The sequence below is a fragment of the Segatella baroniae DSM 16972 = JCM 13447 genome, assembly GCF_000426585.1.
GTDB classification, from domain to species: domain Bacteria; phylum Bacteroidota; class Bacteroidia; order Bacteroidales; family Bacteroidaceae; genus Prevotella; species Prevotella baroniae.
In genome coordinates, this window is the sequence record NZ_AUFQ01000005.1 from 1 (window position 1) to 164,124 (window position 164,124).

124 protein-coding genes, 2 tRNA genes and 3 pseudogenes are annotated in these 164,124 nt (G+C 54.8%); 42 read left to right on the plus strand and 87 right to left on the minus strand.

Annotated features, from left to right (window positions below; translation table 11 throughout):
* Window positions 1-169 precede the first annotated feature (169 nt).
* Window positions 170-1,217, minus strand: a pseudogene (locus tag K334_RS13525) (IS5 family transposase).
* Between the two features lie 184 nt (window positions 1,218-1,401).
* Between K334_RS13525 and K334_RS0105340 the strand changes: the two are divergent.
* From K334_RS0105340 to K334_RS0105355, 4 genes are all read left to right on the plus strand, one after another.
* Window positions 1,402-1,698: a helix-turn-helix domain-containing protein gene (locus tag K334_RS0105340; protein WP_025880554.1), complete on the plus strand. Its 297-nt coding sequence runs from the start codon at window positions 1,402-1,404 to the stop codon at window positions 1,696-1,698.
* Between the two features lies 1 nt (window position 1,699).
* The gene (locus tag K334_RS0105345; RefSeq protein WP_027444624.1) at window positions 1,700-2,680 is read left to right on the plus strand and encodes an AAA family ATPase; all 981 of its coding nucleotides are present in this window, start codon (window positions 1,700-1,702) and stop codon (window positions 2,678-2,680) included.
* Window positions 2,681-2,707: 27 nt separating this feature from the next.
* Window positions 2,708-3,427, plus strand: a complete 720-nt coding sequence (locus tag K334_RS0105350) for a DUF6371 domain-containing protein (protein ID WP_025880552.1) — start codon at window positions 2,708-2,710, stop codon at window positions 3,425-3,427.
* A gap of 252 nt (window positions 3,428-3,679) precedes the next feature.
* A complete protein-coding gene (locus K334_RS0105355) occupies window positions 3,680-5,098 on the plus strand; it encodes a recombinase (RefSeq protein ID WP_025880551.1) in 1,419 nt (472 codons plus the stop codon).
* A gap of 95 nt (window positions 5,099-5,193) precedes the next feature.
* Here the strand turns inward: K334_RS0105355 and K334_RS0105360 are convergent, their stop codons facing one another.
* The 5 genes from K334_RS0105360 to K334_RS0105375 form a co-directional block, all read right to left on the minus strand.
* Window positions 5,194-5,541 carry a tellurite resistance TerB family protein gene (locus K334_RS0105360; protein WP_025880549.1) on the minus strand — a complete coding sequence of 116 codons (348 nt, stop codon included), beginning with the start codon at window positions 5,539-5,541 and terminating at the stop codon, window positions 5,194-5,196.
* Window positions 5,538-8,189, minus strand: a complete 2,652-nt coding sequence (locus K334_RS0105365) for a UvrD-helicase domain-containing protein (protein WP_025880548.1) — start codon at window positions 8,187-8,189, stop codon at window positions 5,538-5,540. The genes K334_RS0105360 and K334_RS0105365 overlap by 4 nt, the downstream gene beginning before the upstream one ends.
* A gap of 2 nt (window positions 8,190-8,191) precedes the next feature.
* Window positions 8,192-9,259, minus strand: coding sequence for a DUF1848 domain-containing protein (locus K334_RS0105370; RefSeq protein ID WP_025880547.1), 1,068 nt, complete (start codon window positions 9,257-9,259; stop codon window positions 8,192-8,194).
* Window positions 9,260-9,292: 33 nt separating this feature from the next.
* Complete coding sequence (locus tag K334_RS14775) at window positions 9,293-9,523, minus strand: hypothetical protein (RefSeq protein WP_154655558.1); 231 nt, start codon at window positions 9,521-9,523, stop codon at window positions 9,293-9,295.
* Between the two features lie 109 nt (window positions 9,524-9,632).
* A tRNA-Met gene (locus K334_RS0105375) sits at window positions 9,633-9,706 on the minus strand.
* A gap of 144 nt (window positions 9,707-9,850) precedes the next feature.
* Between K334_RS0105375 and K334_RS13530 the strand changes: the two genes are divergently transcribed.
* Complete coding sequence (locus tag K334_RS13530; RefSeq protein WP_051218662.1) at window positions 9,851-12,250, plus strand: zinc-dependent metalloprotease; 2,400 nt, start codon at window positions 9,851-9,853, stop codon at window positions 12,248-12,250.
* Between the two features lie 121 nt (window positions 12,251-12,371).
* Here the strand turns inward: K334_RS13530 and K334_RS0105385 are convergent, their stop codons facing one another.
* From K334_RS0105385 to K334_RS0105415, 7 genes are all read right to left on the minus strand, one after another.
* Window positions 12,372-13,508: a leucine-rich repeat protein gene (locus K334_RS0105385; RefSeq protein ID WP_081658039.1), complete on the minus strand. Its 1,137-nt coding sequence runs from the start codon at window positions 13,506-13,508 to the stop codon at window positions 12,372-12,374.
* Between the two features lie 273 nt (window positions 13,509-13,781).
* Window positions 13,782-15,302, minus strand: coding sequence for a hypothetical protein (locus K334_RS0105390; protein ID WP_154655559.1), 1,521 nt, complete (start codon window positions 15,300-15,302; stop codon window positions 13,782-13,784).
* A 15-nt stretch (window positions 15,303-15,317) separates the two neighbouring features.
* Window positions 15,318-16,064, minus strand: coding sequence for a DUF4843 domain-containing protein (locus tag K334_RS0105395; RefSeq protein ID WP_025880539.1), 747 nt, complete (start codon window positions 16,062-16,064; stop codon window positions 15,318-15,320).
* Window positions 16,054-17,490 (minus strand): RagB/SusD family nutrient uptake outer membrane protein, encoded by a 1,437-nt coding sequence (locus tag K334_RS0105400; protein WP_025880538.1) that lies wholly within the window; start codon window positions 17,488-17,490, stop codon window positions 16,054-16,056. Before K334_RS0105400 ends, K334_RS0105395 begins: the two co-directional genes overlap by 11 nt.
* An 11-nt stretch (window positions 17,491-17,501) precedes the next feature.
* On the minus strand, window positions 17,502-20,678 hold the full coding sequence (locus K334_RS13540; protein WP_051218663.1) for a SusC/RagA family TonB-linked outer membrane protein: 3,177 nt from the start codon (window positions 20,676-20,678) through the stop codon (window positions 17,502-17,504).
* Window positions 20,679-20,725: 47 nt separating this feature from the next.
* Window positions 20,726-22,117: a RagB/SusD family nutrient uptake outer membrane protein gene (locus K334_RS0105410; protein ID WP_027444629.1), complete on the minus strand. Its 1,392-nt coding sequence runs from the start codon at window positions 22,115-22,117 to the stop codon at window positions 20,726-20,728.
* Between the two features lie 11 nt (window positions 22,118-22,128).
* The gene (locus K334_RS0105415) at window positions 22,129-24,456 is read right to left on the minus strand and encodes a TonB-dependent receptor (RefSeq protein WP_154655560.1); all 2,328 of its coding nucleotides are present in this window, start codon (window positions 24,454-24,456) and stop codon (window positions 22,129-22,131) included.
* A 257-nt stretch (window positions 24,457-24,713) separates the two neighbouring features.
* Between K334_RS0105415 and K334_RS0105420 the strand changes: the two genes are divergently transcribed.
* From K334_RS0105420 to K334_RS0105460, 9 genes are all read left to right on the plus strand, one after another.
* Window positions 24,714-26,615, plus strand: a complete 1,902-nt coding sequence (locus tag K334_RS0105420) for an LptF/LptG family permease (RefSeq protein ID WP_025880522.1) — start codon at window positions 24,714-24,716, stop codon at window positions 26,613-26,615.
* A 4-nt stretch (window positions 26,616-26,619) separates the two neighbouring features.
* A complete protein-coding gene (locus K334_RS0105425) occupies window positions 26,620-27,831 on the plus strand; it encodes a bifunctional 3,4-dihydroxy-2-butanone-4-phosphate synthase/GTP cyclohydrolase II (protein WP_027444631.1) in 1,212 nt (403 codons plus the stop codon).
* Window positions 27,832-28,314: 483 nt separating this feature from the next.
* Window positions 28,315-29,508: a pyridoxal phosphate-dependent aminotransferase gene (locus K334_RS0105430; protein ID WP_025880520.1), complete on the plus strand. Its 1,194-nt coding sequence runs from the start codon at window positions 28,315-28,317 to the stop codon at window positions 29,506-29,508.
* A 232-nt stretch (window positions 29,509-29,740) separates the two neighbouring features.
* Window positions 29,741-30,562 carry a MotA/TolQ/ExbB proton channel family protein gene (locus K334_RS0105435; protein WP_021589186.1) on the plus strand — a complete coding sequence of 274 codons (822 nt, stop codon included), beginning with the start codon at window positions 29,741-29,743 and terminating at the stop codon, window positions 30,560-30,562.
* A gap of 31 nt (window positions 30,563-30,593) precedes the next feature.
* Window positions 30,594-31,214: an ExbD/TolR family protein gene (locus K334_RS0105440; RefSeq protein ID WP_021589065.1), complete on the plus strand. Its 621-nt coding sequence runs from the start codon at window positions 30,594-30,596 to the stop codon at window positions 31,212-31,214.
* A gap of 2 nt (window positions 31,215-31,216) precedes the next feature.
* Window positions 31,217-31,870: an ExbD/TolR family protein gene (locus K334_RS0105445; RefSeq protein WP_027444632.1), complete on the plus strand. Its 654-nt coding sequence runs from the start codon at window positions 31,217-31,219 to the stop codon at window positions 31,868-31,870.
* A 42-nt stretch (window positions 31,871-31,912) separates the two neighbouring features.
* A complete protein-coding gene (locus tag K334_RS0105450) occupies window positions 31,913-32,746 on the plus strand; it encodes an energy transducer TonB (protein WP_021589265.1) in 834 nt (277 codons plus the stop codon).
* Between the two features lie 11 nt (window positions 32,747-32,757).
* Window positions 32,758-33,720, plus strand: a complete 963-nt coding sequence (locus K334_RS0105455; protein WP_025880519.1) for a PstS family phosphate ABC transporter substrate-binding protein — start codon at window positions 32,758-32,760, stop codon at window positions 33,718-33,720.
* 150 nt (window positions 33,721-33,870) lie between these two features.
* Window positions 33,871-35,289, plus strand: a complete 1,419-nt coding sequence (locus tag K334_RS0105460; protein WP_027444633.1) for a tetratricopeptide repeat protein — start codon at window positions 33,871-33,873, stop codon at window positions 35,287-35,289.
* A gap of 251 nt (window positions 35,290-35,540) precedes the next feature.
* Here K334_RS0105460 and K334_RS0105465 read toward each other — a convergent pair whose 3' ends face one another.
* The 10 genes from K334_RS0105465 to K334_RS0105515 form a co-directional block, all read right to left on the minus strand.
* Complete coding sequence (locus K334_RS0105465; RefSeq protein WP_021589095.1) at window positions 35,541-35,786, minus strand: DUF1963 domain-containing protein; 246 nt, start codon at window positions 35,784-35,786, stop codon at window positions 35,541-35,543.
* A 1-nt stretch (window position 35,787) separates the two neighbouring features.
* Complete coding sequence (locus tag K334_RS13545; protein ID WP_021589201.1) at window positions 35,788-36,147, minus strand: N-acetyltransferase; 360 nt, start codon at window positions 36,145-36,147, stop codon at window positions 35,788-35,790.
* Window positions 36,119-36,514, minus strand: a complete 396-nt coding sequence (locus tag K334_RS0105475; RefSeq protein ID WP_025880516.1) for a hypothetical protein — start codon at window positions 36,512-36,514, stop codon at window positions 36,119-36,121. Before K334_RS0105475 ends, K334_RS13545 begins: the two co-directional genes overlap by 29 nt.
* Before the next feature lie 359 nt (window positions 36,515-36,873).
* The gene (locus tag K334_RS0105485) at window positions 36,874-38,106 is read right to left on the minus strand and encodes an anaerobic sulfatase-maturation protein (protein ID WP_025880515.1); all 1,233 of its coding nucleotides are present in this window, start codon (window positions 38,104-38,106) and stop codon (window positions 36,874-36,876) included.
* A 379-nt stretch (window positions 38,107-38,485) separates the two neighbouring features.
* A complete protein-coding gene (locus K334_RS0105490; RefSeq protein ID WP_025880514.1) occupies window positions 38,486-40,579 on the minus strand; it encodes a glycoside hydrolase family 97 protein in 2,094 nt (697 codons plus the stop codon).
* Window positions 40,580-40,596: 17 nt separating this feature from the next.
* Window positions 40,597-42,051, minus strand: a complete 1,455-nt coding sequence (locus K334_RS0105495; protein ID WP_027444634.1) for a signal peptide-containing protein — start codon at window positions 42,049-42,051, stop codon at window positions 40,597-40,599.
* A gap of 96 nt (window positions 42,052-42,147) precedes the next feature.
* Window positions 42,148-43,707, minus strand: a complete 1,560-nt coding sequence (locus tag K334_RS0105500; RefSeq protein WP_025880508.1) for a SusF/SusE family carbohydrate-binding protein — start codon at window positions 43,705-43,707, stop codon at window positions 42,148-42,150.
* Between the two features lie 23 nt (window positions 43,708-43,730).
* A complete protein-coding gene (locus K334_RS0105505; protein ID WP_027444635.1) occupies window positions 43,731-45,464 on the minus strand; it encodes a RagB/SusD family nutrient uptake outer membrane protein in 1,734 nt (577 codons plus the stop codon).
* A 31-nt stretch (window positions 45,465-45,495) separates the two neighbouring features.
* Complete coding sequence (locus tag K334_RS0105510) at window positions 45,496-48,492, minus strand: SusC/RagA family TonB-linked outer membrane protein (protein ID WP_390896189.1); 2,997 nt, start codon at window positions 48,490-48,492, stop codon at window positions 45,496-45,498.
* Window positions 48,493-48,715: 223 nt separating this feature from the next.
* Window positions 48,716-50,371, minus strand: a complete 1,656-nt coding sequence (locus K334_RS0105515) for a SusR family glycan utilization regulator (protein WP_027444637.1) — start codon at window positions 50,369-50,371, stop codon at window positions 48,716-48,718.
* A 753-nt stretch (window positions 50,372-51,124) separates the two neighbouring features.
* Here K334_RS0105515 and K334_RS0105520 point away from each other — a divergent pair.
* From K334_RS0105520 to nrdG, 3 genes are all read left to right on the plus strand, one after another.
* The gene (locus K334_RS0105520) at window positions 51,125-51,598 is read left to right on the plus strand and encodes an outer membrane beta-barrel protein (RefSeq protein WP_025880507.1); all 474 of its coding nucleotides are present in this window, start codon (window positions 51,125-51,127) and stop codon (window positions 51,596-51,598) included.
* A 362-nt stretch (window positions 51,599-51,960) separates the two neighbouring features.
* On the plus strand, window positions 51,961-54,186 hold the full coding sequence (locus K334_RS0105525; RefSeq protein ID WP_021589036.1) for an anaerobic ribonucleoside triphosphate reductase: 2,226 nt from the start codon (window positions 51,961-51,963) through the stop codon (window positions 54,184-54,186).
* Between the two features lie 10 nt (window positions 54,187-54,196).
* Window positions 54,197-54,703, plus strand: coding sequence for an anaerobic ribonucleoside-triphosphate reductase activating protein (gene nrdG / locus K334_RS0105530; RefSeq protein ID WP_025880506.1), 507 nt, complete (start codon window positions 54,197-54,199; stop codon window positions 54,701-54,703).
* Between the two features lie 80 nt (window positions 54,704-54,783).
* Here nrdG and K334_RS0105535 read toward each other — a convergent pair whose 3' ends face one another.
* Window positions 54,784-56,577 (minus strand): glycoside hydrolase family protein, encoded by a 1,794-nt coding sequence (locus K334_RS0105535; protein ID WP_027444638.1) that lies wholly within the window; start codon window positions 56,575-56,577, stop codon window positions 54,784-54,786.
* Between the two features lie 160 nt (window positions 56,578-56,737).
* On the opposite strand from K334_RS0105535, the gene K334_RS15240 reads away from it, so the two are divergent.
* Window positions 56,738-57,250: a hypothetical protein gene (locus K334_RS15240; protein ID WP_238318943.1), complete on the plus strand. Its 513-nt coding sequence runs from the start codon at window positions 56,738-56,740 to the stop codon at window positions 57,248-57,250.
* Between the two features lie 24 nt (window positions 57,251-57,274).
* Window positions 57,275-58,954 carry a glycoside hydrolase family 20 protein gene (locus K334_RS13550; protein WP_248623504.1) on the plus strand — a complete coding sequence of 560 codons (1,680 nt, stop codon included), beginning with the start codon at window positions 57,275-57,277 and terminating at the stop codon, window positions 58,952-58,954.
* Window positions 58,955-58,972: 18 nt separating this feature from the next.
* Here K334_RS13550 and K334_RS0105545 read toward each other — a convergent pair whose 3' ends face one another.
* The 3 genes from K334_RS0105545 to xylE all read right to left on the minus strand — a co-directional run bounded on the left by K334_RS0105545 (window position 58,973) and on the right by xylE (window position 62,360).
* Window positions 58,973-59,641: a DUF4476 domain-containing protein gene (locus K334_RS0105545; protein WP_025880504.1), complete on the minus strand. Its 669-nt coding sequence runs from the start codon at window positions 59,639-59,641 to the stop codon at window positions 58,973-58,975.
* Between the two features lie 220 nt (window positions 59,642-59,861).
* Window positions 59,862-60,482, minus strand: a complete 621-nt coding sequence (locus K334_RS0105550; protein WP_025880502.1) for a porin family protein — start codon at window positions 60,480-60,482, stop codon at window positions 59,862-59,864.
* A gap of 411 nt (window positions 60,483-60,893) precedes the next feature.
* Entirely contained in the window at window positions 60,894-62,360 is a 1,467-nt protein-coding gene (xylE, locus tag K334_RS0105555) for a D-xylose transporter XylE (protein WP_027444639.1), read from the minus strand.
* Window positions 62,361-62,730: 370 nt separating this feature from the next.
* Here xylE and K334_RS0105560 point away from each other — a divergent pair, with 370 nt between their 5' ends.
* From K334_RS0105560 to K334_RS0105570, 3 genes are all read left to right on the plus strand, one after another.
* Window positions 62,731-63,882, plus strand: coding sequence for a DNA polymerase III subunit (locus K334_RS0105560; RefSeq protein WP_027444640.1), 1,152 nt, complete (start codon window positions 62,731-62,733; stop codon window positions 63,880-63,882).
* Between the two features lie 114 nt (window positions 63,883-63,996).
* On the plus strand, window positions 63,997-65,310 hold the full coding sequence (locus K334_RS0105565) for a PSP1 domain-containing protein (RefSeq protein WP_025880501.1): 1,314 nt from the start codon (window positions 63,997-63,999) through the stop codon (window positions 65,308-65,310).
* 4 nt (window positions 65,311-65,314) lie between these two features.
* Complete coding sequence (locus K334_RS0105570) at window positions 65,315-65,782, plus strand: gliding motility lipoprotein GldH (RefSeq protein WP_021589244.1); 468 nt, start codon at window positions 65,315-65,317, stop codon at window positions 65,780-65,782.
* Window positions 65,783-65,856: 74 nt separating this feature from the next.
* Here K334_RS0105570 and rodA read toward each other — a convergent pair whose 3' ends face one another.
* From rodA to K334_RS0105610, 8 genes are all read right to left on the minus strand, one after another.
* Window positions 65,857-67,326, minus strand: coding sequence for a rod shape-determining protein RodA (gene rodA / locus K334_RS0105575; protein ID WP_025880499.1), 1,470 nt, complete (start codon window positions 67,324-67,326; stop codon window positions 65,857-65,859).
* A complete protein-coding gene (mrdA, locus tag K334_RS0105580; protein ID WP_027444641.1) occupies window positions 67,307-69,157 on the minus strand; it encodes a penicillin-binding protein 2 in 1,851 nt (616 codons plus the stop codon). Before mrdA ends, rodA begins: the two co-directional genes overlap by 20 nt.
* On the minus strand, window positions 69,154-69,654 hold the full coding sequence (gene mreD / locus K334_RS0105585; protein WP_025880498.1) for a rod shape-determining protein MreD: 501 nt from the start codon (window positions 69,652-69,654) through the stop codon (window positions 69,154-69,156). Before mreD ends, mrdA begins: the two co-directional genes overlap by 4 nt.
* A 2-nt stretch (window positions 69,655-69,656) precedes the next feature.
* Window positions 69,657-70,520: a rod shape-determining protein MreC gene (gene mreC, locus K334_RS0105590; protein ID WP_025880497.1), complete on the minus strand. Its 864-nt coding sequence runs from the start codon at window positions 70,518-70,520 to the stop codon at window positions 69,657-69,659.
* Window positions 70,521-70,529: 9 nt separating this feature from the next.
* Entirely contained in the window at window positions 70,530-71,552 is a 1,023-nt protein-coding gene (locus tag K334_RS0105595) for a rod shape-determining protein (RefSeq protein WP_021589161.1), read from the minus strand.
* Between the two features lie 47 nt (window positions 71,553-71,599).
* On the minus strand, window positions 71,600-72,193 hold the full coding sequence (locus K334_RS0105600; protein WP_021588896.1) for an MGS-like domain protein: 594 nt from the start codon (window positions 72,191-72,193) through the stop codon (window positions 71,600-71,602).
* A gap of 339 nt (window positions 72,194-72,532) precedes the next feature.
* Window positions 72,533-73,405 carry a sigma-70 family RNA polymerase sigma factor gene (locus K334_RS0105605; protein ID WP_021588949.1) on the minus strand — a complete coding sequence of 291 codons (873 nt, stop codon included), beginning with the start codon at window positions 73,403-73,405 and terminating at the stop codon, window positions 72,533-72,535.
* Between the two features lie 204 nt (window positions 73,406-73,609).
* Complete coding sequence (locus tag K334_RS0105610; protein ID WP_027444642.1) at window positions 73,610-75,703, minus strand: M6 family metalloprotease domain-containing protein; 2,094 nt, start codon at window positions 75,701-75,703, stop codon at window positions 73,610-73,612.
* A 95-nt stretch (window positions 75,704-75,798) separates the two neighbouring features.
* On the opposite strand from K334_RS0105610, the gene K334_RS0105615 reads away from it, so the two are divergent.
* Complete coding sequence (locus tag K334_RS0105615; RefSeq protein WP_027444643.1) at window positions 75,799-77,796, plus strand: OPT family oligopeptide transporter; 1,998 nt, start codon at window positions 75,799-75,801, stop codon at window positions 77,794-77,796.
* A 481-nt stretch (window positions 77,797-78,277) separates the two neighbouring features.
* On the opposite strand, the gene K334_RS0105620 is transcribed toward K334_RS0105615, so the two are convergent.
* The 13 genes from K334_RS0105620 to K334_RS0105680 form a co-directional block, all read right to left on the minus strand.
* Complete coding sequence (locus K334_RS0105620; RefSeq protein WP_021588894.1) at window positions 78,278-78,853, minus strand: manganese efflux pump MntP; 576 nt, start codon at window positions 78,851-78,853, stop codon at window positions 78,278-78,280.
* Window positions 78,854-79,045: 192 nt separating this feature from the next.
* Entirely contained in the window at window positions 79,046-79,408 is a 363-nt protein-coding gene (locus K334_RS0105625; protein WP_021588927.1) for a MarR family winged helix-turn-helix transcriptional regulator, read from the minus strand.
* Window positions 79,409-79,616: 208 nt separating this feature from the next.
* Window positions 79,617-79,934 (minus strand): hypothetical protein, encoded by a 318-nt coding sequence (locus tag K334_RS0105630; RefSeq protein WP_021589108.1) that lies wholly within the window; start codon window positions 79,932-79,934, stop codon window positions 79,617-79,619.
* Between the two features lies 1 nt (window position 79,935).
* The gene (locus K334_RS0105635) at window positions 79,936-83,151 is read right to left on the minus strand and encodes an efflux RND transporter permease subunit (protein WP_025880492.1); all 3,216 of its coding nucleotides are present in this window, start codon (window positions 83,149-83,151) and stop codon (window positions 79,936-79,938) included.
* 12 nt (window positions 83,152-83,163) lie between these two features.
* Window positions 83,164-84,222 (minus strand): efflux RND transporter periplasmic adaptor subunit, encoded by a 1,059-nt coding sequence (locus tag K334_RS0105640; protein WP_248623505.1) that lies wholly within the window; start codon window positions 84,220-84,222, stop codon window positions 83,164-83,166.
* A 32-nt stretch (window positions 84,223-84,254) separates the two neighbouring features.
* Complete coding sequence (locus K334_RS0105645) at window positions 84,255-85,580, minus strand: TolC family protein (RefSeq protein ID WP_027444645.1); 1,326 nt, start codon at window positions 85,578-85,580, stop codon at window positions 84,255-84,257.
* A 125-nt stretch (window positions 85,581-85,705) separates the two neighbouring features.
* Window positions 85,706-85,945: a hypothetical protein gene (locus K334_RS0105650; RefSeq protein ID WP_027444646.1), complete on the minus strand. Its 240-nt coding sequence runs from the start codon at window positions 85,943-85,945 to the stop codon at window positions 85,706-85,708.
* Between the two features lie 248 nt (window positions 85,946-86,193).
* The gene (gene clpB, locus K334_RS0105655; RefSeq protein WP_025880490.1) at window positions 86,194-88,701 is read right to left on the minus strand and encodes an ATP-dependent chaperone ClpB; all 2,508 of its coding nucleotides are present in this window, start codon (window positions 88,699-88,701) and stop codon (window positions 86,194-86,196) included.
* Between the two features lie 251 nt (window positions 88,702-88,952).
* Window positions 88,953-89,040: transfer RNA gene (locus K334_RS0105660), tRNA-Ser, on the minus strand.
* A 60-nt stretch (window positions 89,041-89,100) separates the two neighbouring features.
* Window positions 89,101-89,904 carry a TatD family hydrolase gene (locus K334_RS0105665; RefSeq protein WP_027444647.1) on the minus strand — a complete coding sequence of 268 codons (804 nt, stop codon included), beginning with the start codon at window positions 89,902-89,904 and terminating at the stop codon, window positions 89,101-89,103.
* 1 nt (window position 89,905) lies between these two features.
* Window positions 89,906-90,604: a hypothetical protein gene (locus tag K334_RS0105670; protein WP_021588904.1), complete on the minus strand. Its 699-nt coding sequence runs from the start codon at window positions 90,602-90,604 to the stop codon at window positions 89,906-89,908.
* 25 nt (window positions 90,605-90,629) lie between these two features.
* Entirely contained in the window at window positions 90,630-91,601 is a 972-nt protein-coding gene (locus K334_RS0105675) for a polyprenyl synthetase family protein (RefSeq protein WP_025880489.1), read from the minus strand.
* Window positions 91,602-91,614: 13 nt separating this feature from the next.
* Entirely contained in the window at window positions 91,615-92,331 is a 717-nt protein-coding gene (locus K334_RS0105680) for an energy transducer TonB (protein WP_025880488.1), read from the minus strand.
* A gap of 103 nt (window positions 92,332-92,434) precedes the next feature.
* Between K334_RS0105680 and porQ the strand changes: the two genes are divergently transcribed.
* Both porQ and cmk read left to right on the plus strand, forming a co-directional pair.
* Complete coding sequence (porQ, locus tag K334_RS0105685) at window positions 92,435-93,382, plus strand: type IX secretion system protein PorQ (RefSeq protein ID WP_025880486.1); 948 nt, start codon at window positions 92,435-92,437, stop codon at window positions 93,380-93,382.
* Between the two features lie 21 nt (window positions 93,383-93,403).
* Window positions 93,404-94,096 (plus strand): (d)CMP kinase, encoded by a 693-nt coding sequence (cmk, locus tag K334_RS0105690; RefSeq protein WP_025880485.1) that lies wholly within the window; start codon window positions 93,404-93,406, stop codon window positions 94,094-94,096.
* Between the two features lie 569 nt (window positions 94,097-94,665).
* On the opposite strand, the gene K334_RS0105695 is transcribed toward cmk, so the two are convergent.
* The 4 genes from K334_RS0105695 to K334_RS0105710 are packed head-to-tail and all read right to left on the minus strand — an operon-like array spanning window position 94,666 to window position 102,555.
* Window positions 94,666-95,049: a helix-turn-helix transcriptional regulator gene (locus tag K334_RS0105695; protein WP_021588883.1), complete on the minus strand. Its 384-nt coding sequence runs from the start codon at window positions 95,047-95,049 to the stop codon at window positions 94,666-94,668.
* Window positions 95,050-95,105: 56 nt separating this feature from the next.
* Window positions 95,106-95,993 (minus strand): 4-hydroxy-3-methylbut-2-enyl diphosphate reductase, encoded by an 888-nt coding sequence (locus K334_RS0105700; RefSeq protein WP_021588902.1) that lies wholly within the window; start codon window positions 95,991-95,993, stop codon window positions 95,106-95,108.
* Window positions 95,994-95,995: 2 nt separating this feature from the next.
* Window positions 95,996-97,054 (minus strand): DUF1573 domain-containing protein, encoded by a 1,059-nt coding sequence (locus K334_RS0105705; protein WP_390896183.1) that lies wholly within the window; start codon window positions 97,052-97,054, stop codon window positions 95,996-95,998.
* Complete coding sequence (locus K334_RS0105710; RefSeq protein ID WP_027444649.1) at window positions 97,054-102,555, minus strand: alpha-2-macroglobulin family protein; 5,502 nt, start codon at window positions 102,553-102,555, stop codon at window positions 97,054-97,056. The genes K334_RS0105705 and K334_RS0105710 overlap by 1 nt, the downstream gene beginning before the upstream one ends.
* A gap of 196 nt (window positions 102,556-102,751) precedes the next feature.
* Here K334_RS0105710 and K334_RS0105715 point away from each other — a divergent pair, with 196 nt between their 5' ends.
* The gene (locus tag K334_RS0105715) at window positions 102,752-105,199 is read left to right on the plus strand and encodes a glycoside hydrolase family 94 protein (RefSeq protein WP_027444650.1); all 2,448 of its coding nucleotides are present in this window, start codon (window positions 102,752-102,754) and stop codon (window positions 105,197-105,199) included.
* A gap of 119 nt (window positions 105,200-105,318) precedes the next feature.
* Here K334_RS0105715 and K334_RS0105720 read toward each other — a convergent pair whose 3' ends face one another.
* The 3 genes from K334_RS0105720 to K334_RS0105730 are packed head-to-tail and all read right to left on the minus strand — an operon-like array spanning window position 105,319 to window position 109,296.
* Entirely contained in the window at window positions 105,319-107,328 is a 2,010-nt protein-coding gene (locus K334_RS0105720; protein WP_025880480.1) for an AlwI family type II restriction endonuclease, read from the minus strand.
* Window positions 107,329-107,359: 31 nt separating this feature from the next.
* Window positions 107,360-108,289, minus strand: coding sequence for a DNA adenine methylase (locus K334_RS0105725; protein WP_027444652.1), 930 nt, complete (start codon window positions 108,287-108,289; stop codon window positions 107,360-107,362).
* Window positions 108,271-109,296 (minus strand): DNA adenine methylase, encoded by a 1,026-nt coding sequence (locus tag K334_RS0105730; RefSeq protein ID WP_027444653.1) that lies wholly within the window; start codon window positions 109,294-109,296, stop codon window positions 108,271-108,273. The genes K334_RS0105725 and K334_RS0105730 overlap by 19 nt, the downstream gene beginning before the upstream one ends.
* A 50-nt stretch (window positions 109,297-109,346) precedes the next feature.
* Between K334_RS0105730 and K334_RS14780 the strand changes: the two genes are divergently transcribed.
* The 6 genes from K334_RS14780 (at window position 109,347) to K334_RS0105760 (ending at window position 113,038) form a co-directional block, all read left to right on the plus strand.
* Window positions 109,347-109,952, plus strand: coding sequence for a hypothetical protein (locus K334_RS14780; RefSeq protein WP_154655562.1), 606 nt, complete (start codon window positions 109,347-109,349; stop codon window positions 109,950-109,952).
* Between the two features lie 73 nt (window positions 109,953-110,025).
* Window positions 110,026-110,886, plus strand: a complete 861-nt coding sequence (locus K334_RS0105740) for a MotA/TolQ/ExbB proton channel family protein (RefSeq protein WP_027444654.1) — start codon at window positions 110,026-110,028, stop codon at window positions 110,884-110,886.
* Window positions 110,883-111,392 (plus strand): hypothetical protein, encoded by a 510-nt coding sequence (locus tag K334_RS0105745; protein WP_025881435.1) that lies wholly within the window; start codon window positions 110,883-110,885, stop codon window positions 111,390-111,392. Before K334_RS0105740 ends, K334_RS0105745 begins: the two co-directional genes overlap by 4 nt.
* The gene (locus K334_RS0105750) at window positions 111,389-111,925 is read left to right on the plus strand and encodes an ExbD/TolR family protein (protein ID WP_306302579.1); all 537 of its coding nucleotides are present in this window, start codon (window positions 111,389-111,391) and stop codon (window positions 111,923-111,925) included. Before K334_RS0105745 ends, K334_RS0105750 begins: the two co-directional genes overlap by 4 nt.
* Window positions 111,922-112,383, plus strand: coding sequence for an ExbD/TolR family protein (locus tag K334_RS0105755; protein WP_025881438.1), 462 nt, complete (start codon window positions 111,922-111,924; stop codon window positions 112,381-112,383). The genes K334_RS0105750 and K334_RS0105755 overlap by 4 nt, the downstream gene beginning before the upstream one ends.
* A 139-nt stretch (window positions 112,384-112,522) precedes the next feature.
* Entirely contained in the window at window positions 112,523-113,038 is a 516-nt protein-coding gene (locus K334_RS0105760) for an Lrp/AsnC family transcriptional regulator (RefSeq protein WP_025881439.1), read from the plus strand.
* A 98-nt stretch (window positions 113,039-113,136) separates the two neighbouring features.
* On the opposite strand, the gene K334_RS0105765 is transcribed toward K334_RS0105760, so the two are convergent.
* The 3 genes from K334_RS0105765 to K334_RS0105775 are packed head-to-tail and all read right to left on the minus strand — an operon-like array spanning window position 113,137 to window position 115,706.
* Window positions 113,137-113,619, minus strand: a complete 483-nt coding sequence (locus K334_RS0105765; protein WP_025881440.1) for a dihydrofolate reductase — start codon at window positions 113,617-113,619, stop codon at window positions 113,137-113,139.
* Between the two features lie 4 nt (window positions 113,620-113,623).
* A complete protein-coding gene (locus K334_RS0105770; RefSeq protein WP_025881441.1) occupies window positions 113,624-114,418 on the minus strand; it encodes a thymidylate synthase in 795 nt (264 codons plus the stop codon).
* A gap of 4 nt (window positions 114,419-114,422) precedes the next feature.
* Window positions 114,423-115,706 (minus strand): methyltransferase RsmF C-terminal domain-like protein, encoded by a 1,284-nt coding sequence (locus K334_RS0105775; RefSeq protein ID WP_025881442.1) that lies wholly within the window; start codon window positions 115,704-115,706, stop codon window positions 114,423-114,425.
* Between the two features lie 131 nt (window positions 115,707-115,837).
* On the opposite strand from K334_RS0105775, the gene K334_RS13555 reads away from it, so the two are divergent.
* From K334_RS13555 to K334_RS14180, 3 genes are read left to right on the plus strand one after another with little or no spacing between them, the layout of a single operon-like run.
* Window positions 115,838-116,512 (plus strand): DUF6249 domain-containing protein, encoded by a 675-nt coding sequence (locus K334_RS13555; RefSeq protein ID WP_051218665.1) that lies wholly within the window; start codon window positions 115,838-115,840, stop codon window positions 116,510-116,512.
* Between the two features lie 5 nt (window positions 116,513-116,517).
* The gene (locus K334_RS0105785) at window positions 116,518-117,057 is read left to right on the plus strand and encodes an RNA polymerase sigma factor (protein WP_025881444.1); all 540 of its coding nucleotides are present in this window, start codon (window positions 116,518-116,520) and stop codon (window positions 117,055-117,057) included.
* Entirely contained in the window at window positions 117,041-117,388 is a 348-nt protein-coding gene (locus tag K334_RS14180; RefSeq protein WP_081658044.1) for a DUF5056 domain-containing protein, read from the plus strand. Before K334_RS0105785 ends, K334_RS14180 begins: the two co-directional genes overlap by 17 nt.
* Window positions 117,389-117,409: 21 nt before the next feature.
* On the opposite strand, the gene porE is transcribed toward K334_RS14180, so the two are convergent.
* On the minus strand, window positions 117,410-119,476 hold the full coding sequence (porE, locus tag K334_RS0105795; RefSeq protein WP_027444655.1) for a PorE family type IX secretion system protein: 2,067 nt from the start codon (window positions 119,474-119,476) through the stop codon (window positions 117,410-117,412).
* A gap of 21 nt (window positions 119,477-119,497) precedes the next feature.
* Complete coding sequence (locus K334_RS13565; protein ID WP_025881445.1) at window positions 119,498-121,354, minus strand: DNA topoisomerase 3; 1,857 nt, start codon at window positions 121,352-121,354, stop codon at window positions 119,498-119,500.
* Between the two features lie 208 nt (window positions 121,355-121,562).
* On the opposite strand from K334_RS13565, the gene K334_RS0105805 reads away from it, so the two are divergent.
* A complete protein-coding gene (locus tag K334_RS0105805) occupies window positions 121,563-122,732 on the plus strand; it encodes a PCMD domain-containing protein (protein ID WP_027444656.1) in 1,170 nt (389 codons plus the stop codon).
* Window positions 122,729-123,481: a porin family protein gene (locus K334_RS0105810; RefSeq protein WP_025881446.1), complete on the plus strand. Its 753-nt coding sequence runs from the start codon at window positions 122,729-122,731 to the stop codon at window positions 123,479-123,481. The genes K334_RS0105805 and K334_RS0105810 overlap by 4 nt, the downstream gene beginning before the upstream one ends.
* Before the next feature lie 103 nt (window positions 123,482-123,584).
* Here the strand turns inward: K334_RS0105810 and K334_RS0105815 are convergent, their stop codons facing one another.
* The 11 genes from K334_RS0105815 to K334_RS0105860 all read right to left on the minus strand — a co-directional run bounded on the left by K334_RS0105815 (window position 123,585) and on the right by K334_RS0105860 (window position 135,687).
* A complete protein-coding gene (locus tag K334_RS0105815; RefSeq protein ID WP_025881447.1) occupies window positions 123,585-123,959 on the minus strand; it encodes a MarR family winged helix-turn-helix transcriptional regulator in 375 nt (124 codons plus the stop codon).
* Between the two features lie 9 nt (window positions 123,960-123,968).
* The gene (gene trxA / locus K334_RS0105820) at window positions 123,969-124,421 is read right to left on the minus strand and encodes a thioredoxin (protein ID WP_051218669.1); all 453 of its coding nucleotides are present in this window, start codon (window positions 124,419-124,421) and stop codon (window positions 123,969-123,971) included.
* Window positions 124,357-124,497 (minus strand): hypothetical protein, encoded by a 141-nt coding sequence (locus tag K334_RS15245; RefSeq protein WP_248623507.1) that lies wholly within the window; start codon window positions 124,495-124,497, stop codon window positions 124,357-124,359. The genes trxA and K334_RS15245 overlap by 65 nt, the downstream gene beginning before the upstream one ends.
* A gap of 165 nt (window positions 124,498-124,662) precedes the next feature.
* Window positions 124,663-124,917 (minus strand): hypothetical protein, encoded by a 255-nt coding sequence (locus K334_RS0105825; RefSeq protein ID WP_238319044.1) that lies wholly within the window; start codon window positions 124,915-124,917, stop codon window positions 124,663-124,665.
* Between the two features lie 2 nt (window positions 124,918-124,919).
* A complete protein-coding gene (gene queG / locus K334_RS13570) occupies window positions 124,920-125,957 on the minus strand; it encodes a tRNA epoxyqueuosine(34) reductase QueG (RefSeq protein ID WP_025881453.1) in 1,038 nt (345 codons plus the stop codon).
* Window positions 125,935-126,546, minus strand: coding sequence for a polysaccharide deacetylase family protein (locus K334_RS0105835; RefSeq protein ID WP_021589219.1), 612 nt, complete (start codon window positions 126,544-126,546; stop codon window positions 125,935-125,937). The genes queG and K334_RS0105835 overlap by 23 nt, the downstream gene beginning before the upstream one ends.
* 18 nt (window positions 126,547-126,564) lie before the next feature.
* The gene (locus tag K334_RS0105840; RefSeq protein WP_027444657.1) at window positions 126,565-129,912 is read right to left on the minus strand and encodes a glycosyltransferase family 117 protein; all 3,348 of its coding nucleotides are present in this window, start codon (window positions 129,910-129,912) and stop codon (window positions 126,565-126,567) included.
* A gap of 670 nt (window positions 129,913-130,582) precedes the next feature.
* Complete coding sequence (aspA, locus tag K334_RS0105845) at window positions 130,583-131,989, minus strand: aspartate ammonia-lyase (protein ID WP_025881454.1); 1,407 nt, start codon at window positions 131,987-131,989, stop codon at window positions 130,583-130,585.
* 18 nt (window positions 131,990-132,007) lie between these two features.
* Window positions 132,008-133,216 carry a porin gene (locus K334_RS0105850; protein ID WP_025881455.1) on the minus strand — a complete coding sequence of 403 codons (1,209 nt, stop codon included), beginning with the start codon at window positions 133,214-133,216 and terminating at the stop codon, window positions 132,008-132,010.
* Window positions 133,217-133,239: 23 nt separating this feature from the next.
* The gene (ansB, locus tag K334_RS0105855) at window positions 133,240-134,289 is read right to left on the minus strand and encodes an L-asparaginase 2 (RefSeq protein WP_027444658.1); all 1,050 of its coding nucleotides are present in this window, start codon (window positions 134,287-134,289) and stop codon (window positions 133,240-133,242) included.
* A gap of 51 nt (window positions 134,290-134,340) precedes the next feature.
* On the minus strand, window positions 134,341-135,687 hold the full coding sequence (locus K334_RS0105860) for an anaerobic C4-dicarboxylate transporter family protein (protein ID WP_025881456.1): 1,347 nt from the start codon (window positions 135,685-135,687) through the stop codon (window positions 134,341-134,343).
* 141 nt (window positions 135,688-135,828) lie between these two features.
* On the opposite strand from K334_RS0105860, the gene K334_RS13575 reads away from it, so the two are divergent.
* Window positions 135,829-136,695, plus strand: a complete 867-nt coding sequence (locus tag K334_RS13575) for a helix-turn-helix domain-containing protein (protein ID WP_025881457.1) — start codon at window positions 135,829-135,831, stop codon at window positions 136,693-136,695.
* A gap of 20 nt (window positions 136,696-136,715) precedes the next feature.
* Here K334_RS13575 and K334_RS13580 read toward each other — a convergent pair whose 3' ends face one another.
* The 10 genes from K334_RS13580 to K334_RS14420 form a co-directional block, all read right to left on the minus strand.
* Window positions 136,716-137,345 carry a metal ABC transporter ATP-binding protein gene (locus K334_RS13580; protein ID WP_025881458.1) on the minus strand — a complete coding sequence of 210 codons (630 nt, stop codon included), beginning with the start codon at window positions 137,343-137,345 and terminating at the stop codon, window positions 136,716-136,718.
* Between the two features lie 5 nt (window positions 137,346-137,350).
* Window positions 137,351-138,583 (minus strand): metal ABC transporter solute-binding protein, Zn/Mn family, encoded by a 1,233-nt coding sequence (locus K334_RS0105875; protein WP_027444659.1) that lies wholly within the window; start codon window positions 138,581-138,583, stop codon window positions 137,351-137,353.
* Window positions 138,556-139,503, minus strand: a complete 948-nt coding sequence (locus tag K334_RS0105880; RefSeq protein WP_025881459.1) for a hypothetical protein — start codon at window positions 139,501-139,503, stop codon at window positions 138,556-138,558. The genes K334_RS0105875 and K334_RS0105880 overlap by 28 nt, the downstream gene beginning before the upstream one ends.
* Before the next feature lie 10 nt (window positions 139,504-139,513).
* Complete coding sequence (gene purD / locus K334_RS0105885; RefSeq protein WP_025881461.1) at window positions 139,514-140,782, minus strand: phosphoribosylamine--glycine ligase; 1,269 nt, start codon at window positions 140,780-140,782, stop codon at window positions 139,514-139,516.
* Window positions 140,783-140,787: 5 nt separating this feature from the next.
* Window positions 140,788-142,989 (minus strand): S9 family peptidase, encoded by a 2,202-nt coding sequence (locus K334_RS0105890; protein ID WP_027444660.1) that lies wholly within the window; start codon window positions 142,987-142,989, stop codon window positions 140,788-140,790.
* Window positions 142,976-144,535 carry a THUMP domain-containing class I SAM-dependent RNA methyltransferase gene (locus K334_RS0105895; protein WP_025881463.1) on the minus strand — a complete coding sequence of 520 codons (1,560 nt, stop codon included), beginning with the start codon at window positions 144,533-144,535 and terminating at the stop codon, window positions 142,976-142,978. Before K334_RS0105895 ends, K334_RS0105890 begins: the two co-directional genes overlap by 14 nt.
* 14 nt (window positions 144,536-144,549) lie before the next feature.
* Entirely contained in the window at window positions 144,550-145,464 is a 915-nt protein-coding gene (epsC, locus tag K334_RS0105900; RefSeq protein ID WP_027444661.1) for a serine O-acetyltransferase EpsC, read from the minus strand.
* A gap of 338 nt (window positions 145,465-145,802) precedes the next feature.
* Window positions 145,803-146,936: a glycerate kinase gene (locus tag K334_RS13585; protein WP_025881466.1), complete on the minus strand. Its 1,134-nt coding sequence runs from the start codon at window positions 146,934-146,936 to the stop codon at window positions 145,803-145,805.
* Between the two features lie 81 nt (window positions 146,937-147,017).
* Window positions 147,018-148,226 carry a uracil-xanthine permease family protein gene (locus tag K334_RS0105915; protein ID WP_027444662.1) on the minus strand — a complete coding sequence of 403 codons (1,209 nt, stop codon included), beginning with the start codon at window positions 148,224-148,226 and terminating at the stop codon, window positions 147,018-147,020.
* Window positions 148,227-148,287: 61 nt separating this feature from the next.
* The gene (locus K334_RS14420) at window positions 148,288-149,061 is read right to left on the minus strand and encodes a porin family protein (RefSeq protein ID WP_027444663.1); all 774 of its coding nucleotides are present in this window, start codon (window positions 149,059-149,061) and stop codon (window positions 148,288-148,290) included.
* Between the two features lie 416 nt (window positions 149,062-149,477).
* On the opposite strand from K334_RS14420, the gene K334_RS13590 reads away from it, so the two are divergent.
* From K334_RS13590 to K334_RS0105940, 4 genes are all read left to right on the plus strand, one after another.
* A complete protein-coding gene (locus K334_RS13590) occupies window positions 149,478-152,531 on the plus strand; it encodes a SusC/RagA family TonB-linked outer membrane protein (RefSeq protein WP_162173327.1) in 3,054 nt (1,017 codons plus the stop codon).
* Between the two features lie 23 nt (window positions 152,532-152,554).
* Window positions 152,555-154,078 carry a SusD/RagB family nutrient-binding outer membrane lipoprotein gene (locus tag K334_RS0105930; protein ID WP_025881470.1) on the plus strand — a complete coding sequence of 508 codons (1,524 nt, stop codon included), beginning with the start codon at window positions 152,555-152,557 and terminating at the stop codon, window positions 154,076-154,078.
* Window positions 154,079-154,163: 85 nt separating this feature from the next.
* Entirely contained in the window at window positions 154,164-155,027 is an 864-nt protein-coding gene (locus tag K334_RS0105935; RefSeq protein ID WP_025881471.1) for a glycoside hydrolase family 16 protein, read from the plus strand.
* Between the two features lie 66 nt (window positions 155,028-155,093).
* Window positions 155,094-156,743, plus strand: a complete 1,650-nt coding sequence (locus K334_RS0105940) for a SusR-related protein (RefSeq protein WP_027444666.1) — start codon at window positions 155,094-155,096, stop codon at window positions 156,741-156,743.
* 271 nt (window positions 156,744-157,014) lie between these two features.
* Here K334_RS0105940 and K334_RS0105950 read toward each other — a convergent pair whose 3' ends face one another.
* The 6 genes and pseudogenes from K334_RS0105950 to K334_RS14785 form a co-directional block, all read right to left on the minus strand.
* Window positions 157,015-158,523 carry an MBOAT family O-acyltransferase gene (locus K334_RS0105950; protein WP_027444667.1) on the minus strand — a complete coding sequence of 503 codons (1,509 nt, stop codon included), beginning with the start codon at window positions 158,521-158,523 and terminating at the stop codon, window positions 157,015-157,017.
* The gene (locus tag K334_RS0105955) at window positions 158,520-159,905 is read right to left on the minus strand and encodes an SGNH/GDSL hydrolase family protein (protein ID WP_027444668.1); all 1,386 of its coding nucleotides are present in this window, start codon (window positions 159,903-159,905) and stop codon (window positions 158,520-158,522) included. Before K334_RS0105955 ends, K334_RS0105950 begins: the two co-directional genes overlap by 4 nt.
* A gap of 828 nt (window positions 159,906-160,733) precedes the next feature.
* Window positions 160,734-162,725 carry a glucosamine-6-phosphate deaminase gene (locus K334_RS0105960; protein ID WP_027444669.1) on the minus strand — a complete coding sequence of 664 codons (1,992 nt, stop codon included), beginning with the start codon at window positions 162,723-162,725 and terminating at the stop codon, window positions 160,734-160,736.
* A 39-nt stretch (window positions 162,726-162,764) separates the two neighbouring features.
* Window positions 162,765-163,556: a glucosamine-6-phosphate deaminase gene (gene nagB, locus K334_RS0105965; protein ID WP_025881472.1), complete on the minus strand. Its 792-nt coding sequence runs from the start codon at window positions 163,554-163,556 to the stop codon at window positions 162,765-162,767.
* A 166-nt stretch (window positions 163,557-163,722) separates the two neighbouring features.
* Window positions 163,723-163,935, minus strand: a pseudogene (locus K334_RS15250) (hypothetical protein).
* A gap of 12 nt (window positions 163,936-163,947) precedes the next feature.
* Window positions 163,948-164,124: pseudogene (locus tag K334_RS14785) on the minus strand (IS1380 family transposase); the annotation flags it as partial.

Below are 164,124 nucleotides of genomic sequence, written 5' to 3' on the forward strand. Positions count from 1 at the left end.
ATAAATTAACAAATGAGAACCTTGATAATCAGTCGGAGACCTCTGCAAAACCTGCCACATTTTCAATTTTCATCTCTATAACCTTAAATGAGTGCATATTTATAAGCAACTGATGCTATAGAAGACTACTTTAGTGCAAAATAGACCCTTTCTTTAGCGTATTTTCCCCTTATCTGATAGAATTTGACACAATAATCCCTGGTGTTCGGTACAAGTTGTAGGCAATGGATTCCATAATATGCTGCGCATGTGCTTTTGAAAGTCCAACGTATCTTGCTATTCCAGCACCAAACCATCTATGCATAGAACCAAAGGTACGTTCTACTTTGTAGCGTATCTTACTTATAGCAACGTTGATACGCTGCTGCCTTTCGGTAATTTCATGTCCTCTTGTTCCTTTATGCATGATACGACTTTTAAGTTTCATACGTTTGAGGGTTTCTTTGTTCTCCATCGAGTCATATCCTTTATCGGCATAGACAAGTGCTTTCCGTGGCAATTTAGCTTTCTTCAGGGGTGTTTCTAAGTGTTTCATATCACTTTCATTGGCAGCTGTCGTTTCCTCGGCAAGCACCATTCCGTTTTCATCCGTTACCGTGTGACGCTTGTAACCGAAGTGGAGCTTTCCCATCTTCTTTACCCAACGGGCTTCTGTGTCTACGTTAGGCTTGACAACTTCTTTGAGCATGGCTTTCTCCGAAGCCTCCATGTTCTCATCCTCTTTTCTATCCTCAACGACCTCATAGCTCTTACCTCCGCGGGGGCGTATTCGTAATGCTGGCATCAATAATGGCGCCACGCTTTACAATGATTCCTTTAGCTTCCAATTGCCTATTAAACTCCTCAAGAAGCGTATCATACAAATCCGCTTCAACAAGAATGTTGCGAAAACGGCACACAGTAGTACTATCAGGAACAATATCTTCCATGCCAAGACCTGCAAAGCGACTAAAAGACAGGCGGTCGTTAACCTGATCTTCAACTTCTCCGTCACTCAGACCATACCAGGTGCGGAGTAATTCAATCTTGAATAAAACAAGGCTGTCATAGCTGGGCCGGCCAGTAGACTTATAGCCTTTTGTATAAGCCACTTCTATTATAGCACGAATAGGTGCCCAATCAATGATTGTATTTATTTGTGAAAAGAATGTCTGCTTGACCTTTCTTTGTCCAAGGAATAGGTCAGCAAAACTTGGAGAGGATAACTTTTGTTTCATACGATAAAGGTACAAAGAATATTTAAGAAAGACAAATTGTAGAAGGGGTTTTGCAGAGGTCTCATACCAATCCCATTTGGGAAGGATGCACATATACCCATATAGGCACCATGTGGTACCTATATGGGCATGATGTCATGTAATTCCATGATACTTTTGCAGCAAACTTTTAAAACAAAGAGACATGCAAGGAAATTTCATCATGCTGCAAAAGGAAGATCTCAAGGAGGTCATTGCAGAAGTATTGGAAACAATGGTGGGTAAGAATCTGCTGAAAGAATCAACTCCGGCAGAATCCACCGAGTATTACACCCGTGATCAGCTATGCGCCCGTCTGCACATCACCTATACTACGCTGTGGCGCATGGAGAAGCGTGGCGGCATCCATGTCCATAAGATTGGCAGACGCAACCTGTATTCTAAGCAGAAAGTGGATGCACTGATAGCAAATGGACTTTCTTCTGATTCTGTAAGCAGGTAGTATGGCCATGGCAGAACTTAGCAAGAACATCCCCAAACCGCCAGAAGTGGATTACATTCTGTCCTCCTTTCGTGAGTTGCAGGAACAGCAAGCTGTTGATGCCGGTGGTTTTCATGTGTCTTCCATGAATGATTGCCTGAAAGCGGCCAAATCATTGCCGCCTCTTGTGGTTCTCTATCCGAACATTGTCCTTGAAGGTGATCTCTGCATCATCTTCGGACAGTCAGGTATCGGCAAGACCATCTTCGCCATGCAGGTGGCAAGGGATATTGCCGCACGGGGGAAGCGTGTGCTCTACGCTGACTTTGAGATGACACTGCGTCAGCTGGCCCTGCGGTACGAGGTTCCGAACTTCCCTCCTACCTTCTTCCGTGCGGAGATGGACAGGGACAATCTCATTGATGATGTATTGAAGGGAATAGAAAAAGCAGCCGTGGCGAATCTTGCAGAGGTGGTGTTCATCGACAATATTACCGCCCTCAGCCAGTCGCTCGACAAAAGCTCTGACGCGGGCTCGCTCATGGCATCGCTGAACGCCTTGAAACGGAAGTATAACTGGACGCTGGTCGTCCTCAACCATGTTCCCAAGATATTCTCCGGTTCAGTCCCTCTTTCCCTGTCGGCCATACAAGGCTCCGCCAAACTCAACCAGTTGATAGACGATGCCGTGGGACTGGGGCAGTCAGTCCGTGACAAGTCGTTGGTCTATGTGAAGCAGTGCAAGTGGCGCAACGGCGAAGTTGTGCTCGATGCCGACAATGTGGCTCTGTATGAGCGAGCCAAGAATGGTGACGGCAATCTTTGCTTTACCTTTCGCGGCTATGACACGGAGGCCGCCCACCTGGAAACGGCATCTACTAGCGGGCGTGAGGAGCTGAGGGCGAAGGTCAAGGAATTGTCCTCGCAGTGCATGAAGCAGCAGGACATAGCCAAGGAATGCGGTATCACCCAGAGCAAGGTGTCAAGGCTTCTGAACGGCTGATTATTCACTTTATGCAGTTTATGCAATATGCATAAGTGCATAAATTGCATAAAACGCATGGCAAACATGGAAAAGCAGGACTTGAAGGGAATGTCGGCGAGCAAGGCTGCGCCCAATGATCGGATGTTGATAGAGATACCCCAACAGGATATAGGATGCCATTATTCTTCTCTTACGGATTATCTGGATAAGGCAATTGGTTATGATTCCAAGATATTGTCGGCTATTGATAGTTTAATTATGAGATTTCATCTGGGAGCCGTTACCAAACTTGTGAACGGACACTATGGCACAGTGCTGCCTCGGATTAACCGGAATAACAAGGTCGTAGGAGGAAGTGTGCTGTACTTTGATACGGACAGTGGGGCAATCCTGCAAAGAGAGCCCTTGGTGGAACATCTTTATAGCTGGTACTGCTTCGACTATTACACGGATGATGAGGTCTTCTTTGGTGAGCATCTGCTTTCAAACAAGCCCGTCGCCATTGTGCAGGAGGAAAAGACGGCCTTGCTGGGTACGCTGGCGGAACTGGCCGTTGACTGGCTGGCGGTTGGCGAGGGCTGCAATCTCACCAAAGGAATGATGAGTAAACTGGCTGGCAGGCGAGTCGTCCTTTTCCCTGATGATATAAGCTGTGATTATTGGGAAGAGCAGTTCGGGGCAAGGTTCAAGGTGGACCGTGGCTTTGTCCATCGGGACATTAACCGATACCTGATTGACAGAATCAGAGGTCGTGGCAGTCCTTGAACTCGGGGGGGACAGGGCTCTGCCCTTGTTATAGCCCACTATAACTACCCGCTGCGCTTTCGTAGTTGTGGGCCCAAGGCCAGCCTTGGAGAACCGGCGGGGATGACTCTCCCCCTGCACCCTCCACTCGGTGGCATCTGCCCCCAAGACCCCTGACCAGAGCGTGACCCTCTCTCTGGACTCTCCGCTTAGGGAGCCTCCCTAAGAACCTTATGAAAAGAAAAACCAACAATCATTTAATTCCCTTTTGTTATGACACAAATGACATCGGTACACATCAAGCCCTGCAATATCGGGCAAAGTGAGGCACACAACCAACGGACAAAGGCATATCTCGACCACATCAATACAGAGAAGCTTTATATCAGGAAAGACCTGATACCTGAGAACCAATCGTGGACATCGGAACTGCAAGGCGATATGACCTTGCGGCAGTATTACGATGCCATTGGCAGAATGGTGAAGGAAAAGACGGGCAGGGCCATGCAGACCAAGGAACGGGAGCGAATCAACAAGAAGACGGGCAAAGTGACCAAGATTGCCGGCTGTACCCCCTTGCGTGAGGGCGTCGTGGTGTGCAAGGCAGACACCACCATGGAGCAGTTGCAACATTTCGCCGACCTTTGTCGGCAGCGTTTCGGTATTACGGCCATACAGATACACCTCCATCGTGACGAGGGGCATTGTCTTGAACCGAATGACACATCTACATGGAAGCCTAACTATCACGCCCATGTCATCTGGGACTGGATGAACCACGAGACAGGTAAGTCCTACAAGCTGGACAATGAGGACATCAGCCTCGTGCAGGACATGGCGGCCGAGGCATTGGGAATGGAGCGCGGCGTTTCCAAGTTGGAGACGGGCAAGCTGCATCTGGAACGGAATGACTATATCGTGGCCAAACAGAAGCGTGAGTTGGATGAAAGCAAGAAACAAGCGGAGAAGCTGGCAAAGGAGAACGAGCAGAAAGTTCTCGCTTGTGAAAAGTTGGATAGGGAAATCCACGACAAGCAGGAAAAAGCCAATCGGGAGAATGGCAGCGCCATCCTGTCGGGCTTGGCCAACCTTGCAGGAAAGGGCAAGTATGCACAATTGGAGGCGGAAAATGAAGAAATGAAAAAACAAGTTGCTGCAATTCCACAAGTGGTTGCTCAGCAAGTAGAAACCTTAACCATTACCTATAAAGAGGAGATAACTAAGGAGCGGAATCGTGCTGATTTCTGGCTTGCTGAATGTAATAAACAAGAGCGTATCTACAAAGGGTTGCTCACACAATCGAAGAATCGGGAGGTTGACCTCAAGCAAGAGTTGCAGCAACGTGATAACATTATCGCTACAATGAGGGCTGGGCTAACAGATTTCCTACGAGGATTCACGATTATTTGCCAAAATGCCATTAATGCCGTTATCGACTTTGCTCATGATACTAAATTGCAGCACTTTACCTTCCCTCAGGCTACAGCCATCAACGAATATCTTTCAGAAGAGTCAAGCGACAGGCGTAATGGTGCCACTATTCTGGTCCTCCTCACCCGTCCCTTTCTTAGTTTGTTTGAGCATCAGAAAGGAAAGGCGGAAATTAAAAATGTGGTTAATAACTTTGATTGGTACAAGGAAAAACAGAAGCAGCAAGAGGAATTAAGAAATAAACAAAGATTTAGAAGATAGATAGGCTATGAAATAATGGTACTCTGCATAAGAGGAATTATGCAAGGGTATCATACTTCACGCATTCAAATCAAGATAAAGTCTACTAAATGATTCTATAATGAATAGTATGGACTAATTCCCTTAGTCATTTTGGCCATTTTTATAAGTCGATTTATTATCGCTTGTTCTTTGGGGTGTAAGTAGCCATCAACTTCTGCCATTGACAGAAATAGGCTGTGTGCATATTTTAATTTTTCTACTGACATCTGCATAACTATTTGCTGTGAAATGAGTTCATCCATTGAACGACAATTCTCTAAATCTGCAATTTTTATGTCTTGCTCTGCAAAGAAATTATCCATAAACTCCTCTTCCTTTGGATCAACAATACCATCGGCATTCATTATTTGTGTTAGCACACTGACAATGGCATATTTTTCGTAGGTTGTAAACTGTATCATATTGATTGTTCTCTAAAAAAATCATCATATATAGTGTTCCCTATACTAATAATGTATAGGTTTTCCCTTGCACGTGTTATTGCCGTGTAGATTGTCTCAGGTGTAGCTGGGTTGAATGTACCTCCAGCGATAGTACTTTCATCTTCCAATATCAGTATCACTGCAGGAGACTCCCATCCTTTAAAACTTTGTACTGTTGATAGTTTCAGGCACCGCTTATCAGTTGTAAATTGCAGCTTTCTTGATCGCTCAAGTGCTTCGTAATCTCTCTTAAATTGCCAATTTGCATTACTTATATCGGTAACATTATGAATAGATTTCAAGCGTTCGTAATTTTCGCTGTTGACAAAGGTGACTTCCGTTTTATTACCCGTAGCTTGTCTGTAGAATTTGTCCACGTTTCGCAGAAGCTGTATCGTTGATGCCAGAACAACGAAATTTTTGACCTCTTTACCATCGTTGCGTATGTACTGAGTGATTGTTGAAATAAGTTTTTCTAACGAAAAATTATTTCTTATGTCACTATAAGAAACGATTTTGAAATTCAGTGTATTCCCCATAGTCTCTTCTGTTTGTATATCATCCTTAGGTATGTTTAACATGTAAGTTGATTGAAAAGCCATTGCGAGTTTCGCCAAACGTGGGTTGGTAAAGCGGTGGCTGTTGCTCAGTTGCCTATTCCATTGACCACCAATGATACCTAGCCTTATGTCGCCATTAGAATCGAGCGGTCTGTGATATACGTTCTGTTTTGGATCGCCAAATACAACGAATTCTCCGCCTGGCACAAGAAAATTCTGCATGACGATTCTCAGCCATTCTGTTGTATAGTCCTGCACTTCATCTACAAAGATGGCGGCATAATGTTTCTTTATCTCTACTTTCTCAAAATGATGTAAGTCATCATAAGAACCGAACGAAACGTGCAGTTTATATTCAGATGATTGTATTCTAAAGAACTGATGATAGTGGTAAATATCGACCTTGTTCCAAGAGAAATCCTCCCGTAGTTCAGAAAGTCGGAACTTCAGGTAGTTTGTCAAAGTGATATTGTATGTAAGTATCAGCACATCGCCGCCGGTGCGCTTCATGGCGTTCACAGCTCTTTGTGCAAGTACATAGGTTTTTCCTGCACCTGCAACGCCGCTAATCTTTTGCTGCGTATCAACGCTCTTAACAAGCTCTCTCTGTGCTCCCTTGGGCTCTAAACCATTTCGCCCCTCTTGGTAAGAGTGCCATGATGGTGAGATGATGGAAGCCAGCTTGCGTTTCACGCAATCGTCAAAATAGTGGTTGTGGTGTGTTAATCCAATATCTTGGAAAAGGTTTCGGCAGGTTTGCTTATCATTTATAAGCTCGCTACCATACAGATGGGTGTAATTTTTCTGTCCACTATCTGTATGAAAAAAATTACAGACTTCCTGCTTGTTGTTTTCGGTAAAAACAACGATTTTTTTGATTAATGAGAAATTGCGTTTATCCTCAATGGTGCTAATCAGCAGTTCCTCTATCCCGTCTTTAATGCTGTTTTGGCACAAGCTAATCAAGTCGATAGGCGACTGGTATGTTTGGCTGGAGCATAGAATCTCTTTTCCATCAGCCGACAACTGGCATTCTTCTAAGGATTCTTCGAATACATTTACTAAAAGTACACCTGTATTCGGGCGTACAATAATAAAATCAACAGTCGCTTCATTAACCACAGGACTTATATATAATATATCATCTATCGCCAATATGCTTTGCAGACGGTAAGCCACTCTTGCCTTTTGCGGTGTAAGTATTTTATTCTGAATTTGTAACTGCAAATCATAGTCGTTAAACACTTTTTCGGCAGAACTAGAAATGCTTGCCATTTTACCAAAGTCTAACGGTACTCCGTTATAGGCAAAGCAACGTGTTATGCAGGTAAATGAGTGTCCTGTTCGTTTGGTGCGGTCAAACCGAGCACTGTCGATGCAGCTGAAATATTGTTGGTCACCAAACGCTGAACAAAACTGCTCAATTCTGTAAGCAGCGGCGTTCTTTGGTCCGATGCATATTATATAATGTTGCCCGTGTGAGGAGGCTACCATTTTGGCCACGCGGACTAAATCAATGGTAGCTACATCAAGGATGTTGGAAAAAATATGTATTACATTTGTATAGGTATAGCCTATGGAATTCAGTGTGTTGTCGGATGTTTCCGTAGCTGGCATAAACTGGTTGATGGGCACAATCTCAATGTTTCCTTGCACTATTTTCATTAGGTTACACTCTGCCCGCTGCATAGCATTCGGCGACGGTTCAACAAGCGTAATCCGTTTAACCCAGTTCAGCAGCTGATGCTGTTTCAGTATATCAACAATAGTGCCTGAGCCGATGCCTTGTCCGCAGCCCCAGTCTACAATTTCAATACTTCCCTTGAGTTTGTCGAAAGGAAAGTTCATCATGGCTGCCCTGCACTTTACAGAGTGCATTTCACCATAAGCCGACATATAGCAGTTTAGGGCTTCTTCGCTCGCAAGCAGATCTACACCGTGGTTCAGTTCCGGGTGTGTCCACGGCCGTGTCTTCCATTGTGTTGGCAAATATTCGTGGCATCGGTCAATGATGTCATATATGGTGCTACACGCTGACTTTGCAATATCGTCCTTGTAATTTGTCATGGCTATTTTCCTGTAATGGTATCTGCGTTTCTGTTTTCCTGATGCCGCTTCCAGTTTGCTATTGCAAGTTGCTTGGTAGTATTGGCATAGCAATACTCACAGAGATGCGGACAAGTGTTATACTCGCCAATATCCTTTGCTGCCATACAGCCACAGAAAGCCCGCTGACCGGAGTCTTTCTTGTGTGCGCTCTGAAAATATTGGTTGTTAGGCAGCGCAATGGCTCCCTCCGGAAGAGGAGAGCTGTCATCAAATAGCGACAGGGTAGGCATGGGAAGAATTTTTACCTTCATAAAGTCCATTAAGACCTTATCCTGCCACGCCAACCGTGTTATCAAGTCTCCGTCGATGCAGCGGTTGTGTGCGATGCCATATTTCTCTATATCTATCTTCTCGCTGCACGTAGCGAGCTGATAGTTCCACCCAAGCTTACGGTTTAACTCCGATAACTTAGCTGCAAACTCTTCCATCTGTGGTGTTACCCATTCCCTGTAGAGTATGCCGCTTCTTTCGAGGTTTTTCTTCACTTTTCGGTATATCCCAATATCGGCATACGAGAAAACAAACTTCTCGGTGTAGCCTTTTAACTGATTACCAACATTCTGTACCTTGTACAAAAGGTCATCCACTGATATGTTGTCGGTTAAAATCAAGGGGTCGAAGCGCCACACTACGCTGCCTACCCCTAGTTCATGGACAAGCAGTTTGAATGTTTCTATGCGAGTGGCTAATGGCGGAACTTTCTCCAAGTGTTCCTGTTCATAGTCGTTCAACGAGTACTGGATGTAGCATTTTATATTTCTCTCCTTCAGAACATCGAGATAAGGTAGAAGCGGTCGAGGGTTTTTGGACCAGAAAACTATGAAGCGCGTTTGTTCATATGACACATACGACTTTACCCCGTTAAAAGGATTCATCCATGCTGAGTAGCCTTGCTTCAGGCGGTCGAAGAACCAATCGGAATAGAAAGCTGGTATATCGGTGCTTCTGCTTGCTGAAACGATGACGGGGGCCTGTGCTTTCACCGTCTGTCCATCAATAATTATATCTTTATGTTGCCAAGTTGCCATAGCTTAAAATATTAAATCGTCAGAATAATCATGTTAACCTGTGAAGTTATTAAAATCAGCTTCAGGTTCTTCTATATTGCAATAAGACCTTCTTTCTGTTTCTCGGCTCCATTTGAGAAAAAGTTTTTGAACGTTTCTTGAATAGAGCTGCAAGTGGGTATCTTCACTTTTTTGATGGATAACAAAATAAGGAGCCATAAGTTCCTGTAATGGCCTTCTGTAGTTATAGACAATACTTTTATATTTCACTAGATTTCCTAACATAACTCTGCTTTTAGAAAGTTCGCCAAAAGTTCACAGTATGGATTATTAACGAAACAAAGGAACTACGAGTGATTTCGTAACTCCTTTATTTATAAGATTTTAATCTTTGTAGCGGGGGTGGGACCCGAACCCACGACCTCCGGATTATGAATCCGACGCTCTAACCAGCTGAGCTATCCCGCCATCATTTTCAGCAAAGCAAACCGGCATTTGCGGGTGCAAAGGTAATGCTTTTTATGGAATAGACAAAGAAAAGCGAAAGTTTTTTCTTAAATTTGCACTGCTTTCGCAAGCATAAAGAGAATTAACAGCAATCAAAATCATAGTATGAAAAGAGTAATCGTTGCGCTGTCGCTGGGTCTCATGATAGGGACACCGGTGCAGGCGAAGAAGAAAAAGAAAGTGGAAGCACCGAAAAAAGAGGTGCGGACGCCCGCAAAAGCGGGACTGTTCAACGTGCAGCACTGGAAAGACAAGTACTATTTCCAGGTTCCCGACTCGTTGCTTGGCCGGCTGTTCATGGTCAACACCCGCTATGTCTCCACCCCCGTAGACGCAGGTCTCTATGGCGGTGAACTCGCCAACAGCCAGGTTCTCTACTGGGAAAAGCGGGGAAAGGAACTCCATTTGCGGGCCAACATGTACGACACCCGTGTCGATTCCACCGACGCCATCGCCTTGGCTGTGCGCAACGCGAGCCAGGATCCCATCGTCTACGCACTCAAAATAGACTCCACCGTGACCGACACGGCGGGCAAAAAGCTCTACAGTGTCGAGGTGACGAACATGTTCAATGCCGACAATTCCGTGTTCAGCATTTACAATAGCTTGAAGGACAGGTTTGGAATCACGTCGTTCAAGAAGGACTTGTCGTACATCGACTACATCCACACGTTCCCCATGAACACCGAAGTGGTCACGGTGAAGACCTTCGGCTCGAAGAGTACGACCAAGCTGCCGGCCGGACAAGAGACCGGAAATGTGACAATCAAGCTCAACACGTCGTTCGTCCTGCTGCCCAAAGAGCCGATGGCCTTCCGCACTTTCGACCCGCGTGTGGGCTATTTCACCGAATCTTTCAGCGAGTTTGGCGACAACCAGCAGAAAGCCGAGCGGCGGAAAATCATCTCACGGTGGCGCTTGGAGCCGAAGGATGTCGAGGCCTACAAGCGCGGCGAACTGGTGGAACCCGTGAAACAGATCGTCTATTACATCGACCCCGCCACGCCGAAGAAGTGGCGTCCCTACCTCATTGCGGGTGTGGAAGATTGGAACAAGGCCTTCGAGGCAGCCGGATTCAAGAATGCCATCACCGCCAAGGAGTGGCCCAACGACTCTACCATGAGCCTGGAAGACGCACGCTACTCGGTCATCCGCTATCTGGCCAGCGACATTCCCAATGCCTACGGCCCGCACGTGAGCGACCCACGGTCGGGCGAAATCATCGAAAGCCACATCGGCTGGTATCATAACGTGATGTCGTTGCTCCACGACTGGTATCAAACGCAGGCCGGAGCCATCGACCAACGGGCACGGAAGCCGAAATTCGACGACGAGTTGATGGGCCAACTCATCCGTTTCGTCAGCTCACATGAAATCGGTCACACCCTCGGACTGCGCCACAACATGGGTGCCAGCTCCGCAACGCCCGTCGACAGCCTGCGCAACAAGGCCTGGGTGGAGCGACATGGACACACCGCTTCCATCATGGACTACGCCCGTTTCAACTATGTGGCGCAGCCGGAAGACAACATCGGCGAGGCCGGAACATTCCCCCGCATCGGCGATTACGACAAGTGGGCCATCAACTGGGGCTACCGCTGCTTCCCCGACAGCAAGGGCGAGAAGGACGAAAGGCTCACGCTCAACAAGATGACGATAGCCAAACTCAAGGAAAGCAGACGCTACTGGTTTGGCGGTGAGGGCAACGACAACGACCCGAAGGCCCAGACCGAAGACCTCGGCGACGACGCCATGAAGGCTGGAAGCTATGGAATCAAGAACCTGAAACGCATCATCAAGCACCTGCCGGAGTGGAATTACGAGGAAGGCGACATGGATGAGAACGTGCGGTCGGCCTACCGCAGCCTGGTGCAACAGATGAGTCGGTATGCCAATCACGTAGCGGCCAACATCGGAGGAGGCTACCATGACTTCAAGAGTGTGGAGCAACCGGGCGAAACTTTCACACCCGTCGACCGCGCAACGCAGAAGCGTGCGCTGGCATGGCTCGAGGAGAATGTCTTCAAAGAGCCCACCTGGCTCATCTCGGAGCCTTATGTCAGGCGACTCGTCCGCGTACCGGAGAACAACATCTTCGGCATTGCCGACCGCGTATTGGACAAGTTGACCAGTGCCATGACCATCAATTTGGTGAGCAAACACGCCACGGGTGCCGGCAGCTACCAGCCCATGGAACTTGTCAACGACCTCGTCGGCTGTCTCTTCCGCTCGACCGCCACTGGCACGAAGGCCACACTTTGGACGCGCCATCTGCAGCGTCGGGCCGTCGGCAACTTCATCAAGGCCTGGAAAGTGACCATCGTCGACGAGCAACGCCCCTACGCCCTGGCCGCCATCCAGCAGATCAAGACGCGGCTGCAGCAGGCCCGCACGGCCGACGCGGCCACCCGTGCCCACTATGCCGACCTGCTTCAGCAAATCAAGATAGCCCTTTCGGGCATGCCCACGGCGAAGGAAAGCAAGGTGGGCGCAGCGATGGAGTGACGCACATAGGCTGCGGTATCTATACACAATACCATAAAATCTAAAAAAATCGGTCACAAAGCAACTTGCCTTGTGACCGATTTTCGTCCCATCCCCCGCCTCCTTTGCGGCAGGCTGTGCGTTATTTCACGACCTTCCGACCATTGATGATGTAGAGGCCGTGGCCCATTTCCTTCACCCGACGGCCGTCGATGGTGTAGATTTTGGCATTGGCGGCATTGCCTGACACGATGGAGTGGATGGCTGTGGCAGTCTTCACATGCGCGAAACCGAGTGCTTTGTAATGTTCCTCGCTGCCCTCCGGCACCTTGACGGTGGCCTTGTCGAGCACAGACGTGGCGAAAGCCTTGCTTTCAACCTTCGTGTCCGCCCGTTTGAAGGTCAGCTGATTCAGCCCGGAAGCCAGATTGAAGGCCTTCGCCTTTATCGTCTCCAGCGTGGACGGAAAGAGAACTGCCGTCATTTTGCCGCTTTGGAACGAGGATTCGGGCAGCTCCGTCAAAGCCGTTTCACTCAAGTCGACGACAAGTGACTTGGGCTTGGAGTTCTTGGCCAGGTTCAGGAAACAGCGATTGGCTATCGACGCCAGTGCCCCGCAGCCTTTCAGGCTCATGCTCGATATGTTGTAACTCTGTGCAAAGCCGTATTGGCCGATTGACCGCAGGGCAGAACACCCATCCAGAACGATTGATGTGGCTGCAGTCTGCTTGAAAGCATTGTTCTTTATGTCCTTCAATGCGGTCAACCCGGATAGGTCTATCTCTTTCATGGCTGCCATTTCAAACGCATTCCGTTCAATGGTTTTCAAGTTTTTGCAGGCGGAAAAGTCAATCTTTTCCGCACGAATCGAGTTGAACGCGCTCACGCCTATCGCCTCAATCGACGCCGGCAAGACGATGGTTTTCAGCGTGGCGTTGCCCTTGTAGACGGCGACATGATTCTGATTCAATTCCCACTTGTTCATGAAGGCGCTGTCGGGAATCGCGTTGGCGGGGTATTCCACGTGGCGATAGGTGCAGGCTTCGACCGTCACACCGTGCAGGTCGAGCTTCTCCACCTTCACCAGGGCGGTGTCGATATAGGCGAAGTCGGCCTTGTTGATATGCCCCGTAATGGACAATTCGGTGACGGCGTCGCCGGCTTTGATCAGTTCCGACAGCTTGCCGGCCGTCTTCACGTCAATGGTTTTCGACAGGCCGAAGGCTGACAAGGTCATCAGTCCCCAGCTGCTCATCAGGAGTAAAATTCTAATTCTCATAAGCTTTATATGTATTTAAATGTTAATGATTCCGTCATGGGACGTTGTTTTTGCCGCAACCGTGCGACGCCGGTTTTCAATCGCTGTGCTTTCAACCGCTGAAAGGGCCGCTTTTGCCGGCTGAAAGGGCTGCTTTTACCAGCTGAAAGAGTAGCTTTTGCAAGCCGAAAGGGCTGCTTTGAAAAGTAAAAAGGCAAAAAGTAAAAAGGTAAAAAGTAAACGTAAAAGGGTGGAGGGGCTGCTTTTGAAAAGCCGTTGCGCAACCGCCGTCCGCTACAGGCATTTGGTGAAGTAGCAAACGCGGCCCGGGATGATGTGGTCGTAGCTCTTCAGCCTGCGTCCCGACACGGTTTCGTAGACGTGGAGCGACGAGGCATGGAGCCGGCTGTTGTAGAGCAGCACCACCGTGCAGTAGTCTTCGTCGCGCAAACCCGAACCCGGGATGAGCGGAACGACGTCGACCACCTCTTCGTCGTTGTCGAATGTGACGAGTTTCTTGGCCTCCGACGGGTCGAAAGTCTCCATCTCGTAGTAGTCGAAACGGTAGATGGCGTTGTCGAGGCAGTAGAATCCGTAGGTTTCGCCGAAGGATCCCCACCAGAACTTCACCCTTTCGGCGAACGCCCGGTCGACGTCCATCGCGCGTTCGAGCCGCAGCGGCTGCACCACCCGATTGATGTAGTTGACATGGAAGCGGTAGAGTTTGTAGCCGCCGTCCTTCTTTCCGACGAGATAAATGTGGTAGGGACGGTTGGCCGACTGGCCGGTGGCTTCGGAAAAGCAGCCCGCCAGTTCGTCGAGACGGAAGTCCTGCCCATCCACCTGCACGTATTCCATCTTGTCGTTGTAGACATGGTAGCAGCCCACCCGCCCGTCGTCGTGGAGCACGAAGGTCGCTTTCTTGTAGCGTTGGAACTGCTTGCTCGACATGGCCTGCCTCACGTGGCGGCTCTTCACCCAGGTGTTGTCGTCGAAGATGGGCAGTTTGCGGTCGAGCCCGTTGAACACGTGGAGCGTGCCGGCATTGATGAAATACTTCGAAGCGCCGTAGCCGAACGTCACATTGTGGATGTCGAGCGCCGCACCGCCGCCCTTGTACATCTTGCCGCTCACCTCTCCCGTGTATTCGCCCACGTTGAAGAAGAAGTTCTCCTTGGGGTCGGCGTTGCGAACGGATATGCAGCGGCCGTAGTCGGGTCCGTGGTCGGTGAAGACGGCCAGCTCGTTGGTCGAGTAGAGGGCGCCGGTGAAGCGGCCCTGGATAGGCTCCTGCGGCGATATACGATGAATCATGCCGCTGAAATGGCGGCTGAAAGCCTCGGGCTTGCCTTGCAGCGACATCCATTCGATGTGCCCTTCGGGCGTCTGATAGACGCAGAGGTAGTCGGGCGTGTAGCTGCTCAGCACCCGGAAGCTGAACGTTTGGCGAAACTCCAGGCCGTTCTCTTTGTCGCGGACGACGAAGGTGGCCGGTATTTCGCCCGCCATGCTGTAGCCGGAGGGCAGCTCTACGGGCCACACCAGGTTGCGGTCGCGCCCGATCAACTGGCTGCGGCCCGCAAGCCAGCGGAAGTCGTAGCGGGTGGTGTCGGTGCTGTCGGAGTATGAAATCCGAGGTGTCAGGCGGAGTGTGTCGCCCTGATAGAGCGTATAGACGTCGCCGCTGATTCCCGAAACACGGGTCACTTGCGGCAGGTCGTCGGTGATTTCGCCGTCACGGCCGCCGTAGCACGACTGCAATACGGCCATGAGGGCCATATATATAAATAGGTGTAGCGTGTGAATCTTCGTCATAGATGAAGCCAAAACTTAATCGGTGAAATAAATGCGGTTGCCCGCGGCGTCGTATTCCTCGTGTTGCAGGAACCATTGCGTGCAGCGCGCGATCCAATAGTCGAGCACCACGCTGCTGCCGTCGTCGGTCCATTCGGGGTCGGTAATGCCGCTCACGCGCAGGAAGACGGCGCACTTGCGGGGATGGTAGCTGATGCGGCGCAACTTGCTGTTCTTCTCCCAGAAGGCGGGGGCGATGGAAAGGTTCTTCGTGAAGCTGATGTCCACGTACTGATACTCGGGTATGCCGGCCCGGAAGTCGGCCGTTGGCACGAGCGCCAGGCGCATACGGTAGTTCTGTTCCTCGTCGAGTCGGTCGATGTGGATGGTCAGGCGTAGCGTGTCCTGGGTCATTCCACGGCGGAACACCTGCTCCCCGCTCAGCGTATAGACCTGCGTGTCGAGTCCCGCCGACGCGCTGTCGACCACCGCCACCCGATAGTTGCGGTCGCGGGTGGCGTCGGCCACGCCTTGCAGCCGCACGGGGATGCGCAGCTCGTAGTCGCTGACGTCGCCGCCAAGGAAGTAGGCGTTGAACGAATAAGCCTCGGGATAGTTCGACTTGCTGCCGAATAGCTCGCCCTTGGCGATGTTGAGCGCGGCCTGCGAGGCGTCGTACTCGTCGAGTTTGTCCTCGCTGCACGCGCCCATCAGGGCCGGCAGCAGCAGGAACAGCAGCCTCACGGGCCACGCCATGGGCTGCGAAAAGCGTTTATTGACCATAACCGAACTGTTTTTCGTAGGGCGGCAGCGGCAAGGTGTAGTCGCCTTCGCCGATCGAGACGGTGTTGCCGTTGGCGTTGCCGTCGTCCACCGCCTTGAGATTGAGACGTTTGTAATAGTAGAAGAGCTGGCCTTCGCCCCGGAAGTCGCGGATGTATTCGCGGGTGATCTCGGCTGCGATTTCTTCGGATGAGGCCGTGGCGGCCATGGTGGTCTCGCCCCTTGCGGTCTTCAACGCGTTGAGCCAGTCCGTCGCCCGGCGTCCCGCTTCCACGCCATGAAGCGCGCATTCGGTCGCGATGAGATACATTTCGCTCAGCTTGAGCAGCGGAGTCACGGGGTCGTCATACTTGTAGCTGTCCGTCGCAAGGCTGGAACGCTGGTAGCGTATTAGGTTGATCTTGTTGCCGGCGCTGGGGTTTCGGAAGTACCAATGCAGCCTGACGTCGCCTTCCTGATAGGCGTTGACGCTCTTCACGAAGTCGTGTGTCAGCCCCTCGTAGTAGGTTCGGCTGGCCGAGAGCACGGCTTCGTTGTTCAAGGCGAATATCATTTCGGGCATGAAGACGCGGTCCACCCGCTTCTCCGCGCCGTAAGCATCGGTCTGCAGCACCTCGGCGGCCGTGATGAAACGGAACTTGGACGACTGAATCACTTCACGGGCGTAGGCGGCGGCACGGTCGTAGCGTGCCCGATAGAGTTCCAGGCGGGCCAGCAGGGCCGTGGCGGCATAATAGTTCATGCGCCGGCTGCGGGCGTAGGACAGGTATTTGTCGGTCGAGGGCTGTCCCGTCAGCAGCGGATCCTTGCGCAGCAGCGTGCGTGCCGTAGCCAGGTCGGCCGCCAGGGAGTCGAGCAAGACGGCCGTCGTGACCTGCTTTCCGAGGCCGAAACCGAAGTCGGTCTTCAGCGGAACGCGCTTGGCGTCGGGGGCCACGCTCATCGCCGGGCTGTAGAGGCGCAGCAGGTCGAAGTACATGTAGGCCCGAAGAGCCAGGGCTTCGCCGTGCAACACGTCGGCGATGTCGGGCGAAAGCAGCGACGAGGCGCGGCTTCCGAACTGGGAAAGCAGCAGGTTGGCGTTGACAATCGTATTGTACATCGTCAGCCACAGCTGCGCGACGATGGTCTCGCCGGCGTCGGTTTGGTAGTTGAATTTGGCCCAAGCCACGCGGTCCGGCTCGTTGTCGCTGACCGCGTATTGCTGCGACAGTGGCTCCAAGGCCAGCAACGGCAGGTTGGCTCCATAGAGTTTGTTGTCGCCGAGATTGACATAGAGTCCTGTCAAGGCGGTGTAATAGCCGTCGGCCGAGCGATACATCTCGTCGGCTTCGATGTCGGACTTGGTGCCCACGTCAAACCAGGAGCACGACTGGAGCAGCAGCGCGAGGGCCGAAAAGGCTATGAAGTGAAGCGGTTGTTTCATAAAGCGGATGGTTAGAAGTGCAGTTGGGCGGAGAAGGTGGCCGACCGCGTGAAGGGATAAGCGAGCCCCCGCTCCTGGCGGATGGTGCTCAGATAGAACAATTCATTGGCGGTGAGCGAGAACTTGAGCAGCGACAGCCACGTGCGGCGCAGACGCTGGCCCGGCACCGTGTAGGAAAGTCGGAGCGATGTCATGCCCAGGCGGTTCTCGCGTTGCACGAAACGCGACGTGGCCTTGGTGGCGCTGTTGTCGGTGATGGCCTTGTAGCGGGCGATGTCGCCCGGTTGTTGCCAGCGTTCGGTCAGCGCGCGGCGGTCGTTGTTCACCATGTAGTCCACGTTTTCAATCTTTTGGTGGAGCGTGTAGTTGTACTTGTCCGCGCCGAAAGAGTAGTTGACGTTGGTTCCCAGCTCCCATTCCTTGTAGCGGAAGTTGAGTCCAAAGTAGCCTTGCAGCGTGGGTTCGTTCACACCCACGGCCACTTGGTCGGCCGCTCGCCATGTGTAGGTGGGGGTTCCATTGCGGTCGAGGTAGATTTCGTGGCCCGTTCCGGGGTCTATCCCCAGCGAACGCACGGCATAGATGGTGTTCATCGACTCGCCCTCCTTGAACAGGAATACCGTCGAAGCATTGCCTTCGGCGTTCTGGGCGGCCTTGTTGACCGTGTCGTTGTAGCGCAGCAGCGCGTCGGAAATCCGCTCGATGCGGTTGCGGTTGCGGGTTCCGTTGAGCGTGAAGTTGAGCAACAGGTCCTTCGTCTTGATGGGAGAGTAGCTCAAACTGAAGTCGAAGCCACGGTTGGTGAGGTCTCCCATGTTGGTCTTGTAGGAGTCGTAACCGACCGACGGGGCGATGGTGACGCTCGTCAGGTTGCCTTTCGTGCTGTTGTAGTAGAGGTTCAACTCGAAGTTCAGCCGATTGCCGAAGAGCGATGTCTCGAAGCCGAGGTTGCGGTTGTAGGTCGTTTGTCCGTGCAGGTCGGGGTTGGCGAGGGTCGGGACGACAGCTCCGAAGTGGCCTCCGTAGACCCGTGGGAGATAGGAATACATGTTGCTGGCCTGGTTGCGGGTGTAGTTCTGGTTGCCGGTGGTGCCGATGTTGGCCCGCAGGACAAGGCGGTTGACGATGGGATGGCGCTTGAGGAAACGCTCGTTGTCGATGTTCCAGCGCAGGCCGACCGACCAATACGGCGTCTGCCGCTGTTTCCGGCCGTAGAGCGACGAGCCGTCGAGGCGGCAGGTGAGGTCGCAGAGGTAGCGATTGTCGTAGGAAAAGTTCTGATTGGTGAAGATTCCGGCCGACCGAACGGTGTTTTCCGTACCCGAGATGCGGCCGAAACGCTGGTATTGCACGGCGTAGGAAAGGTAGTCTTGGGCGTCGCCGAGAAAGCCGGTGAGGGCATATCCGTCGCTCTCGGTCTTGCTTTGGCGGGCCTCTCCGCCCAGAATGCTCTGGATGTCCCACGGCCCGTAGGAGCGGGTGTAGGACAATACGGCGCTGGCATAGTAGGTGAGACCCGACGAATTGCCTATCTCATACTTGCCCCGGCTGTACAATACGTCGGGTGAACTGCCGCCGTTGCTGTTGTCGTTGGTGTAGGTGAAGCTGCCGGGAGACAGGTATGCGTCGCTGCGGCCGAAGTCGTAGTTGACGGAAAGCGTGCCCCTGAGCCGCAGGCCGCCGAGAATGCTCCAATTGAAACCTAAGTTGTCGAGAATGCTGGTGGCCTCCGTTGTCGTGTAACTGTTGAGATAGTGGGCTTCGTACAGGGGCGAACGCTGCGAAGCCAGCACGCCCAACGCCATGCCCGGCGGGGCCAGGTTGGCGATGGAAAGGGTTCGGTGGTAACGGCCGGAGGCGTCTTTCTCCTGATAATAGGGCAGGGCCGACGTGTAGGAAGAGAAGCGGCCGTAAGGCGATTCGTCGGCGGTGACCAGCGAAAACTGCAGGTCATTGGTGACGGAAAGACGGGGCGACTGGTAGATGAGCTTGGTTCCCGCCTCGTAGGAGGTGCGGTTGGAGCCTTTCATGACACCATCCTGACGACTGTAACCCAGGTTGACGGCAAAGCGCACGTGGTGGTTCTGCCCGCTCGGTTTGCCCACACTGCCCTCTATCATCAGCGAGTGTTTCTGGCGAAAGCCCACCTGCAACGGCTTCGAAAGCCAGTAGGTGTCGGCTCCGTTGAGCACGGCGCGGCGCACGGCGTTGTAGGAATTCAAGTTGTTTCCGGGGTCTTCGCCCTCCCGATAGGCGTCGAACACGCCTGCGGCCTTTTGAAACGCGAGCGCTTCGGCGGCATTCATCAGGTTGTAGGAGCTCAAGTCAGGCAGCTCGAACTTGCCGTTGAGCGAATAGCTGACCTGCAATTTGCCCGACTGTGGCGTCCTGGTCTCGATCACGACGACGCCGTTGGCCGCCCGTGAGCCGTAGATGGCCGACGCGGAGGCGTCCTTCAGCAGGGTGACACTCTTGATGCGATTCATGTCGAGGTCGTAGATCTTCCGCACATTGACCTCAAAACCGTCGAGCATGAAGATGGGAAGCGACGTCATGGTCTGCAAATTGCTCTGCGAGATGTCGGGCATGGTGTTCTGACCGCGTATCTCTATCTTGTCGGGAACATGGTTGGGGTCGGACCCGAACTGCCCGTAGGTGTCGACAACTTGGAACGATGGGTCGAAAACTTTCAGCGCATCGAAGAGATTCGTATGGTTGACTTGCCGCAGTTCGTCGCCCGTCACCTGGACGGCGGTGCCCGTGAAGCTGCTCTTCGCCTTGGAGTAATAGCCCGTTACGACCGTTTCCTGCAACTCCTTGACGTCGGGTCGCAACCTGACGACGACAGTGTCGCCCGGCGTTGCGGCCACGGTGTTGGTCAGATAGCCCAGATACCTGACGGTGACATAGGGCTTTCCGGCGGCTCCCGGCAGGCGGAATCGGCCTTCGGAGTCGGTCACGGTCTCGCCCCAAAGGCGTTGGCGGGGCTTCAAGGTGACCAGTCTGACGGAGGCACCGACCAGCGGCTCGCCGTCTTCGTCGACCACCCGCCCGTGAATCATGGCCCGCCCGGAATGTCGAGCGGCCTGACTTTCTTGGGCCAAAGCCGTCGCGCAGGAGAGCCACAGCAGTCCGATGGCAAGCAGAAGGGCGTGGATGTGGAGGATTTTATGGATGTCTATTTTCATGTTTCAGGACATTTTACGCTTGATTTCGCTCCCGATGACGCCGTCGTTCATCGTGGAAGACGGGGCGAACCGACCTTCCCCAGCCGCTTGTAGAGGTAATATAACTGGCCTTCGCCCAGGAGTTCGCGCTCATATTCTGTATAAATCAGTTGCAAGAGGGCTTCCTTCGTCAACCCGCCGCCGGCTTGCAGCTGGGCCGCCTCGTCCACATTCTTGTTCGATTGCAGGGTCTTGAGATAGTCGGCAGCCTCTTCCAAGCGGCCTAAATGCGCCGACGATTCGGCTGCAATGAGGGCCACTTCGCCCAATTTGATGTACGGAATGGCGGCCGGGAGGCCCGTTTCGCCACCCGTCTGGCTGTAGATATAGCCCGAAAGCAGTGTTTCGCTGCCGAACTTCGTGAGCGTGTAGCCGTCGGCGGAAGCCTTGAACCACGCCCGATAGCGTATGTCGGACGCCTGCGGATAGATGGTTCGCAAGCGGTCGGTCACTTTCAGCCCGGCCTTTTGCAGGCTGTCGCTCAACTGCGGAAAGCCTTTCGGCAGTGTGGAGATACCGAAAATGAACTCGCGGGAGAACTCGTAGTCGCTCGCGTACTTGCCCGGCGCGACGTAATGGAACAGCTGATAGCGGTCGGCCACGTCGCGCTGATGCGCAAACACCTTGTCGGCACACGCACGGGCATGCTCGTAGTCGCCGCTCCACAGGGCCAGACGAGCCTGCAAGGCCTTCACTGCGAAGTAGTTCATCTGAAGCGTTCGCAGCCGGCGGTCGACCCTTCCGACGACAACCGTTGTGGGATTGGTCGGTTGCAGGATGGGATCGGTGGTCGCCAGGAGCTGCTCCGCCTTGGCCAGGTCGGCCTGCATGGCCTGCAACAGCTGTGCCTTGGTCAGCAGCGGCACGTCTTTCTGTCCGAAAACGGTCATATAGGGCATACCCGAAAAGCTGCCGTCATCCTGTGGAGACGGGCCGAAGAGCCGCAGAAGGTCGAACTGCAAAGCCGCCCGCAGGGCATGGCATTCGCCCAGAATCATGTTTTTCTGGCTCGAATTGAAGAAGACGACATCCGTATGTTCGGCCTCTTGGATGATCAGGTTGCAGGAAGCGACGGCCCGATAGGCCGCGCTGACCATGGAGTCGAGTTGCCGCTGGAGCGTCTTGTCGGCGAAATCATGCTGCGAGGCGGCCTTTCCCAAGTCGCCCAAAGGCTGCAACTCTCCCGAAAGGAAGTCCATCATGGTCAGCGTGAGGGTGCCACCAAAAAGGTTGTCGGAGCGCAATTGCGTATAGACGTCGGTCAATGCCGACAGAAAAGCGCCCTCGTCGCCGAAGAAGCGGCTGGCCGGGATGCTGCTGTCGTCGCTCTTCCGGTCGAAATAATCGGAGCAACCAACCAGCAAGAGCGGTATGATGAGGAGTAAAGAACATTTCTTCATGACACGTGGAATTAGAAAACGACATGGACGGAAGCCACGACACTACGCACTTCGGGGTAGTGGATACCGGCTGGCAGACGCCGGGAACGCCACGAAAGGAGGTTCTCCGCCGTCACCGTCAGGTCGGCCTTGTGGAACCAATGCTTCACCGCACCCAGGTCATAGCCCACTTGCAAGGTGCGCAGGTCGAGCCGACCGATGCGCCGAACGGTGCCTTCGGCTGCCGTATGGTCGGGCGTTTTGTCGGTCATCAGCCCATGGAGTGTCAGCGCGCACGTGTATCTTCCCAGCCGACTGTCGAGCCCCAGCGAGTTGGCGAAGACATGGCGGTCGAGCAAGGCGGACAAAGCAGGCGTATAGAAGTTGGTCTTGAAATAATCGGGGAGGGCTTTCACCTTATTTATATATAGGCTTGAGGCAAAGTGGAGCGTAGCCTGAAGGTTGTCCGTGCGGCCCAGTGACTTGCTCAAACTCAGCAGATAGCCTGTATTGGAAAGCGTTCCGCCGTTGTCGGGCTGGTGAGAAAAGCCCTCGTAATAAGGCAAACGAGCATAGACCAGCAGGTCGGACGTGCGCTTATGGAACAAGTCCAACCGCACCAGGAAGTCGCGAATGGCCATGTCCACGGTCATTTGGCAAGACGAAAGCCTCGTGGGCTTCAGGTCTTCGTTGGGCATTCCCTGTAGGCGGGCACCTATTTGATAGTAATTGTAGATGTATTCGTTGTGGATGTCGTTGCGGTAGGAGGCCGAGAAATAGCGGTCGGTGAAAGGTACGACGCCCGTCGTTCCCATGGAAAAGCGGAGCGCGAGCCGGTCGAAAATGCTGCCCCGCATCCATCCTTCGCGTGCGACATCCCAGTGGAAAGCCGCCCCGTAATAGGCCGCATCCCTGTGGCGGGAGGGCAGGAGCGACGAATGGTTGACGTTGGTGATGAGCGTCAGCCGGTATTTGTGCCGAAACAGATAGTCCAAAGCCACGAAACCTTGCAGCGTCCGCTCGAAAGCGCGGCTGGCGGAAGGGCTCCGCAGCGTGTCGTAAGCCTGCGTGAACGAAACGTAACTCATGCGGTCGCTCAGGATTCCGCGTCCTCCGTAGGTCTCGCCGGTGGCTTTCCCGTCGAAGAAGCGCATGCCCGCCGAGGCATGAAGCTGGCCGACGGCGTTCGATTGTCGATAGGAAAGGCTTGCGCCGCCCTCATATCGGGTGTGGTTGTCGCGCAGAATGTGATAGGTTCCACGTGCCCTCATGTCGGCATTGGCCGCAAAATGGGCGCTGTTTGGCGAAAGGAAGATGTCGCGCCGCGCCATCGTGCGCAGGTAATTGAAATCGCCTTGCAGCATGAAATGCCTGTTCAGGTCAAGCCGAAGGCCGAAGCGGTCGGTCAGGGAGGTGTACTTGCTCTTGTCGAAAGACCCCAGAGACGCCTCGTAAACGGGGTTGGGCACCTGTCGGTTGTCCACCGCAATCGTCGGAGTCAATGCTCCGGAAGCGTCGTAGGGCGACGTACTTGGGGCGATGCGGGCCAGGTCGGCGAAGGCACCGTAGGGCGACTGACGGTCGAAGGACTGCGAAAAAGCGATGTCGTTCTGCAACCGCAACTGCTTGTGGGCGTAGGAAACGAAAGACCGCAGCTTGGAGATTCCCTCCTTCGAGCCGACCATCACGCCGCGGCTTTCGGGCTGAAGAGTTGCCGAAAACAGGTAGCCCACATAGCGGTCGCCGCCCGATACGTTCACCTGATGCCGGTGGCGGAAGCCCGTTTGCAAAGGAAGTCGGAGCCAATCGGTGGCGGATGAGCCGCGCGCGGCTTTGCCGTAAGTCTGTCGATTGGCGAAGTCCAAGCCCGTGTCGAGCAGATAGCTCACCTGAATGTCGCCCAAAGTATGCTTGCGGGTGACAACTTCCACCACGCCGTCGGCCCCGTTCAGTCCGTAGGAAGCCAAGCGGAGCGGGTCATGAACCACGCGTATGTGGTCGATGTCGGCCAGCCCGAGCTGCCGAAGCGTGGCCACATCCGCACGCTGTCCGTCGACCATCACCAAGGCGTGGGGCTGCCGGCTGCCCGTAGCCCAGCGCGAAACGTCGCCCACGGACATCGCCTGCGGCACATAGAGCGTGCGGCCGCCCTGCAAGGCGCGGTCGGAAAGGAGGATGGAAGGGTCGAGAAGACTGAGTGCGTCCCATACGTTGGAACGTCCCGCACGGGCCAGTTCGCCGGCCGTCAGCAAGCGGTCGGCAGTGGCCGTCGAGTCGACGGTCGCGACCGAAGGGCATTTGGTCGCCTGCGGAGTGCTTGCGGAGCCGCTGAAAAGCAATAAAAGCAATGGTAGCAGCATGGCAAATATCGAATCACATTCAAGAGGTGCAAAGGTAAGCGTTTATCTCTACATATTGAGCACCTGTCTGTCAATATCCCAACAAATAGGGATGTCGGGCCCGCGCGTCGAACCGTGCGACATTATTTGTAGGTATGTAGAGGCGCCCTTTTATGTCTTTAAAAAACTAAAAAAGGGCTTGTTTCTGATTTTTTATACTAATTTTGCAAGTTGATTGTCGCGCCGTCGTTCGACAGCGACCGCTATGTAAGGCTTCCATGCTTAGAATAAAGAAATTAGATATCTTCATTGCCAGACAGTTCGGGCTGCTCTTTGTGGGGACATTCTTCATCTGCCAGTTCGTGCTGATGATGCAATTTCTCTGGCGATTCATCGACGATTTGATTGGCAAGGGCCTGACCATGGACATCATGGCGCAGTTTTTCTGGTACATGGGCCTCATGCTGGTGCCGCAGGCGCTGCCCCTCGCCATCCTCCTCTCTTCACTCATCACCTTCGGAAACCTGGGCGAAAGCAGCGAACTGACCGCCATCAAGGCGGCCGGAATCTCACTGATGCAGACGTTCCGGTCGCTGATCATCATCAGTTCGCTCATCTGCATCGGCTCGTTTTACTTCCAAAACAACGTCGGACCCGAGTCGAACAAGAAGCTGGCGCAGCTCCTGCTGTCGATGAAACAGAAGAGTCCGGAGCTTGAAATACCCGAGGGAATCTTCTATGACGGCATTCCCAACAGCAACATCTACGTGCAGAAGAAGAACATCGACACGGGAAAACTCTACGGAATCATGATTTATCGCATGACGGGCAGCTACGAAGACCAGGCCATTATCTTGGCCGATTCGGGCATGTTGCAGTCTACGGCCGACAAGAAACACATGCTGATGAGCCTCTGGAGCGGCGAGTGGTTCGAGAACATGCAGTCCGGCGAGTTCGGCAACACGGCCTCCGTGCCCTATCGCCGCGAGACTTTCGTGGCGAAACGGATTGTCCTCGACTATGACGGCGACTTCAACCTGACCGACGCCGGCGGGCTTTCCAACAACGCGCAGGCCAAGAGCCTGAGGCAGATAGGCCGTGCCATCGACTCGCTGAACCAGGCCTACGACAGCATAGGGCGAACCTATTACGCCGACGCCCAGCACTACATGTTCGCCCAAAAGAGCCTTTCGCCGCGCGATTCGGTCCGCGCGATTCGGCTGGCCGCAGCCAAGTCTTACGACATCGACACGCTCTACAACCGGCTGCCGCTGGCCCAACGCCAGCAAGCGCTCATGGCCGCGCAGTCGCGCGTGAGCCAAGCCGTGCAGGATCTCGACTTCAAGAGCATGATCACGTCGGACGGCGACTGGATCATACGCCAGCACAAGATAGAAGCCATCAACAAGTTTACGATGGCGTTGTCGTGTCTCATCTTCTTCTTCATCGGCGCGCCGCTCGGCGCCATCATCCGGAAGGGCGGCCTGGGCATACCGGTCATCATCTCGGTGCTCGTCTTCATCATCTACTACATCCTCGACAACACGGGCTACCGCATGGCCCGCGGCGGCATGTGGGCCATCTGGTTCGGCAAAGGGCTGGCCATGGGCGTGCTCACTCCCGTGGCGGTGTTCGTCACCTACAAGGCTTCCAACGACTCGATGGTGTTCAATCTGGACCTCTACCGTGAGCTTTTCATGAAGCTGCTCGGCCTCCGGCTCAAGCGACACGTGTTCGGCAAGGAGGTGATCATACAGGACCCGGACTACAACCGCGACAGTCTGCTGCTGCAAAAGGTGAGCGAGGAGGTGACGGAATACGCGCGGATCCACCGCCTGGTGAGCGTACCCAACATCATCAAGGTGTTCTTCAGATACCATCCCGACCACGAAATAGAACGGATTTCGGGTGTGCTGGAGGACGTAATCGAAGATTTGAACAATACAAGGGACAAGGCCATCCTGACCTATCTGAACCTTTATCCGGTCGTTTCGGTCAAGGCGCACACGCGACCGTTCGAGCGCAGGTGGCAGAACATCCTGTCCTTCATCGCCATTCCGCTTGGACTGGTTCTCTATTTCCGCATGTGGATGTTCCGCATCAGACTGCTCCGAGACCTGAGAACCATCAAGCAAACCAATACATACATCATCAACAGAATCAAGGAAATCAATCAGTAAGGATATGGGAGACTTCAAACTAAGCAGCATTGAAGACGCTTTGAAAGACTTCAAGGAAGGGAAATTCGTCATCGTCGTGGATGATGAAGACCGTGAAAACGAAGGAGACCTCATCGTCGCGGCCGAAAAGATCACGCCGGAGAAGGTCAACTTCATGCTCAAGAACGCGCGCGGCGTGCTCTGTGCGCCCATCACGCTGTCCAGATGCGAAGAGCTGGACCTGCCCCGGCAGGTCTCGGACAACACGTCGGTGCTCGGAACACCCTTCACCGTCACCGTGGACAAGCTCGAAGGATGCACGACCGGCGTCTCGACACACGACCGGGCGGCGACCATCCTGGCTTTGGCCGACCCCGCCGCCACGCCCCAGACCTTCGGAAGACCCGGACACATCAACCCACTATACGCCCAGGACAACGGCGTTCTGCGCCGGAGCGGGCACACCGAGGCCGCCATCGACCTCTGCAAGATGGCCGGTCTGTATCCGGCCGGCGCACTGATGGAGATCATGAACGAAGACGGTACGATGGCGCGCATGCCTGAATTGCAGGAAATGGCGCGCAAGTGGGACTTGAAAATCATCACCATCAAGGACATGATAGCCTACCGGCTGAAGACGGAATCCATCATCGAGGTGGGTGAAGAGGTGGACATGCCCACGGCATACGGGCACTTCAGGCTGATACCCTTCCGCCAGCAAAGCAACGGCGCCGAGCACATGGCACTCGTAAAGGGCGACTGGCGGGAGGATGAAGCTATCCTCGTGCGCGTCCATTCCTCATGCGCCACGGGCGACATACTGGGCAGCATGCGTTGCGACTGCGGCGAACAGCTGCACAAGTCGATGCAGATGATAGCGCAGGAGGGCAAGGGCGTCGTCGTCTACATGCAGCAGGAAGGACGCGGCATAGGCCTGATGAACAAGATGGCGGCCTACAAGTTGCAGGAGGAAGGCTACGACACGGTGGACGCCAACACGCATCTGGGCTTCAAACCCGACGAGCGCGACTACGGATGCGGCGCGCAAATGCTGCGCAAGCTGGGAGTCCACAAGATGCGCCTGATGACCAACAACCCCGTGAAGCGTGTCGGCCTGGAAGCCTACGGCCTGGAAATCGTGGAGAACGTGCCCATCGAGAGCACGCCCAACAAGTATAATGAGCGTTATCTCAAGACCAAGCGCGACCGCATGGGACACATCCTGCACCTCAAATGACGCGCGTCCGCAAACGGACATGGGCGAACCACATTCGCAAAGGGCTGCTTTCATCCGCTGAAAGCAGCCCTTTGACTTGCTGAAAGCACTGCTTTTGCAAGCTCAAAGCAGCCCTTTTATGAGATGAAAGCTGCCCTTTGACTTTGCAAGAGCAGCCCTTTGATTTTGTAAAAGCAGCCCTTTGATTTTTAACCCGCTGCTTTTTACCTTTTTACCTTTTTACTTTTTTACCTTTTAAAGGGCCCTTTTGGCGTGCCAAAGCAGCCCTTTGATTTTTAACTCGCTGCTTTTTACCTTTTTACCTTTTTACTTTTTTACCTTTTAAAGGGCCGCTTCGGCGGCGGAACAAGCCGTTTCCTTTGTTATCATATTCGGCTTTCTGAAAAATATTTGCACGATATTCATGAATTTAAACTACAATTCTTTCGGTTTGAGAGAGATTTTAATTACTTTTGCAAGCATTAACGAAGACACTCCATTGTTATGGCACAACTATCCGAAAGATTGAACAGACTGGCCCCTTCGGCAACGTTGGCGATGTCGCAAAAGAGCGGCGAGATGAAGGCGCAAGGCATTGACGTCATCAATCTCAGCGTGGGAGAACCCGATTTCAACACGCCCGACCACATCAAGGCCGCTGCCAAGGAAGCCGTTGACAACAACTTCTCCAGATATTCGCCCGTCCCGGGCTATCTCGACCTCAGGGAAGCCATCGCCGCCAAGCTGAAACGGGAGAATGGATTGGACTATTCCACAAGCGAGATATTGGTCAGCAACGGCGCCAAGCAGAGTGTCTGCAACACCGTGATGGCCCTGGTGGACGACGGAGAGGAAGTCATCATCCCCGCTCCCTACTGGGTGAGCTACCCGCAGATGGTGAAACTCGCGGGAGCCACGCCCGTATTCGTCGACGCCGGCTTTGACCAGAACTTCAAGATGACGCCCCGGCAGCTCGAAGCCGCCATCACTCCCAAGACCCGAATGCTTATCCTATGCTCGCCAAGCAACCCTACCGGCAGCGTCTATTCGCGGCGGGAGCTGGAAGATTTGGCCGCGGTTGTCAAGCGGCATGAAGGCCTTTTCGTGCTGGCAGACGAGATATACGAACACATTAATTATGTAGGCAGCCACGCCAGCATAGCCCAAGTGGAGGGAATGAAGGAGCGGACAATCGTCGTGAATGGAGTTTCCAAGGCCTACGCCATGACCGGATGGCGCATCGGCTACATCGCCGCGCCCGAATGGATCGTGAAAGGTTGCAACAAATTGCAGGGACAATACACCAGCGGCCCGTGCTCCGTCAGCCAGAAGGCAGCCTTGGCGGCCTACACGCAGGCCCAGGATTGCGTGGAGGCCATGCGCCGGGCGTTCGAATGCCGTCGCGACCTCATCTACAATTTGGCCTGCGACATTCCCGGACTGGAAGTGAACAAGCCCGAAGGCGCTTTCTATCTGTTCCCGAAATGCAGCAGCTTCTTCGGCAAGCGTTGTGGCGACCTGACGGTCGAGAGCGCGACCGACCTGGCGCTCTATCTGCTGGAGAAAGCCCACGTGGCGACCGTCGGCGGCGACGCTTTCGGCGCCCCCGAATGCTTCAGGATGAGCTATGCCACCAGCGACGACAACATCAAGGAGGCCATGGACCGCATCAAGGAAGCGTTGGCGGAACTCAAGTAAAAGCCGACAACATCACCGAAATTGATTCAAATCAAGGAGATGATTCAGGTTTTGCCCGTTAAAACTTCTTAATTACGCATTGATTACGCACGTAGTTATCCATAAATAGATATCTTTGCGAAACGAAAGCATAGCCCTGGCCGCACAATATAGGGCAACCTGACCCATAAGAAGAACAAAGTTGATTACAATAACTTAATTTATCAATAACTAAAAATTAAAATTTTAAATTATGGCAACAACAACAGCAGCCCCCAAGAAGAAGTCTCAGGGCTTCCAGGGTGTAAGACACGCATTCATCATCATCGTACTCGCATTCATCGTAGGATGGGCTTTCTACAACTTCTTCCTCGGCGATCCCGCCAACTTCGCCAACGGCGACCGCGACGGACATCCGTTGAACATGCTGGGTACCGTCTACAAAGGTGGTTGGGTTGTACCTATCATCCTCGGCTTGCTCTGCACCGTAATCGCAATGTCCGTTGAGCGCACACTCGCCATCAGGGCTTGCTCGGGTACCGGCAACGTGACCAAGTTCACCGAGAACGTAAAGGCTGCCCTCAAGGCTGGTGACATCGCCAAGGCAGAAGAGCTTTGCAACAAGCAGAAAGGCTCTGTGGCAAACGTCGTTTTGGCCGACCTCAAGAGCTACAAGGAAATGGAAAACGCCACGATGGGCTTGAAGGAGAAGGTCTCCACCATCCAGAACGCGCATGAGGAAGCCACCGCGCTCGAAATGCCGACCATGACGATGAACCTTCCGATCATCGCGACCATCGTAACGCTTGGTACACTTACTGCCCTCTTCGGTACTGTGCTCGGTATGATTCGTTCTTTCGCCGCTTTGGCTGCAGGTGGTGGCGCCGACTCCATGGCCCTCTCTACCGGTATTTCCGAGGCCCTTGTGAACACAGCGTCAGGTATCGCCACTTCTTGGGTGTCTGTAGTTTCCTACAACTACTTCACCAACAAGATCGACAAGCTCACTTTCGCCATGGACGAAATTGGTTACACCATCGCACATACATACGAAGACAAGCACCCGGAAGCTTAATTTTAGCTAACCCTTTAAAAGTTATTCAGATATGGGTAAGTTAAAAATTAAGAAAAGCGACGTCTGGATCGACATGACTCCTATGTCGGATGTGATGGTGCTTTTGCTGACATTCTTTATGTTGACCTCGACGTTCGTAAAGAATGAACCGGTGAAAGTGAACCAGCCTTCGTCCGTATCGGAGATCAAAGTGCCCGAGAAAGACGTGCTGAACATCCTTGTCGACAAACAAGGTAAGGTGTTCATGAGTATGGATAATCAGAACGATATGCTCGCGTTGATTCAAGGAATGAACGAGACGGGCAATCTCGGACTGAATAATCTCGAAATGAAGAAGTTTCAGACAGACCCGCTTTGGGGTATCCGCATGAGCAGTCTCAAAGGGTATCTCAACCTTCCGCAGGAAAAGATGACGGAGGTCATCACCGGCAATGAAGCCGGCGTGCCTCTCGACTCCATCGACGGGGGGAAGAGTGAGTTCCAACTTTGGATCACGGAGGCGTTGAAGGTCAATGACGATCTCAAAATCGCCATCAAGGCCGATGCGACGACACCCTACCTGCGCATTAAGAAGGTGATGTCTGAGCTTCAGGATATGAACCAGAACCGTTACTATCTCATCACTTCATTAAAAACAGGGGAGGATAAATAAGTATGTCAGCAGATGTAGCAAGCAATTCAAAAGGCGGCGGAAAGCAGAAGAAAATCAACGTTCGCGTTGACTTTACGCCGATGGTGGATATGATGATGCTTCTTATCACGTTCTTCATGCTCTGTACCTCTCTGGCCAAGCCACAGACAATGGAGCTGAGTATGCCAAGTAACGATAAGAATCTACAGAACGAAGACCGGTCGGTGACCAAAGCCTCTTATACGATTACCGTTTATGTGGCGGGGAACGATAAGATTTTCTATGTGTCGGGACTTCCTAAATACGACGACCCCAACTGCCTCAAGGAAACGACCTGGGGCAAGAATGGTATTCGCAAGGTGTTCATGACGCACGTGACCGAGGATAATACACAGCCTGTATTGCAAGTGATGAAGGCCAAAGCCCAACTTGACGCGAAGAAAGACCAAATGCCTGATACTACCTATAATCAGGAGCTTTCCAAGATCAAGGCCGGCGAAATCGGTGGCCAGAAGATACAGACGATGACCATTATCATCAAGGCTACCGACAAGGCCACTTATAAGAATGTAATTGACGCACTCGACGAGATGCAGATATGCAGCGTAGGTAAGTATGTTCTCGACAAGGTTAACGCAGACGATGCCAAGCTCTTGAAGTCAAGAGGTGTGGAGTAAGTCGGTCGAGAACAGAGTATTAACTATTAAAATGAGAAGCAAATGTCAAAAATTGATTTGATATCTGGTGAGTGGACCGACATCGTCTTTACGGGCCGCAACCAGGCTTACGGTGCCTATAGGCTAAGAAAAGGCACCGGCAAGCGAAATGTTATCTCTATCATAGCTGTAATCGCGTTGGCTGTGTTGTGTCAGATTGGTCTTACCATCAAGAAAGCCGCTGACGCAGAGGCAGCAAAGAGAGCAGCAATGACCCAGGCTGTAGAGCTTTCCAAACTTGAGCAACCTAAAAAGAAGGAGGCCGAAGTTAAGAAGCAGATTAAAGTTGAGCCTGAAAAAGTGGTAGAGCAAGTCAAGAGCTCCATCAAGTTTACAGCCCCGGTAATCAAGAAAGACTCCGAGGTGAAGCCTGAAGATGAACTCAAGACCCAAGACCAGCTTATGCAAACGAAGACCGCCATTGGTTCCTTCGACGTCAAAGGTAACGATGACGCCAATGGAGAGGTGCTCAAGGCCAAGGAGGTGATTGCTCAGCCGGAACCTCCGAAGGTGGAAGAGACCAAGGTGTTCGACGTTGTTGAGCAGATGCCTTCGTTCCCTGGAGGACCTGCGGCATTGATGAGTTACCTGAGCCAGAACACCAAGTATCCGGTCGTTGCACAGGAGAATGGTGTTCAGGGCCGTGTAGTGGTTTCATTCGTTGTGGAACGTGACGGTTCCATCACCGACGTGCGTGTAGTGCGCTCGGTTGACCCGTCTCTTGACAAGGAAGCTACCCGCGTGGTAAAGAGCATGCCCAACTGGATTCCAGGTAAGCAGAATGGTTCTACGGTGCGTGTGAAATACAACGTGCCTGTGTCATTCAAACTTCAGTAAAATAAGCTTAAATGAAGAAAAGACTATCTTACGTATTTGTAGGATTAACACTATCCGCCGCTCTTTTGGCTTCTTGCGCGAACAAGAAGCCGAAAGACGGTAGGACGGATACTTACTCGTCAGGAGCGATGTCGTTCGCTTCTGACGAGAGTTTCAGTCCTGTTATCGAAGAGGAACGCGAACTCTTCGAATTCACTTACCCCAAGGCCAAGATTACTCCCATTTATACCAACGAGTCGGAAGCTATCAACAAATTGCTCGCAGGGAAAGTGTTCATGGCCATAACTTCGCGTGACTTCAAGCCGGCGGAACTCCAGAATCTGAAAGACAGAAAGCAGTTCCCTCGCTCCATCAAGTTCGCATACGACGGACTTGCCCTCATTCAGAACAATCTCAACGTTGATTCGTGTATCAGCGTCAATGATATCAAGCGCATCCTTCTTGGCGAGGTGACGCGCTGGAACCAAATATATCCTAAGTCGAAGATGGGAGAAATCACAGTGGTCTTCGACAATCCCAAATCTTCCTCCGTGCATTTTGTGGAAGATTCCATCCTCGGAGGCAAGCCCATTACGGGCCCTAATGTTGTTGCTGTCAAGAAGACGGCGGAAGTCATCAACTATGTCGAGAAGCACAAAGGTGCCATCGGCATCGTCGGAAGCAATTGGCTAAATGACAAACGCGACTCTACAAATCTCATGTTCAAGAAGGAAATACGCCCGATGGCTGTGACATCGCTGCCGGTAGCCAATGTGGCCAACAGTTGGAAGCCATTCCAATATTATTTCTACAACGGGAACTATCCTCTGGTTCGAACGCTTTACATCTTGCTGAATGATACCCACATGGGTTTGCCGACAGGTTTTTCCAACTTCATCATTTCACAGGATAAAGGTCAAAGAATCGTACTTCGCTCCGGACTTCTGCCTGCGTATGGCAATTTGACGATACGTAACGTCCACGTTACAGACTAAGTGTCATTTCTCCTGCTCCGAAGAGATTCGCATTCGTCAAAAACGTTGCGTCTGGATGGCGTCTGTCTCCAAAAGAAGAATGGGCATTCGGTCCCTAAGCGGCAGGGTTCTTTCAATCATTTCGTATTAACTAAAAAACAAATAAAGACTATGCGAGTAATCAAATATCTTATGATTGGTGCTTTCATGATGGGGTTTGCAGTACCCACGATTGCACAGAATGACGACAAGGCCACCATTGACCAAGTGAATAAAATCATCAAGGCGAAAGCTCCGGATGCGGCTAATCAAATCAAGGAGATATACAAAAAGAACAAGAAGAACCCTGTAGTTCTGACAGCCATCGGTCGCGCTTATCTTGACGTAAAGGACACAGCCAATGCCAGCAAGTATGTCCAGTTTGCTATGGAGAAAAGCAAACAGTATGGCCCCGCCTACATTCTTGCCGGCGACATCGAGGTAATCAAGGACAATGGCGGTGCTGCTTCGGCATGGTATGAGCAAGCCACTTATTTCGACCCGAAGAATCCGGAAGGTTATCGCAAGTATGCACAAATCAACAGCAAGACTTCTCCTTCGGCCTCTGTAGCCAAGTTGGAGGAACTCCGCAGGCAGCGTCCTGACTATCCGGTGGACGTCATCAGTGCACAGATTTACGACAAGGCTGGCAACATCAAGAAAGCCATCGAATATTATGCCAAGGTTGACAAGAATCAGATGGAAGACGCCGACCTCGTCAGCTACTCACTTGACCACTTCCTGCTTGGCGAGTTCGACAAGAGTCTGGAATTGGCACAGTTCGGCAACCAAAAGTTTCCACGTAATCCGGCGCTGAATCGTTTGTCATTCTTCAATCTGACCAATCTCAAGAGATATCCCGAAGCCTTGACCTATGCCGACAAGCTCTTCAACCAGAGCGACTCGACGAAGATTACGGAGAGCGACTACCTCTACTATGGCTATGCCTACCTCGGCAACAAGGAATATCAGAAAGCCATTGACATGTTTAACCAGAGCCTGGCCAACAACGATGGCAATGCCAATGACAAGAGCGACGCTTTGAAGAACATCGCCACAGCCTACTCTGAACAGGGTGACATCGACAAGGCTGCCGACACTTTTGACCAGTATCTCAAGAGTTTGAAAACCATCAACGCCACCGATTACAATGAACTGGCCCGAATGTGGATGGATCAGGCGGAAAAGTCGACAGGCCCCGCACAGAAAGATGCCTATGCAAAAGCTGACGCCGTATACGCCGACATGGCTGAGAAATTCCCCAGCGCAGCCGACTTCGCCACTTACAACAGAGCCCACATCGGCTTCGCCCTTGACCCTGAGACCAAGTTGGGTACTGCCAAACCACACTACGAGAAATTGATTGAAATCATCAAAGGCCACACCGAAAAGGGAGACTACGACGACAACAGACTCGTCGAGGCATACCAATATCTCGGCTACTTCTACACGTTGAAGAAAGATGCTGCCAAGGCAAACACCTATTGGAACGCCATTCTTGAAATAGATCCCGAGAATGCGACCGCCAAGGCTGCATTGGGTAAGAAATAACCATTGCCATCCAGGTGTCATCATTGACGCGGATGTGAATCATCTTGTACGAAGCGAAGTCAACGGCTTCGCCACTATAGCCCCAGTCTTCTCTACAAAGGAGAGGCTGGGGTGATTTTATGAGATGGAGTCGCCCCTGGATTGGTCTGCACGGCAGCAAGACCGGCTGTTAAAGACCAATCCAGGGGCGATGGATGAGGTGTTTGGAGTTCTATGAATCATGATGGGTCAGTCGAACAAGACGCTCGGATTCAGTCGATTGGCGCGAAGAAATGGAGCATGCCCGTGTGCGGAAGCAGGTTCTTCCGGTCGAAGGTGGCGATGTCCTCGCATCGTATCTGGCAGACAAACGTCAGCGGTTCGTCATAGCTCTCTGTGCCGTCGTTTACTTTTATGTAGGGATAAGGCACCTCCTGTGGCAGGTCGGGTGCCCCCCACCAATGGCTTCTGCCGGTCAGCTGCTCCAGCGTGGGCCGTGTTTTGATCCGTATAGCCATGTCAAGTTTCATTTATGTCGAGGCACATGATGTCTCTCACGACCCCGTTGTACATTTCTTTGGTTGTCGCCACCTGAAATCCCTTGGCCAGGAAGTTGTGCTTGCTGGCTCCATTGTCCGAAGAGACGGTTGCAAGGACATGCTTTGCGTCGTTCTCTTTGGCAAGGCCGGCTGTCCAGTCTATGAAGTGCCTTTGCAAGTGCTTTCCGCGCCACGCTTTGTCGACGACAACCGCATCGAAAGTCATGGCGTCGGCAGGCGCAATGCCGAGTTTCGAGGCAAGATTTCGGTTGCTCAGACCGTCCTCCAGCGTGCAGAATCCCCTGTTGTGGTCATCCAGGCCTTTGTCGAAAAGATACAACTTGCGTTCGAGGTAGTCCGCAGGAGAACCTGTATCGGGCGTCGGGAACGTTTCGTTGCCAGCTCTCCATGCCCTCGTTCTCCTTTTTCCTGTGCCTGATCCAGATTCGATAAAGCTTGAAAATCTGCACGTAAGACGACGAAGTGGGCAGGATGTAATGCTCCTGGACGTAAGGATTGTTGGTAAAGAGGAAGGACCGATAGCCGAAAATGTCGTCAAGGTCGTCGATGCTGGCTATGTTGTGGCGGTAGAGCAGGTACAGATTCTCGAAGAAAGTGCAATACTGGGCCACCGCCACTCCAGGTACGTTGGCCCATGCCTCCTCCCTGTGGCATTCGTTGCTTTCCAGTATCTCATACACCTGCATGAGCCGGTCGCTTTCATGAATAGTTGTTCAGCCCAATCAGCATTTCGCTGCATGTGACATCCGAACCATTTTTCAACTCTACGGCGATGAATATGGTGCCGATGATCGTGGCCGCGAGAGAGAAAATGCCCACAGCCGCTTCGTCTCCAGGATGGAAAGTGCGGATGGCCACCACACGACACTGTCCGCAAACAGTGGGTCGACGACATATTGCGACGCACTGCCGCCGGCCAGGCAGACTCTTGTTCTGTGTTTTCCGTTGTGCAAGTTGACGGCTGTGACCTCTCCTGTCTGCCTTCCGATGAGGCTCCACAGCCTGTGTCCTTGCCCATGCGGGGGCGGCGCGGCGGCGCGGAAGGCTACTTCGCGAAGTGGGAGTCGGAGAAGATGTGGTTCATCACATTGGCGGGCGCCCTCTGATGGTCAAGCTCGTTCTTCATGAAATCCATGTAGGGAGCCACGTGTTCGAAGTATTGATAGTAGCCCGCGCACAGGTAGTTGAGCCCCGGATGGCCGTATTTGTCTCTGACAAACCTGTTCTTGGGACATTCTCCATGGCAGGCGAACTGGTATTTGCACTCCTTGCACTGCGGCGGAAGCATGAGATGCTTCATCTTGGCGAACTCCTTCTGCTTCGTCGAGTTCATCATTTCGTAGATGGTCTGGCTGCGGAGATTGCCCAGCTTGTGCTCGGGAAAGACGAAGTGGTCGCACGAATAGACGTCGCCGTTGAACTCCATCACGCCCGCGTGGCCGCACTCGCGGGCCATCGTGCAGACGCCCGGCGACTGTCCCACCCAGTTGGCCAGCGTGGCGTCGAACAACTGCACGTAGTAGTCGCCCACGTCATGGTGCACCCACTCGTCGAAGATGGCGCAGAGGAAGTCGCCCCACTGCTCGGGCGTGACGGAGAAATCGGTCATCCGCCCCCCCTCCTGCATGCCGGGGGCCAGCGTCAGCCCGTCGCCACGCTCCACGATGCGCTCCACGATGGGCGTGAACTGGATGAAGTGGCAGCCTATCTCCTTGAAGAAATGGTAGAAGTCGAGCGGATAGTCGGCGTTGAAGTCGTTGACGACGGCCAGCGCGTTCCATTCCACCCCATGCTTGTTGAGCAGGTCGATACCCCGCATCACCTGGCGGAACGACGGCCTGCCCGTCGCCGTCCTGCGATATTCGTCGTGAAACTCCTGCGGGCCGTCGATGGAGACGCCCACGAGGAAGTTGTTTGCCTTGAAAAACTCGCACCATTCGTCCGTGATCAGCGTGCCGTTGGTCTGTATGCTGTTGTCGATTTGGCGGCCCCGGCCGTAGACGCGCTGGAGTTCGAGCGCGCGTTTGTAGAAGGAAATGGGGCGCATCAGCGTCTCGCCGCCGTGCCAGGTGAACAGCACCTGCGGCATGGTCTGGGCCTCGATGTATTCCTTGATGAACTTTTCGAGCAGCTCGTCGGTTATCACATGGTTGCGCGTGTCTTTGTAGAGTCCGCCCTTCTCCAAGTAGTAGCAGTACTTGCAGTGGAGGTTGCAGAGCGAACCGGCCGGCTTGAGCATGACATACATGGGCCGGCTGAAAGGTGCGATGGTGGTCATAGTCGGTTGGGGATGTAACGATCGAAGTTGTTTCGCCCGACAAAGTTACGCATTCCCTGGGCAAATCGAAAGCCTGCGGGCCCCTAATTGAGCCGCCGGCGTGCAAAAATCGACATTTCCCATTTGCCTTCCACCTCCCGCCGTTTGCCGCCTGTCTTCCAACCGCCGCCCCTTGCCTTTCCAACCGCTGTCCTTTCAGCGGCCGAAAGGGCAGCTTTGAGCTTGCAAAAGCAGTGCTTTGACAAGGCGAAAGGGCTGCTTTGACGCCGTCATCGACAAGCTTTTGCAAGCTGAAAGGGCTGCTTTGGGAAAACAGGGATGCGAAAAACCGGAACCGCTCAGGCAGCTCCGGTTGTGATGTCTGTTGAAAGCCATTGTGCTATTTGGCCATGATGGAGATGGCATAGCCACCCCCTGCGGCTGCACGCAGCTTTAGTTTCGTCTTCGCGGTCACGGCGCGCTTCACGATCTTGTAGCTTTGCGGGCGCGACTTGTAGTCGGCGTCGACGCCGTCCATGTAGATGGTGGCCTCATACTTGCGTCCCTTGTCGAGAAAGTCGAGCGCGATGGCGGACGTGCGGCCCTTCATGCCGGCCACACTGCCCACAAACCAGTTGTCGGTGCCTTTGGCCTTGCGGGCCGCCGTGATGTATTCCTGCGGCTCGGCCTCCAGATACACGGACTTGTCCCAGTCCACTGCCACGTCCTTGATGAACTGGAAGGCGTCGGCATGCTTCATGTAGTTCTCCGGGAAGTCGGCCGCCATCTGCAGCGGGCTGTACATCGTGACGTAGAGTGCCAGCTGTCCGCAGATGGTGGAGTTGCAGTGCGAGCCGTTGGTACAGTCCATCTCGAAGATGCCGGGCGTGTAGTCCATCGGTCCGCCTTGCAGACGAGTGAACGGAAGGATGGCGGTGTGGCCCGGCCGGGTGCCCCCGAAGGCCTGATACTCGGTGCCCCGTGCGCTCTCGTTGCCTATCAGGTTGGGATAGGTGCGGCAGAGTCCGGTGGGCCGCACGGCCTCGTGGGCGTTGACCATGATGTGGTAGTCGGCCGCCCGCTTCACGGCGTGCAGGTAATGGTTGATTTCCAGCTGGCTGTAATGGTGCTCGCCGCGCGGGATGATGTTGCCCACGTAGCCGCTCTTCACGGCGTCGTAGCCGTAGTCCTTCATGAGTTGGTAGGCCCGGTCCATGTATTTCTCATAGTTCATGACCGATGACGACGTCTCGTGGTGCATCATCAGCTTCACGCCCCGGGCGTGGGCGTAGTTGTTGAGGGCCTTGATGTCGAAGTCGGGATAAGGTGTGAGGAAGTCGAACACCTTTTCCTTCATGTTGCCGGCCCAGTCTTCCCAGCCGATGTTCCAGCCCTCCACCAGCACTTGGTCGAAGCCGTTGTCGGCGGCGAAGTCGATGTAGCGGCGCACATTGGCATTGTTGGCCGAGTGACGGCCCGACGGTTGGGCCTTGGCGTAGTCTGTCAGTCCGAGCTTGACGGACGGGAACTGGCTTGTATAGGCCCAGTCGCCCTTGCCGGAAATCATCTCCCACCACACACCGACGTACTTTGTGGGACGAATCCAGCTGGTGTCGGCCAGTTTGCAAGGTTCGTTGAGGTTGAGAATGAGGTTCGAAGCCAGCACCTTGCGGGCGTCGTCGGTCACCATGACCGTGCGCCATGGACTCTGGCAGGGCGTTTGCAGCCAGCCCTTCATGCCCTGTGCGTCGGGCGTGAGCCATGAACGGAACGTCATGCTCTTGTCGTCCAGGTCGAGGTGCATGGCCGGATAGTCCACCAGGGCGGCCTCGTGCAGGTTGAGATAGAGGCCGTCGTCGGTCTTGAGCATGAGCGAAGTCTGCACGCCGGTTGTGGAAAAGGATGTCTGCGAGAGGTTGTCGGTGATGGCTTTCTGGAGCAAACCGCGGATTTCGCTCAAGCGGGAACGGGTGTATTCATACTCCTGTGTGTCGTAATCGCCAGGTATCCACCAGGCCGTGTGGTCGCCCGTCATGGCAAACTCGGTGCGCTCTTCCTTCACGGTGAAGTAGTTGAGCTTGCCCTCCTGCGGAAATTCGTAGCGCAATCCCATGCCTTCGTCGTACACGCGGAAGCGGATGTCCATGCGACGGTCGGTCTTTTCCTGCACCAAATGCACCAGAAGCTCGTTGTAGTGGTTGCGGATGGAACTGCTTTCGCCCCACACCGGCTTCCAGGTTTCGTCGAAAGCACCGGTCTCCTGGCCTGCCAGCTTGAAGCCGTCGAGCAGGTTTTCGGTGTTGGCCAGTTCGTAACCCAGGCGGCTGGGCTTGACGACGACCTTGCCACGGAAGCTGACCATGTAGGTGGGTGTGGTGTTGTCGAGGTTGAAGACGACCTTCACCTCGCCGTTGGGGGATGTCACTTCTGCGGCAAAAGCCGTGTTCACGGCCGTGGCCAGCAGGAGAAACAGAAAGAAAAATAATCTTTTCATGCTTTGTTTCGTATTGTTTAGTTGGCTTTTGTCAGCTTGATGATCTTGCAGCCGTGCGATGGAATCTCGGCTTCCACTTTGTCTGAAACCTGTCCTTCGTCGGCGTGTGTCCAAAGGTTGCGGGCGTTCCATGTGCCGGAAAGTCCGATTTTTGAAAGTTCCAATGTACGGATGGCGGGCTGTTGGGCGCGGTTGAAGAGGCCGACGACCCAACTGCCGTCCTTCATTTGGCCATACCATATCTCGCCGTCGGTGTTCCAGTAGTTGCGTGCCAAAGGCTGACCGACGAATCCTTCCTTCTGCAATGCCAGCATTTCCGTGTTTTGGAAGAAGGTCAAGTCGTGTCCGGTAGGCATGTCGGTCACGGAAATCGGACCGCCCGCCATCAGCGGCAGCGACACGACAGCCTGCTTCTCGTCGTCGTTGGCAAAGCTTCCGATGCGGATGAAGTCGCCGTCGAGGCGAATCTTCTTGTGTCCTGATATCCTGGACCAGTTGATGAAGCCGTCGAAAGCATTCTCCGAGTTGGGCCATCCGCCACGCAATGTGCCGCGATTGTTGTCGGAGAAGCGGTACCAGGAGCCTTCCAGGGCGTCCGCATCGATGCGAATCATGTTGCCGGCGCACTTCTCCATGATGGCATTGTTCTTGAGATGAGGCATGACAAGCGATACGTATATGCCGTATTTCTTCGCGTACTTGTTGATCCATTGCATGCCTTTCACGTAACGTTCGCGGCCATATCCCTTGTCGATTTGGTCGGTATAGTTCATTCCATCCTCATACCATGAGAGGAAATCCATGCGTATATACTTCACGCCAAGGTCGGAATAGTGCTTGAAGAAGCCCTCGAAAAACTGCTCGGCGCCGGGATGTGAGGTGACAACCCAGCCGAACTGGTCGTTCTTGGTGGGGTGGAGCACGTCGGTGTCGATGGACGGATTGTAGCGCAGGCTGCCCACCTTGATTCCATCGGTGCCAGGAATGACGGCGTCGGGATTGGTGTAGTGCAGCCAGAAAGGACTGTCGTAGACGCCCAGCTTCAGGCCCTTGGCCTTCAGTTTGGCAATGATGGTGGTCAGTTCCACCTCCGATGAATTTTCATCTTTCTTCGTTCGGCTGTAGCGCGTCATGTAGCCGTTGTCTCCACTCATGGAGGCGAAGCCGTCGGTGACGAGCATGTCATAGCCGTAAGGTTTCAGATTCGTGGCTACATAGTCGATGGCCTTGTCCCAGTCTTCCTCTGTGAAGATGTTGGGGAACGAGCCGTCCTTCTCTTGTTGGCGCAAGGCACCGTAGACACTCCAGTAGAGTGGCGCGTAGTCGTTGCCTTCCTGCTCGGCCAAAGGTGTGAGACCTGTGGTCGGATCTTCCTTGTCGACGGCCAGATCGCTGGTCACGTCCCATGTATTGCTGTTGCAGCCAGTCGACAACATGACGAATGTCAGGCTGGCGATTATAAACTTCTTCATGTTCAATGCTATGTTTTGGTTAGTTTCTTGAGTTGCTGTCAGCCTTATATAGAATAAGGTGTAGACAGCAACTCTTTTACAACGAAAGGTTGATGGTCATGCTGTGATGCGGGTGATGGTGATTTTTTTGGTTGAGAAGTTGACCGTAATCTTGTACGTTCCGGTGGCGGTCACCTTCCATTTGTTGTCGTCTCCACCCTTCACGACGTTGCCTTTGTCGATTCCTGAGGCGTTGACCTCGGTGCCTGCGGCCGGCGCTTGCAGCCAATCCCCCGAGAAGTCGTTGTTGGTCGAGGTCAGGGCAATCTTGAATTCGCCGACTTTCAGTTCGCCTTGCCAGGTGAATTCAAGCGGTGTTGAGGACGCTTTGGTCATGGCGGTGCCGCCTATGTCCCAGCCCTTCGGTGTGGCGTCGCCCACCAGCCGGGCCTCGGCCGTAGCGATACTGTTGCCCGTTTCGCCCACATATTCGGCCGAAATCTTGTGGGATTTCATATCCACAGTGAGCACATAGTTGCCCGTTTTCGCCACTTTCCACTGATTGTCGGCACTCTTTCCGTTGCCGGCCACGACGCCGTCGGCCGCCACCCCCTTGTCGTTGATGAGCGTTTCGTTGGCCGGCGCGTAGAACCAGTCCTTGTCTTCTGTGCCGAAGTCGCCTGAGTTGGTGGCCATGAGCTTGAAAGTGCCCTCCTTCAATTCGCCCGCATAGACGAAGTTGTGGTCGGATGTCTTCTTGAACGCGAGGGCTTCGCCGATACTCCAGCCGTTGCCGGCTCCTCCGATGAGAAACAAAGTCTCCGTGTTCCAGACGTCTTTGGCCGGGTCTGGCGTGAATGCCGCTACGGTAATGGTGTGGTTCGTCAGGTCGACCACCAGCTTGTAGGTGCCCGCTTCGGTCACTTTCCACTTGTTGTCCGCGCCGCCCGTGTTGATTCCTTGCTTCGATACGCCCTCGTGATTGAGCGTGACGTCGGCTTCCGGAGCCTGGAGGAAGGGTCCGGCGAAGTCTTTCAGCACCGTGGCGTCGGACGTCATCTTGAACTCGCCGGCGTTCAGATGGCCTTCGTAAGTGAACTGGAGCGGGTTGTCGGCCGTCTTCTCCAACATCGTCACGGCTTCGGCAGACCATCCGCCAGGCGTCGCGTCACCGATGAAGCCGAGCGTTTTCGATGTGATTGGCGTCACAGGCTCGGCACCTTCGTAGGTTGCGGCTATCTTTCGGTCGCGCAGGTTGACCATTATGGTGTAGATACCAGCCAGTGTTATCTTCCATTTCGTGTCGTCGCCACCCTTGCGAACGTCTATTTCGTCACTGGCAACGCCCTTCGCGTTGATTTCTGTTCCGGCCTTCGGCGCGTAGATGAAGGTAGCCCCCCAGTCGCCTTTGCTCAACGAGAACTTCAGTTCGCCGGTCCCAAGCTTGCCATGATAGGTGAAAATATACTTGTCGGTTTCGCTCTTTGTCAGTTCGGTTGGGTTGTCGATGGACCATCCTGTCGGTGTGGCGTCGCCCACCATGTAGAGGTGATCCACTTTCAACGGCAGCTCTTCGGTGATCATCACGATGTCTTTGTCGTCGTCGCATGACTGGAATGTCGCCGACACGAGCAGCGCCAAGAGGGCAAACGCTCCGTATTTGAATATTCGTTTCATGTCAATGTAAGGTTTTTTGGTGATTAATCTTTGTAGCCGGGGTTCTGCTTCAGCGCCTTGTTGGCGCCCAGAATGTCGCGATGGAAAGGGAAGATGAGCGTGTGGTCGTCGGCATCTGCGTCCTTGTCCCACCAAGCGTCGAGGAATTTTCCGAAGCGAATCAGGTCGACACGGCGGCGTCCTTCGGCGAAGAACTCGCGTCCCCATTCGTTCAACATCTCCTTCATGTCCAGCTTGGCGGAGCCTTCCGGCGCGTAGAGGGCGGTGCTCCAATCGTTGGAAGGATAATTGCGGCGGCGCACTTCGTTGAGCAATTTGCCGGCGCCGGCCGCATCGCCCTGACGCAGTTTGCACTCCGCCAGACTGTAGATGATTTCCGGCAGGCGGATTTCGCTGTAGTCCGCCTCGAGTTGACCGGCCTCGTCGTCGGAATAAAGCGGATATTTCACGAACATCCAGCCCGAGTTGTCGTCGCCGTTTTCCAGTCTGCTGTCGGCTGAAGCCAGCCATTTGTCGCCGTCGGTGGCCCCGAATTTGCCCACCGCGTCGCGCAGGTCGAGCGTATATTTGCCGTTGTGGTCCTTCAGATAGGCCGTGTTTCCGTTCTCATCCGTGTAGGCGATCTTGCCATAGATGAACATTCCTTCACGCTTGTTGTTGCCCAAGTTGGTGTATTTCTTCAAGCGGACGTCCGACGGATACATCTTGAAGCGCTCTATCGGCATGCCCAGCTCGTAGTTGTACTTCTCCCCCTTGGGATTGTAGCTGGGCGAAGCGGAGTATTTGATGTTGTGGTCGCCCTGCTTGTTCTTCTGGTCGTGCAGCCAATCCTTGGCCTTTGAAGGCACCGACCACCAATACATGTCGCCCGTATAGTGCCAGTGTGAGTAGCCGGCGGAGCCCGGGAAGGCGAAGATAAGCTCGTCACAGGTCTCGTTGTTCCAATCGAATGCGGCGTCCCAGCGGTCTGCCACCTTGTAGGTTCCATAGTTTCCATCGAGGATTCCCTGCGCGTATTGGGCGCAATCGGTGCAATGGTCTTCGCCGATATACACCTTGGCGTTGAGATAGAGACGCACGAGCAGCGCGGCGGCGCCGGCCTGTGTCCACTGCCCTTGGATGGTTTGGTTGCCACCCGACGCGCTTTTCTTGATCAGTTCGGGGATGGCAGCCTTCAGTTCAGACTCTATGAAGTCGTAGATGACTTTGGGTTTCACCTGTCCTTTCGAGTTTTTGTCGGTGTCATAGTAGCTCACTGCCAATGGAATATGGCGGAACATGTCGAGCAATCGCAGGTAGAACCAGGCGCGCAACACGCGGTTTTGCGCCTTCAGATTGTTGAATTCGGCGTCTGAAAAACCGAATTTGGCAGCCGAAAGCTTGTCCAAATCCTCGATGACGAGGTTGGTTTGCATGATTCCCTGAAAGCATCCGTTGTACTCACTCTGGGCCTCTCCGTTGGTCGTGAGCCATTGGTGGCGGTGCAGGCGCGCCCATCGGCCGCCGTCATCCCACCAGTCTTCACGGGTGGGCGTTATCAACTGGTCGGCTGTTTCCTCATTGAGTACCTGGCGACTCTGCACACTCCAGAAAGCATGTTCAAAGGGACGGAGGACCGCCCGCACCACATCATCCTTGGTATTGTAATAGTTTTGCGAGGCAACTTGGTCGTAGAGCGTCTCGCCCAGGTCGGTACAACCGGTGAGACCCGTGGCCAACAACATGAAGCCCGCTGCATATTTGATAGTCTTTTTCATATCGAATGATAATAAATAAGGTTCTTGTTTGTCAGAAATCAATTTGCATTCCCACCATAAACTGGCGTGTAGATGGATAGTAGGTACGTGATTTGGTTGCGCCGGGCTCGGTTCCGTTCACCTGATAATTGGACGGGTCAATGCCTGAAAACTTCGTGATGGTGAAGAGGTTGCCGGCCGTTGCGTAGAAGCGAATGGCGTCGATGTACTTCTTGTTCAGGTTCAATGTGTAGCCAAGGTTCACCGACGAGAGCTTCAGATAGTCGCCCGGCTCCAGGAAATAGTCGCAAACGAGTGGATTCTGTGAGATGATTTTGTTCTTGCTGTAGGCCTTGTCCATCACGTTTCCTTGGAAATTCTTCGTTCCGTAGTAGAAGTCGTGGATGTTGAAGATGTCGAAACCGAGCGCCGTTTGGAAGAAGAAGGAGGCCTCAAAGTTCTTGTAACGGAAGCTGTGGGTCATCGATCCGGTGAACTTGGGCAGTCCGTTGCCCACAAACTGGCGGTCGTCGTCGGTGGCGTTGTCGCCCAACACCTTGTCGCCGTCCTTGTCGTAGACGACCCATCGGCCCTGCGAATCGACGCCGGCATACTTCAACATGTAGAAGCTGCCTATGCGACGGCCTTTCTCTATGCGCTGTAGTGTGTGGAAAGGGTAGGGGTCTTCGGGACTGACCACGTCGTAATAGTCCTGTCCAACGAACTCGTTGTTGCTGAAGCTGACGAACTTGTTGCTCATCGTAGCACCGATAATGTTGAGCGTGTAGCTGAAATTCTTGGTCTTGACGGCATTCCATGTGATGTCGAACTCAAATCCGCTGTTGCGCATGGTGCCCACGTTGACGAAGGTGTTGTCGAACAGATAGGGCGGAATCGACACCTTGTAGTCGCCCAACAGGTCCTGTTGCTTACGGTTGTAATAGTTGAACGAACCGTAAAGCCTGCCCTTGAACAATGTCCAGTCAAGTCCGATGTTCCAGTTTTTGCCTTTTTCCCAGCGCAGATTAGGGTTCACATTCTTGCCCGGTCCCCACACTTGATAGTATTTTCCATGATAAGTGTAGTAGCCGAAGCCCGACATTGTGTTCAACGACTTGTAGCTGTCGAAGTTCTGGTTGCCCGTCACGCCATAGTCGGCGCGCAGCTTCAGGTCGGTCAGCCAGCTCTTCGTTCCCTCCATGAAGGCTTCGTCGGAGACGCGCCAGCCTGCCGATATGGCGGGGAAGTCGCCCCACTTGTGGTTGGTGCCGAACTTTGACGAACCTTCGTGGCGCATGGAGGCGGTCAACATGTAGCGACCCTTCCAGTCGTAGCTCACGCGGCCGAAGAAAGCGATGAGCTTGGAATCATTCATATATGAGTCCATGCCGACCTCGCCTTCGTCTTTGGCCAGCGTGCCGCTGCCGAGATTGTTGTCTTCGAGGGCGTCGTTGGGGAAGTCCTTGTTCTCGGCGCTCAGTCCTGAGTACTTGTCATACTGGTAAGAGTAGCCTGCCATGACCTTGACATTGTGATTACCGAAGGAGTTGCTGTAGTTGGTGATCCATTCCAAGCTGTGTAATGAAGATTTGGAGTAATCTTGTTTCGCCTCACCCGAGCGTCCGCCATTGATGGCGCGTGTGCTGGTAGAGGGGCGGAACCACTGGTTGTAGTTGTCATATTGGTGGTCGGCGAAGGTCAACTGCGTCGTCAGCATCTGTCGTCCCGGGTTTTTCAGCAGCAGCGGGAAGAGGTTCAGCCTTATCGTACCGTCCCAGTCGATGAGCTTCGTGGTGCCGGTGTGCTTTTCCAGGTCTTCCAGTTCAACGGGATTGTAGGCTGCCGACTGGCCTTTGAAGTTGTAATACAACGCAGGATTCTGCGGATCCATGATCGGAGTGGTGGGATTGGCCTCTATGGCGTTGCGGAATACGTCCCACGAAGCGTTCTTGCGGTAGGCCACACGTGGCGCGATGTTGACGACGAAGGTGAACAGTCCGCCCTTGGTCGTGTGGTTCAGGGCCACGCGGCCGCCGTATTCCTCACGGCCGGAGTAGCGGTCTATCCCCTTGGAATTGCGATAGTCGACCGACGCGCGATAGTTGGATTGGGCGTTGCCGCCGCTCAGTGTCAGCGTATGTTGGGTGCGGACGCCCACACGGCTCACCGCGTCGAGCCAGTCGACGGAGCCTCCCAGGTCGTAGCCGGTACCCGACGCGATGCGGTTGGCCCGATACTCGTCGGCACTGAGCATGTCGAGTTCCTTCTTGATGACGTCGAACGACACCATGCCATTGTAAGTTGTGTGCAGATTTCCGTCGCGACTGCCCTTCTTGGTGGTCACGAGGACGACGCCGTTGGAGCCTCGTGTGCCGTAGATGGCACTGGCCGCACCGTCTTTCAGGATGTCGAAACTCTCGATATCGTTGGGGTTCAGGTTGGTCAGGTTGCCGCCGGGAATGCCGTCGATGACGATCAACGGACCCAAGCCGGCCTTCCGCGACGACACACCCCGCACCTGAATGCTGGCTTGGTTGTTAGGGTCGCCGGCACCGGTGTTGGTGATCGACACGCCCGGAACCTTGCCCTGAATCATCATCGAGGGGTCAACACTGGCCACTTTGGTGAAGTCTTTGGAGGAGACATGGGAGATGGCAGAGGTCAATTCCTTCTTGTCCATCGAGCCATAGCCCACCACCACCACCTCATCGAGGTTGGCTGCGACGTCTTCTGTCAGTTTGATGGTGAGCTGTGAACGGCCGTTGACAGGCACTTCCTGCGTCTTGTAACCTATATAGGATACGTGGAGCACGGCCTTTTCGCCGCTTACCTTCATCGTGAAGGCGCCGTCCAGGTCGGTGGCTACGCCGTTTTTGGTTCCGGCCTCCATGACGGTGGCGCCGATAACGGGCTCGCCGCTCTTGTCGGTCACCAAGCCTTTCACACTGAAATTTTGAGCAAACGCACTCACGGAACACAGAATCATTGCCAGCAGGGCAAGCGTTCTGTGCCATGAGCCGTCCTTGTTTTGCACGGGTTTCATAATCATTGGTTTTAAGAGAATTGTCATTAGTCAATTGATAGCTTTGCTGCTGAAGAACGGTTGTTCATGACCGACCGTCATTCAGTGGTGCAAAGATAACTTAAAATCAATGATATAAGAATGCGAGGTATTGAAAATATAGTGCCTTTAGCTTGTCAAGTGATTGGTATATAGTGTTTTGTGATTTTGAAAAAGGCTTAAAAAGTAGTGGCTTTTAAAGCCTTTGAGACTATTCTTCGTGGTGTTTCCCTATGTTCATCACCTGCGTTTCCAGTTCGTCCCGCTCGCCCCTGGCCTTGTTCCGCACCCTTGTGCGGTAGTTGTAGATGGTCGTGGTGGAGTAGCGGAGGAACTGCGCGATCTTCACGCTGTCGGTAATGCCCAGGCGGATGAGCGCGAAGATGCGCAGTTCGGTGTTGAGCTTGTGCCCGGTTTTCGGCACAATCGCTTCGCCCGGCTGTAGCAGTGCGTTGAATTCTTCGACAAACGAGGGGAAGAGTTGGATGAAAGTGTCGTCGAAACTGTCGTAGAACTCGGCCAGTTCGCTCTCCACTTCCCGGTTGGAGACCTTCACGGCCTCTTTCAACTCTTGCGTCCGACCCGTCGAAAGCAGTTTGCTGAGGTGGGTGCGCAGCTGTTTCATCTTCTCCAGATAGATGGAACACTGGTCCATGTAGCGGGCGATGTACTCTTCCTTGATGTAGGAATTTTCAGCAATCAGCAGGTTTTGCTGCTTGATTTCCTTATTATATTGGAGCAGCTGACTGTTCATGTCGCGCAGTTTGGCGTTGACCTCGGCCAAGTCTTGCCGTGCCTTGACCACTGTGGCCTTCTGTCGGAGCACGTAGCGCACGGCAAAGAGCAGGCAGACGGCCAGCAGACTGACCAGCACCAGGGCCCAAACGATAATCATCTGCTGCTGGTGTTTCTTGGCCATGTAGGCCTCGTTGATGATGGGAAAGGTGTCGAGAATCTCCAGAATGCGCAGTCGGGCGTTGCAAGCCTTGGCGTCCTGCATGCAGATCGTCAGGTATTTGTAGGCCCGGTCGACGTCTCCTTCCTGGAAAAGGATGGTCGCCAGCTTGCGCAAGGATATATATTCGCGGGTGTCGCTCTTCATGTCTTCGATGGCCGAAATGATGTAGAAGCGTTTCGACAGTTCTTTTTCGTCGAGATGGCGGTAGGCTTCGGCCAGGGTGTAAGCGTAGCCCGCGTCAAAGCGTCCGTCATCGCTGTGTCTGAAAGGTTGCAGAAATGAGAGCGCCTGCTTGTACTGACCATGTGTAATCAGCTTGTCGGCGTAGACCATTCTGTAGAGTTCCGAAGACGGACTGTTGTGTGCCAGCAGCGAGTCGCGGTAGCGGTCGGTCAGTTGCGAATAGTCTTCCTTTTCCTGTTCGGTGACGGCATAATCAGCCATCAGCCCATAGAGCGTGCGTGAAAGGTGATAGAGTAGCGGCCGATTGATTCCCAAGGGCTTGTTGTCATGCAACGGTTGCAGCATTTCGTAGGCCTCCTTGAACATTCCTATCGTTGTAAGTGTTTCTATCTTATGGAGTTTGGCGTTTATAACCTGTTGCGCGTCGTTCGCCTTCACAGCCTTCTGATAGAGCAGGTCGGCATAGAATAGGGATGAATCCGTATTGAATGCGGCATATTCGCTGGCCAGTCGGTCGCAAATCTCCATCTGTTTCTGTTGATTTGTACCGCTTGTGGCCTTCAATTCGCGGTGCAGTTGTCGGATGGCGCGCTCCTTGTTGGCGATGTAGGTGGGGCGCATCTCGATGGCTTTGTCCAGTTCGTTGAGCAGACTGTCGTTCGTATCGGCCGCCATCGTTAGACTGTCGGCCAGTAAAAGGATGAGTAGATATAGGTATTTCTTCATTTTGGAGCTTCTTTGACATGGCGTTTCCGAAGGATTCTGACACCTCGTAGCGAATCCATTGCAAATATATTATATTTTTTCTGCATAGCAGTTGTTTTGTCGGAACTATTCGGCGATTTCTTCGTAGACTCATGGAAAAAGTCGATTCAGCCATCTGTTTGTAGTTGTTTTCTTTTCAAATACGCTTGCGTATGGCGTCTTTCGGTGTCGAAACGTTTTTCTGAGGCGGCATGGCACATGTTTTGGAAAGTTCTCGACAAGCCGATAGAGCATGGTTGATGGGGCGTTGGGTTCGTAGTGTTGTCCTTTGCCTTTCCAACCGCTGCCCTTTCAGCGGCCGAAAGGGCAGCTTTGAGCTTGCAAAAGCAGTGCTTTGACAAGACGAAAGGGCTGCTTTGACGCCGTCATCGACAAGCTTTTGCAAAAACGTCACGGTCTGCCCGAAAGGAGGAGGGGCTGCGGAGCGGAAGCGGCTTGTGGGCAATGGAGCATTCCAAGCTTCACATTTCCCACTCCAAGCTTCACATTCCCCACCCCAAGCTTCACATTTCCCATTCCAAACTTCACATTTCCCACTCCAAGCTTCACATTTCCCATTCCAAACTTCCCATTCCACACTTCTCATTTCACATTCCCCACTCCCCGTCCCCTTGCTGTGGATATGGTTTTGCTGCTTTCCCGTGCAATAATCCTGCGTTTGTTCCGTTTATACGTTCAGATACATCTTTTATAAGTCTTATTATTTTGAAAGTTATGAAAAAGTTAATGTTAAGCCTCTGCATGACTTTGGTCGGCATGGGGGCCTTTGCACAGCGGGGCAACATCGAATTGGGAGGGAAGTTGAATTGTGCTTCCAGTCAGCCGAAGGTGGGCGTGGGCGTCGTGGCCCGCTATCAAATAGACCGGAACTTCCGTCCGGAACTGACGCTGAACTACTATCCGGAAGACGGACACGTGTCGGCTTGGGACTTGAATGTCAACCTGCATTACATCTTCGACATCACCAATCGGTTCAAGCTCTATCCTTTGGGAGGCTTGGGAGCCTTCACCTACGACAACAGTTGGGTCGTTCCTGACGGCAGCAGCTCCAAGCTTGGCTTGAATTTGGGCGGCGGTCTGCAGTTCAACATCACCCGCGAACTGCATCTGAACGCCGAGACCTATTGCCAGTTGGTGTCCGACAATGGGCGGGGCGTCATGAATGTGAGCCTTGTCTACGTGTTCTGACATTCGGAACGCACGTTTTCCAACTTACAGCAGAGGATGAGTGGGCCGCTCCCAATGCTGTGATAATCTGTAGAATATGTCGTTTGACACCGCTTCTACAGGTTTTTTATGTTTTTTTGAGGGCTTCCGTTTTGGTCGTCTCATAACTTTTTCGTATCATTGCAGTTGACTTTGTTGGATAACTGATTTGTTTTTGAAAAACGAAAAGTTATCCAAAACGTTTTCATAAAGTGCTTATAATCATGTGATTGACATAAATTAACGTGCTAAAAGTTTTCCAAAATGGAAATCGTGTCCATTTATTTGCTATCTTTGCGAACAGATATTAACCAGCAATTCATTATTATTTATTTGGCATTACAATGATACAGACTGTAGTAAAGCGTGACGGGCGCATCGTTGGTTTCAACGAACAGAAGATCATGGCTGCAATCCGCAAGGCCATGTTGCACACCGAGAAGGGTGAAGACGAGAATCTGATAGAGAAGATCTCCAGTCACATTATTTATAAAGGGAAGCCGCAGATGACGGTGGAGGCCATCCAGGACGCCGTCGAAGTGGAGCTCATGCGCAGCAAGCGCAAGGATGTGGCGAAGGCATACATCCAGTATCGCAACCAGCGTTCCATCGCCCGCAAGGCCAAAACGCGTGATGTCTTCCTCGATATAGTCAACATCAAGTCGAACGACGTTACGCGCGAGAATGCCAATATGAACGCCGACACGCCCGCCGGCATGATGATGAAGTTCGCTTCGGAGACCACCAAGCCGTTCGTCGACGACTATCTGCTTTCTGAAGAGGTGCGCGATGCCGTGGAACACAACTACCTTCACATCCACGACAAGGACTATTATCCCACCAAATCGCTCACTTGCTGCCAGCATCCGCTCGACCGCATTCTGAACGAAGGGTTCACCGCAGGGCACGGTTCGTCACGTCCGGCCAAGCGCATAGAGACCGCTTCGGTGCTGGCTTGCATCTCGTTGGAGTGTGCTCAGAACGAGATGCACGGCGGACAGGCCATCCCCGCCTTCGATTTCTACCTGGCTCCGTTCGTTCGTTCCAGCTTTGTTGAGGAGATGAAAAGCCTCGAAAAGCTCTACGGACAGGACTTCTCGCATCTGTATCAATGCGAAATCGACGACTATCTCTCGCGCGACCTCGACGGATTGGAGGGTGAAGAGCGGGTCGTACAGTTCGCCGTCAACCGCACGGTGGCCCGCGTCCACCAGTCGATGGAGGCTTTCATCCACAACATGAACACCATCCATTCGCGCGGCGGCAACCAGGTTGTGTTCTCAAGTATCAACTACGGCACCGACATTTCGGCCGAAGGACGCTGCGTAGTGCGTGAGATTCTGAAGTCGACCTACGAGGGTGTGGGCAATGGAGAGACCGCCATTTTCCCCATTCAGATATGGAAGAAGAAGCGGGGAGTGAACTATCAGCCGCAAGACCGCAACTACGACCTCTACCAACTGGCCTGCAAGGTGACGGCCCGCCGCTTTTTCCCCAACTTCATCAACCTGGACGCGACGTTCAACCAGAGCGATGCCTGGCGATTGGACGACCCGAAACGCTACTTGAACGAAGTGGCGACGATGGGTTGCCGCACCCGCGTGTTTGAAAACCGCTTCGGCGAGAAGACATCCATCGGCCGAGGCAACCTCAGCTTCTCCACCATCAACATCGTGAAGCTGGCCATCGAGTGCATGGACGTTGAGGATCGGCAGCAGCGCATCGACAAGTTCTTCGCCAAATTAGACAACTTGCTGGAGGTGACGGCACGTCAGTTGGACGAGCGTTTCCAGTTCCAGAAGACGGCATTTGCCAAGCAATTCCCGCTGTTGATGTCGAAACTCTGGATCGGCAGCGACAAGTTGAAGGGCGACGAGTCCGTGGAGAGCGTCATCAACCAGGGCACGCTGGGTATCGGTTTCATCGGATTGGCCGAGTGTCTCAAGGCTTTGACGGGCCGACATCACGGCGAGAGCGATGAAGCGCAGCAGCTCGGCGTGAAGATTGTGACCTACATGCGCGACCGGGTGAAGGATTTCTCGGAGCGTTACCAGCACAACTACTCCGTATTGGCAACGCCGGCGGAGGGTCTTTCGGGCAAGTTCACCAAGAGAGACCGCAAGCAGTTCGGCGTCATTCCGGGCGTAACGGACCGCGACTACTACACCAATTCCAACCACGTGCCCGTCTATTACAAGTGCTCGGCGCTGCACAAGGCGCAGGTGGAGGCCCCTTATCACCAGCTGACGTTGGGCGGTCATATCTTCTACGTCGAGATTGACGGCGACGCCACGCACAATCCGCAGGTCATTATGAACGTGGTTGACATGATGGACAAGTACAATCTGGGCTACGGATCGGTCAACCACAACCGCAACCGCTGCATGGACTGCGGCTACGAGAATGCCGACGCCGAGCTGGAGGCATGCCCGAAGTGCGGTGGCCGCCACATCGACAAACTGCAACGCATCACCGGCTATCTCGTGGGAACCACCGACCGCTGGAACAACGCGAAGCTGTCCGAGCTGAACGACCGCGTGACGCACGTCGACACGCCCCAGGCCCAATAGCGGAAGCACGATGATCAGCGTTCTCGATATCGTCCACGACACGATGGTCGACGGCCCCGGGTTCCGCACTTCGGTCTATTGCGCGGGCTGTTCGCATGCCTGTCCGGGGTGCCACAACCCACAGTCGTGGGACATGGAGGCCGGCCATCGGCTGTCGACGGACGACATCATGCGGGAAATCATCAGCGACCCGTTTGCCAACGTCACCTTCACGGGGGGCGACCCGATGTTCCAGGCCGTGGGATTCCTGGACTTGGCCAAGGCCATTCGGCGGGAAACGGACAAGAACATCTGGTGTTTCACGGGCTTTCGGTTCGAGCAACTCGTGGCGAAGGCTGAACAACGGGCGTTGCTGGAGCACGTCGACGTATTGATGGACGGCCCCTTCATCCTGCCGCTGCGCAACCCCGACCTGCTCTTCCGTGGCTCGTCCAACCAGCGGGCCATCCTTGTGGGCGAGTCGTTGCGCCAAGGCCGCGTGGTGGAGTTGAGCGACGAGGACATCCTGTCCATGTAAATTGGTTTGTAAAGTATGAATACGACAAAGGCGTTGCCCATCGGCAACGCCTTTGTCATTTCATCTTGACACTTGTCCGGTCATCTGATGACCACGTTGTCAATCAGATAGGAGGCCGTCGGGACAGGCTCGTCGCAGCCTGGAAGCGGCGGACATGGCTCCTGGTTGGGCGTGTTTCGGTCGGGCAGATTGCGATATTCGCCCGTCCGGAAGCTCAGTCTTTCGACGCCTTTCACGGCATGCAGCGTGACGGTGGTCGTACCGTTGCAGGACACCTGGTTGCCGTCGACCGCGAGTTCCACCTGCAACCAGCGGTCCGTCTGGTAGTTGCCGCAGGGTTGGTGGTTGAGGCTGATGACGCCGCCGTGGAGCCGCAGGCAGGCCACCCGCTCGCCGTGGCGGTCGGTAAGGTCTATTTCAAGCGGGTCGTCGTTCTCCTTTTCCACTTTCAAGTCGAAGCGGATGGTCGCCTTCGTCGTGTTCTCGAAAGTCCGGATGGCCCTGGCGTAGTCGTAAGGGTCGGCGTCCGTGAGGCGCAACTGGTGGCTTTCGTTGACCGAGACGGGGCACCAGGCCGGACTGTAGATGTTCCAATTGGGAACGGAAGCACCGGGACGGATGTTGTCGAAGTTGTCGTCGACGGGGCCACTCCAGGTCGTTCGGACGGGCAACTGCACCCGGCTGACCCATATATCCTCCTTGTTGACGCTGTAGCAGAGCCACATGTTGCTGTCCGAAGGCTGCTCTTCGCCCTCCGTAATGCCGCGGACGTAGCACGGTCCGAAGTCTTTGTTCTCACCCATGAACCGCCGTGGCGGCACTTCGCCGTGCACCACGCCGATGGAATCGTAGACAATGCCGTCGTCGCCGGTCATCGTGACGAGCGGATAGCGGTAGGGTTGCGTCTCTATCGGGTTGAAACAGAGCGCGAAGCGGCCGTCGCGGGTGCGCTGTCCCCACTGTTTTCCGCCCGCCATGATGAGCGACGGCACCCTGACCGGTGTCGACCAACTCCGTCCTTCGTCGTCCGACAGGGCCGCGTAGGACCACTTCCACAGGGCCACCACCTTTCCGTCGCGCCGGTGGTAATAAGAAGTGGCCTGCACCTTGTTGACCGAATCCTTCAGCGTATAGAAGCCGTCGAGTCCACGGTCTTCGTCAATCCACTGCAATGTCTTGAGTTTGTCGCCGAGCAAAGCCCGGCACGCCGCCTTGAAAGCCTTGTCCTTGGACGACGTGTAGAAAGGAAACGCCGTGTTGGAAGCGTTCCACTGCGCGTGCGAAGAGTAGCGGATGAAGTGGATGGGGCCCATCGTGCCGTCCTTCCTCACCTCTCTGGCCACCCGGCCGATACCCCCCTCCTTGAACGGGTCGTAGCTGTGGCCGTAGAATCCCACGACGAGCAGCTTACCGTTGGGCGCATGGTAGAAGCCCATGCGCTGGTGCATGATGTATCCGTAATAAGGTTTGGGAAAGCCGACGCCCTGCGGCGCCTTGTATTCGGGGAACGCCACCATGGGCTTTCCCCAGTGGCGGCCGTCGGTCGAAGTGACGACGAGCGTGTGGCCGGGCGGTTGGTGCTCGTCTTTGGGGTTCGACAGATACTCCAGATAGAACCTCCCGTTCCAATAAGTCATGTTGGGCGCGTGGTTGTAGGTCCATCCGAAGCCGTCGGCGCGCTCCGGATGCGTCCTGTTGGCACGCATCACCTGGATGTTTTCCGTGCCGATCGCGTAGCGGAAACCGCCCTCATGCAGTCTGGGATTGCAGATTTCGCCGCCTATGTAGGTCACGGGTTCGGCCAGGGAGCCGCTTTGCGCCCATGCGGCGGCAGGGATTACGGCTGATAAAAGCAAGTAGAACAAATGTTTCATGTCATCGGTATTGATGTTGCAAAGGTAGGACGGCCGTGCGATTATGGCCCTTTTGCGGCGTTAAAGGTGGTTAAAGTCGGGACGTTGCAGCCGAAAATGTCTATATTTGCCCTGTCGGCAAGCAGGCTTGCCCATCCGTTTTCCCCATAAAATCCCCATCATGGAAATCAAGAGACTGTTCATCCTTTCTTTGTCGGCCTTGTCCGTCATTGCCGGAGAGGCCCAGGTGACCCTCACCGTGAGGCACAAGGCCCGTGCCCGAATCGTCTTGGCCGACACCACGCAGGCCACTCGCCAGGCCGCCCGCCTGCTCAACACCTTCATCCACCGCATGGGCAACGACCGTCTGCCCGTGGTTGGCCCCTCGCGGGCGCGACATGGCGACGTCTTTCTGGGCGGACACACCGACAAAGCCGGTGAAGACGGCTTTGAAATCACCTGCGACACCCGCGCGTTGCGCATCAGGAGCGGCGGCGACAAGGGCGTCGTGCTGGGTGTGGCCCACCTGTTGCGGCGGCATTTCGACTGCGACTATTTCACGCAGAACGCCTGGCGTGCGCCCCAGAAGGCCACGATGGTCGTGCCGAGGATTGCCGGATGGACGGAGACGCCGGCCTTCCGCTACCGGCAGACGCAGAGCTACGGCAACGCCGACGAGTTGTATCGCCTTTAGTTCGGGCTGGAAGAGCCGCGCCAGATGTTTGTCGGCGGCCTGTGGGTGCACACCTTCAACCGCATTCTGCCCGCGGCGGTCTACGGCAAGCGCCATCCCGAGTGGTATTCGCTCATCAACGGCGAGCGCAGACCGGGCGAACACAGCCAGTGGTGCCTGACCAACGAAGCGCTGTTCCAGCAAGTCTGCCACCAGCTCGACTCCATCTTCGCCGCCAATCCCGGGCTGAAGATGATTTCAATCAGCCAGAACGACGGCAACAACACCAACTGCCATTGCGACAAATGCGCGGCCGTCGACGCCGAAGAGGGTGCCGTGTCGGGCAATTACATCCGCTTCCTGAACAAACTGGCCAAGCGTTATCCCGACAAGGAGTTCTCTACGCTGGCCTATCTGTTCACCATGATGCCGCCCAGACACGTGAAACCGCTGCCCAATGTCAACATCATGCTGTGCGACATAGACTGCAAACGCGAGGTGCCGCTGACCGACAACGAGAGCGGTCGTCAGTTCATGACGGCGTTGGAAGGCTGGAGTCGCATCTCCGACAACCTCTTTATATGGGACTACGGAATCAATTTCGACAACGTGGTGGCCCCTTTTCCCAACCTGCACATCCTACAGAAGAACATCCAACTCTTCAAGAAGCACCACGCCAACATGCTCTTTGAGCAGGTGAACGGCACGAAGGGCACCGACTTCGCGGAGCTTCGGGCCTACATGATAGCCCATCTGATGTGGAATCCGGACCTCGACGCGGACAGCCTGATGGCGCGTTTCATGACCGGTTACTATGGCGCGGCGGGCAAACATCTCCATGATTACCTGAAGATGATGCAGGGGGCACTTCTCGCTTCGGGCACCCCGCTGTGGATTTACGACTCTCCGATCACGCATAAGGACGGCATGCTCAACGCCACCCTGCGCAAAGCCTACGACAAATGCTTCGACAAGGCCGAGCAAGCCGTGCGCCATGACCGGCCCAGACTCGACCGGGTGCGCGTCAGCAGGCTGCCCTTGCAGTACGCCACCTTGGAGATAGCCCGCACGGAGCCCATGACCGACGTGGCGGGAGTGAGGAAATTGCTGGAGACGTTCCGTCGGCGTTGTGCCGAATATGAGATTCCGACGCTCAACGAGCGCAACAACCGGCCGGCGGAGTATTGTGCCTTGTATGAGCAACGCTTCCTCCCTGCGGGCGACGACGGCAATCTGGCCAAGCACGCGGCCGTCACCTACCGCCTGCCGCCTGCCGAACGCTACCGTCACATCGCCGCGAAGGCGTTGACAGACGGCCTCTACGGCGGCACTAGTTATGTGGAAGGATGGGTCGGTTGGGAAGGAAAAGACGCCGAGTTGACCCTCGACCTGGGGCGCGAGACGGCCCTGCAGACCATCACCAGCGACTATCTGCACCAGTTGGGGGCCTGGGTCTTGCTGCCCAAAAGCGTGGAATATGAAGTTTCTAAGGATGGAAAAGCCTTCAAGGCGTTCGGCAAACCAATCGTCTTCGGCGAAGACCGAGACCCTAAAATCAAGTTCGTCGACGCCACGGCGACCGAGGATGAGCCTGTGAAAGCCCGCTACATCAAGGTGCGTATCACCACTTTGGGCATGTGCCCGTCGTGGCATTACGGCGTGGGCTACCCCGCCTGGTTCTTCATCGATGAAGTGAAGGCCTACGCCCATCCGCCCCGGCGGTAGGGCGGAAGGGCCGTTTGCTCAATAGCAGCTGCGTTGCAGGATGCGCGCGGCTTCGTCCTTGTCGCTGCTGAACCTGAAAACCTGATAGATGGTGTAGCCGTTTTGCGGGTCGACGATGCGCGGAGCCATCATCCTGAGGGCCTTCAGTTGCTTGTCGGAAAACGAAAACATGCCGATCAGCTTGGCGCATTGGGCGCACGTGAAGTAGCAACCCAGCGACGCCACCTCTATCAACGCCATCTTGTTGTCGTCGAAACTGGCGTTCCTCACGCGGTTGTAGACGATTGAAAAGTCACGTTCCGACAGCTGGTAGCCCCTGTCCGGATAGCCGGGATAGGTCCGTCCCATGCCGGGATAGCCGTCGTAGGGGGGCATGGGTATGGGGAAGAACTGGCGGTCGGGGTCTTTGCCCGGGTTCAGTTCGATGTCCTGATAGCTCACCACCCTGCCGTTGTTGTTGAAAATGACGATGATGCGATGGTCGTAGTTCAGTATTTTCTCTTTCAAATACTCCCATTGCTCGCCATACTGGTTGAAACTTGTGCTCTGCGGCCGGCCCAAAATGGCGATGACTTCCTGCTTGGTCATGCCCCGTTCCACGATTCGCTTGTCTGCCATCACGTTCGTGTTGAAAGCCATCAGCATGAGGATGAGCAGCAGCGTGAATTGCCATTGTGTTCTTTTCATAACGCTTTTATTTTGAGTTGATGTCGCAAAGATAGCGCGATTTCTCAACAATCGGAAGGGGAAAACCCTATGTCGGCAAGTAAATTCCCTAAAGACGAGTGGGTGCTTGCGGCCTTTCGGTGGGGCGAAGCGTATCTCCGATTGGGAAAAACGAGAATCGGAGGCCCCACGATTCGTGCGTGGAGCCTCCGATGGATATGGGTTGGTTGTTGACCGCTTGTTATTTCAAGTTGAACTTGTAGCCCACTGTCAGTTGGAAGACCTGATGTTTGGTCGTCTCATCGACTCCGCTGATGATCTTGGTGAGCCCCAGATTGTAGCGGGCGTCGACAACGACGTTGTTGATCTCGTAAGAAGCGCCTACCGGCATTGCCAAGTCGAAGCTGTTTACCTTTGCTTCGGTCAAGCCTCCTTCATGCAATGCCTTTTCAAGGTCTACTTCGGCGGAAACGCCTTTGCCTGTCACTTTGACTTTGTCGTTGACCAATATGCCGGGTTGCAGACCGAGTTTGACGGCGAATCCCTTTGCTACATAGACGTTGGCGAGGACGGGAATGTTGATGTAATCCATCTTGATGGTTCCTCCGATGCCTGATTCAGAACCCTTGATACCCTGTTGCGAGTAGAGCGCGCCTGCCGTCAACGCCACCATCGACGTGGCTTGGTATTCAAACTCGGCACCCGCGGCCAAGGCAAATCTGGCGTCTGCCCCCTCGGCGTTGCTCATGCTGGCAATGTTGAGCCCCAACTTGGGCTGAATGGTGATGGCGCCTACGTTGCGCTGTGCGAACGAACTGGCTGCCGCCATCAGCAGGCATGCCACGAAACATAGTTTTTTCATAATCAATTGGTTTAAGAATATAAATATGATAATGATTTTGCAAAGATAACAAAATGTTTTAATACTTTTGTAAAAGTACGATGTTTTTACATTTCAGTTTGTTGTTTTCCCTGCCGTGGCTGCCGTCTTTCGCCGCAAGGAGCCTTCTCTTTCAGCCTTGTGCCTTGTCCGTCTCTTTCTGAAAGCAGGCTGGTCGTTTTGCAACGGCAGCCCTTTCGGCCGCCAAAAGCAGCCCTTTTGCCTTGCAACGGCAGCCCTTTCAGCCGCTGAAAGGGCTGCGGTGGAAAGCGGGGGGATGGAAAGGTGTTTGCCACATCCCTGCAACAAGTCGTCCGCCGCCTTGCCATGACATGAAAAAATGCCGCTTCCGGAAGCTTCGGAAGCGGCATTTTCCCATGTCTGCCACAAGCCTTACTTGCGCCAGAGCTTGCTCATGTCTTCGAGCGTCTTGCCCTTGGTCTCGGGCACGAGCCGCCAGACAAAGAGGGCGGAGACCACGCAGACGAGCCCATAGAGGCCGTAGGTGAACCAATGGCCGAAGTCGTCGCCCGGCGTAAGGTGCATGTTGAACAGCGGAACGAACGTCGAACTGACGATGAAATTGAAGATCCATTGGAACGCCACGGCAATGGCGACGGCCGCGCCGCGTATCGTGTTGGGGAATATCTCGGCGATATAGACCCAGCAGATGGGGCCCCAGCTGAACATGAAGCAGGCGCTGTAGACCATGATGCTGACCATGGTGACCGCTTCCAGCGAGGGATTGCCGAACGTGAGGGCCACACCGAAGGCCCCGAGGGCCATGCCCACCGAACCGCTGATGAGCAGCGGCTTGCGGCCGAGCCGCTCTACCGTGAAGACGGCCACCAAAGTGAACGTGATGTTGATGACGCCCATGATGACGGTCTGCACCATCGGGTTGCTCATGCCCATGTCCTGGAAGATGCGGGGCGCGTAGTAGAGGACGGCGTTGATACCGATGGCCTGCTGGAACACCGACAGCATGATTCCCACGAAGATGCACATGAAGCCGTAGGAGAACAGTTTCTCGGTCTTGACGCTTATCGTGTTCTTGATGTCGTTGAGGATGTTGCGGGCCGTCTCGGCGCCGTTGATGCGCGAAAGGATGTGGAGCGCCTTGTCGTCGCGGCCCGTCATGACGAGATAACGCGGCGTCTCGGGCACGAAACAGATGAGGATGGTGAACAATCCGGCCGGGATGCACTCCGAACCGAACATGTAGCGCCAGCCCGTGGCGATGGTCCAAGGGTCGCTGCCGGGCACGACGCGGCTGAAACCTTCGCCTATCGACTCGATCACGGGGTTGGTGTGGCTGCCCAGGATGATGAAGTTGACGAAATAGACGACCAGCTGGCCGAAGATGATGGCAAACTGGTTCCAGCTGACCAGCATGCCCCGGATGTTGCTCGGGGCCACTTCGCCGATGTACATCGGGCAGATGGCCGACGCCATTCCTACGCCAATGCCGCCCAGGATGCGGTAGATGTTGAAGACGACGAGCAGCGTCAGCGTCGGTTTTCCTTCGGGAAGGACGTAGGATTCGGGCACCATGGAGCCCCAGGCGGACAGGAAGAAGCAGACGCCGGCGAAGACGAGGGCGCGCTTCCGGCCCAGCCGTCCGGCCAGAAGGCCCGACAGCGAACTGCCGACGATGCAGCCGATGAGCGCGCTCGACGACGTGAAGCCGTGCATGAAGTCGGTGTAGCGGAAGTCGGAAGCGTTGAGAAAGAAGGCTTGCAAGCCTTTCTCGGCCCCGGAAATGACGGCCGTGTCGTAGCCGAAGAGCAAGCCGCCCAGGACGGCGACGAGCACAATGGAGAATAGATAGGCCTTGGAGCCCGTTTGATTTTGTTCCATTTGTTATATTAGATTTGTATTCTGATTCGCTTGTTTAGGTTATAAATCTACGCTAATGGTTGATGATAAGTTTGTTATTGGCACAAAATTACGAAAGAATATCTTAACGGACAAGCGGAAAACGCAAAATATCCGCCGATGGAAGGCCTTTTGGCAGTTTTTTTTAGTAAATTTGCAACGATATTGTAGCAGTATTATAAAATATGTGTATCGCAGAAACATTGAACCGATCCGCCGCCGGGTGCCGCTTCGCCTTCGAAGTGTCGCCGCCCTTCAAGGCCTCAGGTGGGTCGGGACGGTTTGATGCGGCTCGTTCATTTGCGGCGTCGGCAGCCCGTGTCGATGACCCTTCAACCCAATGTTTGTTCTGATGAAGTTCGGTGAAGTCATAGGTCAGGAAGCGACAAAGCGCCGTTTGTGCCGGATGGTGGCCGAGAATCGGCTGCCCCATGCCATGATGTTGTGCGGCCCCGTGGGCTGCGGCAAGATGGCGTTGGCGCTGGCTTTCGCCTCCCATCTCTTGGGACAGCGCGACGAGGAAGGCCGTTCCGTGCTGGCCGACGAGCTCCAAATACGCAACTCGGAGGCCATGCTCGGCCGTTGGGAGCACCCCGACCTGCACTTCGCCTACCCCGTGATACGCCCTGCCGGCACGTCGGCCGAGCACAAGATGGTGAGCGACGACTTCGCCAAGGCATGGCGGGAGATGATTTCGGAGAGTGCTTATTTCTCGATGGACGAGTGGTTGGACAGGATGGACGCGGCCAATCAGCAGGCCATCATCGGCGCGGGGGAGAGCGATGAGTTGATTCGCAAGCTGAGCTTGAAGTCCTATCAGGGCGGTTACAAGGTGTGCGTGGTCTGGCTGCCCGAGCGAATGAACCAGGAATGTGCCAACAAACTGCTCAAACTCTTGGAGGAACCGCCCTTGCAGACGGTGTTCGTCATGGTGTGCGAGGAGCCCGACCGGATCATCGAAACCATCCGGAGCCGTGTGCAGCGCATCGATGTGCCGCGGTTGTCGGCGGAAGATATTCGGCAGGCGCTCGTCGAACGGCGCGGACTGGAGCCGGAGGACGCCCGCCGCACGGCCCGGTTGGCCGACGGCAACTGGCTGAAGGCGATGGAAACGCTGAATGCCGGCAATGAGAATCGCCAGTTCCTTGACTTGTTCATCATGCTGATGCGCTTGGCATACATGCGCAATATCAAAGACCTTAAGAAGTGGAGCGAGGCTGTCGCGGGCCATGGGCGGGAGAGACAGCGGCGCATGTTGTCCTACTTCATGGGCATGATACGCGAGAATTTCATGTACAACTTCCGGCAACCGGAGCTGAACTACATGACACAAGAGGAGGAACGGTTCTCCAAGAACTTCGCGCGCTTCATCAACGAGGCCAATGTGGTGGAGATGACGGAGCTTCTTGAGAAGGCCAGACGCGACATCGGACAGAACGCCAACGCCAAGATCGTGTTCTTCGACCTGGCCTTGCAGATGATCGTTCTGCTGATTCGCAAATGACGCGGACGTACAAATACAACTATATATAACCATGATGGCGGGTCGACGGGTGAACGGTTGTTCTGCGAACGACGTGCGCCGAGGTGCCGGCCGCCATCTGTCAGCTAAAAAAATATGGATTTTAAAGATATGAAATTTGAGATATTCAGGGGTTGTGACCGTGGGCTGAGCTGCAAGGGCTGCGGCCGGCAGGACCGACAGCTGAATACCTACGACTGGCTGGCCGACGTGCCGGGCAACACTCTCTCCACGGACTTGGTGGAAGTGCAGTTCAAGAATACGCGCAAAGGCTACTACCATAACGTCAATCACTTGGATTTGCACAAGGGAGACGTGGTCGCCGTGGAGGCCAATCCTGGCCATGACATCGGCGTTGTCACCCTGACGGGACAGTTGGTGAAGCTCCAGGTGAAGAAAGCCAACATCAAATCGCCCGATGACATTCGGCGAATCTACCGCATAGCGAAGCCCGTGGACATGGAGAAATACAAGGAAGCCAAGAGCCGCGAGCACGCGACGATGATTCAGAGCCGGCAGATCGCCAAGGACTTGGGCCTGCAAATGAAGATTGGCGACGTGGAATACCAGGGCGACTGCAACAAGGCCATCTTCTATTACATCGCCGACGAGCGCGTGGACTTCCGCCAACTCATCAAGGTTCTGGCCGAAGCGTTCCACGTGCGCATAGAGATGAAACAGATAGGTGCCCGTCAGGAGGCCGGCCGCATAGGCGGAACGGGGCCTTGCGGACGTGAGTTGTGCTGCGCGACGTGGATGAAGAACTTTGTCAGCGTGAGCACCAATGCGGCCCGTATACAAGACATTTCGCTCAATCCGCAGAAGTTGGCGGGCATGTGCGCCAAGCTGAAGTGCTGCATGAACTATGAGGTGGACTCCTACGTGGAGGCCAGTCGCCAAATGCCGAGCAAGGAAATTCAGCTGCAGACCATGGACAACGACTACTACTTCTTCAAGAGTGACATCCTGGCGGGGCTTGTAACCTATTCAACCGACAAGAATCTGGCCGCCAACCTGGAAACGATTTCGGCCAAACGGGCACGTGAAATCATCGAGATGAATCGTCGGGGAGAGAAGCCGCTCGGCCTTCAGGAGGACGGAACACCCCAGAAGGAGAACAAGCCGAAGGATGTATTGGAGGGCGATATCAGCCGTTTTGACAAGAACAAGAAGAAAAAGAAGGGGGCCAATGGCCGTCAGAATGGCAAGCCGAGAAGGCCCCATGCCGACAGGCCGCAGGGCGACAATGCGCCTGTGGCCGGGGGAGAGGCCGACAACAGAGCTGCCGGCAACCGGCGGCAGGAGCACCATGGACGGCGGGAGCAGCGGCCCAACGGCGAACAACGCCCGCAGCGGCAGCGAAACCGTGGCCCAAAGCCCGAATCGGAGGCGAAGGAGAAGACTGAATAAGGGTATGAAATCGAAGTCGGTTTTCGTGTCGTGGGCGCTTTTCATGGCGGGGGTGCTGTTGTCATGCACGGGCAACAAGGTGTATGACAGGTACGTACACACGCCCGTCAGTGGCTGGGAAAAGAACGATACGCTCGTTTTCAACCTGCAGCGCATGGCCGACTCGGGTGATTACACTTCGGAATTGGGGCTACGTGTGACGTCGGACTATCCTTTCATGGGGCTGACGCTTATCGTAGACCAGTGGGTTTATCCCGCAAGAAGACATTATGTCGACACGCTGAATTGCAAGTTGATGGACGCCAAAGGCAACAGCATGGGCGTGGGAATGAGCTATTATCAGTTCCGTTTTCCCATCAGGGAGTTGCCGTTGCACCGAGCCGACAGCGTGGTCGTGAAGATACGTCACGACATGAAGCGCGAGATATTGCCCGGAATCAGTGATGTCGGATATTTGTTAAGAAAGGAATAACGCCAGGTTGTTCCTTTCTTTTATTCTAATCTTGGCCAAACCCCATTGTCTTTGACGGGCGGAATGCCTTTTCTTCAGGTGCGGATGAGGTTGCGTCCCGCGTCTATTCTGAGGAAGATGAACAGCAACAGCGTGAAACCCCACAGCGATGAGCCGCCATAGCTGAAGAACGGCAGCGGAATGCCGATGACAGGTGTCAGCCCCAAGACCATCCCCACATTGATGAAGACGTGGAAGAGGAAGATGCTCAGCACGCAGTAGCCATATATCCGGCCGAACTTGAACGGTTGCCGCTCGGCCAAATGGATGAGGCGGAGTATCAGGAGGAGGAACAGAATCAGCACGCCGGCCGAGCCGAGGAAGCCTTCTTCCTCGCCCACGGTGCAGAAGATGAAGTCCGTGTCCTGCTCGGGCACGAACTTCAACTTGGTCTGTGTTCCGTTGAGAAAGCCCTTTCCTCGCAGTCCTCCCGAGCCGATGGCAATCTCGCTCTGGTGTACATTGTAGCCCGCGCCGGCCAGATCTTCGTCCAATCCCAGCAAGACATTGATGCGGACGCGCTGATGTGGTTCCATCACATGGTTGAGAACATAGTCGGCCGAGTAGAAAAACGCAATCGAACCGAGCGTGAACAACAGGATGTAAAGGTAGGAGGAAAGGCGTGACCGAAGCCATTGATAGCCCAGGTAGCCCATCAGCAGGCCGCTGAGAATGAGCTGAATCCACATGATGTCGAAAGGAATGACATAGATGGAGAACAGCAGGAAGACGGCCGTGACGCCCAGACAGGCGCCCAAGATGAGTCTGGTTTGCTTCCTGTTGCCGCAATATACATGCACCATCACGCCCGAAAAGACCTGCACGAGCAGCAGTACGACAAACTTGCCGATGGACGTCGGCGTGTCGAGCAGCATGACTTCTTCGAACCGTATGCCCACGACGAAGTAGATGACCATGGCCACCCCCGTGAACAAGACGCTTCCCGGCATTCCCTCGCGGTAGAACATGAGGAAGAACGACAGGTAGACCAAGGCCGAACCGGTTTCTTTCTGCGCCACGATGAACAGCATGGGCAGGACGACGATGGCCACCGCGGCCGCAAAATGCTTCCAACGATGGATGTTGAAGCCGTAGGTGCTCATGAATTTGGCCACCGCCAATGCCGTGGCGAACTTGGCAAATTCGGCAGGTTGCAGGCGGAGCGGGCCCAAGACGAGCCACGACCGCGAGCCTTTTATCTCATGGGGATTGAATATAGTGAGGAAAAGCAGCAGAAGAAGGGCCGCATAAATGACGTAGGCGAACGTGTCATAGAAGCGGTCATCCATCATCAGGAGGACGAAACCGAGGCATATCGACGTGCCGATCCATAAGATTTGCATGCCCGAACGGGTGGAGAAACTGAAGATGTCGGTGTCTCCATACGTGTAGCTGGCGCCGCAGACACTGATCCATCCGAACGCCAACAGCGCCAGATAGAGCCCTATCGTCCACCAGTCGAGTGAGCGAAGGATGCTGGGATGTTTATCGGTTGTGCGAGCCATAGGCTATTCTTCTGTGTTGCAAGGCCTCGGCTTCCTTGGCAGCCGCAGGCGATAGTTTACCTTTCATATACTGTTCAAAGAGTACGCCGGCTATCGGTACGGCGAAGTCGGCGCCGAATCCGCCGTTCTCCACGTAGACGGCGATGGCAATCTTGGGGCTTTCCATCGGCGCGAAGCCCATGAAGACGGAGTGGTCCTGGCCCCGGTTCTGCGCCGTTCCGGTCTTTCCGCATACGGGGAAGTCGAGATGGCCGAGGTGTTTGCAGGTTCCTTTCAGCACGGACGACCGCATTCCGGCCACGATGTAGTCGTAGGCGCGGCGGTTGGCCTTGGTGTAGCGCCGGTGGGTGAAGGCCGTGTCGAGCGGTTCGGCCTGCACTTTTCTCACCACATGCGGCACGTAGTAGTAGCCGCGGTTGGCTATCGTCGCGCCGAGGTTGGCTATTTGCAGCGGCGTGAGGTTGACTTCGCCCTGTCCGATGGAGATACTGATGACCGTAAGGCCGTTCCACGACCCCTTGTAAGCCTTGTCGTAGAACTGCGCGTTGGGTATGAGCCCCCGCTTTTCGCCAGGGAGATCAATGCCAAGTCTGTACCCGAAGCCCATGCTGACCATGTAGTCGCGCCACGTATCCATGGCGATGTCGACGTTGGAATACTTCCTTCGGTTGCCCATCATGTAGTAAAGCCCCCAGCAGAAGTAGGCGTTGCACGACGTGCTGATGGCCTCCACGAGGTTGAGTGGCGACACATGGCCGTGGCAGCCCACGTGGAGTCCGCGGTAGTAGAAGCCGTGGTGGCATTGAAACATGGTGTGCGGCGTGATGATTCCTTCGCTGAGATAGGTCAGTCCCTGCGTGGTCTTGAAGGTGGAGCCTGGCGGATACTGGCCCATGATACTGCGGTTGAGCAGCGGTTTCCAAACGTTTCGGGCCAGATACTTGTGCATTTTGCCGCGTTTGCGGCCCACCAGCCTGCGTGGGTCATAGGTTGGGGACGACACCATGCACAGGACTTCGCCCGTGGAAGGCTCTATCGCCACGATGCTTCCTATCTTTCCTTCGAGCAATCGCTCGCCGAGTGCCTGAAGCTTGATGTCGAGACTCAGCGTAAGGTCTTTGCCGGCAACGGGGCGTTTGTCGTAGCGGCCGTTCTGATATTTGCCCTGAATGCGTCCGTGGGCGTCGCGCAGAAGCACACGGACGCCCTTCTCGCCGCGCAACGCCTTCTCGTAATACCGCTCGACGCCCAGCTTTCCGATGTAGTCGCCGGGCTGGTAGTACTCGTCTTCCTCGATGTCGGCGGGCGAAACCTCGCCAACGTCGCCCAGAACGTGCGCCGCAAAGGGGTACATGTATTGTCGTATGCTGCGCTTCTGCACATAGAATCCGGGAAAGCGGAATATCTTTTCCTGAAACACGCTCGACTCCTTGTCCGACAGTTGGTTCATGAACAACTGCTGCGTGAACCGCGAATAGCCCGGGTTGAGGCTTCTGTCCTTGATGGTCTCCATCCGCTTGACGAAGAATTCCTTCGTGATTCCCAGCGCCTGGCAAAATTCGGTGGTGTCGATGCGGTCCTTCGCCTCGTTCATCACCACCATGACGTCGTAAGCCGGCTGGTTGTAGACCAGCAGTTCGCCGTTCCTATCGTTGATGACACCGCGCGAAGGATATTCTATTTTCTTCAAGAAGGCGTTGCTGTCGGCATTCTTCTTGTAGTCGTCGCTCAGGAGTTGCAGCGTGAAAAGCCGGATCATATAGACGATTACGATTGTAAACGCTATGCCACCGATGATGAATCGCCTGTTTTCGAGCTTGTAGTCTTTCATCTCTTACGCATGTTCTCAAGCACCAGGATGAGGACTGACGTGAAGGCGGTCGAACCGCCGACGCATTCGAGCCACTTGATCCAATTGAAGAAGTTGAACGTTTCGAGCGTGAAGAAGCAGAGGCAAAAGATGAAAACGACCAAAACGGTGAAGAAAATGAACTTGTTTACGCCCAGCGTCTTCATGCTCGGCTCCAGGTCTTCTGCGCTGTCGCGGGGCACAAAGACCTCCAGCAGCGGCGGTTGGATGAGCCCGATGAGCGTGAGCGAGCCCATGGCGACCCCCGGCGTGTTGGAGAACAGGTCGATGACGGCACCCAATGCGAAGCTGACGAGCAAGGTGGCCCAGCGTGGGAAGTTCCTTCTGGTCTGCAGGACGAAGGCCACGTAGGGCAGGGGAGTGGCGTAGCCGAAGAGATGGATGTGGTTGAGAATCAGCACTTGCACGAGGATCAGAAGTACAAATAGCAGGATTCGTCTTGTGGCGGTAGTGTTCATTGTTATTCCTCCCTTTCCTTGATGGAGTCGTTTGCGGCCTGCATGATTTGGATTCGTTCAGCCATCGCCGTGTTGTCGATGACGCAGACATCGCGCAAATTGGCGAAATCGGTCGACAACTTTACGTTCAGACGGTAGGAAAGGCCGTCGCTTGAGTTGTAGACATGCAGTATCTTTCCGACAAGAATGCCCGGTGGAAAGACCGAAGAGTAGCCGCTTGTGACGACCAGGTCATAGAGTTTGAAATGCGCGTGGCGTGGAATGTCGTCCACATAGGCCAGGTTTGTGGCCCCGCCCGTCCAGTGGAGATAGCCGAAATAGCCGCGTCCCTTGATGGTGCAGCTGATGTTCGACTGTGAATTCAGCACGGGAAGAAGGATGGAATAGTGGTCGGAGACCAGGTAGACGATACCCACGACGCCGTTGCCGCAGACGACTCCCATGTCTTTCTTCACGCCGTCCTTGGCCCCTTTGTCGATGGTGATGAAGTTGTCGCGCCTGTTTACGGTGTTGCTGACCACCTTGGCGGGAATCAGCCGGTAGTCGGCCAGCAGCTGCAACTGCCTGCTTTGCGGCATTGCGGCGGCGCCGTCGCGCTGTTGTATGGAGTCGGTGAGCAGGCGGACCTGCTGTTCCAGAAGAAGATTCCTTTGCGTCAGTGCCTCGTTCACCTTGGTCAGCGCGAAGAACTGCTCGACGCTTGCGCTCCACTCGAAGACTTTTCCCGAGACGGCGTTGGCCGATGTGAACCACACACTGCCCTGATAATTGTTAAACTGGAAGAGCAAGACGAAGCTTGCAACTTCCAGTATGATGAAAAGCAACCAGTGGTTGTACCTTGCCAAGAAATCCAGAAGATTCTTCATGAACGCTGTTTATCTCATCAAGAACGAGAAGCGGTCCACGTTCTTCAATGCAATGCCGGCACCTTTGGCCACACTGTGCAACGGGTCTTCGGCTATATGGAACGGAATGTTGATCTTATCGGTGAGTCGTTTGTCGAGTCCGCGGAGCAACGCGCCGCCCCCCGACAGGTAAATGCCATTCTTCACGATGTCGGCATACAGCTCGGGAGGCGTGTTCTCCAGTGCGCTGAGCACGGCATTCTCTATCTTTGCGACGGTCTTGTCAAGGCAGTGGGCAATCTCCTGATAGCAAACGGGCACCTCCATGGGCAGCGCCGTGATGCGGTTCGGGCCGTGGACGATGTAGTCTTCCGGAGCTTCCTCGCCCAGGTCGGTCAACGCCGAGCCCACATGAATCTTGATTCGCTCGGCCATACGCTCACTGACTTTCACGTTGTGCTGGCGACTCATGTATTCCTGGATGTCCGCCGTGAGGTCGTCGCCGGCTATTCGGATGGAGTTGTTGCTGACAATGCCGCCCAACGAGATGACGGCAATCTCCGTGCTGCCGCCTCCTATGTCGACAATCATGTTGCCCTCGGGGGCTTCCACGTCGATACCGATACCGATGGCGGCGGCCATCGGCTCGAAAATCAGGTAGACGTCGCGTCCCTCCGCATGCTCCGCGCTGTCGCGGACGGCACGCAGTTCAACCTCGGTGCTGCCCGACGGCACGCCGATCACCATCCTCAATGACGGCGAATAGATGCGGCTGCCCGTGTGAACCATCTTGATGAGGCCGCGCATCATCTGCTCGCAGGCGGTGAAGTCGGCGATGACGCCGTCGCGCAGGGGGCGGATGGTGCGGATGTTGTCGTGTGTTTTCTCATACATCATCTTGGCCTTCTGGCCCACCGCAATCATCTTGTCGGTGCGGCGGTCGAGGGCGACGACGGACGGCTCGTCCACCACAATCTTGTCGTCGCTGATGATGATGGTGTTGGCCGTGCCGAGATCCATTGCAATCTCTTGTATAAACGAAAAAAATCCCATTTGATATGTTTGTTTTATACGATTCTAATGTGGGAAAAGGGTTGCTTTCATTTGGCAAACCAGTTGTGGATGGCCGTGTCGTAACGGCTGCTGACGCCGAAAGCCCGCTCGGCGAAGCGCTTGCGGTCTTCCAAGTCGGTGCAGGCGCCCTTCTTGTCGAGGATGTCTTGCAGCATTTCGTATTCAGCTTTGCTGGGAACGATGACCACGTCATTGAAGTTTTTGGCGCCGGCGCGTATGAGAGAGATGCCTCCGATGTCGATTTTCTCGATGATGTCGGCCTCCGATGCGCCGTCGGCCACGGTCTGTTCAAACGGATAGAGGTCGACGATGACGAGGTCGATGGCCGGAATCTCGTATTGTTTCATTTGCTCTTGGTCGCCCGCATGGTCGCGGCGAGCCAGTATTCCGCCGAAGACCTTGGGGTGCAGGGTTTTCACCCGGCCGCCGAGAATGGAGGGATAGGTGGTCACGTCTTCCACTTTTTGGCATTCATAGCCCAGTGATTCGATGAATTGCCGGGTGCCCCCGGTGCTTAGGAATTTGACACCTTCTTGATTGAGTCTGGCCAGTAATCTGTCCAAACCATCTTTGTGAAAGACCGAGATGAGCGCGGTCTTTATCTGTTTTGTGGCAGCCATGTTCTATACCATTGTATGTTAAGACTGCAAAAATACGAAAAATAGCGTAATATGCCTGTCTATTTACGTTTTTTAAGATAGTGTCCGGTGGCTTGATTCGCCCACCGTTGCAGGCCCGTTTGCCTGTCGTGGGCGGTTTTCAGGGTGCGGTGGAGCTGCAGGCGAACGGCGGTTCGCGTGCGTTAGTTCAAGGAATAGATTTATAAAGGATTCCCTTGCTTTTGCAATAGCTGCCTTTTTACAACGCAAAAGGACTGCCGTTGGCGGCTGAAAGGGCAGCTTTGGCAAGCTGAAAGGGCAGCTTTGGTAAGCCGAAAGGGCGGCTTTCGCAAGGCGGTGTCAGCCCAGGTATTTCATCAGGATGCGGGCGTAGCCGCTGTCGCGCAGCTTGGCTATGCTCTTCTCGCGAATCTGGCGCACACGTTCGCGGGTGAGTCCCAGCTGGTCGCCTATCTCTTCGAGTCCCTTTTCGTGGCAACCGATGCCGAAGCACTCGCGGATGATGGTGATTTCGCGGTCCTTCAGCACTTTCTTCAGCACGCTTTCCAGTTCCAAGGCCATGGATTCGTGGTCCACCTGCTTGTCTGTCCGCGTGTCGTCGCCCGAGGCCATGATGTCCACCATGCTATTGTCTTCGCCGTCCTGGAACGGCGCGTCAATGCTCACATGGTGGCTGTCGGCCATCAAACTCTGGTCTATCTTCTCCTCTTCGATCTTCGTTACGTTGGAAAGTTCGGTCAGTGAGGGCTTGCGTTGATACTCTTGTTCAAACTTGTTGATTTCCCGATTGATCTTGTTGAGTGAGCCAACTTGGTTCAGCGGCAGCCTGACGATGCGGCTCTGCTCGGCGATGGCCTGCAGAATGCTTTGCCGAATCCACCAGACGGCATACGAGATGAATTTGAATCCACGAGTTTCGTCAAACTTCTCCGCAGCTTTCACCAGCCCGATGTTTCCTTCGTCGATGAGGTCGGTGAGCGAAAGGCCCTGGTGTTGGTATTGTTTGGCGACCGAAACCACGAATCTCAAGTTGGCGGTCACGAGCTTTTCCTTGGCCCGTTCGCCCTCTCGGCCGCCTTTCTTGATCTTCTGTGCCAGTTCGATCTCTTCGTCGATGGAAATCAATGGGGCACGTCCGATCTCGACAAGGTACTTGTCCAAAGCCTCGCTGGAGCGGTTTGTAATACTCTTCTGAATCTTTAGTTGTCTCATTCTTTTTACCTGTTTCTTTTTATTTTCCTAAGTTCATCGTCCTGAAAACTTGCTGCTGACCTTGGAAAAGATAAGATGCTATACGTATATACCTTTTTATAAAGGCGTGCAAAGGTAACAATTAACCCTATACGTGTCAAGTGGTTTTAATGAATATTTGGCGAATGTCCATTAAATTACGTAACTTTAACATGTATGGGGCTGCTATTTTCTGATTTTATGGCCGTTCCGGATGTAAATGCCTGTGGGCAGAAGGTCGAGCGAAGTGCCGACATACTGTCCTTGCAGGTTGTAAATCTTGGTTGTCGACGCAGGCTTGTTGCGTTTCATTCCGATACGCGGCACAGGCGTCGGGCTTTTCTTCTTCATGACAAGAACGTCGTCGATGAAGAATCGTTTGCTGCCGTAGAAAGCCAGTTTGTGGGTTCCATGGGCCGTGAAAGGAATCGTGTAGGTGGTGAAATGGTCGCTGCTGATGTCCTTGGCGGTATGGATGGGCTGGGAGTCGAGCCGGATGTCGAGCGTGTTGCCGTCCTTTTTCCAGACGGCCAGCTTGACGGAGAGCATATAGTCGCCGTCAAACGCGATGGCGGGCGATATGAGATGGCCCGCGACGGTGGAGGTTCCCAATTTCATACAGCCTTTTCCGGCTCCGCCATGGTTGTATGTCCAACCGGAGTGGTCGGTGTAAATCTTGCTGCTGGCTATCCTTCCACTGAATTTTCCGTCGTTGCCGCCTGTGCCGTTACAGTCTTTGAACGACTCATAGAAGAGTGTGTCATTCTCTTCGAGGGGCTTGACCTGGTTGGCGCTGACGCAGAATGAGATGTTGCCGTCGGCCTGTTGCACGATTTGGGTGATGTTGCTCAGCATGAACCGTGTGCCGTCGGTGTTGTTATTGTAGAGCTTTGCCGCCGGAACGGTCTCCCTCGTCAGGCTGTTTTTGTCGCCATAGGGGAAGAGATTGTGGGTGTCTCTCCCCGTCGATTTGAACGAGTAGCTCGGCTCCCGGCCGTTGGCTGTGATGAGCGTACACCGTGGATGTCCGCTTTCTGTGTTGACTTGGTTGTATATCCATGCAGTTTTGTCATAATCGACATGGGTGACCATCAGGCCCCTGTCGGGCAAGTCGGCGTCCCATCCTTGCTGTTGGCGGTTCTCCAGCAGGTAGAATTCGTCTTTGTGGGCGTCGTTGTACAGGATGTAGGTTTCGCCGTTTTGGCTTATGGGCTGCTGGTTTTCTATGATGGTGTCGCCCTGCAGGACGATGGGAGCTTGCCAACCGCAGAGCCATTTCTCGTAGGCAGTGTAGCCCGAAGGCGTGTGACCTCCGCCACCGAAGCAGCCGTTGCTCATCACCGACCATGATCCCATGTCGGACACGCCAGTGTTGGAGGTGTCATAGAAGTCGGGCAGTCCCAGACAATGGCTGAACTCATGGCAGATGGTGCCGATTCCGCAGAGTTTGTCTCGACCGTCCAGCTCGGGTCCGCAGGCATAGGTGTTGATGAAAACATCGCCGATGGCCAATCTTCGTCCGTAATCGGAACTCTGCAAGTTCCATTCGTGGGGCCAGATGGTTTCCTGTTCGCCGCCGTCGGCTTCACCCTTGCCGGGATAGAGGACATAGACTTGGTCCACTTCGCCGTCTCCGTCCCAGTCGTAGTCCTTGTAATTCACGTCACCTGCGGCCAGTCGGCACGCTTCCGCAACCATTTCGCCCGGTCGTCGGTCGGCGTCTTCCCCGTCGATATTGGCATTGCCGCCGTAGTAAGCACGCTCGTGGCCCAGTTCGTAGGTGCCTTTCACGTCGAAACTGAGGTCGAAACGGCCGTTGCTCTGTGCCATAAAGTAGTCGTGGACGCTGCCTTTTATGGCTCCTTTCTGATAGTTTTCCTCATTGACCAACTTGTCAAACGTCTCCCGCGTATGGGCTTCTTTAAATTTGACATCCTTGAAGTTGACCAGCAGGATGACTCCTTTCTTCTTGCCTTCGTAGGCCGGCGCGCGGCGGTTGCCCCTCAACCGCTTCATCCTTTGCCTGGCCCTGTCGTATGCCCGCGTGGCGAGACGGCGTTCGGTGCTGGGATTCAACAGGGTGAAATAGGTCCCATTACCTATATATTTGTTACCGGATTCATCTATATAATAATGTAGAAATTCGTCTCCCACAAGCTTGGCACGAACGGTTTTGCCGTCTTGCAGCGTGATGGTTCGCCATTGGTTGTCCTTGGCCGGTATGGCGAAGAGGGTCTCGACGATGAGCAATAGAAAGATGGTGGCAATGGTTTTACGCATGGATAAATGGCTAAGTGTGCTGCAAATATACAACAATTATTTTGCTTTTCTATCCAATTGCTTTAACTTTGCAATCAAACTTGTAAATAATTATTATGGAAAAACAGGAAAAAGAATCAATCCAATTGCCGGAAAATGCCTTTCGGGAGTTGAAGAGTGGTGAGGAGTATGAACCCATCATGTCGCCTCAGCAGGTTTATCCGGAGGTAAACTTCTGGTCAGTATCGTGGGGAATCGTCATGGCCGTGTTGTTTTCTGCGGCCGCGGCCTACCTTGGTTTGAAGGTGGGACAGGTCTTTGAGGCCGCCATCCCTATCGCCATTATCGCCGTTGGCGCGTCTACGGCCGCCAAACGCTCTAAGGCTTTAGGCGAGAATGTTATCATCCAGAGTATCGGTGCCTGCTCTGGAGCCGTGGTGGCCGGTGCTATTTTCACGCTTCCCGCTATCTATATTCTGCAGGCAAAGTACCCCGACATGACGGCTTCGTTCTTTAAAATATTTCTCAGTTCGGCCCTTGGTGGTATCATTGGCATTCTTTTCTTGATTCCATTCCGCAAGTATTTCGTCAGCGACATGCACGGCAAATATCCTTTCCCCGAAGCAACGGCCACGACACAGGTGCTCGTTTCGGGCGCTAAAGGTGGCAATCAAGCCAAGCCTTTGCTCATTTCCGGACTCGTAGGTGGCCTTTACGACTTCATCGTAGCAACCTTCGGGTGGTGGAATGAGAACTTTACGACCCGCGTGGTGGGCTTCGGACAGCAGTTGGCCGACCATGCCAAGCTGGTGTTCAAGGTCAATACGGGTGCCGCCGTGTTGGGCTTGGGCTATATCATAGGTTTGAAATACGCCTTCATTATCTGCATGGGCTCGGTTGCCGTGTGGTGGCTTATTGTGCCCGGTATGGCCTTACTCTTTCCCGATACCGTCCTTAATATCGGTGGAACGACCGTGACGACGGCTGTCGGTGCTATGACGCCCGAACAGATTTTTGCTACTTACGGCAAGAGTATCGGCATTGGAGGCATTGCCATGGCCGGTATTATCGGTATCATCAAGAGCTGGGGCATTATCCGAAGTGCCGTCGGACTGGCCGCAAAGGAAATGGGGGGCAAGAGTATAGACAGCGTTGACGTGGCCCGCACGCAGCGCGACATTTCGTTTAAGATTATAGCCATCGGTTCGTTAGTAGCCATTGCCGTTACATTCGTATTCTTCTGGCTCGGCGTGATGCACAACCTGCTTTATGCCATCGTAGCTATTCTGTTGGTAGCAATCATCGCTTTCCTCTTTACGACCGTTGCCGCCAACGCCATAGCTATCGTAGGAAGCAATCCTGTGTCGGGTATGACGCTAATGACACTTATCTTGGCCAGCGTCGTTATGGTAGCCGTAGGACTCAATGGGGCCGGTGGCATGGTGGCCGCGCTGATTATGGGCGGCGTTGTTTGTACTGCATTGAGTATGGCCGGCAGTTTTGTTACAGACCTGAAGATAGGCTACTGGCTTGGCACTACGCCCAAAAAGCAAGAGACATGGAAGTTTTTGGGCACGCTGGTTAGTGCCGCTACGGTGGGTGGCGTGATGATGTTGCTCAACGACACCTACGGTTTCGACCCCAACCAGACCGGCCATCTCGTGGCCCCGCAGGCCAACGCCATGGCTGCCGTCATCGAACCGATGATGAACGGGGCCGGCGCGCCCTGGGTGCTGTATGGCATTGGCGCGCTCATCGCCATCGTCTTGACGTTCTGCAAGATACCCGCGCTGGCCTTCGCCTTGGGCATGTTCATCCCGTTGCAGCTCAACGTGCCCATCCTCGTGGGCGGAGCACTCAACTGGTTTGTGACGACACGCAGCAAGAACGAGGCCTTGAACCTGGCCCGTGGCGAGCGGGGAACCCTCATCGCCAGTGGTTTCATCGCCGGCGGAGCACTCATGGGCGTGGTCAGCGCACTGCTGCGCTTCGGCGGTTTCAACCCCGTCAGCGAGCATTGGCTGGCCAACCCGTTGTCGGAAATATGCTCGCTCGTCGCCTACATCTGCCTCATCCTCTTCTTCATCCGGCAGACTAAGAAGGCCGAAGCGTAGCGGTCGGACGGCAGTCCTTGGCAAACAAAAATCCCTCCATGGCCCAAAAGTCATGGAGGGACTATTTTTTAGTGAGTTGCTTTCCAATCAATCGGCACGCCTTTTCAGGCGATACCCTTGGTGGCGAGAAAGGCTTCACCGTATAAAGTCATTGCTTTTACGTAGGAAGCGGCAAACTTTCTCAGTCCATTCTTTACATTTTGTGTCAATCTTTCCATTTTCTCAATCTCCTATCGGCACTGCTTTGCAGCGCCCATTAATTGTTATCCTAAGCACAGACCCACTCTTCGGGTCTGATTATCCTGACGGTCTCTCTCGAAACCGAGGGCAAAGTTAGGCGGAAGAAAACGGATGTTCAAAACCCAAACGGACGATATTTGTGAAAGATGGGCATTTCTTGACGGATGTCAAGTGCTTTCAAATCGGAAGCTTCGCCTGTCGTTGCAAGCGCGTCCGGCAGCGGGGTGGGCGTCTTCAGCCCTCATTGACACAGGTGGCTGACCAGAATCTTGACGCCGATGGCCACGAGAATGACGCCGCCGATGAGCTCCGGCCTGATGCAACGGCAGATGCGGTTGCCGAACCGTATGCCGAGCATGTTGCCCGTGAGGCCGAACAGCAGCGACACCAGCCCGATGATGGCCAGCGGGAGCATGAGGTCGGCGAGCGTGCGGTAGCCTGTGAAGGCGAAGGTTATGCCGATGGCGAGGGCGTCTATGCTCGTGGCGAGAGCCAGGATGAGCTGCGACTTGAGGCTCACGGGGTCGAAAGTCTTCGCTTCTTCGGGCAAAAACGAGTCGCGAATCATGCGCCCGCCCAGGAAGGCGAGCAGTCCGAAGGCTATCCAGTGGTCGTAGGCTTCGATGTAATGGCTGAAGCGCGTGGTGCCCAGCCAGCCCAACAGCGGCATGAACGCTTGGAAAAAGCCGAACAGGAGCGACATGCGGAGAATCGCGGGCCATTGCGGACGGCGCAGCATGACGCCGCTGATGATGGATACTGTGAAGCAGTCCATGGCCAGGGCGATGGCCAGCAGCGTCAGATCTATGAAGTGCATCATGTTGCAAAGGTAAGCTTTTGATTTGAAAAAAGCCCCTTATGAGCGTGCAAAAGCTATGCTTTTGGCGCATGAAAGGGGGCTTTTCACGCGGTCAAAGCATAGCTTTTGAATTGCAACCGGCCGACGGCTGTCGGGCGGCGTGCCGCTTCGGGCGGCTTCTGGTGCTGTATGTACCTGGCAGAAAGGGAGTTATGGCTTGGAGACGTAGCGGCGCAGGTCTTCAGGTATGCACACCTTGTCGCTGTGAATCTGCTCCAGGATGCGCAGTCCCTCTTCCGTTATGCGGAAATACCTGTATCGGTAGTCCAGGTCGCTGCCTTGTCTTTCTATGTACTGCCTCTTTTCGAGCGAGGCGATGACCTTCGACGTGTTGGATTTCGTCAGGTTCATCTTGTCGGCGATGTCCTTGGCCTGCATGGGTTTGGTGTCTTGAAGCAGGCAGAGCAGCATGCCTTCGTTGATGTTCAGGCCGAACTGCCTGTCCAGTTCGTGTTCAAACCTGACAATCGCTTTGTAGATGTCCCTGATTTGGCAGATGCAGCTGTTGTCCATAGCAACCTCCTTGTTTTAAAAGTTTATCGTTTGCAAAATTAGCGACTTCTCTTTGATAAACCAACTTCTGACGGGAAAAACGTCAGCGAAGCCGTTTCCGCATGCCGTCGCCCTGCTTTGCGGGCGGAGTCGTCGGTCGGGCGCGTTCCGTGGCACGGCGTCGGCTTGGAATGGGCAAGCCGGGGTGTGCCACGGCGCACGCCTGACGTCAGCTGAGTTCGGAGAACTTCTCCACGTCCATGACGAACGCGTGGACGGGGAAGTTGTCTTCTGTGGCTCGGTTGAGCGCGTTGACCTGGCGGACGACCTCTTCCGCGGCCTGTTCTTCGGCGAAACTGAAGAACACCAGCGAGTCGGTCTTGACACGCAGCAGGCGGGAGGAGAACCAATTCAGGTCGTCTGCCGTCTTGCGGTCCTTGTAGCCGGTGATGTCGGCCGTGCTGAAACGCTTCACGCCCGCGTCGTGGAGCAGTTTGATGACGCTTTCCCTGAAATCGACAAGGCTTAATACTACGATAAGTTTCATGTTATTTCACTTTGTTTTTGAGCATTTTGTAATACAACAGCGGCACGACGACCAGCGTCAGCACCGTGGACGTGAGCGTACCGCCGATCAATGCGATGGCCAGTCCTTGGAAGATGGGGTCGAAGAGGATGACGATGGCCCCCAGGAGCACGGCGCCGGCCGTCAGAACGATGGGTGTGGTGCGGATGGCCCCCGACTCGATGATGGCTTGTTTGAGCGGAATGCCCTCCTTGAGGCGTATGTCGATGAAGTCGATCAGCAAGATGGAGTTGCGTACCATGATACCCGCCAGGGCGATGAAGCCTATCATCGACGTGGCCGTGAAGTAGGCGCCGAGCAGCAAGTGGCCGAGCGCAATGCCGATGAGCGACAGCGGTATGACGGTGAGCTGCACCAATGGCGTGAGGAAGCTCTGGAACCATCCGACAAGCAGCATGTAGATGATGATGATCACGAAGAGGAAGGCCAGTCCCAGGTCGCGGAACACCTCGTAAGTAATCTTCCATTCGCCGTCCCACTTGAGCGAATAGTCGTCCTCCAGCTCGGGTTGCTGCTTGAACTCCTCGCTGATGTGGTAGCCGGCGGGCAGCTTTATGCCCTTCAACTTGTCGGAAATGTCGAGTATCGGATAGACGGGACTCTCCAGTTCGCCCGCCACTTCGGCCGTCACATAGACCACACGCTTCTGGTTCTTGCGTGAAATGCTCTTCTGCTTGACGGTCTCCTCCACCGTGACCAGGCTGCCGACGGGCACCGATTGGCCACGGGCGTTGACGACGTTGGTGCTCAGCACGTCTTCCACACTGGCCTTGTCAGCTTCGGAGAGCTTCAGCGTGACGCCCACCTGGTTGACCATGGCCGGCTGGTGGAGCACACCCACCGGGACTCCCGACAGCGCGCCGCGCACAACCTGTGCCACCTGGGCTTCGGCAATGCCCTGTTTCATGGCCTTGTCCTTGTCCACTACGAAGCGGAACTCCTTCTGGTCGTCTTCCACCATCCAGTCGACGTCGACCACATTGTCGGTCATGCGCAGGATGGACTTCACCTGTCGCGCCACATCCATCTGTCCTTCATGGTCGGGGCCGTAGATTTCGGCCACGATGGTGGACATGACGGGCGGTCCGGGCGGCACTTCCACCACCTTGACGTTGGCCCCGTAGCGTTGGCCAATCTTCTGCAACGCCGGCCGCATGGCCTTCGCGATGTCATGGCTCTGGACGTTGCGGCGGCTCTTGTCAAGCAGATTCACCTGGATGTCGGCCACGTTGTCGCCACGGCGCATGTCGTAGTGGCGCACCAGGCCGTTGAAGCTGATGGGGGAGGCCGTGCCCGTGTAGATCTGATAGTTGGTCACCATTTCGTTGCGGGCTATCTCCATGGCCAGCTCTTGCGCGACGGCGTTGGTTCGCTCCAGCGTTGTGCCTTCGGGCATGTCGACGACGACCTGAACTTCGTTCTTGTTGTCGAACGGAAGCATTTTAACCGAAACCGACTTGGTGAAGAACAGCGACACGGAGCCTACCAATACGACGGTGAGGCCGAGCATGAAGGCCCATCGTTTCGTGCGGCTTTTCAGGAACGGCTCCGTCATGGCGCGGTACAATCGGTAGATGCGCCCCTGCTCGAGGGCGTTCTCGGTGTGTCCGTCGGTCGCGTCGTCCTTCCCCGCTTTGCACTTGCCCTTGTATTGCAGGAAGAGGAAGCCGAAGTAGGGCGTCAACGTCAGGGCCAATAGCAGGGAGAAGGTCATGGCGATGGCCGCTCCGATGGGCATGGGACTCATGTAGGGTCCCATCATTCCTGACACGAAAGCCATCGGAAGCACGGCCGCGATGACGGTGAGGGTGGCCAGGATCGTGGGATTGCCCACCTCGTTGATGGCATAGATGGCTGCTTGCAGCGGCGGCAGCTTGTTGTGCTTGAAGTGGCGGTACATGTTTTCCGCGATGATGATGGAGTCGTCGGTCACGATACCGGTGACGAAGACCAGCGCGAAGAGTGTGATTCGGTTCAGCGTGTAGCCTGTGAAATAGTAGGCGAAGAGCGTCAACGCAAACGTGATGGGCACCGAAAGGAAGACGACCAGGCCGCCGCGCCAGCCCATGGCCAGCATGACGAAGAGCGTGACGATGACGATGGCCAGGGAAAGGTGCAGCAGAAGCTCCGAAACTTTGTGTGCGGCGGTCACTCCGTAGTTGCGGGTGACCTCCACCTGCACGTTGTCGGTGATGAGGTCGCGCTTCAAATGCTCCACTTTATGGGTGATGAGCTTCGCCAGTTTCATGGCGTCGGCGCCCTTCTTCTTGGCGATGGAGATGGTGACGGCCAGATGTTCGCCCGGATTGGCCTTCTGTTGCTCGGCATGGCCGGCCCCGTAGCCGAATGAAAGATAGTTGTCGGTCTCCTTGGGGCCGTCCTCTATCTCGGCCACCTGGTGGAGGTAGACCGGTTGGTTGTCATTGGTTCCGACGACGGTGTTCCTGATTTCGTCCGCATTCGTGAAGAAATTGCCCACCTGCGTGGAGAAAGCACGGTCGCCACCGACGACGTTGCCGCTCTGCAGCTGCACGTTGTTGGCCTGGAGAGCCTGCGCGATGGCGTTCATGTCGACCTTGCTCGCGGCCATCCGCTCCTTGTCGAGCCGGATACTCACCTCGTGCGGGTTGCCGCCGATGACATCCACGTGGGCCACGTCGGGCACTTTCTTGATTTCGTTGCCCACGACCTCGGCCAGCTGACGGAGTTGGAAGCTGCCGACGCTGTCGCTCCACAGCGTGAAGGCCAGCACCGGGACGTCGTCGATGGCCCTTGACTTCACCAGGGGCATGGTGGCGCCCTGCGGCATGCGGTCCATGTTCTTCATCAGCTCGTTGTAGAGCTTGACGAGCGACCGTTCCACGTCTTCGCCGACATAGAACTGGACGGTGAGCATGGCCATTCCGTCCATGGACGTGGAGTAGACGTCCTCCACTCCCTTGATGTTGGAGACGATCTTCTCCAACGGCGCGACGACGCTGTGCTCTATCTCCTTGGGCGAAGCGCCCGGATAGCCGACCATGATGTCGGCCATCGGCACTTCTATCTGTGGTTCCTCCTCGCTGGGGATGAGGTATATGCTGAAGGCACCCATCAGCAGGAAGGCCATCACCAGCAGAATGCTGAGTTTGGACTTGATGAAGGCCCCCGCTATCATGCCTGATATTCCTTGTTTCATAAGTGTCGGTGTTTAGTTTGTTGTCTTAATGCTGCGCCCGTTGTACAGTTTGACGCCGCCGCCGCGAATCACTTTGGCCGAAGCGTCGAGTCCTGAAAGCACTTCGATGCGCCCGTTCTGGGTTCTTCCCAGCCTGATCCAGCGCAGAGCGGCCTTGTTGTCGGCCGTGACCACGTAGACTCCGGTGAGTTGGTCGCGGCGAATGACGGACGACGCCTCGACCCACACGCCTTGCCTGGGCTGCGCCGTCGTGGGCATGGGCACCCGAATGCCGGCGTACATGCCCGCCTTGAGACGGCCCTTGACCTCCTGTGGCAGCGCGATCTTCACGCCATACTGGCCGCCGGTGGTCTCGGCGGAGGGACTGACCTCACTGATGTGGCCGACAAAGTGCAGGTCTTGCGACTTGACTTCCATCCGGACGGGCATGCCCGGCTTGATGAAGGGAATGCTGCTTTCGGGCACCGACGCTTCAACATCAAGGTCGCCGGTCTGTTCGAGCACGAGGATGGGCATGCCGGGTGCGGCCGTTCCGCCCTCGTCCATCATCTTTCGGGTGACGGTGCCGGCGAAAGGAGCGCGTATGTCGGCGTAGCTGAACATCGAGTTGACTTCTTTCAGGCTCTGGCGGGCCATCTGCAGCTTGGCGTTGATGGACGTTCGGTTGAGCTGCATGTTCTCCAGTTCCTTGTCCGACACGCTTTTCTGGGCGTGCAGGGCCTTGTAGCGGTCGTAGTCCTTGTTGGCGTTGCGGGCGGCGGCCTCCGCTTCCACGACCATCGCCTGCACCTGGGCGCGCTTGGCCTTGAGGTCGTCGCTGTTGATGGTCACAAGCAGCTGGCCTTTGGCTACGTGGTCGCCTTGCTTTACATGAATCTTGTGGATGTAGCCCATCATCCGCGTGCTGACGAAAGTGGTCTGCTTGGACGACACCATGCCGCTGACGAGGAGGCTGTTGTCGCTCTGCGCCGTGGGGGAATAGGTGCTTACGGCGACGGAAGGCTCTTCGCCTTTCGGCTTTTCGGTTGACGAGCAGGACGCCATTAGCCCGATGGCAAGAAGTCCTGGCAATGTGGTTTTAAAGAGGGATGACATAAATGGTTCTATTTTTTTGCGGTGATTAATTGCTGGTAATATCTTGTTATGTTGTAGTTCATGACAGCCTGCGCTTTCTCAAGCTGTGTTTTCGAGAACTGTGCCTGCGACATGAGGAGGTCGGTGGTGCCGACCAGTCCCTCTTTGTAGCGGTTGCGCATGATGCGGAGGGCCTCGCCGGCCTGCGCAACGCTCGTTTCGTGGCGCTTGATTTCAAACGCAAGGTCGGTCAGGTCGCGGTTGTTCTTCTCCACTTCCAGCCTGCTCCGGTCGATGTGCTGCTGCAATTGCAGCTGCAACCTGTCCCGTTGCAGGCTTGCGGCGCGTATCTTGTGCCTGGTCTGGTTGCCCGTGAAGATGTCCCAGCTCAGGTTCAGGCCCATCATGTAGGAGTCCGACTTGAACCGGAATATGCGCTTGTCGTTGAACTGATAGCTTCCGAAGGCGTTCAGGCGCGGCAGGTAGGCCATCTTGAGCGACTTCACCATGACATTCGTGGCGTCGAGGCCCCGTTGCATGGCCATGATGTCCGAGCGGAAAGGCGAGAAAGTGGGGGTCGTCTCTTCGTTGTCGGCCAGCCGGAGGCTGTCGGTGGACAGGGTGGCGCCGCCCGTTTGCGGCTTGTCGCCCATGAGCAGTAGGAGTCCTTCCGATGCGTTGGCGATGTTGCTGCGGGCCTTTGCCAGCGCGCTTTCAACCGTATTCACCTGCACTTCGGCGTTCAGCACGTCACTTTTCTGTATCAGTCCCTGCTTGTAGAAGTTGTCGACCATCTGCCGGATGGCCTTGACGTCGGCGAGGGTCTGGGCCAATATGCCCGCGCTTGCATAGGCGAATTGCAGCTGGGTGTAGGCTTTCTGCACCTCATACCTGATGTATTCCTTTGTATATTGGGTCTGATACTTGGGAATATCCTCCATAATCTTGGCTCCTTTGCGGCGATACCACATGTCGACGTTCAGCAACGGCAGCTTGACATCTATGCCGGCGTTGAAGTTGCGGGCCGTCCCCGGGTCGTTGAGCTTGGCCGGATCGAAGTCCATTGCGGTGACACGGCTCTGCTGAAGGAGGAATCCGAAGGCGTTCAAAGGGTTGTTGGTGGCCATGGCGGTGTAGCCCAGGGAGACCTGGGGAAGGAAGATGGCGTCGGTCTGGCGGTATTCCGCCTTGCCGATGAGTTCGCCGATCTTGGCTTGTAGGATATGGCTGTTGTTCTGCTCGGCCTGCCGTATCGCCCTGTCCATGGATATGTAGGAGGGCGTTTGGGCATGGACTTCAGCCCCCAGAAGGGCCGTGAGCAGGGCGATGGCCTTGATTGTATCTGTATGCTTCATCCTTTTGGAAGTTAAAAGTTGGTTTATGGAAATTCAATCGCGCAGCGATTGGAAAGTAATCGTGCAGCGATTGGAAAGTAATCGTGCAGCGATTGGAAGCCGATCGTGCAGCGATTGCCGTCTGATCAGCCCTCTTTTGCAGGCTCGTCGTTGGCCTTTGTGAAAGTTGTCTTGGGCTTCTTATTCTTGATGACGCATTTGTTGCCGATGCAACAGGATGGATTCAGAAACGCCATCGTTATCAGAAACACGCCCAAGACGACGAAGACGACGCTGCCGGCGTAGGCTCCGTATGCGGCTCCTGCGGCTCCGATGAGGATGCGGAACAAACTGAAGAAGTTCAGTCTCTTTATTAACTCTTTCATGTGATGCACTTTTGGTTTGACAATAGTTACCTTTTTACGTTTCCAAAGGAAACAATGCAAAGGTAAGAAAAGTATCTTTGATAATCTATTTCCTTTGGAAAATAAATTTGATTTTAAGATAAATTAGTTGTTGTAGGGATGTGTTGACAATTCAAACGGTTGTCAATGCGCTTGTGAAAGGCAACGAAAAAGGCCATATTCTGCAAGCGGTTGTTGCGGAATATGGCCTGTATGAGAGGATGACGGGCTTAGTTTCTGAAGACGAGACCTTCGCCGAAGGAGTCGAGGAGGATGGGTTTCTCACGCGAAACCTCCTCGCTCAGGATCTTGCGGCTCAGCTCGTTGAGCACCATCTCTTGGATGGCACGCTTCACGGGACGTGCGCCGAACTGCGGATCGTAGCCCGCTTCGGCCAGCGTCTCGATGGCCTGCGGCGTCCATTGCAAGTCGTAGCCCTGCGGTTCGAGCATTTTCTTCACGCGGTTCATCTGCATTTCCACGACTTGGGCAATCTCCTCCTTGCTCAACGGCTTGAAAGTGATGATGTCGTCGATGCGGTTGAGGAACTCCGGACGCATGATTTGACGGAGTTGTTCGCGTGTGGCGTTGCTCGTCATGATGATGATGGTGTTCTTGAAGTTGACCAACCGGCCCTTGTTGTCGGTCAGTCGGCCGTCGTCGAGCACCTGCAGCAGCGTGTTGAACACGTCGGGATGCGCCTTCTCAATCTCGTCGAAGAGCACGACGCTGTACGGTTTGCGCCTGACGGCCTCCGTCAGCTGGCCGCCTTCATCGTAACCTACGTATCCCGGAGGCGCGCCGATGAGGCGGGTGACACTGAATTTCTCCTGATACTCGCTCATGTCGATGCGCGTCATCATGTTTTCGTCGTTGAAGAGATACTCGGCCAGCGCCTTGGCCAGCTCCGTCTTGCCGACACCGGTGGTTCCCAGGAAGATGAAAGACGCAATCGGGCGCTTCGGATCCTGCAGTCCGGCGCGGCTGCGCCTCACCGCGTCGCTCACGGCCGTGATGGCTTCCTCTTGTCCGACGACCCTTTTGTGAAGCTCATTCTCAAGGTTTAGCAGCTTCTCCCGTTCGCTTTGCAGCATTCGGCTCACGGGTATGCCCGTCCAACGGCTCACCACTTCGGCGATGTCGTCGGCCGTCACCTCCTCGCGCACCATCTGTTCGCCCTGCTGGGTTGAAGCCAGTCGGGCCTGAACGGCCTTGATGTCCTCGGCCAGACGGGTCAGTTCGCCGTACCGAATCTCAGCGACGCGCTGGTAGTTGCCCTCCCGTTCGGCCCGTTCGGCCTCGAACTTGAGGTTCTCCATCTGCTGCTTGTCCTGTTGAATTTGGTTGACGAGCGCCTTTTCGCTTTCCCACTTGGCCTTGAAGGCGTTCACTTTCTCTTTCAGTTCGGCGATTTCACGGTCGAGAAGAGCCAGTTTGTCGGCGTCGTTCTCACGCTTGATGGCCTCGCGTTCAATCTCCTTCTGCTTGAGTTGACGATCCAGGTCGTCCAATTCCTCGGGCACCGAGTCGCGTTCCATGCGCAGTTTGGCAGCCGCTTCGTCCATCAGGTCGATGGCCTTGTCGGGCAGGAAGCGGTCGGAAATGTAGCGTTCGCTCAGTTTGACGGCCGCGATGCAGGCGTCGTCCTGTATTCTTACCTTGTGGTGGTTCTCGTATCGTTCTTTCAAACCACGGAGAATGCTGATGGCGTCAAGCTCGTCGGGCTCGTTGACCATGACCGTTTGGAAGCGGCGTTCGAGCGCCTTGTCCTTCTCGAAGTACTTCTGATACTCGTTGAGGGTCGTGGCGCCGATGGCCCGCAGCTCTCCCCGGGCCAAGGCAGGCTTCAATATGTTGGCCGCGTCCATGGCCCCTTCGCCTCCTCCGGCACCGACGAGCGTGTGAATCTCGTCTATGAAGAGGATGATGTTGCCGTCGGCGTTGGTCACTTCCTTGATGACGCCCTTGAGCCGCTCCTCAAATTCGCCCTTATACTTGGCTCCTGCCACGAGCGCGCCCATGTCGAGCGAGTAGAGTTGCTTGTTCTTCAGGTTCTCCGGCACGTCGCCGCGCACGATTCGCTGGGCCAATCCCTCCACGATGGCCGTCTTTCCGGTTCCCGGTTCACCTATCAATATGGGGTTGTTCTTGGTGCGTCGACTCAGGATTTGCAGCACACGGCGAATCTCGTCGTCGCGTCCGATCACCGGATCGAGCTTGCCTTGGCGCGCCCGTTCTATCAGATTGATGGCGTATTTCTGCAACGCCTGGTAGTTCTCGTCGCCACTTTGGCTCTGCACCTTCTGTCCCTGACGCAGTTCCTGGACCGCCATCATGGCCTCTTTCTCGGTCATGCCGGCGTCTTTCAGTATGCGGCCGGCGACATTGTTGCTGTCGAGGATGGCCAGAAGCATGGGTTCTATGCTGACGAACTCGTCGCCCAACTTCTGCGAAAAGTCCATCGTGCGCTGCAAGATGGCGTTGGTGTCGTTGCTCAAGTAAGGCTGTCCGCCCTGCACCTTGGGCAGATGGGCTATCTCTTGTTGCAGGGCCGTGTTGACGGCATTGGCGTTCATGCCCAGCTTTTGGAACATGAAGGCGACCACTTCCTTGCCTTTGTCGATGACGCCGGCCAGCAAGTGGACGGGCTCTATGCTCTGTTGCCCGTTCTGCTGCGCAATGTTCACCGCCGCTTGTACGGCTTCTTGCGCCTTGATCGTGAATTTGTCGAATGTCATTTTCGTTTCTCCTTTCTTATATTATATAATGTGTAGACGTTTGTCGGGGAGCCTGCACGGCTTCCGAAAGCATTTCTTCAAAGGTCGTTCCCAAGGAGAAAGTCGGCCAAAATGGCGTGTTTTGATGTCAAAAAGGCAGCTTTGAACAATGGAATGGGCACAAAAAAAACGCTGCATGGCCCATGGCTGCAGCGTTGTTGCAATTCGTTTGCCGTGGTGGTGGGCTGTTTTGCGCCATCACCGGTGCTTTGCGGAAAGAGGGGGATTCGAACCCCCGAAACGCTTTTGGCGTTTACACGCTTTCCAGGCGTGCCTCTTCAACCACTCGAGCATCTTTCCTTCAATCGGATTGCAAAGGTATTACTTTTTCATTGATTATCGGCAAGAGGCATAAAGGATTTAAAATTCTTTAATAGATGGGCCGAATATCGCGGCAACATTCTCATTGGTGGCGCGAGCCAGTTCGTCTTCGGTCACGCCATAGCTGCCCGCCAGCGTCTTCCCGACCTCCACGATGAACGCGCTCTCGTTGCGTTTGCCCCGGTAGGGCACAGGCGCCATGTAGGGGGCGTCGGTCTCCAGCACGATCCGGTTGAGCGGAACGGCCGCCGGAAGGTCTTCGCGGAGGTGGCTGCTCTTGAACGTCAAGACGCCGCCAATGCCCAAGGCAAACCGAGGCATGCGAAGGAACTCACGCGCTTCCTGCCTGTTGCCCGTGAAACAGTGGAACACACCGCCCGGCAGCGTTTGCTCGTATTTGCGCAATATGGCCAGAAGTTCGTTCTGAGCCTTGCGGCAATGGATCATCAGCGGCAGTCGGGTTTCCACCGACCAGCGCACTTGTTCTTCAAAGGCGGCCAGCTGTTCCTGCTCAAACTCCCTGCTCCAATAGAAGTCGAGGCCGCATTCGCCGATGGCGATGACGTGCGGATCCGAGGATTGGAGGTTGCGGTCGAGCATGGCCCGCATGGCTTTGAGCACCTCCTGCCAGTCTTCTTTCACCTCTTCGGGCTGCAGACCGATCATTGGAAAGGCGTAGCCCGGATATTGGCGGCATATCCGCATCAGGGCGTCTATCGACTTCAGGTCGACGGCGGGAATGAAAATTCGGCCCACCCCGGCTGCTTTGGCCCGTTCGATGACCTGCGGCAGGTCGTCGGCGAAGTCGTCGACATCGAGGTGGCAGTGTGTGTCTATGATCATATCAGTAGAGATGTTCTTCGTTTTTGCGGTAATAATAAACGATTCCCAGCCTGCGGCATTGGGCATACCGCACCTCGGGCGGCTCCTCGGCGTAGTGCGTTTCAACCTGATTCCACAGCTCTTGCAGTATCGCATCTACGTCGGGACGCAGTCTCATCAGCTCGGTCAGGTCCTGCTTGGTGCGTCGGGCAAGTCGCTGTTGCCGTTCGTAGAACTCGCAGAAGATGTCCAAATGGGTCGTGACAATGCCGATGGGAGGGTTGTAGATGGGGCGTCCACCGGCTTTGACGCGGGCCTTTTCGCCCTCGATGGCTTTGCGTCCCCATTCCGTCAGGCCCGCAATGGTCTTGATGTTGGGCAGACTGGTGTCGCCGGTGTCGAGCCCGTAGAGCGGCAGGACGGCGCGCTTCATCTCCCCCCGTTCGACGCACATGAGCAGCACTTGCAGGAAATGGCTCACATATATGGTGGCATTTCGCTGCAGTTTCTCCATCTTCGTGTTGTGGCGGGTTTGCGCCTGAAAGCTGATATGGTATTGTTCGACGGCCGTTTGCAGATGTTCACAGGCTGTCTTGGCCCGGTTCAGCACCTTCCAGTCGATGAAACGGTTTCTCACCGTGTAGATGTCATCGCAGTCGAGCAGCGTCTTCAGCGCCTTCAGTCGGGCCGCGTCGGTTTTGGGGAGTTTTCTGTAGGGCACGGTTCTGCGTGTTTTGTGGGGGCGTTCAGTATGTCCGGTTCATCATTCGCATGGCGTAGGCGGCCAGCTCCTGCTTCCGTGCGTCCGGAATCCGCACGGCGTCGAGATAGCGTTGGCTCTCTTTGAAGTAATGTTCTATCTTTTCCTGCGCCAGTTGGTCGATATGGAGCGCGTTGTAGAGGGCCGTGACGGCAGCCACCTTCTCTTCCCGATCGAACGTGACGGCGTCGATCCAGCGCTCAAGTTCGTGTCGTTGCTGGCCCGAAGCCCTGTTTTGGGCCTGTATGAGCATGAAGGTCTTCTTGTTGGAGACGATGTCTCCGCCGATGTTCTTGCCGAAAACGGCCGCATCTCCATAGACGTCGAGGTAGTCGTCTTGCAGCTGGAAAGCCAGTCCTATCTGTTCGCCGAACTTGTAAAGGTTGTCGATGTCGCTCTGGGGGGCGTCCGCCAGGATGGCGCCGATCTTGAGGGCGCAGGCCAGAAGCACGCTCGTCTTGAGCCGAATCATCTCTATGTATTCGGCCTCCGTCACGTCGTCGCGCTTCTCGAAGTCCATGTCCATCTGCTGGCCTTCGCCTATATCCAACGCCGTCTTGGTGAAGACGCGGAGCACTTCGGGCAGAAGTCCGGGACTGCATTGGGCCATGTGCTGGTAGGCGAGCACCAACATGGAGTCGCCCGACAGGATGGCGGTGTTCGGATTCCACCTTTTGTGGACCGTGGCCTTGCCCCGTCGCATGTCGGCGTTGTCCATGAGGTCGTCGTGCAGGAGCGTATAGTTGTGATAAGTCTCCAAGGCGACGGCCGAAGGGAGTGCTTCTTCGACATCGTCCTTGTAGAGGCAGTAGGCCAACAGCATGAGTGTGGGGCGGATGCGCTTGCCCCCAATGCTGAGAACGTAGCGTATCGGGTCGTAGAGACCTTCCGGTTTGCGGTCGCCGGTCAGCTTTTCGAGTCTGTCGTTGACCTTGGTCAGGATTTCTTCAGCGGTCATTTGAAATGTATTGTTACAATTTGAAGTTGATGGGAATTACAAACATGGTGCGACACGGCTTGTCGTTCTGCCTGCCGGGCTTCCACTTCGGCATCATTCCGACTATGCGCATGGCCTCCCTATCCAGCAGGGGATGGACCGACTTGGCTATCTTGGCGTCGACAATCGTGCCGTCCCTGTTGATGATGAACGACACGACCACCTTGCCTTCGATGTGCTGTCGCTGGGCCGGAGTGGGATAGTTGAGGTTCTGGGTGAGCCATTTCATGAAGGCGACGATACCTCCCGGAAACTCGGGAAGCTCTTCCACGACTCGAAAGTGCAGCGGGTTGTCGTTGTCGTCGACGGCCGCCGGCTGCTGCGCCTGCTCTTGTGGCCGGTCGTCGTCGGTGGTCTTCGCGCCCGTCTCCAGCCCTTCTGTCAGCCGTTCGTCGCTCGCTTCGGTCAGTTTCTTGGTCAGTCGGGCGGGTCTCTCCACCGGTTTGATCTTCCGACCGGCCGCGGGCGACGCCGTGGGAGCCGCCATCATGTCCTTCGCGTCCATCGCGGGCAGTAGTTCGATGTCGTCGTTCACGTCGTCGGGCAGTTCTTCGCTTCCGATTGTCGAACGGCCGTTCCCCGTGTACTCAAGCGCGGTGAGCAGCAGCATAAGAACGAGGATGATTCCAAGCAGAAAATACGTTCTTCGCTTCTGCTCCAAATCGGCGTTTTTCGACTTCTTGATGTCCACAATGATACTTCTGAAGCGTCTGTTTGTCAGTGTAAATAATGATACAAAGTTACGCTATATAATTGAAAAATACATTATCTTTGCCGAATATTTAGGAAAATATATGAAAAAGGTTGGATTCTCACTTTTGCTAAGCCTTGTAGTTGTGTTGGCTACGGCCCAGGAAAGCCAGACGGAATATAACTTTCTGCGGTTGCCGGTGAGCTCCCATGCCGCCGCTTTGGGGGGCGGCAACATCTCGTTGGTGGACGATGACGCGTCTCTCATCTATCAGAATCCTGCTCTTTTGTCGAGCGTCAGCGACAAAAGTCTGTTCTTTGGCTACATGAGATACATGCACGACACGAATATGGGGGCCGCCGCCTTCAGCCGGACGCTGACCGACCGTGCCAGCTGGGCGGTCGCAGGGCAGTATGTGGACTATGGAACGATGAAGCAAACGGACGAGGCCGGCGTGGCGACGGGCCGTTTCAAGGCCAAGGACATTGCGCTTTCGGGCTGTTTCTCCTATCTTCTGACCGACCGGTTGGCCGGTGGAATAGCCGCCCGTTTCATCACTTCCACGCTGGGAGAGTACCATGCCGTGGCCGTGGGCGTGGACTTGGGACTCAACTACTACGTGCCCGATGACGAGTTTTCGCTGTCGTTGGTGGCCCGAAACTTGGGCGGACAACTCAAGGCTTTCGCCGATGATTACGAGCCAATGCCCATCGACATACAGCTGGGCGTCTCGAAGCGGTTCAGCCATACGCCTTTCGGCGTGCACCTGACGATGGTCGACCTGAACCATTGGGACTACAAACTGCTCCACCATTGTCAGGCGGGAATCGACGCGCAGCTGTCCTCCGCCGTCTGGATTGGTGTCGGCTATCGGTTCAGGCAGGGGCATGACATGCGGATTTCGGCAGGCGAGGAGGAAGTCGTCACGGGCGGGGCGGGCTTCACGGCCGGCGCGGGGCTCAACCTGGAGCGCTTCAAGTTGAATCTGGCCTACGGCAGATACCATGTCAGCAGCCATTCGTTGCTGTTGAACGTGGGCTTTTCTCTTTGAATTTAACATTAAACAGACTATATGAAGAAGATTACCATTGCCATAGACGGCTTCTCGTCGTGTGGCAAAAGCACGATGGCCAAAGACCTGGCCAAAGAGATTGGGTATGTATATGTCGACACGGGTGCCATGTATCGGGCCGTGACGCTCTACGCCTTGCGCCACCATCTGCTTCAGGCGGACGGCGGCATAGACGAGGAACGGCTGCGGCAGGAGATGGACAGGATACACATCACGTTCCGTTTCAACGCCGACGCCGGCCGACCGGACACTTATCTGAACGGAGAATGCGTGGAGCACGAGATACGCAGCTTGGAGGTGAGCAAGTTTGTCAGTCCGGTGGCCGCCTTGCCTTTCGTTCGCGAGACCATGGTGAGCCAACAGCAGGCGATGGGTCGTGAGAAAGGCGTCGTGATGGACGGCCGCGATGTCGGCACACTGGTGTTTCCCGACGCCGAACTGAAGGTGTTCGTGACGGCCAGTCCGCAGGTGAGGGCCCGGCGGCGGTATGACGAATTGAAGGCGAAAGGCATGCCCGCCGACTTCGACGAGGTGCTTCGCAACGTGGAGGAGCGCGACTATATCGATTCGCACCGCGAGGTGTCGCCGCTGTGCAAGGCTGCCGACGCCATCGAACTGGACAACGGCGAGATGACCATTGCCGAACAGAAGGAATGGCTGATGCGCCTTTTCAGGAAGGCTGCGCAGTGCTGACGTCTTGCCATCGCAGCCCTTTGAGCTTCCCATCGCAGCCCTTTGAGGTTCTGATCGCTGCCCTTTGAGCTTCCGATTACAGCCCTTTGGGCTTCCCATCGCTGCCCTTTTGCACCGCAAAAGGGCAGCGATTGTTTTCCGGGGCATGGCTGTTGCAAAATGACGGGCCTGGAACGGCCGTTGCATCAATGGTCAACCAATTCGTGGAAACTAATCTGATTATCAGCGTTTTCTATGCTATCAAGTCTTTATGGATGTGACAAAACGGTATATTTTCAAATGTTAAACTTATAAATTAATGGCTTTTTTATTTGGAAAATAATAAAATAGTTACTATATTTGCACCATGAAAGCTTGTGAATAAAGCAACAAATGATCTGATAGATCCAAATTCTGATTCATTTCTAAGGCCACGAAAAAGTGGCAAAGATAAAAGATGACCGATTAAGGGTTGGGCAGACAAAAAACAAGCAATTGAAACTAAAATGATGGTAAATAGAAATTAGATTATAAATTTTGAGTTAATTACTGTTTTTTTAGGGAGGATTTCTTCGGGAGAAGGAATCCTCTTATTCGTTTGTCGGGGTTTGTTCCCGAAGTCTCTCCTCCATGGCGATGCGGCGATATTGCGCTGGTGGCATGCCGAAATGCTTTTGGAAAACGCGGTAGAAGGTCTGTATCTTCGGCACGCCGCAGTCTGTCGCCACTTCGCCGATGGTCATTTCAGGACGGTTTGTCAGTTGTTCGGCCGCCCTTTTCAGGCGAAGTCCGTTGACATAGTTCACGAACGACATGCCCGCATATTTCTCGAATAGGGGGGCGAAGTTGTTCTTTGACACTTTCACCAGCTTGCGAAGCACGTCTCTGTTCAGTCTGTGGTCTCGAAACATCTCCTTCTCTACGATGTATTTTGCCAGCTTTTGGAATACATCTTTTTCTTTTTCAGTCTTCATTTGCGTTCTATTTTTGTGTTTGATGTAGTCTTGTCTTGTGTCGTTGGCTGGTGGCTTCACGGCTCCTGATAATGGTTCGTGATGTAGTCGCGGCATTCTTCCATCAACCACTTGGGCGTGCTGGTCGCTCCGCAAATGCCCACTGTCGCCTTGCCGCGGAACCATGTCATGTCGATCTCTTCGGCCCGCTCTATCTGGTAGCTGTCGGCATTGACGCGTTTGCACTCCTGGAAGAGCACTTTTCCATTGGAACTCTTGCGTCCGCTGACGAAGATCACGACGTCGTGGCGGGCCGCGAAGGTCGATATGTTGGGCATTCGGTTGGCCACTTGCCGGCAGATGGTGTCGAAACTCTTGAACTCGGCGCCCTCGGCGATGTGGGCCTGGATGTATTCTATGATGTGGTGGAACTCGTCGAGGCTCTTGGTGGTCTGCGAATAGAGGTAGATGTCGCGGTTGAAGTCCAGTTGTTTCACGTCGTCGAACTTCTCGATGACGATGGCGTGGCTGTGTGTTTGGCCTACGAGGCCCAGCACTTCGGCGTGTCCGTTCTTTCCGAAAATCACGATCTGCCGTCCGCCGTCCGCCGTCGAGGTGTCGTCGTCGCATTCATACTGCTTCTTGATGCGCTTCTGGAGTTGCAGCACCACGGGACAGGTGGCATCGATGATTTCGATATGGTTGCGGCGGGCCGTCTCGTAGGTCTCGGGCGGCTCGCCATGTGCCCGCAGCAGCACCTTCACATGGTGCAGGTCTTTCAGCTGGTCGTGGTTGATGGTGACGAGTCCCCGCCCGTGTAGCCGTTCCACCTCCATGCCGTTGTGTACGATGTCGCCCAGACAGTAGAGCGTCTCGCCCTTGGCCAGCTCCTCTTCGGCCTTCTTGATGGCCGTGGTCACGCCGAAGCAGAAGCCGCTTCCGTTGTCGATTTCAATCTGGATCATGCTTATTTGGCGTTGATGTTGATGACGACTTTGGGCTGTTCCGGGTCGTTGGTGATCATCAAGACGCGCGGACGCTGCTTTTTCAGTATCTCGCGGGTCCCCGCAATCTTGAGTTTCGCCGTCTCGCCGGGCTCCAGTTTCGTCTTGTTCAGCGACACTTCGAGTCCTGTCGTGAACATTTGCAGGTTGCGAATCTCAAGCGTCGTCCTGCCGCCGTTGGTGAGTTCGATGGTGCCCCGCAGCTTTTTCCTGTCGCCGAAGGTGCCCAGGTTCAGTTCCTTGGCGCTGAGATGCAGCCGGGGAGCCAGCTTCAGTTGGTCGCTCGTCATGTTTTGGAATGCGGGAAGCAGCACGGCCGATACCGGGAGTTCGATGTCGGCGGCCACTTTGTCGCCCGGCGCGAAGCCCAGATACACGCTCGTCTGCGACAATCCGAAGTCGCGGAGCTTGCGGGAGTCGAGCGTCAGCAGCAGTTCCCCTTGATGGCGGGGTGCTATTTTGGATGGCGACAGCTCGGCGGAGAGGTAGTTTGGCAGGTGCATCACTTGTGGTTCGGCCGTCCGGTCGGAGTTGTTGTAGATGTGAACCTTGACCGATGGGCGTTCGCCGCGGTTGATGTCGTCGAACTCTATCTCGTTCTTGTCGGTCTTCAAGTCGCCCAAGTCGTATGGAAAATCGCCCACATAGCCTTTCAACTCCTCAACGACGACGCCGCGAATCTTCAACATCAGCGGTTGCTTTCGGTTGCTTGTGTAGAGTCCTATCTCCTTTTGGAAATGGCCGAGGGTGGCCGCGTCGTAGGTAGCCTTCAGCGTATATTCCTTTCCTCCTGCGATGGTATGGTGGTCGTCGACCACCGTCGTGCAGCCGCAACTGGTGCGCACCTGCTCTATTTGGACAGGTCTGCTGCCCTTGTTGGTCAGCTTGAACTCTACGGTGATGGGGCTGCGGTAGCGCACTTGCCCCACGTTGATGGATTCTTTTTCGACAATGAGTTTCTGGGCCATGACGTTCAAGGTGGTCATGGCCAGCAGAGAGAGTGCTAATATCTTCTTCATAATCATTTCACTTGCAAGTTGAGCGCCTTGCCGCGACCCATGTATTCGGGGCTGTACATGCACTTTGCCGTGCATGTGCCGGAGGTGTAGTCGCCCGCCCGGTCGATGTAATATTCGGTTTCGACGACATGTGTGCCTTTGGGAAGCATGTCGTAATAATAATAGGTGGCCTCGTCTTTGGCGGCATAGTAGGTCCCTTGGCTGTAGCCGCTCAGCTGTCGGACGGGTTCCATGCACGCGGCGCGGTGGTCGGCCACTTCGACGAAGTCGTAATCGCGGTCGGCCGTGATGGTGATTCTCACCTTGATCTTGTCGCCAACCTTCGCCGTAGCGTTGGGAAGAATGACTTCCCGCTTGACGCCAAGCCCCATCGCGGCGTCTGAAACCTCACTCGTCTGCTGCCTGAACTCGGCATATACCGCCCCCCAAGTCACTCTGTCGGCATGGTTTTCGGCTGTGAATGTGCCGAAACGGCGGCCCGTCTGTCGTGCCTGCACGTAGCCGGTGGCGGGGATGGCGGGCGTCGTGGCCAGCGGGTGGCCGTCGAGTTTGAGCGTGGCCGGTGCCGCGTTGTCGGTCAGCGTGGCGATGTTGCCGTCTACGAAACCATAAACGGCGTTGACACAGTTGATGGGTGTGTCCCATTGCTGGGTGCGTTTGCTTTGCAACAGCCAGCGTTGCATCTCCGCAATGGTCTGCCTGTCGTCGGGCGTAATCAGCTTTAAGGCCTCGATGGCTGCCACTTGTGTCGGTATTTTGTAGTCGCACCAGGAGTAATAGGCCTTGCGTGTGTCGAAATAACGCCCCATTTCCTCTTTGTAAACCGTGTATTGTTTTAGACTGTTGAGCTGTCGCAGGGCTTCGGTCTCCTTACCGGAGCGGCCGAGGATGACAGCCATGGTCGCCTTCCCGTAGATGGTGAGGGCGGTGGGGTGGGCTTCCACCAGCTTCAGAAGATACTGATAGTCGGCTTTGTCTTGGTTCTGGTGGCGGAGCGCGCACAGATACAGATAGCGCACGGCACTCTCGCTGGGCTGCAGGTTCTTGTCCCCCTCCTTCTCACGGGCCTTCAAGCGGGCCACTTCTTTGGCCGTTTCCTTTTCGAGATAGCCCATGCCGGCTTGCAGAATCTTTGCCGTGGCGTCGTCGTTGGTGCCTGTCATCATGTTGAGACGCTGCAAAGTGGTGCATACGGAGAGCGTGATGTAGAGACTGCCGGGGCCGTTTTCCCACCAGCTGAAGGATCCGTCGGCTCGCTGGAGCTTCTTGATTTGCGCGAGATTCGCGTCGAGTCGGCTCTTGATGGTGTTGCCGTCGAGATAGGATAGCAGCTGTTCCTGGCGTTCGTTGCCCCGCAGGGCGTCTTGCAACCAAGGCGTATTTTCAAGTTCTTGGGCCAATGTGACAAAGGCACTCTTGGCCTCCGGCTTTGGAGAAAGGCTCCAGAGTCGGATGGTTTCGGCTATCTTGGGATTGCCGGAGATGATGTGCTGCGCAAGACTGTTGGCATAATAGGCGGTCGTTTGCGAGATGGCGTTCTTCGTTTTGTCGGCGGCTACCGTCGGAAGCGTCTTGATCATCAGCCAGGAAGGGTTGTTGGTGTATTCGATCGTGAGTCGGTTGCCGGCTTCTTTCACGGGAAACAGCTTGTCAACGTCGATTGTTTGCGTGCCGGCGTGAATCTGGCTGAACGCGACGGTGTTCATCACGTTCTCCTTGTTGTCGAGAATGGGGAGGTAATGTTGCTCTCCGTCGCTGAAGTTTGCGCCTTCCACCGTCATTCTACAGATGAGGACGCCGGCCTGTTTGTCGGCCGTTACGGTTTCGGGGTCGAACTTGAACGTGGAGGCGACAGTCTCCTTGGCGTTGATGGAGATGTTCCTGGACTGCGCGAACACGACTTTCTCGTTCTCGGGGTTGACGAGTTGCAGCGTCAGTCTGCCGCTTTGCGCCTTGTCGGTGGTGTTCACGATTCGGCAACTGAGCAGCGGCTGGTCGCCGAAGCGCACGAAACGCGGCATGTTCGGCATGACCATCAAAGTCTTCTGGGCCGTGGCTTCCGTCTGTTCCAGGCCGTAATTCATGGCCTTGTCATGTGCGAAGCCCATGAATTTCCATGTCGTTACGCTCTCGGGAAGCGTGAAGCGGAGGCTCACGTGCCCCTGTTCGTCCGACTCCAAGGCCGGATAGAAGAACGCGGTCTCGTTGAAATTCTGTCTGACGGATGGCGTTTGCGACCGCCGTGCGGGCTCTTTCGTGTTTTTGTCTTCAGCTGCCGTATCGTTAGCTTCGGCTTCCTTGACGTTGGTACGAAGTGCTGTTTCGCCCATGGGAGTGGCTTCCAGCTTGCTGAGCGCCATGCTTTTGGCGTATGCCATGCCCGCCCTCGTCTTTCGCGGACTGCTTGAATCAGCTGCGTATGCCATCAGCTGAATGCCGAAATACATGTCGTTCCAGTTCAAAACGGCGGGGTCGAGCTTCGTAAAGTCGAGTTCCTTCTCCTGCAAGGCATGGAAAGGCTCTTCTCCATAGAGGCTTGTCGGCTGGAAGTGGTTGCCCTCCCACAAAGCGATATAAGGCAAGTGGCGGTGGAGGGGCAGGCTGAAGGCCCAGCTGTGCGGGGCGATGTCGTCCAGACTCTTGTCATACAGCACGGCCATCAATTGTGCCTTGGCGGCCTTCCCCTTGTTGTCGGTGATTTGGAGCTTCCATGTTTCGTCCTGGCCGGGTGTCAGGCGGTCGCGGAACGTGAGCCATTTCATGTTCAAGGTCTTGTCGGGCAGCGGCTTTTCGAGGCGCACCTGGTGCGAATAACACCTGCCGTCCTTCACCCATGCCATGGAAATGATAATGCCGTCGCCGTACTCTTCCTTATATTTAAAGGTACGCGTGCGCACTTCCTTGTTGAGTTCTACGTGTCCTTGCTCCACCAACTTGCGGTCGGAGAATATGTCATAGACCACATGCACGTGCTCGTCGCTCGATCCGAACTGCACGGACACGGCCTGGCCGTCGGCTGGGAAGCCCTTGGCCGAGGTGACAAACCAGTCGTGGGTGTCGATGGGTGCCGTCTTGTCTTTGAACGAATAGACCACAAACGTATAGTTCAGGGTGTCCGTTCCGCAAGTGGCCGACAGCGTGTGGAGGCCCGATGGCAGATTCAATTTACCGAGTTCAACCTCTTGGTTGGCTGCGGTCGTGTATGTCTTGGCGTCGATTTGATAGTTGACGGTGGCCTCCATCTCTTTTCCCAGCAGGTTGGTGTAGGTGAATTTGAAGGTTCCCGGGCGCGCTTTGTCCAGCCGGTCGGCGAGGGTAGTGCCGAAGATGGTCGTGCGGTTGCTCAGCGGCAGGGTGGTGGAAGCTTCGTGGCTCTCGCCTGCCATGTCGGTGACGACAGCCTGAACGACGTAGCTGTAGTAGAGCGCCTCGCCCTTTCTGCCTTCCGGCAAGAGCATGGGGACGCGCGCCAAGAACCTCCCTTCGGCGTCGGTGACGGTCGTGTCGGGGGCGAAGGTGTATACGTTTGCGTCGTATTGGCGGGCCCAGAAGAAGCGAGGGCGACGCTGAATCTTCAACGTCACGCGTGCGCCGGCGACGGGAACGCCCGCATAGCGTCTGGCAACGCCTTCCACTTGGATGGTGTCTCCGCTGCGATATGCCTTGAGGTAGGGGGGGAAGGCGACGTCGAAAGTCGGCCGCTTGTATTCTTCCACGCGGAAGTTGCAGCTTCCCTGTCGGTCGGCTTCGACCGAGAAGTAGCCCGTCAGCCCCGTGCGGGGCAGCGCGAAGTCGGCCGAAGCCGTGCCGTAGTCGTCCGTCGTGACCGTCTTCTCGGCCTGCATCTTGTAGTTTGCGTCACGAAGTGTCAGTTTGATGGTCTTTCCCGCGGCCACTTTCACCTCGTCGTTTCTGTGTCTGGCGGTGTAGGCGACCACCGACGTCTTGACGATTTGCCCAGGGCGATACAGACTGCGGTCGGCAAACACGTTTATGTTGAGCTCCGCATTGTCTGCTTCATCAGGGAAACTGATGTTCCCGTTGACAGCTATCTTGGGGCGAAACCTGTCATTTTCGGTGTAGACCATCATGGAGTAGGGCTCTTCCTTGCCCGTATAGATGGCTTCACCGTTGCGGTCTGTGGTTACAATCTTGATGACTTGATCCTTCCGGGTCTGCCAGTTTTCCTTCGACAGGCGGATGTGTGCGCCGGCAACAGGTTGCCCCGAAGCCGCGTCCAAGGCCACGAGTCTCATCTGGTGGTTGGGAAGCGGTCGGGCCAAAGCCGTCAGGCTGCTGACGTGCAGGAGCTTTCTTTCGGGCTTGACGTCCTTGTTGTCCGTCGTAAACTCCAGTAGATACACGCCCGCGGCCAGTCCGTCGAGCTGCATGGAGTCGCAACATATCTTGTAAGGAGGCTGCCCCACATATCTATGGGTGGTCGTTGTGGTCGTATTCGCCAAGAGCAGACGACTGATTCTGCCATAGTCGTTTGGCTGATTGGGGTCGAGTTCGAGTGCATGGGCGGTGTTGAGACGGGTCACCGACATCGTTATCGACTGCAGGTTGGTGATTTGTCGGATATAAACGAGCTTCGCTTTATTCGGCAACAATACGTCTCTGTCCATCTCGACGATGAAGCTTGGCAGGGTGAGACGCCTCTGCGCGTTGCGCAGAATGTTCATCCGGGGCCATGCTCCCCAGTGACTTAAGGCGTAATTGATGTAGTTGTATTTGTCGATGGTGGACGCGTCGGTGGCTCGGTCCATGAAGTTGTAGCGCTCGATGGCCAGCTCTCCCGCCACCGTCAGGTCTTTATAGACGTTGATCAGCGAGTCGATGGTTTGCAGATACTTGGACTTTCTCACTTCCAGGACATCGGATTTCCGGTCTTGTTGTATCAGTTCGAAGACGCAGAGGCAGGCTGCCGAGCGGTTGTTGTGCTCGCTGTACCACTTGTACATGGTCTTGAAGTCGCCCGTTTCATAGCCGATGACGTGCAGAAGGTCATTATAAAAGATGTGGCTGTCGGTGCCTTCGCGGAGCAAAGGCTCGTAAACGCCGGCATTCACGCCGGCCAATCTGTCGGGATGACGCATGGCTTTCTCAAACCATTTCTTGCTTTCGGCCTTGCAGTCCCGACCTTCCAGGTTGAGGTTTTCATACACTTTGCCGAGCGCGCATTGGTAGACGGCGGCCAATGTGATGTTCTTGCCGGCGGCGGCCTCTTCCTTTTCCAACCGACTCAGTGCCACGGGGATGGAATCCTCTGATATCTGTCCTTCCACCTTGGCCCTTTTGAACTCCGCCTTGAGCAGATGACCGTATTTCTGTTCGGCTTTCGCCTTGTGGGCAATCTTCGCCAACATGTCAAGTTCATCCTTTGGGAGGTCTTTACGCTCCAATTCGGCAACTCTCTTCCACAGCGTATTGTAACTTTCCGCCGCCCCTGAAAGCGGCCACCATGCGAGCATTGTCATGAACGCAATGAGTAGTTTCTTCATAATCCGCAACCTCTTTAAACGTTGATATAGTGCAAAGATAGAGATTTTATCGGGACGCCCCAAGGCAATGGTGCACTTTTTATGGCTTGCGGTGGCCTTTTCACCGCTGTTTTGATTCTTTTATCAATCAAAGTGTTACCTTTGCAAACATAGAAAGAACGACAACTTAAAATCAAATCACTTCAACAACATGACTATGAACAAGAAACCGCAGTACGGTCACTTTGACGATGCTCGACGAGAGTACGTCATCACCGACCCCAAAACGCCGTGGCCATGGATCAACTACCTGGGCAATGAAGACTTCTTTTCTTTGATTTCAAACACTGCCGGAGGCTATAGCTTCTACAAGGATGCCAAGTTTCGCAGGCTCACCCGCTATCGATACAACAACGTTCCCATGGACAATGACGGGCGTTACTTCTACATCAAGGATGGTGAAACGGTGTGGAATCCTGGCTGGAAGCCCTGCCGCACGCCGTTGGACTTCTACGAATGCCGCCACGGAATGAACTATACCCGCGTCACGGGCCGCAAGGATGGCGTGGAGGCCAGCGTCCTTTTCTTTGTGCCGTTGCACAAATGGTGCGAAATACAGAAGCTGACGCTGCGCAACCAGACTGCCGAGGTCAAGCAACTGAAGCTCTTTTCCTTCCAGGAATGGTGTCTTTGGAACGCCGCAACCGACATGGAGAACTTCCAACGGAACTTCTCCACCGGTGAGGTTGAGGTCGAAGGATCCACTATCTATCACAAGACCGAGTATCGGGAGCGCCGCAATCATTTCGCGTTCTACCATGTCAACCAACCCATCAGCGGCTTCGACACCGACCGGGAAGCCTTTGTCGGCCTTTACAGCGAGAAGAGTTTGCCCGACGCGGTGGCTGCCGGAGCCTCCCGAAACAGTGTCGCCCACGGCTGGAGTCCCATCGCTTCGCATTGCGTCGAGGTGACTTTGCAGCCGGGCGAGGCCCGCGATTTCATCTTCCTTCTGGGCTATGTGGAGAATGAACAGGACAGGAAGTTCGCCGCACATCAGGTCATCAACAAAGAGAAGGCCCATCTGTTGATTTCCGAATTCGACACGACGGCGAAGGTGGACCGTGCCTTTGCCGACCTCAACGCCTATTGGGACGGGCTGTTGAGCGTATTTACAGTGAAGAGCACGAACGAGAAACTCGACCGCATGGTCAACATCTGGAATCAATACCAGTGCATGGTGACGTTCTGCATGAGCCGTTCCGCCAGCTTCTTCGAGAGCGGTATCGGGCGTGGCATGGGCTTCCGCGACAGCAACCAGGACCTTGTGGGCTTCGTCCATCAGATTCCGGCACGCGCGCGGCAGCGCATCATCGACATCGCCTCCACCCAGTTTGCCGACGGAGGCTGCTATCATCAGTACCAGCCGCTGTCCAAGCGTGGCAACAACGACATCGGCGGCGGCTTCAACGACGACCCCTGTTGGTTGATTTTCGGCACGGTGGCCTACATCAAGGAGACGGGCGACTTCTCCATCCTCGACGAAATGGTGCCGTTCGACAATCAGCCGGGCACGGAAGTGACGCTTTTCGAGCATCTCACGATATCCATGAACCATGTCATCGAGCACCTCGGGCCCCACGGACTGCCCCTCATCGGCCGTGCCGACTGGAACGATTGCCTGAATCTGAACTGCTTCAGTTGGGATCCGAACGAGAGTTTCCAGACCACGGAGAACAAGAGCGAGGGCAGCCAGGCCGAAAGTCTGATGATAGCCGGTCTCTTTGTCGTCACGGGCAAGGAGTATGTGGCCCTCTGCAGCCGTCTCGGCAAGGACGAAGAAGCCGACCGCATGCAGCGGGCGGTCGACGCCATGCGGCAAGCCGTGAAGCAACATGGTTGGGACGGGGCGTGGTTTCTGCGTGCCTACGACTTCTATGGCCGCAAAATCGGCAGCAATGAAAACGCCGAAGGCAAGATTTTCATCGAGTCGCAAGGCTGGTGTACGATGGCGGGAATCGGCCTTGAGGACGGATTGTGCGACAAGGCGCTCGACAGCGTGAAGGAACGCATGGAGTGCGAGCATGGTATCGTGCTCAACAACCCGGCCTTCAGCACGTATCATGTGGAGATGGGAGAGATCAGTTCCTATCCCGAAGGCTACAAGGAGAATGCCGGAATCTTCTGTCACAACAATCCGTGGGTCATCATCGGCGAGACCGTTGCGGGCCGTGGAGACGACGCCTGGCGGCACTACACGAAGATATTGCCCTCTTACATCGAAGAGAAATACCAGCTGTTGCACAAGGTCGAGCCTTATGTCAACTGCCAGATGGTGGCCGGAAAGGACGCCGCCCGCCCCGGCGAGGGCAAGAACTCCTGGCTCACGGGCACGGCAGCGTGGATGTGGTACACCGTGAGCGAGTTCATCCTGGGCATTCAACCCGCCTACGACGGCCTGCTCATCAATCCTTGTCTGCCCTCTTCGGCCACGTCCTACGAGGTCTTCCGCAAGTTCCGTGGCGGCGAGTATCGCATCAAGGTCAGCAATCCCGACGGCGTGCAGCATGGTGTCCGTCAGGTCAAAGTCGACGGTCGGCCCATCGACGGCAACCTTGTTCCCGTCATGGAAGGGAGCCATGACGTGGAAGTCCTGATGGGATAGGCCTTGTGCAGGCTGCTATGACAAAAGCGGAAACCGACCTTGGCGTTGTCCATGGTCGGTTTCCGCTTCGTTTGTATTGGCATGCAAGTCTTCAAGTCTGCATTGCAGGCGTGCTGGTTTCAGTGCAAGCAGACCAAGTTCTCATACCATTCCTTGGGGTTGGGATGGTCGTCGGCTTCCCGATAGGCCTGTTCAAATCGGCCATACAGCTCCTTATACTTTATTCCTTTCGCAATGATGGCCTTCAAATCCTGTGTGTCGAGTGGCGTAATCTTCATGCCTGCGATGTATTGGTCGGTATTTTGTACGTCAAAATAGGGCACGTGTTTCCTGCATTTGAAGTCGCTTATCACGTTTATGTGCAGGTAGGTTGTCATGAATATGCCGTAACTGTCCTTGTTGCCGGTCCTCAGTAGGTGGTTGCCCACGTGCCTTGAAACGGGTTCCATCTCCATTCTTCTCTGGTTGGTGCCGTCTGCCAACGTTGCTTCGAGCAGCAAGTGATGGGCGGGATAGTCGGAAGTCGGGTCGTATTCATATACGATGTCGGCCTCACCGCCGGCCGCATGGGTGACAGGAAGCAAGTTGGCGTCAAGCGAAAGCTTGAGATAGTCCAAGAGTTTGCCCCGTCTTTCGCTCGTCTTATACCAGATAATGCCCAGTATATACTCGAAGATGGTGGGGATGTCGGCGTTGTCCGTCACCAGCAGATTGATGTTCTTGTCGTTCCGCACTTCGAAATCGTGGAGCAAATTGAGCAGCGTCTTGTCGTCAAACCTTTCGTCTATGAGCGTGTTCAGGCGTTTGTAGCGTATCCGGTCCACTTCGTCGTAGGCCTCGTTGATGTCGACAATGCTTGTCCCCAGCTCCTGGTTCAGCCCGTTGATGACCGCTTTTTCGTCGAAAGCCAGTGTCGGGCATATTTCTTCCAACGTGCTGTTTCTGAACAGAAGTTCGCTTTTCTGAAAGGCTTGTTCGTATAATTGCGTGATGGCTCTGCCGAAAATGTATTTCGGAACGACATCGAGTATCACCCGGTTGTCCGCAAAGATGAAGCAATTCGTCAGCCCCAGATAGCGTTGGTTCAGGTCTCTGTAGTCTTCGAGCGTAGCCTTTGCCTTGTTCAGGTGCATGGTCTTGAAGAAGAAATCCTTGAAGGTCGCTTCCGAAGTCACCGCCTCCAAGGGCAATGGAAGCAAGTGTTCCAACGGCGATGCCTTTACGGCAGAGGTCAGGTTCGTGTCGAACAGCAGCGTTTTCCATTTGCTTGAAATCGATGGTTGTAGTCTTTTGAATGACTCAAACAGGGGGAGAATGCGACTGTCGTCGTGCTCCATGTAAACCGCATGCAGTTCGCGATACACCCGAGTGTAGGCTTTGTCATAGGTGGCGCTCTTCCGATTCATGCTGACCGACAGCAACAAGTCTTCTGAAAACTCGTTTTCAACAAAGCGTTGCCGGCCCTCTTTATAGTTTTTCTTGGTGAGCAGAAAGTCGACGAGAATGCGGTCTGTCGAACCTTTGCCGTGTCTTAGCTCCTGGATGCAGTGCAGGATGCGTTCCGTCGAGGTCTTGTCCGTGCATAGCGGCGCAAGATACCGGAACTCGTCGTTGGTCAGATAGTCGAGTTTCGCCAGCAGATGGATGACGACGATGAGCGGCCTGACCAGCTTCTCCGTGTTGTTGTCGCCGAGTTTGAGCAGTTGTTGCAGGTAGAGCAGGGAGTCTTTGGGAATGCCCAGCGGGGTTTTCTCCAGATAGCTTTGGTCTTCCGCCATGTCGAGAAGCTCTTTCCCCACTTCCGTCAGTCGGTGTTCACGGTTGATGAGCCCCATGGCATAAAGCCCACTGGTCTTCTCCCGGGCCGCCTTGTATTTGATTTTGTCGTCGCCTTTGGTGAACCCTTTCGCCACAAGCCAGTCGTAATAACGGTTCTTGACGTCGTAGATGTCGGCCTGTCCCTCTGTGGCAATCTCCCAACCCAGCCCCTTGTTTTCGGGCATGGCCCAGAAATCGTCCAGCAGTCGCAGTTGCAACTCTGTCATCTTGTTGAATGTCCGTGTTCTGAAAGAGGTGTTGCCCAGTTTCCAAAGGAATGAGGCATAGGGTATCTTGTCGTATTCCTGCATGGTGATATATTGGTGTTATGGGGTGGAAAGGTCAGTAATTGGTGATGAGCACCTCCCTGGATTCCGCCTTCTTGGACTTCTTCTGGTAGTTGCTGTGGTGGTAATCCATGAAGATGTCGTGCACTCTGTAGTCGTTGCGGTCTATCCATTCCTGCAACATGTCGTTGCGTTTGCTCTCGTGCTCCAGTACGTTTGACAGGGCAAACCTCACTCCCTGTTCGTTCAGAACGTCCAGAAGGTCGGTCAACTCCTGCTCGTCGTTCCGTGTCCAGCCCGCTTTCTCGTTGTAGGTGGCCGTTGTGATGAGGTAGGGAGGGTCGCAATAGACCAGGCTCCGTTCGGTCAGTTGTCCGAAATCGAAGTCTCTGAAGTCGCGTGTATGGAACTCATGGCTCTGCAAACGCAGTGCGTCGAGAAATCGGACGAGCTTCGCTTCGATGGTCGTATTGAAGTCCCGCTTGCCTACGGGCAGGTTGAATTGGTCGTTCCCGTTGAACCGCAGCTGATTGTTGAAGCCGAAAAGTATCAGCGTATAGAGCAAAATGTAGTATTGTTCGTCTTTGACGGGATGGGCATTGAACCGCTCTCGGAGTTTCAGATATTTCCCGCGATTGTAGACGGAGACGCCAAGATTGGCGTCGCCGCCGTAATAGGAGAAGCTGTGATGGCGCGTTTTGCTGAATCCAAACTCGTCGATCAAGGCATTGATGCGGTCTACAATCTGCCCGTTTTCCATCCTCTCGAATGTACGGAGCAATCCTATCAACGGCTTGGAGATGTCGTTGTAGACGGTGTGGGCGGCCTCGACGTTCATGCCGACGTTGCAACCGCCACAGAACAAGTCGACAAACGTGTCGATGTCCGCGGGCATGTGGGGCAGCAACTGGTCCAGAATGCGGGCCTTTCCGCCGATGTAGTTCAGCGGGGAAGCAATGTACTTCTTTATCTGCGAACGTTGCATAGGAAAAGCCTCTCTTGGTTGTCTTTGTTCATTTCGCTCTTGCCGGCGTCGAATCCGCGGTGGTCTTTCGTGAAAATCCTCACATCGCCGCGTGTGGACAGGATTCTGACGATGTCCTCGTCGTTGAGCTTGGCGTTGGAGCGGGTCTGCAGTTTCTTCCCATTGTTGTTGTAAGAGAACAGGATGTAGCGGCAACGGAGCTTGCCGACGAGGTCTTCCAACGCTTCTGCCGCTTGTCCGTTCTTGCAGTATCTGCTTTTCATCTGGCTGCGATCCATCTTCCTTGCCACGCCGAACACGGCCGGCTTGTCCCAAATGGCGATGTTTTCCAGCAGATGATAGGCGTCGCAATACTGCCTGCTGTTGTATGGAGGGTCGAGATAGGCCACGTCCGTTTCGACCTGTTGGGCTATCTTGTTCGAGTCGGCGCAGTATATACGGTTCTCCGAATGGAGCGCATAGCGGTTGTCGGGAAGCCGCAGGGTCAGCGTGCCTTCATATCGGCCGTCCCTGATGAACGAGTCGTAGTGGCCGCAGGTATGCGAAATGCGGTCCATGGCGTAGAACAGCGACGTGATGACGCAGGCCCGTTCGCGTTCGTTTACGTCTCCCCGGTCGTACAGTCGTTGTATGTCGTCACGGATGAAACCAATCTTCTGGCATGTGGCATGGCTGAAATAGGTGTCTGAAAACTCGTCCGACATATAGTTCTGCTCGTTGCTCGCGTCGTATTGGTTGTAGTGTTCCAGCAGTGCCGTCAGCTTTTCACGGTCGACGGCTTCGGGCGAGAACCAGCAAAGGGCCGCCAGATAGTTGCTGCGCATCATGTCGCAGACGACCAGCCGCTTGTCGGTGAAGGCCGACGCCACGCTTCCTGTGCCCGAAAAGACGTCGAAAAAGGATTGCACATGCGTACAATTGTCCTTCACCACGTCCTTTATCCAGTCCAGCAGCTTGTATTTATTTCCTAAATATCTTCGGTTGCTTATGTTGAAAGTATCTAACATTTTCTTTTAAGGGCTCTTCCTTTAGCGTAATACAAAACTACTTCTTTTTAGTGAAATACGAACGCTTTGGGTGTATAAAAACGTCAAATGTCCTGCAAATGGATTTGTTTGGGCGCTTGCGAAGCGGCTTTTCCGGCGTTGCTGTCCCTCCGCTGGCGGCACCGGCGTGGCGGCATGGCGCTCCAAGCCCCGGAACGACGGCGTGCCGGGGTGGTGGACTGATGGTGTTTGTCAATATTTATGACAATAAAAACGACCTTTTGAAAGTGCGCATTCAGCTCGTTGGATGGGCGGGATGGCCGGTCGGGAGCCGAAAACAGGCCGGTGATGCCGCAAAAGGAAAGGGATGGGCGTGCAATCGCTGTGCTCTTGTGCGCTCGAAAGGCTGTTCTGACTGCCTGAAAACGCGTCGGGTGGAGGCCAATCGCCATGCGATGAGGAGACGAAAAGGCCCCTTTGTTACGGGTGAAAAAGGCAAATGGTTGATAATGAGCGTATTGCGAAGATGGCAGAAAACCGCTTGTTTCGGACAAGAAATGATTTGTTTGAAAACAATGGAGCCACGGGAATGTGTTTGTAAAGTTTTTTCTGACATCAATCACCCATCGGCTGCCGCCCCGACACCCGCCCCCGACGCTTCAAATAAAGTTAAATGATAATCGCGTTTTTTGTCGACAGGAATATTATATGTACTTTTGCTTGTCAAAATAGTATCGATTTGTAGTATTTATGAAGAAGATAATGGCTTGCCTCTGCCTGTCGATTGTGCTGATGGCAGTAACGAATGTGCCCGTCTTCGGGCAGCCGACGCCGGGCCGACAGGCCGCCGCCATGCCGCCGCCACGGCCCGCTGCGGGCGATTCGGCGGCTGTCGACAGTCTGGAGGCCGACTCCGCCACGCTGGCCGCTGCGGACATGCCGCTCATGCCCGACGAGTTGGAGGGGCAGGAAGCGGCCGGCTTCCACCAGTTGTTGAAGTCGAAGTTCATCGAAGGCAATGCCGGCTTCATGTCGTTGGTGGCCCTTGCCCTGGTGCTGGGCCTGGCCTTCTGCATCGAAAGAATCATCTACTTGAGCCTCTCGGAAATCAATGCCAAGAAGTTCATGGCCGACTTGGACGACAAGTTGATGGCGGGCGACGTGGAAGGAGCCAAGGACATGTGCCGCGAAACGCGCGGACCGGTGGCTTCCATCTGCTATCAGGGACTGCTGCGGGCCGCCGAATCAATTGACAACATCGAGCGTTCGGTGGTTTCCTACGGCACGGTGCAGGCGGCGAACCTGGAGAAAGGCTGCTCGTGGATAACCCTCTTCATCGCCATGGCCCCCTCCTTGGGCTTCCTGGGAACGGTCATCGGCATGGTGATGGCCTTCGACCAGATACAGACGGCCGGCGACATCAGCCCCACGATTGTGGCCTCGGGCATGAAGGTGGCCCTGATTACGACCATTTTCGGTATCATCGTAGCCCTTGTATTGCAGGTGTTCTACAATTATATCTTGTCGAAGATCGACCACATCACGTCGCAAATGGAGGAGTCGGCCATTTCGTTGCTCGACTCCATCATGAAATATAAGCTGAAGAAATGAAGTTGAGAACGATACGCCAATGGCCTTCCGAGAAGCTCTCGCAGCGTGTGCTCTACGTGCTGATGGGGCTTGTGGCCGTCGTCTTCATGCTTTTCTATCTCATAGGATTCGACTTTCCCTACGAGGAGAATCCCGAATTCAACGCCCCTCTCTTCACCGACGCCATCCTCTGGCTGGCCATGGCGTTGGTGGGGGCGGCCGTGGCACTCGTCGTGGTGAAGAGGATTGTCGACGCCAAGCGCCGGCGGGCTTCCACATCAGCCTGCGAGAACAACGTGCCGACGCGCAGGATTGTGCGGTTGCTGCTCTGTTCGCTCGTAGGTGTCGTGGCGTTGTCGGCCGTCGTGGCGTCTTCCGAGCCGTTGTCGATCAATGGCGCGGCCTTCACGGACAAGCTGTGGCTCAAGTTGGCCGATGTCTTTATTTATACCGGCGGGGCTTTGCTGGCGGCAGCCGTGGCCGCTGTCGGCTATGGCGCCACCCGCTATCGACGTAAGAGCAAATGAAACGCATGTTCAGAAGACGCATTCGTCAGGTTCCCGGACTCAACACGACATCGACGGCAGACATCTCTTTCATGCTGTTGATATTCTTCTTGGTGGCCTCCTCCATGGATGTCGACAAGGGAATTGCGCGCCAGTTGCCGCCCGCCGACACGAAGCGGGAGCAGAAAGAGGCCGAGGTGGACCGGCAGGACTTGCTGTTGCTGACGATAACGGCCGACAATCGGTTGCTGGCCGACGGCGAACCCCTGTCTCCCGGGCAGGCCGGCGGGCGGATAGAGCGGTTCATCGAGGAGCGAGGCGCCGCCCACCTGATTCAGGTCGACGCAGACCCGGCCGCCGCCTATGACGTCTATTTCCAGTTGCAGAACACGCTGGCAATCGCCTATCGGCACTGGCGCGACGCGATGTCGCGGCGCAAGTTCGGCAGGGGATATGGCCGGTTGACGCCGGTCGAGCGTGACCGGATTCGCGAATTGTGTCCGCAACGCATCTCGGAAACCTACCACACGGCAGCGAAAGGAGGCCCGCAATGAGCCGATTCCGCCGTTCCCGCCCCGAAATGCCTGGCCTGAATACGGCCTCGTTGCCCGATTTGATATTTTCGGTGCTGTTCTTCTTCATGATCGTCACACACATGCGGCAAGTCACGCTCAAGGTGAAGTATCGCGAACCGCAAGGCAGGGAGTTGTCGAAACTTGTCGGGAAGTCGGCCGTCACCTATATATATATAGGCCGACCCATGACGGCCGGCGTCAGATCGGACCGCACGGTCATCCAGGTCGATGACAAGCTGGTCACGCTGGCAGAGCTGTCAGACCATATTGCGGCTGTGCGGAGCCGCATGTCGCCCGAAGACCGTCAGCAGATGACGGTCTCGATCAAGGCCGACCGCGACACGAAGATGGAGTTGATAACCGAAGTGAAGCAGGCGCTTCGCCGAGCAGGAGCGTTGAAAGTGAGCTATTCGGCAACGCAGAAGACCACGAAGTGATTCGTGAAGGCTCATTTGCGACAACTCTTTTAATTGTTGTTGTTTTTTGTTATATTAGGAATAAATCAGCATAAAACGTGCGGTTATCTTGCAACATTTAAACTTTTATAGTAATTTTGTCATCAAATATTATAATCAAATGGGACATCATAATTTAGATTCTTTAGACAAGAAGATTCTCCGGCTCGTTTCCGAAGACGCGAGAATACCGTTCTTGGAAGTGGCACGGGCCTGCAATGTCAGTGGCGCGGCCATCCACCAGCGAGTTCAAAAGTTGTCAAATTTGGGCATTATCAAGGGCTCTCAGTTCATCATCGACCCTGAAAGGATAGGCTACGAGACCTGCGCTTACGTGTCCTTATACCTGAAAGATCCCTCCGATCACGACCATGTGATCGAGGCGTTGCGCAAGATTCCCGAGGTGGTGGAGTGCCACATGACGACGGGTGGGATGGATTTGTTCATCAAGTTGTACGCCCGCAACAACCACCACTTGGTGGAATTGATTCACGACAAGTTGCAACCATTGGGCTTGTCGCGCAGCGAAACGATCATCTCTTTCGGCACTTCTTTCGACCGTCAGTTGCCAATCTCGATCATAGAGGACGGTTTGGCGAAGGAGGAAGCCGCTACTGACAGCGAGAAGGCCGAGTAGTGAGTCGCCACAGGCCATACAAGAAATCCTGCAATGAGCCTTTGCGCCGATTGCAGGATTTCTTTTTGTTTCATTTCGGGGTGCCCCGGGTGTCTCGTCTACTTTCTTTCATAGTCTACGAAGTCATAGCTGTAGGCATGTTTCTCGTCTTTTTCGTGATGTTCGCGGGCCGTCGGCGTCCAGTCGTCGTATGGCGGGAAGAACGCGTCGGCCTTCCGGGGCGTGTCGTCCACTTCCGTCAGGCGCAGACGGTCGGCCTTTTCGATGGCTGAGGCGTAGAGTCCGGCCCCGCCGATGACGTAGATGTCCTCATCGGGGCGGCAGTGGAGGAGCGCCTCGTCCAGCGATTGGAAACATTCGCAGCCCTCGAATCGGCGTGGACTGCGGCTCAACACGATGTTGCGGCGGTTGGGCAACGCTCCCTTGGGCAGCGACTCGAAGGTGCGCCGGCCCATGATGATGGTGTGGCCGGTGGTGAGCGACTTGAATCTTTTCAGGTCGTTGGGCAGCCAATACAGGAGTTTGTTCTCGAAGCCGATGGCTCTGTTGCGGGCCACGGCGGCAATCATGTGGATGTGCATGGGCTTATACGGATACTTGGGCCGGGATGTGAGGCCACGGTTGATAGTCGGTCAGTTCGAAATCCTCGTACCGGAAGGCGAAAAGGTCTTTCACTTCGGGATTCAGTTTCATGACGGGCAGTGACCGCGGCGTGCGGGTCAGCTGCAGCTTGGCCTGTTCCAGATGGTTCAGATACAGGTGCGTGTCGCCCGTCGTATGGACGAACTCGCCCGGCTTGAGGCCCGTCACCTGCGCCATCATCATCAACAGCAGCGCATAGCTGGCGATGTTGAACGGAACGCCCAGGAAAGTGTCGGCGCTGCGCTGGTAGAGTTGCAGGCTGAGGCGGCCTTCCGCCACGTAGAACTGGAAGAGACAGTGGCATGGCGGCAGCGCCATCTGGTCGACTTCGGCCGGATTCCAGGCCGAAACGATCATGCGGCGGGAGTTCGGGTTGTGCCTGATCAAGTCCAGGACATTCTGTATCTGGTCGATGGTGCCGCCTTGATAGTCGGGCCACGACCGCCACTGGTGGCCGTAGACGGGGCCGAGTTCGCCGTTTTCGTCGGCCCATTCGTTCCAGATTCTCACGCCGTGTTCCTGTAGATACTTCACGTTGGTGTCGCCTTTGAGGAACCACAACAATTCATAGATAATGCTCTTCAGATGTAATTTCTTCGTAGTGAGCAGAGGAAAACCGTCTTCCAGGTCGAATCTCATTTGATGACCGAACACGGACAAGGTGCCGGTGCCGGTGCGGTCACCCTTCCGATGGCCTTCCGTCACGATTCGATTGAGTAGGTCTAAATATTGTTTCATCGCTTTATGGTTTGATTTTCAAGATTGGCGCGAAGGGCGGTTGATGGCTGCTTTTTATCTTCCATTCCTGTGGAAAGAGGTTGTTGGCCCTGTTGCCGAGGTTCTTGGCGAAGCCGAGCGCCTGTCCGTGGAAGGTGACCAGGACGATTCCGCGCGGCGTTTGCGGTGGCAGTATGATGGCTTCGCGGCGCAAATAGGCGATGGCGGCAGGGTAGTCGACATCGACCGTGGCGTAACGCCCCTTGTGGGGCAGGATGGAGAGGGCCTCCGAGATGTCGGGTATCAGGTCCTTGCCCTTTTGCTGCGGCGCGCTGACGCCATGCGCCAGGACGCGGAGCCCTTTCATGTCTTTCTCTTTCCAGGCCGCCAGCGGCTTGTCGGACGGGCGGGGGAGCGTGTCGGCGGCCCCCCGCTTTCGCAAGACGGCCATGAAGAGCCCCTCGCCGCGGGTCTTTCCCGGGATGAAACGGTACATGGGGTGACCGTCCGTCAGGCTTCCCGTGATGTTCCATTCGGGCTTTGTGGGGATGGTCACGAAGTCAGCACCCAGTTCTTGGGCTATCCAGTTGGCGTTTTCCTCGTCTTCATGCGCGTTGAAGGTGCATGTGGAATAGATGAGATGGCCGCCGTCGTTCAGGCATGGCCAGATGTCGCGGACGATTTCGCGCTGCAATTGGGCACATTTCGCCACGTTGGCGGGACTCCATTCCTCGATGGCACCCTCGTCCTTGCGGAACATTCCCTCGCCGGAGCAGGGCACGTCGGCCAGGATGAGGTCGAACTTGAGCCGCGTTTTCTGATAGTCGCGGGCATGGTTGTTCGTCACGTAGATGTCGGGGTGGCCGAATTTCAGGACATTCTCGCAGAGAATCCGCGCCCGGAGCTTCACGGGTTCGTTGCTGAAGAGTACGCTTCCGGAGGGCAGCGCGCCCATGACGCAGGTGGTCTTGCCACCCGGAGCGGCGCAGAGGTCGAGCATGTGAACGGGAGAAGGGGCCAGTTGTCTGACGACATGGGCCACAAACATGGATGAAGCTTCCTGTACGTAATAGAGACCGGCATGGAAGAAGGGGTCGAACGTGAAGCTGGGGCGGTCTGAAAGATAGAAGCCTTCGTCGCACCACCCTATCGGTTCATGGGCTGCGGCCGGTTCCATGCCGGCCGTCTTGAATGGGTTGAGGCGGAGGCTGACAGGCGGTTGTGCCGCAAGGCCTTGTTCCAGACAGGCGAAAAGTTTGTCGCCCATCAGCCGGCGCGTGTAGGAAGTGAATGCTTCGGGAAACTTCATAACGATTGCAAAAGTAGAAAAATAATATTGTATATAGGCGGCAAGCCGGTCATATTTAAGAAAAAATGTCGTTACTTTGCAACCAATGTCCGGCACTTAGCGTCTAAACAGTGAATCATTTGATAAAAACTATGAACATGAAAAGATATTTTACAGCCCTGATTTTGAGTCTTACGCTGGGAACACTCGTAGTAAACGCAGGCCCCAAGCACCGTCATCACCCTGTCGCCACGGCTGTGGCAGACTCTTCAAGCACCGGCATTGAAGCCTATTCGGACACGACGAGTGTCGCCGCGGTTGAAGATACGGTCGCCGACGAGCCGGCATTTGTGGACAAGGATTTGAATTCCGATTGGGAAGAGACAGCCGTCCAGCACTTTCTGAACAAACTTTTCGCGGGTACGTTGGGCGTCGGGGGCGTCTTGTTGGCTTTGTTGGTCGTCGTATTCATATTCCTATTGCTGCTTTCACCTTTCATTATATTGGCCCTGATCATCCGTTTCATGCTGAAGAGACATAACGACCGGGTGGCGATAGCCGAGCAGGCCATGGCGACAGGACAGCCGGTGCCCGATGGAGTGAAGCCGCGAGACGGACGATCGGATGAAGCGTTGTGGCAGAAAGGCGTGAAGAACGTGTCGCTGGGCATAGGCTTGGCCCTGTTCTTCTACTTCCTGGGAGCGTCTCCGTTGGTAGGTATTGGCGTGTTGGTGGCCTGTATGGGCGGCGGACAAATCTATATCGCCAAGAAGTCCGCGCACCGTGACCCGTCAAACGACAAAGAAGACCCTACACCGGAGTTCTAACGATTTTGAAAGAATTGGACGATATCTCTCTTGTTACGCAGGTGGCTGTGTTTCACAACCGCAAGGCTTTCGACAAGCTGGTTGTGAAATATCAGTCACCTATACGTCGCTTCTTCCTCAACCAGACTTTGGGAGACGCGGCGTTGAGCGACGATCTCGCCCAAGAGTGCTTCGTGAAGGCATACGTGAACATCAGACAGTTCCGTGGTTTGTCGGGGTTCTCCACCTGGCTCTACCGCATTGCCTATAACGTGTACTACGATTATGTGAGGAGACACAAGCTGACGACGGACCTGGACACGGCGGAAGTGAGGCGGGTAGGTGCCGACCATGTCTCGATAGCCGAGCAGATGGATATTTACAAGGCACTGGAAATCCTGTCGGAGACGGAACGGTTGTGCGTCACCTTGCAGCTGATGGAGGGCCACCCCATCGACAAAATCTCGGAAGTAACCCACTTGCCGCAGGGAACCGTCAAGTCGCACCTGTCCCGAAGCAAGCAGAAACTGGCAAAATATTTAAAGCAGAATGGATATGAAGGATAATGATGAAGAACTGATAGCGCGATTCTTTGCGGACAATCGGCAGGAGATTGCCGACGACGGCTTCACCCGACGCGTGATGGAGCGGCTTCCCGGGAAGGCGTTGTGGCTCAACCGCCTTTGGACTGCGGCCTGTATGCTCGTCGGGCTGGGGCTTTTCGTCCTGTTGGACGGGGCTGCCGCCATACAGGGCGTGTGGCTCCGGTTGAGCGGCGACTTGGCGGGCAGCCTGGCTTCCTTCGAGTTTGGCGGCGTGTCTCCTTTCCTAATCTATCTCGGTGTGTTGTCGACGGCCATCGTCGCAGTCTACAATATGGCGGAAAGTACGAATTGACGACTTCGTGATGTCGGTCGGCTACTCTTCAATCATGTAGTTTTCATCGGCGGTGTTTTCCTTCTTGGCAGCTTTCAGCGCGTCCTTGATGAGTTTGCCGTCCTTGTCCAACAGGCCGAAAGTCGTCTTCGTGACCCGAAATTCGGTTCTTCTGTTCAGCTGGTTGCAAATTTCCTGATTCTCTTTCGTTTGCTTTTCGATGAATGCTTCGGTCAGTTCATCACCTTGTTTGAGCCACGTGTATTTCTCCGTCAGCTTGCGGTTGGCGGTCTTCGGCATGGCTTTTCCATACCCTTTGGCCGCCAATCGTTGTGCGGAAATTCCTTTTTCAATCAGATAGTTGACGACAGCTTCCGCCCTTCTTTGTGACAGTTGGCGGTTGTATTCGGCCGTTCCACGGTAGTCGCAGTGCGCTCCCAGTTCGATGGCGACATGCGGATTGTCGTTCAGGAGTTGCACCAGCTTGTCCAAGGTCTGGGCCGATTCGGGGCGGAGCGTGGCCTTGTTCAGGTCATAGAAGATGTTGTCGATCAGTACCGGGGCCGTGATGGACGCCAGCGGGAACTGGATGACCTGCTCAAAGCTCTCCTTGCGTGGGATGACTTGCGTTTCTTCCTTGTGATTCAGGTAGCCTTTGCACGTGGCCAGCATGACATAATCGACACCGGGATGCACCTCTTGCGTGAAAGAGCCGTCTCCTTTCACGCTCAACCGCATGTTCGTGCCGTCGTTGCCGACCAAGTACACCTGAGCCTGCGGCAGTTCGTAGCCGTCAATCTCATAGACCCAGCCCTTGATGGTCTGCACGATTTCAGGATTCTCGAAGGCATATAGATGGTCCCAGCCATGTCCGTCGTCACGGTTCGAGGCGAAATAGCCTTTGTTCTTGAAGCCTTCAAAGGTCATTCCGAAGTCGTCTGCCATGCTGTTGAGCGGATAGCCGGGATGCGAAAGCGTGTAAGTCTGCCTCACCTTGTCGTATCGTGCGATGTAGATGTCGAGCCCGCCCATGCCCGGATGGCCGTCGCTGGAGAAATAGAGGTCGCCGTTGGGGCGGAAAGAGGGGAACTCCTCGTTGCCGGGCGTGTTGATGGGCTTGCCCAGATTCTCCACGCCACCCAGTCCGTGGGCCGTGATGGCGACGCGCCAGATGTCGAGTCCGCCTTCGCCGCCGGGCATGTTGCTCGTGAAATAGAGCCACTTGCCGTCGGGAGAGACGGCCGGATGGGCGAAGGAAGACAAGGTATCGCTGCTGATTTCGAGCTTCTCGGCCTTGCCCCATTGGGCGTCTTGCATGGCCGATGTCATGATTTGAGCCATTCGGGGATTGGCCGCATCTTCCTCACATTGCGTCAAATACATCGTTCTTTGGTCCGGGGAGAAGACGCAAGCTCCTTCGTCGAACGCCGTATTCAGTCCTCCCGCGACGGGTTCGGGCTTTTGCCAGTTTCCTTTGGCGTCCTTGGTGCTTCGGAAGATGTCGCCGGGCTTGGTGCCGGTAATGCCGCTTGGGCCGTCACCTTGGGCGTCGTTGCGTGTGGAAGTGAAATAGAGAACATCGGACTGGTCGCCCACGAGCATGGGGGAATACTCCGCCCGGCGCGAGTTGAGCATGGGCATGCGTCTCACCTGATAGCGGCTGCCGTTCTTTTTCCACACCGGTGCCATGCGTGCGGACTGCAATCCGTTGCCAATCAATATGGAATCGTCCCTGTTCTCTTCGTGCAAAGCCTGGAACAGTTTCTCCGCCTCCTTGTATTGTCCGCCCTTCAGCAACAATCGGCCAAAGCGCAGGCGTTCTTCTACGGTCATTTTGCGATAGCGTCCCATGTTCCGAAAGGCGGCGATAGCCTTCGGTGTCTGGTTTGTTTTCTCATAGCAAAACGCCATTCGCTCGGCAATCTTGCCCCGTTTTTCCCGCTCCTTGGCGGGTGTTTTCTGATAAGCGAGCTTGAACTGAGCGGCCGCGTCGAAGTATTCACCCAAAGCCAGGTGCTCTTCGCCCTTCTTCAGTTGTTGTCCGGCACCACAACCTGTCAGCAGGAACAGCATGGCCGCCAATCCGAACTTGCCATATCGCATCTTCATCGTGATGATAACGTACAGAACTTACTTTCTATTGTCCTTGTCACCGTCATTTGTTATGGTGATCCGTCGATTGCTGTTGTCGCACAAAACGTCGTTGATAATCTCCGTAATCTGGGCTTTCAGCTCGTTGATGAACTGTGTGGGATCGTATTTCCGGTGCTCTATGTCGCGTAGCTTCTTTTCCCAAATGCCCGTCAACTCGCAGCTTTTGAGCAGTTCCTCATGAATCGTGTCGATGAGTTCGATACCTGTCGGCGTGGCCATGAGGTTCTTCCGCTGGCGACGGATGTAGTGTCGCTTGAACAAAGTCTCGATGATACCTGCCCGGCTGGATGGTCTGCCAATGCCGTTTTCCTTCAATGCTGTTCTCAACTCTTCGTCTTCAACGAACTTTCCGGCTGTTTCCATGGCGCGCAGCAGCGTAGCCTCCGTGTAGTATTTGGGCGGTGTGGTCTGCTTCTCGGTCAAGGTGGGTTGGTGTGGGCCGCTTTCGCCTTTGACGAAGGTCGGCAACGTGCGCTCTTCGTCGGTCGGCTTGGCTTCATCGGCCGTTTCCGCTTCCTCCTTCTTGTGTTCGTAAACCACGTGCCAGCCTGGGTCGAGAATCTCCTTGCCCGACGCCTTGAACTCTATCGAGTCGATTTCGCCCAAGACGGTGGTGGTGGAAAACTTGCAATCGGGGTAAAACGCGCTGATGAAACGCCGTGTGATGAGGTCGAAAACATGACGCTCCATGTCGGAAAGGCCTTGTGGAACGACACCGGTGGGGATGATGGCGTGGTGGTCGGTCACCTTGCTCGTGTCGAAAACTTTCTTGCTCTTGGGCAACGGCTTGCCTCCCAGTGGCCTGACAAGGTCGGCATAGGGTGAAAGACCTCCGAACTTCGTCTGGAAAATGCCGTTCATGATCTGCGGACACTTCGGATATATGTCGTCGCTCAGATACTGTGTGTCCACACGCGGATAGGTGGTGACTTTCTTTTCGTAAAGGCTTTGAACGAGATTGAGGGTCGTTTCGGCCGAAAAACCAAACTTCTTGTTGCAATCCACCTGCAAGGAAGTGAGGTCGTAGAGGTGAGGCGGGTTCTCCACTCCTTTCTTTTTGCCGACACTTGTGACGGTAAACGGCTTGCCTTCGATGGTGGCGAAAGCATCTTCACCTTCTTCCTTGCTGGTGAACTTGCCTTTTGTCGCCGTGAATTGCGTGTCGCGATAGATGGTGGCGAGAATCCAGTAAGGCTCTGGTTTGAAGTTTTCAATCTCTTTCTGTCGGTTGACAATGAGTGCCAGCGTAGGGGTTTGTACGCGTCCGATACTCAACACCTGGCGGTTCTGGCCATATTTCAGCGTATAGAGGCGTGTGGCGTTCATGCCCAATATCCAATCGCCGATGGCCCGCGACAGTCCGGCAAGGTAAAGAGGCTGGTAGTCGCTTTGATCTTTCAAGTTTTGAAAGCCTTCGCGGATGGCTTCGTCGGTCATGGAGCTTATCCACAATCGCTTCACGGGGCACTTGGCCTGTGCCTTCTGCATGACCCAACGCTGGATAAGCTCACCTTCCTGGCCGGCGTCGCCGCAGTTGATGATACCGTCGGCGGCTTGCATGAGCTTCTCGATGGTCGCAAATTGGTTCTTGATGCCCTGGTCTTCGATGAGTTTGATACCGAATCGTTGCGGTATCATGGGTAGAGCGGCCAGGCTCCAGTGCTTCCAGTTCTCGGAATAGTCATTGGGTTCTTTCAGACAACAAAGGTGTCCAAAGGTCCATGTCACCTGGTAGCCGTTGCCTTCCATATAGGTTTTCTTGTCACTTGTGGCACCTATGATGCGGGCAATGTCTCTTCCAACGCTGGGTTTCTCTGCTATGCAAACTATCATTGTGTTCTCTTTGCTTCGAATTGCAAAGATACGGGTTTTAATTTTCATGACAAAGGGCCGCCTTTATCTTTTGGATGAAACGCCGCCTCTTGACAACGGCGTTTCAATCTTGCCCTTGATGCGTTGAAACGATTTTAACATGACGATTTAGTTGTTATTCCCTTGTGATTTCGTACCTTTGCAACACCAAACTATAATAGGTATTATAATGAGAGAGTTTTTAAGGATGGCGTGGGTGCCCGTGTTGTCATGCGCCCTTATGTCATCGTGTGTGAAAGACGAACCGCTCAATGCCGAGTGCGACATAGAGGCCATTTCGTTTCATTTGAGTCAACCTGATGACGTGTTTTACAATGCAACCGACACCCTTCAAAACGTGTCATCAACCGTTTCTGAGATTATAGTCGATGTGCGCCGCAAGGCTGATATCAGCGCATTGGCTCCTGTTTTTAAACTTACGGATGGCGCGACGGTCAGCCCCGCGAGTGGTTCTGTGCAAGATTTCAGCCGTGGGCCGGTCACCTACACTGTCACTTCGCAGGACGGTGTCTGTCGTCGTGTCTACCAACTGGCCGTGAAACCCGTGGCCAAGATGTTGAACGACACGGTAAAGTTCAATTTCGAACATGTCATTTCGTCGGGAATCGGCAATGGTGTGTTGTACCATGAATGGCAGGAGCGGCATGCCGACGGCACCTTGTCCACCGACTGGGGTTCCGGCAATGGAGGTTTTGCCATCACGGCATGGGACAAAACCACGGCCGACTTCCCTTCGGTGTCGATCGAAAATGGCATGGATGGCAAGGCCGTGCAGCTCACCACCCGCTCCACAGGCATGCTCGGGGCCATGATGAAAATGCCGATTGCGGCAGGAAACCTCTTCTATGGTTTCTTCGACCTTAGTAACGCGGCCATGAAACCGCTGCAAGCCACGCAGTTTGGAAGGCCTTTCGACCGCAAGCCGATTCATTTCACAGGCTACTATCAGTATAAGCCTGGTGAGAAACTGACCGACCGGAATAATAAAGTATTGGCCGACCAAACCGACAGTGCCTCCATCTATGCCGTGTTCTATCGCAATCATGACGATGAAGGAAAGGCCATTGTGCTGGATGGAACGAATGTGAAGACAAGCAAACAGATAGTCGCCATGACCGATTTGGGCTATGTAAAGCCTGCGGACGGTTGGACGGCATTCGACGTGGAGTTCAACTATACGGCTGATCTCGACCTCGATTTATTGGCAAATCGGGGCTATAGTCTGGCTCTGGTGTTCTCTTCGAGCAAGCATGGCGACAGCTTCGTCGGCGCGGTGGGTTCGCGGTTGTTGATTGATAAAGTAAGAATCATTTGTGAAAAGGAGGATGTAAAGGAATGAAAAAGATATTTTCAATGGCATGCGTGGCCATGTTTTCATTGGCCGTTCATGCGCAGCAATGTGGTCTGGACGACGTGAAGGTTGACGCCCGGTTGGGTTATAACCTTGGAGGAACAGCGCCCGTAGGGCTTCCCGCTTCCATCCGTGAACTGAAAAGTTATGACTTGACACCCAGTTTCCTGGTGGGTGTCGACGCCGAAAAGCCGTTGGCAAGCCGTCTGGGCCTGTTGGTGGGCTTGCGTTTGGAAAACAAGGGCATGAACGTTGACGCTCGGGTGAAGAACTATCACATGCGAATCAGCAAGGGACAGCAGCAATTGGAAGGACAATTCACGGGCGAGGTGAAGACCAAGATGGCCGAATGGATGCTCACAGTGCCCCTCCAGGCAGCCTGGCACCCTGCCGAAGCCTGGCGTCTGCGCTTCGGCCCCTACTTGTCATACGTGTTTTCACGCGACTTCTCTGGCTATGCGCACGACGGTTATCTGCGCGTGGGCAGTCCAACCGGTGCCAAAGTGGACATCGGCAGTGGGCCCGGGCAGCGGGGCGACTATGACTTTTCGAGTGACATGCGCCGTCTGCAATGGGGTGTTTCACTGGGAGCTGATTGGAAATGCTACCGCCGCATGGGCGCATTCGTCGAATTCAACTGGGGGCTGAGCGGCATTCATCGCTCCAATTTCAAGACCATCGAGCAGACGCTTTATCCTCTTTATGGAACTGTCGGCCTGAATTATAGCCTGAGGTAAGAGACCTTTGGATAAATTATATAATAAAAAGTGTCATGATGGAACTGGCTTCCAAATGACACCTTTTATTTATTACACTGTTATACCCTTTAACCAAGTATTTCTATCCTTGTTCCTCAACCTGCTCCGACAGCTTTTGCAGGCTGCATGGCAGCTGTAGGGAGTCGCAGTTGAGCCGGTGGAGTCGCTCTTCTCCTTTGCTTGTAATGCAGAACTTCATGCAGCGTCTGTCGTCCTTGCAGGTCTTTCGGCGGATGAGGCCGTCCTTTTCGAGCGACGCGATGACCTTCGACGCGTTCGATGGCGTGAGGTTCAACTCCTCGGCGATTTCCCCCGACGAGATGTGGGCTTTGTCGGCAACCAGACACAACAGCATGGCCTCATTGATGTTGAGGCCCAACTTCTGTTGGAGCGAGGCCTCAAACTGCGCGATTGTGCGATAAATGTTTCTGATGCGGCGAATACACTCCTGATTCATCAGCGGTCTTTATTTCAAAAGGGTCGACTTGATGGCCGCTTCAAGCTGCTGCTTGTTCATTGCGCCAACCTGCATCTGCGGCTGACCATCCTTCGGGATGAAGAGCAGAGAGGGGATGGAGCGAATGCCGAACATGGCGGCCAGCTCCTGCTGCTGGTCTACGTCGACCTTATAGATGTCCACTTTGCCCGCATACTCGCCGGCCAGTTCCTCCAAGATGGGTGCCGTAGCCTTGCAGGGGCCACACCAGGTGGCATAGAAGTCGATGATGGCGGGACGTTCGCCTTCAAACACCCACTCTTTCGGGTGCTTCTCAAAGTCCATTACTTTCTTCTTGAACTCGGCTGTGGTCAATTCTGATACTGTCATATTTCTTTTCTCCTTTACTTTTAGTTCTTTATTTACGTTGTTGTTCTGTTGCTGATTCACTTTGTTTTGCGGCTTGCAGGCGGCCATTGTCATGGCGGTTGTGGCTGCGAGCAGGAGTAGGGTGGTTTTCTTCATATCCTTTGGGATGATTGCTGTTTATGTTTGACATTCTTTTGATTTCCCTTGGAAAACGTTGCAAAGGTAATAGAAGGAAGCGACAGCTACAAATTTCTGATGGAAAATAAATCTAAATTAACTATATTCAGTGTGTTATTAACATTTTCCTACGGAAAAAAAAGTGATGTGAAAGCAGCCTTTCGTCAGCATGTTTGGGCTATGGTATGCGTCCTTCGAGCAAGAGGGAGAAGTTCTGTTTGTATGCTTCGACCATGGTTTCGTAGTCGGCCGAGCCTTCGGGGCAGGCCTTGAAGATATCGGTGCGGGCGAATGCGGGGTAAATTTCTTCGTAGTAGTCCAGCATGGCCTGCTTCACGGCACGTGGATTGGTCGCGTCCGCCTTCGCCTCTTGAAGCGTTTGCAGCGCAAACGACCTGAAAAACATCTGTATTTCCTGTTCCAATTCACTCATTTTCATTCTATATTATCAGTTGTTAGTGCAATGTTGGCGTCGTCATCGCGTTGCCTGTCGCCAGCCTCGCCGCGCATGGCTGCGTCTATATTACGTTTCAGTCCGGCGTATTTGACCCGTTTCACGGCACTTCCCTTGAAGAGTTTGCGGTATTGCTCCTCAGTCAGTTGCTGCCAATTGGCCCGCTTCATGCCCAGCAAGTCGGCACTCGGTTGCAGTTCGGGCGTCGTGTTGGGTGTGGCGAAACGGTTCCAGGGGCATGCCGTCTGGCAGCGGTCGCAGCCATAGATGGTGTTGCCCATGGCCTGTCGCGCCTCTTCCGAAAGCGTTCCACGGTTCTCTATCAGCTGATAGCTCAGACACTGTTCGGCGTTGAACGTGGTCGAATGGCGGTGGAGGGCTCCCGTCGGGCACGCGTTGACGCACTTGTGGCAGTTGCCGCAGCGGTTGGGCATGGGGCTGTCATATTCCAATTCAGCCGAAAGGAAGAGTTCGCCCAGGAAGAACATGCTCCCGGCACGGGGAATGATGAGCTGGTGGTTCCGACCGACCCATCCCAGGCCGGCCTTCTCCGCCCAGTAGCGTTCTAAGACCGGGCCGGAGTCGACGAAGATGCGGCATTTGAGGGTGTCGTCGGCCTGCGGTTGCGCTCCGTCCTCCACCTTCCGATACAGACAGTCGACCGCTCCTATGGAGGCGGCCAGCTGCCGCAGCTTGGCTTTCACCACGTCGTGGTAGTCCTTGCCCAGCGCGTAGGCGGCCAACTGGTATTCCTCCTCCGCCATGCGCTGCGCCGGCGCGTAGTTCAGAGCCACGCAGACAATGCTTTTTAGCCCCGGCATGAGCAGCCGCGGGTCGAGCCGCTTGTCGGTGTGGTCGGCCATATACGCCATGCCGGCATGGTGGCCCTCTTGCAACCACGACTTCAACCGCTGTGCCATCAGCTCGTCCACAGGGCCGGCCTTGGCCATTCCGCATGCAAAAAAGCCGAGACGGGTGGCCTCGGCTTTGATTCGGTCAGTCAAAAGTCTTGAATTCATATCCTTGCTCCTTGAGCCATTCGATGGATTTGGGCAGCGCGTACCTGAGCTTGTCTATGCTTTTGAGCGAATCGTGGAACGTGATGATACTGCCGTTGCGGGCATACCGCTTCACGTTGTTGAAGACATCCGGCCCCGTCAGCCACTTGGAATAGTCGCGCGTGACGAGGTCCCACATGACAATCTTGTACTGGCGCGACAGCCACCAATAGACGCTGGCCCGCATCCAGCCGTGCGGAGGTCTGAAGAGATGGGCGTGAATCAGCTCGTTGGCCTTGCTCGTGTTCAGCGCGTAGCTCAATGTCCAATGCTTGAAAGAGCCCATGTGGTTGAACGTGTGGTTGCCGACCTGGTGTCCGGCGTTCACGATGTCGTTGTAAAGGTCGTGATAGCGGAGCACGTTTTCACCCACCATGAAGAACGTAGCCTTCACGTCATACCGCGCCAGCGTCTCAAGAATGAACGGCGTCGACTCGGGGATGGGGCCGTCGTCGAACGTCAGGTAGACCGAATGGTCGTGCTTGTCCATCCGCCAGAGCGCGTGGGGATAAATCCATCGTAGCCATTTGGCCGGCTGTTCGATTATCATGGTCGGTCTGCCGGCTGATTAGTTCTCGGGCAGCACGCCACCCTTGCCCACATAGAGCTTGTAGAAATGCTCGAACTGCTGGCCCTGCTTCACGGCCAGGCCCGCGTCGACGAGCCGTGTTGTCTGTATGATGCTTTGCATGAAGCTCAACTGTCGGAGACAAGACGTCATGGACAGGTTGAACTTGTCTCCTGTGAGGAGCAGACACCAGTTGACATACTGCGCGGTTTCACGCCAGACGGCATTGAGGATTTCACGGGCTTTGGTCTTGTTGCCCAGCAGCGCGTAGGCCTGGGCCATTTCTGTTGCACCGGTCAGGAAACTGTAGCTGAGATAGCTGTAAGGAACATTGTAATTCGGTATCTCGGCTTCGCATTTGGCCAACGCTTTCCGTGCCTCCTCCTTCTTTCCTTCTTGTATCAGCTGGTTGGCCAGCTCGGCGAAGAGGCGCCGGTGCGTGTAGACAAGGCGCAGAACCGTCTCGTCGAGATACAGTCCACGCTGCTTCAGGTTGCCGTATTTGTAGCGGTTCATCAAGTTGTTGTAGACCTTTTCGGTGTCGAAGCTCTTGTTGCCGCTCTGCGGTGTCGTGGTGAAAGGCGTGATGCGGTTGGCCAATCCCTCCTTGACGAAGTTGTCGCCCAGGTTCATGTAGTTGTCTTCGCCCACCGTCAGCGCCACGTAGAGCGGTCGGGTCCAGTTGGCGTTGGCTATCATTTCGAGCATCATGAGGTCGCCTTTGTAGAGCGCGTTCTTCTTTGCCAGCGAAATGACCATGCGGTCTGGGATGGAGTCGCCCGCCATCAGCATGCCGCTGCGCTTCACGGCGTCCTTGTCGATGGTGACATAGACGGTGTCGGTGGGGATGACGTGCAGTTCGTCCTTGCCGTTGCGAACCCAATACTTCAATATGTTCTTCAGTTCAAACGGGCTTTCGCCGAACTGTTTCTTGGCTTCTTCGGGATTCTCCTTGTAGAATTCCATCACCTGCGCCTTGAGACCGGGCTGAATCTGGATGTAGTCGTTCGTGCCCGAGCAGTATTCCAGGCGCGACCATGTGATGGGAACCGAGGGAGAGGTGTAGGCCGGGCGCTTCATCTGGTCGATGTACCAGTCGGTCTGCAGGTAGCTGAGGTTGCAGACGCGGGCGTCCTGACGCACCCCCTCCACGTCCTGGTTGTACCACAGGGGGAAGGTGTCGTTGTCGCCGTTGGTGAAGATGATGGGATATCCTTGGTCCTGAAGCGTCATCAGGTAGTTCTGGCCGAAGTCGCGGCAGGCGTAGCGGCCCGAACGGTCGTGGTCGTCCCAGGTCTGGCTGGCCATCTGGATGGGCACCAGCAGGCAGAGCAGTCCCAAGACGGAGGCCAACACCACGTCGTTTGCCTTGATGTATTTCTTGGCCAGGTCGATGAGGGCGGCCACGCCGATACCGCACCAGATGGCAAAGGCGTAGAACGAGCCCGCGTAGGCATAGTCGCGCTCGCGTGGCTGCATGGGCGTCTGGTTCAGGTAGACCACGATGGCCAGGCCGGTCATGAAGAACAGGAAGAACACCACCCAGAACTGGCGGATTCCGCGCTTGCCGCGCCACGCCTGCCAGAACAGTCCGATGAGGCCCAGGAGCAGCGGCAGACAGTAGAACACGTTGTGTCCCTTGTTGTTCTTCAGGCCGTCGGGCAGCTTGCTCTGGTCTCCCAGACGAGCGTTGTCGATGAACGGAATGCCGGTGATCCAGTTTCCTTTTTCCAAGTCGCCATTGCTCTGGATGTCGTTCTGGCGTCCTGCGAAGTTCCACATGAAGTATCGCCAGTACATGAAGTTGCACTGATAGGACAGGAAGAAGCGGATGTTCTCCAACTGGGTGGGAACCTTCACCGTCATGGGCTCTCCGCAGCGGTCGTAGGGCACATCCGTACCGTCCACGCCACCCATCCAGTCTTCATAGGCCTGCGCGTAGGCACTGCTGTGCATGCGCGGGAAGAACATGTTCTGGGCATAGACGTAGTTGTTCTTGTGGGCGACGACGAAGTAGGAGTCCTTCTCGTCGGCCGATTTCTTTTCCTTGCGGGCGTAGATGGGCGCCCCTTCCTTGCTGACGGGCTTGCACATGTTGCCCTCCTGCTCCAGTTTCACCTGTCCCGTATAGGGCTGACCGTAGAGCAGCGGCCGGTCGCCATACTGGTCGCGGCTCAGGTAGCTGCCCAGCGTGAAGATGTCTTCGGGCGAGTTCTGGTCCATCGGCGGGTTGGCCGACGAGCGGATGACGATGAGGGCGTAGCTCGAATAGCCGATCATGATCATGAGAAAGCCCAGCAGCGTCGTGTTCTTGATGCGTGAAGAGACGAGCGAAAGCTTCTTGCCCCCGACCGTGCGCTTGTAGTTGAGCACAAACCACAGGACGGCCAGCACCAGTATGCCGATGACGGCGGCACTCCAGCCGTAGCCGTAGAAAGGAATGCCCAGCAAGGCGACCGAGAGCAGGAACGAAATGTTCTCCAACTTGTCGTTGCGGTGGTTGTAACTCTCGTAGATCGCCCAAATGACGGCACCCACCAAGAGGACGATGTAGACGATTTCACCCGTGTTGAACGGACATCCCAGCACGTTGACGAAGAACAGCTCGAACCATCCTCCCACGGTGATGATGCCCGGAACAATGCCATAGAGCACGCCCGCCACGATGACGAACGACACCAGCAGGGCCAGCAGGGAGCCTTTCAGCTCGATGTCGGGGAACTTGCGGTAGCAGAACACCAGTACGATGGCCGGGATGCAGAGCAGGTTGAGCAGGTGGACGCCGATACTCAGGCCCGTCATGTAGCAGATGAGGACGAGCCAGCGGTCGCTGTGGGGCTCGTCGGCGTGGTCCTCCCATTTCAGGATGAGCCAGAAGACGACGGCCGTGAACGCCGAAGAGTAGGCATAGACCTCGCCTTCGACGGCCGAAAACCAGAACGTGTCGCTGAAAGTGTAGATCAACGCGCCCACCAGTCCCGAGGCTTCGATGGCAATGAGCTTGCCCAGGCTCATCTCACTCCAGTCCTTCAGAATCAGCTTTCGGGTGAGATGGGTGATGCTCCAGAACAGAAAGAGGATGGTGGTGGCGCTTAGCAGCGCGCTCATCGTGTTGACCCAGCGTGCCACTTGCGAAGCGTCGCTTGCGAAATGGGAGAACAGATTGGCCGTCAGCATGAAGAAAGGCGCTCCGGGCGGGTGACCTATTTCGAGCTTGTAACCGGTCGAGATAAATTCGGGACAGTCCCAGAAGCTGGCTGTCGGTTCAATCGTAGAGCAATATACGACGGCGGCTATCGCGAAAGCCAGCCACCCCATGACATTGTCTACCAGTTTGTACTGTTTCATTATTGTTGTCTGTTATTTCGAAATATCTTCTTGAAAAAAGGTCGCCTGTCTGTCGGCATTCAGGTTCCAACGCGTGCAAAGTTACTATATATTTTTAAAAGTAAAAAGGTAAAAAACTAAAAGAGTAAAAAAACTGAAAGGGTAAAAAGATAAATTAAACGAAAACCTGTCAGCGCGTGGCGCTCCAGGGCATTCCCGCGCGGGAACGCAGAAAAGCGTGGCGCTCCGGGGAAATCCCAAATGGGAAACACGAAATTTCCCGCAGGAAATTCTTAATTTCCAAATGGAAAGATGAAATTTCCCGCAGGAAATTCTTAATTTCCAAATGGAAAGATGAAATTTCCCGCAGGAAATTCTTATTTTCCAAATGGAAAGATCAAATTTCCCGCGGGATTCTTAATTTCCAAATGGAAAGATGAAATTCCCCGCGGGGATTTAACATTTCTAAATGGAAAGATGAAATTTCCCGCGAGGATTTAACATTTCTAAATGGAAAGATGAAATTTCTCGCGGGATTCTTAATGTTTCATAATGGAAATGGAGAATTTCCCGCGGGATTTTCTTTATTCCCCAATGGGAATATGCGTTGGCGCGCGGGATACAATGAAAACCCCCGGCAGCTCGGGCTAAGAGCTGTCGGAGTTTGAGTGTTTTTGAAGTGTTTGGGTTGTCAGAACTTGTGCGAAACGAGCATGTTCTTCGGGTCGAGGGCTTCGTCCAGCTTGTCCTGGGTCATCAGTCCCTTTTCGAGCACGATGTCGTAGACCGAGCGGTTGGTTTCGAGCGCTTCCTTGGCAACCTTCGTACTGTTCTTGTAGCCGATGTAGGGGTTGAGGGCCGTCACGATACCGATGGAGTTCTTGACCATTTCGAGACAACGTTCCTTGTTGACGGTAATGCCCAGTACGCACTTCTCGGTGAAGGTGTCGAGCGCGTTGTGGAGCCAGATGAGGCTTTCGATGAGGCACTCCGTGATGACCGGCTCCATCACGTTCAGCTCCAACTGGCCTGCTTCGGCGGCGAAGCTGACGGTCGTGTCGTTGCCGATCACCTTGAAACAAACCTGGTTGGTCACCTCGGGAATGACGGGATTGACCTTGCCCGGCATGATGGAAGAGCCCGGCGCCATCGGCGGGAGGTTCACTTCGTGCAGGCCGCAGCGGGGCCCCGAGGCCATGAGACGGAAGTCGTTGCAGATCTTCGACAGCTTGATGGCCAGGCGTTTCAGGGCACCGGAGTAGCTGACATACGCGCCGGTGTCGGGCGTTGCCTCCACCAGGTCGGTGGCGGCGACGAACGGTTCGCCCGTCAGTTTGCTCAAGTTGGCCGCGCAGAGCTTCGTGAAGCCGGGCACGGCGTTCAGCCCCGTGCCGATGGCCGTGCCGCCCATGTTGATTTCATGCAGCAGTTTCACGTTGCGGTCGAGGTTGAGTATCTCTTCTTCCAGGTTGTTGGCGTAGGCGTTGAACTCCTGTCCGAAGGTCATCGGGACGGCGTCCTGCAGCTGCGTGCGCCCCATCTTCAGCACGTCCTGGAACTCTTCGGCCTTGTAGCGCAGCGCGCTGATGAGTCCGGTGAGCGAGGCCACGAGGGTCTTGTTCATGCGGATGATGGCATAGCGTATCGTGGTGGGGTAGACGTCGTTGGTGGACTGGCCGCAGTTGCAGTGGTCGTTGGGCGAGCAATACTGGTATTCGCCCTTCTTGTGGCCCATGATTTCGAGCGCGCGGTTGGCGATGACCTCGTTGGCGTTCATGTTGACCGACGTGCCGGCGCCGCCCTGCATCATGTCGATGGGGAAGTTGTCGTGCATTTTGCCGTCGATGAGTTCGCGGCAGGCCTGTGCCATGGCACCCGCAATCTCGTCGTCGATGACGCCGAGGGCGTGGTTGGTCTGCACGGCAGCCAGCTTCACGTAGGCGATGGCGATGACATAGTCGGGATAGTCGCGCATCTTCTTGCGTGAGATGTGGTAGTTGTCAATGCCACGCTGGGTCTGTACGCCGTAATAAGCTTCTTCGGGAACTTTCAATTCGCCCAAAAGGTCGGATTCCACTCTGAATTTCTGTTCTGACATAATATTGTATTTATTCGTTTAAAAAGCCTTGATTCTATACATGAAGCCCAACTCTATGCGGTTGGTGTTGTAGTCTTTCAGCTTGCACTCGTCGCTGAAGTTGACCTTGCGGCCCACGTAGGCCAGGAAAATGCGGAAGTCCTGGTCTTTCGCCGGGTAGTATTCCAGGCTTCCCATGTAGCCGAAGCTCTTGCGATAGTCCTTGCATCGTTCGATCTTGGTGACGCTGGCGGTCTCGTACATGCCCTTGAGCATGAGGTTCCACTGGGGCGCGAACTGCCAGTTGGCTTTGCTGATGAAGCTGTTGTAGTGGACGTCGCTGAAGTAGGTGGGCACGTTGTCGCCGAATGTAGGTTGCAGGTCGGCGGTGGCAATGCCCAGTCGGTCGAGTCCGTCGAAGGCTCCCATGTAGTCGAAGTACCACTGGAAGCGCGGCAGATTGAGCTGTTGGCCGAGGACGAGCATGCGGCTGTACTTGTGTTTGGCCTGCGTCTGAATGCCCCAAGACCAGCGCGTGTTCAGCTTTCCGCCCAGGAAACTGCCGTTCCAGTTGACGATGTAGGTGAGAGGATGGTTGGCCTGCTCCAGCAATCGCTTTCCCGTTCCGTCTTTCTCCACCGAGTAGGCGGGGCTGCCGTAGACGTCGCTCAGCTTGTCGGTGTTGGCGTCTGAAATCTCGACGGCCAGCTCTTGCGTGGGAATCGGCTTGTATGATGCGACGATACCGGCCATGAAGTTGTCCATGTTGTCCACCATGTCGCTGTATTGATAGATGTACATCGGGTTCTCGTCGAACTCGAAGCCGCCCCATATCTGGCACAGCTTGCCGGCCTGAAGCGTCAGTTTGTCGTTGAATTTCCAACCGACCATCATGATGTCGGTGGCCTTCGCGAAGTTGTCTTCGCTCCGTGCCTGGTCGGCCTTGTTGAGACGGTGGCGGAGGCGATAGAAGAGGTGGTCGCCGAGGTTGCCCTTCATCTCGATGCGCAGCTGCTTGTTGGCGAAGCCCGACGTGGCGTCGTCGGCCAGGCTGTTCTTTTCCAGCCGGTAGCTGGCTGCGTAGTTGAAGTACAGGTTGAAGGCGTCGGTCTTCTTTTCAAGCCTGGCCACCTTCTCGGCCAGCGACTTGTAGTCGCCGTCGCAGCCGCCCATGCCGGTGTTGCCGCCCTGCGCGTTCGCGGTCGTTGCCGCCGCCAGAAGGGCGACGGACAGCATTGTCTTTTTCATCTTCATAAGCTTTGAGGGTTTGGTCAATATTCCTGGAAGTATTTCTGAATCTGCTGCCAGTCGTGTGTCTTGGTCAGTGCCAGCTGCAACAGCACGCGGGCTTTCTGCGGATTCAGGTTGAGCGCGGCCACGAAGTGGTACTTGCTGTCGTCGACTTCGCCGTTGAGACAGGTCGGCCCTGTGGGGACACGGCTGGAACGGACGATTTGAATGCCGCTGTTCTGGGCCTTCAACGCCACGTCGAACACGTCCTTGTAGAAGTTGCCGTCGCCCACGCCGGCCAAGACGATACCGTCGAACTTGGCATTCACGAAGGCCTGCATCGGTAGAGCCGAAGCGTTGGCATAGCCATAGACGATTCCCACCTGCGGCAACTTGTCGAGATTGTCGACGTTGAACTCGCTGCGGGTGGTGTGGCGGTAGATGGGTTCGGCGGTGTAGTAGGCCTTTCCGTTGTAGACATAGCCTATCTGGCCGTATGCGCCCTTGAAGGTTGCGCAGTCGGTGGTGTGGCTCTTGTAGAGGTTTTTGGCGTCGATGAGCATGTTGTTCATGCAGGCCATCACGCCATGGCCTTTGGAAGTGGGGTCGCAGAGGGCTGCCACGCCGTTGTAGAGGTTGGCCGGTCCGTCGGCGCTGATGGCCGTCGAGGGACGCATGGAGCCCACGAGGATGACGGGCTTGTCGCTGTGTACGGTCAGCGAAAGGAAGTAGGCGGTCTCCTCCATGGTGTCGGTGCCGTGGGTGATGAGCACGCCGTCGTAGCCTTCGGCATTGAGAAGCTGGTTGATGCGCTTGGCCAGTTTGAGCCAAACCTGGTCGTTCATGTCCTGCGAACCGATGTTGACGAGCTGCTCACCGCTCACTTCTGCCAGCTCTTTCACCTGCGGTACGGCGTCGATGAGGGCCTGAATGCCGACCTGTCCGGCCGTATAGGCCGATGAAGAGGACGAAGCGGCGACGCCGGCGATGGTGCCTCCCGTGGCGATGATGCGGATTTTGGGCTTGGCACATACGGCAATCGTGATGGCGAACACGGCGAGCACGAGCATGGTAAGTCTTAAATTTTTCATAATCAGATGGTTTTAAGTTGGTAATATGAAGTTTTTGGGATAATGAATTCTTTAATAGAAAAAGGTGATGATGAGGTAGCCGACGCCGATGGAGACGAAGGTGGTGATGAATCCGGCCAGCTGGAAGCTGTGGTTCAGCACGTAGCGGCCGATGCGGGTCGTACCCGTGCGGTCGAAGTTGATGGCCGCCACTTCGGTGGGATAGTTGGGAATGAAGAAGTAACCGTTGACGGCGGGGAACATGGCGACAAGCGCCAGTGGGCTGATTCCCAGTCCGATACCGAGCGGATAGAGCGTGCGCACGGTGGCAGCCTGCGAGAACAGCATGATGGACATGAAGAAAAGGGCCACGGAAAAGAGGAAGGGATACTGCGAAACGATGTCGGCGATGTGGGTCTTGAAGAACGCCAGGTTGCCGTTGAAGAAGGTGTCGCCCATCCAGGCGATACCGAATATGCTGACCATGGCGTTCATGCCGGCCGCAAACACGTTGCCCTGCACGGCTTTCTTCACGTCGGCCTTGCTCACGATGAGGATGAGCGCGGCTGTGGACATCATGATGATCTCGATGGTTTCGGGCATGCCGATGCGCGTGGTGGTGTCGTCGACGGTGAAGGAGGGGCGCAGCGAGGGCACGGAACCAAACAAAACAACGAGGAATACGCCCAGAAGGAAGGCGAAGACGGAGTACTGGGCACGCCTGTCGGGGTGCAGTTCCATCTGTTGGAGCAGCTCGGCGTCCTTTTCGGGATTGATGAATCCCTCTTTCACCCTGCGGAGATATTCGGGATCTTTCTCCAGATCCTTGCCGATGAAGTTCTGCACGAACGACGCCACGAGGATGGCGATGAGCGACGCGGGGATGCAGATGAGGAGAATGTCCTTCAGCTCTATGCCGCGGCCGCCCAGCAGGTCGGTGCTGATGACGGCCGCCGTGGCTGCCGAGACGGGACTGCCCGTAATGCCGAGCGAAGCGGCTATCGCGGCAACGCTCATCGGCCGCTCGGGACGAATCTTGCTGTTGGTGGCTATCTCGGAGATGATGGGCAGCAAGGAATAAGAGGTGTGGGCCGTTCCGGCTACGAGACAGAAGAGCCAGGTGGTCAACGGGCCGTAGAAAGTGATGTGGTCAGGATGGCTTTTCAGGAATCTGGCCGCCAAACCGACCAGGTAGTCGAGTCCGCCGGCCGCCTGGAGGGCCGCCGCCGCCGTGATGACGGAGACGATGATGAGCATGACGTCGATGGGGAGTCTGCCCGGTTGCAGGCCGAAGATGAACACGAGGATGAAGACGCCTACCATTCCATAGATTCCGAGACCGATGCTTCCGACTCTGGCGCCTATGAAAATGAGTGCCAAAACGATGAATAACTGTATGAAAATGACAGCGGTGGCCATACGAATCGATTGAAATTAAGAATTTATTGCTGTATCACAATGGCAAAGTTATGCAATTCCGACGGGTGGGCGTTTACAAATTTGCTACTTAATTTTGTAAATTTCAAAACAAATCGTACTTTTGCGACTAAATCGAAACGCATGCAGAACCAGATATTTAACCTGAACGAATTCTCGGCTCGCATACCTGAAGGATGTTATTATGACGCGCAAGTTTCCTACATAGAGGCTTCGGAAGGAAACTTGAAGGCCTTCGCAGGCTGCTCCGCATACTTCAATTTCTATTCAATCGTTTTTGTAGAAAAAGGCTGTTTGTGCTTCCAAGCCAACGGAACGCAGGTGGTTTTGGAAGCGGGAGACCTGTTTTTCGTCACCCCCTATCAGCTTGTTGTGTTTCCGGAGAGGCTTGAGGAGATGCGGGCGGCGCTGATTTTGGTGGAGGCGCACTATTATAATACGGTGAGAAGGGTGGACGACGAGATTCCGAAAAGCATTGTGGAGACCTTTCGGGTGTTGTCGTTGGGCGAATCGCAGCGGCAGGAGTTCGTCACGTGGCACTATCAGATAAAGCATGCCATGATGAAACACCATCTCTATCAGTCGTCGATGATGCGGCATTTGATTCATTTCGGCCAGTTGTTCTTATCCGAAATGATGACGGGAAGCAGGCTGAAGCCGCATGACTCGGGCCACAAGGAAAACATCTTCCGTATCTTTATCCACTTGGCTTATCGCTATTTCAAGGAAGAACATCAAGTCCAGTTCTATGCGGACAGGATGAATATCACGCCGGTTTACCTGACACGGGCCGTGAAGGAGGTGTCGGGCAACACCGTGTTGGCTTATCTGCAGAGCATGCTTTACAACGAGGCGTGCGTGCAGTTGTCGTCCACTTCAAAGACGATTGGTGAGATATCGGAGGATTTGAACTTCAGCGACCAGTCGGCTTTCTCCAACTTTTTCAAGCTGCGTGCGGGCATGTCGCCTGTCGCCTATCGGGGCAGATGAGCCGGCGGGGCCTGCGGCACTCACAATTCAATCACGCGTTTGGCTTCGCGTTTCATCGCGTCGAGGTCGTGGCTGATGATGATGATGGCGCAATGGCGGTTGATGGCATGCAGCATCTTGTACATTTCGCCCTGGAATTGGCGGTCGACGTAGGTGTTGGGTTCGTCCAGGATGACAAGCTCGGGCTTCGAGACGACGGCCCTCGCCAAGAGGACGCGCTGCAACTGTCCGCCGCTGAGCGCCTCGATGTGGCGTGAGGCTAGCGTCTCCAGCCCCATCAGACCGACCACGTCTTCCACTTTCTGCCGGTCTTGGCGTGTGTAGCGATAAGGGAAAAAGGTGTGGCTTTCGAGTCCCGAAAGGATGACGTCTCTCACGGAGATGGGAAACTTCTTGTCTATATCGGTATATTGAGGCAGATAACCCATTCTCAGACTGTCGGTGGGGCGGCCTTCCCGATAGTAGACGACTTCACCGCTTTGTGGCTTCTTCAGTCCCAGGATAATCTTGGCGAGGGTCGTCTTGCCGCATCCGTTAGGCCCGGTGATTGCCGTAAAGTCGTCGGTCTCGATGTCGAAGTTGACATCGGACAGGACGATGTGCCCGTTGTAGGCGGCCGATATGTCTTGAAGTTGTACAAGGTGGGCCATCTTCGTCACTTTAGTTTCTCCGCTATCCGGACCATCTCCTGGTCCCAATGGTAGTTCAGAGGATTGATGTCGGTCATTGTCGCACCGCAACTCTTGGCCACGATGTTGACATTTCGATTGGCGAATCCTTTCTGGACAAAGAGCGTTTTCACCCCTTTGTCGCGCGCGTTGGCGATGACTGATCGCAGCTGCGTGGCACTCGGCTCCCGTCCTTCCTCCTCAATGGGGATTTGCGTGAGCCCGTATTCCCGGGCAAAATAGGTGAGGGAAGGGTGGTAGATCAGGAAGCCCCGCGTCTTGTCCTTGGTGAGTTTGAGTCTGATGGCACGGTCGACGCGTTCGATCTTGTCGACCAAATTGTCCAGATTGGCCTTGAAGTAGGTGCTGTCCTTGCTGTCCACCTCCGCCAGGGCCTTGTAGATGTTGCGTGCCATGCGCAGGGCGTTCGCCGCACTTGTCCACGTGTGCGGATCCTCTATGCCGTTGACGCTCTTCTGAAGATGGATGTCGGCCGACGCGTCGATGATGATCATGTGCGGCGCATTGGTCTCCAGCTTCTTCATCCATGTCCTTTCAAAGCCGAGGTTGCCCACCTTGATGTAGAGGTCGCTGTTGGACAGGTTCATGATCTGCTGGGCCGTGGGCTCATAAAGTTCGGGGTTGCCGCTCGCCGGCACGAGGGTTGTGACGTGAAATCTGTCGCCGGCAATCTGTTCGGTGAAGTAACGAAGCGGTTCGATGCTGACGGTGATTTGCCTTTCGGCCTTTTTGGGGCCGGGCATGCAGGAACTAAGTCCGACTACGGACAGGACTAAAACGATGTATCTGATGAATTTTCCCATGGAAATACTGATGAGTGAGATGAAAAAATTGGCTCTCATGAGCCCTAAGACAATGGTGATGGCACTCCCGAGGAAGGGGATGAAGGCGAAAAAGCCCATCCACGAGCCATAACCGCCCATGAACTTTTTGGCTCTCTCCAGTTGGCGGGGCTTGACACGCAGGTAGTGCTCGATCCAATCCATGCGCCCCATGCGTCCTATGCCATAGTTGAAAAGGCCTCCCAGTACATTGCCTACCGTACTGAAGACGATGAGTTGCCATGGATGGAGTCCTGTGGCAAGCAGTGCCAGCATGACGACTTCGCTGCTGAAGGGAAAGAAGCTGCCGGCAAGAAAGGCCGACAGGAACATGCCCCAGTAGCCCCAGTTTATAAGAAAGTCAGTAATGGTTGCCATGAGTTGAGCGCAGTTAGGAGGAAAGCAGTGACGATGATGGCGATGAACGACAGGTTGGTCACGAAAGTCCTGGTGAATGTGATGTAGTGGGCGATGAGAGGTGCCACGACTGTGATGAGAACAGGTGTCAGCAGGGGAGCGTGCTGCGGTTGGAGGATGATGAAGCAGAGGGTGAAACCAAGCAGGATGATGATGGTTTCGTATATCATCCGCGTCTTGATCTTGTCCAAATAGCTGTTGCGAAGGAAGTGGATGCTGCCCATGACGCCCAAGAGCGCGAAGTAGGCGAGCGACACGAGGGTCATCGTCGAAGGCAGGTTGTAGGGGAAGAGATTGTCGAATGTGGCGATGGACTGTATGTGCGTGGAGATGAACTCCGTGCGTCCCTGATACAGCAGAAGCCCGCCCATGAACCAGTAGGGCGCGAGAAGCCCCATGATGGAGGCCAGAAAACTGCGCCAAGTCATGGAATAGAGGCGCGCCGCCATCAGGAACCAGACGACAGGGACGAAGAATACAATTTGGATAAACCACAAACTGGCGATTCCCAGCATGGCGAACGCAAAGAAGATGGTGCCCATCGAACGCTTGTCCTGGTAGGAACGGAACAGGAACAGCAGGTGTAGGATGAAACACAACTGCACGATTCCCGCCGTAATAGTTGTGGAAAACAAATGTAAAACGGTCAAGTCCAGCATGAGCAAGGAGCACGACACCATCCTGCTGTAGGTGCGTAGCAGCGCATTCCGATTGTTGAGTTCCACCATGAAGTAGGTGGATACAACCATCAATCCGAACTGAATCCAGCGCGTTTGCCCAATCAGTCCGGTCGAAAGGCATGCCAATAGCGCCACAAGAGCAGTCGCCGGCAAGGCGAACCGACTCTCGGCTATCCTGTTTTGTAACCTTTTTACTTTCAAGTGACTTGTTTTATAAGTCCTGGCCGATGTCCCTTCTGAAGTATTTGCCGGTGAACTCGATCTTCTGTGCTTCTTCAAAGGATTTCCGAAGAGCCTCTTCCTTGTCCTTGCCATAGGATGACACCGCGATGACACGGCCGCCATTGGTCACGACCTGCCCCTCTTTTTCGGTGGTGCCGGCATGGAACACGACGCTTCCCGCTACCTTGTCGAGGCCTGAAATGGCATATCCTTTCTTGTATTCCTGCGGATATCCGCCGCTCACGAGCATGACGCTGACCGCAGCACGCTCGTCAAACGAGATTTCGCGTCGGTCCAAATCACCCAGGGCGACGCCTTCAAACAAATCGACGATGTCGCTTTTGAGCCGCAGCATGACGCTTTCCGTCTCCGGGTCGCCCATCCGGCAGTTGTATTCGATGACCATGGGCTCGCCTTTCACGTTGATGAGACCGAAGAAGATGAATCCCTTGTAGTCGATGTTTTCGGCCGCCAGTCCTTCGACGGTGGGACGAATGATGCGCTCTTCCACCTTCCGCATCCACTCTTCGGTGGCGAACGGAACCGGAGAAACGCTGCCCATGCCGCCCGTGTTCAGGCCAGTGTCGTGTTCGCCGATGCGCTTGTAGTCCTTTGCTTCCGGCAGAATCTTGTAGCTTTTGCCGTCTGTCAGGACGAAGACCGAGCACTCTATGCCGTCCAGGAACTCCTCGATGACCACTTTGGCACTGGCATTTCCAAACATGCCTCCCAGCATTTCGCGGAACTCCCGTTGCGCCTCTGTCAGCGTCGGGAGGATGAGGACGCCTTTACCGGCTGCCAACCCGTCCGCCTTCAGCACGTAGGGCGGCTGCAAGGTCTCCAGGAATTTCAGGCCTTCGTCGAGCGTCGTGCCGTCGAAAGTTCCGTAAGCGGCCGTCGGAATGCCGTGCCGCTTCATGAATCCCTTGGCAAAATCCTTGCTGCCTTCAAGCACCGCGCCGGCTTTCGACGGCCCGATGACGGGTATTGCCTTTGTTCTTTCATCCTCCTTGAAGTTGTCGTATATTCCCTTCACCAGCGGATCTTCGGGTCCGACGACCACCATGTCGACGCCATTGGCAAGGGCGAAGTCCTTCAGAGCTTCGAAGTCGTCGGCCCTGATGGCTACGTTCTCGCCGCAGTTCACGGTTCCGGCGTTGCCCGGAGCGATGTAGAGCTTCTCACACTTGCTGCTTTGCGCAATCTTCCAGGCAAGGGCGTGCTCACGGCCACCACTTCCCAACAATAGTATTTTCATATTCTTTATTTCAGATAGTCTTCAAAATATTGAGAGATACGCTCATGAAGGTGCGTACTTTGATGGCCCCGCATGTTGTGAGGTTCGCCCGGGTACATGAAGAAGTCAGGCTGCGTGTCGTCCAGAATGCACTGATGGATGAACGACTTGGCATGCTGCGGCAAGACAACAGGGTCGTTTTCGCCGATGATGACTTGCAGTTTTCCCTTCAGGTTCTTGGCTTGTTTGATGAGACTGGTCTTGGCATAGCCTTCCGGATTGGTCTGCGGAGTGTCCATATAGCGTTCTCCGTACATGGCTTCATACCATTTCCAGTCGATGACCGGACCGCCGGCAACGCCCACCTTGAACACGTCGGGATGGTTGGTAATCAGCGAAATGGTCATGAAACCACCGAAACTCCAGCCGTGGACGCCCATCCTGTTTTGGTCGACGTAGGGCAATGACTTCAAGAAATCAACGCCTTTCATCTGGTCTTTCATCTCTTCCTGTCCCAATTGGCGGAATGTGGCTTGCTCGAAAGCCTTGCCCCGGTTTTCACTTCCCCTGTTGTCGAGAATGAAAAGCAGGTAACCTTTCTGCGCCATGTAGGTCTCCCATCCTCTGCTGCAATAGTTCCAGCGAGCGTCTACGTTGTGGGCATGGGGGCCACCGTAGACATATATGATGGTGGGATATTTCTTGTTGGGGTCGAAATTGACAGGTTTGACCATGCGATAATACAAGTCTGTCGTGCCGTCGGTAGCCTTGATGGTTCCACAACTGTACTCCGGCACCTGATAACCCTTCCATGGATTCTCCGCCGTGAAGTAGTCGGTGCGCCGTGCTTTGTCGACGTTGATGATTTCAATCTTGCGTGGAACGGTCGGCTCGGAATAGTTGTCGGCCAAGAACGAGCCGCTTGCGCTCAGCGAGGCGTTGTGCCATCCCTTGCCGTTGTCGAGCAGTTGCCGCTTGCCGTTGTCCACATTCACCATCCAAGTGTTTTTCTGGATGGGGCTGCATTCGTTGGAAGCATAGATGATGGCATGCTTTTTCGTGTTGAAACCAATGAAATCCATTACGATCCATGGGCCTGACGTGAGTTGCTTGAGCATCTTTCCCTGTGTATTCATCAGGTAGAAATGGTTGTAACCGTCCTTCTGACTCTGCATGACAAAGGCATTTGGATTCCATGGAAGGAAGGCGATGGGGTGCTGCGGCTCCACGTATTTCGCGTCGGTCTCGCGATAAAGTTCAGCCAACTTGTCACCGGTCTCCGCGTTGTAGCTCACCAGCCGGCAGTCGTTTTGGTCGCGATTCAGTTCAAACAGATAGACCGTCTTGCTGTCGGGACTCCATGCGGGGTTGGTGAAATAGCGGTCTGTGGGGTCGCCGGCTTTCAGATAGATGGTCTTTCCGGTCTTGATGTCGTAGACACCGATGGTCACTTGGTGGCTTGTTTCACCCGCCATGGGATATTTTTCGGGTGCGGCCTTGGCGCTTCGCGACTCTCCCGGCGCGGGAGTCCAGTCGTTTTCGGGGAAATCCACCAAGGGGTAGTCGTTCACCATCGACTGATCCATGCGGGTGAAAGCCAGCTTCATGCCGTCGGGCGACCAGAAAGTACCTTTGTGATAGCCAAATTCGTCACGGTGGACGCTGGTTCCGTACAATATGTTCCGTGACGCGTCGCGTGACAGCTGAATGTCGTTTTGTCCCTCGTTTTCCTTCGGTGTGCGGATAAAGAGGTTGTAGCCGCCCCATTCTACATAGGCCGTGTGGCGCGAAGTGGCGTTCCAGTCAGCCTTGTCTTCGTCGGCCATGCTTTGAGTGAATACGATTTTATGAGCCTTGAAGTCCACGAGCGTGCGTGTCGCGTTGGCCTCTATCATCACCAGCGGTTTGCCGCCATAGGGGAATCGTGCATGATAAAGGGTGCGCACGGCGGTGGCATCATGGCCGTTCATCCACTTGTTGATGTCTGCCAGTGTGAAAAGCGTCTTTTCCTTTCCGGTCGTTTTGTCGACGATACTACACTTGTCGATGTCCAGCCGCACCAGTTCGTCACCCCACCAGGTGAGCCATCTGTTCTTGGCGACCATCTTGTGGTAGTTCTTTCCGCCGAAATTCAAGTCTTCCAGCGTGAAAGTTTTGAGTTGTTGGGCCTGTGCCGACATGGCGACGATAATCGATACCAATATGATAAGAATCCTATTCCTCTTCATCGTTGAATCTCCTTTTCCCTCCGAATTTACCTGTATGTTTGCCACTCCTGTCAAAACGTTTGCCCCCATAGAAGCCACGGTCACCTTGCCGTGCGTCGCTTCTACCGCGTCTGTCATCGCCACGCCCCTTGAACTCTCCACGTCTGTCTCCAAACTCCTTGCGTCTGTCACCGAAGTCTCCACGTCTGTCGCTGAAGTCTCTGCGCCTGTCGCCATACTCTCTTCGTCTGTCAGACCCTAAGTCCAGTTCGTGGTGGTGGAAAGAGAACGACCGGATGTCGCCTTCCTCGTTCGATTCCTGTTCGTCGAGACGCTTCTTGAACTCTCGGTTCTTCTTGAAGCGGTGCTTCTCAGCCATCTCTCGCTTCTCCTCTTCCGTCTTTACGATGCCACCTTCTGACCTGAACTCTCTCATCTTGCCGTCGAACATGGCATACTTGCGAAATTCGCACTCCAGACTTCCATTGAATACGGGAATCTTGATGGAGGGTTTGAGTCCGATTTGGTCGAAGCATTCTTCACGAAAGCTCAGCACCCAGGCGTCGTTGCCCGAAAAATCGTGCTTCAGCCGTTCACCTATCATCTTGTAAGTACCTAACAGGTTGGGGGTGGAAATGCGTTCGCCGTAAGGTGGATTCGTTATCATGATGGCTTTCTCAGCCGGTTTTGTGAAATCCTTGAAATCCTGTTGTTCGACGGTGACGTACTTGGTCAGTCCAGCCGCCTTGACATTGAGGCGTGCCGTGTTGACTGCCTTCATGTCGATGTCATATCCGTAGATGTGATGTTGGAAGTCTTTTTCCTGTGAGTCGTCGTTGTAAATGCTGTCGAAAAGGTCTTGGTCGAAGTCCGTCCACTTCTCGAAGGCGAACTCCTTGCGGAACACGCCCGGGCTGATGTTGCGTGCGATGAGTGCGGCTTCCACCAGAAGTGTGCCCGATCCGCACATGGGGTCGATGAAATCGGTCTCCCCGTTCCAGCCCGTCATGAGAATCATGCCGGCCGCCAGCACCTCGTTGAGCGGCGCCTCGACGCTTTCCTGCCGATAGCCGCGGCGATGCAGACTCTCGCCACTGGAGTCCAAGCTCAATGTGGCGTCGTCTTCAGCCACGTGAATGTTCAGCCTAATATCGGGATTGCTCACGCTGATGTTCGGCCTTTCGCCCGTCTTTTCGCGGAATTGGTCAACAATGGCGTCTTTCACCTTGTAGGTGACGAAGCGGGAGTTGCGGAATTCCTCTGAATAGACCACCGAGTCGACCGAGAAAGTCTTACCTTTTTCTATATATTGGCTCCAGTCTATCTTCTTGACCTCTTCATACATGTCGTCGGCCGAACGAGCTTTGAAATGGGCAATAGGCTTGAGGATGCGGATGGCGGTGTGCAGTTGGAAGTTTGCCCGATACATCATTTCCTTGTTCCCCATGAACGATACCATACGTCTTCCAGCCCGTACATTGTTTGCACCCAGCTGGGTGAGCTCCTTGGCCAAGACCGTTTCCAGTCCCATGAACGTCTTGGCGATGAGTTCGAATTCCTGTTCCATTGTTGATTTTCAGTTTATCTATTTTTATCTTTACTTTCTTTTCTGTACTTCTTGGTCATCGGTTTCATGTCTTCCGTCACCCAAACGTTGGCCCCTACGACGCATCCTTCGCCCACGGTGACACGTCCCAGAATGGTGGCGTTGGCATAGATGACGACATTGTCCTTGATGATGGGGTGTCGGGGGATTCCTTTGATGGGGGTGCCGTCGTCGTCAAGCGGGAAATTCTTGGCCCCCAGCGTGACGCCCTGATACAACTTGACGTGATTGCCGATGACGCATGTGGCGCCAATCACCACGCCCGTGCCGTGGTCAATGGTGAAGTAGCGCCCAATCTGGGCCCCCGGATGAATGTCGATACCCGTCTCCGAGTGGGCCATCTCGGTCATCATGCGGGGGATGAGCGGCACCTTCTGCTCGTGGAGGGCGTGCGCCACCCGATAGTTGGTCAGCGCCTTTATCACCGGGTAGCACGAAATCACTTCTGCCTGGCTCACGGCTGCCGGGTCACCTTGGTAGGCCGCCTCTATGTCCGTGGCCAAAGTCTTTCTGATTTCTGGGAATTTCATGATGGCTTGGGCCGCCAACACCGCAGCCTTGTTGCTTCGGCGGTTCAGTTGTTTGCGGCTTTCCTTCTCGCATTCGTCGGCAAAGCAGAGGCCTGCCAATATCTGGTCGCTGAGCAAGGCATGGAGTTTCTCCAGTCTTACGCCGATGTGATATTGGATGGTGCTGAGGTTTACTTGGGAATTTCCGAAATATCCGGGGAGCAATATTGAACGTGACAGGTCTATAATAGCTTCAAGCGCCTTGCCCGAGGGGAGCGGATTCCCGTCGCGGTGCTGATGACACAGACCTTTTAGTGAATCCGGTTCCGACAAAGCTTCAACAGTGGCTTGCAGCTGATGAGTCAATTCAAGCTTACTCATGAGTGGTGTCTCAATATTTCGGTGCAAAGATAGTTAATTTTATTGATATCCAACATGGGCTTTTGGAAAAACATTGGAAAAAGAATATATCTCCAACTTGCTTTTGGCTTGTTCTTTTGGGTGATTTCGTTCGGTCGGGATGATTTGTCCTTATATAATTGGTGGCAATGCGTGGCAAAAACAATTTGCAAGGCACGTCCGAGGGTGATCATCATAATGCCATTCAGTCCAAATCTGTTCATTGGAACGAGCTGGAACACGATTTTTGTTTCGTCCATAACGCGATGACGCAACAGCTGTGAAGTGTGCCGGCCGACATGGAAAGGCGTGGCATGCCCTTACTCAATGCACCTCGTCTGTGCAGGAGAAGAAGGACGAGGGTTGGAGAAGGGGCTGGAGTCATTGTGACAGCGTGCCCAATCGGCGACGGCCGCCCGCAGATTGCGTTGCGCCACGTCGCTTTTCAGCGCTTCCGTCCGCGACTGTTCCACAGGCGTTATGGCTCTGACGTCGGCGAAGCCTGCGGCAAGTAGCCGTTCGCGATTCGACACCTGCCCGGCAAACAGGTACACAGGAACAGGTGGATGGCTGTTTAGGGCCTCCGACAACAGGATTTGAGGTAGCTTGCCCATGAGCGTCTGCGCGTCCGACGCGCCCTCTCCCGTCAGCACAAAGCGGGTGGCAGGAAGCAGACGGGACAGTCCCACAGCCTGCAAAAGCAACCGGGCGCCCGACCGACACGTGGCATTCAGGTATTGCATCATGGCATAGCCCAGTCCGCCGGCTGCTCCCGCACCCGCCTCCTGGCTGCGGTCGTAGCCGAAGTGACGTGCCGACACTTCCGCAAAACGGCAGGCACGCTCGTCGAGCACACGCACCATGGCGGCGTCGGCACCCTTTTGTGGGGCAAAAACCTGCGCCGCACCTCGCTCGCCACATAGTGGATTGGTCACGTCGGAGGCAAGCGTGAAGCTGCACTGACGAATGATGTCGATGTCGTCGAAGCGTCCAGAGGGAGCCAGCGCGTCAATCAAAGCCCGTATCATGCCGATTCCAGCGTCGCTCGTGGCGGTTCCTCCCAGGCCAATCACAAACTCCCGACATCCGTCGAGCATGGCTCTGGCCATGATTTCGCCCGTTCCGTAGCTCGTAGCCCGCATGGGGTTGCGTTCTTCCGACTGCAACAAGGCCAGGCCCGAAGCCTGTGCCACCTCGATGACGGCCGTGTCACCCTGTCGCAGATAGTGGGCTGTGATGCGCCGCATCATCGGGTCGTGCGTCGCGACGGGGATGAGCTGTCCGCCCACGGCACGCCGATAAGCCGTCAGCCAGCCTTCGCCACCGTCGCTGAGCGGCAGGGATATGAAGTCGTCGTTGGGAAAATACGGTCGAAGAGCGGACAAGGCGGCCGCATTGGCCTCGTCGGAAGTCATGCAGCCTTTGAAGGAATCGAAAGCAAGGATGATGTTCATGTAAGTGACAATAGGCAAACGCAGGCTACTGAAGCCTGCGTTCATGATTTCATTTCAACATGAAAAGTATAGAAAGCGCCATTACGCTTTGGCTTCCTCTTGCTTTTTGCCGCCCGGCAGAATCAGGTTGAGCACCACGCCGACAATCGCCGACAAGCCGATACCGGAGATGGCGAAGCTGCCCGAAGACAGAACGGCGCCACCCAGGCCCATCGTCAGCATGACCGACATGATGATGACATTGCGCGTGCGCCCCATGTCCACGCCATGGTGCATGAGGTTCTGAACGCCCACGCTGGCTATCGTACCGAACAACAACAGCATGATGCCACCCAGAACAGACTGCGGAATGGACTGCAACACGGCACTGAACTTCCCGACAACGGAGAAAACCAACGCCGTTGCGGCCGCAATGCGGATGACGGCAGGGCTTGTCACCTTGGTGATCGACATGGCACCCGTCACTTCCGAATAGGTTGTTTCGGGAGGACCGCCCAGAAATGCGGAAGCCAGACAGGCCAGACCGTCGCCCAACATGGTGCGGTGCAGGCCCGGTTCCTTCACGAAATCCTTGCCGGCGACCTCACTTACCACGTAGACATCACCGATATGCTCCAGCACCGGCGCGATGGCCACGGGTATCATGTAGAGGAACGGTGCCCATTCGAAATGCGTTATCGTGGCAAAAGATACGGGGAAATGAATCCAGTCAGCCGAAACGACACCCGAGAAGTCGACTTTTCCCAATAAGATGGCTGCCACATAGCCCACGGTCACGCCCGCGATGATGGGCACCAACTTGAACAATCCCTTGCCGAAAGTCAACACCAGGATGGCCGTCAGCAGCGAAAGAAAAGCCAAAGGCCAGTCGGTTTTGGCCATATCGACCGCACTCCCCGACAGCGAAAGACCGATGAGGATAATCACCGGACCGATGACAATGGGTGGAAAAACTTTGTCGAGAAACTTTTTTCCCTGCCATCTGACAAGCGCGCTCATGACGAAATAGACGAGCGAAACGCCGGTAAGTCCGGCCAATGCGCCAGGTAGTCCCCACTGTTTGGAGGCTTCGATGATGGGCGCGATGAAGGCGAATGAACTTCCAAGGAAGATGGGTACCTTGCCCTTGGTGACGAAATGGAAGATGAATGTGCCCAGGCCTGCGGTGAACAGCGCCGTGGCGGGGTCGATACCGATGAGCAACGGCACCAGCACCGTAGCCCCGAAGGCCACGAAGAGGAACTGAATGCCCACGACGGTCTTGCGACCCGCTGAAAGATTTTCAGTCATTTGAAATGTATAAAGATTGGTTTAATGGAATGACAAGCTGTGGAATGAAGCTGTAAAAGCGTTACAATCCGAATTTATAGCCTACGGTCAATTGAAAGACGCTGGTGCGACTTGCGGGCATTTGGCCTTTCTCCCCGCCCTTGGAATAAAGGTTGACGACGCCCAAGAGATAGCGCATGTCGACCACCAGCCCGTTCGGGAAGTCATAGGAAAGGCCCAATGGAACGGCTGCGTCCACCTTGTGAACCTTTGCCGTGCCTGCCACCGCCGCTGTCAGATAGCCTTCTTTCGACTCTATGTCAACGTCACAGCGCGCCTTATCCTTCACATTGTAGGCCGGTTGCACGCCGGCTTTCAGCGCCAGGCCCTTGTACACGTAGCAGTTGAGCAGAATCGGGAGGCTGATATAGCTCGTTTCCACGCTCAGTTGCTTGGCCACACCCAGTTTGAGGCGCTCTTCCCCACCGCCCGGCAAGGGCACATCACCCAGCGGAACGTTGTCGTATCTCACCCCTTGCTGGCTATAATAAGCGCCCAAGGATATGCCCAGTCGCGAATTGAACTGATATTGTGCCTCTACACCGCCGACCAACCCGGACTTGTTTGCCATTGCAGTCGTCCCAAAAACATGGCTTGAGAAAGAAGTGCCATCGTGTAGTGTCGGTTCCCCATCAAGCTTTTTATTTATAGCGACAATCACATAGAACGGCGGTTCCTTGGTGGGCTTGGAAACATTCAGACCGATTTTAGGCGTTATCGACCAGGTTTTGGGCTTCTGCTGCGCCCACCCCACGAGGCTGCAAAGCAACATTGACATGACTACAAACTTTTTCATAAGGAATTGTTTTATTAAAATTTGTACAAATATATGGCTTTTTGACCACACCATCAAGAGATTCCTATAGTTTTTATCACGCAGCGAACGCATTTCACTTTCTATATTTATGGCGTCAACGAGCAACGACGACAGGGCGATAGTGGTCTTTTCCAAATTTCATCGGCTGTATTTTCACCACTTTTAGCACTGCTTTACGCTATGCTCAAGTTGCTGATAACAAATAATTTATGAACAACATGAATGTTCCTGTAATCCACTTTTTTTCGTCATGACCCCAAACCGAATGATGTTTGTCCTATCTTTGTAGAAGAAAAGGCCACCATACCATCGGGAACCATCCATCATTTGACACTTAATTTAAATTCTAATATATGATGAAAAGGAAGAAATTGTTATTGCTTATGTCTTTCCTGTTGTCGACAATAGTTGCCGTTGCCCAGGACTTGCACGTTTCCGGTACCATTCAAGATACGCGGGGCGAGGCCCTCATCGGCGCGACTGTCATGATGAAAGGCACCACCAAAGGCACGGTTACGGATGTAGACGGACGCTATTCGATAGATGTGCCGAGAGGATCGACGCTCGTCATATCCTACGTTGGGGCACAACCCAAGGAAGTGACGGTCACAAGGACGCAGTTGGATGTCGTCATTGACGTCGGCAACCAGGTGCTCGACGAGGTTGTCGTCACCGCACTCGGAATCAAACGCGAAGAGAAGGCGTTGGGATACTCCGTTCAGAAGCTGTCGAGCGACATGGTACAGAAGGTCGGCGGCATTGATGTGACCACCTCGCTGACAGGCAAGGTGTCGGGCATGCTGGTGAGTAACTCTACGGAGTTTGCCGCCGCGCCGACGATAACGCTGCGCGGTGAGGCGCCACTGATTGTGATTGACGGCGTGCCCTACGCCAATATGACCATGCGCGACATCGCCGCCGAAGACATTGAGACCATCAGCGTGCTGAAAGGAGCCTCGGCTTCGGCCCTCTATGGCTATCGGGGCGCGAGCGGCGCGGTCATGATTACGACGAAGAAAGGCCGGGAAGGCAAAGGCGGCGTTCAGGTTTCTCTCAACTCAAGCACGATGTTGTCGGCCGGTTTCGTGGCCATTCCCGAGAAGCAAAGCCAATACGGACGCGGCAAGAACAATGTCTATGACATGAATTCCGACCAGTCGTGGGGCGCCCCGCTCGATGGAACTGTCCGCAACCAGTGGGATCCTATAGCTAAGGAATACCGCGAATATCCCTATACGGCGGTGGGAAAAGACAATTTCCGCAACTTTTTGCAGCAAGGCGTCATCACCAACAACACGCTGTCGCTCGACTATCACACGAAGAACGCTTCACTCCGCTCGTCCGTCAATTGGACTTACAACAGGGGACAATACCCCAACAGCACTTTCAACAAATACGGATATACGCTCAGCGGCGACATCCAACTGGGCAAATTCACGTTCAGTTCCAACATGGCTTACCACAAACAAAGCTCTCCAAACATAGGTTTCAACGGCTATACGAACTACGATCCGATGTACACCTTATTGATATGGACTGCTGCCGACTATGACATCCGCGACTATAAAGGCAACTATTGGATGGTGCCGGGCGTGTCGCAGAACTTCACTTACAAGTCGACACACAACAATCCGTACTACGACCGCAACCAGCGCGTTCGCTCTTCAGACCGCGACATATTCAACGCTTCGGTGGCATTAGGTTATGAATTGACTGACTGGTTGAAAGTGACACTGAGGTCGGGACTTGACTTTTATCTCGACAGACAGCAGATAAAGGTGGCCCAAGGCTCGTATGTCTCGACGGGAAACACGGGCGTTGCCGGCGGCGCGACATGGATAGGACAGAAGACCGGTGCCTTTGCGACAGGACGACAGTCGGGCTACAGCATGAATACAGACCTGATGTTGAACGCGACAAAGACGTTCGGCGACTTCTCGGTAGAAGCCCTTTTCGGTGGAACCGTCTATTATACGCAGGATGAAAACATCTATGGCAACACCGTCGGAGGTATCTCCGTGCCGCAGTTCTTCTCGCTGAAAGCCTCGGTCGAAAAGGCGAATGTCGGCTCCACGATACAGAAGATGCAGGTGAACTCACTCTACGGACGGATAGGCGGCTCGTGGCGAAGGCTGATCTACGCCGATGCAACCTTCCGAAACGACTGGTCTTCCACGTTGCCTTCCACGGACAATGCCTATTTCTATCCGTCACTGGCGGGCAGTTTTGTCATCTCCGAGCTGCTGCCCGAGCCCTCCAAAGACTGGCTCGACTTGTGGAAAGTGAGGAGTTCGTGGACTGTTTCCAAGACACCTCCGGCCATATATGCCACCAATACGAACTATACGGTCACCAATGCGGCATGGGGTACGCTCTCTTCCGCGGCCATGCCACTCAAGCTGACGGTAGGAGAAGTGAATCCAGCGTCGTCTTCTACGTGGGAGATGGGTACGCAAGCCATCTTCTTCAAGAACCGTTTAAGCGTGGACATCACCTACTATCGCAAGCTCATGTATGACGCCTTGGTGTCGGGTTCGCTCTCCTCTGCTTCCGGTTTCACGGGGAATTACGTCAATTCAGATGAGGAAATCGTGCGCAGAGGTTGGGAAGTGACCATCAGCGGCACACCTGTCCGCACCTCGGAGTGGCGCTGGGACGTGGCCGTCAATTGGTCGAAGTATGCCCGTTACTACCATAAAATCGACCCGGTGTATTCCTCCGACAATCCATGGGTGAAGAAAGGAGAGCGTGTCGACGTGTTCCTGGTGAAGGATTACGCCCGTGATCCCGACGGAAATCAAATCTACAGCAACGGCCGCGTGCAGTTCAATCCATTCCTTTCGGTGTATGGTCACAGCGATCCCGATTGGATTTGGGGACTGAGCACGCTGGTTTCCTACAAGAATTGGACGCTGAGCGCCTCGCTCGACGGGCGTGTCGGCGGCATGATCAGTTCGATGACCAACAGTTATCTGTGGACTTCGGGGTCCCACCCAGGCACGCTTACCGCCGAAAGAGCGGCCGACGCGGCCACGCCAGGCTCCAAGAACTTCCTCGGACAAGGCGTGAAGGTGGTGTCGGGAAGCGTGAAATACGACAAATACGGCACCGTGTTGTCCGACGACCGTGTGTATGCCGCCAACGATGTCTACACGACCTACAGCCAATATGCCCAGGACATGCACACCGGCATTGCGTGGGGTGGCAACAGCAGGCCCGCCGACAGCTTCTCGGGCACCTTCTTCAAGTTGCGCGAATTGTCACTTGCCTACACGCTTCCGACGCATTTCACCAGGCGCTGGGCCAAGTCGGCTTCGCTGGCGTTGGTGGGTCAGAACCTGCTGATGTGGGCAAAAGACTTCAAGTATTCGGATCCCGATGGCGGAACGGAGAACTTCAACGACCCTTCGGTGCGCTATATCGGACTCAATGTCAAAGTAACATTCTAATCCTTTTCCTAATTTGAACGGCTATGAACAAAAAGATAATCACCTTGTTTTTAGGCAGTCTTGCCATGGCGGCCATCCTGTCGTGCGACGACAACTTCGAGGAATACAACACAAATCCCGACACCACCACCTCCGTCACGCCCGAAATGCTGGCTACGGGGGCGTTGAAAAGTTCCATGTTGCTGGGCGGTGACGGCAAGGCCTACATCGGATACAACGCCCTTCCCAAGTATGTTGCCTACATAAAGGAAGGCGCCTACGACCCACAATACAATCTGATAGGCGCTTGTACCTTCGCTTCCTACCACTCAATCCCCAACATGGAACAGATGGTGGAGTACGCGAAAGGCGGCGACTATGAGGATTCGTTCCGCGGACTGGCCCTCTTTCTGAAGGCATTCAACGGCTACCGGCTCACGATGATGACCGGCGACGTGCCTTATTCCGACGCCGGTCAGGGGAAGAAAGGCAACACGAAGCCGAAGTACGACGCCCAGTCAGACGTGTTCGCGGCCGTCTTGGAAGACCTGAAAACGGCCGAAGAGCACTTTGCGAAAGGGCGCGACTTCAGCGGAGACTTCATCTATGGCGGCAAGGTTGCCAAATGGCGGAAGGCCGCCGCCGTGCTGCAGCTCAAGGTGTTGATGTCCTTGGGCGAGAAGATCACTTCGGAACAGAAAGCCCGGTTTGCGCAAATCGTTGCGGAAGGACATCTCTTCCAGGGCAACGGCGACAACATGAACGTGGTCTACACCACTGCTACGGGCACATGGCACCCGCTCTACAACCAGCCGTTGTTCGATCCGTGGACTGTCCTTTCTGACGTTGTCGTCGACGAATTCAAGCGTTTGGGCGACCGAAGACTCTTCTATTATGCCGAACCTTCGGCAGCTCTGACCGCGTCGGGAAAGGCCGACAACGACTTCGAAGCATACGCGGGAGCCGACCCCATGGCCGATTTCAACCAATTGAACCTGGACTATCTGGCCCAGAAATATTCGGTCATCAACAAGCGTTATCAAGCGGTGATGAACGGAGACCCGCTCTCCAGGCTCAGCTATGCCGAACAATGCTTCATCCTGGCCGAAGCCGTCATCAAGGGATGGGTCAGCGGCGACGCCGCGACCTATTACCGACAGGGCGTGGAAGCGGCCATGAAGATGGTTGCTGCCTATGACGAGAAGGCGACCTACTGCCACGGCATGCCCATCACCGACGACTATATCCGGACATATCTCGCAGGAACGGCCGCCTTCGCGTCCTCCTCTGCCGACCGACTCCGCCAGATATGGATGCAACGCTACTTGCTGAAATTCCTGCAAGACGGCTACGACGCCTATATGGAAATCAGACGGACAGGCTATCCCGTGCTGAAGGTGAACGCCGAAACGAGCCTCAACATCGACAACAAGGCGGCCCTGCCCGTTCGCTGGACTTATCCCGCGACCGAGATGCAGACCAACGCCGACCACGTCAAAGAGGCTCTTTCGCGCCAGTTCGCCAATGGTTACGACGGTATCAACGAACGCATGTGGCTACTTCAATAGGTTCGATTATAATCGTTGCTTCCACAAACGGCCGCATATCCATGGCCGTTGTGGAAGCATTTCACCAACTGTCAAACGGAAAACAATGACCCACACAATACGCAGAGCCATTGCCTTGCTACCCTTCCTCCTGCTCCTTGCGAGCTGTTCCACCCTCTTTGCGACAGGCAACGAAAAGACAAAAGACGCCCATCATCGCAATCAGGTAGCCGGACAGACGGCTTATCGCCTCGTATGGCACGACGAGTTCGACTACAACGGATTGCCCGATTCCACCCGGTGGAGCTTCGACACCCATGGAAACGAGTCGGGTTGGGGCAACAACGAACTGCAACATTATACGGCATCGCGCCTGAAAAACGCCTCCGTCAGCGACGGATTACTCCACATCACGGCCCATCTGGAAGACTATGGGAACAAGCGATACACTTCGGCCCGCCTCTTCACGAAGGGACATGGCCAATGGTTGTACGGCCGAATGGAGTGCAGAGCCAAGCTGCCTGCGGGCCGAGGAACGTGGCCGGCCTTCTGGATGATGCCCGCGGAAGACGCTTATGGCACGTGGCCGGCAAGCGGAGAGATCGACATTATGGAGAATGTGGGCTTCGATCCGTCCAACATCCTGGCCACAACCCACACCCAACGGTTCAACCACATCATTGGAAATTCAGTGAGCGGAACCATCTCCGTGCCCACTTGCAACACCGAGTTCCACGTTTATGCCATAGAGTGGGACGCACAGGAAATCAGGGGTTACGTCGACGGACGCCACTACTACACCTATGCCCGTCGTGAAAAGGGGTGGGAGGCGTGGCCCTTCGACCGACCTTTCTACATCATCCTCAACCTGGCGATAGGCGGAAACTGGGGTGGAAGGATGGGTGTGGACGACACCATCTTCCCCTGTTCCTACGTCATCGACTATGTGAGGGTCTATCAACAGATGTAGAAAACAGACGTAATACTTGATATTTTCCGGCGAATCGTTTATCTTTGTCATCAAAAGATAGCAAAGATGAAAAAGACAGCATGCACATTTCTCTTGCTGACGATGGCGCTTCAGGCGGCGGCCATGGGGTGGAATCAGCTGGACAGCCTCTACCGTTGCATTGACAACGCCATTGGCCGGTCGGCCGAATTCATCGCCGTCAGAGAGGCGAGAATCGGCAACCTGCGCGCAAAACTAAGCAAAGCCGCGGACGACCGGGGGCGTCTGGACTGCACGCTTCGGCTCTATGAAGAGTACAAATCCTATCAAAACGATTCCGCCGTCGCCTATCTGACAAACGCAATCTCGCTGGCCGTGTCGCTCAAAGATGGCGACATGGCCGACTGCTGCCGCTCGTTGCTCGCCTTCCAGTATTCTTCTTCGGGCATGTACACGGAGGCTTTCACAATGCTCGACGCCCAAAAAGCGAGCCGACTCCATGGAAAAGCCCGCTCACAGTATTACATTTCACCCACCCATCTGTATGGAGAGGTGGCCTATTACACCAGTCCGCCGAGCCTGCAACGCCGTTTCCAGGCCCGTGCCGACTCGTGCCGGCGCCGCTTGCTTCAAGTTCTCGGCCCCGAAGAGGACATCGCCCTGCAATATCGGGAGATGGAGTATTACAACAAGAAGAACTTCGCCAAGGCGCTCGAAATCAACAACCGACGCATGAAAGGCCTGCGCCCCGACGACCACCAATACGCCGTCGTGGCCTTCTACCGCTACCTGGACTACTATCTGGCCAAGGACACGCTCACCATGAAGTACTGGCTCACGCAGTCGGTGCTCAACGATGTCAGGAACGCGGTGATGGACCAAGGGGCTATGTGGGAGCTGACACACTTCCTGATAGACGGCGGTGACGTGGAACGGGCCTACCGCTACATCGGATTCGCCACGGATTGCGCCAACCGCTTCAACTCGCGCATGCGCAACTGGCAGATAACCTCCACGCTCGCACGCATCAACAAGGTCTACGAACAGCGGCAAAAGGAAACCAACACACGCCTCCAGGGACTTGTCGGGGGTATCAGTCTGCTGTCGTTGCTGCTGTTGGCCATGATTTTCTACAGCCATCGGCAGCACAAACAGCTGGCCGTCGCACAGAAACAGCTCAAGCAGAAAAACCACGAATTGATCGCTTCCAACGAACAACTGTCCGACGTTGTAAGGCAACTCAACAAGACGGTGAAACTGCTCGACGACTCCAACAAGGTGAAAGAGGAGTATGTCGGGCGGTCGCTCTACATGTGTTCGGTCTACATCGGCCGAATGGCTTCCTTCAGAAAGCAGGTCATCAAGCGCCTCAAAACCAGGCAATATGACACCCTCTATCAAGACACGAGGAAGCAGGATGATGACGAAAAGGAAGCGGAAGAGCTCTATCAGAACTTCGACTCGGCCTTTCTGCACCTCTATCCCAACTTCGTGGAAGAGTTCAACCGGCTGCTGCGCCCGGAAGAACGCCTGCCGTCGTCTTCCACCAACCTCACCACTCCTCTCCGCATCTTCGCGTTGATCCGCTTGGGAATCGACGACAGCGGCAAGATAGCGGAGTTCCTGCATTATTCCGTCAACACCATCTACAACTATCGGGCCCGAATCAAGAACGGCGCCTTGGGTGAACGGGAACTCTTTGAGGAGCAGGTGAAGAAGATAGGGATGGCGAAATGAGACGGCATTGACAAGCCTTGCCGACGCAACGGCATGTCACCGCCTTTCCCAAAGCAGCCCTTTCATCTTATCAAAGCTATGCTTTTGCGTTCCCAAAGCAGCCCTTTTGGCGGCTGAAAGCAACCTTATTGCAAGGTAAAAGCACTGCTTTGGGAAACCAACGGACATGCCATGTCAACTTGTACGCGAAAAAATGGAGAAAAGTCTCTCTGTTTCAAGGCCTTGCAAAGCCTTCAAAAGCATTCCCAAACCAAGCCGATGGTCGTCCATATCAGAACTGGAAGTAGATGAAAGGCTGGATTGTGGAGCTCTTGACCTGGATGACGACATAGATGACGGTTGTCAACAGCAACGCGTAGACCAGCAGGTTGCAGCGGCGCAGCACGCCTATCATCCGTTCCTGCCAGGCGTCGGGCAGGAAATGCGTGAGATAGCCAAAGGCCATGAAGGCCAGGACATACCTGTAGCCGCCCACGAACTGCGGCCAAAGTTCGGCATGGAAGTTGGTGAATATCTGGTGGATCATCGTCCAACCCGCCGCAAACGACGCATGACGGAAGAATATCCAAGTGAAACATACGAAGTGGAACGTCAGCAGAATGGCCAGCCATTTTCTGACACCACGCGACCGATAACGGCGGTCGTGGCGTAAAACTTCCTGACCGAAGTACTTGTGTGCCGCCAAGGCCAGGCCGTGCATGCCGCCCCAAGCCACGAAATTGAGGCTGGCCCCGTGCCAGAGGCCACCCAGAAGCATGGTGACGACAAGGTTGACGTACTGCCGCAGCTTGCCCTTGCGGTTGCCACCCAACGATATGTAGATGTAGTCGCGAATCCAACTGGACAGCGAGATGTGCCAACGGCGCCAGAAGTCGGTGATGCTCGTCGACCGGTAAGGCGCGTTGAAGTTGAGCGGGAAGTGGAATCCCAGCAAGAGCGCGATGCCGATGGCCATGTCGCTGTAGCCGCTGAAGTCGCAATAGATTTGCAGGGCGTAGCCGTAGACGCCCAAAAGGTTCTCCAATCCGCTGTAAAGTGTGGGATTGTCGAAGATGCGGTCTACGAAGTTGAGACTGATATAGTCGCTGATGACGGCCTTCTTGAACAGTCCGATGACGATGAAATAGACGCCACGGGCAAACATGTCGCGCGTGATGATGATGGGCTTGTCGATTTGTGGCGCGAAATCGGAGGCACGAACGATGGGTCCGGCCACCAGCTGGGGGAAGAACGACACGTAGAACGCGTAGTCCAAGAGGTGGGGCAACGGCTTCAGGGAGCCACGGTAGACGTCGATCGTGTAGCTCATGCTCTGGAAAGTGAAGAAGCTGATACCCACGGGGAGGAAGATGTCCCAGGGCTGGAAGTTGTGATCGATCATCTGACTGACCATGCCGGCGAAGAAGTTGGTGTACTTGAAATAGCCCAGCAGTCCCAGGTCGATGAGCAGGCTCAACGCCACGAGCCACTTGCGACGCCGTCGAAGCGACCGCACCAGGCTGTCGTCGGCGGCAGCCCGGTCGGCCAGAGCCTGGATGCGGCGGGCGATGAGGAAGTCGCTGACCGTGACGACAGCCAGCAGGAAGAAGTAGAAGCCGCTGCTCTTGTAGTAGAAATAGTAGGAAAAGAGCGTCACGAAGAGCAGCCGAGACCGCAGTTTGTGGCGCAGCAGCATATAGACGAACGAGAATCCGAGAAACAGAAAGAGGAAGAGACCGCTGGAAAATATCAACGGTTCCTTGGCGTTGTATGTCAGAAGATCGATGAGTCGCTGTATCATTGTTCCATTGCCTTGCGGCGTTTGTAATTTTTCAGTCCGGCCATAAACGAAGGAAACACCTTCCGGGCCACCAGTCTGCCGCCGCCGAAACTCAGATGCGTATAGTCTTTGTTGGCCATATTGCGGTCTACGAGCCTCTTCATGCTGCCCTCGCCGCCCATGGCCTTGTAGAAATTGAGGAATCCCACGTGGCAGTCGGCAGCCAGTTGCTCTTGCAGATTCACGAGATTCTTCACCTCCTTGAGCGTCGTTATGCCCTCGGCCGAACGCTGGTCGCGGTCGGGGACGCTCACCACGAGAATGCTGGCGTCGGGAAACGCGGCGTGGATATTGCCTATCGCCTTCTTCATTCCCTCGATATACACTTTCAGGATGGGCACGGTGTTGCCCTTGACAGCCTCGTTCAGTCCGTAATGGACGATGATGAGGTCGTAGGGGCGCAGGCGGGCGAAGTGGGCCAATGTATTGATTGGAATGCGGGCCAGCTGCGTGCCGGACGAACCGCGCATCGAGAAATTGTCGAGAACGACGCCCCTGTCTGACTCCAGGGCCATCCCGAAGAGCGTGGTGCGGGGCGACACACCCGTGAAACGATAGCTCACCGAAGCCATTTCGCCTTTCGTCTCGATCATCTGAACCTCCTCCGAAGCGTGAGTAGAGTGGTCGCGGGGAAGAGTGTTGCCCGCCACGACCCGAACGTCGATGGCCTCGGGGGTGCGCAGAAAGAGCTTGGCGCTCTGCCAACCGGCGACATGGGGCTGCAACCTGGAGCCTTTCGTCGTGACGCCGGCACCTTCGGAAGGCACGTAATAACGTTGGGCAATGCCCTGGCGGGCCGTTTCAAAGGGCTTCTTGACGACGGAATGCTCGGCAATGCCGCTGTAATGCTGGTTCACGGTGCGTCGGAACGCCGTCATGGGCGTCCCGCAGTCGACCCATCCCACGCCGGCACCGCCGAAACGGTTCTGAAACAATGCCCGCAAATCGCCCGTGAGGATGTCGCCTTCGATGAACGAGTCGCCGAAATAGGCGATGCGGACGGGGCGGTCGAGCGTCTTGACATGGGCCAACTGCGCGTAGAAATGGTCCATGCCTCCGCGTCTGCCGCCCGAAAAGTCGAGAATGGGTTCCACATCCTTGGGCCAGACCTCCTTGAACGCGACCTTCCTGCCGTGGCTCACGACAGCCACGACGGGCTTGGGGGCCTTTGGAGCAGGCACCACTTCCACGTCTTTCTCATAAATGTCGGGTAGTATCTGACTGAGCAGATTGACGTGTCGCAATTCGGTTCCGCCTATGCTGAGTGTCGGCAACTGGTGCATGAGCAGAAGAAAGAGCACCACCAATCCTGTCAAAGCGAAAGTCCTTGCAGACTGATTCATTGCAATCTTCTTTTTTGAAACGGCTGCAAAGTTAGCAAAAATAATGCAACCGCTTCAGCCTTCGGCTCATTTATTGGACTTTTCCTGCCATAAATTCACACAGGTCAAGCCGTTTGGAAAACGCTTCCCGACGACGACCAAGACATCGTTCGGCCGCTTACACCTTTTATATATATATGCCACGGTGGAATGGCGGGCTTGTTTTGCCCGGTTTTCGGAAAGTCCGCCGTCGTTTGCCGGGACGTTTACCCACGTTGGGCATTTGACACCTGTTTTGCTTTGGCGTTTGCCCACGTTGGGCATTTAACACCTGTTTTGCTTTGGCGTTTGCCCACGTTGGGCATTTAACATCTGTTTTGCTTTGACGTTTGCCCACGTTGGGCATTTAACACCTGTTTTGCTTTGACGTTTGCCCACGTTGGGCATTTAACATCTGTTTTGCTTTGACGTTTGCCCACGTTGAGCATTTAACATCTGTTTTGACGTGACGATTTCTCCCGCCGCGCATTCAACATCCGTTTTGACGTGACGTCTTCCGAGCCACGATTTTCCGTCTCTGCGAATGGCGTGAGCCGCAGGGGCGTGAGGGAAATGGCATTTCAACAAATCGCCAACCGACTTTACACGCTCTCTTATCCGGCATGGAGAAGAACCTGCCTTGAAATGATGGCAAGATTGTTGGAGAAGCGGCATTGTCCTTTTTCCATTTATAGCAAGACGCTTAGGCGGCATTGGACGGCGGAGGCGTGGAGGTCAGGCTGAAAAGACAAATCGCGGAGGGCCATGTTGTCCTCCGCGATTCGTCTATTGTCATTGAATGGTCGCCTTCTAAAGGGGCTTGTACTCCACGAAAGCTTCCATCGCCTCGTAGCAGGCCAGGCCAAGGTCGTCATACAGTTTGGCCGTACCTCGGTTGCGGTCTTCGGCGCGCTGCCAGAACAGGCGTTCGTCGTTGCCCAGGAACGGCGCGCTCTCCATCTGCGAGCTGTGCTTCAGGATGGAGTTGCGCTTTGCGCGAAGTTCTTCGGGACTCATCGGAACGCACATTTCGATGTTCTCGATTTCCCATTCGGCCCATGCGCCACGGTACATCCAGATGCGGCAGTCCTTCAACCACTCGGCACCGGCTTCCTTTTCGAGGTCGATGGCTGCGAACACGGCGTCGGTACACTTGCGGTGTGTGCCGTGGGGGTCGGCCAAGTCGCCGGCCACGAATATCTCGTGCGGCTTCACTTCCTGCAACAATGCACGTACAATCTCCACGTCCTTCTCGGTCATTGGCAGCTTCTCGATCTTTCCACTCTCGTAGAAGGGCAGGTCGAGGAAGTGCACATGGTCCAAAGGAATGTTGTTGTAGGTGCAGGCCGTGCGGGCTTCGCCGCGGCGGATGAGGCCTTTGATGGTTCTCACGGCCTGTGTATCCATGTCGCCTTCCTTCTTGGTGGCGAGGAAAGCCTTGATGTCTTGGTACATCTTCTTGATGACTTCGTCCTTGGAGTCCATGAAAAGTTGGTTGAAACCATTGACAAAGTGCATGAAACGAGTCACCTCCTCATCGCCGACGGCTATGTTTCCTGAGGTCTGGTAGGCCACGTGCAGGTCGTGTCCCTGGCTGACGAGCCGCTGGATGGTGCCTCCCATCGAGATGACATCATCGTCGGGATGCGGCGAGAACACGACGACACGCTTGGGGAACGGTTTCGCCCGCTCGGGACGATAGGTGTCGTCGGCGTTGGGTTTGCCGCCCGGCCATCCGGTGATGGTGTGCTGCAGGTCGTTGAAAATCTTGATGTTGGCGTTGTAGGCCGAGCCGTAGAGAGCCAGAAGTTCGCTCAGTCCGTTCTCGTTATAGTCCTTGTTGGTCAGCTTCAAGATGGGTTTCTTGGTCACTTGGCAAAGCCATGTGAGGGCTGCGCGGGTCAACTTGTCGGTCCAGTTGCAGCTGGCGACGAGCCACGGATGGATGATGCGCGTGAGCTTGCCTGCCGCCGAGAGGTCGATGACCACATGCGCGTCGTTGTGGGTTTGCAGGAAGCTGGCCGGAATGGCGTCGCTCATTTGCCCTTCGACGGTGGCCTTGATGATGTCGGCCTTCTCTTCGCCCCACGCCGTCAGATAGATCTTGCGTGCGGCGAGGATGTCCGAGATTCCCAGTGTGATGGAACACGGCGGAACGGGGTCTTGCAGTCCGAAGCTCATCGTCATTTCCTGGCGGCTGGTGGCGTCGATGAGGATGAGGCGGGCGGGCGAGGAGAGAGTGCTGCCCGGCTCGTTGGTGGCGATGTTGCCGATGCGGCCGATTCCAAGCAGCATGATGTCAATGCCGCCGAAGGTCTGGATGCGCTCTTCATAGAGGCGGCATTGCTCCTGAACGCAGTCTTGTGACACGGTTCCGTCAAGCGTATAGATGTTCTGCTCTGGGATGTCGATGTGGTCGAGGAAGCGTCTCCGCAGTTGCGAGATGGCACTGTACTGGCTGTCGGCTTTGAGTGGGAAATACTCGTAGGCGTTGAATACGATTACATTCTTGAAACTGATCTCCTTCTTTTCATAGCGTTGAATCAGTTCTTGGAAAATGGGAGTGACCGACTGGCCTGTTCCCAGGCCGAGCACGCAGTACTTTCCGAGTTGGCTTTTGGCCTTGATTTCGTTGCAGATGGCGTCGGCAATGCTGCGGGCGCCCTCTTCTACCTTGGGGAAAATGTCGGTGGGAACCTTCTCCATGCGTGTGATTTCAGAGCGTTCCACCGCTGTCTTGGGCGCATAGAAGGTCTCCGGAATCTTGTTTAAAACGATTTCCGAACTTAAATGAAGTCTCATTGATTTAATGTTTAATAAGTGTTGGGAATTGGGGGTGGGTTAGAGATTGTCCTTCTCTATATCTTTGAAGTATCTGTAGGTGCCGACTTTCAGCTCTTCGGCTGCCGCTTCGTCGGCCACGATGACGGCGTGCGGGTGCTGTTGCAGGGCGCTGATGGTCCAGGCTTGCGTCACGGGGCCTTCCACCGCAGCCTGCAAAGCGCGGGCTTTGTGGTGTCCGTTGACGAGAATCATGACTTCCTTGGCGGCCATCACGGTGCCGACGCCCACGGTGAGTGCGTGCTTGGGCACCTTGTTCACGTCGTTGTCGAAGAAGCGGCTGTTGGCGATGATGGTGTCGGTGGTCAATGTCTTGACGCGAGTGCGGGAGGTGAGCGACGAGAAAGGCTCGTTGAAGGCGATGTGGCCGTCGGGGCCGATGCCGCCGAGGAAGAGATCGACGCCTCCGGCCTCAACCATCATCTGCTCGTAATGGGCGCATTCGGCGTCCAGGTCGGCTGCGTTGCCGTTCAGTATATGGACGTTCTCTTTCGGACAGTCGATGTGGTCGAAAAGATTACGGGCCATGAACGAATGATAACTCTCAGGATGAGACTCCGGAAGGCCGACGTATTCATCCATGTTGAAGGTCAGAACATTTTTAAAACTTACCCGGCCTTGTTTGTAAGCCTCAACCAAGGCTTTGTACATGCCCTCTGGCGACGAGCCGGTCGGCAGGCCAAGAACAAACTTACGCTCAGGTGTTGGGTTGAATTCATTAATTCTTTTAATCACATGTTCGGCCGCCCACTTGGACAACCGGTCGTAATCTTTTTCAATAATTACTCTCATGGTGTCTTTTAATGAAGTTAGTATAATATGCTTAAGCCACAAAGGTAGCAAGATTATCATGAAAAGCAAAATAAATTTCAAATGATTAAGATTTTAAAAGCTGTCCTATGGACGATTGCAAAGTGAGCCTGTCAAAAAGCATTGACGGCTAATAAAAGCGGCACTTTTATTTTGTGATATGCCTCTTTTGGTGTATTTTTGTAACACAAAAAATATTGTTCCTCAAATCCGCAACTAAGCCCTTGAAGGTTCTTATTGCGTTTACACGTCCTCTCATTACTGAATTTGCAGATAATTTGAACTTGAAGCACCCACTTCTGCCTACAATATCCCCTTACCCCACAATGTGACTTGAGGCAATACACAATATCATTCCCATAAGTTGTAGGCACTATCCAAAATCAGTCTGGAAAACATCTGCGTAAGCATAATTACAGGTATAGATATTCAGCACATACCGCCTTGATGTCTTGATCCACTTGGCTGGTACAGAGATAAACCTGAAGACAAACGCTTTTATGCGACTTGTTACATTGAGTCCGAACTTCTTTACGTCAAGTCTTTGAAT

What these genes read in the sequence shown, in the direction of transcription:
- K334_RS0105745 (WP_025881435.1), top strand. Translation starts at nt 110,883, where the DNA reads ATGAAGTTGAGAACGATACGCCAATGGCCTTCCGAGAAGCTCTCGCAG.
- K334_RS0105510 (WP_390896189.1), bottom strand. Translation starts at nt 48,492, where the DNA reads ATGATTATGAAACCCGTGCAAAACAAGGACGGCTCATGGCACAGAACG.
- epsC (WP_027444661.1), bottom strand. Translation starts at nt 145,464, where the DNA reads ATGAGTAAGCTTGAATTGACTCATCAGCTGCAAGCCACTGTTGAAGCT.
- xylE (WP_027444639.1), bottom strand. Translation starts at nt 62,360, where the DNA reads ATGGAACAAAATCAAACGGGCTCCAAGGCCTATCTATTCTCCATTGTG.
- K334_RS0105875 (WP_027444659.1), bottom strand. Translation starts at nt 138,583, where the DNA reads ATGGCAACCATTACTGACTTTCTTATAAACTGGGGCTACTGGGGCATG.
- K334_RS0105570 (WP_021589244.1), top strand. Translation starts at nt 65,315, where the DNA reads ATGAAATCGAAGTCGGTTTTCGTGTCGTGGGCGCTTTTCATGGCGGGG.
- porQ (WP_025880486.1), top strand. Translation starts at nt 92,435, where the DNA reads ATGAAAAAGGTTGGATTCTCACTTTTGCTAAGCCTTGTAGTTGTGTTG.
- mrdA (WP_027444641.1), bottom strand. Translation starts at nt 69,157, where the DNA reads ATGAAAGACTACAAGCTCGAAAACAGGCGATTCATCATCGGTGGCATA.
- K334_RS0105400 (WP_025880538.1), bottom strand. Translation starts at nt 17,490, where the DNA reads ATGAAACAACCGCTTCACTTCATAGCCTTTTCGGCCCTCGCGCTGCTG.
- K334_RS0105600 (WP_021588896.1), bottom strand. Translation starts at nt 72,193, where the DNA reads ATGGCTGCCACAAAACAGATAAAGACCGCGCTCATCTCGGTCTTTCAC.
- K334_RS0105635 (WP_025880492.1), bottom strand. Translation starts at nt 83,151, where the DNA reads ATGAAACAAGGAATATCAGGCATGATAGCGGGGGCCTTCATCAAGTCC.
- K334_RS0105630 (WP_021589108.1), bottom strand. Translation starts at nt 79,934, where the DNA reads ATGAAACTTATCGTAGTATTAAGCCTTGTCGATTTCAGGGAAAGCGTC.
- mreC (WP_025880497.1), bottom strand. Translation starts at nt 70,520, where the DNA reads ATGAAGAATCTTCTGGATTTCTTGGCAAGGTACAACCACTGGTTGCTT.
- K334_RS0105440 (WP_021589065.1), top strand. Translation starts at nt 30,594, where the DNA reads ATGGGTAAGTTAAAAATTAAGAAAAGCGACGTCTGGATCGACATGACT.
- K334_RS0105615 (WP_027444643.1), top strand. Translation starts at nt 75,799, where the DNA reads ATGGAAAAACAGGAAAAAGAATCAATCCAATTGCCGGAAAATGCCTTT.
- K334_RS0105420 (WP_025880522.1), top strand. Translation starts at nt 24,714, where the DNA reads ATGCTTAGAATAAAGAAATTAGATATCTTCATTGCCAGACAGTTCGGG.
- K334_RS0105465 (WP_021589095.1), bottom strand. Translation starts at nt 35,786, where the DNA reads ATGGCTATACGGATCAAAACACGGCCCACGCTGGAGCAGCTGACCGGC.
- K334_RS13575 (WP_025881457.1), top strand. Translation starts at nt 135,829, where the DNA reads ATGCAGAACCAGATATTTAACCTGAACGAATTCTCGGCTCGCATACCT.
- cmk (WP_025880485.1), top strand. Translation starts at nt 93,404, where the DNA reads ATGAAGAAGATTACCATTGCCATAGACGGCTTCTCGTCGTGTGGCAAA.
- K334_RS0105720 (WP_025880480.1), bottom strand. Translation starts at nt 107,328, where the DNA reads ATGCAGGAATACGACAAGATACCCTATGCCTCATTCCTTTGGAAACTG.
- K334_RS0105850 (WP_025881455.1), bottom strand. Translation starts at nt 133,216, where the DNA reads ATGAAAAAGACAATGCTGTCCGTCGCCCTTCTGGCGGCGGCAACGACC.
- K334_RS0105715 (WP_027444650.1), top strand. Translation starts at nt 102,752, where the DNA reads ATGAACAAGAAACCGCAGTACGGTCACTTTGACGATGCTCGACGAGAG.
- K334_RS0105605 (WP_021588949.1), bottom strand. Translation starts at nt 73,405, where the DNA reads ATGAGACAACTAAAGATTCAGAAGAGTATTACAAACCGCTCCAGCGAG.
- K334_RS0105960 (WP_027444669.1), bottom strand. Translation starts at nt 162,725, where the DNA reads ATGAGACTTCATTTAAGTTCGGAAATCGTTTTAAACAAGATTCCGGAG.
- K334_RS0105665 (WP_027444647.1), bottom strand. Translation starts at nt 89,904, where the DNA reads ATGATCATAGACACACACTGCCACCTCGATGTCGACGACTTCGCCGAC.
- K334_RS0105545 (WP_025880504.1), bottom strand. Translation starts at nt 59,641, where the DNA reads ATGAAAAGAACACAATGGCAATTCACGCTGCTGCTCATCCTCATGCTG.
- K334_RS0105650 (WP_027444646.1), bottom strand. Translation starts at nt 85,945, where the DNA reads ATGAAAGAGTTAATAAAGAGACTGAACTTCTTCAGTTTGTTCCGCATC.
- K334_RS0105365 (WP_025880548.1), bottom strand. Translation starts at nt 8,189, where the DNA reads ATGACAAATTACAAGGACGATATTGCAAAGTCAGCGTGTAGCACCATA.
- K334_RS15240 (WP_238318943.1), top strand. Translation starts at nt 56,738, where the DNA reads ATGGAAATCAAGAGACTGTTCATCCTTTCTTTGTCGGCCTTGTCCGTC.
- K334_RS0105390 (WP_154655559.1), bottom strand. Translation starts at nt 15,302, where the DNA reads ATGACGAAGATTCACACGCTACACCTATTTATATATATGGCCCTCATG.
- K334_RS0105595 (WP_021589161.1), bottom strand. Translation starts at nt 71,552, where the DNA reads ATGGGATTTTTTTCGTTTATACAAGAGATTGCAATGGATCTCGGCACG.
- nrdG (WP_025880506.1), top strand. Translation starts at nt 54,197, where the DNA reads ATGATCAGCGTTCTCGATATCGTCCACGACACGATGGTCGACGGCCCC.
- K334_RS0105395 (WP_025880539.1), bottom strand. Translation starts at nt 16,064, where the DNA reads ATGGTCAATAAACGCTTTTCGCAGCCCATGGCGTGGCCCGTGAGGCTG.
- trxA (WP_051218669.1), bottom strand. Translation starts at nt 124,421, where the DNA reads ATGACAATGGCCGCCTGCAAGCCGCAAAACAAAGTGAATCAGCAACAG.
- K334_RS0105750 (WP_306302579.1), top strand. Translation starts at nt 111,389, where the DNA reads ATGAAACGCATGTTCAGAAGACGCATTCGTCAGGTTCCCGGACTCAAC.
- K334_RS0105840 (WP_027444657.1), bottom strand. Translation starts at nt 129,912, where the DNA reads ATGAAACAGTACAAACTGGTAGACAATGTCATGGGGTGGCTGGCTTTC.
- K334_RS0105430 (WP_025880520.1), top strand. Translation starts at nt 28,315, where the DNA reads ATGGCACAACTATCCGAAAGATTGAACAGACTGGCCCCTTCGGCAACG.
- K334_RS0105620 (WP_021588894.1), bottom strand. Translation starts at nt 78,853, where the DNA reads ATGCACTTCATAGATCTGACGCTGCTGGCCATCGCCCTGGCCATGGAC.
- K334_RS0105950 (WP_027444667.1), bottom strand. Translation starts at nt 158,523, where the DNA reads ATGATACAGCGACTCATCGATCTTCTGACATACAACGCCAAGGAACCG.
- K334_RS0105445 (WP_027444632.1), top strand. Translation starts at nt 31,217, where the DNA reads ATGTCAGCAGATGTAGCAAGCAATTCAAAAGGCGGCGGAAAGCAGAAG.
- K334_RS0105535 (WP_027444638.1), bottom strand. Translation starts at nt 56,577, where the DNA reads ATGAAACATTTGTTCTACTTGCTTTTATCAGCCGTAATCCCTGCCGCC.
- ansB (WP_027444658.1), bottom strand. Translation starts at nt 134,289, where the DNA reads ATGAAAAATTTAAGACTTACCATGCTCGTGCTCGCCGTGTTCGCCATC.
- aspA (WP_025881454.1), bottom strand. Translation starts at nt 131,989, where the DNA reads ATGTCAGAACAGAAATTCAGAGTGGAATCCGACCTTTTGGGCGAATTG.
- K334_RS0105955 (WP_027444668.1), bottom strand. Translation starts at nt 159,905, where the DNA reads ATGAATCAGTCTGCAAGGACTTTCGCTTTGACAGGATTGGTGGTGCTC.
- purD (WP_025881461.1), bottom strand. Translation starts at nt 140,782, where the DNA reads ATGAAAATACTATTGTTGGGAAGTGGTGGCCGTGAGCACGCCCTTGCC.
- K334_RS0105890 (WP_027444660.1), bottom strand. Translation starts at nt 142,989, where the DNA reads ATGAAGAGGAATAGGATTCTTATCATATTGGTATCGATTATCGTCGCC.
- K334_RS0105435 (WP_021589186.1), top strand. Translation starts at nt 29,741, where the DNA reads ATGGCAACAACAACAGCAGCCCCCAAGAAGAAGTCTCAGGGCTTCCAG.
- K334_RS0105740 (WP_027444654.1), top strand. Translation starts at nt 110,026, where the DNA reads ATGAAGAAGATAATGGCTTGCCTCTGCCTGTCGATTGTGCTGATGGCA.
- K334_RS13585 (WP_025881466.1), bottom strand. Translation starts at nt 146,936, where the DNA reads ATGAACATCATCCTTGCTTTCGATTCCTTCAAAGGCTGCATGACTTCC.
- K334_RS13550 (WP_248623504.1), top strand. Translation starts at nt 57,275, where the DNA reads ATGTTTGTCGGCGGCCTGTGGGTGCACACCTTCAACCGCATTCTGCCC.
- K334_RS0105770 (WP_025881441.1), bottom strand. Translation starts at nt 114,418, where the DNA reads ATGAAACAATATTTAGACCTACTCAATCGAATCGTGACGGAAGGCCAT.
- K334_RS0105520 (WP_025880507.1), top strand. Translation starts at nt 51,125, where the DNA reads ATGAAAAAGTTAATGTTAAGCCTCTGCATGACTTTGGTCGGCATGGGG.
- K334_RS0105935 (WP_025881471.1), top strand. Translation starts at nt 154,164, where the DNA reads ATGACCCACACAATACGCAGAGCCATTGCCTTGCTACCCTTCCTCCTG.
- rodA (WP_025880499.1), bottom strand. Translation starts at nt 67,326, where the DNA reads ATGGCTCGCACAACCGATAAACATCCCAGCATCCTTCGCTCACTCGAC.
- K334_RS0105525 (WP_021589036.1), top strand. Translation starts at nt 51,961, where the DNA reads ATGATACAGACTGTAGTAAAGCGTGACGGGCGCATCGTTGGTTTCAAC.
- K334_RS13555 (WP_051218665.1), top strand. Translation starts at nt 115,838, where the DNA reads ATGAACATGAAAAGATATTTTACAGCCCTGATTTTGAGTCTTACGCTG.
- K334_RS0105475 (WP_025880516.1), bottom strand. Translation starts at nt 36,514, where the DNA reads ATGCAGGTGTATGAGATACTGGAAAGCAACGAATGCCACAGGGAGGAG.
- K334_RS14775 (WP_154655558.1), bottom strand. Translation starts at nt 9,523, where the DNA reads ATGTTAGGAAATCTAGTGAAATATAAAAGTATTGTCTATAACTACAGA.
- K334_RS0105730 (WP_027444653.1), bottom strand. Translation starts at nt 109,296, where the DNA reads ATGTTAGATACTTTCAACATAAGCAACCGAAGATATTTAGGAAATAAA.
- K334_RS0105460 (WP_027444633.1), top strand. Translation starts at nt 33,871, where the DNA reads ATGCGAGTAATCAAATATCTTATGATTGGTGCTTTCATGATGGGGTTT.
- K334_RS0105500 (WP_025880508.1), bottom strand. Translation starts at nt 43,707, where the DNA reads ATGAAACGAATATTCAAATACGGAGCGTTTGCCCTCTTGGCGCTGCTC.
- K334_RS0105490 (WP_025880514.1), bottom strand. Translation starts at nt 40,579, where the DNA reads ATGAAAAGATTATTTTTCTTTCTGTTTCTCCTGCTGGCCACGGCCGTG.
- K334_RS0105815 (WP_025881447.1), bottom strand. Translation starts at nt 123,959, where the DNA reads ATGAATCAGGAGTGTATTCGCCGCATCAGAAACATTTATCGCACAATC.
- K334_RS0105725 (WP_027444652.1), bottom strand. Translation starts at nt 108,289, where the DNA reads ATGCAACGTTCGCAGATAAAGAAGTACATTGCTTCCCCGCTGAACTAC.
- K334_RS0105610 (WP_027444642.1), bottom strand. Translation starts at nt 75,703, where the DNA reads ATGCGTAAAACCATTGCCACCATCTTTCTATTGCTCATCGTCGAGACC.
- K334_RS0105700 (WP_021588902.1), bottom strand. Translation starts at nt 95,993, where the DNA reads ATGATCCAGATTGAAATCGACAACGGAAGCGGCTTCTGCTTCGGCGTG.
- K334_RS0105825 (WP_238319044.1), bottom strand. Translation starts at nt 124,917, where the DNA reads ATGAGTGAATTGGAACAGGAAATACAGATGTTTTTCAGGTCGTTTGCG.
- K334_RS0105550 (WP_025880502.1), bottom strand. Translation starts at nt 60,482, where the DNA reads ATGAAAAAACTATGTTTCGTGGCATGCCTGCTGATGGCGGCAGCCAGT.
- K334_RS15245 (WP_248623507.1), bottom strand. Translation starts at nt 124,497, where the DNA reads ATGTCAAACATAAACAGCAATCATCCCAAAGGATATGAAGAAAACCAC.
- K334_RS14180 (WP_081658044.1), top strand. Translation starts at nt 117,041, where the DNA reads ATGGATATGAAGGATAATGATGAAGAACTGATAGCGCGATTCTTTGCG.
- K334_RS0105755 (WP_025881438.1), top strand. Translation starts at nt 111,922, where the DNA reads ATGAGCCGATTCCGCCGTTCCCGCCCCGAAATGCCTGGCCTGAATACG.
- K334_RS0105710 (WP_027444649.1), bottom strand. Translation starts at nt 102,555, where the DNA reads ATGAAGAAACTACTCATTGCGTTCATGACAATGCTCGCATGGTGGCCG.
- K334_RS0105565 (WP_025880501.1), top strand. Translation starts at nt 63,997, where the DNA reads ATGGATTTTAAAGATATGAAATTTGAGATATTCAGGGGTTGTGACCGT.
- K334_RS0105505 (WP_027444635.1), bottom strand. Translation starts at nt 45,464, where the DNA reads ATGAAAAAGACTATCAAATATGCAGCGGGCTTCATGTTGTTGGCCACG.
- K334_RS0105835 (WP_021589219.1), bottom strand. Translation starts at nt 126,546, where the DNA reads ATGATAATCGAACAGCCGGCCAAATGGCTACGATGGATTTATCCCCAC.
- K334_RS0105775 (WP_025881442.1), bottom strand. Translation starts at nt 115,706, where the DNA reads ATGAAGTTTCCCGAAGCATTCACTTCCTACACGCGCCGGCTGATGGGC.
- K334_RS0105760 (WP_025881439.1), top strand. Translation starts at nt 112,523, where the DNA reads ATGGGACATCATAATTTAGATTCTTTAGACAAGAAGATTCTCCGGCTC.
- K334_RS0105385 (WP_081658039.1), bottom strand. Translation starts at nt 13,508, where the DNA reads ATGAGAATTAGAATTTTACTCCTGATGAGCAGCTGGGGACTGATGACC.
- K334_RS0105345 (WP_027444624.1), top strand. Translation starts at nt 1,700, where the DNA reads ATGGCCATGGCAGAACTTAGCAAGAACATCCCCAAACCGCCAGAAGTG.
- porE (WP_027444655.1), bottom strand. Translation starts at nt 119,476, where the DNA reads ATGAAGATGCGATATGGCAAGTTCGGATTGGCGGCCATGCTGTTCCTG.
- K334_RS0105450 (WP_021589265.1), top strand. Translation starts at nt 31,913, where the DNA reads ATGTCAAAAATTGATTTGATATCTGGTGAGTGGACCGACATCGTCTTT.
- K334_RS13565 (WP_025881445.1), bottom strand. Translation starts at nt 121,354, where the DNA reads ATGATAGTTTGCATAGCAGAGAAACCCAGCGTTGGAAGAGACATTGCC.
- nagB (WP_025881472.1), bottom strand. Translation starts at nt 163,556, where the DNA reads ATGAGAGTAATTATTGAAAAAGATTACGACCGGTTGTCCAAGTGGGCG.
- K334_RS0105915 (WP_027444662.1), bottom strand. Translation starts at nt 148,226, where the DNA reads ATGACTGAAAATCTTTCAGCGGGTCGCAAGACCGTCGTGGGCATTCAG.
- K334_RS0105810 (WP_025881446.1), top strand. Translation starts at nt 122,729, where the DNA reads ATGAAAAAGATATTTTCAATGGCATGCGTGGCCATGTTTTCATTGGCC.
- K334_RS0105425 (WP_027444631.1), top strand. Translation starts at nt 26,620, where the DNA reads ATGGGAGACTTCAAACTAAGCAGCATTGAAGACGCTTTGAAAGACTTC.
- mreD (WP_025880498.1), bottom strand. Translation starts at nt 69,654, where the DNA reads ATGAACACTACCGCCACAAGACGAATCCTGCTATTTGTACTTCTGATC.
- K334_RS0105695 (WP_021588883.1), bottom strand. Translation starts at nt 95,049, where the DNA reads ATGAAGACTGAAAAAGAAAAAGATGTATTCCAAAAGCTGGCAAAATAC.
- K334_RS0105515 (WP_027444637.1), bottom strand. Translation starts at nt 50,371, where the DNA reads ATGAAGAAATACCTATATCTACTCATCCTTTTACTGGCCGACAGTCTA.
- K334_RS0105860 (WP_025881456.1), bottom strand. Translation starts at nt 135,687, where the DNA reads ATGGCCACCGCTGTCATTTTCATACAGTTATTCATCGTTTTGGCACTC.
- K334_RS0105765 (WP_025881440.1), bottom strand. Translation starts at nt 113,619, where the DNA reads ATGCACATCCACATGATTGCCGCCGTGGCCCGCAACAGAGCCATCGGC.
- K334_RS0105350 (WP_025880552.1), top strand. Translation starts at nt 2,708, where the DNA reads ATGCATAAGTGCATAAATTGCATAAAACGCATGGCAAACATGGAAAAG.
- K334_RS0105455 (WP_025880519.1), top strand. Translation starts at nt 32,758, where the DNA reads ATGAAGAAAAGACTATCTTACGTATTTGTAGGATTAACACTATCCGCC.
- K334_RS14420 (WP_027444663.1), bottom strand. Translation starts at nt 149,061, where the DNA reads ATGAAAAAGTTTGTAGTCATGTCAATGTTGCTTTGCAGCCTCGTGGGG.
- K334_RS0105940 (WP_027444666.1), top strand. Translation starts at nt 155,094, where the DNA reads ATGAAAAAGACAGCATGCACATTTCTCTTGCTGACGATGGCGCTTCAG.
- K334_RS0105895 (WP_025881463.1), bottom strand. Translation starts at nt 144,535, where the DNA reads ATGGAACAGGAATTCGAACTCATCGCCAAGACGTTCATGGGACTGGAA.
- K334_RS0105495 (WP_027444634.1), bottom strand. Translation starts at nt 42,051, where the DNA reads ATGAAGAAGTTTATAATCGCCAGCCTGACATTCGTCATGTTGTCGACT.
- K334_RS0105355 (WP_025880551.1), top strand. Translation starts at nt 3,680, where the DNA reads ATGACACAAATGACATCGGTACACATCAAGCCCTGCAATATCGGGCAA.
- K334_RS0105560 (WP_027444640.1), top strand. Translation starts at nt 62,731, where the DNA reads ATGAAGTTCGGTGAAGTCATAGGTCAGGAAGCGACAAAGCGCCGTTTG.
- K334_RS0105340 (WP_025880554.1), top strand. Translation starts at nt 1,402, where the DNA reads ATGCAAGGAAATTTCATCATGCTGCAAAAGGAAGATCTCAAGGAGGTC.
- K334_RS0105675 (WP_025880489.1), bottom strand. Translation starts at nt 91,601, where the DNA reads ATGACCGCTGAAGAAATCCTGACCAAGGTCAACGACAGACTCGAAAAG.
- K334_RS0105625 (WP_021588927.1), bottom strand. Translation starts at nt 79,408, where the DNA reads ATGGACAACAGCTGCATCTGCCAAATCAGGGACATCTACAAAGCGATT.
- K334_RS0105370 (WP_025880547.1), bottom strand. Translation starts at nt 9,259, where the DNA reads ATGGCAACTTGGCAACATAAAGATATAATTATTGATGGACAGACGGTG.
- K334_RS0105415 (WP_154655560.1), bottom strand. Translation starts at nt 24,456, where the DNA reads ATGCTGCTACCATTGCTTTTATTGCTTTTCAGCGGCTCCGCAAGCACT.
- queG (WP_025881453.1), bottom strand. Translation starts at nt 125,957, where the DNA reads ATGAATTCAAGACTTTTGACTGACCGAATCAAAGCCGAGGCCACCCGT.
- K334_RS0105360 (WP_025880549.1), bottom strand. Translation starts at nt 5,541, where the DNA reads ATGATACAGTTTACAACCTACGAAAAATATGCCATTGTCAGTGTGCTA.
- K334_RS0105805 (WP_027444656.1), top strand. Translation starts at nt 121,563, where the DNA reads ATGAGAGAGTTTTTAAGGATGGCGTGGGTGCCCGTGTTGTCATGCGCC.
- K334_RS0105645 (WP_027444645.1), bottom strand. Translation starts at nt 85,580, where the DNA reads ATGAAGCATACAGATACAATCAAGGCCATCGCCCTGCTCACGGCCCTT.
- K334_RS13580 (WP_025881458.1), bottom strand. Translation starts at nt 137,345, where the DNA reads ATGGCCCACCTTGTACAACTTCAAGACATATCGGCCGCCTACAACGGG.
- K334_RS13530 (WP_051218662.1), top strand. Translation starts at nt 9,851, where the DNA reads ATGAAAAGAGTAATCGTTGCGCTGTCGCTGGGTCTCATGATAGGGACA.
- K334_RS13540 (WP_051218663.1), bottom strand. Translation starts at nt 20,678, where the DNA reads ATGAAAATAGACATCCATAAAATCCTCCACATCCACGCCCTTCTGCTT.
- K334_RS0105485 (WP_025880515.1), bottom strand. Translation starts at nt 38,106, where the DNA reads ATGACCACCATCGCACCTTTCAGCCGGCCCATGTATGTCATGCTCAAG.
- clpB (WP_025880490.1), bottom strand. Translation starts at nt 88,701, where the DNA reads ATGACATTCGACAAATTCACGATCAAGGCGCAAGAAGCCGTACAAGCG.
- K334_RS0105410 (WP_027444629.1), bottom strand. Translation starts at nt 22,117, where the DNA reads ATGAAGAAATGTTCTTTACTCCTCATCATACCGCTCTTGCTGGTTGGT.
- K334_RS0105930 (WP_025881470.1), top strand. Translation starts at nt 152,555, where the DNA reads ATGAACAAAAAGATAATCACCTTGTTTTTAGGCAGTCTTGCCATGGCG.